Source organism: Pseudomonas sp. S1_E05 (genome assembly GCF_056337105.1).
The window spans coordinates 5,992,140-6,222,825 of record NZ_JBFRHM010000001.1 but is presented as its reverse complement, the minus strand read 5'-3'; the positions used below and the strand labels follow the sequence as shown (position 1 = coordinate 6,222,825).

The window sequence follows — 230,686 nt, the reverse complement described above, 5'->3', positions numbered from 1 at the left end:
TCACGCTCGTCGGCAATACCGCGGCCACCAGAGGCCAGTTCGGCTTGCAGCACGTCGGTGTCCAGTTCCTTGACCCACTTGGCCACGACCACGGTAGCAACGGCGTTGCCGACCAGGTTGGTCAGGGCACGGGCTTCGGACATGAAACGGTCGATACCGAGGATCAGCGCCAGGCCGGCAACCGGCAGGTGGCCTACCGCGGACAGGGTGGCAGCCAACACGATGAAACCGCTACCGGTCACGCCAGCAGCACCTTTGGAGGACAGCAGCAACACCACCAGCAGGGTGATCTGGTGAGTGATGTCCATGTGGGTGTCGGTCGCTTGAGCGATGAACACGGCCGCCATGGTCAGGTAGATCGCGGTACCGTCAAGGTTGAACGAGTAACCGGTCGGGATCACCAGACCCACGACGGATTTCTTCGCGCCCAGGCGCTCCATCTTGATCAGCATGCGTGGCAGTACCGATTCCGAAGAAGAAGTACCCAGCACGATCAGCAGTTCTTCACGGATGTAGCGGATCAGCTTCAGGATGCTGAAGCCGTGAGCGCGAGCGATACCGCCCAGCACGATCAGGATGAACAGCAGGCAGGTGATGTAGAAGCACGCCATCAACTGGCCCAGTTGCACCAGCGAGCCGACACCGTAGGCACCGATGGTGAATGCCATGGCACCGAAGGCACCGATTGGCGCGAGCTTCATGATCATGTTGATGATGTTGAACATCACGTGGGCGAAGCGATCGATGAAGTCCAGAACCGGCTTGCCGTAGGCACCCAGGCGATGCAGGGCGAAACCGAAGATCACCGAGAACATCAGCACTTGCAGGATATCGCCAGTGGCGAAGGCGCCAACGATGGTCGACGGGATCACGTTGAGGATGAAGCCGACGACGCTCTGGTCAGCACCGGCCGAAACGTACTGAGCGACTTTCGAGGCGTCCAGGGTGGCCACGTCGATGTGCATGCCGTTGCCCGGCTGAACGACGTTCACCACCACCAGGCCTACCAGCAATGCGATGGTCGAAACGATTTCGAAGTAAAGCAGCGCGTAGCCGCCGGTCTTGCCGACCGACTTCATGCTCTGCATGCCAGCGATACCGCTGACAACGGTGCAGAAGATGATCGGGGCGATGACCATTTTGATCAGCTTGATGAACCCGTCACCCAGTGGCTTTACCGCCACACCGAGCTGAGGATAGTAGTGACCGAGCAGGATGCCGATAACGATGGCAACGATCACCTGGGCATACAGGGATTTGTACAGTGGCTGACGAGTCGTCATTGCAAAGTTCCTCAAGAGCGCGGCGCGACAACATCCACCTGTTGTCGACGACACCTCATTTGCGAACCCTCCTGCACTGGAGGGATTTGTTTTTTCGAGCTGCACGAAAGCAGACATCTGGTGGTTGTATCGCAAGCGGCGTGCCACTTTTTCCAAAATGCCTGTGAGCCTTTTGCCATCAGGGCTCTACGGTTCACGCGGCAATGGCTCGCCAGCCAAACAGTGGCGGATTTCCGCCCATCCGCCAGGGCTCGTCCTACAATTTGGCGGATATCCGCCTTGTTCGGCCGCTGCCTGCATGGCTACCATTCGTCGTCAAATGCCGGATCTGCCTGCCATGCGTGAACGCACCATCGCCAGTCATTTTGCGCGCGCCGCCCTGGGCGGTGCCCGTCGCCTGGGTCATGACTGTTCAGAACTGTTGCACCAACTGGGCATCAGCCCCGAATTGCTGGGGGAGCCCCGGGCGCGAATCACGCCTGAACAGTTCACCCGGTTGATTCAAGGGTTGTGGCTGGCGCTCGATGACGAATATCTGGGATTCGGGCCGGTCCCGAGCAAGACCGGCAGCTTCGCGATGATGTGTCATGCCGTGATCCATTGCCGCAATCTCGATCGGGCACTGCGCCGTGGCTTATTATTTTATAGCTTATTCCCGGGTGGCCCGCGCCTGACCTTGGCCCGTGAAGATGAATTGATCCGCCTGAGTCTCGACGACGCACGCTTCCATGACCCGGACCATTTCCTCACCGAAAGCCAGTTGCTGGTCTGGCATCGGCTCGGCAGTTGGCTGATCGGCCAGCGCATTCGCCTGGAACAAGTGACCTTCACTTACGCCAGGCCTGCCCACGGTGCCGAATATGACCTGTTGTTCCCCTGCCCAATGGAATTTGGCACGCCCCAGAGCAGCCTGCTGTTCCACAGTCGATACCTGAACATGCCGTTGTTGCAGGACGAACGCACCCTCAAGCATTTCCTCGAACGCTCCCCCGCCGACCTGTTGTCGCGCCCGGATGACGGGGACAGCCTGAGCAGCCGGCTGCGGCGCCTCCTCAGCCGTGACAGCGCGCGCTGGCCGGACCTGGAAGCCGTGGCCGCGCACCTGCACATCAGCCCGCAGACCTTGCGGCGGCACCTTCGCGAAGAGGGTTCGAGCTTTCAGGAATTGAAGGATCAGCTGCGCCGCGACATCGCGATTTATCATCTGGGACGCGCGGACCTGTCGTTGCAACAGATCGCCGAGCAGCTGGGGTTTTCCGAGCCCTCGGCGTTTCATCGGGCCTTCAAGAAGTGGACGGGGCTGACGCCGGGGGCCTATCGGGCGCAGGAAAGCCGAGCGCCAACGCCGCCTACTTCAACGGCGGAATGACCAGTGCCAGGCCGGGATAAATCTTGTCGGGATGTTCCAGCACCGATTTGTTCGCCTCGAAGATCAACGGAAACTTGGCAAAATCGCCATAGAATTCCTTGGCAATCCGGGCAAGGGTATCGCCTCTTACCACCACATACATGTTCTGCTGGCTGACCGGCGGGACGGCCAATGTGGCCGGTGACTCGAAGCTCACATCGCCCAGCGCTTGTATTTCTGCGATGAACCGACCCAGGTTGTTCGCCGTGGTCGCATGGATGTCGTGCATGAGCACAATGGAATGGTTGCGCTTGCGAATCTGCTCGACCCCATGGGCCACCCAGCCGCCTTCGCGGTAGTCACTCTTCCAGTCCAGGGTATCGACACTCCATAGCACTTGGCGATAACCGAGGTCTGCGATCGTGCGATCAACCAGTGCATCGTGGGCGCCATAGGGCGGTCGCATGATCGGGTCCGGCGCCTGGAACGGCGCCAGGGCCTGCTCGGTTCTTTTGATCTGGTCGATGATGGTGTCCTTGTCCTGGCCCACCAACCGAAGGTGATCGTAGGTGTGATTGCCGATCCGGTGCCCTTCACCCAGGATGCGCCGGATGCGCTCGCCATGTTTGGCGACCAGGTTGCCCACGATAAAAAAAGTCGCCTTGATATCGGACTTGGCGAGCGTATCGAGCACTGTGTCGGTCTGGGTTTGCCGAGGGCCGTCGTCGAACGTCAGCCAGATTTTTTTCTTTTCCATCGTTGAGTCCTTTAATGGCCAGTAATGCTGCCTCCTCGTCGAGGGGCTACGCCTATTACCAGCCAGCGAAGGACTGAATACCAACGAAAAACTGTTGCCTTATTTATTCATAACTTGTTGATACAAAATGAAAATATCAGAAACACAAGTTGCTCAGAGCACCGGAAAATGGATCCTGAACGCCGCCCCGCCCATTGGCGAATCTCCCAGGGTCAGCCGAGCGCCGTAGCTTTCGATGATGTCCTTCACCACCGCCAGCCCGATCCCCTGCCCCGGGTGCTGGCGGTCCAGGCGTTCACCGCGTTGCAGGATCCGCGCACGCTGGTCCGGCGGCACGCCCGGCCCGTCGTCCTCGACGCAAAGCTCGATGCCGCTCAGGCTTTCGCGCACGCTGATGCGCACTTCGCCCAGGCACAGGCGATAGGCGTTCTCCAACAGGTTGCCGAGCATTTCCAGCAAGGCGCCCTGCTCGATCGGCACATAGCACGGTTGCGGCAGGTCGAAGGCCACCCGCACGCGCTTGTCGCGGTAGACCTTGTCCAGAGTGTCGCACAGGCTCTGCAACACGGGCTGCAAACGCACCTGATGGCGCACCAGGCCGCTTTTGCGCAGGCTCGCGCGCTGCAATTGATAGCCAATCTGCTGACTCATGCGCTCGATCTGAGTTTGCAACACCCAGGCCTGGTCGCGATCGGCGGGCCGTTGCGCCATGTCTTCACTGACACCTTGCAACACGGTCAACGGGGTTTTCAGGCTGTGGGCCAGGTCGTCGAGGGAATCGCGATAGCGGCTGCGCTGCTCGCGCTCGCTGTGCAACAGTCGGTTGAGCGAGCCGGTCAGGCGCAACAACTCGCGCGGGTGCTGTTCGCTTAAGCTTTCGCGCGCGCCGCTTTCGATCTCGTCGAGTTCCTGGCTCAACCGACGCAACGCCTGCAAACCCCAGGTCAGGCCTATCCACAGCAGCGCCAGAAGCACCAGCAGTGCCGCGCCGAAGCCCAGGTAGAGGTTTTCCCGCAGGCCTTCGAGGGTATTTTCATATTCGCGCACCGGTTGCAGGGTGACGATGCTGAACGCCGCGCTTTTGCCGCCCAGCAGCTTGACCTCGACGTCATAAACGAAAAACTCCTTGCCGTCGGCTTCCTTGATTCGCGCGAACTCGTTTCCGCGCCCGTCGTAGCGCGGCTTGTAATTGATGTGTTCCTCGCGGGTACCTTTGGAGCGCCAGACCAAATGGCCGTCGCGGTCATAGATATAGCCGAGCAGGCCGCTGTCAGTCAGGTTGAAGCGCTCATCGGGCAACTGCGCCGGCATCTGCAAGCGGTTGCCCTCGACCCGGGCAGCAGAGATCAGCGTGGTGACATCCGAGGCCAGGCGTTGCTCGATCGAATCCTGCAACGCCAGGCTGAACGCGCCCTGCATCGCTGGCAACAGCGCCAGCATGAACAACACCGCCAACAGGGTGGCGGCCAGCATCAAGCGAACACGAAGCGAACGGATCAAGTGCAGCGCTCATTAAACAGGTAGCCGAGGCCACGCACGGTGTCGATCGGCTTGAAACCCGCCGGGCCTTCGAGCTTGCGCCGCAGGCGGCCGACCAGCACTTCAATGACGTTCGGATCACGCTCGTCATCATCCGGGTAGAGCTGCTCCATGAGGCGGTCCTTGGCGACCACCTGCTGGTGGTGGCGCATCAGGTATTCGAGGATGCGGTATTCGTAGGCAGTCAGCGCCAGCGGCTGGTCGTCGAGTGAGGCCTGCTTGCGGTTGAGGTCGAGCAACAGCGGGCCGGCGACGATGGTCGACTGAGTGAACCCGCTGGAGCGACGCAGCAACGCGTTCAAGCGCGCATCGAGTTCCTCGAACTGGAACGGCTTGACGACATAGTCGTCGGCACCAGCGGCGAGGCCTTCGACTTTGTCCTGCCAATTGCCGCGGGCAGTGAGGATCAGGATGGGGAAGGTCTTGCCGCGCGAACGCAACTGGCGAATCAGGTCGAGCCCGCCCATACCCGGCAACCCAAGGTCGATCACGGCAAGGTCGTGGTTGAACTGCTCGGTCTGATACAACGCCTCTTCAGCGTTGGGCACCGACTCGACCACGTGGCCGCTGTCCGTCAGGCGGGTTTGCAGGTGATGGCGCAAGAGCGCTTCATCTTCGACGACCAGCAATTTCATGAGGCTCTCCCGGGCAAGTCAACATCTCCAGAGGTGTACCGAGTGGGTGCTGCCACCCACCGGGTCAGACAGATCGTAAACGCCAAGCAGGTATTCCTGACGCAGTTTAATGCCATTGTAGGTACCCGACACCTTGTCATAAGCGGCGTAGTAGTGGCCTCGACCGTTTTGTTGCGCCAGACGCACACCCCAGACACTGTCCTGGATCACGCCTGCGGCGTTCGGGTGGTTGAAGTTCAGCGCGTTAGCCTTTTTCAGCCTGTTGTTCTGATCGAACGCCGGGCTGGAAAAGTTATCGTCGCTTGCATGGGCCGCTACGCTTGCGCCCATCACCGTGAAAGCCAGAAGCAGGTTCTTCAACGTAGTCATTGACGAGTTTCCTCAGGTGCAATGTGCTTTTCGGGTATGGCACAAGGTTACCCACCGGGCCCTGAACTGCCCCTGAACGTACACTGAACCTCCGCTGAACCAGATTGACGGCTACGCTAAGCCCTTGTTTGAGCCCCTTGTTGCAGGAGATCTTTGCATGCGCGTACTCATCGCTGTCCTTTTACTGACCCTGAGCGGGCTTGGCCAAGCCGCAATCAAAACCCAGGAAATGCCCTATCAAACTGCCGACGGCACAAAACTGATCGGCTATTACGCCTACGACGACGCCATCAAGGGACAACGCCCGGGCGTGGTGGTGGTGCACGAATGGTGGGGGCTCAACGATTACACCAAGCGCCGAGCCCGTGACCTCGCGGCCCTGGGCTACAGCGCGCTCGCCATCGACATGTACGGCGATGGCAAGAACACCGAGCATCCCAAGGACGCCATGGCCTTCATGCAGGCCGCGTTGAAGGACGCCGACGCCTCCAGCGCCCGCTTCCAGGCCGGGCTCGATCTGCTGAAGAAACAGGCACAAACCGACCCGGACAAGGTGGCGGCGATCGGTTACTGCTTCGGCGGCGCCGTGGTGTTGAATGCGGCGCGCCAGGGTGTGCCACTGGCGGGCGTGGTGAGTTTCCACGGCGCGCTGGCGACCAATACGCCGGCTGAGCCTGGCAAGGTGAAAGCGAAGATTCTGGTCGAGCATGGCGCGTTGGACAGCATGGTCACGCCGCAAAACGTGGCCGCCTTCAAAAGCGAGATGGACAAGGCCGGCGCCGACTACACCTTCGTCAGCCTGGAGGGGGCCAAACATGGCTTCAGCAACCCGGACGCGGACCGCCTGGGCCATGGCGATCATGGCGGCCCGGACATTGGCTACAACAAGGCGGCGGATGACAAGTCGTGGTCCGATATGCAGGCGTTTTTCAAGAAATTGTTTGGTTGATTGCATAGACCGAGTTGAATCCATCGCGGGCAAGCCCGCTCCCACAGGTGATTTGCGTCGCACAGAAAATCCCTGTGGGAGCGGGCTTGCCCGCGATGGGGTCACCTCGGTCTCGGATGAGACTACCCAGCCCGCAACCAACCCGGCAAAATGCTCCGCATGACTGCCCTCCCCGCACTACCCGCCTGCTGCACCCCGCTCGATGCCGACTGGCCGCTGCCGTTCGTGCTGCCCGACACGGTACTGCTCAGCACCCACTTCGACAGTTCGCGACTGACCGCCGATGACTTCCGGCAAAGCGCCATCGAGCCACCGGCCACCATCCAACGCTCGGTTGCCAAACGCCAGGCCGAATTTCTCGCTGGGCGAATCTGCGCACGGGCCGCGCTGCAACAACTGGAAGGGCTGAATGAGGTTCCGGCCATGGGTGAGGATCGGGCCCCCGTCTGGCCGTCGCACATCAGTGGCTCGATCACCCACAGCACCGGCCGAGCGGCGGCGATCGTGGCGCGTAAAAGCGATTGGCGCGGCCTGGGCATGGACCTGGAAAACCTGCTCAACGCGGAACGGGCGCAGCGCCTGGCCGGGGAAATTCTCACCCCCGCCGAACTGCAGCGCATGGCGACCGGCCGCCACGATCAACAGGCGCTGCTGGTGACCCTGACGTTTTCCGTGAAGGAGAGTCTGTTCAAGGCGCTTTATCCGATTGTGCAGCAGCGCTTCTATTTCGAGCACGCCGAGGTGCTGGAGTGGAGCGAGGCTGGGCAGGTGCGGTTGCGGTTGTTGGCCGATCTGTCCACGGAGTGGCGGCATGGCACCGAGCTGGAGGCGCAGTTTGGGGTGAAGGATGGGCAGTTGTTGAGTTTGGTCAGCATCGAGGCCTGAAGAGGTTTGTTGTTTTGGCCGGCCCCATCGCGAGCAAGCTCGCTCCTACAGGGCAGGCTTGCTCGCGATGAGGCCGGGCCAGACAACACAAATCTCAGCGCTTCTCCTGATCCCTCGGCCAACTCAAACTGAAACACGCCCCGCCCAGGCTCTTGCTCTTGCTGATCAAGGCCCGGCCGTCATGCCAATGAATGATCCGCCGCACGATGGACAAACCCAGGCCATGCCCGCCGGAAGCACGCGTGCGGCTGTCATCGAGGCGCAGAAACGGCGTGAAGATTTTCTCCCATGCCGACTCGGGCACCCCCGGCCCGTCGTCTTCGATATCGACCCGACAACGTTGCTGGCCGACCTGATAACTGACAGTCACCCGCGACTGGGCGTGTCGCATGGCGTTGCTCACCAGGTTCTGAATGGCTCGGTGCAGGTAACGCGGCTCTGCCTCGACCCAGGCGTCGTCGCAATCGGCCGCCGACAGGCACAACCCGCGCTGGACCGTGACATCCGCGCGCAGCGGCGCCAACTCCTCGATAACCTGATTGACCAGCGCGTCCAGGTCGATGCGTTGGAAGTTCAACGCCGGCGAGCCCTGCTCCATACGCGCATAGGTGAGCATTTCGTCCACCAGCCGATCAAGGTCTTCGATGTCGTGGTCCATGCCCTCGCAGTATTTTTCCAGCGCTTGCGGCGTGGTGGCCGACCCGATCATCTCCAGGCCAAAACGCAAACGCGCCACCGGCGTCCGCAATTCGTGGGACACGGCGCGCACCAGTTCGCGCTGCACCGCCAACAATTGCTGCAAGTGTTCGGCCATGCCGTTGAAGGCCGCCGCCAGACGCCCGACCGAGTCCGCACCACGCGCCGGCACCCGGGTTTCCAGGCTGCCCTGGGCGATGCGCGTGGCGGCGGCTTCCAGGCCGCGTAGACGACGCTCCAACTGGCGCACCAGCAAATAGACGATCAGACCGATCAGGCTCAGCCCCAGCGCCGCGATCAGCACCAGCCATTGTGGCGGATAAGGATTCATCTGGTACAACGGACCGATTTCCAGCACCCAGGGGGTACCGACCATGCCGGCGAACACCCGGATCGAATCGCCCTCCTTGCCCAACGCCATCACCGTGTCCCCTTCCGACACACGGCGACTCTGGTCTTCGTCCATGTCGGCCTCTTCGACCGTGACGAGCCGCAAGTCGAAACCGAAGCCTTTCTCTTCCTTTAACTGCGCCAGGCGCTTGGCCTGTTCGGCCACCGGGACGCGCACCAGTTCGTCGGTGAGCAGGTAGATTGTTGCTCGCGCAAGTTGCTCGCTGATCTGCTGCACCTCGCCGGTGAGCATCAACTGTTCCTTTTCACTGACCAGCCGGTACACCCTCGCCGCATGCGGACCGGTCTGTTCCACCAGCGCCTGACCGCGCAGCACGCGGGTGCGCTGGGTCAGGTCAAGGTCGCTCTGGGCGAAGGTCTTCAGTGCCAGCGGAATGCCCAGCAAACGCTCCCAGACCAGCAACGCCCGGTGGCGCTGGGTTTCATTCATCGGTTGCAGGTTGTCGGCCATCAGCGAAAACGTGCCGTGGGCCAGGCGCTCGCGGTACTGCTCGCTGCGCACCTGGTTGAGCATATGCAACGCCAGCACCCCAAGCACCGCCACCAGGATCAGCGCCGCGCACATGCCGCCGTAGATGCGCAGGAAGATCGAGTTCACAGCGACGGGTCTACGCAGGCTTCAGGCACGAACAGATAGCCTTTGCTGCGGATGGTCTTGATCAGGCGCGGGTGATCGGGGTCATCGCCAATCTTCGGACGGATCCGCGAGATGCGCACATCGATGGAGCGGTCCTGGCCGTCATAACCGATACCGCGTAACGCCGTGAAGATCTCCTCCCGTGACAGGATGCGTCCGGCATTGGCCACCAGCAGCCACAGCAGGTCAAACTCGGCGCTGGTCAATTCGATGCTGTTGTCATGCAGCCAGGCTTCACGCAACGCGCTGTCCACCACCAGCGGACCGAACTGCAGGCGGCGCTGTTTTTCCGCCGCCGGCTCAGGCGACTCGCTACGGCGCAACAACGCCTGGATGCGCGCGAGCAACAAACGCGGGCGTACCGGTTTGCACACGTAGTCGTCGGCCCCGAGGTCCAGGCCGAGGATCTGGTCGGTATCATCGGTACGCGCGGTAAGCATCAGGATCGGGCCGTCATACTTGTCGCGAACCTTGCGGCAGATACTCAGGCCGTCTTCGCCGGGCAGCATCAGGTCGAGGATCACCAGGTCCGGCTGCTCCTTGATAATGCGGGCCGCAGCCAGCGCTCCATTGCCCTCGATCGACACGCGCAGGCCATTGGCTTGCAGGTATTCGCGGGTCAGCTCGGCCAGACGCTGGTCGTCCTCGACAATCAATACCTGCCAGGCTTCTTGCTCCACGGTGACCTCTGCTTGCCAACAACACTGATAAAGGAAGGATCCACCCGTCTTTTTGTCATGTTTGGGGGGATAAGAATGCGTACGCACCGGCCGATTGTATAAACGCCACTCGTCCAGAACACAAGCCGGCAAATGCGTTCGGACAACCCGCTTTTTTGTGATAGGGTTCGCGCCCTTCGAAATCCGGATGGCTGTTTTCGCTCATTGAAAATCAGTGAAAATTCGCTCGATCCAGCAGGTTCGCGGCCTACACGCGGATTCACCCTGTCACACACAATTTACGCACAGGGTTATCCACAGGCAGTACGTTGCAACCCCCCTCAAAACGCATTATCTTGTAGCACGGCGCTAAAAAAACCCTACATATAGGGTTTTCCCTTAGAAAGGCCAACCACATTTCAAACCGGTAACTCAAGCGTTTTATCGCCTGTTCCCGGTTGAACCCAGCGTGATTTACAAGCCCAAACCGCTCCCGCGGATGGCACCGTTTTTTTCAGGCCAGCAGGGCCAGGACGGTACGGGTGTTGCAGTCAAGTCTGCCACCCGGAATGGAATCCGGCAGCAAGCCAAGGCTCGCTGCCAAAACTTCGGCAAGGACGCGGCATCAATAGCCTTTTTCCTACTGCCCCGAAGTTGTTATGCCCGACGCGTGTCGGTTGTAGTGCTTCAGGACAGAACGGTGGGCACCGTCATGGTGCCCAAACAAACATAAAGAATGTGGAGACAACCCCCATGCAAACCGACACAACTCGCGAGAACCCGCAAGGCACCTTGCCGCAGGCTGTGGATTCGAATTCGGATCTGTCCGCCACCGCGCCTGGCCAGTTGCGCGTGATCAAGCGTAACGGCACTGTCGTTGCTTACACCGATGACAAAATCACCGTCGCCATCACCAAGGCGTTCCTCGCAGTTGAAGGCGGCACCGCTGCCGCCTCGTCGCGCATCCATGACACCGTGGCACGCCTGACCGAGCAGGTCACCGCGACCTTCAAGCGTCGCATGCCATCGGGCGGCACCATCCACATCGAAGAAATCCAGGACCAGGTCGAACTGGCCCTGATGCGTGCCGGCGAGCAGAAAGTTGCCCGCGACTACGTGATCTACCGTGATTCGCGTGCCAAGGAGCGTGCGGCACACACGCCGGCCGAGGCCACCGTCAACGCTCACCCCTCGATCCGCATCACCCGCGCCGACGGTAGCCTGGCGCCGCTGGACATGGGCCGCCTGAACACCATCGTGACCGAAGCGTGCGAAGGCCTGGAAGAGGTCGACGGTGACCTGATCCAGCGCGAGACCCTGAAGAACCTGTACGACGGCGTCGCCCTGACCGACGTTAACACCGCCCTGGTGATGACGGCCCGGACCCTGGTAGAACGCGAGCCGAACTACTCGTTCGTGACCGCCCGCCTGCTGATGGACACCCTGCGTGCCGAAGGCCTGGGCTTCCTCGGCGTCGCCGAAAGCGCTACCCACCACGAAATGGCCGACCTGTACGCCAAGGCCTTGCCTGCCTACATTGCCAAGGGTGTCGAGTACGAGCTGGTCAACCCTGAGCTGGCCAACTTCGACCTGGAAAAACTCGGCAAGGCGATCAACCACGAACGCGACCAGCAGTTCACCTACCTGGGCCTGCAAACCCTGTACGACCGTTACTTCATCCACAAGGATGGCGTGCGTTTCGAACTGCCGCAGATCTTCTTCATGCGCGTGGCCATGGGCCTGGCCATCGAAGAGAAAGACCGCGAAGCCCGTGCCATCGAGTTCTACAACCTGTTGTCGTCCTTCGACTACATGGCTTCGACCCCGACCCTGTTCAACGCCGGCACCCTGCGTCCACAGTTGTCGAGTTGCTACCTGACCACCGTGCCGGATGACCTGTCGGGCATCTATCACGCGATCCACGACAACGCCATGCTGTCCAAATTCGCTGGCGGCCTGGGCAACGACTGGACGCCGGTTCGTGCACTGGGTTCGTACATCAAGGGCACCAACGGCAAGTCCCAGGGTGTGGTTCCGTTCCTGAAAGTCGTGAACGACACCGCCGTCGCCGTGAACCAGGGTGGCAAGCGCAAGGGCGCTGTCTGCGCCTACCTGGAAACCTGGCACATGGACATCGAAGAGTTCATCGAGCTGCGCAAGAACACCGGTGATGATCGCCGTCGTACCCACGACATGAACACTGCCAACTGGATCCCTGACCTGTTCATGAAGCGCGTCTTCGATGACGGCAAGTGGACCCTGTTCTCGCCATCCGAAGTACCGGACCTGCACGACCTGACCGGCAAGGCCTTCGAAGAGCGCTACGAGTACTACGAAGCCCTGACCGAATACCCAGGCAAGGTCAAGCTGTTCAAGACCATCCAGGCCAAAGACCTGTGGCGCAAGATGCTGTCCATGCTGTTCGAAACCGGCCACCCATGGCTGACCTTCAAGGACCCGTGCAACCTGCGCAGCCCGCAGCAACACGTGGGTGTGGTTCACAGCTCGAACCTGTGCACCGAAATCACCTTGAACACCAACAAGGACGAGATCGCTGTCTGCAACCTGGGTTCGATCAACCTGCCAAACCACATCGTGAACGGCCAGCTCGACACCGCCAAGCTGCAACGCACCGTGAACACTGCCGTGCGCATGCTCGACAACGTGATCGACATCAACTACTACTCGGTGCCACAAGCGAAGAACTCCAACTTCAAGCACCGTCCGGTTGGCCTGGGCATCATGGGCTTCCAGGATGCGCTGTACCTGCAGCACATTCCTTACGGCTCCGATGCCGCCGTGCAGTTCGCCGACAGCTCCATGGAAGCCGTCAGCTACTTCGCGATCCAGGCCTCCTGCGACCTGGCTGACGAGCGTGGCGCCTACGAGACATTCCAGGGTTCGCTGTGGTCCAAGGGCATCCTGCCGCTGGATTCGCAACAGATCCTGATCGAGGCTCGTGGCCAGAAGTACATCGATGTCGACCTGAAGGAAAGCCTGGACTGGGCACCGGTTCGCGCCCGTGTACAGAAAGGCATCCGTAACTCGAACATCATGGCCATCGCACCGACCGCGACCATCGCCAACATCACTGGCGTTTCGCAGTCGATCGAACCGACCTACCAGAACCTGTACGTGAAATCGAACCTGTCGGGCGAATTCACCGTGATCAACCCGTATCTGGTTCGCGATCTGAAGGCTCGTGGCCTGTGGGATTCGGTCATGATCAACGACCTGAAGTACTACGACGGTTCGGTACAGCAGATCGAGCGTATCCCGCAAGAACTCAAAGAGCTCTATGCGACCGCGTTCGAAGTGGACACCAAGTGGATCGTCGACGCCGCCAGCCGTCGTCAGAAGTGGATCGACCAGGCTCAATCTCTGAACCTGTACATCGCCGGCGCTTCGGGCAAAAAACTGGACGTCACCTACCGCATGGCTTGGTACCGTGGCCTGAAAACCACTTACTACCTCCGCGCCCTGGCTGCGACCAGCACCGAGAAGTCGACCATCAACACCGGTAAGCTGAACGCTGTTTCCAGCGGCGGCAACCACGGTGACGATTCGGTCCTGGCAGCGCCAGCCGGTCCTGCTCCAGTGCCGAAGGCCTGCGCCATCGACGAGCCGGATTGCGAAGCTTGCCAATAAGCTGAGCCGGCAGGCGCTGCAAGGCGCCTTCCCCGACAACCCCCGACCAATCCCCTGGATTGTCGGGGGTTTTCTTTTGCCCCGCCCCGCCCCCCCACCCTGTAGGAGCGAGCTCAGGCAACACAAAAAGCCGGCCATAAAAAAACCCCTCTTGCGAGGGGTTCTTCATGCAGCGCCAACCGTATCAGGTCATCTGAATGATGGTCTGCATAATGGTGCTCTGGGTCGAGATGGTCTTGGCGTTCGCCTGGTAGTTGCTCTGCGCCTTGATCAGGTCGACCAGTTCGTTGGTCACGTTGACGTTGGACTCTTCCAGCGAGTTGGACTGGATCGAACCCAGGGTACCGGTTTCCGGAGCGTCGTAACCCGGGATGCCCGACGCGTAGGTCTCTTTCCAGCTGGTGCCGCCTACGGGTTGCAGGCCTTGCTCATTGGTGAAGCTGGCGAGCGAGATCTGGCCGATGGCCTTGGTCTGGTTGTTGCTGAAGTTGGCCAGCAACACGCCGCTGCCGTCAATGGTCAGGTTGGTGATCTGGCCAGTGGCGTAACCGTTCTGGATCGGGATCGAACGGGCGGTATCGGCGTTGAACTGGGTGGTATTGGACATGGAAACGGTGATGCCGGCCGGGTCAGCGGCTGCGCCGTTCGGACTCCAGGTACCATTGGTCACCTTGCCCGGCACCCAGCCGGTGATTTTCAAGTCAGGGCTGACCACTGGCGGAGTACCAGGGGTGGTCACCGACACCAGCTTGCCGGAGGTGTCGAAGGCCATGGTCGAAGCCACCGGAGGGGTCGCCGGATCGGTCGGATCGGTGCCATCAGGATTGCGACCGTCGACCAAGCTATAGACTTTCCAGGTGTTGTCACCCGTCTTCACCATGTACTGATCAAGGGCGTGCTGGTTGCCCTGGGTGTCATAGATCGGTGTGCTGAACTGCTTGGTGAAGGATTCCTGCTTGCTCGGGTCGAACGGATAGGTGGTCTGGTTGATCGCCGTTGCCGTGGAGTTCAGGTTGATCGTCGACGAAATGGTGGTCGTTGTCTTCGGCGCCAGGTTCGACGTATCAATGCGCAGGTCGGTCAGAATCCCGTTGACGATCTTGCCGTTGGCATCCACGCCGTAGCCTTGCAGGCGAGCGGTGCCGCTGGAGTTGGTGACGTAACCATCCTTGTCGACCTTGAAGGTACCGGCACGGGTGTACGACAGCGAGCCGTTTTCGTTCAACACGAAGAAACCCGAACCGTTGATGCCCATGTCCAGCACGTTGCCGGTGTTGTTCACATCGCCTTGAGTAAACTGCTGGGAGACATTGGCCAAGCGTACGCCATTACCAACGACTTTAGAGCCGGAGCCCAATCTCGTCGCGGAGTACACGTCTTCGAATTCCGCACGGGACGATTTGAAACCGACGGTCGCCACGTTGGCAATGTTGTTGCCGGTGACGTCCAGTTGCTTGTTGGCTGCATAGAGACCGCTAAGGCCGATGTTAAAAGACATGCTCCACTCCTTTGTGCCGGGTTAGTCGGCTCTTACATACCAATAGTTTGGACTTTGGACAGGGCGATGCTGCCCACCCCGGCCAGATTGAGCATCAACTCACCGCCGGTCTGGCTGATGGTCACGCTGTTGACGGTGGCAGGCAGGTAGGTCACCAGCGATGTTGCCTTGCCGTCATAAGTCGCGGTGGCATCGAAGGTGTACGTGCCCGCTGCGGCCACTTCGCCCGCATCGTTCTTGCCGTCCCAGATGAAGCTGGCGTCGCCGGCCTTCTGGCTGCCCAGGTCGAGGGTGCGGACGACTTTGCCGTCGGCATTGGTGATCTTGACCTTGACCGGATCGACCGACGCCGGAACGGCGATGGTGCCGGTGAAGCTCTTGGAGGTATCGACCACGGCCTTGCTGCCCGGCGCGATGACCGAACGGCCCACCAGCGACGAAGCCTGCAACGCCTGCGACGAGCTGTAGTTGGCCGCCAGGCCGGCTACGGTGTCATTGAGCGTGGTGATGCCTTCCAGGCTGCTGAACTGCGCCAGTTGGGCAACGAACTCGCCGTTGTCCTGAGGCTCCAGCGGGTTCTGGTTTTTCAACTGCGTTACCAGCAACTGCAGGAATGCGTCCTTGCCCAGGGTCTTTTTGCCGCCCGCGGCAGCCGCCGCATCTGCCAGGCTATCGTTGTTGGTTTTGTTGCTCCTGACCGAAGAGTTGGCCAGGATGTCATTCATGCTCAGGCCGCCGGTGGAATCGCTAACACTCATCTGAGTCGCCCCTTATCACTGACCGAGGGTCAGGACCTTTTGCATCATGGTTTTGGCGGTGTTCATCATTTCAGCGTTGGTCTGGAACGAGCGACTCGCGGAAATCATGTCGGCCATTTCTTCCACCACGTTGACGTTCGGGTAGTAGACGTAACCCTTGGCGTCGGCCGCCGGATGGTTGGGTTCGTAGCGCGCTTCGAGGTTGCTCTGGTCTTCGACCACGCCGAGCACCTGCACGCCCTGGCCGGCAGCGCCCTGGTTCTGGAACAGTGAATCGCTGCCGCCACTCTGGCCGCCCTGGAACATGGTGGCGAACACCGGGTGACGCGCGCGGTAGGTCTGGTCGATGCTCGACGAGACGGTCTCGGCGTTGGCGATGTTCGACGCCACGGTGTTCAACCGGGTGGTCTGGGCGCTCATGCCGCTACCGGCAATATTGAAAACGCTGGCTAGCGACATGTTTATTCTCCACGCAGGGCTGATACCAGCCCTTTGAATTTGCTGTTGAGCAGGGTGAAACTGGCCTGGAAGTTGACCGAGTTTTCCGCGTAGTTCGATTGTTCCAGTTGAGCATCAACGGTGTTCTGGTCGATCGACGGCTGCATCGGCGTGCGATACATCAGCGACTCGTCGCCGTTGCCCAGGCCCTGCGCTTCGATATGACGGCTATTGGTCATGTTCAGGGCGAAAGTACCGTTCTTGGTCTTCTCGCTCTGCTCGGCGAGCACTTTGGAGAAGTCCAGATCCCGAGCCTTGTAGTTCGGGGTGTCGGCGTTGGCGATGTTGTTGGCCAGAACCTCTGCACGCTGGGCGCGGAAGCCCAGGGCTTGTTCGTGGATACCGAGCGCTTTATCGAAGCTGATGCTCATGTCGGGAAACCTTCGGGAGACCTGATTTTTCGTACGAAGGTTTTAGCAAGCGGCGTGCCAACTCGGCGAACCCCCGGTTTACGGGGCTTCGCGTAAAAGGGGCTGGTGCCAATGCCAGAAAAGCGGCAACCGTTTTCCGCCGCCTGCCGCTTTTCTGCCGCTTTGCGCCGAACATCCCCGCCGCTCCTGTAGGAGCGAGCATGCTCGCGATGACCGTCCAGACGACGCTGGCTGCCTGATACCCCTCGTTATCGTTGACCACCATCGCGAGCATGCTCGCTCCTACAGCGGGAGAGGACCATCGGGCATAAAAAAACGGGAGCCCTGTCAGACTCCCGTTTTTTTGTCACAAGCAATCACTTCGCCTGGTAAATGATCCCCGGGCTGCACTGGACCATCTGGTAATGATCCGGCAGACCGTTCAGCGCTTCGGAGGCGCCGAGGAACAGATAGCCACCAGGCTTGAGCGTGCTGTGAATGCGCAACAGGATGTCTTTCTTCACCTCGGCGGAGAAGTAGATCAGCACGTTGCGGCAGAACACGATGTCGAACTTGCCGAGGCTCGCGTAACTGTCCAGCAGGTTGAAAGCGCGGAATTCCACCCGACTCTTGATCGGTGCCTTGATCGCCCAGCGGCCCGGCCCTTTCGGATCGAAATAACGCTGCAGGCGTTCCGGCGACAAGCCACGGCCGATGGCCAGACTGTCGTACTCGCCGGTCTTGCAGTTGATCAGCATGGAGCCCGACAGGTCAGTCGCCACAATTTGCACGCCCGCCTTCAACTGACCGATATTGGTCCGCTCGAACTCGTCGATGGACATCGACAGCGAATAGGGCTCCTGCCCCGAGGAGCAGGCGGCCGACCAGATGCGCAGGCGCTGGCCGGGAGCCGCCTTGATCGCTTCGGGCAATACCTTGTTCTTCAAGACCTCAAACGGATAGGTGTCACGAAACCAAAGGGTTTCGTTGGTCGTCATGGCATCGACCACCATCTCGCGCAAACCGCTGCGCGGCTGGGTCTGGATGCGCTGCACCAGCTCACCCAGGGACTTGATGCCTTGCTGCTCCATCAGTTTGTTGAGACGGCTCGAGACAAGGTACTGCTTGTTTTCACCCAGCAAGATGCCACAGGCTTTTTCCAGGAACACCCGGAACTGTTCGAAATCCAAATTACCCGTAGACAATGCTGCCGCCTCTTAAATCGTGTGAACCGCCAGGGGCAGAAGGCCCCTAGCTGATATCTGCTGCTTTGATCCGGTCAACCACCCGGGATGCCAGGTCATCAGGACGGAATTTGGCAAGGAAGTCATCGGCACCGACCTTCTTGACCATCGCCTGATTGAACACACCCGACAACGAAGTATGCAGGATGATATGAAGCTTTTGCATACGCGGGTCGTTGCGGATTTCCGCCGTCAGGGTATATCCATCCATTTCCGGCATTTCGATGTCGGAAATCATCATCAGGAACTCTTCTTCCGGCTTTTTCCCATCGTCGACCAGCTTGCGCAAGTAGTCCAGCGCTTGCCGCCCGTCGTTCAACGCCACCACTTCGACACCGACCGTCTGCAGGCAACGCGTCACCTGCTTGCGTGCCACTGACGAGTCATCGACGGTCAGCACGCGCAGCGACAAGGCCTTGTGCTGGGTCTCGACGTCGACCACGCCCACGGAAATCGCTTCCGGCGTCGGCGCCACTTCCGCCAGTACCTTCTCGACGTCGATGATTTCGACTAGCTGATTGTCGACCCGAGTCACAGCCGTCAGGTAGTGATCGCGTCCGGTGCCCTTGGGCGGCGGATGAATCTCCTCCCAGTTCATGTTGACGATGCGCTCCACCGAGCGCACCAGGAAACCCTGGGTCTTGGTGTTGTACTCCGTGATGATCACGAAGGGGTTGCTTTGATCTTTCAATGCTCCGGAACCGGTTGCCATCGCCAGATCAAGAATCGGAATGGTCGCTCCCCGGATATTTGCCACACCGCACACGACAGGACTGGACTTGGGCATCACGGTCAGCGAGGGGCATTGCAGCACCTCTCGAACCTTGAACACGTTGATCCCGTAGAGCTGCTGGCCGTCGAGACGGAACAACAACAGCTCCAGGCGATTCTGCCCTACCAGTTGCGTGCGCTGGTTTACCGAATCCATTACACCAGCCATGCCCAGACTCCTACACCAACGCTAGTTGTGTTGCGACGCACATTCATCACTAAACGGCACGGCGCTTGCTTTTTAACTTTTATGAACACAGAACCGACATTTTTTCGACGCCTGACATCCACCTCCCGCAGATTGCTCTGCGCGATATCGGCCGTCTGCCTGTTCAACGCTGGCAGCCCTGCCCTTGCTGACGCAGTTACCTTGCCTGACATGCTTATCGGCGTCACCCAAGGCTTTCTTGAATTCACCGTAGAGGACTACCTGGCCACCAGTCAAACCGAAGGTCGTTACGAAATCGAGGTCAAACAGCTCGACCCGCGCCTGCGCATGCCCATGTGCGACAAGGAATTGACAGCCAGTCTGGAGAGCCCTGCCAAGCCATTGGGCCGTGTCACGGTCAAGGTTCGCTGCGAGGGCAGCTCCCCGTGGACAGTGTTCGTGCCCGCTCAAGTGCGCCTGTTTCGCGAGATAGTGACCACCGCCCGCCCCCTGCGTCGCGCCGACATTGTCGAGCCCGGTGACGTGGTCATGCGCGAGCGGGACATCGGCCAGGTTACCCAGGGCTATCTGACCACCCTGGACCAGGCGATCGGCCAGCGACTTACCCGACCAATGGTCGCTGATCAGGTGATAACCCTGGTCAATCTCGAACAGACTGAAGTCATCCGCAAAGGTGATCAGGTGGTGATTACTGCCCGTAGCGGCACGCTGAGCGTGAGGATGCCCGGCGAAGCACTATCCAACGGCGGCATGAGCGAGCAGATTCGCGTGAAAAACCTCAACTCCAAACGGGTTATCAAGGCGCAAGTGACCGCGCCTGGGCAGGTGGAAGTGGCCATGTAGCAACTCTGATCGCGAATCAGTGGCGTTGCCCTGGGCTGTTCCCTAAACTGTGGCGCATGCAGAAGACGTGCTGGCGCTTGCAGGCTCATTGATAAAATGGGTCTAAAGTTTTCACTGGGATAGCCGAGAACATGGCAAGCGTCCAAATATTCAGAGGTTTTTTACCATGGTCATCGATTTCAGCCGTTTGAACAGCACCTCGCCACTAACGGGCAATACACGTACCAACGCCGCCAAGGACACCGCCGAAACTGGCCAGTCCAAAGCGTTGAATACCCCGGCCGAACAGGCCAGCACCGTTAAAAGCGGGGAATCGGTACACCTCAGCCATGAGGCTCAACAGTTGCAACAGGTCACTGACAAGCTGCGTGATCAGCCTGCCGTCGACAAAGCCCGGGTGGCCGAGTTGAAAGCAGCGATTGCCGATGGCAGCTACAAAGTCGACAGCAACCGTGTAGCCAGCAAACTGCTCAATTTCGAAGCCCAGCGCTAGGCTCCGGTCTGCGCCAGGCTTTTGGACGCTTAAAAACCAAGGCCAGCCATGCACGATACTAATTTACTGCAACTGATCACCGACGACTTCGCTCCCGCTCAACACCTGCTGGAGTTATTGCAAACCGAGTCCCTCGCCTTGCACGGTCGCGACATGCCTCTGCTCGAAGAGATTCTGGCGCAGAAGCAGGCAATGATCATTCTGCTCGAACAGCATGGCCGCAAACGCAGTGAAATTCTCGCCAGCCTGAACCTGCCGCTCAATCGCAATGGCCTGGAGCAATTGGCCAGCCAATCGAGCATCGGCCCGCAGCTGCTGGAACAGAGCGATGTGCTGACCGATCTGTTGGCTCAATGCCAAGCGGCAAACGCCAATAATGGCCAGTCGATTCTGGTCCAGCAGGCCGCCACGGCCAACCAGCTGAAAATCCTCACCGGCGGTGAACCGCCAGCACTCTATGATGCACGCGGATCTACCGCGAAACTTGCGAAGCCGCGCCCGCTCAGTCAGGCTTGAGCCTGCAAATGATCACGCCCTATGAAGACTCGCAACATGCTGGCACTATAGTGGCCAGTTGTAGTCATATTTTGTCTGGAGATTGATGTGTCCAATGCCTTAAATGCGGAAGATTCCCCGCAGCCACCCAAGGTGCTCACCACGCCTCTGGAAATCTCCGGCAACCTGCGCCAATTGCAAGACAGCCATGATCCGCTGATCATTACTTTCCACGAACGGACCCAGCGCTTTCAGAGCTACCTGGTGAACGTCGACCGCGACAGTGGCACGATCAAACTCGACGAAATGATCCCGCGCGATGGCGAGCGTTTCCTGCTGGCCGGCGAGCCGTACAAGGTCGAAGGTTTTCATGATGGCGTGCGTATCGCTTGGGAAAGCAACGGCCAACCGACGCTCGACGAGTCCGGCGGCGAGCGCGGCTACCTTGCCCCACTGCCGGACGAAGTGGTTTACCACCAGCGCCGCAACGCCTTCCGCGCCGCCCTGAAGCTGGCGCAACTGGTTGACATCGACCTGGACGGTGAAAAGCTCAAGGCGCCGATTCGCGGCAAACTGCTGGATATTTCCGCCACCGGCTGCAAGTTGCGCTTCGATGGCGACATCACCGCCAGCCTGCAACTGGGCCAGGTCTACGACCGCTTTGCCGCCGCCCTGCCCTTCGGCAAGATGACCGCGCCGGTCGAACTGCGTTACCTGCATTTCGAAGAAAGAATCTCCACCACCTTCGCCGGCATCCGCTTTCACAACATGAGCGGGCTGGTGCAGCGTCAGGTCGAGCGCTTCGTCTATCAGTTGCAACGTGAAGCACGCCGCTTCGACAAAGACGACCTGTAAGATCAGGCGTAATAAAAACGGGCAGTCCCTTGCGGTGACTGCCCGTTTTTTTATACCCGCCGTTCAAGCCAGACGTCAGGGAATGGCATCCGGGACCTTCGGCTCTTCATCGTTTTGCGAGTCCTGCGCAGGTTTCGGCGCAGAAACTTGGGCTCTTTCTTCCGTTTCAGCCGCCGTTTCCGGTACGGGCTCCGGCTCAGGCACAGGCTCGACCGGGCTCTGCATCTGGTCCTGCACCGACTGCTCATCCACCCGCGGGTCCAGGGCTGCCGCCAGCGGCGAGCTGGCCATGCTGTCCGGCATGGCCACGTGGTGCAGCGGTGCGTCGTCCACCTGGTGCAGATTGGTGACCGCTTTCGGGCGAATCCGCCACACCAGTACCAGGGCGAAGAAACTGAAGAAAGCGTAGAGCATGTGGCTGCCGAACGTCTTCATCAGCACCCCGGCCACCAACGGCCCGATACTGGCACCGACCCCATAGGTCACCAGCAGCATGGCCGTGAGCGACACCCGGCGATCGGCCTCGACGTGGTCATTGGAGAACGCCACCGCCAGCGGATACAGGCAGAATTTCACCAGCGAACAAATGAAACCGATGATGAACAACACTTCCAACGGCACCTGCTGCATGATCGCCAGCGGCAATGCCGCGATCGCCAGCACCAGCGCAAAACAGCGGATCAGCAGCGCCCGGTCATAGCGGTCGGACAACCAGCCCAATGGCCACTGCACCACCAGCCCGGCAAAAATGCAGCTACCCATGAACAAACCGACCTGCTCGGTGGACAAGCCCTGCTGCGCCGCATACAGCGGCGCCAGACCGTAGAACGAACCGATGATCAACCCGGCCCCAAGCACCGTGCTCAACGACTGCGGCACGCGCTTGATGAAGAACCGTGGCTCCATCGGCGCCGGGCGCAAGGGTGCCGGGTGAATGCGTCGGGTCAGGGCCACCGGCACCAGGCACAGGGCAAAACACAGGGCCACGAGCATCAACAGTTCCAGGCCGAGCGCCGGGTGCATGACCAGGATCAGTTGACCCAGCACCAGGCCCAGGTACGACGCAATCATGTAGCCACTGAACACCGTGCCGCGCTGTGGCGCGTCGGCCTGCTCGTTGAGCCAGCTCTCGATCACCATGTATTGGCACATCATGCCCAGGCCAACGATGACCCGCAGGAAAATCCACGCCGGCAACCAGTCCACCAGGCCATGGCCCAGCACCGCCGCACCGACGATCCCGGCACAAGCGGAGTAAGCCCGGATATGCCCGACCCGTGCGATCAGCCGGTGACCGATCTTGCCGCCCAGTACCAGGCCAAAATAGTTGGCCGCCATCAACGCACCGACCCACAGGCTGTTGACGTTGTCGGCCGCCAGGCGCAAGCCCAGGTAAGTGCTCAACAGGCCTGAGCCGATCAGCATCATCAGCGAGGCGAAATACAGCGCTCGAAAAGCTTTCCAGATCTGGCGCATCGGCGTTCCGAGCGGCTCCTTGCGGTGAGATACGGGCTAACGAAAACGATAGCCCGAAGACGAAAGTTCGTCAGGCCTGGGCAGCCAGGACACGGCGTTCCCAGGGGGTAATTTCATCAAAAAAGCTGGTCAGTTCCAGGGTCTTCGAAGCCACGTAGCCTTCGATGAACTCCTTGCCGAACAGTTCCTTCGCCAACGTGCTACAGCTCAGACGTTCGAGGGCGGCATGCAAGGTACAGGGCAACGAAAGATTGTCCGGCACCGAAAACTCACCCTGGATCGCCGCGCTCGGCTCCAACTGGTGTTCAATTCCATGCAAACCCGCCGCCAGGCTGGCAGCAATGGCCAGGTACGGATTGGCATCTGCGCCCGGCAAGCGATTCTCGACCCGGCGTGCAACCGGTGAACTGGCTGGAATGCGCAAGCCTGCCGCGCGATTGTCATGGGACCAGCAGGCATTGTTGGGCGATGCGAACGGGTGGCACAGGCGCTGATAGGAATTCACGTTCGGCGCGAACAACGCCGTGAAGTCCGCCATTGCGGCCTGCTGCCCGCCGATGAAATGACGGAAAGCCGCCGTCGGCTCTCCCGTCTCGTCGGTGAACACGTTTCGCCCGCTGCCGATCTCGACGACGCTCTGGTGGATGTGCATCGAACTGCCCGGCGTGTGCGCCAGCGGCTTGGCCATGCAGACCACGGTCAGGCCATGCTTGAGCGCCACTTCCTTGAGCAGGTGCTTGAACAGGAAGGTCTGATCGGCGAGCAACAGCGGGTCCCCATGCAGCAGGTTGATCTCGAACTGGCTGACGCCCATCTCGTGCATGAAGGTATCGCGGGGCAGCCCCAGCGCGGCCATGCATTCGTAAACTTCCTTGAAGAACGGACGCAGGCCGTTATTGGAGCTGACACTGAACGCCGAATGACCTTCCTCGCGACGACCGTCCAGGCCCAGCGGCGGCTGGAAAGGTTGCGTCGGGTCGGTGTTGGGCGCGAAGACGAAGAACTCAAGCTCAGTGGCCACCACCGGTGCCAGCCCCCGCGCCGCGTAACGCGCAATGACTGCCTTGAGCTGGCCACGGGTCGACAGCGCCGAACTTTCGCCCGTCAGCTCATCGGCATCGCAGATCGCCAAGGCCCGCGGCGACGGGCTCCAGGGCAAGCGGTGAATCTGTGCGGGATCGGCCACCAGCGCCAGGTCGCCGTCATCGCTGCCGTAAAAACGTGCGGCCGGATAGCCACCCATGATGCATTGCAGCAGCACGCCCCGCGCCATCTGCAAGCGTCGCCCCTCCAGAAATCCCTCGGTCGTCATGACCTTGCCGCGCGGTACGCCATTGAGGTCCGGCGTGACACATTCAATCTCATCAATGCCGGTCAGTCGCTGTGCGAGTGAACCCTGGCCATCGGTCATCATGACGCAATCCCTTGTAGTGCAAGCCGCGAACGGCGACCGTACAAAATAGGCTGCGCCTGTTCACAATTTCAAGCAGCGACAAACAAAATCATCACTACGGCAGATAAAGGCTGAAAACGCCGCCGCCCAGCGGCCCGCCATTGCTGATTCGCGTGTGGCCGCCCACGCCGTTGCGCTGGTGCAACGCCGCGATGCGTCCGGCGAAATACAGGCCCAGCCCGGTACTGCCGCTGCTGTGGTTGATGCCCTGCACGTAATCGGCCTGGCGCTCGATCATCTCGGCCGGATAGCCGTCACCATCATCATTGATCGTCAGCACCAGTTGCCCGGCCTCATCGCTGACGGTGATCAATACCGCGTGACGGGCGTAACGCACGGCGTTATTGATGCAATTGCCCAGCACCGAGGCGATCAACTCGCGATCGAAGAATCCCAGTGGGCTTAATGGGTCCACTTCATACGTCGCCATGATGCCGCGACTGGCGAACACGTCCTGATGGCAGGCCAGTTGCGCTTCGATGAAATCGTCCAGTTCGTGATAGGCCGGTTGCAACGGCATCTGGTTGACGCCGAGCTTGTACAGCCCGAGCAACTGCACGAGCATGCCGTTGAGGTGAGCAAATTCGAATTCGATCACTCCCTGCTCCGGCGCATGCCGGTCCGGCTCGGGCAAGCGCTCCAGCCATTGGCTGTGGGCCTGCATCAATAGGGTCAGGGAGTTCTTCATGTCGTGCACGGTGGAGGCAATCACCGTGGAAAAATCCAGTGCCGGGTCGTCCTTGCTCATTCGCCAAACGCCTTGATTTTCAGTTTCTGATAACGCGAGTAACGCGCATCGGTGTCAGGCATCAGGCCGACCATTTTCAGGCAGGCCCGACATTCTTCAAGTTCCGCCGAAGGCACACTGGTGTCAGTGCCGTGCAGCAGCGATTGCGCCATGTTCAGCGCGATACTGATGTTTTTCGGCTGCATCGCCAGGGCCTTGCGGAAAACGGTCCGCGCCTGAACCAGATCGCCAGTCTTGTACACCCGTACACCCTGACGATTGAGATCGGCGGCGGCGTTACTGGAATTGAGTATCGTCGGATCGTCGGTCAGCTTGGCGATGTTTTTCATGACGTTCGGGTCGTCGCCGTAGATTTCCGCGCAGTTTTTCAGCATCGAATTCCCGGCGTCGGCCTGGCCGAGCATCTGCAACTGCTTGGCCACCAGCAACGCGGCCTCGGGGCTCATGAACTGCTCCATGCCATCAAGGCGCATCAGCGCTTGCTCGGTGAGTTTGTCCGCCGTTTCGGCATCGTTGAGCAACAGGCTGGTGGCCTTCATCAGGCGCGCCCGAATCTGCAGGCCCGGGTCACTGGGGTTTTCCTTGGCCACGGCACTGAGGGTGGTGTTGATTTCCAGGCGCGTGCGGGTGTCCAGGCCCCTGTCGCTGCCTTTGCTGATCAAGGCATGGGCCAGGCCGAGGTTGCTTTCGGCATCCTTGTAACGCGATTGCGCGCCCTGGTTGACCGCCTGACGATAGGCCCTGGAAGCCGTGTCGAAGTCTTCGTTGGTCATCGCCAACTTGCCCAGCAGCGCTTGCCGGCGCACCGCCAATGGCGACAAACGAATCGCCTCCTCCAACACCTGTTGCGCGCCCTTGGTATCACCTTCGGCGACCAGTACATCGGCCATGCCGTCGTACAGCGCCGGCATCATCGGGAAGACCTTCAAGGCTTTCTCATAGACGCCCTTGGCCTGGGCGACCTGGCCGCGCTTGAACAACAGCTGCCCCAAACCGGCAAAGGCCCATGGCAACGGCCGGTCGGCAATGATGCCGTCATAGAGGCGCTCCAGCGCCTCGTTCTGATTGAGGTCACGCAAGGCATCGGCGCGGTAGCGCAGGCACAACGGCGAATAACGGATGTCTTGTTTGCACAGGGCGATGCAGGCATTGAGCACCTCGGCCGGCTTGCCGCGATCGAGCGCCTGCAGGATCGGCTTGAGCAACGTCTTGCGTTGCTCAAGGCGCTCCAGCCGCTGGGCCAGGCCCGAGCGGTTGAAGGGTTTAGTCAGGTACGCATCAGGCTCGTGCTCCAGGGCACTGAGCACCATCGCCTGGCTGGTCTCGGCGGTGACCATGACGAACACCGCCTCATGGCTGATCAGTTTCTCGAACATCAGGTCTTCGAGCACCTGTTGCCCGTTTTTTTTGCCGTCGCCGAGATGGAAGTCCTGCAGGATGAAATCGTAGGACTTCTGTGAGCACATCTTCAGTGCCTGCTCTCCGGTGTCCGCAGTATCGACATCCTTGACGCCCAGCTCACGCAACATCGAACGCACGGAACTGCGGAAATCGGAGAAATCATCGACGATCAGAAAACGCTTTTGGTGATACGACGACATCGAAGATTTCCAGGCAATGTTAAGAATAAGATCTGAGCTGTCCGGGTTATCGGCCAGCCATGCCATTCTCTTGAAGCAACGGGCCTGCGAAATATCTTCGAGCGGCGAAATCATCCAGCGTATTGCAAACCTGGAGCGTCAAGGCCGCTTGCCAACCTCCGCGGCCTGCGCCGTCCACGGTTTGACCTGCTCGCTGAGCGTCAGCCCCAGGCCCGGGCGCGTCGGCACCAGCATGCGGCCATCGCGGGTTTCCAGGCGCTCGTTGAACAGCGGCTCGAGCCATTCGAAGTGCTCGACCCAAGGTTCGGTCGGATACGCTGCCGCCAGATGCACATGCAACTCCATCGCGAAATGCGGGGCCAGCATCAGCCCTGCCTGCTCGGCCATTGAAGCCACCTTCAGATACGGCGTGATGCCGCCCACGCGAGGCGCATCGGGCATCAGGAAGTCAGCACCGCGCAGTTTGATGAACTCGGCATGCTCGGCCACGCTGGTAAGCATTTCCCCAGTGGCGATCGGCGTATCGAATTGCTGTGCCAGTGCGGCATGGCCTTCGGCGTCGTAACAGTCCAGCGGCTCTTCGATCCAGATCAGGTTGTACTCCTCGAACTGGCGGCACATGCGCTGGGCAGTCGGCCGATCCCATTGCTGGTTGGCATCGACCATCAGCGGGAAGTTGTCGCCCAAGTGTTTGCGCACGGTGCTGACGCGCTGGATGTCGATGGCGCAATCCGGTTGCCCGACCTTCAACTTGATGCCGCCAATCCCCTTCTCGCGGGACAGGTCGGTGTTCTTCATCAGTTGATCCAGCGGGGTGTGCAGGAAACCACCCGAGGTGTTGTAGCACCGCACCGAATCACGTTGCGCACCGAGCAAACGCGCCAGTGACAGGTTGGCGCGCTTGGCTTTCAAATCCCACAACGCTACGTCGAACGCACCGATAGCCTGGGTCGACATGCCGCTGCGTCCGACCGATGCACCGGCCCAGCACAGTTTGGTCCACAGTTTGGAAATATCGCTGGGGTTTTCGCCGATCAGCGCCGGGGCAATTTCCTGGGCATGGGCAAACTGGCCCGGGCCGCCGGCACGCTTGGAGTAGCTGAAACCCAAACCGCGATGGCCGTCGATGGTCTCGATTTCGGCGAACAGAATGGCGATCTCGGTCATGGGTTTTTGCCGACCGGTGAGCACCTTGGCATCGCTGATCGGGTTGGCCAGCGGCAGAATGACCGAAGACACGCGCACCCAGGCGATGCGGTCATCATCGGAGGACTTGAGGGTAGTTTGTTGTGCGAGCATGGGGCTCTCCTTCAATGAAAGGTGAAAGGTTCAGGAACGCTGGGGATTCAGATCGGCGCTCGCCGGGGTGTCCTCGAAATCATCGAGCTCCAGGCGCTTGAGTGGCCCGACAATGAACAGGTAGGCGAAGGCGCCCAGCAGCCCCATGCCGGCGACGTACATCAGCGCCACGTCGAAGGAGCCCAACTGGTTGATCATCACGCCGATGGCGATTGGGGTGACGATGCTGGCGAGGTTGCCGCAGAAGTTGAACATCGCCCCGCTGACGCCCATGGCCCGAGCCGGGGACACGTCGCCGACGATGCACCAGCCGAGGTTGCCGACCCCCTTGGCAAAGAAGGCAACCGACATCACCAGAATCACCAGGGTGATCGACTGGGTGTAGTTGGCGACCACGATGCTGCTGGAGAGCAACAGCCCGCAGATGATCGGGGTCTTGCGCGCGGCTGTGAGGCTGAAGCCCTTGCGCAGCATCCAGTCCGACCAGACGCCGCCGAGCACCCCGCCCAGGCATCCGGCGATGGGTGGAATAGCCGCCACCAGCCCGACCTTGAGCATGGTCATGCCCTTGGCCTCGATCAGGTAGGTTGGGAACCAGGTGAGGAAAAACCAGGTGATCGACGTCAGGCAGAACTGGCCCAGGTAGATGCCCGCCATCATGCGGTTGCCACCAATGGCCTTCATGCGCTTCCAACTGAACGGGGTCTTCACGTCGCCGATGGTGGGCAGGCCGCCACCCGCTTCGATGTAGTCGATTTCCGCCTGGTTGACGCGTTTGTCCTTGCGCGGCTCATGGACCATGCGAAACCACAGCAGGCCAATGAGGATGCCGGCGCCCCCGGTGACCCAGAACACATGCTGCCAACCCCAGGTGCTGACCAACCAGACCATCAGCGGCGTGAACGCGGCCAGGGCAAAGTACTGGGCAGACTGGAATACCGCCGTGGCCAGGCCCCGCTCATGTCGCGGAAACCACATCACCGTCAGGCGGTTGTTGGCCGGGAACGCTGGCGCTTCGGCAATGCCCATCATGAAACGCAGGACGAACAGCGCGAGAAAGGCCGAGCTGAACAGATCGACGTAACCCTGCAAAAAGGTGAACACCGACCAGATGATCAGGCTCATGCCCAGCACCAGCCGAGAGCCAAAACGGTCGAGAATGATGCCGCCCGGGAGCTGCATCGAGGTGTACGCCCAACCGAATGCCGAGAAGGCGATGCCCATGGTCATGGCGTCGAAGCCAAGATCGGTGCGCATGCTCGGGGCAGCAATCGACAGCGTGGCGCGGTCAACGTAATTGAATACCGTGACGATGAAAATCATCACAAGGATGAGATAGCGGACGTTGGTCTTCGCTATCGACTGCGTGGGATTGATCACTCTTGTTTTCCTTATTGTGAATTGCGCCGGTGTATCCGTTTGGCGTTTATCGCTCCTGTTACCACCAGATGATTGCGCAATCATCATTAGCTCTTAAAAAGGTCGCCCTCGGCAGAAACGAGGCGACCTTTTGAATGGATACTACACTGATTGCGCAATCATTCAACACCGTCATGCTATGAAGTTTGCGATTTTCAGTTCAGGTACTGGCGCGGTCGATGAGGGTAAAGCCCGTGTCGATGCGTACGGGATCCTGCGCAGACGCCGGGTTTTCGAATCGATCCAACAAGGCCTGGGCCACTTGCAGGCCGATGGTCTTGCCGTCGACGCTGACGGTCGACAGGGCCGGGTACACATGGGCCGCACTACTGAGGTCGCCAAAACCCATGACCGCCAGATCCGTCGGCACCTTCAGCCCGCGACTGGCAGCCTCGGCCAAAACGCCTTGGGCGACGGTGTCCGAACTGCAGACAACAATGTCGGGGCGGGTCGACTGATCGAGCAAACGCTGCAACCCTTCACGCCCGACTTCAAGGGTGGCAGGCGGCGCCAGGACTTGCATGGGCACCTCCCCCACACCCAGTCGCTGGAGCTCGGCGATCAGACTGTGGCAACGACGCAGGCCACGGGGATCGCTGATGCTGACCACCGAAAAGCGTTTGTAGCCTTTGTCGACCAGGTGCCGAGCAGTCGCCTCGCCAACTTTTTCGTGGGAAAACCCAACCAGCATGTCGAGCGGGTCCTCACTCAAGTCCCAGGCCTCGACCACGGGAATGCCCGCTTGCGCCAGACGCATACGGCTGGATTCAGTGTGCAACGTGCCGGTCAGCACAATGCCATCCGGACGTCGACCGAGTACCGCTTCAAGGAGATTTTCTTCCTGTTGCGCCGAGTAGCCCGTCAGGCCGAGCAGCGTCTGATAACCGGCCTGGGTCAGGCGGTCCATGAGCGCTTGCACGGTGTCGGCAAAAATCGAGTTGGCGATGGTGGGCAGGAAAATGGCGACCAGGCGGCTTTTGTTACTCGCCAGGCCCCCGGCCAGCATGTTGGGTACGTAACCGGTCTGGCGCACCGCTTCACGGACCTTGTCCCGAGTAGCTTCGGAGACCAGTTCCGGCCGGTGCAACGCCCTGGACACGGTCATCGGCGAAACCCCGGCGACCTTGGCCACGTCGATAAGCGTCAGGCTCGAGGGTGTCCGGGTGTCGGTGGAGAGCGTTGCCGGTTTCTTTGCCATGAACATTTCCGAAGACGCAGCCCCCGTTTCTGGAGCCACGAAAAAAGCAGTAGGTGAAGGCGCCAAACTTATCAAAGGTCGGCTGAATATTCACGCTACTGCTTTGTATTCGAACGGGCTATGGGTGAATCAGACTTCGCCCACCAGCACATCGGCAATCCGGATACTCAACGCCGCACCGGTCAGTGTCGGGTTCACACAGGAAGACGATGGCATGACACTCGTGCCGGCGATGAACAGGTTCGGGTGGTCATGGGTGCGACAGTCACGATCGACTACCGAGTCCTTCGGATTGTCGCCCATGATCGTCGTGCCCATGATGTGCTGACGGTTCTGGAAACCCACGTCGGTGCTGACGATGTCGGCATCGAGCAACTTGGCGAACTGCTTGAAGTCTTCCAGGGCCTTCTCTTTACCGGCGTGCCAGTAGTCCGGAACGCTGTAGTAGATTTCAGGCACAGGCAGGCCGATCGCATCGAACTTGGTCTTGCTCGGGGTGACGCGGTTTTCCGGCAGCGGCAGGGTTTCGAAGTCTACCGCCCAGTTCAACGAACGCGCCGATTGCAACTGAATCTGTTGATCGAGCTTGGAGCCCAACACACCTTTGGCGATCAAGTTCGAGGTGATCTGCGAGGTCGGAACCGTGTTGCGCACCTTGATCTTGTAGCTTGGATACTGCTCGCGGAACGCACCGTCACGGCTGTTCAGGTAGACCAGCAACTGGGTAGGCCCCTGGCCTGGCCACATGTCTTCCTTGGTCATCACGTTCATGCTGATGCCAGTGTGGTCCATCAGGTTGCGACCGACCTGGTCCGAAGAGTTGGCAATGCCGTTCGGGTATTTGTCGGACGTCGACATCAGCAACAGCTTCGGCGACTCGATGCCGTAGGCCGCGAGCACAAAGGCACGGGCGGTCAGCTTGTGCTTCGACTTGTCCGGGCGCATGTACCAGACGGCGGTTATCTTGCCGTCATCACCCGCCTCGATTTTGTAGACCACCGAGTTATCGAGCACCTTGGCGCCGTGGCGCTCAGCCTCATCGATGTGCATCGAGCCGTCGTACTTGGCGGCGGTCGGGCATACCGGGTTGCAGTTGTTGTTGCCGGCGCACGGCGGCCGCTTACCGTAAGGACGGGTTGCCCGGCCATTAGGTTCAAGGATGGGGTTGTAACCGCCCTTGCTCAGCAGCTCGGACAGGCGCTTGAACATGTAGCTGGGCTTTAGCCCTTCCATCGGGTACGGGATCGAGCGCGGCGGATAGGCATCGCCACCCTGCCCGCTTTCATCCTGGCCATCGACGCCCGACACGCCCAGCTCGGTTTCGGCTCGCGCGTAGAAAGGCTCGAGCTCGTCATAGCTGATGGGCCAGTCACGACCCCGGCCGTACAGCGATTTAAGCCGGAAGTCGTTGGGCAGCATGCGCCACAGCGACGAACCGAAGTGCCAGGTGGTACCACCGACCACACGCAGGTAGGAGGTGTTGTATTTCACCGGCCCCACCTGCTGCAGATAATCACCGTAGGTGGACGGCGCGTGAGGCAGGCTTGGGTAAGGGGAGCCCGCGCCTTGCAACTTGGCGTTGGCCAGCGACAGTTTCACCGGGGCATTGCGGAAGGTTTCCACGATGTCACGGCGATTCACCCGGGGACCGGCCTCAAGCACGATCACCGATTTGTTTGCCTTGGCCAGACCGGTAGCGATCAGGCCGCCCATGACGCCGGAGCCGATGATCACCACATCGGCATCGAATTGATCGCTGCTCATACTTTCGAACCTTCAATAGCTGCTGGTTTGGCGCCCCATGTAGCCGGGCCGCCACCGTAAGTTGGGATGATGAGAATGCCGTGGGTCGGCTGGTACATCAGGGCTTGGGAGTAAGCCACCAGCTCCGCGTCCGCCGGCTCACCGACGATGCCCAGGTACCAGGCCGAAATGATGCTGGTGGCCGTCGCCTTCAGCGACGCATCCGATTCGGGCTGCGCCAGGTACTCATCGACATGCTTGTAGCCACTTGCCTCGATCAATTGCTTGAGGGCGATGGCGTTGGTCGAGAAATTCGGCGCCCGCTTGTCCAGCGCCGCAAAGTAACGAGCGGCCAGCACCGGATTGACCGGGCGGCTCACCAGGAACTGCGACAGCACAACAAAGTCGTCGTTGGAAACCTGCGCAGCCAGCACTGACTGCCAGGGCATCACGCCAGTGACCAGCGCCGTCAGGCCCAGGGCCACGGAGCCGCGCAACAGATTGCGACGAGAGAAGCCCGCCGGGGTTTGAATCACTGCTTGTTTGTTCGTCGTGTCCATTAATCAGGCTCCCTTGCGACGACGGGAAATCGCGAACAGGCCAATCAGCACGCACACGAGGATGATTGCCGGGACCGTGTATTTCGCCAGCACCGCCAATGGTGCCTTCGGGCCACCTTCACGGACCTGCGCGACATCGGCGGCGGTGACGACGCTGGTGGCATTGCCGTAGCGCGACAGCACGTAGTTGCTGACGTCGGCGATCTGTTGGTCATTGAGACGGTCGGTGAAAAAGGCATCCGGGCCGAACCCCGGCATGTCGATGGCCACGCCGCCCACTTCACGGTGCACGCCGTACACGATGGCGGCGATCAGGTTGTCGCTGCGCCCCGTAGCCGTGTTGTGGAACAGCGAGGGGAATTCCTTGTTGCCCTGCCCGTTTGGTTGATGGCAGTTGGCACAGGTGCCGCTGAAGATGTGCCAGCCTGGATTGTCCTCAGGCTTGCCACCGCGCAGGGTCAGTTCATCCACCGAAGCCTGGCCGTACTCGTGACGAGCCTTCGCCTCGCCGGTCTTGATTGGCGTGGTCTGTTGCAGATAGGCGGCGATGGCCTTGAGGTCCGCATCGCTCAGGTATTGCAGGCTGTGTTCCACTGCCTCGGCCATCGGTCCCGCAGCCTGGGCCTTGCCTTCGACATGACCGGTACGCAGATACGTGACGATTTCGTCGTTGGACCAGGCGCCGATACCGCTGACCTTGTCGGAGGTGATGTTGGGCGCGTACCAACTGCCCAGCGAGCCACCGGCCAGTGGCTTGCTGTTGTCAGCCGCCATCAACAGGTTGCGCGGGGTGTGGCAGGTGTCGCAGTGCGCCAGGCCATTGACCAGGTAGTCGCCGCGGTTGACCTCGGCCGATTTGGCCGGGTCCGGGGTGAAACGCTTGTCGCTGTGAAACAACGCGTTCCAACCCATCATCGAGGCGCGAACGCTGAACGGGAAGTCCAGCGAGGTTTTCTGGTTCGGCGTATCGACGGGTCGCACTTCGTGCATGAAGTAGTCGTAGAGTTCGGCGACATCGCTGTCGGTCATCTTCGAATACGAGGTGTATGGCATCGCCGGGTACAGGTGGGTGCCATCGGGCGTGACCCCGTCACGTACCGCCCGGGCGAACTGCTCGGCGGTGTAGTTGCCGATGCCCGCCGTTTTCGACGGCGTGATGTTGGTCGAGAAGAGGGTGCCCATCGGCGAACTGAGCGCGTAACCACCGGCGAAAGGCTTGCCTCCCGGCGCCGTGTGACACGCCACGCAGTCGGCGGCGACGGCCAGGCGCTTGCCGGCGGACGCATGACTGTCGAGCATCTCGGTGGAGGCTGCGGCGGCCGTGGCCATCGTCAGCGTAATCAATCCTGCAAAGGCGCAAGCCCTGCGTTTTCCCTTATCAATGCGACGCGGCATCAGTCCTTCCCCAGGCAACTGGTTTCTGTGTTTTTCACGGTCGTGAAAATCAGGAACACCTGTCCCCGCCATCATGAAAAATCATGCTGAAGAGGTACGATGTCGTATGAATTTGCGGGGAATATTTCACACAATGTAACACTTGGCAACAAGAAGAAAAGGCCAAGTGCCATCTTATGTATGTTTGTGCTGAGCGCTCTAGATCGGCGTTTCTAACGATTGATAGGGAAATGATGGCGAACTAATATGGCTCCTGCACGCGAAAACCAGCCCATCTTTTTGTTACTAAAAATGAGCAAAAACCCTTCAGCCATTAGCGTTCCCGCCGATAGATGTACGACGACTATTAAAAATTTTCCGGCAACAACCGAAAACTAACCGCCTCCCACACACCCGCAGGATGCCTTATGAGTTGGATCAACGACGCAAAACTCTCGACCAAATTGATTACAGCTTTCGCGCTGTGCGCGTTCATCACCCTGGGAGTCGGCCTGCTGGGAAGCCGGGGAGTGAGTGAACTCTCGGGGAGCCTGAGATCGGTGTTCGACAACAATCTGGTCGGCGTGATGAATATCGCGCAGACGAAGATCAAGGCGGTCGGACAGACCCGCGACATGTATCGACTCTACGTCGCGACCGCCGCTGGCCTGCCACAAGCGACCAAGGATGAATTCCTTTCCTCGATGGCAGCCAACAAACTGGCGAGCGAAAAAGCGTTCGCAGAATATCGACGCACGCAGCTGGCCGACGATGAACGCGCCGCCGCCGACCGAATGGAAAAAGCCTGGCCTGTCTACCAGGCGATCGTGCAAAAGTATCTGGACCTGATGAAGGCCGGCGACGTGGAAAACGGTCGAACGCTGTTGCTCGGTGATTTGCAGAAGAATTACCGCGTGGTCATGGACGAACTGACCCTGATGAACGACTCCAACGACCAGCAAGTCAGCCAAGCGGCAAACAATGCGGTGCTGTCCGAGTCGTCAGCCAAGACCTCGCTGTACATCGGCATCGCCCTGGCCTTCATTGCCGCCATCTTGCTCGGCCTGTTCATCAGCCGCTTGATCAGCCGCCCGATCGCTTACGCCGTGGCAAGTGCCCGCAGCATTGCCGGCGGCGACCTGACCCAACACATCACCAGCCCCGGTCGCGATGAAGCGGGCCAGCTGCTCACCGCCTTGGCCGACATGCAGGGCAGTCTGAAAAACACCATCCAGCAGATCGCCAGCGCCGCCGACCAATTGGCCTCGGCCGCCGAAGAGCTGACCGCCGTGACCGACAATGGCAGCCGTGGACTGGTGCGCCAGAACGACGAAATTCAACAGGCCGCCACTGCCGTGACGCAAATGACCTCAGCCGTGGAAGAAGTGGCGCGCAACGCCGTCTCCACTTCCGAAGCGTCCCAGGCGACCAGTCAGCAAGCCAGCAACGGCCGCGACCAGGCGCGAAGTGCCGTCAGCGCAATCAACAACGCCACCAGCGAAATCGCCACCTCCACCACCATGGTCAAGGACCTGGCAGACCAAGTGCGCGACATCGGCAAGGTCCTCGACGTGATCCGCGGGATCGCCGAGCAGACCAACCTGCTGGCCCTGAACGCCGCCATCGAAGCCGCACGAGCGGGCGAACAGGGCCGCGGCTTTGCCGTGGTCGCCGACGAAGTCCGCGCGCTGGCCGCCCGAACACAGGCTTCCACTGGCGAGATCGAAGGCATGATCAACAGCGTGCGCACCAGCGCCGACGAAGCCGTGGGCGCCATGGGCAAGAGCCAGGCACTGGTCAGCGAAACCCAAACCCTGGCACAAGCCACCGGCCAGGCGCTGGAACAGATCGCCGACGGCATCGCCCAGATCAACGACCGCAACCTCGTCATCGCCACCGCGTCTGAAGAACAGGCCCACGTGGCCCGCGAAGTGGATCGCAACCTGGTCAACATCCAGGACCTGTCCACGCAAACGGCGGCAGGCGCGCACCAGACCAGCGCTTCGACGCAGGAGCTGTCGAATCTGGCGGCTTCGTTTAATGCGTTGGTGAGTCGGTTTCGATTGTAATGAGGCGACGGGGGACGAGGTCGGCGTGCAAGGCGCTGGCCTTGCCCTGGTTTTCGCTAACTAAATAGCTCAAGCCGACGAAGCGGACTCTCGGTCTCTCCGAGCAAATGGAAACAGTGGGTCACAGTCTTTAGCTTCCGCCTTGACGTTACGGTTATACCCTTGAAAACAGAATCACTCAGGCAGCTTGGCCGTAAACCGCCCATCTGCTTAACGGCCGATTTAACAGGGATTACCATCACATGGACGACAGGGAGCGATTCCATTTCGCTGAGAAGGTTTATTACTACGAGCTGGAGAGAAAAGAAAAACTGATAGCACGATTGAGCCTGCCGCTTGCAATTCTGGTCGCCTTACTGAGCTTTTTCTCCTACATGCTCGACAAAGCACCAGCCACAGCGGACGGGGGCGTAGGGGTGTTTTTCTGGATATTTTATTGGTATGCCTGCATATGCCTGGCAGTAGGCGTGTGGAAATTTTGGAGGGCGTGGAATCTACGAGTGTTCGATAAAGCCCTTTCCACTTTGGAAGATATCGAAGCGTACAGGACCCAGATGCTCAAACTCTACGCGGCGTTCGATGACGGCGTGGAAGAGACGGACAAGCAGATGTCCATATTCATTTACAATCAATACATCACGGGAGCTACAACGAACGCGCTGAACAATGATCGCCGCCTGGAGTACCTGAACGAGCTTTCAACGTTCATGGCCGCGACAATCTTGTTCGCACTGCTATCGTTCGTACCATTTTATGTCTTCCACCATCCCTAGGTGATCGAAATGACCACACAAAAACCGCCGCCGCCGCCACCACCACCGATGCGATTTGTGCGGGACGACAAGCCTCGCCCCGGCTCGTCGCGCCCACCCGAGCCGCCTAAGCGGCCCCGCTAAAACGCAAGAAGCAGAGAAGGCAGTACGCGCCTTCTCTCCGCCCGCTACCGATCGCGCGCAATGCGCTGGCCTGACCCCGCCAATCATCGGCTTCTCGCGATCACACCCGTCATGTATTGATTCAAATCCCGCAGGTCCTGAACGCTCCAGGCGTGCGCAGGCAGCTTCACACCGTTCTCGCGCAATGTCCTTGGAATCAGGTCTCCATTGGGCCGCAGTATGACCGAAGAGACGATTACCCCAGGGTACTCATTCAACCGTTTCTTGAACGTGGCCGTTGTCAGGTCGGGTGTTGCAGGGGTGCTTTTATGAGCCAGTGGGCCGGTGGCCTGGAGATCTGTCCCATGGCACATGGCGCACCGCTGAAGAAAGAGATTTTTGCCATTCACACTATCCGCAAAGGACAGGGACGGGAGGGATAACAGGCTCAGCGAAGCGATGAGTAATAACTTCATTTCGAGGCGGCCTTCCTTGTGCCGTGAACACCAAAAAGCCCCTCCGGGATCATGCCGGGAGGGGGCTTTACGCCTGCCAACACCGCTGGAAAAGCAAGCATGTCGGCAGGAGAGACCAGAACGGCCCGATTAGTTGGTGTCCCAGGGCAGGTTCGAACTGCCAACCTTCCCCTTAGGAGGGGGATGCTCTATCCAATTGAGCTACTGAGACACAAGTCGACCACGAGAGAACGCGGTGCGATGGACGGCGTGCATGTTAACGGCCACGTCTGCATTTGTCATGTCGTCCGTAGGGCTTTTTAAGTGTAGGCAGGCGCCCGCCACAGAAGCGGGAATTGTTGATCGGGTAATTTGCATCACTGCAATATGCCATCAATGCAAATTGCAATGCAGCCGCACCTAAAAACCATCCTAACGTATTGTTTTTAAATGATTTAATAGTCACTAGACTGTTGGCACGCCGGCTGCTTTGAATGTTCACATAGAAGATTGGAGGCCGGTCGACATGAACAAGGCTCTCTTGCTGGCGAACGCAATCGCTTTGGCCACCCTGCTGGGTGCTCACCCCGAGAAAGATTCTGATCTGATGGCGCAGCGTACGCCTCACTACCTGCAAATCCAGAAAGCCCCGCAATGGGCGATGCTCAGTGATCAGCAAGGCCTCATGGGCCGGGACCAGGACATGAAGCCACTGCCACCCTCTTCTGATCGCCTGGTATTTTGACCCCACCACCCAAGGAGCACTGCATGTCCAAATCAGCCGCCGGTTTTTTTATCCTCGCCCTTTCAAGCGGCATGCTCCATGCGTCGCAGGCTTTGGATTCGTTTGTTCCCCTGGCCGCCTGTGGCGTGTTCACTGCACTGTTCGTACTGGCACTGATTGCGGGTCGCAGGATCAAGTTTGATCCGGTCTTGCGCTGAGCCGCAGCAGGTCCAGTAACTGGATTACCGTGGTGGCCAGGTCGCCGGAATTGTCGAGTCGATGGATGTATACCGCATCGTCGGACATGAACATTTCATTACGCTTCAAGCGCGCGTCAATCTCCGACAGGCTCTCCCGCCCACGCCGCAGCAGACGCTCACGCAATACGTCATCCTTGACGGTCAACAGGATCGGCAGCAATGCCGGGTAGCGCTCCAATGCTTGAGCCAGATGCCCGCGAGAGCCATTGACCAATACATCGCGGCCATTCTCCAACCACTGATCAATCGACGCAGGGATTGCGTAATCCAGGCCATTGGCACTCCAGCACAGGGCAAACTCCCCCGCCCGCTGCCGGCGCTCGAACTCCTCGCGAGAGACTGGGATTGCATCTTCGCCCAGCGCCTGCGCCGAACGGGTGATGATTCTGCGCGCCACTTCACACCCCAGGGCCAGCAAGGGCGTTCGCGCCGCCTCGATCAAGCTGTCCTTGCCCGAACCGGACGGCCCCATCAGGTAAATCAGCCTGCCTTTCATCCTGAATCAGCCCCTCGTGATCGAAATGCCACTAGTAAATCGGCCATTTGCCACTATTCTGTATAAGATAAGGAAATGTGATTGAGTTCGCATAGTTTGCACCGTTGGGCGTCTTCGGACACCCGCCGTCGGGCAACAGGACGCGGTCGGCGATACGGATCTGGGCTCGCTTTTCAAACCAGTCCGCATTTCTGATAATTGGTGCTGGCATATCGCCTTTATCCAGTTCAATATTTGTCACAGAATTGACGCCAATCAACTGGCTACTTTGAGGCATGATGCGAGCCTCTTTCAATTCAGGTTGAACATTTGGCCGGAGCGCTTGTCCTAACAGACATCGTGCGGCCAATCCCGTGAACCGCTCCCCTGAACTAACCGGTTAAATATATGCGCCCAGCGAAACAGATAACTTACTCCAGCCGTACGGCTGACAAGTTCGTCGTACGCCTGCCAGACGGAATGCGTGAGCGCATTGCCGAGGTGGCCCGCAATCATCATCGCAGCATGAACTCCGAAATCATTGCGCGCCTGGAGCAGAGTCTTATTCAGGAAGGCGCATTGGGCGAAGAGTTGAGCATGCGCCTGGACAGCCCAGAGCTGTCGCTGCACGAACGCGAACTGTTGCAACGCTTCCGCCAGCTCTCCCATCGCCAGCAAAACGCCCTCGTTTCGCTGATCGCGCATGACGCTGAAATGGCCGCAGACGCCACCTGATTGACCTGAATGCTCAAAGCCAGCCTGATCGCTGGCTTTTTTTTGCCTGAAATTCACCCATAAAAAAACCCGCCGAAGCGGGTTTCTGTGTTTTGCGGGCCTCAGAGCAGAAAGATCGTCGCCAGCCCCAGGAAGATAAAGAAGCCACCACTGTCGGTCATCGCCGTGATCATCACGCTGGCGCCCATCGCCGGATCGCGCCCCAATCGCGCCAGGGTCATGGGGATCAATACCCCCATCAACGCCGCCAGCAGCAGATTGAGGGTCATGGCGGCAGTCATTACTACACCCAGCGACCAACTGCCGTACAGCATGTAGGCAACCGCACCAATGACACCCCCCCAGACCAGGCCATTGATCAGGCCGACCGCCAACTCCTTGCGCATCAACCGCGACGTGTTGCCGGTGCTCACCTGATCCAGCGCCATGGCACGCACAATCATGGTGATCGTCTGATTGCCCGAGTTACCACCGATGCCTGCAACGATCGGCATCAACGCCGCCAACGCCACCAGCTTCTCGATCGAGCCTTCGAACAAACCGATCACGCGGGAGGCAATGAAGGCCGTGATCAGGTTGATCGCCAGCCACGCCCAGCGGTTGCGCAGGGACTTCCAGACCGAGGCGAAAATATCTTCTTCTTCACGCAGACCCGCCATGTTGAGAACTTCGGTTTCGCTCTCTTCACGGATCAGGTCGACCATTTCGTCGATGGTCAGACGGCCGATCAACTTGCCGTTTTTGTCGACCACCGGCGCGGAGATCAAGTCGTAACGCTCGAATGCCTGCGCGGCGTCATAGGCGTCTTCATCCGGGTGGAAACTCACCGGATCGCTGGCCATGACTTCCGCGACTTGCTTGTCCGGGTCGTTCACCAGCAACCGCTTGATCGGCAACACGCCCTTGAGGATGCCGTCGTAGTCGACCACGAACAGTTTATCGGTGTGGCCTGGCAGCTCCTTGAGGCGACGCAGGTAACGCAAGACCACTTCGAGACTGACATCCTCACGGATAGTCACCATCTCGAAGTCCATCAGCGCACCGACTTGCTCCTCGTCATAGGACAACGCGGAGCGAACGCGCTCACGCTGTTGCGCATCGAGGGTTTCCATCAGCTCATGGACGACGTCACGGGGCAGCTCCGACGCCAGGTCGGCGAGCTCATCGGCATCCATGTCCTTGGCGGCCGCCAGGAGCTCGTGATCGTCCATGTCGGCGATCAGTGTTTCACGAACCGAGTCGGATACTTCGAGGAGAATGTCACCGTCGCGATCGGCCTTGACCAGTTGCCACAGCGTCAGACGATCGTCCAGCGGCAGGGCTTCAAGGATGTAGGCAACGTCGGCGGAGTGCAGGTCATCGAGCTTGCGTTGCAGCTCGACGAGGTTCTGCCGGTGAACCAGGCTTTCGACCCGGTCTTGATTCGGGCCCTGCTCGCGGTGCGTCAGGTCTTCGACCATGCGCTGACGCTGCAACAGCTCAATCACTTGAGCGAGGCGATCCTGCAGGCTTTCCTGTGTTTTCTTTACTTCAATTTCAGACATAGGCGAACTCCACTCCCAGCAGCGGAGCACGCCGGGAGGATCAATCAGTCAATTCTTGATTGGAAAAACGGTTTACTGAATGTCTACTGGGTAAGTCCATGGAGGTATTCCACAAGCCCCGGCGGGGCTGACGGGCGCAATGATACACCGCCCGACGTTTTTTAACGTTAAAAAATCTTGGCCTAAACAAGCGCTTGCAAGACAAACTTGAGCGCCATCCTGATCCATGAAAGTGCGACGACTCATTCTGAAAAGAAAACACACCCATGCAGAAAAATGTAGCGGCTAACCTTGAGTCAGACCGTCACGGAGGACGTTTGATGCCATCGGATACCCATTATTTTTTGCTGACCGCCCTGCTTGGCCTGCCGCTTGAGGCAGCCGCAATCACCGTTCACCGATGCGAGTCCGCCAGCGGGCACCTCACGTTCACCACACGGGGTTGCGCGAGCGCAGATACACAATCGCTGCAAGAGGTACACACCTACCTGCCTGGCACAATGGTCCCCCTGATGCCGGAAGCCGATGCCCGCCAACCCGCTTACACCAGGAGAGCGCCAACCATCGTTGGTCAGGCCCAAGACACCTGCGGCAACCTGATCAACGCCAGGCAACGCCGGGAAGGCATCATCAATCAGCGGGTTGTCGCCGGCATGAGCCAGCAGGATGTCGAAAGCGCGCTCGGCAAGCCCGACAAGGTGACCGTGCGCAATTCAGCCACGATTTACCGCTACGACAACCAACGGGGTCGCAGTGCGCATGTCGAATTCGATGAGAAAGGATGTGTGAGCGGAAAAGCCAAATCCCGGACAGCAAAAAGCCCGCGTTAAACGCGGGCTTTTTGGTATATGGTGCACTCGACAGGATTCGAACCTGTGACCGCTCGGTTCGTAGCCGAGTACTCTATCCAGCTGAGCTACGAGTGCATTTGTGTTTTTATACCAGATCACAACTGGTTGAAGCCAAGTCATTTACATCACTGCAAACAACTCTTAAATGGTGCACTCGACAGGATTCGAACCTGTGACCGCTCGGTTCGTAGCCGAGTACTCTATCCAGCTGAGCTACGAGTGCATTTGTTGCCGCGCATTATAGGCCGTCAAATCTTTTTGTAAAGCGCTTTTTTCTAGTAATTTCAACAACTTACCGAAGAAGCCAGATTACAACGTACTACGCAAATAATGGCGGAGAACGGGGGATTCGAACCCCCGACACCCTTTTGAGGTGTACTCCCTTAGCAGGGGAGCGCCTTCGGCCACTCGGCCAGCTCTCCGCAACACGGGGCGTATATTAACCAGCTTCTTCCCCGTTTGCAAACATAAAAAACGATAAAAATTAATGGCTTGGTTCTTCGTCCTTCTCTTTCTTTATACGCAGGTAAATTTCCTCACGGTGCACCGCAACCTCTTTCGGCGCATTGACGCCGATGCGCACCTGGTTTCCTTTGACGCCGAGCACGGTCACAGTGATTTCGCCATCACCGATGATCAGGCTTTCTGCACACCGACGAGTCAGAATCAGCATACCTTTCTCCTCACGCATTTCATTTCGGGAACAACAGTCTGCAAAAAAAAGGCACTCGACCGACAACCGCAACGATCGCTGCCCTACATGCCTGAGTATTGACCAGCGCAGACAAAAGAACGCTGCGCCATTCAAAAAAACAAAAGGGCGCGGTCAGACCGCGCCCTTTGGCAAACGCATCACTCGCCCTGGCGGGCCGGTGCGTCCAGTTCGAAAGCCGTGTGCAGAGCGCGCACAGCCAATTCCAGGTACTTCTCTTCGATGACCACGGAAACCTTGATTTCCGAAGTCGAGATCATCTGGATGTTGATGCTTTCCTTGGCCAGGGATTCAAACATCCGGCTTGCGACGCCTGCGTGGGAACGCATGCCGACGCCGACGATCGAGACCTTGGCGATTTTGGTGTCGCCCACCACTTCCCGGGCACCAATTTCACGGGCCGTGTTTTCCAGCACGCTCTGGGCGGCCTGGTAGTCATTGCGATGCACGGTGAAGGTGAAGTCGGTGGTGTTATCGTGCGCAACGTTCTGCACGATCATGTCGACTTCGATGTTCGCGGCGCTGATCGGGCCAAGAATCTTGAATGCAACACCCGGGGTGTCTGGCACGCCACGGATGGTCAGCTTGGCTTCATCGCGGTTGAAAGCGATGCCGGAAATGATCGGCTGTTCCATGGTTTCCTCTTCATCGATAGTAATGAGGGTGCCCGGACCCTCCTTGAAGCTGTGCAGTACGCGCAGCGGAACGTTGTACTTGCCGGCGAACTCCACCGCGCGGATCTGCAACACCTTGGAACCGAGGCTGGCCATTTCCAGCATCTCTTCGAAGGTGATCTTGTCCAGGCGCTGAGCCACGGGCACCACACGCGGGTCGGTGGTATAGACGCCGTCGACGTCGGTGTAGATCTGGCACTCGTCTGCCTTCAAGGCTGCCGCCAGTGCCACGCCGGTGGTGTCGGAGCCGCCACGACCGAGGGTGGTGATATTGCCGTGCTCGTCGACGCCCTGGAAGCCGGCGACAACCACCACGCGACCGGCCTTCAGGTCCCCACGAATTTTCTGGTCATCAATCTGCAAGATACGCGCTTTATTGTGAGCGCTGTCCGTCAGGATACGCACCTGGTTGCCGGTGTAGGACACCGCTGGCACGCCGCGCTTGATCAGCGCCATGGCCAACAGTGCAATCGTCACCTGCTCGCCGGTGGAAACGATCACGTCCAGTTCACGCGGAACCGGTTGACCTTCGCCACTGATTTGCTTGGCCAGATCGATCAGACGGTTGGTTTCGCCGCTCATTGCAGACAGCACAACCACCAGGTCATCGCCGGCATCGCGGAATTTCTTAACCTTGTCGGCAACCTGCTCGATTCTCTCGACAGTGCCGACCGAGGTGCCTCCAAATTTCTGTACGATCAAAGCCATTTCAAAGCCGCCTCTGCCCATGAAGGGCGCCCAAATAATCACTCAAACAGCGCGCCGGCCCGCCACGGGGCCGCGGGCCGGGCACGCTGCCTTATAAACCCTGCTCTACAAATGGAACGGTCAGGGCCAGTGCCGCGTCCAGTGCGTCGGCGTCGGTACCACCGCCTTGCGCCATGTCCGGACGACCACCGCCCTTCCCGCCCACTGCCGCAGCGGCCTGCTTCATCAAATCACCGGCTTTGAGTTGGCCAGTCAGGTCTTTGGTTACGCCTGCAACCAGAACGACCTTTTCCTCATGGACACTGCCGAGCAGGATCACTGCGCGGCCGAGTTTGTTTTTCAGTTGATCGACCAGCGCCAGCAGCGCCTTACCGTCCTGACCGTCCAGACGGACGGACAGCACTTTCACACCCTTGACGTCCAGGGCGGAAGCCGACAGATCGTCGCCCGCCGCGCTGGCTGCCTTGGCTTGCAACTGCTCGAGTTGTTTCTCCAGCAGACGGTTGCGCTCCAGCACAGCCGACAGCTTGTCGATCAGGTTGTCGCGGCTGCCCTTGACCAGGCTGGCCGCTTCCTTGAGTTGTTCTTCGGCAGCGTTCAGGTACGCCAGTGCCGCTGCACCGGTGACGGCCTCGATACGACGCACACCTGCCGCCACACCGCCCTCGCTGATGATTTTCAGCAGGCCGATGTCGCCGGTACGGTTGGCGTGGATACCGCCACACAGCTCGACGGAGAAATCACCGCCCATGCTCAGCACACGTACGCTGTCGCCGTACTTCTCGCCAAACAGCGCCATGGCGCCTTTCTTCTTGGCGGTGTCGATGTCGGTTTCTTCGGTTTCAACGGCGGAGTTCTTGCGGATCTCGGCGTTGACGATGTCTTCCAGTGCCTTGATCTGTTCAGGCTTGATCGCTTCGAAGTGGCTGAAGTCGAAACGCAGGCGCTGGCTGTCGACGAGCGAACCTTTTTGCTGCACGTGATCGCCCAGCACTTTGCGCAACGCGGCGTGCAGCAAGTGGGTAGCCGAGTGGTTCAGCGAAGTGGCATGACGCACGTCGGCTTCGACCTGGGTTTGCACCGGCGCCGCAATGGTCAGGTTGCCCAAGGCCTGCACGCCGTGGTGCAGGAATGCGCCGCCGGTCTTGGTGGTGTCGCGCACGTCGAAACGACCGCTGCCGGTCTGGATGTAGCCGCAGTCGCCGATCTGGCCACCGGACTCGGCGTAGAACGGCGTCTGGTCGAGCACGACCACGCCCTCTTCACCTTCATTCAATACGTCGACCGATTGCCCGTCCTTATAGAGAGCAACGATTTTCGCCGAGCCGCGGGTGGCGTTGTAACCGGTAAATTGGGTGTCCACATCAACCTTGACCAGGCTGTTGTAGTCCATGCCGAAGGAGCTGGCGGAACGGGCGCGGACGCGCTGGGCTTCCATTTCACGCTCGAAGCCTGCTTCGTCGAGGGTCAGGTTGCGTTCGCGAGCGATGTCACCGGTCAGGTCCATCGGGAAGCCGTAGGTGTCGTAGAGTTTGAACACCACGTCGCCCGGCACCACGTCGCCCTTGAGCCCGGCCAGATCCTGCTCGAGGATTTTCAGGCCCTGCTCCAGGGTCTTGGCGAACTGCTCTTCTTCAGCCTTGAGCACGCGTTCGATGTGCGCCTGCTGGGATTTCAGTTCCGGGAAGGCTTCGCCCATCTCGGCGACCAGGGCCGCGACGATCTGGTAGAAGAAGCTGCCCTTGGCGCCCAGCTTGTTGCCGTGACGGCAGGCGCGACGGATGATCCGGCGCAGTACGTAACCACGGCCTTCGTTGGACGGCAGCACGCCGTCGGCAATCAGGAAACCGCAGGAACGAATGTGGTCAGCCACGACTTTCAGCGAAGCCTGGGCGTCATTGGTGCAACCGATGGCCTTGGCCGACGCGTTCAGCAGGCTCTGGAACAGGTCGATTTCATAGTTCGAATGAACGTGTTGCAGCACGGCACTGATACGCTCCAGGCCCATGCCGGTGTCCACCGACGGCGCAGGCAGCGGGTGCAACACGCCGTCGGCGGTGCGGTTGAACTGCATGAACACGTTGTTCCAGATTTCGATGTAACGGTCGCCGTCTTCTTCCGGCGAGCCCGGTGGGCCACCCCAGATGTCGGCGCCGTGGTCGAAGAAAATCTCGGTGCAAGGACCGCACGGGCCGGTGTCGCCCATGGTCCAGAAGTTGTCGGAGGCGTACGGCGCGCCCTTGTTGTCGCCGATACGGACCATGCGCTCGGCCGGAACGCCGACTTCCTTGGTCCAGATGTCGTAGGCTTCGTCATCGCTGGCGTAGACGGTGACCCACAGTTTTTCTTTCGGCAGGTTCAGCCACTTGTCGGACGTCAGGAAGGTCCAGGCGTACGTGATCGCATCGCGTTTGAAGTAGTCGCCGAAGCTGAAGTTACCCAGCATTTCGAAGAAGGTGTGGTGACGGGCGGTATAACCGACGTTTTCCAGGTCGTTGTGCTTGCCGCCGGCGCGCACGCATTTCTGGCTGCTGACGGCGCGGGTGTACGCGCGTTTTTCCTGGCCCAGGAAGCAGTCCTTGAACTGGTTCATCCCCGCGTTGGTGAACAGCAGGGTCGGGTCGTTGCCCGGAATCAAAGAGCTGGAGGCTACACGGGTGTGGCCTTGCTCTTCGAAGAAGCGAAGGAAGGCTTCACGGATTTCTGCGCTTTTCATTAGGTTCTTCCACGGAGGCTGCGGCCAAAGGCCTGTTCGAAACGTCACCAGACGAAACGACGGCAAAGGGCCGCATTATATCGGCCCTGCGCGCGGGGTACAGCGTGTTTATACGATAGAAACGGTCAATTGGACCGCTAACGCTATCACTTATGTGAAAACTCGACGAATGTCGCGACGACTTGCTCGATTTGTGTGCGGCTGACGTCCATGTGCGTCACCATTCTCAGACGGGCGGCAGCGCTGAGTTTGATCCCGCGTTCAGCGGCAAACGCTTTGAGTGCCTCGGCTCTGTCGCCAATCTGCACATAGACCATGTTGGTCTGCACCGGCTCGACCTCGTACCCCGCTGCGCGCAGGCCGTCGGCCAGATGCTGGGCGTTGGCGTGGTCATCGGCCAGGCGCTGGACGTTGTGGTCCAGCGCATACAGCCCCGCTGCGGCGAGGATGCCCGCCTGGCGCATGCCGCCGCCGACCATCTTGCGCAGGCGCCGGGCCTTGGCGATCAGTTCGGCGGAGCCGCACAGCACCGACCCCACCGGCGCCCCGAGACCTTTGGACAGGCAGACCGACACCGAATCGAAATGCTGGGCAATTTCGCGAGCCTCCACCCCAAGCTTGACCGCTGCGTTGTACAGGCGGGCGCCGTCCAGGTGAAGCTGCAGGCCATGTTCACGGGTGAATCGGTGTGCCTCGGCCAGATACGCGAGCGGCAACACCTTACCTTGCATGGTGTTTTCCAGCGCCAGCAAACGGGTGCGGGCGAAGTGGAAGTCATCCGGCTTGATCGCTGCCGCTACCTGCGCCAGATCCAGCGAGCCGTCGGCCTGGACTTCCAGGGGGTTGAGGCTGGATCGAGCCGAGCACTGCGGCGCCGCCGCCTTCGTACTTGTAGGTGTGAGCCTGTTGGCCAACGATGTACTCGTCGCCACGCTCGCAATGCGCCATCAATCCCAGCAGGTTGCTCATGGTGCCCGTTGGCACGAACAACGCGGCGGCAAAACCCAGGCGCTTGGCCAACTCGGCCTCCAGACCATTGACCGTCGGGTCTTCGCCGTAGACGTCGTCCCCGGTGGCCGCCCCGGCCATTGCGTCGAGCATCCCTGGAGTCGGTTGGGTGACGGTGTCACTGCGAAGATCGATAACGCTCATGAATCTGGCCTCGGTTTGCAGGAGATGATTGTCAGAGGGGATTACTGCGGTCATGAGCGCAATTAATCAACCCTTGGGGGCGGCTGATCCAACAAAAAAACGATGGCAATCATCTGAAAGCATCAATGCGTGCACGGGAAAGATATGTTACAAAAGCTGCGCCGCCAGACATTCTGCCGGCAAAACGTTCTCAGGGCGGGGTGTAACTCCCCACCGGCGGTAATTGCGCGCAACGCGCATAGCCCGCGAGCGCTTGGTGACAGCACGGCTTTGGTCGTGGTGGCGGCAAGGTCAGCAGACCCGGTTTGATTCCGGGGCCGACGGTCATAGTCCGGATGAAGAGAGAACGGGATTAACGCCAAAGGGCCGCCTGCGAGCACTCGTGCGAGCGCGTACCCTTAGATCCCCTTCGATTCATATGCCCTGTTTTTTCATTAAACAGGAGTCAGAACATGCAACCCACCGCAATCGATAGCAAAGGCAAACACCCTCATGGCGAGCGCGTCGCGTTCATCCAGGCGTGCTGGCACAAGGAAATTGTCGACCAGAGCCGTAAGGGTTTCGTCGCAGAAATGCTTGCCCAGGGTTACCAGGAATCGGACATCGACTTCTTTGAACTCGGCGGCGCCTTCGAAATCCCGCTGCACGCCAAGTTGCTGGCCAAGACCGGCCGTTATGCCGGCATCGTCGCCGCCGGCCTGGTGGTGGATGGCGGCATCTATCGCCATGAATTCGTCGCCCAGTCGGTGATCAGCGGCCTGATGCAGGTGCAACTGGAAACCGAAGTGCCAGTGTTCTCAGTCGTATTGACCCCGCACCACTTCCATGCCGGCGAGGAACACCAGAAATTCTTCTTCGAGCATTTTGTGCACAAGGGCCAGGAAGCGGCGAGGACGTGTGCGGATACGCTGAAGAAAGTGCGGGCGCTGCATCGCACTGAGCCGCGTGCGGTAGCGGTGTAATTCCCTCACCCAAAACTGTGGGAGCGGGCTTGCTCGCGAATAAGGTGTTTCAGTCGCCATAAGTGTTGACTGATGCACCGTATTCGCGAGCAAGCCCGCTCCCACAGGGGTATGTGCGTGGCTCAGGCCAGGTTTTCGTCAGTAGTCGGCACGATCAGGATGCCCGCGCGCAAGCCGTTCTTGACCTTCGGGTTGGGGAAAATGATCCGGGCGCCCTCTTCCTCGATGATCCAGCGGGTCTGGGCGATGTCTTCGGCCAGCAGGTAACCCACTTCCAGTTCCGAAAAATTCTCGATGTCCGCCGGCAGGTTCAGGCGGAAGCTGTCGCTGTGCTTGATGATTTCGCGCGCCACGCTGAATAGCTGCAAGCCGTCCAGCTGGGCATCGGCCTGGGACGGTTCGTTGCCTTCGATAATCTGTTTGAGGCGAGTTTCCAGCAGGTTGACGTTGACTCCATCGTTCTGCCCGAACGGCCGCGCCTTGCCCAGTTCCAGAGTGAAGGACTCGGCCCCCAGCTTGTCGTAGGTGTAGGAGCTGAAGACGATGGACGGCTTGTTCTGCAACAACACCGCTTCCATACCCGCGGCACGCAGGCGCACCAGTTCACGGCGCGAATGCTGGCGACCTTCTTTCCACGGGTACAGCGCGAATTGCTCGATCTTCGATCCACGGATCGCCGTGTGGAGGTCGTAGTGCAGCCGTTCACGATCCGGCAGGCTGAAGAAACTCGCCGCCAGGCGCTCCAGTTCACAGGCGCGCAGCGCCTCTGAACCGCTGCTTTGTTCGTGACGGCCGTTGAACAGCCGATTGACGTCCTGCTCGACGAAGCGCTCGCCCTTGCGAATCGCTTCAGGGTTGCCGAACAGGAACAGGATACGGGCGCGCGGCTTGAGGTCGCCGCGGGCGATGTCGTGCAACAGCCGATCGAGCAATTCGATCGGCGCTGTTTCATTGCCATGGATGCCCGCCGACAGCAGCAGGTCCAGGCCATTGTCACGGGCTTCGGGCGGCCGGACTTCCAGCGCGCCCTCGCTCAACCAGCGCATGCGCACGCCTTCGACAGTCAGTTGAGTCTTCTCCGCCGGTTCACGGCCGGCGAGGGTCAGTTCAAGCAGTTTGCCGAGGGCGAGCATAGAGCGGTTCCCTTAGTGGTCGTGGTTGCAATCCGGGCCGTGAACGTGACCGTCTTCGTCGCCGAGGTCAGCCGGTTCCATCTCCAGTTGCAGACTTACCAGATTAGTCGCCAATGGGCGAAGCAGCAGGTTGGCGTATTCGGCGTCACCTTCTTCAACATCCACGCCGATCAGCAGTTGGCCGCGACCGTCATGCTGGATCCACAGCTCCTTGCCTTGCCACAGGACCGCGACGCGGGTGCAGGAGGTTTCCAGTTGCGTGCCGTCGGTGTCTTCAAGGATCAGCTGCAGGGTATCGCTCATGTTTTTTACGCTCTCGACTTCAATTGATCTGGAAAGGATAAACCGCGCCCAGTTTAAGGATTTGTGTCAGTTCATCCAGTGCCGTCCGGCACTCAAGCAGCAATTGCGGGTCCGCCAGGTCGCTTTCGGCCATGCGGTCGCGGTAGTGCTTGTTCACCCATTCGGTGAGGGTGCCGTACAACGGTGCCGTCATGATAACCCCTGGGTTGACGGCCGCCAGTTCGGTTTCATTGAGCGCCACGCGCAGCCTCAGGCAAGCTGGACCGCCACCGTTCTGCATGCTTTGCTTGAGGTCGAACACCTTGACCTCGCGAATCAGCCCGCCCGAGCTGGTCAAACCCTGCAGGTATTGCCAGACACGTTCGTTGCCACGGCATTCTTCCGGCACGATCAACAGCATGGAGCCGTCAGGACGCGACAGCAGTTGGCTATTGAACAGGTAGGACCGAACCGCGTCTTCGACGGTTACCGCCGAACGCGGTACGCACACCGACTGAAATTTCCCACCGACCTTGGCGAGCTTGTTCGCCAGCTCAGCCAGCATTGTGTCGGTCTCGAGGAAAGCGTCCTCATGGTAGAACAGCACTTCGCCATTACCGACGGCGATCACGTCATTATGGAACACGCCCTGGTCGATCACTGACGGGTTTTGCTGGGCGTAGACCACGCCTTCGTCCTTCAGGCCGTGCAGGCGCGCGACGGCCTGGGATGCTTCGAGGGTTTGACGGGCCGGGTATTTCTGCGGCGCCGGGTAGCGAGTGTCGAACGCGCTGCGACCGAACACGAAGAACTCGACGCCGGCTTCGCCGTACTCACGGCAAAAACGCGTGTGGTTGGCCGCGCCTTCGTCACCGAACTGCGCCACCGCCGGCAACGCGGCGTGGTGGGCGAAGTGTTTCTGATCAGCGAACATCGCCCCCAGCACGCGGCTGGTGGTGGGGTGCTCGATGCTGCGGTGGTATTTGCAGTTGAGGTTGGCGGCGGTGAAATGCACACGCCCATCGGCCGTATCGGCGCTTGGGCTGACCGTGGCGGCGTTGGCCACCCACATGCTCGACGCCGAGCAACTGGCTACCAGCAGAGGCATGGCCTCTTTGGCGGCGCGTTCGATCAACTGCGCATCGCTGCCGGCAAAGCCCAGGCGACGCAGCGCGGCGACATCCGGGCGCTCTTGTGGCGCCAGCACGCCCTGGGTAAAGCCCATGTCCATCAAGGCTTTCATTTTCGCCAGGCCTTGCAGCGCGGCTTCCTTCGGGTTCGAAGACTGCTGGCTGTTGCTCTGGGACGCGACGTTACCGTAGGACAAACCGCCGTAGTTATGGGTCGGCCCCACTAGACCGTCAAAATTGACTTCACAGGATTTCATCAGCGAGGCTCCACGAGGATCTGTTGTTATAGGCTTCAGTAACAATTTCTGAGATTGCGGCGTGGCCATCGCGGGCAAGCCCGCTCCTACAGGGGTTATGTGTCGGACACACATCCAGTGTGGGAGCGGGCTTGCTCGCGATGGGCATCACGCCATCTTCACGCCCGGCGTCAAAGTCGCCGGCATCACCAGGCTCGGGGTCTCCAGCGAGGCCACCGGGTAGGCGCAGTAATCCGCTGCGTAGTAGGCGCTGGCGCGGTGGTTGCCCGAGGCGCCGACGCCGCCGAACGGTGCGCTGCTCGCGGCGCCGGTCAGTTGCTTGTTCCAGTTGACGATACCGGCGCGGCTTTCCAGCCAGAATTGCTGGTAACGCGCCTCGGAGTCTGACAGCAAGCCAGCGGCCAGGCCGTAGGCGGTGTCGTTGGCTTCGGCAATGGCTGCCGCAAAATCAGCGTAGCGAATCACTTGCAGCAACGGGCCGAACAGCTCTTCATCCGGACGCTCGGCCACCGCCGTCACGTCCAGAATGCCTGGGGTCAGCAATGCCGCCTGGGCCTGGGGCTGGGTCATTTCCAGCAACGCCGTGGCGCCGTTGGCCAGCAGATGCGCCTGGGCATCCAACAAGGCCTTGGCCGCTCCCAGGGAAATCACCGACCCCATGAAGGGTGCCGGTTGCTGATCGAAGGCACCGACCTCGAGAGTCGAACTGACGGCCACCAGCCGTGCCAGCAACGCATCGCCCCAGGCGCCCTGCGGCACCAGCAGGCGTCGTGCACAGGTGCAACGCTGGCCGGCAGAGATGAACGCCGACTGGATGATGGTGTACACCGCCGCGTCCACGTCGGCGACCTCGTCGACCACCAGCGGGTTGTTGCCGCCCATTTCCAGGGCCAAGATCTTGTCTGGGCGGCCGGCAAACTGGTTGTGCAGATGATTGCCGGTACGGCTGGAACCGGTGAAGAACAAACCGTCGATGCCTGGATTCGCCGCCAGGGCGATGCCGGTTTCCCGCGCACCCTGGAGCAGGTTCAGCACGCCTGCCGGCAGGCCAGCTTCGATCCAGCACTTGACCGTCAATTCTGCGACTTTGGGCGTCAGCTCACTCGGCTTGAACAGTACGCTGTTGCCGGCCAGCAACGCCGGCACGATGTGACCATTGGGCAGGTGACCAGGGAAATTGTACGGGCCGAACACCGCCACCACGCCATGTGGCTTGTGGCGCAACACGGCGGTGGCGTCGCCCAGCGGGCCGCTCTTCTCGCCGGTGCGTTCGCGGTAACTCTGTACCGAAATGGCAATCTTGTTAACCATGCTGGTGACTTCGGTGGCCGCTTCCCACAACGGTTTACCGGTTTCCTCACCGATGGTGCGGGCCAGTTCATCCGCGTGATTTTTCAGCGCGGCGGCGAAGGCTTCCAGCACCGAGATGCGCTCCTCCAACGTACGACGAGCCCAATCGGGAAACGCCTGGCGTGCCGCCTGTACGGCCGACTCGACCTGGGCGGCAGTGGCGCCCTCGCCGGCCCACAGCACTTGCTGGGTCACGGGGTTCAGCGACTGAAAGGCTTCGCCCTGGCCGGCCAGCCATTCACCTGCGATGTATAACGAATTCATTATTTCGACTCCCGGGCAGCGGACAGCGGAACGGCGCGCACCTGATCGCCAGCGGTGAGTTGCAGGCGCTTGGCGGTCTGTTGGTCAACCACCAGCGTGCCGGCGGCGAAGCGTGCCGGTGCAGCCGTGATGCGGCAGTCTTCGCGCTTGCGGTTATGAATGATGAACGGCGTGGCGTCATCGCCCGGCGTGCCGATGGCCAGCACCAGCGCCTGGCTGTCGCGCACCGCGCGAATCTTGGCGGTTTCGCATTCGATGGCCGGGCCTGCGTCGAAGATGTCGACATAACCCTGATAGCTGAACCCCTCGCTGCGCAGCATCGACAGCGCAGGCTCGGTGTCCGGGTGCACCTGGCCGATGACGTTGCGCGCATCCGGCGACAGGAAGCAGGTGTACAGCGGAAACTTGGGCATCAGTTCGGCGATAAATGCCTTGTTGCCCACGCCCGTCAGGTAATCGGCCTGGCTGAATTCCATCTTGAAGAAATGCCTGCCCAGACTCTCCCAGAACGGCGAACGCCCGGCCTCGTCGGACACGCCGCGCATTTCGGCGATGATCTTGTTGCCGAACAGTTGCGGGAACTCGGCGATGAACATGAAGCGCGCCTTGGACAGCATGCGACCGTTCAGGCCGGTGCGGTAATCAGCGTGCAGGAACAAAGAGCACAGCTCGGAGTTGCCCGTCAGGTCGTTGGCCAGGAACAGGGTCGGGATTTCGCGGTAGATATTCAGCTCTTGCGAGGCGCTGACGGTCAGGCCGACGCGAAAGTTGTACCACGGCTCACGCAGGCCCACGGCACCGGCAATGGCGGAAATGCCGACGACACGGCCGTCGTCGTCCTCGAGCACAAACAGGTAGTCCGCATCGCCCCGCCCGGCTTCGCCGCGAAAGGTCTTCTCGGCCCAGCCGACCCGATGGGTCAGGCGTTCTTCGTTGGCCGGCAAGGTGGTCAGGCCGGTGCCGGTGCTGCGGGCCAGGTCGATCAGAGCGGGTAAATCGCTGCTGCGTACGGGACGAACGATCATGCTATCTCCTCAAACGGGCCGCTTGCGCCACCCGCCAAATGTAAGGCGTTAAACCGCCACCAGGCGCACGCTGGCACCTTCGCCGACGCCCAGGGCTTCGGCGGCTTCCAGATCCAGGGTGACGGGTTTGCCCGGCGCGTAATCGAGCTCGAGCAACACGGCGCGGTAATCCTGCAACTGGGCATTGGCCACCAGGTATTGACGCCCTACCCCTTTGACCGTCTCACCGATTTTCACCGGCACCACGCGGCTCTGGGCAATCGAGCGAATGCCGGATACACGGGCGTGCAGGGTCGGACCGCCGTCGAAAATGTCGATGTAGTGGTCGGTCTCGAAGCCTTCGCGCATCAGGATGTCGAAGGTGATCTGCGCCCGCGGATGCACCTGGCCCATGGCTTCCTGCGCGGAGTCCGGCAACAGCGGCACATAGATCGGGTAGTGCGGCATCAGCTCGGCGAGGAAGGTACGGCTCTTCAGCCCGCACAGGCGCTCGGCCTCGGCATAGTTGAGGTCGAAGAAGTTGCGGCCGATGGCGTCCCAGAACGGCGAGTCGCCGTTTTCATCGCTGTAGCCAACGATCTCGGTCACCACTGAATCGGCGAAACGCTCCGGGTGGCTGGCAACGAACAGCAGGCGTCCGCGGGAATTGAGTTCCGCCCAGGGCGAACCCACCAGGTCGCGGGTCACATAGAAACTGGTCAGCAGACTGTTGCCGGTCAGGTCGTGGCACTGCGAGAGCACGTGGATCTTGTTATGAATCTTCAGCTCGCGGGAGGCGTGCACGAAGGTTTCATTGCGAAAGCTGTAGAACGGCTCGGAATAACCGGCCGATGCGACAATGGCCGAGCATCCGGCGAGCTTGCCGGTGGCGGTGTCTTCAAGGACGAAGAAATAGGATTCTTCGCCGTTGAAGCTGACCTCGGCGGAGAAGGAAGCTTCGCTCGCGGCAATCTTGTCGCTCAGGCGTTCAACGTCATCCGGCAAGGAAGTGACACCAATCGGACTGTCCGCAGCCAGACGCTGTACCTCGCCCAGATCAGCCATTTGCGCGGGGCGCATCACCAGCATGGTGTCACTCCTTTTTTCAACTCTTTGAGGAAAATAAGCCGGGCCTTTCAACCCCTTGTGGTCCCTTCTGTGGGTGTTCCACAGTGGAAATTTCCCACAGGAGATCTCGGCCCGGCATACAAAAATTCTGATCGACGCCCGAAATATCAGGGCGCCAAAGGGTCTATCAGGCTTGCGTCAGTTTTGCCGCCGCACGCTCGAAGCGGTCCAGGCCTTCGTCGATGTCGGCGTCTTCCACCACCAGGCTCGGGGCGAAACGCACCACGTCCGGGCCGGCCTGCAGGACCATCACGCACTCTTTTTCAGCGGCGTTGAGGATGTCCTTGGCCTTGCCTTTCCAGGCATCGGTCAGCACGCAGCCAATCAACAGGCCCATGCCACGCACCTGGGTGAACAGGCCGTATTTCTCGCCGATCTGCTCCAGGCGTGCCTTGAACTTGTCGTGCTTGGCTTTCACGCCGGCCAGTACATCCGGGGTGTTAACCACGTCGATCACGGCTTCGCCAACGGCGCACGCCAGCGGGTTGCCGCCGTAGGTGGTGCCGTGGGTGCCGACGACCAGGTGCTTGGCCAACGCGTCGGTGGTCAGCATCGCGGCGATCGGGAAACCGCCGCCCAGGCTCTTGGCACTGGTCAGGATATCCGGGATCACGCCGTAATGCTGGTAGGCGAACAAGTGGCCAGTGCGGCCCATGCCGGTCTGCACTTCGTCGAAGATCAGCAGCGCGTTGTGTGCGTTGCACAGGTCACGGGCACCTTGCAGGTATTCAAGTTCAGCCGGGATGACGCCGCTCTCGCCCTGGATCGGCTCGATGATCACCGCGCAGGTTTTGTCGGAAATGGCGGCTTTGAGCGCTGCCAGATCGTTGTACGGCACGTGGGTGATACCGGTGATTTTCGGACCGAAGCCGTCGGAATACTTCGGCTGGCCACCCACGTTCACGGTGAACAGGGTGCGGCCGTGGAAGCTGTTGACCGTGGCAATGATCTCGTATTTCTCGCTGCCGGCGCGGTCGAAACCGACACGACGGGCCAGCTTCAGCGCAGCCTCGTTGGCCTCGGCACCGGAGTTGCAGAAGAAGGCACGCTCGGCGAAGGTCGCGTCGATCAGCTTGTGCGCCAGGCGCAGGGCCGGCTCATTGGTGAACACGTTCGATACGTGCCACAGCTTGTTCGCCTGCTCGGTCAAGGCACCGACCAGTGCCGGGTGCGCGTGGCCCAATACGTTAACGGCAATCCCGCCAGCGAAGTCGATCAGCTCACGGCCGGACTGGTCCCACACGCGGGAACCGGCGCCACGTACCGGAATGAAAGCGGCAGGCGCGTAGTTGGGAACCATTACCTGGTCGAAATCAGCGCGTTCTACCGCAGCGTGCTCAACGGACATCGGAGTCTCCTGAAGAGGAACACCCGCCTGAAACTGGCGAGCGATGGGGGGATTGTAAGGACAGTTTTCAGCCCGTCCTTGTCGCCAAGCGACAACTTCTTATAGCGCAAACCCCGGTTTCAGCCGGGTTTACGGCAATGCGACATATAGCGTCGCAAAGGCGCAGTTTAAACTGCGCACGGGCTCAGAGGCAGAGGCGCACCGCGCTATCCGACAAATATGTACCGCAGATGCCATGGCCATCCCTGATTTCCTTTTGCGCTTTCCCTACGCTCAAGGAACAGTCACATGCAGGTGCAGCAAGATTTCCAGGTGAGTACGGCGCCCGCGGAACACCCCGACAGCCACTATCAGCCCCTCATCGACGCCCTGCCATCATGGCTCGGCCAGATATCCCCGGCCCATCGCCAGGCGCTCAAGGCCAGCCAACCGCAGCTTGCCGACGCACTCCAGTCGGCAACACCCGAGCAGCATCAACGGCTCAAGGCGCTCACCACCGCACACTGGACCGCGCAAAGCGCGGTCGACGAGCGTCTGGCGCACTTGCAGGATGCCAGCCGCTTTGCCGAACCCCTGCTCAAGGAGGCGCTGAAGAATCGCTTCGGCCTGGACCTGGACGTACGCAGCACCTTCCTGCGCCTCTACATCCCGGTGACGGTGCCAGGCTTTGCGATCCAGACCGGCGCCCGTACCTGGACAGTGTCGTTGCTGGACGCGGCGCTGCATAACTTCGAAGAACGGGAAAGTGCAGACGATGCCTACGAAAGCGCCTCGACCTTCATCACCGCGCCTTCACCCACGGGACAGTTCGACACGCTACCGCTGATCCAGGCGTCGATGAGCATCGCGGCCTTTATCCGGCTATGTCGGGAAATCGACATCGGCGCCCGATACGAGGCCTGTCTGCGAGAAAGCCTGGGCCTTTCTGAGCCGGTGGGCGCCGCCGTGCTGCGCTTGAAAATCAACACCAGCCAGCAGGCCGCGCTGAAAGCGGCGGTGCAATGGGCGCGGATGAAGGGCGATCTCAGTGAAGTGTATGCGCGCCTGATCGGCGGGCTGGCCGATGGGCTGCAAGGCATGCGCATCAATGGGCAGGCGTTGCGTTGTCATGACTTGACGATGATGTCCGCGCGCCTGACCGGCATCCTGGTCTTCGCCACCGATCTGCAAGCCTCAACGCGTGTCGGCAGCGTGGTGGCGTACATTCCTGATGATCCGCTGCACCCGATAAAGGAGTACGCCTCTACCACCGAGATGGCCGGTGAACTGACCCGGAAACTGCGCGCCAGGGACTATCAGCAGTTCTTCAGCCGCTTTATCGATCACGAACGCCTGGGGCCGTTTTTCGCCACGCTGAACAGCCGGCTGACGCAAGTGACCTGGCATGAACCGGTAAAAGGCAGCGCCCTGCCCGCCTGGCGGGAGGAGCCCATCGAGCCGCCGAACCTGCAGCTTGAGGCGACCGCGTTCAGTGGCGAGATGTGGCAGCACCTCTATCAACGCAAACTGGACAAAATCCTCAGCGACGCCCGCACCCTTGCCGTGCCGACTGCCTACGTCGACCAGAACGCCCGCTGGGCGCGCTGGAATGCTTTTGTCAGCCTGGCTTCAAGCATCGTCCAGGCCGCCGCGTTCATCGTCGCGCCATTCGTGCCGGTGTTGGGTGAACTGATGATGGGCTACATGGCTTACCAACTGCTCGACGATGCATTCGAGGGGATCGTCGATTGGGCCGAAGGCCAGACGGGCATTGCCTTCGATCACTTGATGAGCGTGATGGAGTCGCTGGTGCAACTGGGGGTGTTCGCCGCAGGTTCGAAGCTTGTCGCAGGCCTGTATCGCCAGGTGCTGCCGCAGGAAGTGGTGGCCTTCATCGACCGTTTCCTGCCGGTCGAGCGCGCCAATGGGTCAACGCGCTACTGGAAGCCGGACCTGCATGCCTATCAACACCCGGCTATACCCGCCGCGGATGCGCCGATCAATGAGCTTGGCCTGCGCCAGCACCAGGGCAAACAACTACTGGCCATCGAGGACGCGCATTACGCCGTGAGCCAGAACCCGGTGACTGGCCGATACCAGATCGATCACCCCACCCGAGTCGATGCGTACAAGCCGCCACTTCGCCACAACGGCGAGGGCGCCTGGCACACCGAACTCGAACAGCCGCTGGAGTGGGACGGCGATACCGCGTTGCGGCGTCTTGGCCACCACGTCGAGCCGTTCTCCACCATCCAACGCCAGCGAATTCTCAAGGTCAGTGGCTACTCCGAGGACGGGCTGCGCAAGATGCACGTCAACCAGCAAACCTTGCCGCCGTTGCTGGCCGACAGCATTCGGCGCTTTCGGATCGACCTCGACCTGGGGCAACTGCTTGATCAACTGGCCAGCGACTTGCCCGACCAATACACGCGGGCCGATCCGTTGACGCAGTTGCAACTGCTCGGCGAACAGCACCGCTGGCCGGCAAACAAACGCCTGCAATTGATCGATGCGGGCGGGCAAACCGCCTGGACGTCATCGGCCGATGAACGCCTGCCGGTGACGCAGATCCGCCTGGACAAACTGATCGAACGCGACCTGCTGAAAACCCTGCTGCACAGCCTCGACGAAAGCGAGATCAAGCACCTGCTCAATGAGGAATTCGGCCAGCCGACGCTGGCGCTCGATGTGCGTACGCGCACCCTGCGAAAGCAGGTGCTGCGCCTTGCCCGCAAATACCGCGCTGCGCTGTTCGAATCTCGCTACAAGGCCCTCGAACACACCGATGACGTCCTCGCCCGACAGGTCGCCCAACACAATCGGCAGCTACCCGCCAGCGTCACGCGCGAGCTGCTCGACACCGCCACTCCGGATGAACGACAACAGATCCGCCAGGGACAACTGCCACCCCGCCAGCAATCACTCATCGCAGTGGCCAACCAACACGTGCGCATCACCCGCGCCTTCGAAGGGCTGGAGCTGGCGTCGGTCAGCAACCCCGACACCGACCTCCTGGCGCTGCAAAGCCTGCAACGCTTGCCCGGTTGGAGCGGCCAGGTGTGCATCGAGATGCGCGACCGGTCGTATGACGGGCCACTGTTGACGAGCATCGCCGCGCCACAGGCGTCCTCGCTGAAGGTCCTGGTGCGCCAGGCCGATGGCCGTTATCAACCCTGGGACGATCGCGGCCAGCCGCTGCACTCGCTCACCGACTTCTATACCAGTGTTCTGTACGCCCTGCCGGACAGCGAGCGCCAGGCTCTGGGCATTCACATAGGCCAGGGTGAGCCGCTCAAAACCCTGGTGCGTGAACATCCACTGGGACGCAGCGAGCTCATCGTGAAGCTGTACGAGACGCCGATTCATGAACCGACCGTCGACACGCTCAGACTGACCGGCAGTGACGGTTATCGACGGATATTGCGCACGGTCAACACCTCGGCCGAACAGCCACTGACACTTGAGCAACGGGTGCAGGCGCTGTATCCGCAACACTCTGCGCAGCAGATCCAGGCGACGCTGGCAGACCTGCAAAATCATCCGGCGGGCGCACGGGCCGAACTGTCGCGCCTGCGCAACGAATATGCCCGGCTGACTCATGAGCTCAGTCGTTGGGACAATGCGCTGCCGACCGTCGATCACAACGGCACCGCGCTGACCGCCCCCGAGCTTCACGAAGCGCGTCTGGCCCGACGCTTTCTCAGGCACTCTCTGGAAAAAAGCTGGCGCCGTGAAGCCGACAGCGCAGTCGGACACATGCTATTCATTCCAGGCTCGATACGCGGCGACCTTCCTTCCATCAGTGGCGACTTCAGCCACGTCGCCTGGCTCCAGATCAACGGCCGCAACGGCACCACTCACCTCAACGGCTTTCTGCAGAACTTCCGCGGTTTGCTTCACCTGGAACTTCAGGACTTCTCGGTGCCAGGCCTGCCCGAGTCCATCACCTCGATGCCGGCGCTGCGCCAACTGGTGGTGCGCAACTGTGGCATCACCCTGTCGATTGCCGATCAACGGGTATTGGCGTCGTTGCCGAACGTGTCGATTCTCGATTTACAGGACAACCCGTTGGCGCGCCCGCCCGACGTGCACGCGCTGGCGCAGTTACGTGAACTCAACCTGGCCAACACCGGGATCACCCTGCCCCCGGCCGACCTGCTCAATCACCCTCGGCTCATTGCCGTCAACCTTTATGGCAACCGCATCACCGAACTGCCCCCGCCGCTCCTGACCCTCGGCGCCGAACTCAGCAACGGCTTCAATTTTGCCAACAACCCACTGTCGGCGGCCGCCCGGGAGCAGATCAAGATTCACTATAATCGCACCGGCAAGGATTTCGGCGTATTGGCCGAACAGGTGGACACCGATCGGGTGCGTGCCCTGTTCCCCGAGCAGAACGTACGCCAGGCCACCGACCTGTTGTATCGCTTGCCCGGCACGCTCGCCGAGGGTCGAGAACAGCTCAGCCGCTGGGAGGGCGAAATTGTCCGGCTGCTCGCTGACCTTGCGCAGTGGGAAAACGACATCCCCGACCGAAGTCCGGTGACCGGCCAACAGCTCAACATCAACGAAACCTTCACCGAGCACACCGCGAGGACCGCCTTCTCCCGGCAGCTCGAGCAATTCTGGCGCACGCGCCACACCGATCATCCAGACCGTTTCAGCGCCGCACTGACATTCTGTGGCGACCTGCCCGTCCTGAGCGCCGACTTCAGCCACGTGTCGATCCTGAAGTTGACCGGCAACGTGCACGTTAGCGCCGTGGACTCTTTGCTGCAGCGCTTCGGCGGCCTGCAAACCCTGCAGCTCAATGACTTCAACCTGGGCCAGGTCCCCTCTGCCGTCTCACGTATGTCGCAGCTACACACCCTGACCCTCAATCGCTGCGGTGTGGTGCTCACCCCCGAAGGGCAATCGCGGCTGGCGTCACTGACCCAACTGAAAATTCTCGAACTGGCCAACAACCCCTTGGGCACGCCGCTCGACCTGACGTCCCTGCCACACCTTTATTTCCTCGACCTGTCCAGCAGCGCCCTGTCTACGCTGCCGACGGGCCTGGCCGATCACCCGCAACTCAAGACCCTGATCTTCAGCGACAACCAGATCAGTGAACTGCCCGACCCCGTGCTCAAGCTGTCCGCCCAACGCATCGACGGATTCGACTTTGCCGACAACCCCTGGTCGGCGGCCACCCGCGAGCGGATCAAGACCCGCTTCCGCGAAATCGGCCGGGATTTCGGGGTGCACGCCGAGACAGCGGACATCGTCCTGGCCCAGGAACTGTTTCCGGCGCTGGACAACCAGGACGCCAGTGACGTGATCTACAACTTGCCCGGCACCCTGATCGATGGTCGCAAGCAACTGCGGCACTGGCGTGTGGAGTTGACGCAACTGATCGCCGACCTCAAGGCCTGGTCATTGCAAGCACCCGAACGTCACCCGCTCACGCAGCAACCGCTCAGCGCCGAGCAACACCTGGCCAATCACGTCGCCCGCACCGAGTTCGGGCAAATCCTCGAGCGATACTGGCGTGACCGACCTGATCCCGAGCTCAAGCGCGAAAACCATTTCACCCTGCGCACGACATTCCTTGGCGACATGCCGCGCCTGACGGCAGATTTCAGCCATGTATCGTTGCTGAGCCTGCAGGGCAATCCGGCGGTGGGTGCGGTCGATTCATTTCTCGAGCCGTTTACAAACCTGCACGTTCTCAACCTGCGCGACTTTGCCCTGGACCAGGTGCCCAGCGCGCTCACGCGGATGCCGGTGCTGCGGGAACTGTCCCTCACCCACTGTCGATTGGCCATGACGCCTGACGGCCAGACCGTGCTGTCATCACTCGGCAGCCTGGAGTCCATGGACCTGAGTGACAACCCGCTGACCATCGCCCCCAGTCTTGAAGGCATGCCGCTGTTGAATGAGCTACGGTTGCCCAACACCGGTATCGAGCACCTGCCCAAAGGCATGACCGAGCTGCATAACCTGAGCCTGGCGATGCTGCACGGCAATCGGATCAGCGACCTGCCTCCCGACCTGTTCGCCATGGAAGCGGACAGCGCCGAGGGCATCAACCTCGCCAATAATCCGTTATCCGCCACCAGTCGAGAACGGATCAAGGCCGGGTATGCCGAGAGCGGCAATGACTTCGCCGTGCGAGCCGAGGAGGCGGACATCCAGCGCACGCGCGCGCTGTTCCCGGAACTGGATGAAGAAGACGCCAGCCACATGCTCTACACATTGCCCGGCACGTTGGATGAGGGTCGCGCCCAACTGGCGCGCTGGGAGCAAGAGCTGGGCCGAATGAGCCAGGAGCTCGACCTGTGGATCGCCGACATTCCGGCGCAACACCCCATGACGGGCCAGTCGCTCAACGCAGACGAGCTCGCCGCCGAGCGCACCGACCGGACCGAGTTCGCCCAGAAGCTGGAATATTTCTGGCGCCACCGGCTGCCGCAAACCGCCGCGCTGCGAGATAACTCGTTCATCGCCAAGCCGACGTTTCTCGGTGATCTGCCCGCGCTGACCACTGACTTCAGCCATGTGTCCGCGCTGTCCCTGAGCGGCCATCCGGCGGCGGGCATCCACCCGCGCTTCCTCGAATGTTTTACCGGCCTGCAACACCTGGAACTGCGCAACTTCAACCTGGGCACGATGCCGAAGGCCGTCAGTGGCATGCCATCGCTCAACTACCTGGTGATGAGCCGTTGCAGTGTGGTGTTTGACAGCGACGGGCAGGCGGTCCTGTCCTCGCTGACGCGCTTGAAGATGCTCGACCTGTTCGACAATCCGTTGGGCACTACGCCGGATGTCACCCCCTTGAGATCGCTGACCTTCATCGATCTGTCCAACACCGCCATCGAGCACATGCCCACCGGCTTGCTCGATCTGCCGCAATTGTCGACGGTACTGCTGCGCGACAACCACATCACTGAGTTGCCCGAGGCGATCTTCGAATTACCCGGCGCCAGCGGCGATGGTTTTGACTTGAGTAACAACCCGCTGACCGCCGTAACGCTGGAGCGCGTCAAAGCCTATCGGCAAAAAAGTGGCAGCGACTTCGGCGCCTGGGCGGCGCCGGCCGATATCGACCAGGCCATCGCGCTGTATCCGGACTTGACCAGCGAGGAAGCCAGCCAGTTGTTCCTCGCCCTGCCCGGAACACTGGCAGACGGCCGCGCTGAATTGACACGGCGGCAGATCGAGTTCGACACACTGACCCGCGACCTGGCCGCCTGGGTCGGTGAAGTGGCCAACGACACCGAAGAGCAAGGCCATCGCGCCGCGTTCAAGACCGCGTTGGAACAATGCTGGCGCAGGGTGCCGCTGGAGAATCGGTCACTGGAGGAGTATCACTTCAAATTCGATGGACCGATGCGCGGCGATTTGCCAGTGCTCACAGCACGTTTCGATTATGTCCTCGACCTGTCGCTGACCCACGCCGCCCCCCAGGCTGCCAGCGTCGGCAACTTCCTTGAGCACTTCCCCAATTTGACCCACCTGAAGGTTCGAGGGTATCGACTGGCTACCTTCCCGGAGGCGGTGCTCCGTATGCAGGCCCTGACGTCGCTGGACCTGAGCGGCACCGGGCTTGGCGAGCTGCCGATCGCATTGGTCGATAACCGGCGGTTGATTCATGTCGACCTGTCCAACAACGCCATCCGCGAGGTGCCAACCGAACTGACCCAGGCCGATGCAACGACCACCGTGGCGTTCAATCTCAGCGCCAACCCGCTGTCCCCGGCCAGCCTTGCGCGCATCGCCGAGCATTTTCGCAGGACCGGCAACACCCTGGGAGTGAGCCCCGGCACCGCACTCTAACCGCCCCATGCGGGAGCGGGCTCGCTCACTCCCGCGGGCAACCCGTTGTGATTGGTGGACCCATCCCGTGCGGTAACTATCTACCGCACACGGCCCTGCCCCGTCTGGTTTGCTTGCGCTTCAATAAAACGCTCAAGGACTCGAGCCATGAACCCGCAAACTTTCACCATGACGCCGGACGCGCCTGTTCATCACGCTGTCGACAACCTGCCCGACTGGCTGTTCAAAGCATCGCCCACCACACGCAAGGCGCTGAAAAACGCCCGTTTGCAACCGCATCAGACCGCACGACATCAGGCGTTGCACGGAGCCTGCGCCGACCACATGACCCAGCGCAACCGCCTCGAGTCGAGGCTGGCCAACCTGCAAAATCCCAGGGACTTCGCCCTGCCGCTGCTGACCGCTGCCATCAAAACCCGATTCGGCCTTGAACTGGACGTCAAGACCACCTACCTGCGCCTGTACATCCCGCAGCACATCCCGTGGTTCCCTATCCCATCGGGTGCCGCACGCGCCTGGACGATCTCGTTGCTGGACGCCGCATTGCACAACTTCGAAGAGTCGCACACCCACGTCGACGCCTTTGAACCGGAATCCACCTACATCACCCAACCCTCACCCCACGGTCATTTCGAGACCTTGCCCGCGGTCGAGCAACAGTTGCCTATCCCACGTTTTGCCCAACTGTGCCGCGAGCTGGACATCGGCAACCAGTACCAGGCCTACCTCAACGAGACGCTCGGTCTGACCAGTCCGGTGGCCAGTGAGGTGGTCATGACCGACGTCATTGGAAGCCATAAAACCGCCCTGCGTGCCGCCCTGCACCTGGCCCACCTGCGCCACGACCTGCCTACTGACCTCTTCCAGACGATGCTCGACAATGTGGAGGGTCGCGAAGTCGCACAGATGGACGGCCAGCCGCTGCTCGGACATGACCTGACGATGATGTCTTCCACACTGACCGGCATCCTGGTGTTCGCGCCTGAGGCCATACGTTCACGGGCCACCACGCGGATCATTGTTTACATCCCCGACGACCCGCACCATCCGCTCAAACTCTACGCCAGCCCGGCGACCTTCATTGAAGCGCTGACCCTCAAGCTTCGCGACCCCCAGTACCAGGCATTCTTCAGCCGCTTCGTCGAGCATCACGAGCGCGGGTATTTCTTCGCCGACCTGAGCCGTCGCCTGAGCCATGTCACCTGGCATCACCCTACGCGCGGCGACCCCCTGCCCAGTTGGCGCGACACCCCCATCGACCATCCCAACCTGCGATTCGCGGTGGCCCCCATCAAGACCGACCTGTGGACTCATCTTTATCAACGCCAACTGAACAAGATCCTCAACGACGCCAGCCACATGGCCGTATCCACGGCCAGCACCGACCGCGCCGCACGCTGGGCGCTGTGGGACAGCTTGAATAAAGTGGCCGGTGCAATCGTCGAAGTCGCGTCATTCGTAGCCCTGCCCTTCGTGCCGTTTCTGGGTGAGCTGATGCTCGGCTACGTGGCCTACCAGCTCCTCGACACCACCTTCGAAGGCATCATCGATTGGGCTGAAGGCTTACAAACCGAAGCCTTCGGCCAGTTGATAGCGCTGACCGAATCGGTGGCGCAAGTGGGCCTGTTCGCCGCAGGCGGTGCCCTCGTCACGCAGGCATTGAGTCGCGTGCTCTCACCCGAAACACTGGCGCTGTTCGCCTCGCTCAACGTCGTGAAAACACGCACGGGCCAGATGCGCTACTGGCGCCCGGACCTGACACCCTACGAGCAGTCGATCACGCTGCCGAGTTCCGCCAAGCCCGATGAGCTGGGGCTGTATCACCACCAGGATAAAACCCTGCTGCGCCATGAAAACAAACTGTACGCCGTTAAACCGGACAGCGAGACCGGGCATTACCAGATCGAACATCCCGACCGTACCGATGCTTTCCAGCCGCCGCTGCGGCACAACGGTCACGGGGCCTGGCAGACCTTGCTTGACGATCCCCTGGCGTGGGACCGCGACACGGTGGTGCGCCGCCTTGGCCACAGCGTCGAGGGGTTCACCCGCCTCGAGCGCGAGCAGATCCTGCGCATCAGCGGCTTTCACGACAATGTGCTGCGCGAATCCCACGTCGAGAACCAGCGACCACCGTCACTGCTGACCGACACGATCAAACGCTTGAAGATCGACCGTGACATCCGTGCCCTGATTGAACAGCCCGACCACCCCGAGCGCGAGGAGGCCCTGACCAACCCATTGACCTTTTTCGGCTATCGCTACGATGAACTCGAAAAAACCACCGATCGCCATGTGCAACTGCTGCAAGGTGTGGAACGCGGTCTGCCGACCGACATTGCACAAGAGCTGGTGGACAACGCCACGGGCAGCGAACTCAAGCAAATGCACGAAGGGCAAGTGCCGAGGCGCCTCCAGGATGTGGCCAACAAGGCCATGGAGGCCGTGCGGACCGCACGGGCGTTCGAAGGGTTTTACCTGCGCGGCGCACAAACGCTCGACACCCAGCGCCTGGCCTTGCACAGCCTCGAGTCGATGTATGGCTGGCCGGACGATTTGCGCATCGACCTTCGCGCCTACTCCACAACCGGTGAAGTGCTGGACCGCATTGGCCCGGACGAAGCGCCCATTCACAAGACCCTGGTGTGCGCCGCAGACGGTACGGTCCATCTGGCCGAACACAGCGAACAGGCAGGCACCTTTTATGAGGCCATCCTGCAAGCACTGAGCAAGCAGCAACGCGATGTGCTGGAACTGTCCCAAGCCGACGGTGAAGCGCTCAAGCGACGCATCATCGACCAGGCGGCACGCACACCGTCGTTGCGCACGTTGCTGGCAAGACACCCGCATCGCAAGACCCTGTACGACCCGGCGACCATGCGCCTGCCCGGTGGCACTGAGGGTTACTTTCGCCGCAACAGCTCCACCCCGACCCTCGACGCGCGGGTTCGCGAGATTTATCCCAACCTTGATCGAGAAGAGCTACGCGCGCAGATTTCGCGCCTGCAAAACCATCCCGACGGTGCGCGCATGGCGCTTTCGCGCCTCGCCACCGAGTCCCAGGAACTGTACACGGACCTGGATCGCTGGATCCGCCAAACACCGACCTTCAGCCCTGACACCGGGTTGGCACTGGACGCCGTCGACCGTCAGGCCATGCATCACAACCGCCGCTTGCTGGCGTTGGAGATCCAGCGCAGTTGGCAACGTCAGTCCGAGCGCGACGTGGATGCCGCCGACGGCAGCGCGCGTTACATACTGCGCTTTGCCGAGCCGATCCCGGGTGACCTGCCTGCCCTGCGCGCCGACTTCAGTCATGTGTCGACCCTTATCCTGAGGGGCGACAAGGCCACCCAGGGCGCGCCCGCGTTCCTGAAATCCTTTACCGGCCTGCGCCGACTGGAGCTGCACGGGTTCGCCCTCGACTCATTGCCTGAAGCCATCGGCCCACGCGCGCCACTCGAGACACTGACCCTCAGCGACTGCGCGATCACGTTCGATGAGGCCGCCTGGTCAAGACTGGCATCGATCACGACCCTCAAGCACGTGGACCTGTCTGCCAATCAATTCAAGACCAGTGTGCAGGTCGATTCACTGCCGAACCTTCAGCATCTGGACCTCAGCGGCGCCGGCCTGACCGCCATCCCTCTTGGCGCGCTGCAACACCCCCGGCTCGACACACTGATGTTGATGAACAACGTCATCAGCCAATTGCCAGCCGACCTGTTCAAGAGCGAGGTGTACGAAAGGCGCGGCATCCAACTGACGAACAATCCGCTCGACGATGCGTCACTGGAGCAGATCAAGCAGCACTATTTCGAGACTTCCTACGATCTTGGGGTGGCGGCGCCCGAGGCGGATGTACAGCGCGTCCTGTGGTTGTACCCGATCCTGGAGCCCACCCAGGCGAGTGACTTCGTGTACGAACTGCCCGGCAATTTCGCCGAGGGCCGGGCCATGTTGACCAGTCTGGAAGAAGAACTGGGCCGCGTGAGCAGCGATCTCGACACCTGGACCACCGAATTGCCGGTCCGACATCCGCTGACGGATGAGGCGCTCGATGCCGAGCAATTGTTCGCCGAGCACGTCAATCGCGAGCAATTCATGCAGGTACTCTTGAGCGGCTGGCGCCATGAAACGGAGCTCGATGGCTTCGATGAGCGGATGGAGCCCACCTATGAACTGGTGATCAATGCGCCGATCCTCGGTGAACTGCCGACCCTGCGCGCCGACTTCAGCCACGTGTCGGTACTGGATCTGCGCAGTGTCGATGGACTGACGCGCATCGGGCGATTCCTGGAGGCGTTCCCCAACCTCAAGCGCCTCAGGTTGCACAATTTTGACCTGGGCAACCTCCCCGACGCGGTGTACAAGATGGGTCGCCTGCACTCACTGGCGCTGCCGGGTTGTCGCATTACGCTGACCGTGGAATCGGCCAACGCCCTGGCCGGACTGGAGCGGCTGCAGTACCTCGACCTGGCATCCAACCCGCTGGGGCAGGTGCCGGACTTGAGCCAGATGCCGGACCTCGTCAACGTACTGCTGGACCATACCGGCATCACCGAGTTGCCCAATGGCTTGCTCAACCGAGGCGAACTGGGTTGGGCGGACCTCAGCAACAACGCCATCACTGACGTGCCGAGCGACATCCTCGAGGTGCCTGCGGCCATTGCGCAAAACCTGCATTTGCGAAACAACCCGTTCACCGAGGACGCCCTGGGGCGACTGACCGATTATTACGAAAAGACCGGCATCAGCTTCAGCGTCGACGCCGTCAGTGATCGAGGTGAACCGCCGCTGTTGGCGACCCAAGCGTCGGCGGCGGACGAGTAAACCGGCGTCAGCCGCGCTCGGCTGGCACCGATGACAACTCGAATGGGCTGCTGCTGCGCCGCTGGTTGCGATCTTCTCGCGGCGTGGCGCCGAAGAAGTTGCGGTAGGCGCTGGAGAAATGCGGCCCCGACGAGAATCCGCATGACAGGCCGATCTGGATGATCGACTTGCTGGTTTGCATCAACATCTGCCGGGCCTTGTTCAGGCGCAGTTCCAGGTAGTACTGGCTCGGCACGCGGTTGAGGTATTGCTTGAAGATGCGTTCCAGCTGCCGACGGGACACGCACACGTGCTGGGCGATTTCGTCGGTGGTCAGCGGCTCTTCGATATTGGCTTCCATGAGCAACACGGCTTGCGTGAGCTTCGGGTGACTGGAGCCGAGGCGGTTCTGCAACGGAATGCGCTGACGCTCGCCGCCTTCGCGGATGCGCTCGACCACCAGCTCCTCGGAGACCGCACCGGCCAATTCGGCGCCGTGGTCGCGGGCCAACACCGCCAGCAAAAGATCGAGCACCGACATGCCACCGCAAGCGGTCAGGCGGTCGCGGTCCCAGTCGAACAGATGGCTGGTGGCGATGACCTTGGGGAAACGCTCGGCGAAATCGTCCTGCCAGCGCCAATGCACGGCGGCGCGATAACCGTCGAGCAAACCGAGCTGCGCCAGCGGGTAGACCCCGGCCGACAACCCGCCGATCACGCATCCGCTGCGCACCAGTTGTTTCAAGGCACTGCTCAGCGCTGGCGCCAACGTGGTCGGCGGCTCATCGGCGAGCAGGAACAGTTTCTGGAAGTTTTCCAGCTTGCCGGTCCACGCCTCGCCCGGCAATTGCCAAGCCCCCTCGGCAGGCGGTTCGGCCTGCAGGAACGACAGCTCGTAAACCACTTCGGGATGCACACGCTGGGCAACACGCAAGGCCTCCTCAGCCAGCGCAAGCGTCAGGGCTTTGTGCTGGGCCAAATCAGGAAACCAATTCGATGGGCAGTCATGGTGGGCAATCCGAAGCGAAATCAAGTGTTGAAGGCATGGGCCACAATGCTAGCCCGTATACCCTGTAGGAGCGAGCTTGCTCGCGATGCGGTGTATCAGTTTGCATCTGTGGTACAGACACACCGCCATCGCGAGCAAGCTCGCTCCTACAGGGGGCTGAAGCATGCACCATTGAGGTGCACAAAGCAGCCTCAAATTACTTCAGGCTACCCGACAGGAACTGCTGCAACCGTTCCGACTGCGGGTTCACCAGCACTTCGCGCGGGTTGCCGCTTTCTTCCACCAGGCCTTTGTGCAGGAACACCAGTTGGTTGGACACTTCACGGGCAAAGCCCATTTCGTGGGTCACCACCACCATGGTCCGGCCTTCCTGGGCCAGGGCCTGCATCACCTTGAGCACGTCGCCGACCAGCTCCGGGTCGAGCGCCGAGGTCGGTTCGTCGAACAGCATCACCTCCGGCTCCATGGCCAGCGCACGGGCAATCGCCACGCGCTGCTGCTCGCCGCCGGACATGTGGCCCGGGTAGGCGTCCTTGCGGTGGGCCACGCCGACCTTGTTCAGGTAGTGCTCGGCTTTCTCGCGGGCTTCGGCCTTGGCCACGCCCAGCACGTGAACCGGCGCCTCCATGATGTTTTCCAGCGCGGTCATGTGCGACCACAGGTTGAAATGCTGGAACACCATCGACAGGCGCGAACGCATGCGTTGCAGCTGCTTGGGGTCGGCGGCTTTCATTGCGCCGTCCTTGTTGGCCACCAGTTTCAGCTCTTCGTTGTTGAGCAGGATGCGGCCAGCGTGGGGCTGCTCCAGCAGGTTGATACAACGCAGGAAGGTACTTTTGCCGGAGCCACTGGAGCCGATGATGCTGATCACATCGCCGGCGGCCGCTTTCAGGGACACGCCCTTGAGCACTTCGTGACTGCCATAGCGTTTATGCAGGTCTTGGACTTCAAGTTTGTACATGCTGTCGGTTCTCACAAAAACAGTCAGTCAGTCGTTGAGCAAGCGCCCGTGACGCAGCGCTTCGCGCCCCGCCACCTTGGCCAGCCAGAAACCGGGTTGGGCATAACGCAGCCGTTCAATGGCAAACAGCACCCCGGACGTACCAGCACACACCGTGCTGACCCGATCCGCCAACGGATCGATCACTTCGAAAATCTCGTCACCGTCCTCAACCCACTCGCCGGGTTGGCGCAGGAAGCTGACCACGCCCGGATGCGGCGCAAACAGCAACTCGGTGCCTTCGAACGGCATGCCTTCGCAGGCGTCACGCTCGGGCTTGGGCCACTCGCCGCCGATCAGTCCTTGTTCGGCGAGGAACGCCAGGATGCCGTCGGCGTAGGCCTCGGCATCCGCGCGCGCGGTGTCGGCCTGGCCACCCAGTTCAATGGTGGTCGCCAGACACGCCAATGGAATCTGCGCGTCGGGGAACTGCCGCGACAGACGCAACCACGGCAGCGAACAGGCTTCGTCGAACGAGCTGCCGCCGGAGTCTTCCGCCAGCAACCCGACCTTCACACCCAGGTGCGCCGCCAGCGAACGCCACTGTGGCCAGTGTTGCGGCAAGGTGTACATGTGCAACGCCGCCTCGGCATCGCAATGCAGGTCCAGCACCACATCGGCGGTGCAGGCGTGGCTGAGCAGGATGCGCTGCATGCCCTGCAACTGGCTCGCAGCCGCCGGCAAGGAGGCCAGGTGATCACTCATGGCCTGGCGGATCAGGCGGATGTTGGCGTGCGAGTCATCGCCCAGGCGCCCGGCGAGCGCTGCCGCAACGGGCGCGCTGAGCTCGACGAAATCACGGTTGAAGTTCTTGCCACTGCCCGCCTCGAAACGCCCTTGGTGATTGCCTTGCAGCAATTGCCCAAGCCCCAGCGGGTTGGCCACCGGCACCAGCTCGACGACGCCATTGAGCAAGCCCTGGGCTTCGAGTTCGCCCAGGCGTTTTTTCAGTTCCCAGGCGGTGCGCATGCCGGGCAGCTCGTCGGCGTGCAGGCTGGCCTGGATGTAGGCCTTGCGCTCGCCGCTGCCAAAGCGGAATACCGAAATCTGCCGCTCGCTGCCCAGGTGGCTCCATGGCAAACAATGATCAATACGTTCCATATCAGTGCTTCCGCGGGGCCAGGTAGCCCAACCAACGGCGCTCGGCCATCTTGAACAGCTTCACCAGGATGAAGGTCAGGCACAGGTAGAACACGCCAGCGGTGATGTACGCCTCGAACGGCAGGTAATACTGGGCGTTGACCGTGCGCGCGGCACCGGTAATGTCGATCAGGGTCACGATGGAGGCCAGGCTGGTGGTCTGCAACATCATGATCACTTCGTTGCTGTACTGCGGCAGTGCACGGCGCAGGGCCGACGGCAGCAGGATGCGCTTGTACATCTTGAAGCGCGACATGCCCATGGCCTTGGCCGCTTCGATCTCGCCGTGGGGCGTGGCGCGCAGGCTGCCGGCGATGATTTCGGCGGTGTAGGCGCTGGTGTTGATGGCGAACGCCAGGCAGGCGCAGAAGGTCGCGCTGGAGAGCCATGGCCAGAGGAAGCTTTCGCGCACCACTTCGAATTGCGCCAGGCCGTAGTAGATCAAAAACAACTGCACCAGCATCGGCGTGCCGCGGATCACATAGGTGTAGAGCCAGGCGGCGCCGTTGACCACGGTGTTCTTCGACACGCGCATCAGGCCCAGCGGCAATGCGCACAACAGGCCAAAGAACAGCGACAGCGCGAGCAGTTTGAGGGTGGTCACCAACCCGCCAAAGTACAGCGGCAAGGCCTCCCAGATGACGTTGTAGTCGAAGATCATAGCTCAGCCGCCCTTACGCCTACCGAGTAGCGCTTCTCGAGGTGACGCAATGCCAGCAACGAGACGCTGGTGATCACCAGGTACATCGCCGCCACTGCGAGGAAGAAGGTGAAAGGCTCGCGGGTGGCATCCGCCGCCTGCTTGGCCTTGAACATCATGTCTTGCAGGCCCACCACCGAAATCAGCGCGGTGGCCTTGGTCAGTACCAGCCAGTTGTTGGTGAAGCCAGGGATCGCCAGGCGGATCATCTGCGGCACCATCACCCGGAAGAACACCTGGAAACTGCTCATGCCGTAGGCCATGCCCGCTTCGGCCTGACCTTTGGGGATTGCCATGAACGCGCCACGGAAGGTTTCCGACAGGTACGCCCCGAAGATGAAGCCCAAGGTGCCGATACCGGCGGCCAACGGGTTGAGATCGATGTAATCGTCGAAGCCCAGCATCGGTGCCACGCGGTTGAGCAGGTCCTGGCCGCCGTAGAAAATCAGCAGGATCAGCACCAGGTCGGGAATACCGCGAATCACCGTGGAATACAGGTCGCCCAGCCAGGCGAGCCAGCGCACCGGCGACAGACGCAGCGCCACGCCGATCAGCCCCAGGACGATGGCCAGCGCCATGGACGACAAGGCGAGCTGAAGCGTCAGCCATGCGCCATCGAGGATGACAGCCCCGTAGCCTTTCAACATGATTCAGGTCCTCGAAAGTTGGGATGAAAAAATGGCGCAAACCGCAGAGATCCTGTTGCTTGCGCCATTTCGGACTTGTCGCCTGGACGTGTTACTTGCCGTAGATATCGAAGGCGAAGTACTTGTCCTGGATTTGCTTGTATTTGCCGTTTTCGCGGATGGCCACGATGGCGCTGTTGATCTTCTCTTTCAGCGCGTCACCCTTGCGCACGGCGATACCCACGCCGTCGCCAAAGTACTTGACGTCGGTGAAGGCCGGACCCACAAACGCGAAGCCCTTGCCGGCGTCGGTTTTCAGGAAACCGTCATTAAGCAGCGTAGCGTCTGCCACGGTGCCGTCGAGGCGGCCAGCGGTCACGTCCAGGTAGATTTCGTTCTGCGAGCCGTATGGCTTGATCTCGGCACCAAGCGGGGCCAGGACTTCGCGGGCAAAACGCTCGTGGATCGAGCCACGCTGCACGCCGATGTTCTTGCCCTTGAGCTCGGCCAGGCCGTCGCTGACCTGGGTGCCTTCCTTCATCACCAGACGAGCCGGGGTGTTGTAGTACTTGTTGGTGAAGTCCACGGACTTCTTGCGATCTTCGGTGATCGACATCGACGACAGGATCGCGTCGATCTTGCGCACTTTAAGCGCCGGGATCAGGCCGTCGAACTCTTGCTCGACCCATACGCACTTGACCTTCATCTCTTCACACAGGGCGTTGCCGATGTCGTAGTCGAAACCCACGATGCTGCCGTCCGGTGCCTTGGAGGCAAATGGAGGGTAAGCCGCTTCGATACCGATCTTGATCGGCTTTTCATCGGCGAAGGTTGGCAGGGACAGCACGGACAGTGCCAGGGCGCCAAGCAGCACGAGTTTCTTCATCTTGGTACTCCATCGGTAAAGGGCGAAAACGGCAGAGTGAGCGACAGCCCAATATGCGAATGAGTGGGACCGCAATTGTGTGGCTACGTCCTAGGAAGCCGGTGGTTTTTTCAACACCGGCAACGACGAGCGAGTGATCGGCATTCTAACGACAGGCCCGAGGTCGATATTTCTTCAATGCGACAACTAGTTACAGATGCGTAGAGAAAGCCGCTCGGGCGCGTTGACAGCCCTGCAAATTCATGCAAGGGCAAAAGACAGTTAACCGATCTATGCTGCAAATTGCGGGCCTATTATTGGCAAAGCCTTCTAATCCGGCAAGCGCAGCGTTAGGGGTTATTTTTTTGCAGCGCATTTGTGGCCCTGATCAGGGCATAAGCGTTTCCGGATGCCCCGGGGCGGTGCGGGTGGTTACACCCGGGGTAACAGTGGGAAATGGATGACAGGAGATGTCGATAATTATTGGTTGGCGTTTATCCGGTGTTTGGTTTGACCCCATCGCGGGCAAGTCGAGTCGTCGCACCGCCGCTCCCACACTGCTGATCCCTGTGGGAGCGGCGGTGCGACGACTCGACTTGCTCGCGAAGAGACCAGCCATTGCACCACAAAACCATCAGGCAGAAAAAAGCCCCACCGGCTTACACCGACAGGGCTTTCACTCAAAACCGGCGTTTAAGCCACGTTCATCGTCTTGTGCGTATCAATCAAATGCTGCACCACGCTCGGGTCCGCCAGGGTCGAGATATCACCCAGCCCGTCATACTCGGCCGTGGCAATCTTGCGCAGGATGCGGCGCATGATCTTGCCCGAACGAGTCTTCGGCAGCCCCGGTGCCCACTGGATCACATCCGGTGAAGCAATCGGGCCGATCTCACGACGTACCCAGTTTTTCAGCTCGATGCGCAGTTGCTCGCTGGGTTCCTCACCGCCATTCAAGGTCACATAGACATAAATGCCCTGGCCCTTGATGTCATGCGGCACGCCCACGACTGCCGCTTCGGCGACTTTCGGGTGCGCAACCATCGCGCTTTCGATTTCGGCAGTGCCCATGCGGTGGCCGGAGACGTTGAGCACGTCGTCCACACGGCCGGTGATCCAGTAGTAACCATCGGCGTCACGGCGTGCACCGTCACCGGTGAAGTACATGCCACGGAAGGTCTTGAAGTAGGTGTCCACAAAACGGTCGTGGTCGCCAAACAGCGTACGCGCCTGGCCTGGCCACGAGTCGAGAATCACCAGGTTGCCCTCGGCCTCGCCTTCGATGATGTTGCCCAGGTTGTCGACCAGCGCCGGCACCACACCGAAGAACGGACGTGCCGCCGAACCCGGCTTGAGGCCATGGGCGCCCGGCAACGGGCTCATCATGTTGCCGCCGGTCTCGGTCTGCCACCAGGTGTCGACGATCGGGCAACGGGACTTGCCGACATTCTTGTAGTACCAGTCCCAGGCTTCCGGGTTGATCGGCTCGCCCACCGATCCCAGCAGGCGCAGGCTGCTGCCGTCAGCGCCGTCCACTGCGGCGGTGCCGGAAGCCATCATCGCGCGGATCGCGGTTGGCGCGGTGTAGAGAATGTTGACCTTGTGCTTGTCGACCACCTTGGCCACCCGGGTGATGTCCGGGTAGTTCGGCACGCCTTCGAACAGCACAGTGGTGGCGCCGTTGGCCAGCGGGCCGTAGACGATGTAGGAGTGGCCGGTGACCCAGCCCACGTCGGCGGTGCACCAGTAGACTTCGCCCGGACGGTAGTCGAACACGCGCTCATGGGTCATGGCCGCATACAACAGGTAACCGCCGGTGGTGTGCTGCACACCCTTGGGTTTGCCGGTGGAGCCGGAGGTATAAAGGATGAACAGCGCTTCTTCGGCCCCCATCTCTTTCGGCGCGCACACGGTGCCCGCCACTTTCATCAGGTCTTCGTACCAGATGTCGCGGTGCTGGTTCCACTTGATGTCGCCACCGGTGCGCTTGCACACGATGACTTTCTGGATGCTGCTGGTTTCCGGGTTGGTCAGCGCGTCGTCGACGTTGGCCTTGAGCGAGATCTTCTTGCCGGCGCGAATGCCTTCGTCAGCGGTAATCACCACTTTGGACTTGCAGTCGATGATGCGACCGGCCAGGGCTTCCGGCGAGAAACCACCGAACACCACCGAGTGGATCGCACCGATGCGGGCACAGGCCAGCATGGCGACCACGGCCTCGGGGATCATCGGCATATAGATAGTGACCACGTCGCCACGGTGCACATCCTGGCCACGCAAGGCGTTGGCCAGCTTGCACACTTCTTCGTGCAATTCGCGGTAGGTGATATTGCGGCTCTCGGAAGGGTCATCGCCTTCCCAGATGATGGCGACCTGATCGCCGCGCTCAGCCAAGTGGCGGTCGAGGCAGTTGTAGGAAACGTTCAGAGTGCCATCGGCGAACCACTTGATGTCGACGTGGTGATCGTCGAACGAAGTCTGCTTCACGGTGGTGAAAGGCTTGATCCAGTCGAGGCGCTTGGCTTGCTCGCGCCAGAAGCCGTCGGGGTTGACGACCGACTGCTGGTACATGGCTTTGTAGGTTGCCTCGTCGGTCAGCGTATTCGCCAGGACCTCGGGACGAACGGGATACAGAGAAGCCGCACTCATCTTTCTTACCTCGGTGGAATAGTTGTTTTTGTATGGGTCCAGTTTTAGCCCGCCCAGCACCATAGAACCATTCGACGATGGTAGTAACAATCCCCTACAAAACGTCATGACAACGCAAAACACCACACATCCCCGCCAATCCCTGTAGGAGCGAGCATGCTCCGGGCGGCGTTCCGACGATGGTAGCCCAGGCACCGCTGGCATTCAGACAGCCAACGTCATCGTTAACGACCATCGCGAATAAATTCGCTCCTACAGGACATCACCAGCCCACAGCCCCCCTAGTCAGCGATTGTTACAAAATCTGCCAAAGGTGTTTATCAAAACCCCACCTATATGAATCCCCACCCCACGCCTAGAATCCGCCCCGCAACAAGACAAACCCTGATTAACCCAGTTGCAGCCCCCACGAAGGCCGTTAATCAAACACTTGAAAACCCAAGTTCCACACGCAACCCCACAAAGGTTGCGTGACCCCACTCGACCTCTAAAAGGTAAAAACGAAATGAAAGCTTTATTAGTTCTGGCCCTCTCCAGCCTGTGCGCAACCGCCATGGCAGACGAGGTCCCGACTGATGTCGCACAGCAACAACCGGTTATCGAGGAATACACTTACTCCACCCATTTGGACATCGCCAAAGTGATCTCCATGAGCGATGTTCCCAATGTCTGTGAAGTCGTTCCAATGAAAATGGAATACGACGACTCCAAAGGCCAACGCCACATCCTGCGCTACAGCGTCATGGGCAACGGCTGCTCCAACGGCTGATCACCGCCCCCTCCCAATACGGTTCGACCCAACGGCCTGGATGCTTGAGGCTGCTGAAGCGCCGAACCGTATAGATCGATTTTTACGATTGGTTAAAGCATATATTTGCGCTTTTTAATCAAAATTGTCGGCGTAGTATGAATTCCACACCAAGACATACAACGACGACGAACTGGAGCAACCACCATGAAAACCAAACTGATTCTCGCCCTGACCCTCTCTGTACTGGCCGCCAACACCTTCGCTGCTGACGGCTACGACCGCACAGGCTCGGCCGTTTTCACCACGGCATCGGCCGCTGCTGTCTCGACGACGTTCGCCGCTGACGGTGCTGATCATGTAGGGGCAAGCAAACTCGCTGCTGACGGTGCTGACCACGTCGGTGCAAGCAAACTCGCTTCCGATGGTGCCGACCATGTTGGCGCAAGCAAACTTGCTTCCGATGGTGCTGACCACGTCGGTGCAAGCAAACTCGCTTCCGATGGTGCTGACCACGTCGGTGCAAGCAAACTCGCTTCCGATGGTGCTGACCACGTCGGTGCAAGCAAACTCGCTGCTGACGGTGCCGACCATGTGGGTGCTTCCAAGCTCGCGGCCGATGGTTCGGATCACGTCGGTGCCGCTCGCCTCAGCTGATCGGCGAGCATGACTTCACAGCCCGACTTCGGTCGGGCTTAGTTGTGTCCAGCCCCGCCAAAAACCGACCTAAAACACAAGATGTAGTAAAAAACGCCTTTTTTGACTGTTTTTTGAACAAAAAAAATGGCGCTGAAAAATTTATGAAAAAAAATCTGCCACAGCCATATCCAGCCAAAGCCCTGTAAACCCTCGCTCCGACCGAAAAACCCTCCTGCTCGAACGATCCGTGCGCGGATTCGCCCCACCACTGCCGCAAAAATTTCCCTATAATGCCGCCTAAACCGGCCTGCAATATTCCCTTACAGGGAAGACTGCCAGTCTGAAGCCCACGCAAAAGTCCTACGCGACTTCTGCGCCCATCAGCGGCTCTCGGAACCCGGTACAAAATTATGTTTATTTGCCTGCGTGTACCGCTGCAAAAAACGCTATCAACGCGGCCAACAGGGCCGTGTGAAAAATACAGACATCCAATTTCACACGGGCACTCTGGCCCTCACGCAGGAGACGACACGTCATGCTGAGCTGGGACGAATTCGACAAAGAAGACACGGAAGTAGCGGCCAAGAGTGCCAACGCCGGCCACGCCACCGAAGCCAACATGGACCGTCTCGACAGCGCCGGCGGTGCCGCCGCCCTGGAAGCTCGCGCCGTTACATCCAATGACTCGCCTGCCGTTGTCCGCGCCAAGACTGCACTGGACAACCTCGACATCGCCGAAGGCCTGGCCGAACTCGAAGGCGCTTCCGCACGCGTCGCCGTCGACGAAAAAGCCATGATCAACTGCCGCGCCGACCTCAACCAGCTCGTACCCTTCAAGTACGACTGGGCCTGGCAGAAATACCTGGACGGCTGCGCAAACCACTGGATGCCGCAAGAAGTCAACATGACCGCCGACATCGCCCTCTGGAAAAACCCGGAAGGCCTGACCGACGACGAACGCCGCATCGTCATGCGCAACCTGGGCTTCTTCTCCACCGCCGACTCCCTGGTCGCCAACAACCTGGTGCTGGCCGTTTACCGCCTGATCACCAACCCGGAATGCCGCCAGTACATCCTGCGCCAGGCGTTCGAAGAAGCGATCCACACCCACGCCTACCAGTACTGCATCGAATCGCTGGCCATGGACGAAGGTGAAATCTTCAACATGTACCACGAGATCCCATCGGTCGCGAAAAAAGCCACCTGGGGCCTCAAGTACACCCGTTCGATCTCCGATCCGAAGTTCGAAACCGGCACCGTCGAAACCGACAAAGAGCTGCTGCGCAACCTGATCGCCTACTACTGCGTTCTGGAAGGCATCTTCTTCTACTGCGGCTTCACCCAGATCCTGTCCATGGGCCGTCGCAACAAAATGACCGGCGTCGCCGAGGAGTTCCAGTACATCCTGCGCGACGAATCCATGCACCTGAACTTCGGCATCGACGTGATCAACCAGATCAAGATCGAAAACCCACACCTGTGGGACGCCGAAATGAAGGAAGAAGCATCGCAAATGATCCTGCAAGGCACCCAACTGGAAATCGAATACGCCCGCGACACCATGCCGCGCGGTGTACTGGGCATGAACGCCGCGATGATGGAGGACTACCTCAAATTCATCGCCAACCGTCGCCTGTCGCAGATCGGCCTGAAAGAAGAATACCCAGGCACCACCAACCCGTTCCCATGGATGAGCGAGATCATGGACTTGAAGAAAGAGAAGAACTTCTTTGAGACGCGTGTGATTGAGTATCAGACGGGTGGGGCTTTGAGCTGGGATTGATTTGCGAGTGAGCTGCGGTTTGGTAGCTTGAACAGCAGAATCAAAAAAGCCCTGATTTGATCAGGGCTTTTTATTGCCTCAAGAAAACAAGACACTGGACTGCACGATCGCAGGTCGATCGGACGTCAATAGCGGTCAATGAAATCCATTAACTGGTAGCTTTAGACTTAAGCTTCTCAAGCGCTTTATCGCAACCATAGTCGGCAGCTTTATCGAGATAGCGGAAATACTCTTCCTTTAGGTTGCGCCTCATCATTTCAGTCGCAAGGCTCATGTAGAGGTTTGCGCGGAAACCATTTCCATCGAGGTATATGACTGCCGTATCGCGCTCAAGACGTCTGCAAGCCGACAACATCGCCGGCTGAGGATAGTACTTGCTAAACGCGGCGTCGCTTGCAGGAAGCTGTTCGATCAATAAAAGAAAACCGGGAGTTTTCACTTCATCGAAGCAGTAGAAAAGCATTTTCAATCCAGCCGGAGCAAAGCCCTGGCTCAAGCTAGATCTCAAGAGAGAGCAGACCTGATCGACAACCTGTTCGCGATCGTCAAAGTGCGAAGATAACCACGCTAACCGGTACTGAGCAGCAGGGTTACCTTCATCGGCTGATTGCTTGAGTGGCGGTACACCCTCACTTAAAAGTGCCTGCACTTTTTCCGGTAGCTCTGCCGATAATCATCGGAAATTTTCTCACCGGGTGACAACTTGCCTCGAATGCTAGATAGCTCGATTTCTGCTTCATCAATTTTTTCTAGGTACGGCAATGCCTTGAAATAGAGCTCATCGCTTTCCAAAGAAATTTTAAGCGTTTCTGCATGTACAGACGTCGCTAAAAAGAGCAAAAAAATTAAAGAAAAGCGTTCGGCAACCAGCTTTATCACGGGTCCATCCTAGAGAAGGTCATTCGATCACCGATGATATCACAAGGCCACATCCGGGCTTTTCGAGTCTGTTTAATTGACGTGATTTTCTGTAGCGCCCACCTACTCACCGGCACCCACTCCCCTACAACATTCCCAGCCACTTCGACATTGATACCCGCTGAAAGCACCTTTATGCTCCAACACAGGTGCCTAAGAAACGCCCAACGTAGAAGCTAATTTCCTCACACCGAATGCATGCTGGCGTCCGCCTTGTATGTGCGGTGTGTGAAGAAAGAGCTTGTTGGGATTTCTTAGATCCTCTACGTCGGGTGCCGGCCCTCTTCAACTTCACACGTAGAGGTAATGAATATGCCTAGCAAGGTCTCGAAACGCGCCGTCATCACAGAGCCTTCCGTCTCGACAGTTTTCAGCCGCCACAATCTCTCTCTTCATGCCCTTCTCCATGAAAACCAGCCATGGTTCTGCGCTCGCGATATTGGCCGCTTGATGGGCTTCCATCTCAGCGATCGCATGGTCAGCAAGCTGGATAAAGATCAGCATCAAGTCCTGTGGATTGATTATTACCACCAGCCAGAAAAGCAGCTGATGCTAAGCGAATCCGGCGTGTATGCGCTGTTGGTGTATCACTACGCTCCAGAGAATCGGTTACTGCGTGAATGGTTGACCCATCAGGTCGTACCAGCGTTACGTGACGCGCAGACTTCTGACGATTCAGATCGTCCGATGCTGAGTTTGTTGGATTGGCCGAAGATGTCGTTGAGCATGCTGCATTGGCAGGGCGAGGGATGGATTAGGCTGCGGGATATGCCTTACTTGTTAGAAGACCACGCACCGAGTCCGATGAAAGCGACTAAGCCTTGGCGGCGCAGAGTCATGGATATTTTTCAGTTATCCAAGCATTCGTTGGGATAGTGATACACCTGTAGGAAGCGCCATCTCTTACTGTAGGAATTTTCGTAGACAACCGTAATGGCCACTCAGTATCGTCCGAGGGTTTTCAACCCTCGGCGATTGTATGGACACGTTTAAGAGCAATAGCGATTGGAACGACGCGGAAATTCAGGCCGCAGTAGATGCTTACTTGAGCATGCTCGCGCGCGAGCAGGCTGGTCAGTCGATCAATAAAGCTCATGAAAACCGAGTCTTACGCGAAGGGCTGTTAGCAGGTCGCACCAAAGGTTCTGTTGAATTTCGGATGCAGAACATTTCCACCGTATTGGTCGAGTTGGGTCGCAGGCGCATTGAGGGATATAAGCCTGCTAAAAATGTTGGCGCCAACGTTGCGATAAGCATTCGTAAAGCACTCAACGCTCCAACCCCCGTAGCCCCCGAAGATTTCGCCCCAACGGCAGATGAGACGACACTCGAGCAGCGAGCCGCGAAGCTTGAGCAGCAGCCGATCACCGATGAGCCAAAGGGGATCGAAAAACCACAACAGGCCCAGTCCAGCGCAAAGTCGTTTATCCGGGATCCTGGAGTCAGGGCATGGGTTCGACGACAGGCCGCGGGAAAATGTGAAGGTTGTGGTGAACCAGCCCCATTCGAAAAATCAGGCAAACCGTTTCTTGAGGTCCATCACGTTAAGCATCTAGCGCGGGAAGGCTCGGACCGCCCCAGCAATGCGGTAGCGCTATGCCCGAACTGTCATCGTCGTTGCCATCATTCGGATGACAGTGCGGCATTTACCGAATCGCTCTATCAGAAGGTTGGGCGATTGCTTCGTGAGTAAGCTGGCAATTGATGGGGTCTGCGAGCTCCATTCTGCTACTCCACCCACTCCACATAACTCGACTCCCCCCACCCTCCGCCCCCGACAACCACCCCCACACAAACGCCAGCGTCGTGCGCCCTGCCCCATCGACACCCACCGTGCCGCGCGACCAGCCGGACAGGATCTCGCCGTCATGGGTGATGCAGTGAAACAGCAGTTCGATGCTATCGGGGCCGGTGACGCGGCCCACTTGGTGGCCTGTGCGGATTCGGCCGCCCTGGTAGGTGCTGGTGATGGCATTGCCTTCGACCCGGTAATGAAACACGGTGCCGGTGCCGGAGAGGCCGTGGGTGTTGCCGGCGACGGTGAAGCGGCGGTTGTGCAGGCGTTCGTTGACGGGCATGGGTGGGTCCTTGGGTTCGCTGAGTCCATTGTGTGGGCCATGGTAAGCGTGTTGGGTGTCTGCCGGGGCAAATCCTTCACACGCCGTTCGGCTCAATCGTCTCCCAGTTTCAGCGAACTCCGCTGGCGCTTCTCGATGGAGAATTTCAGCAAGGCGGCGCTGCGGAAGATGCCGTGGGCGAATTTGCTGTAGGGCATGGTCAGGAAGAAGGCCATGACCAGGCCAAGGTGCAGGCTGAGCAACAGCGCCATGGCCGGGGTTTCACGCGCGGCCAGCAAGGCCAGGCCACTCAGGCTGATGAGCAGGAGCAGGGCGATGAATCCGCGGTCCATGGGTTTCTGGTTGTGATCGCCCTGATCGGGATGCCGGCGCATGTTCAGCCACAACAGCCCGGCCGGCCCGATCAGCAAACCAATACCACCGGCGATGCCCAGCAACACCGGCACGCTGAGCACGGGATAAGGGGCCGACCAACCGGCCAGGTAGTGGTAGAGCGTGGCGACGGCGGTGGCGGCAAAACACAGCAAAAAACCGTAAAACGTGAGGTGGTGGAAGCGGCGGCGCCATAACGTAAAGGTATCGTCGGCATTGTTGCACCCTTGTCCATGGCCACCATCGAGGTACTTGAGGGTCAGGACGTTTTTGGCCGCTTCCATTGCCGCCGACTGCAATGGGACGGGTTGCCCGGCCGGGGTGATCTCGCGCCAGAATTTGCGTACACCCAGCGTGAGTGCCAGCAGCGCAAAACCAAAGACCGAACCGAACATCCACACCAACGTGTTGTGGGTGAAGATCGCGTAGAAGTTGCCGCCCTCCACCTGGGTCCACAGGTTGCCCGCGACCATCAGCGTCAACATCAGAAACAGCGCCAGCCCGGCACCGCTGGCCAGCGCCAAGGTCAGGCCATTGCGTTGGTAAAGCTTGCCCAGCGCCGGTGGCCAGGCATATTCGGCGTAGGTGTCCAGGCGCACGCGGGCCATGGCCTGCGGTACGTTGACGGCAAACTCGTGGGGCGCGGCGTACTGGCACGCGTGCAGGCAGGCACCGCAGTTGTGGCAAAGATTGGCCAGGTAGTGCGTATCGGCCTGCGCGAACACCAGGCGGCGGGTCATGGCCGGGAATACGGCGCAAAACCCTTCGCAATAACGGCATGCGTTGCAGATGGTCATCTGCCGCTCGACTTCGCGCTCATTCACATTCAGCACAGGGATCAGGTCATGACGCGCCTGGGTCGTGGGGTCAAACAGTTCCATGGTGATGCCCTGCCGGTTCTGATGGATGTTGAAAACCCAGCGCGGCGGCGGCGTGCACGCCCGCGAGGCGGCCAAACGCGGTGCCGATCGCCATGCCGATGCCGGCGGTGTAGCCTTTGCCCAATATGTTGCCCGCCATCATTTCCCCCGCCACAAACAGATTGGGCGAGGGTTTGCCGGCAAAACGCACCGCAGTGGTTTCATCGGTCTTGAGTCCCAGGTAGGTGAAGGTCACGCCCGGACGCAACGGATAGGCGTAATAAGGCGGAGTGCTGATGGGCCGAGCCCAGTGACTTTTGCCGGGCACGATGCCTTCGGTGTGACAGTCATCCAGCGCGGTGTGGTCGAACGTGCCCACGCGACAGGCACCGTTGAAGTCTTCGATGGTCTTGACGAACGCTTCGCAGGGCAAGCCGAGCTTTTGGGACAACCCGTGCAGGGTGTCGGCCTGCGTACCGGCAAACACGGGCGGCATGAACCGGCCGACCGACGTTTGATCAATGATCGAAAAACCCATCTGCCCCGGCTGTTGCGCCACCAGCCGGCCCCAGATGGCGTAGCGTTTGGGCCAGAAGTCCTCCCCTTCGTCATAGAAGCGCTGGCCGTCGCGGTTGACCACCACGCCCAGCGATACGCAGTCGATGCGCGTGCAAATGCCGCCGTCGTACAGCGGGGCCCGCGCGTCAATGGCGACCATATGCGCCTGGGTGGGGTCGCCAATGACGTCGGCCCCTTGATCGATCATCCGCTTGAGCAATGTGCCTTGATTGAAACGCGTGCCTCGGATCAGGAAATTGTCCGCCGGCCACTCGCCATCGGCATTGTGTCCCCAGGCTTCGCGCAGCCACTCGCGGTTCGACTCGAAGCCACCCGCGGCCAGCACACAGGCGCGGGCCTCGATGCGTTCACCCGGGACGCACTGGCCGTCGACCTCGGTGGCCTTCAGGTGAGCGGCGACAAAGCGGCCATTGTCCATTTCGATGTCAGCCACTTCGGCGTCGTAGCGCACCTGGATGCCCAAGCGCTCGGCGCTGCGAAAATAGGCATTGATCAGGGCCTTGCCGCCACCCATGAAGAACGCATTGGTACGCGCCACATGCAACGCGCCGGACAACGATGGTTGAAAATGCACGCCATGCCGGCGCATCCAGTCGCGGCAGGTCGAGGAGGCGCGAATGGTGATGCGCGCGAGTTTTTCGTCGGTCTGCCCGCCGGTGACCTTGAGGAGATCCTGCCAGTATTCCTCCTGCGGATAGGCGTCGATCAGCACATCCTGCTCAGCCTCGTGCATGCAGCGCAGGTTTCGCGTGTGCTGTGAGTTGCCACCTCGCCAGGCTTTGGGCGATGCCTCCAGCAGCGTGACGCTGGCACCGGCTTCGCGCGCCATCAGGGCGGCACACAGCGCCGCGTTGCCGCCCCCTATGACTAGAACGTCGATCATGATTTCTCCTCTACGGCGAGGAGCGTTGATCATTGCCTCCCCACGAATGGGCGGACGATAAGTCAGCCAGCCCAGGCTCGAAAGGCGCCCACGGGTGGGGGGTGTTCAGTTTTACTAAAGGCAGGACAGCTCAGCCCGCGACGGTGTTGCCCTCCAGCAGACTGGCGCCGGGCCAGCGCCCCTGGGCCACCAGTTCACGCGCCACCTCGATCATCACCACCCGCGCAGCCAGTGCGGCGGGTGACAGTTCATCGTCGGGCAAGGTGGTCAGGATATTGCGGCGGCCCACATGCGGGTCGGCAATCTGCACCATCGACAGCCCGCACTCGCCCGAGTGCGAGGCGGCCGCGCCGGGTTGGATGGTGGCGGCGAGACCGGCGCGCACGGTGTCCATGAGCACCGCCAAGCCGTCGACTTCCATGACGACGCGCGGTTCGACGCCCGAGCGCTCGAAGGCGCTCATCAATGCGGCGCGCAAGCCATGCTGCAAGCTGGGCAGGACCAGCGGCAGATGCCCCAGATCGGCCATCTGCACACTCGCCCCTTGCGGCGCACCGGCCAGATCCGGGGCGCAGATCACAAAGAGTTTTTCGTCGAGCAACGGCGTGATGGTCCAGCGCCGGGTCGCGTCCACCTGGAACAGGATGGCCACGTCCAGCTGGCGGGCAGCCAGTTGTGTGGCCAGGTGCCCGGAAAGCATTTCCACCAGGTGCAGTTGAATGTCCGGGTAACGCTCGCGCATGGCTTTGATCAAGGGCAGCGCCAGCACGGTGGCCGTCGTCGGCGGCAACCCGACGCTGACGTATCCGCTCATGCGCCCACGCTGGGCGGCTTGCATCGCGTACCCCGCCTGGCGGAGGGTCAGTTGGGCATGGTGCAGGAACGCGATGCCGGAGTTCGTCGGCGTCACCCCGACACTGCTGCGGATCAACAGGCGCGTGTTGAGTTCGCTTTCCAGCTTGCCGATCTGTTGGCTCAACGCCGACACGCCGACGTCCAGCTCGAGTGCAGCGCGCCCCAGGCTTTTGAGTTCAACGATCTTTACGAAATAACGCAGCTGTCGCAGTTCCAAGGCTCACCTTCCGTCGAGAGAATCATCCCGGATGCTTCACGCTGCCCGGGAACTGCGGCCATGGTCTCAAATCTTGAACTGCCCGAGCAGACTTTCCAGGCGGCTGCCAATTGTGTGCAGTTCGTGGGTGGTTTTGACGCCGCCCTGCGTCTGCTCGGCGACCCGTTCGATGGTGTGCGCCATGCCATGCACGCTGCGGTTGATCTCTTCCGCCACGGCGGTCTGTTCCTCGGCGGCACTGGCGATGTGGGCGTTCATGGCGTTGATGGTCGCGATGAGCTCAACCGCGTTGTCGAGGGATTGGCCTGCCTCCCCCGCCTGATGACTGGCGCTCATCCCGGCTTCGCTGGAGTGGTTCATGGCATTGACCACGCTGGCGGTCGCCCGATTGAGGCGCTCGATCATGGCCTGGATTTCCTGGGTGCTGAGCTGGGTGCGGCTGGCCAGGGCACGGACCTCGTCGGCGACCACCGCAAACCCACGGCCGGCATCGCCGGCACGCGCCGCTTCGATGGCCGCGTTGAGCGCTAGCAGGTTGGTCTGCTCGGCAATCGAGCGGATCACGTCGAGCACCGAGACGATGCTTGCCACATCGCTGCGCAAACCTTCCAGCGACGTGCCACCGTCGGATAACTCCACGGTCAGTGCTTGCAGGCGAGCGATGCTGGCATTGACCACGTGCCGGGCGCTCTGTGCCTGCTGGTCGGTGTCGGCGGCGGCCGTGGAAGCGCTTTGAGCGCTGGAGGCCACTTCCTGCGCCGCCGACGACATCTGGTTGATGGCGGCGGCGACCTGATCGGTTTCCTGGCGTTGCTGCTCCATGGCCTGATCGATGAGTTTGCTTTGTTGGGCGACATGTCCGACGGCGTTGCTCAGCTCCCCCGACATCGCGACGATCTGGCTGACCAGCCCATGAATCTTCTCGACGAAGGCGTTGAACGAGCCGGCCAATTGCCCGAACTCATCGGTGCCGGTGGCCGGCAGGCGCCGGGTCAAGTCACCCTCGCCGGCGGCGATTTCATCCAGGTGGCTGCGGATCAATGTCAAAGGACGCAGGCTGGTGTTTATCAGCCAGACCGCGAGGGCGCCAAACGCGGCGAGCAGCAACAGCGCGGTGACGGCGACGCCGATGAGCAGGCTTTGCACCCGCGACTGGATGTCCTCGCGCACGCGGGCCACCTGGCCGTCGATGTTGTCCAGGTTGATGGCCGTGACCACGATCAGGTCCCACTTGGGCAGGTAAAAGCTATAGGCGAGCTTGGGCACCACGGTATCGGTGTTGACCAGCGCACCGGAATAATTGACGTAGTGGGTCTGGTTTTTGGCCGCAGCCACCATTTCGCGGTTCAGGTAAACGCCGTTCTTGTCCTTGCGATCACTCATGTTGGTGCCCACGCCTTCGCTGCTGTCGCCGCGAAAGAGGCGCACCACCTGGCTGTCGTAGCCGATGAAGTACCCTTCGTCACCGTATTTGATGCGCGACAGCCGGGCGATGGCCTGCGCCCTGCCCGCCTGGTCGCCGGACTCGGCGCGATCATAAAGGTCGGCCACGGCCGTACGGGCGATACTGGCGTAATCCTTGAGACGATCGCGGCTCTCTTGCAGCAGGCGCTCGCGGGTGTTGGTGATGTCCTGCTCGGCGCTTGCCAACAGGTTCGCCCGCACGGTCAGACCCGCCACACTGGCAAACAGCAGCACGGGCAACAGGGTCAACCACAGTATTTTATTTTTGAAAGACAACGCTCAACTCCTTGCTCCTCAAGCCTGCCAAGGGCAGCGGCGTGCGGGGGCACGCCGCTGCGATGGACCTACCAGAGTGCGATGTCGTAGGTGAAGTAAATCCGGTTGCTGTCTCGCCCGCGCGAGAAGTCGGAGCGGTAAACGTAGTTGCGCAGCCTCACGCCCAGGCCCTTGAAGGTGCCTTGCTGCACCACGTAGGCGATTTCGGCGTCGCGCTCCCACTCTTTGACGGTGGTGTTGGACTTGCCGTCGTTGCCACTCAGGTAGCGCGTCGAAAACGTCAGGCCAGGCACGCCCAGGGTGGCAAAGTTGTAGCCATAACTGAGCATCCAGGTCTTCTCGTCTTCCTCGATGAACTTGCCGATGCCGACGTTGCTGAACGAGTAGACGGTGGCGCCGCTGATGTAAGGCAAGCCCGCATCACCGCTGAGCGCCTGGTAGCCGCCACCGAAGGTGTGCCCGGAAATGGCGTACGACAGTTGCCCGCTCCACATGGAGTTGTCGATTTTGCCGGCGTAGGCCGAGCCGGTGTCGACGCTGTTGAAGTAACGCAGGTCGCTGGTCAGCACGCCGCTGCCCAGGGGCAGATCGTGCTGAATACCGGCGAAGTTCTGCCGGTAGAAGTTCTCCAGCTCACCGTAGAAGTAACTCAGCCGGATGTTTTTCCCCAGTTTGTAGTCGGCACCGGCGTAGTTGAAGTCGCCGGATTTATCGCCGCTGTAACCGTCCGGAACAATCGGCATGCTGTCGGTGGAGTCACGCAGCTTGAAGCGATCCAGGTGACCGCCCGTGAGGGTCAGGTTGTCGATGTCGGTGCTGGTGACCTGAGTGCCCTGGTAGGTTTGCGGCAACAGGCGCGCATCGTTGTAAATCAGCACGGGGGTCTTGGGCAGCAAGGTGCCGTATTTGACCGTGGTGTTGGCCAGTCGAGCCTTGGCGGTCATGCCCAGGCTGGCGAACTCATCGGCCGCGCGCCCGTCGTCATGCACGGGCATCAGGCCAGTGCCGCTGCGCCCACGACCGGAGTCGAGCTTGAAGCCGACCAGGCCCAGGGCATCCGCACCAAACCCCAGGGTCCCGGCGGTGAAACCCGATTGGTAATCCAGCAGAAAGCCCTGTGCCCACTCGGTCCGCTCGCTTTTGGCAGTGCGGGCCGCCCGGGCGCTCATGCCATGTTCATCCCGGAAGTTTTCATTGAAGTACACGTTGCGCAATTGCAACTTGAGCTTGCTGTCGTCAATGAAACCTTCGGCGTTGGCATTGGCCAACGGCAGCATTGCCAGTAGTGGAAGAACAGCCCCGCGAGTCAATGAAGTGCGCATGTTTCGTTTCTCTTTGTTGTTATTCAGGGTGCAAGTGAGCGCACGCCCCCATCACCAGGGGCGTCAGCAATGATCAAACAGTGTGTGGGTGAATCAGGAGAACAGGCTGATGGCCCCGGTCAGCAGGGCCAGCGCCGTGATGACCAGTGAGGTCAGCACGGCCCATTTGACGGTGGCTTTCTGGAAGTCGCCGATGTCGCGATCGACCATACCCACCAGCAGCAACGTCGACGCCACGAGCGGGCTCATCAGGTGCACGGGCTGGCCGAGAATCGAGGCGCGGGCGATTTCCACCGGGTCGATGCCATACGCAGCGGCGGCGTTTGCCAGAATCGGCACAACCCCGAAGTAGTAGGCGTCGTTGGACAGCACGAAGGTCAGCGGCATGCTGGTGATGGCCACCACCAACGGGAACAGGTGTCCCCAGGACGGCGGGATCCAGTCAACCAGGGTTTGCGCCAGGGAATCGACCATCTTGGTGCCCGAGAAGATCCCGGCAAAGATGCCGGCGGCAAACACCAGCAGCACCACGGTCATGGCGTTGCCGGAGTGCGCCAGGATGCGCTCTTTCTGTATGTCCAGTTGCGGGTAGTTGATCATCAGCGCCAGCACGAAACCGATCAGGAACAGAATCGCCGAGTGCATGATGCCCATCACCAGCGCCACCATGACCGCGCACACCAGCAGCAGGTTGACGTAGGCCAGCTTCGGTCGTTTGTGCGGCGTGTCCTCAAGGATGGCCTTGATGTAGCAGTCCCCACCGCCGCTCTGCAGCTGGATATTGCCGATGCGCTTACGCTCGCGACGGCCCAGCAGGAACGCGGTGAACACTACCCAGGCTGCGCCACCGATCATGGTGGGCAGCAACGGCACGAAGTACTCGCCGGCATCCAGCCCCAGCGCGGCGATTGCCCGAGTGGCCGGCCCGCCCCACGGGGTCATGCCGCTCATGATGCTCAAGGACAACATGGCAATGGTGGCCAGGATCATCGGGTTCATGCCGATACGCTTGTACAACGGCAGCATGGCCGCGCACGTGATCATGTATGTGGTGGTGCCGTCGCCGTCCAGTGCCACGACCAGCGACAACAGGGCGGTGCCCACGGCGATTTTCATCGGGTCGCCGTTGACGCGCTTGAGGATCTTGCGAATCAGCGGGTCGAACAGCCCGGCGTCGATCATCAGGCCAAAAAACAGGATCGCAAACAGCAGCAGCGCGGCCGACGGAGCCACCATTTTCAAGCCGTCGAGCATCATCTTGCCGGTGGTGCCACCAAACCCGCCGATCACTGCGAAGACGATGGGCACCACCGTCAGCGCGACAATCGGCGACAAGCGTTTAGTCATAATCAGGAAGGTGAAGACCACCACCATGGCCAAACCAAGGAAAGCGAGCATAGTCAGATCTCTTGTTCTTATGATGAGCGTGGCCGACGCGCAGGCGCACGGCCCCTATGCGGCCGGGCGATCCGATCAACGGTGCCCGGCGCAGGTGAATGCAAAGGTTCTTTATGGGTGTTGCAGGATGCCTTGCGCGGTTAGCTGTGTGACGTGACCTTGGCGTTGTCCCAGGTAACGTCCGCAGCCGGCGCCACCACAGGCGGCGGATTGCCGTCGAGAGTGCGCATCAGCCTCTGGCGTTCGCAGGCGTTTTCCGAGATCGAGATCACCACAGTGGCGACGGCGTTACTGGCAAGGCTGGTCAGTGCGCGGGCTTCGGACATGAAGCGATCGATGCCGATCAACAACGCCAGGCCAGCCAGGGGAATGTCGTGGATGACCGTCAGGGTGGACGCCAACGCGACGAAACCGGAACCGGTGACACCGGCGGCGCCCTTGGAGGACAGCAGCATGATCGCCAGCATGGTCACGGTTTGCGTCAGGGTCAGTTCGATGTTGCAGGCTTGGGCGATGAACACCGCCGCCAGCGACAGGTAGATCGCCGTGCCATCGAGGTTGAACGAGTAACCCGTTGGCAGGACCAGGCCGACCACGCCTTTTTTGCAGCCCAGGGCTTCGAGTTTTTCCAGCATGCGCGGCATGACCGGTTCAGTCGACGAGGTGCCCAGCACCACCAGGAATTCTTCCCGGAAGTAGCGCAACAGCTTCCACAGGCTGAAGCCGTTGGCCCGGCAAATGCTGCCCAGCACCACGATGACGAAAAACGCGCAGGCGATGTACAAGGTCATGATCAGCTTGGCCAGCGAGCCCAGCGAGGTGATCCCGTATTGGCCCACAGTGAACGCCAGTGCGCCAAATGCACCCACCGGGGCGAATCGCATCAGGTAGGAGAAGATCTTGAACACCATGTGCGAAGCGGACTCCAGCACATTGAGCACCGGCTTGCCACGCTCGCCGATCGCCGAAAGGGCAAAACCGCTGAGCACGGCAATGAACAGCACGGGCAGCACTTCACCCTTGTTGAAGGCGCCAATGAAGGTGTCCGGGATGATGTGCATGAAAAACTCCACCACGCCCAGCTTCGCCGCCGAATCGGTGTACTGCGACAGGCCCTTGGTGCTCAACTGAGTCGGGTCGATGTTCATGCCCACGCCGGGCTTGAACAGATACACCGACACCAGGCCGATGATCAGGCTGATTACGGTCAGGCCCAGGAACAGCAACATGGTCTTGCTCAGCAGTCGGCCGAGCGAGCGCTTGTCGCTCATGCCGGCGATGCCGGTGACGATGGTGCAGAACACTACGGGGGCGATCATCATCTTGATCAACTTGATGAACGCGTCGCCCAGCGGTTTGAGGGCGACCGCCTGCTGCGACCAGAAATGGCCAACGAGCACGCCCAGGATGACAGCGCAGAGAATCTGGAAATACAGCGACTTTACAACTTTCATGGCATCACCCATTTTTTAGAATTGTGCTGATGCGGAAACGGCGATAACTAGGAGGACATCATCCGGCGAGTCGTTGAGAAGCCGTCGCGTAAACGAAACCTGAGAACAACCGGCGCGCCGTGCGTACGACCGAGGCGCGGATGGTCTCACCTTTATCACCGGTGTAGGACAAAACGACATCTATCCCACCACTTGGGTGTTCAATACGCACTTGCTTCAAGCGCGGTTCACTCACCCCGCCGAGCAGTTGCGCAACCACACTGCCCGGTGACACGCACGCGGTCGCCAGGCCGATAGAGCCGGTGATCGCCAGGGCGCGGTGGCAGTTGTGGGGCATGAAATAACGGACCTGAACGGTGCCACCCGCCTTGGCCGGGGAAACCAGCACTGGCTTGGGAATGACTTTGTCGCTGACATCACCCAGGCCCATCGCCAGGCCGGCCTGCAGGCGCAGGGCTTCCAGGCGCTGAAGGAACGACTTGTCGGCGTCGAGTTCCGCAGGGCTTTCGTCACCGCGCTTACCCAACTGGCCAGCTTCGATGATCATCATCGGCATGGCCATGTCGATGCACGTCATCGGCACACCGTCGATCACGTCCTGGGTGTTGCCGGTGGGGAACAGTTTGCCGGTCTTGCTGCCGGCCGCATCGAGAAAGGTCAGTTGAACCGGCGCCGCCGTACCCGGTACACCGTCGATGGCGGTGTCGCCTTCATAGCTGACGTTGCCACCTGGGGTCTGCACCTCGGAGTTCACGAAGGTGCCGGTGTTGAGGTTACGAATGCGCACCAGCGTCTGGGCCTTGGACGCCTTGACCAGACCCTGCTCGATAGCAAAGGGGCCCACGGCGCACAGCATGTTGCCGCAGTTGGGTGCCGTGTCGACCCGGCGCTGGGCAACCATCACCTGCACGAACAGGTAGTCGACGTCGGCATCAGGGTGCAGCGACGGGCTGACGATCGCCACCTTGCTGGTTTGCGGGCTACCGCCGCCGATGCCGTCGATTTCCAGTTCGTGACCGGAACCCATCAGGTTGAGCAGCAACTCATCGCGTTCGGGAATCGAAACGGGCAAATCCCACGCAAGAAATACGGGCCCCTTGGAGGTACCGCCACGCATAAGCACACAAGGAATTCGTTGCATGAAATCAGACTCTTGTTAATCAATAGGGGCAATTGATGCTCTGTGAACAAGAGTGACAGGAGGTCAGAAATGATTCCAATGCAAAGATTTGCGTTATTATTCCACTTAGCGAATCAATCAAACCGATGCCCGTCAGACCTTGGCCAATCGGAATCAGGGTGCTTGAACCATGGACTATGAGCTGAACGACATTCGATCGTTCGTGAAAATCGCCGAACTTGGAAGCTTTCACGAAGCGGCCGAGGCACTGCATTTGTCCCAGCCGGCCATGAGCCGGCGCATGAAGAAGCTCGAGGACGGCCTGGGCATTGCGCTGCTCGATCGCACCACGCGCAAGGTCAGCCTGACGAGCGTGGGTCGTGATTTTCTGCCCAAGGCACGTCGCCTGCTGGACGATTTCGACGACTCGATACTCAATATCCGCGAATTGGCCGAGCGCCAGGTCGGGCGGGTGACTCTGGCGTGCATCCCCACGGCAGCCTTCTACTTTTTGCCCTCGGTGATTCGCCTGTACAACGAGCGGTACCCGAAAATCCGTATCCGACTGCTTGACCTCAGTGCCAATGAAGGGCTGGAGGCGGTCCTGCGGGGTGAGGCGGATTTCGGCATCAACATGATGAGCGGGCAGCACCCGGACATCGAGTTCGTGCCACTGGTGAACGAACCGTTTGTGCTGGCGTGTCGCCGCGACCACGAACTGGCCGGGCGCAGCTCCGTCAGTTGGTCGGAATTGAGCGACTACCGCCTGATCGGCGTCGGCCGCCTCAGCGGCAACCGCATGCTGCTCGACCACGCGCTGTCCGGCCTGAGCTGGCGGCCGCAATGGTTTTACGAGGTGCAGCACCTTTCCACTTCGTTGGGCCTGGTCGAAGCCGGGCTCGGGGTGTCGGCCATGCCCAGCCTGGCGATGCCTGCAGTGGATCACCCGACGTTGGTAAGCGTGCCACTGGTGGACCCGGTGATAAACCGGTCCCTGGGGCTGGTTTACCGACGCGGCGCGTCGCTCTCCCCTGCGGCCGAAAAATTCGTATCGATACTTCTGGAACAGTGGGAGCGCTAAACTCGCACCGAACGCCCCTCAAGGACCTGCGCCCGTCATGAAATTCGATCTCGCCTATTGCCTGAGCCTTGACGACAAGTTGTCGATCTATGACGTGCGCGATCTCAATTTCGACGAGACGGTGGCGTTCGATTCGGCGAAGGAAGATTTCCAGTGCCCCAACGACGCCTGTCGTTTGGCGTTCGATGCGTCGAATGTGTTGACCACGTTCAATGCCAGGAATGTGAACTACGTGCGCACCCCGCACTTCAAGAACACGCCGAGCACGCGGCATGTGGCGGATTGTCCTTATGTGAGCCTCAAAGCGTCAGCCGGCGTTGATGGTGCACAAATGGATGACGGGCCGGAGGAGCATTTTCCGTCAGAGTTGTTGCTGACCCGGCGTCAGTATGTGCGTAAACCCTCGAGCGCGGACGCTTCAGCGGTCGACGGTCAAGTGGCGCCAGGGGCCGCGTCTTCAGCGCCCGGTGCAGGGCAGTCCAGCCGCGAGACTGCGCCAGACAAGACCCATGTCTTTGCCCATCCGGTGGAGTGTTTTGTTTCCAATTTCCCCGATAAGGACCTGCTCAAGCGCACGCCGTTGAAGGTGGGCGAGCACACGGCGCCTTACGCTTCGTTCTTCAAGAAGGTCGAGTACCTGACGGACAACAAGGGGCTCATTTATTGGGGGCGGATCAAGGAGATCAAGGATTACACCCAGAGCTTTCGCATCGATTTCGAGCAGAAGGTGTGGTTCAAGCAGGCGGATGAGGCGAAGAAAAAACCGTATTCGGTGAACGTCTACTTGAGCAAGAAACTGATCGAGAACTACCGCAAGCGCAAGGCGTTCCTGGAGGAGATCAAGCATGCAGTCGACAGTAAGGCCGAGTTGTATTGCTTCTTTTATGGCGTGACGCCGGAGTTGAAGCAGGTGCCGAGCAAGAAGAATCCCGAGCAGACGTTCGGGGTGTTCAGCGCAAATATCGAGAACCTGGATCACTTCATTATTCGGGAGGCGCCGGGGTTGGGTGGCTAGCGTGCAGGGGGGCACCATCCGTCAGGTCGACCATAGCGAAATCGCAGTATTCAAAAAATCAATTTGCTCCAGACTCAAAACAACTGTACAAAAACACAGTACATTTTGAGTCAGCACTTTCGAGCCCGGAGCACACCATGGCCTCTTATGCGATGAAAATCACCCTGGAACGTATCGCCCTCTTCCAATTCACCCCCGCCCATTGCGCGCAGGCCCGAGCGATGTTGGGGTGGAGTGTGGAGCAATTGTCGCGTGAAGCCGGGGTTGCGGTTGGCGAGATCGAGCGGTTCGAGGCCCGACGTGAGGCGGCGGATGCGGATCGGTTGGCGTTGGCTTATCGGTTTGAGTCGGAGGGGCTGATGTTCTTTCCGGGGTTTGCGCCGGGGCGTGGGATGAACGGGAAAGTCGCAACGGCGGAATCTGTTGTGTAGGAGCGAGTGCTCTCGATTGACGATTATTACCATATGGGTATATTCCGTTGTACGAGGAACTCGCTCTGGTAACCAGGTCATGATTGAAATAGAACAAAGCAGCGGGAACGTCTACGAGGACCTCTCGACACCCAACGCCAGTGGAATGCGCGTCAAATCCCTATTGGCGGCAAAAATTGGCGAGATCATCAAGGCACGGCATTTAACTCAGGTTCAAGCTTCCGAGATCCTCGGCCTGTCCCAACCCAAGCTCTCTGAAATGCTGCGCGGCAAGTTCCGCGGGATCAGTGAAGCCAAGATGATGGAGTGTCTTTCCCTGCTTGGGCGTGACATTCAGATCGTGGTCAAGTCGGCGCCTCGTTCCAGGAAAGAGGGGTTGATTGAGGTGGTGTTCAGTTGAGGACCCTGTAGGAGCGAGCATGCTCCTACAGGGTCAGGGGTCAGGGGTCAGGGTTTGAACGCTGGGACCTGGCGGGCGTTGGAGACTTGTTCGTAGCCATACGCCAAGGCGATCAGTTCGGCATCGCTCCAGCGCGGGCCGAAGAAGAAGACCGAGGTCGGCAGGCCGTTTTCGTCGATGCCGGAGGGCACCATGACGCCGGGATAGCCGGCCAACGGAGCGACGTTCATGGCGGGTGAGCCGACGTCCGAGACCATGGCATCGAGCTTATGGGTCATCAACAGCAGGTCGATGGCCGCTGCATTTTGACTTTGAATCTTGCGCCAGAGGTGGTTGTAGGTTTGCTCGTCGAACACCACGTCGTTGCCTGCGATCAGTGTGTCCTGGCTGAGGGCTTGCGGGCTTGCGGCGTTGAACAGGACGAGGTCTTGCAAGGTTTTGGCCGGGATACCGGACCGTGTGGCCAGATAGCGCGGCAGTTCACGCTTGATGCCCATGTGGAAGGCGTCGTCGACCCGCTCTGATAATGGATCACGCAGGTCGACAGGAATCAACGTCGCCCCCGCTGCCTGCATGAGTTCAAGGGCCTGGGAAAACTGCGGGTCTATCAGCAGCGGCAAACCGCTCTGGTCAAATTTGGCGGGGTAGCCGATGCGCTTGCCCACCAGGGTATTGGGGCGCAATAGCGCGGTGTAGTCGACGGTATCCTGGCCGTGAGGCTTTTGCACCGGGTCGGCTGGGTCGCTGCCGCGCATGGCGTTCATGAGCTGGGCAGCCTCGCGCACCGTGCGGGCCATCGGGCCAGGCGTGTCGAGTTTGTGTGTGACGGGGATGAGGCCGCTGCGGCTGAGCAGTCCCACGGTCGGCTTGATGCCGACCACGCCATTCAATGACGCCGGGCAGACGATTGAGCCGGCGGTTTCAGTGCCGACGGCCAGCGGGGCGAAACCGGCGGCGGTGGCCGCTGCGGAGCCGGAACTTGAGCCGCACACGTCACCGCTTAACACATGAGGATTTTTGGTTTGGCCACCCCGGCCACTCCAGCCAACAGGTAAGGTCGGATCGCGGAAAGCCGCCCATTCACTGAGGTTGGTTTTGCCGATAATGACAGCGCCTGCCTCCCTGAGACGCTGCACGATGTAGGCATCCTTTGGAGCCGGTTTGCCCACCATGGCCGGTGAGCCCGCGCTGGTCTGCATCTGATCGGAGGTGTCGATGTTGTCCTTGAGCAATACGGGGATGCCATGCAACGGTCCCCGAACGTAGCCCCACTGACGCTCCCGATCCAGGGCATAGGCGATGTCCAGTGCATCGGGGTTGAGTTCGATGATGGAATTGATCTTCGGGCCCTGTTCATCCAGCGCATAAATTCTTTGTTGCAGATGCATCACGAGCGCTGCGGCGGTCGTTTCCTTGCGTTCCATGCGCCGAGAAAGTTCATCGACACTGAGAAACTCCAACCTCGATTCGGATGTCGGTGCCTGGGCGTTGGCGGAGCTGGCGAGCGAAAGCAGAATGATCCTGACCAGCCACTTCAGGCGGCTGTTTAACGTAACGTCCATGAAAAAAAGATCCTTAGTAATGACGGTTGATGAGAGGAAAGCCCACTCCATTTCCAGCCTACCGAGGCCTCCGGAAATGTCCGTCATCACTTGTCGCCAGATCTCGTATGAAACTTCGCGTCTGTCGGTAGCCCGATCAGCCAGTGCTTTGCTGATACACCTGCTGCTCCACCTCGTACCACCAGGCACTGCCCCGCTGCGGATGCATGACGTTGAACGCCTGGCCCATCTGCGGCGTGGTGATAGAGACATTGCGGTCCCAGGCCAGGGCCAGGATGCGGTCGAACGGTTCGTACCAGGCGTGCATCGCCAAATCGAAGGTGCCGTTGTGAATCGGCAGCAGCCAGCGGCCCTTAAGGTCGATGTGTGCTTGCAGGGTCTGCTCAGGTTGCATGTGCACGTGCGGCCACTCGACGTTATAGGCGCCGGTTTCCATCAGCGTCAGATCAAACGGGCCGTACTGCTGGCCGATGCGTTTGAAGCCGTCGAAGTAGCCACTGTCGCCGCTGAAGAAAATGCGCGTGTCGCCATCGATGATCACCCACGACGCCCACAGCGTGCTGTTGCCGTCGAACAGGCCACGGCCGGAAAAGTGTTGCGACGGCGTGGCGGCGAATCGGATGCCAGCCACTTCAGTGCTTTGCCACCAATCCAGTTGGCGCACTTTGCTGGCCTCGATTCCCCACTTGATCAGCGTATCGCCGACGCCCAAGGGCGTGAGGAAGTAGTTGGTCTTGTCCGCCAGATCCAGCACGGCCTGATAATCGAGGTGGTCGTAGTGATCGTGGGACAGGATCACCGCCTCAATCGGTGGCAACTCTGCCAGGCTGATCGGTGGCTGGTGAAAACGCTTGGGACCGGCCCATTGCACCGGAGAGGCGCGCTCGGCGAACACCGGATCGGTGATCCAGAATTTGTCCTGCAGTTTCAGCAGGACTGTGGAATGGCCCAGGCGATAGACACTATGGTTGGGCGCGGCGATCAGCGCGTCATGGGTCAGGCGTTGCACCGGCACCGCAGCGGTTGGCTTGGTGTCGCGCGGTTTGTGAAAAATCATGTTCCACAGGATGCGCAGCATTTTGCGCAGCCCTTCGCGTTTGACCGGCGCATGGTTGCGAAACAGCCCATCGGTCTGACGGGAGGCCTCGGGTTCATTAGCGGTTGTGGCATTGGCCATGACGGATGACTCCAGGACGCCGCGCCGCTGGCGGCGTCTGCGATGAACGATAAATGGCCAAGGCACGCAAGCATCAGCCGGACACTTTATTTTTACTGGACAGGATTAACGAAACATTACACTGCACAGTGTAGTTTCTAGGTTGCATCAATTATCTTCACAAGTAAACTACCCAGTGTAATGACTAAATTTTCTACCGAAGCCCTTTATGACAGCTCCACAGCGCATCACCGACCGAAAACGCGAAGCGATCATCCAGGCCGCGATTGCCGAATTCCGTGACAACGGTTTCGACATCACCAGCATGGACAAGATCGCCGCCACCGCAGGCGTCTCGAAGCGCACGGTGTACAACCACTTCCCCAGCAAGGAAGCGTTGTTCGCCGAAATCCTTAATCAGTTGTGGGCACGGGTGACGGCTGAACAGGAAGCGGTTTACCGCCCCGAACTGCCTTTGCGTGAGCAGATGCGACGGATGCTCATGGCGAAGTTGCAGATGCTGGGCGATGACAACTTCCTCGACCTTGCGCGGGTGGCCATCGCAGCGACGATTCATTCTCCGGAGCGCGCTCAGGACATGGTCGCCAGAATGGGCGAGCGCGAAGAAGGCCTCACCGTATGGATTCGTGCGGCGCAGGCTGATGGGCGCTTGAAACCGGTGCCGCCGGAGTTCGCTGCGCAACAGGTGCAGGGCCTGCTCAAGTCCTTTGCCTTCTGGCCGCAGATTTCCATGGGTCAGCCAGGTCTTTCGCCCGAGATGCAGAGCACTGTGGTGGAATCGGCGCTGGACATGTTCCTGGCGTGTTATCAGTGTTGAACCCCAGTTGATTGTCACACGCAAGTTTGCCTTGTTAGGGTATGAGTTCGGCCTTTAGATGGGTGGTTTTTTTTAGGCCGCCATCGCGGGCAAGCCCGCTCCCACATAGGTACTACGTCGCACACAAGTCTGATGTGGGAGCGGGCTTGCCCGCGATGAGGCCCGCCCACACAGCGCAAATTCTCAGCCCTGCACCAAACTGCGAACCGCCGTAATCTGCGGCACTTCCCTCCGATTCATGTACACCCGCAACGGCTCGGTGATATTGATACGGTCATCGATGTGCTGGTCCAGCAGCAACTGGATCAGGTCGCGCTTGAGGGTCATGGCGTTTTCCGGCCCCGCAGCCCAGACGAATTCGCTGGCCGGGATGATGCCGTCATCCGCCACGTCCATGCCGAAGGAGTCTTCGCTGAAGCGCACGATGTATTGGCCGGTCTTGCGGTTGAGACCGACGAAGCCCTTGAGTTGGTCGGCGGCCTGGCAGATGAGTTGGGAAGTGATGCGCATATAAACCTCACAAAAGATCGATGGTTTACACGCCTGGCAAGATGGAGGGCGCTCCCTCTGCCGGGGAGACTGCCGTGGCCAAGATTACTGCAAAGCACCGCAAAGATGCGCTGGAAAATTGTTTTTTAAACACGTTTTTGTCGGTCTCGCGATAGCGCGAGTGGCGCTCAGTTGTTAAAAGAGACCTCTTTGAAAACCTCTGCGAAAGGATCTCGACCATGCCTGCAACGTTTACCAAGAGTGCCCTGCTGCTGAGCCTGATGCTCGGTTTCACTCAGTCCCAGGCTGCGAGCGGCCCGGCCCCCGCGACACTGGCCGCCAATTCGGGCATCCCGCACCCGGCGGTGATCGCTCACCGTGGCGCCTCGTACGACGCGCCGGAATCTACCGCTGCCGCCTACAAAGCCGCCCGCGACCTGGGTGCCGATTATCTGGAGATGGACCTGCAACGCAGCAAGGACGGCGTACTGTTCGCCCTTCACGACAACAACCTGCAACGTACCACCGACGTTGCCACTAAATTCCCCGACCGCAAGGACAGCCCCGCCAACGCATTCACCATGGCAGAGCTGAAAACACTGGACGCCGGCAGTTGGTTCAACGCGGCTTACCCGGATCGCGCGCGCCCTTCCTTTGCGGGTCTGAAAATCCTCACCCTCGATGAAATCATCGACATCGCCCAGGCAAACCCGCTGCGCAAGCCTGGCCTGTACATCGAGACCAAGGAGCCCAAGCAGTTTCCCGGCATCGAACGTGACCTCAAGGAAAAACTCCAGGATCGCGGCTGGTTGATTCCGGCCGGGTCCAACGGCAAGCGCAAGGAATTGGCCGTCGGCCAGGGCAAGGGTCGGGTGGTGTTGCAGACGTTCGAGAAGAGCAGCCTCGAACTGCTGGAAAAGGAGATGCCGCAGGTGCCGAAAATCCTGTTGCTGTGGGTGGGTGAAGGCAATATCGAACCGCAGTCCAAGGTGACGTTCGCCGAGTCGGGCGACAAGGACCACGCCGCCTACTACGCCAAGCAGGAACCCAAGAGCAAAGCCGAGTTCCAGCAATGGATCGACTACGCCAAGGCCCAGGGCGCCATCGGCACCGGCCCATCGGCGGCGCTGACCCACGGCGGTGATCAGAGTTATGCCGACCTGGTGAAACCATGGATGAACCAGTACACCCACGATCAGGGTTTGCTGGTGCACGTGTACACCGTGGATGACGCGGTGGATTTCCAGAAGGTGATGAACGCGGGTGTCGATGGCATCTTCACCAACCGGGCGAGCGAGTTGTTGAAGTTCTACAAACGCCCTGCAGCGGCAAGTGTCGGGCAGGTGTTGACGAACAACGGCTACTGATCAGGGGTACGCAAAACCTGTAGGAGCGAGCATGCTCGCGATGGTAGATCAGACACTGCGGGCAATCAGACAGCCCGCGTCATCGTTGACGTCCATCGCGAGCATGCTCGCTCCTACAGAGGTCAGCAGAAAGGGAATTTTAAGGGTGGATTAAGTTACCAAGGTTACTCTGATCTCACTTAAACATCACACAAGGAATGCCCCTTATGAAAACCCTGACTGCCCTGTTCACCGCTGCCACCCTGTCCCTCACTGCCGGTTTTGCCATGGCTGACGTGCGAGTCGACGAGATCCCGCAACTGGTCAAGGAAGGCAAGATCAAGCCACTGGAGGAACTTAACCAGATCGTCCTGAAACTGCACCCGGGTGCCACCATCACCGACACCGAGTTGGACAACCACTTCAACGGCTTCGAATACGAAGTCGAACTGCGTGACGCCAAAAACGTAGAGTGGGATGTGGACTTGAATGCGGCCACTGGTGAAGTCCTGAAGAACAAGCAGGACAATTGATTCCTGCCATCACGGCTCTACCGTTTGCACTGTAGGAGCGAGCTTGCTCGCTCCTACACGTCCACCATCCGGTCAGGCGCTCAAGCGCGCCGTCACATCATTGAGCTGCCCCGACAACCCGTGCAGGTTGTGGCTGGCGGCCTCGGTGCGTTGCACGTTGTCCAGGTTGGTGCTGGCAATGCTGGTGATTTCGGTGAGGTTGCGCGAGATGTCTTCGGCCACCGAAGTCTGCTCTTCAGCGGCGGTGGCGATCTGACGGTTCATGTCGCGGATAGCTTCGACTGCATGGGTGATGCGTTCGAGCATGGCCCCGGCTTCGGTCACTTGCTGCACGCTTTCTTCGCTGCGCGATTGACCGCTTTCAATGGCGTGGGCCGCATCAACCGCGCCAGTCTGCACGGTTTCGATAATCTGATTGATCTCGATGATCGAGGCCGCTGTCCGTTGCGCGAGGCTGCGCACTTCATCGGCCACCACGGCAAAACCACGCCCGGCTTCACCGGCGCGGGCGGCTTCGATGGCGGCGTTGAGCGCCAGCAGGTTCGTCTGCTCGGCGATGCCGCGAATCACTTCCAGGACCTTGCCAATCCGACCGCTGTCCGTTTCCAACTGGCGGATGACCGTCGCCGTGTTGGCGATTTCACCACGCATGCGGGTGATGGTGTGGATGGTGCCCTGCATGACTTTTTCGCCCTGCTGCGCGGACTGGTCGGCATCGTCGGCAGCACGCGCGGCATCGGCGGCATGGCGCGCGACTTCCTGGGCGGTGGCCGACATCTCGTTCATGGCCGTCGCCACCTGGTCGGTGCGGCTGAACTGCTCGTTGGTCCCGCTGGCCATAAGCCCGGCAATTGATTTCAACTCGCCGCTGGCGCTGTCCAGATCCCGGGTGCTGACCTGCAAACGGCTGAAGGTGTCAGCGAGGAAATCGCGCAGGGTATTGGCCGCCGTGGCCAGTTTACCCAGCTCATCCTGGCGACTGCTGTTCACCCGATCGGCGAACTTGCCCTGACTCAGTTGCGCCACGTATTCGATCAGTTTCTGGATCGGCGCCACCAGATTGCGGTTGACCAGCCACAGGCTCAACAGACCGATCAAAAGCCCCGACACCAGCATCACAATGATACCCAGCAACACAGTGCGATTGGCGCTGGCGCTGATCAGCACCGACTGCTCATTACCCAGTTTGCGCAACTCACCCACCAGCTCGCTCATCTGTTCGCTGGCAGCCCGGTCCACCCCCTTGACCGCCGCGTCACCCGCCGCAGGATCGCCACCCGAAGCGACGTACGCATCACGGCCCTTCTGATACGCAGCGCCAAGCAAACGGTGCTCGTCACGCAGGCGCTCAATGCGGGTTTTCAGTGACGACTCGATGCCCTTCTGCCCAGCCAGTTCGCCGAGGATGCCTTGCACGTCACGCTGACGGTCTTCGAATTGTTTCCAGTACTTGTCCAGGTCCGCCGGTTGCTTACCGCGCAGCAGTACGTTTTTCCATTCCTGGACCTGGATCTTGAATTGCAGGTTGGCCTCATCGATCAACTGCGAGGTGTGCAGCGGGCCTTCGATCAGGTTTGCGTAGCTCTGCACGCCATTGGACAGGAAGTGAAAGCACGCCAGCGCGATCAACAACATCGCCAACAGGCTGCCACTCAGCAGGGCGAGAATTTGCGCTCTCAAGGACTTTTGCACAGACATCGGAAGATCTCATGACAGGAATTCGGCACGTGCCAGAGGACACGTGAAAGGGGTGCGGACATCCTGTCTGCGACAGTTGCCACACGCCAAAGGCGCGCAACTTAACCCATGCGTAATCGGCGTACTAGAGCGGTTCTTGATGAAAAACCGACCATCGGTAGAGCAATCGTTTGCGACCTCCGACTGTCACAAAAACGTCATGTTGGCTTGCGATGATTCGGCTCAAGTGAACCTGTGAAACCCGCGACAGGCGCCCTCCTCGCATCGAGCCTTCATGAACCACAGCATCGACCAAAGTCATCGCGACCCGGACCTGTTCGGTCTGCTCTATGGTTTCAGTTTTCGTCCCGGCGAACGTGGTCGTGAGATCGATTCGGCGATGGCGCTGCAACGCCTGCAACAGTCCGAGGACAGCGACGAATTTTTCTGGCTGCACCTCAACCTCGCCCACGCGGCGTGCGAGCGGTGGATGAAAAATCATCTGGAATTGCCCGACGAATTTTTCGAAGCCTTGCATGAAGGTTCACGCTCGACGCGCATCGAACATGTCGACTCGGCGCTGCTGGCGGTGGTCAACGACGTGGTGTTCAATCTCAGCAGCATGGTGTCCTCCGACGTGTCCACGCTGTGGGTGTGCGTGCGTAGCCGGCTGATCATCAGCGCACGCCTGCAACCGTTGCACTCGGTGGACAAGCTGCGTTCCTCGGTGAAGGCCGGCGAGCGCTTTCGCTCGCCCCTGGAGCTGTTGGTGCACTTGCTGCGAGACCAGGGCGAAGTGCTGACCCAGATCGTGCGCAAGACCAGCCAGAGTGTCGATCAGATCGAAGATGAGTTGCTGTCTTCGCGCCTGTCGACCAATCGCGCGGAACTGGGCACCAATCGCCGCGTGCTGGTGCGCCTGCAACGGCTGCTGGCCCTGGAGCCGGGCTCGTTGCTGCGCCTGCTCAACCGCCCACCGCCCTGGCTGCAGAAGGAAGACGTGAAGGAGTTGCGCAAATCCACCGAGGAGTTTGCGCTGATCATCAACGACCTCACGGCGCTCGGCGAGCGGATCAAGCTGTTGCAGGAAGAGATCGCCGCCAACCTCAACGAACAGAGCAACCGCACGCTCTTCACCCTGACCGTGGTGACAGTGCTGGCCCTGCCGATCAACATCATCGCCGGTTTCTTCGGCATGAACGTGGGCGGCGTGCCGCTGGCCGGTGACCCGGAGGGGTTCTGGATCCTGGTGGCGCTGGTGGTGACGTTTACCGTGATTGCCGGGCGCTGGGCGTTTCGCAAGCGCCAGGATTATTGAGCCCTCAAATCGACTTCAACAGGGTCCCCTGTGGGAAGGTCAGGCACCCACAGGGTTTGGCGTCGATCACAAACCTCAACGACACCCGATAACCTGTGGGAGCGGGCTTGCCCGCGATGAGGGTCGCCAGCCCACCTCACCCCAACCCCTTGATCCGCGCCTCGATAAACCGCCGCTCCGGCGCCTGCCGGGTCAACGCCAGCGCCCGCTCATACGCCGCTCGCGCATCCGTAACCCTGCCCAACTGCCTACAGAACTCCGCGCGCGCCGAATGCGCCAAGTGGTAGTCCTGCAAATCGCCCCGGGCCAGGATCGCCTCGATCAAGGTCAGGCCTGCCAACGGACCATCGCGCTTGGAAATTGCCACCGCGCGATTCAGTTCGATCACCGGCGAAGGCACCCCCGCCAGCAGCACGTCATACAGACCGACGATCTGCGCCCAGTCGGTCTGCGCGGCGGTGCTCGCCTCAGCGTGCACCGCCGAAATGGCCGCTTGCAGGCAATACGGCCCAAAACCATCCAGCCCCAGCGCCCGCTCAATCAACGCACAGCCCTCGGCGATCATCGTCGCGTCCCAGAGCGAACGGTCCTGCTCATCCAGCAGGATCAGTTCCCCACTGGACGATGTGCGCGCCTTGCGCCGTGACTCATGCAACAACATCAGCGCCACCAGGCCCAGCACCTCAGGCTCGGGCAACAACTCCATCAACAGGCGCCCGAGGCGGATCGCCTCGCGCGTCAGCTCTTCCCGGGTCAATTCGGCGCCCATGGACGCCGAGTACCCTTCGTTGAACACCAGGTAAATCACCCGCAGCACGCTGTCCAGTCGCTCGGGCAATTCGACCAGCGTCGGCACTTGGTAGGGTATCTTCGCGTCACGGATTTTCGCCTTGGCGCGCACGATGCGCTGGGCGATGGTGGCCGGCGCACAGAGAAACGCCCGGGCGATTTCCTCGGTGGTCAGGTCGCAGACTTCACGCAAGGTCAGCGGCACCTGGGCGTCCGCCGCCAGGGCCGGGTGGCAGCAGGTGAAGATCAGGCGCAGGCGATCGTCTTCCACATCGTCGTCACTCCAGTCGCCGTGTTCCAACGCCTCGGCCTGTGCGATCAGCAACGGCCGGGACGCCGCAAACCGTGCACGCCGACGCAGCACATCGATCGCCTTGAAGCGCCCGGTGGACACCAGCCAGGTGCGCGGATTGTCCGGCACGCCGTCGCGCTGCCAGCGTTCGACCGCAACGAAAAACGCCTCGTGCAGCGCCTCTTCCGCCAGATCGAAGTCCCCGAGCAAACGAATCAGGGTCGCCAGGATGCGCCGCGACTCCTGGCGGTAAACCTGTTCGACCCGTGCCTGGACTGACACCCCGCTCATCGGTCCCGCATGCCTTAGCGCTCCAGGTTCAATTGACGAACGGGGCGCACCTCGACGCAACCCACCCTGGCCGCCGGAATGTGCCCCGCGACCTGCAGGGCGTCATTGAGGTCCTTGGCATCGATCAAATAGAAACCGGCCAACTGCTCCTTGGTTTCGGCGAACGGGCCGTCGGTAATCGACATTTTGCCGTTGCGCATGCGCACGGTGGTGGCGGTCTGCACCGACTCCAGCGCTTCGGCCGCGAGCATCCGGCCGCTGCCCTGGATCGATTCGGCGTAGGCCATGCACTCCTCGTCCCTGGGGCTCTCGGGCAGTGAATGCAATTGCTGTTCGTTGCTGTAGACCAGGCATAGGTACTTCATGGGGCTCTCCACATCGGACCGTCAGGGCTTCAAGTCGAACAGCGCCGTGCCGCTCTGCATGTCGAAGGGCGCCGACCAGTGTTCGTGGACAATGCGCCACTGCCCGCCCTCACGCCGGTAACAAGCAGTGACACGCATCCAGCAAGCCTGGGTCTCACCCTGTTCGTTGGTGCCACCGCAATGGGCCAGCCAGTGGGCGAACGCAATGTGCTCGTCGGCGACGACGTTCATGTGGTCGAAGTCGAAGGTGTGCGGGCCCTGGCACATTTCCATGCATTCCAGCCAATGCGCGCGGTAGGCGGCTTTACCGCGAAATTGCAGGGCTTTTACGGCATCGAACGAGACGATCTCGTCGGCATACAGGGCCATGATTTTATCGACATCCTTGGCCATCACGGCCTGACGATAGGTGTCGATCAACTTCTCGATTTCGTGGGTAGCGCTCATGGTGGTTCTCCGTGGCTATTGTTGTGAAGACACCTCTAGTCGTCTGGCGATCCTGCAATTCGACAGTAGAAATAAAAGTAATCCAAATCTGCTGAGCCGTTAGAATTCGAGCCTCATTCATGTAGGAAAATGGACAATCCCATGTCAGCGAGACTTGTGCCGTACGACAGCCTGAACGCGCAACAGCGCCAGCAAGTGGAGGCCATAGAAGTGCATCGGGAGCAGATCAAGTTCTCGGGTGACATTCATGGTGCCTTGCACACCCTGCTGTCCAAACCCGGCCCAGGGGTGAAGGGCTTCGCCCTGCTGGCCGAGGACGTTCCCGTCGCCTTCCTGCTGCTCAAGCGTCCACCTGCCCTCCCCGTGTGGGCCAATGAACACAGCGCCACGTTGCATGCGCTGCAAGTCGACCAGCGCCACCAAGGCAAAGGCTACGGCAAGGCGTGCCTGCTGGCGCTCCCTGCGGTGGCGCGCGAGGCCTGGCCGGAGATCAAGGGGTTGGAGTTGTCGGTGGATGCGGATAATGCGTCGGCAATCGGGCTGTACGCCAAGTACGGTTTTGTCGACAGCGGCGAGGCGTACAAGGGGCGGATCGGGTATGAACGACGGATGGGGATGAGTTTCTAAACCCCCGCATGCCGTCTGTAGGAGCGAATTTATTCGCGATGGTCGTCGACGATGACGCTGACTGTCTGAACGCCCGCGGTCACTGGGCCACCATCGCGAGCATGCTCGCTCCTACAGTAGAGGGGATGGAATCAAAGGCTCAGCACCATCTCATGCCACGCCATCCCGCCATGGTCCGATGCCGACGGTTTGATGTAGGCAAAGCCGAAACCGGCATACAGCGGGATATGCCGCTCCTTGCACATCAGGTGAAGGGTCGCCTTGCCCATGCCGCGCATGCGCTCGATGAACTCGCCCATCAAGCGTTTCGCCAGGCCCTGGCCCTGAAAGCCGGGGTGAACCACCACCGACATGATCACCACGTTGGGGCCGGCCGGGTCGTGGCCGATCAACTCCTTGAACGCTTCGTCGGACATTTGCACGTCGAATGCCGCACCGGAATTGATGAAGCCGGCGACCACGCCGTCCACTTCGGCGACGATGAAACCTTCCGGCCAGGTGGCGATGCGGGTGGCGATTTTCTCGCGGGTCGCGGCTTCGTCCCCCTCATAGGCCACGGTCTCGATGGCGAAACAGCGGTCCAGGTCGGCGGGCGTGACGTTGCGGATAACGGTGTTCATGGCAGCTCGAATTTGGCGGTGAGAAAACCCGGAATGATAAATCAGCCACCCGGCGACATCGAGAGACGAAACAGCGAACCCGTCTCTCGCGGCCTGGCTACGCCTTTATCGGCAGCCAGATTTCTACGGTCCCGGTATTGAGCTGCGGATTGAAGTCGGCGCTGTAGTGTTCAAATTCCGGCCCTCCGCTGTGCTGGTAGCCGGATTGCGGGAACCAGGTGCCGTGGATGTACTGGAAGAGTTGTGGCATCTGGCTCAACGGCCCCTTGTGCTCGAACACCGCGTATTGCTGCGGCGGGATTTCCACCCAGCGGTAGGTGTCCGGCAAGTCGTCAAGCTTGCTGATCTGTACGCCTGCCAGGTAATCGAAACCGCCCTGGCCATCGAAATTGAAACCGACGCCGTAAGTCTCGCCGCCCGTCTGCCCCGGAACATTACCGCAGTGGGGAGCGAATTTTTCCCAGAGGGCGGGAATGTCTTTTACCGTCTGCTGGGTAAACCGGCCGGCAAGTCCCGCGATCAATCGGAAGTGGCCGTGTTCGATACGTGGCTCATCCATGGCGCGACTCCTGACGCAAATAAGTGGGTTCGGCTGGGAGTATAGAGGCCAAACCCGATTCGCCAAATTACAGGGTGTGCAACGGCTGCGCGGCACCCGCGCCGACGAACTCGTTGTAGCCCGATAGAATCACATACACTGCGAAATAGCAGAAGATCGCCGCCGATGCCAGATAGGAGTAACGCAGCAGCTTATCCCCCAGCAACTTGCCGCCATGGCTCGCCGCAAAGCACAGGCCTGCCGACCACAGCAGCCCGGCGCAGAGGAAACCGCCCAGGAACAGCGCCGAGCTGACCGGCCCACCGCCGCCCGAACGGGCGATCAGGGTGCCGCCAACCGCTGCAAACCAGAGGATGGCGCTGGGTGACGACATGGCCAGGAAAATCCCGCGAAAGAACTCCTTGCGGTGGGAGTTGTGGCCGACCTCGGCCGTCTCGGCCAGCAGCGCCTCGTGATGAATCGCCGAGTAGATCATCTTCGCCGCAAAATAGATCAACAGTGCCGAGCCGCCGATCCACAGCACCCAGCGCACGGTTTCGTATTGCAGCAGCACGGTCATGCCGGCCAGTGCCAGCACCGCGTAGATCAGGTCACCGACGCAGGTGCCCAGACCCAGGGCAAAGCCTTGAAAATAGCCGCGCTGCATGGCCAGGGTGATCATGGCGATGTTCGCCACGCCAATGTCCAGGCACAGGGAAAGGCTCAGCAAAAACCCACTGCTAAATTCCATCAACCGATTTCCTTCGGGAAAAATTGTTCACATCCGGGCTGGACAGTCTGTCACAGCTGCCCTTACATTGCGCCCCAGGTCACCGCAGTGACCAGCGTCGCTCGGACGGTTCCGGGCGCTTACGTTATCGAGGCAACAATGGCCGAACAAGGTTCGCCGCGCCGCTTTGCGCGCATAGATCGACTCCCCCCTTACGTTTTCAACATCACCGCCGAGCTGAAGATGGCCGCCCGTCGTCGTGGCGAAGACATCATCGACTTGAGCATGGGTAACCCCGACGGCGCGACCCCGCCGCATATCGTCGAAAAACTCGTCACCGTCGCCCAGCGTGAGGACACCCACGGTTACTCGACGTCCAAGGGTATTCCGCGCCTGCGCCGGGCGATTTCCAACTGGTACAAGGAACGCTACGAGGTCGAGATCGACCCCGAGAGCGAGGCCATTGTCACCATCGGCTCCAAGGAAGGCCTGGCGCACCTGATGCTGGCGACCCTGGATCAGGGCGACACGGTGCTGGTACCCAACCCGAGCTACCCGATTCACATCTACGGTGCGGTGATTGCCGGTGCCCAGGTGCGTTCGGTGCCGCTGGTGCCGGGTGTGGACTTCTTCGCCGAACTGGAGCGGGCCATTCGCGGTTCGATCCCCAAACCAAAGATGATGATTCTCGGCTTTCCCTCCAACCCCACCGCCCAGTGCGTGGAACTGGACTTCTTCGAGCGCGTGATCGCCCTGGCCAAGCAGTACGACGTACTGGTGGTACACGACCTGGCTTATGCCGACATCGTCTACGACGGCTGGAAAGCCCCGTCGATCATGCAGGTGCCGGGCGCCAAGGACATCGCGGTAGAGTTCTTCACCCTGTCCAAGAGCTACAACATGGCCGGCTGGCGCATCGGCTTCATGGTCGGCAACCCGGAATTGGTCAACGCCCTCGCCCGTATCAAGAGCTACCACGACTACGGCACCTTCACCCCGCTGCAAGTGGCGGCCATTGCCGCACTGGAGGGCGACCAACAATGTGTGCGCGACATCGCCGAGCAATATCGGCAGCGACGCAACGTCCTGGTCAAAGGCCTGCATGAGCTGGGCTGGATGGTCGAAAACCCGAAAGCCTCGATGTACGTCTGGGCCAAGATTCCCCAGGGGTATGCCCATCTGGGCTCGCTGGAGTTCGCCAAGAAACTGCTGGCCGAGGCCAAGGTCTGCGTCTCGCCGGGCGTGGGTTTCGGTGAGTATGGCGACGATCACGTGCGCTTCGCGCTGATCGAGAACCAGGACCGGATTCGCCAGGCTGTGCGGGGGATTCGCGGGATGTTTCGGGCGGATGGCTTAGCCAAAAACACATAACCCTGTGGGAGCGGGCTTGCCCGCGATAGCGGTCTACCGGTGAAGCCTTCGGTGACTGACACACTGCTATCGCGGGCAAGCCCGCTCCCACAGAGAGTCTCCACAAAAGGTCCATGTTCTGACAATCAATCACCCACAAAAAAACCGCATCACTGCGGTTTTTTTGTGCCTGCCAGTTGTCCTTAAACGAACAACGACAACAACAGGATAAAGCCCAGGCCCACCACCGACAGGATGGTTTCCATCGCAGTCCAGGTCTTGAAGGTTTCGGCCACGGTCATGTTGAAGTACTGCTTGACCAGCCAGAAACCGGCGTCGTTCACGTGGGACAGAATCAACGAACCGGCACCGGTGGCCAGCACCAGCAGCTCGCGGTTAACGCCTGGGATCATGCCGACCACTGGCACCACGATGCCCGCGCCGGTGATGGTCGCCACGGTGGCCGAGCCGGTCGCGATGCGGATCACCGCTGCTACCAGCCATGCCAGCAGGATCGGCGAGATCTGAGCCGCCACCGCCATGTGACCGATCACGTCGCCCACGCCGCTGGTCACCAGCATCTGCTTGAAGCCACCACCGGCACCGATGATCAGGATGATCGCGGCGGTCGGCGCCAGGCTCGCGTCCAGCCACTTGAGCATTTGCTGCGAGCCGATGCCCTGCTTGTAGCCAAAGGTGTACAGCGACAGCAGCAACGCCAGCAACAGGGCCGAGATCGGGTGACCGATCAGGTCCATGAAGGTGCGGAAGAAGTTGCCGTCTGGCAGCACCACGTCGGCAAAGGTCTTGAGCAACATCAGGAACACCGGCGAGAGCACGGTGACCAGAGTGATGCCGAAACTCGGCAGGTCGGTGGAGTCCCTTTCACGGGCCAGTTGATCCACCAGCTCCTGGTTTGGATGACCAGGAATGTGCTTGGCAATGAAAGTACCGAAGATCGGACCGGCAATGATGGCGGTCGGCAAGGCGACGATCAGGCCGTACAGAATGGTCTTGCCGATGTCGGCGCCGAATACGCCGATGGCCAGCAGCGGGCCCGGGTGCGGCGGCACCAGGCCGTGCACCGCAGACAGACCCGCCAGCAGCGGGATACCAATCTTGATGATCGACACGCCTGTGCGGCGGGCCACGATGAACACCAGCGGGATCAGCAGCACGAAGCCGATTTCGAAGAACAGCGGGATGCCCACCAGGAACGCCGCGAACATCATCGCCCACTGCACCTTGTCCTTGCCAAAGGCACGGATCAACGTCTGGGCGATCTGATCCGCGCCGCCCGATTCGGCCATCATTTTTCCGAGCATGGTACCCAGCGCGAGAATGATGCCGACGAAACCGAGCACCCCGCCGAAGCCGTCCTGGAACGCCTTGATGATGGTGCCGATCGGCATGCCGGAGGTCAGCCCGAGGAAAGCGGCGGCGATGATCAGGGCAATGAAAGGGTGGAACTTGAACTTGGTGATCAGAACGATAAGCCCGATCACCGTGACCACTGCATCGAGCAGCAGGAACGTCTCGTGGGACATGCCAAACATTAGGGGTGTCTCCTGGTTGTTGTTGTTATTAAAGCGGGTTATTCGAGTGCCATAAGGACAGCGCTATCTTCTGAAGCAAAATCATCCGGCGCGTTTCAGGCCATGCTCCAGCCACCAGACATGCGCCTGTTTCGCCAGTTGCTCGACGCTGTAGTTGGACGCATCGAGCGCGAGGGTCAGGGGCTCGCCCACCGGGGACTCGAGGGTGGCGAACTGGCTGTCGATCAGGGTCGAAGGCATGAAGTGACCCGGGCGGTGGGACACGCGGTCGGCAGCCACTTCAGGCGTCAGTTCGAGGAACACGAAGCCCAGGCCCGGCAAGGCGCTGCGCAGGCGTTCACGATAGACATGCTTGAGCGCCGAACAGGTCAGCACCGGACGCTGGCCCGTGGCATCGACCCGACGCAGTTCTTCGCACAGGGTGTCGAGCCAGCCGGCACGGTCATCGTCGTTCAGGGGGATGCCCGCGCTCATTTTTTCGATATTGGCGGCAGGGTGAAAGGTATCGCCTTCAATGGCAGTGGCGCCGCTGAGCTCGCAGAGAGCTTCGCTGACGCAGGTCTTGCCGCAACCGGCGACGCCCATGATGACCAGGGCGGTGATGGGATGAGTCATGTAACACCTCAGCGCGCAGACAGCGCTACCTTTGCCAGTTATGACACTAGACCAAAAGCAGAAGTTGCCGACGCCTTCTTGTCATTTTTGTGGTTTGCAGCCAATTGAGTCCCAACGCCAAAAAGCGAGCTTCAGGTCAAACTCGCTTACGCATTTGCAGCTGCTTCGGGACAGCGCTACCTTAGTGCCTTGAATTTTGTTTGGCAAGCCGCCCGATGACCTCCCCTAAAAACGATAAAAATACGCGAACCACTGGCCGTCCGACCCTTAATGAAGTGGCAAGACTGGCCGGCGTCAGCCCGATCACCGCGTCCCGCGCGTTACGTGGCGTCAGCACGGTCGCCACCGAGCTTGTGGAAAAAGTGCAGAAAGCCGCGCAGGAACTCAGCTACGTGGTCAACCCCGCCGCCCGCGCGCTGGCCTCGGCCCAGAGCCATTCGGTGGTGGTGCTGGTGCCTTCGTTGTCCAACCTGCTGTTTATCGACACCCTGGAAGCCATTCATCAGGTTTTGCGGCCCAAGGGTTTCGAAGTGCTGATCGGCAACTTTCATTACTCACGCGATGAAGAGGAAAACCTGCTGCGCAACTACATGGCCTACCAGCCACGCGGCCTGTTGCTGACCGGGTTCGATCGCACCGAAAGCTCCCGACGGATGATCGAAGCGAGCAACATTCCCTGCGTCTACATGATGGAGCTCGACAGCGCCGCCGGACTCAATTGCGTCGGCTTCTCGCAACTGGCGGCCGGCGAAACGGCCGCGCAGCACTTGCTGTCCCGTGGACGCAAGCGACTGGCCTACATCGGCGCGCAACTGGATCAACGCACCCTGCTGCGCGGCGAAGGGTTTCGCAAGGCGTTGCAGAAAGCCGGTCGCTACGACCCGGACCTGGAAGTACTCACCCCACGCGCTTCCTCCGTTGGCCTGGGCGGCGAATTGTTCCTGCAACTGATTGCCAGCCATCCGGATGTCGATGCGATCTTCTTCGGTAACGACGACCTGGCCCAGGGCGCGCTGCTGGAGGCGATGCGCAGCGGCATCAGGATCCCCGAACAGGTGGCGATCCTGGGCTTCAACGACCTGCCCATGTCCGCGCACATGGTCCCGCGCCTGAGCAGCATCAACACCCCTCGCGAGGCCATTGGCCGGCGGGCGGCCGAGCAGATGCTGACCCTGATGGCTGGCAACACCGTGGCCCGGCCCGTGCAGGACATGGGTTTTGAATTGATGGTGCGGGAAAGCACCTGACCGGCTCACCGGGGCTTTTCAACTAACCTTGAAGGTAAGCCCCACCGTTCTGTCGAAGGAGTGGCTTTATGGAACATGCACTGAAAATTCTTGGCAAAGCTTCGTCCATCAACGTCAGGAAAGTCCTGTGGACCTGCGACGAGCTGGGCATCAGCTATGAGCGCGAGGACTGGGGCAGCGGGTTCGCCTCCACCCACAGCCCGGAATTCGTACGGCTGAACCCCAACGCGCAAGTGCCGGTGATCATCGACGAGGCCGGGGTGTTGTGGGAGTCCAACACCATCTGCCGCTACCTCGCCGGCAAACACCACAACAGCGAGTTGCTACCGACTGACCCGGCTTCGCGGGCCCAGGTGGAAAAGTGGATGGACTGGCAGGCCACCGACCTCAACGGTTCCTGGAGCTATGCCTTTACCGCGCTGGTGCGCAAGGACCCGGAATTCCAGGACCCACAGCGTATTGCCCACGGCCTGCGCGGCTGGAACCAGAAAATGGCGATCCTCGAACATCAGTTGGCGACGACCCAGGCATTTGTAGTCGGTGCGCATTTCACCCTGGCCGATGTCGTCATCGGGCTATCGATCAATCGCTGGTTGATAACGCCGATGGAGCGTCCCGACTACCCCGCCACCGACGAGTATTTCCAGCGACTGGCGCAACGCCCCGGTTTTCTCAAACACGTCTGCAACGGCCTGCCCTGATCGGTCGGCCGCTGCCGTCGGGCGGCAAGGATTGACCGCCCGTCGGGAGCCGCACCATCACCGAAACAACCTAAACGCTTGTAATTAAACATATTTATCCTTTAGGCATACTATTTGCTCAATGCAGTGCACCGCAACCACCCACAAGGTCTATTCATTATGTTGGTCAGTGCAGACAAAAATCTGGTCACACCTCTTTTCCTGAAAAAACCTGGCGAAGATCCCAACGCTGAAGCTGCCGACGGCCTCGAAGGCGGCAGCCTGCAAGCCTTGCTGATGCAGAACGTGCAAAACAGCATCCAGTTGCAAAACAAGGAGACGGGCAGCATCCCGGCCGCAGTTTCCCGACTGAGCACCGAGCAGGTCAACGCCGCCGCAAAAATCAGCGACAACGTTGATGAGGCATTCGCGAAAACCCGCGTGGAGCTGCAGGCGACCTATGCACCATTGCCGGAAGGCGCCAAAGACCGCATCGGCAACGGTGGCGGGGCCACTCAGGACTTCAAGGACTGGATGGCCAAAACCCCAGAGCAACGCATCCATGATGCGATCCTGGAAGAAATGGGCCTGACTGAAGAAGACATCGCGCAAATGCCGCCGGAAAAGCAAAAGGCAATCGGTGAGGAAATCGCACAGCGCATGCAGGAAAAAGCCGCCATCGCCCAGACCGAGAAGGCGCAGCAAACCGGTGATCCAAGCAAGGCCCCGGTGGTCGAGAAGTTCCTGGCGTCGTTGTAATCAGTCCGGGCACAACACCGCCCCTGTAGGATCGAGCTTGCTCGCGATGCGGCGTATCAGTCATATCAGTATTCGCTGACACACCGCCATCGCGAGCAAGCTCGCTCCTACAGGGATCAATTCAACTGCAACGTCGAATTGAACTGGCTGATCGCATCCACCACGTGCCGTGACCCCTGCTGAATTTCCAGGATCACCTCCCCCGCCTCGTTGGCCAGCTCGACCCCAAGCCCGGTGCGACTCAAGCTCGATTGCATGCTCGACACCGCACTCACTGACAGGTCGTGGTTCCTGCGCACTACGTCGACAATCTCCAGCGTCGCCTGGCTGGTGCGAGCCGCCAGGCTACGCACTTCATCGGCCACTACCGCAAACCCTCGCCCATGCTCCCCGGCCCTTGCCGCTTCGATGGCCGCATTGAGCGCCAACAGGTTGGTCTGATCGGCGATGCCGCGAATGGTCTGGACGATGGTGCCGATGATGTCGGACTGCTTGCTGACCGCATCGATGCTCAACGCCGCTTCGTTCAAGTCCCTGGAAATGTCCTGGATGATCTGCACCGTCTGCTGCACCACTTCGGAACCTTTACGTGCGCACACATCGTTTTGCACCGAGGTGCTGTGGGCTGATTCGGCAGCTGTTTGCAGGGTGGTCATCTGGTGGGTGATGTCACTTGCAAACTTCACCACTTTGTACAGCCGGCCCTTGGTGTCGAACAGCGGGTTGTAGGATGCTTCGAGGAAAATCGTGCGGCCGTGTTTGTCCTTGCGCTCGAAGCGGTGCGAGTGATATTCGCCGCGATTGAGCGAGGCCCAGAATGCCTTGTAGCCGGAGGATTCAGCCTCGGCGCGATGACAAAACAGGCTGTGATGCTGGCCGATGATCTCGCCCCGCGAGTAATGCGTGGCGTTGAGGAAATTATCATTGGCCGTGATCACACGGCCCTCGGGCGTGAACTCGATCACCGCCATGGAGCGGCCAATAGCCGCGAGCATGCTTTTGTTTTCGTGTTCCTCATGCACTCGTGCAGAGATGTCGGAGGCCACCTTGATCACACTTTTTACCTGGCGATCAGCACCGAACACAGGCATGTAACTGGCTTCGAGCCAAACCTCCCGGCCACGCTTGTCCAGTCTTGGGAACGTGCCGCTGACCGCTTCGCCACGGGCCAGGTCACGCCACAACTTCGCGTAGTCCTCGCTTCGGTAAAACGCTTCTTCGCAGAAGATCCGGTGGTGTTTGCCACGCACTTCATCAGCGCTGTAACCCATGACCGCACAAAAATTCTCATTGGCGTCGATGACGAAGCCGTCGGGGGTGAATTCGATCATCGCCATCGAGCGGCAGATGGCGGCCAGTTTGGCGTTGGCTTCGCCCAGCGCGCAGCTGAAGCGTTCGATTTCCAGCAAGTCAGCCTTGTGATGCAAATTGAACATGGTCGTATCACCCTAAGCGCGGTCTTATGACTGTTGAAAGTTCTTCGGTTTTTTCAACGTATCCACCACAACGTTCCCAGGAACAGGTACACGCACCCCTCCACGGGAGAGGCAGGTCAGGTGATCACTGATGTTGAATCGGAGAGTCCATATGGCAACGCTCTTATCAAGACATCCGTCTCTTGATAGCCCGGGATCGGGCCAACCCTGATGCTGTCGTAAAAAAATCCATTTAACGCAAGACTCCTTTCGCTCGTTATCGGTGCTTTTTCTCGCGAGCACTCTCGAGCTTTCCAACCTGTCCGTTCGACATGGTTAGTTACAAAGCAGCATAGCGAGGGTCCTCAACGACGCAAGGCCACTAGTCGGCCAGTATCAAGGACAAAATCGATTCAGCAAGATTCGACTCAGCGTTCACCCAGCAGGGCCAACAGCGCCTGCACCGCCGCTGACGGTGGCTTGCCCGGCGCAGCCACCAGTGCGAACTCTCGATCGATACGCGGTTTAAGCGGCATCACCCTCAGCCCCTGAAGCTGACTGGGCAAGGTCATCTCTGGCACCAGGGTCACGCCGATGTTTTCCCGCACGAGGGTAAAAGCGCTGTTCCATTCCCGGACTTCAACGCGCACGTCTTCAAGCTGCAATCCGATGTCGCGGGCAAGGCTGCCGGCGTTGGTAGAGCAGCCGCCTGTGGCCAATACAAAGGGTTGCTGCGCCAACTCAGCGAGCGTAACGCCCTCCTCCACCGAACGACGCGCCAGACTATGGCCTGTCGACACCACCGCCACCCAGGCATCACAGCCGAGGCGGCAGGCCTTGCGCTCGGACGTCGGGTTCAATACCACGCCGACATCTGCCGTCTTGTGCCAGACACTGGAGCGTCAGGATTTTCTGCTGGCGAGCGGGTTCAGTGTCGCCGATGCGTATCTGTTTGCGGTGCTGCGCTGGGCGCCTGGGTTTGCAATCGATCTGGATCGCTGGCCGGCGTTGGCGAGGTTTCAGGCGCGGATTAGCCAGCGCCCGTCGGTCAGCGCAGCGTTGGCCATGGAGTTGGCTTGAACCTACAGGAGCGAGCTCGCGATGTTCGTGAGAGCGCAAGGTTGAGCAGATTATTTGTGCAGCCCTTTACGGCCCGTGTTCTCTATAATCGCCCGCCTTGCCCAGCGACAGACCCAGGCCATGCCCGACACCCGATACACCCAGCTTTGCGAACCGTCATGGCCCTTGATGAACAAGTTTTATCGCGCACATCAGTCGTCGATGAAGGCGGTGCGCGATGCACGCCTGTGGGTCGCCCGGCGCGAGGAGATCGTCGGCGCGCTGTGCTTGCGGCCGGTGGCGGGTGGGCATTGGTTGACCGGGCTGTTCGTCGATCCGGCGTGCCGTGGGCAAGGCGTCGCGGCGAGATTAATCAGCGCAGCGGTCGAAGGTCTCGAGCAACCGGTGTGGCTGTTCTGTCACCCGGATTTGCGAGGTTTCTACGAGCGGCGAGGGTTTACCTTCGATCCGCAGATGCCCTACGCCATGGCTGAACGTCTGAGCCGGTATGCGCGCAGCAAGCCGATGATTGCGATGGGGTTGGAGCCTGCTGATCATTAAATCCTGATGGGAACTCTGTGGGAGCGGGCTTGCCCGCGATGGCGTCAGTTCAGTCAACATTGATGTTGAGTTTACCGACGCGATCGCGGGCAAGCCCGCTCCCACAGGGAAGTGCATTGAATTGGCAAATGCAGTCAATCATCCGCATTCGGATCAAGGTCCGGAAACATCACCTCGGTGAAGCCGAACTTGCTGAAGTCAGTGATTCGCGACGGGTAAAGCCGGCCGATCAAGTGATCGCATTCGTGCTGCACCACCCGCGCATGGAAGCCTTCGGCAACGCGCACAATCGGTTGGCCCTTGGGGTCGAAGCCTTCGTAGCGAATGTGCTGATAACGGTCCACCGCGCCGCGCAGGCCGGGCACTGACAGGCAGCCTTCAAAGCCCTCTTCCATCAGTGGGCTCAGCGGCGTGATCAGCGGGTTGATCAGGATGGTTTGCGGCACGGCCTGGGCATCCGGGTAGCGCTCGCTGTGCTCGAAACCGAAGATCACCAATTGCAGGTCGACGCCGATTTGCGGCGCGGCCAGGCCAACTCCGCCAACGCTTTCCATGGTCTGGAACATGTCGTCGATCAGTTGCCACAGTTCCGGGCTGTCGAACATCTCGACCGGGACCGGCGGGGCGATGCGCAGCAGGCGCTCGTCACCCATTTTCAGAATTTCACGAATCATCACATCGCTTCGTCAGTGTTTGATTTGATTGAGTGATCCCGACCCAGCCCGGAAACATGTTGTTTGGGAATCTCGTCGGCCTCGCCTGGAACCTTCTCGCCCTTTTCCTTGCCTTCGGCCGACATGTGCTCAATCACTGCATTCATCTCCGCACCGAGCAACAGCACCGCCGAGGAAATGTAGAAATACAGCAGCAGCACGATGATCGCACCGATACTGCCGTACATGGCGTTGTAGTTGGCAAAGGTCTTGACGTAAAAAGCGAACCCCAGGGACGCGATGATCCAAACCATCACCGCCAGCACCGAACCGGGTGTAATGAAGCGGAACTCCTGGCGCACATCCGGCATGACGTAATAGGTCAGTGCGACGGCGATCATCATCAGGATCACAATCACTGGCCAGCGCGCGATGGTCCAGACGGTGACGATGAAGTCTTCCAGGCCGACCTGCGAGGCGATCCACCCCATCACCTGCGGTCCGAGCACCATCAGCGCGGCGGCTACCAGCAACATGCCGGCAATCCCGACGGTGTAGATAATGGACAAGGGAAAGCGCTTCCACAGTGGCCGCCCTTCCACCACATCATAAGCCGCGTTCATTGCGCTCATCATCAGGCGCACGCCGGCTGAAGCGGTGTACAACGCGATGACGATACCGATCGACAGCAGACCACCCTTGGACTGCTGCAACTGGTCGATCACGGGGTTGACCTGTTCCAGGGCTTGAGGCGGCAACACCAACTCCGATTGCAGGCGCAGCCAGGAGAAGAAGTCCGGCAGGTGCAGAAAACCGATCAGGGCAATCAGGAACAGGATGAACGGGAACAGCGAAAACAACATTTGATAGGCCAATGCCGAGGCATAGGTCGACATTTCGTCGTCGACGAACTCCTTGATCGTACGCACCATTACCCGGTGCAGAGGCAAGCCTTTCATGTCGGGGAAAATCATCTGCGTCTCCTTTCGCCGCAAATCGCTTGAAGTGGTGGCGACTCAGGGGCCGTTTCTACATCAAATTAGCCTACTTGGCGATTTTGATCCTGCGCAAAATAAAAGCTGACACAAAAACGGCCATCCGCAGATAGCCGTTTGGTTTTCATCAAAAGGGGATTCACGCCTTGTCGACGCCCTTCTTCACTGCATCCTTGGCTTTACCGACCGCTTGCTGCGCTTCGCCTTTCTTCTCCTGCACCACGCCTTCGGCGCGCATTTTGTCGTTACCGGTGGCCTTGCCGACGCCTTGCTTGATATTGCCGGCTGCTTCGTTGGCCATGCCTTTTACTTTATCGCCAGTGCTGCCCATGGTGTGTCTCCTGTCAACCTGTGAACGAGAAAAGGGGTTACACAGGGATTGACCCAAGGTATTTGGGGGGAGTTTCATTTTTTTTACCGGGCGACATTTCATCGCCGGTCGCAGGTTGGGCTTTATGTTTGCCGGCCTACCCCTGAGAATGCGACATGTATTGGCCATGGCGCTGATGATCCAACCCGTAGGAACGTTATGAAACTCGATAAAAAGCAGGCCATTGCCCGCAGAAACCAGGAACTTGGTGGTGCCGTACTGGGCGTCAATAACTGCCACTTCACCGAACTGAACCGCAATCGCAATATCTGGTGGTTCGATATTCCGGTGTCGCGCCTGGCCATTGGTCAGTACGAATGGGTTCACCTGCTGATGCATACCCCGGCCACCGATGAGCTGCTGCACCTGAAAGTGCCGACGGTGTTCCTGCGCGAGAAGCTCGAAGGGCTGGTGGTGCGCAACGAAGGCAAGCGCAAGGCGGCGCTGAGCCTGGAGCTGAGTGCGGACAAGGATTCGTACCTGCAGGACATGCGCCCGAACGGCACCAACGTCAACTTCGCAACATTCCGCCAGTAACCCAAATATTGTAGGAGCGAGCTTGCTCGCGATAGCGGTGGAACAGTCATATTGATGGTGACTGACATACCGCTATCGCGAGCAAGCTCGCTCCTACACAGGACTACGCGGTAGCTTTCTTCGCGTTGATCTTTTTCAGCTCTTCATCGCGCAGTTCGCGGCGCAGGATCTTGCCGACGTTGGTGGTCGGCAGCGCATCGCGGAACTCTACGGAGCGCGGGACCTTGTAGCCGGTGACATTCGCACGCATGTGCTCCATCACTTGCTCCTTGGTCAGGGTCACGCCCGGTTTGGCGACGATGAAAATCTTGATCGCCTCGCCCGATTTCTCATCCGGCACACCGATGGCCGCGCATTGCAGTACGCCCGGCAGGGTCGCAAGCACGTCTTCCAATTCATTGGGGTAAACGTTGAAACCGGACACCAGAATCATGTCTTTCTTGCGATCGACGATACGCATGTAGCCATCGGGCTGGATCACCGCGATGTCGCCGGTTTTCAGCCAGCCTTCGCTGTCGAGCATTTCATCGGTGGCTTCCTGGCGTTGCCAGTAGCCTTTCATCACCTGCGGGCCTTTCACACACAGCTCGCCGATTTCGCCCAACGGTCGTTCCACGCCGGCATCGTCGATGACTTTGCACAGGGTCGAAGGCACCGGAATGCCGATGGTGCCGATCTGGATGTTCTGGATCGGGTTCACGGTGGCCACCGGGCTGGTTTCGGTCATGCCGTAACCTTCGCAGATGGCGCAGCCAGTGACCGCTTTCCAGCGTTCGGCCGCTGCCAGTTGCAGGGCCATGCCGCCAGACAGGGTGACTTTAAGTGCGGAGAAATCCAGCTTGCGGAAGCTTTCGTTGTTGCACAGGGCCACGAACAGCGTGTTCAAACCAACGAAGCCGCTGAATTTCCATTTCGACAGTTCCTTGACCATCGCGGAGAGGTCGCGCGGATTGCTGATCAGGACGTTGTGGTTGCCGATCAGCATCATCGCCATGCAATGAAAGGTGAAGGCATAGATGTGGTACAGCGGCAGCGGCGTGATCAGGATCTCGCAACCTTCGTTGAGGTTGGAGCCCATCAGCGCCTTGCATTGCAGCATATTCGCCACGAGGTTGCGGTGCGTCAGCATCGCGCCCTTGGCCACACCCGTGGTGCCGCCGGTGTATTGCAGCACCGCCACGTCGCCGCTGTCCGGGCTGGCTTCAGCCACTGGCTGGCCGTGGCCCTTGCTCAGCACGTCATTGAACTTGATGGCCTTGGGCAAGTGATACGCCGGCACCATCTTCTTCACGTACTTGATGACGCTGTTGATCAGCAGGCGCTTGAGCGGTGGCAGCAGGTCGGCCACTTCGGTAACGATGACGTGCTTGACGCCGGTCTTGGGCACGACGGCTTCGGCCAGGTGCGCCATGTTGGCCAGGCAGACCAGGGCCTTGGCGCCGGAATCATTGAATTGGTGTTCCATTTCCCGCGCGGTGTACAGCGGATTGGTGTTGACCACGATCAGCCCGGCACGGATGGCACCGAACACCGCGACCGGGTATTGCAGGACGTTGGGCAATTGCACGGCGATTCGATCGCCGGGCTGCAAATCGGTATGCTGTTGCAGGTAAGCGGCAAAGGCACCGGACAGCTCGTACAGTTCACCGTACGTGATTGTCTTGCCCAGGTTGCTGAAAGCCGGCTTGTCAGCGAAGCGTTGGCAGGACTGCTTCAACACTGCCTGAATATTCGGGTACTCGTCCGGATTGATGTCGGCAGCAATCCCGGCAGGGTACTTATCCTTCCAGAAGTCTTCGATCATGGAAGCCCACTCCTCAGCAACGCGAATTCAAATACCGCATTTTGATGCGATTATTATTGGTGTATGGGTGAGCCAGGGCTTTTCTTGAAGGCCGAGAGGTCACAAAGCGGGCCGAGATTATCAGCTTTGCCGAGGGCCGACTAGGGCCAAACGTAGCCCCTATAGTCACTTTTGTGACTCAAGAATAACAAGCGGTCATTTTAGAGCAAAAATTCTATATAGAGATGAAGGCCCCGGAATTCGGGGCTTTGTCCTACAAGAATTTCTGTGTTGGCAGTTTTTCGTTCTGCGGTGTGGCTGAAAATGCATCGCGAGCAAGCTCGCTCCTACAGGGATCACACCCGACCTGTAGGAGCGAGTTTACTCGCGATGGACGTTAACGATGACGCGGGCTGTCTGATGCCCGCGGTGCCAGGGCCACCATTGCGACGATTCGGGCCAAGCGCGGCCATTCATCTGTTAAGCAATATCCCGCAACTCCCGGCGCAGAATCTTGCCTACCGGCGTCATTGGCAGAGAGTCACGCAACACAATGTGCTTGGGCACTTTGTAGGCGGTGAAGTTTTCCTTGCAGTAGGACTTCAGCTCTTCAAGGCTGACCCCGGACTCACGCGCCACCACGAACAGCTTCACCGCCTCTCCGGAGCGCTCGTCCGGCACACCGATGACCGCGCAGTTGGCGACTTTCGGATGGGCCATTACCACGTCTTCAATTTCGTTGGGGTACACGTTGAAGCCCGAAACGATGATCATGTCTTTCTTGCGATCGACGATGCGCACGAAGCCGTCGGGATCGATCACCCCGATGTCGCCGGACTTGAACCAGCCCTCGGCATCCAGTACTTCGGCGGTGGCCTCGGGTTTCTGCCAGTAGCCCTTCATGATCTGCGGGCCCTTGATGCACAGTTCACCGCGCTCGCCCAAAGGTTGCTCGACACCCTCATCGTCGATGATTTTCAGCGTGGTACCCGGCACCGGCAGGCCAACGGTACCGATGCGCGATTTGTCGCCGTAGGGGTTTGTGCACGCCACTGGCGAGGTTTCGGTCAGGCCATAGCCTTCGGTGATGCGGCAACCGGTCAACTGCTCCCAACGTTCGGCGGTGGCCTTGACCAGCGCGGTGCCGCCAGAGTTGGTCAGCTTGAGGCTGGAGAAATCCAGGGTCTTGAAATCCGGATGATCCATCAGCGCGACAAACAGGGTGTTGAGCCCCAGCAGGCACGAGAACCGCCAGTTTTTCAGCTCCTTGATGAAGCCGCCGATGTCCCGTGGATTGGTGATCAACACGTTGTGGTTGCCCGTCACCATCATGCACATGCAGTTCGCCGTGAAGGCATAGATATGATAGAGCGGCAGCGGCGCGATCATGATCTCCTGCCCTTCGCGCAACAACGGCTGGCCATCGTCGCCATACTGCCCCAGGCAGCCGCGCGCCTGCTGCATGTTCGCCACCAGGTTGCCGTGGGTGAGCATTGCGCCCTTGGCCAGGCCGGTGGTTCCCCCGGTGTATTGCAGCACGGCGATGTCGTCGAGCCGGGCATTCAGCGGCTTGATAGCCTGGCCGCGCCCCATGCGCAGCGCACTTTTGAAGGAGATGGCCTGGGGCAGGTCGTAGTCGGGGACCATTTTCTTGACCTTGCTCACCAGGGTGTTGACCAGCCAACCCTTGGCGGCGGGCATCATGTCGCCCATCTTCGCCTCGATCAGGTACTGCAGGTCCGTGTCGGGCAGCACTTCCTGGACCTTCTGCCCGAACATGTTCAGGTACACCAGCGCCCGGGCACCGGAGTCCTTGAACTGGTGGCGCATTTCCCGCGCGGTGTACAGCGGGTTGGTGTTGACCACAATCAACCCGGCACGCAGGGCACCGAACACGGCAATCGGGTATTGCAGGACGTTGGGCATTTGCACCGCAATACGATCACCCGGTTCCAGGTCGGTATGGGCTTGCAGGTAACCGGCGAACGCTGCGCTCTGGCGTTCGAGTTCAGCGTAGGTCAGGGTCACGCCCATGTTGCTGAAGGCTGGGCGGTCCGCAAATTTCTTGCACGAACGCTCGAACACTTCGATCACCGACTTGTAGGCGCCTTGATCAATATCCAGGGGCACGCCGGCCGGGCGTTTGTCATTCCAGAAATCAGGTTGCATTGTTCTTGTCCTCTTTACCTGAACTTATCCGGGGCCGCTTTTGAGTCCTTGCTTTCCTTTCCCTCAAAACAGAAAGCAAAAAGCGGGGCTTCACGGACACTAGCAGCTATGGTCAATCAGGCAAATATGGCAACAACCGACATTGATCGTATGAATCTTGGTGCAGTGGTGTGGGCTGATCGGACGACGAGCGAAGGATGCGCTATACAATGCAACCAGTGCCCTACACGCTCATGCAAAAGGAATCGCCATGGTCCACGACACCTTCTGGCTGCCCGCGAGTGACCGCAGCCGCCTGTTCGTCAATCAATGGCTGCCGGCCGCGCCGTTAAAAGCAGTGATTCTGCTGGCCCACGGCATGGCCGAGCACAGCGACCGCTATGCCCGCCTGGCACAGGCCTGCTGCGAACAGGGCTATGGCGTCTATGCGCTGGATCAACGCGGGCACGGCAAAACAGCGGAAAACGGCACACTCGGTCACTTTGCGGACGACGATGGCTGGTGCAAGGTCGTGGGCGATCTGGCCAGCCTTAACCAACACATCGGCCAACAGCATCCCGGCGTGCCGATCGTGTTGCTCGGCCACAGCATGGGCAGCTACATCGCTCAGGCTTATCTGCTGCATCACAGCGCCAGCCTGCACGGCGCGGTGCTCAGTGGTTCGAATTTCCAACCGGTCGCGCTCTATCGCGCCGCGCGCCAGATCGCTCGCCTGGAGCGACTGCGCCAGGGCCCTAAGGGCCGCAGCGCCATGATCGAATGGCTGTCGTTTGGCTCGTTCAACAAAAAATTCAAACCGGTGCGCACGCCGTTCGACTGGCTCAGTCGCGACCCGGCCGAAGTCGACAAGTACGCCAACGACCCGCTGTGCGGGTTTCGCTGCACCAATCAATTGTGGATCGATTTGCTCGGCGGCTTGCAGCAGATCAGCAAAGCGTCCAATCTCGCACAGATCGATCCGGGCCTGCCGTTGCTGGTGATTGGCGGCGAATGTGATCCGGTGAGTGAAGGCAAGCGTCTGAAAGATCTGGCCGATGCGTTGCGCGCCGCCGGCTGCCAGAACCTGCAATTGACGATTTACCCGCAGGCCCGGCACGAACTGTTCAACGAGACCAACCGTGATGAAGTGACGGCCGACGTGCTGGACTGGATCGCCCAAGTCCTGAGCCATCGCCGACCACCCAGATCCGAATAGTTTTTCGTGTTCTTTATATTTGCTACAGGAATTCAAACCGATGACCCAGGTGACCAACACTCCTTACGAAGCCCTTGAAGTCGGGCAGACCGCCAGCTACAGCAAGACGGTCGAAGAGCGTGACATTCAATTGTTCGCCGCGATGAGCGGTGACCACAACCCGGTGCACCTGGACGCCGAGTTCGCCGCCGCCACCATGTTCAAGGAGCGCATTGCCCACGGCATGTTCAGCGGCGCGCTGATCAGCGCGGCCGTGGCCTGCGAGCTGCCTGGGCCGGGCACCATCTACATTGGCCAGCAGATGAGCTTTCAAAAGCCAGTGAAGATTGGCGATACGCTGACCGTGCGCCTGGAAATCCTGGAAAAGCTGCCCAAGTTTCGTGTGCGCATTGCCACCCGCGTGTTTAATCAGCGCGATGAGCTGGTGGTGGATGGGGAGGCAGAAATCCTGGCGCCGCGCAAACAACAGACCGTGACTCTGCCGACGTTGCCAGCGATCAGTATCGGCTGAGGCTGTGAGCAAAACTGAAATGGAATGCCCCTGAATGTGGGAGCGGGCTTGCCCGCGAAAGGGTCGTGTCTGACATCGATGATGTGACTGACATTCCGCCTTCGCGGGCAAGCCCGCTCCCACAGGGGACTCCCACAGTGGGGATATAAAGCTAGTGCTTACGAACGCGCGCGAGCCTGGTTACGCAGGGCTTTTACCTGATCGTGATTGCGTTGCACGCCGTGGTATTGACGTTCAACCAAGTCACGAATACCCACCAGGTTGTGCTTATTGATCTTCTCGATCGCTTCGCGGTAAGCCTTCAGCGCGTGGTCTTCGCCGCGCTCGGCTTCGTTCAGCACAGCTTCTTCGTCCTTGCCAGTGAACATCGCTTTCACGTCGACCCAACGACGGTGAAGGTCGCCGCTGACGCTGGTCGAAGTTTCCGGATCGCCACCCATCGAACGCACGGCAGCCTGCAATTCCGCAGCAGCTGTCGCGCAGTCGACGGAGCGCTGGGTGAACAGCGATTTGAGTTCCGGATGCTTGATGTCTTCAGCGCAAGTCTTGAACCCTTCCTGACCATCCTTGCTGGTTTCGATCAGGTCATTGAGTACAGAGATGGCTTCTTTATTCATGTCGGTCATTTTTCAATTCCTCACGGGTTGATGAAAGATGCAATAGACATTGCAGCGGGCATGCCAGCTTTGGATATTGAATTTATTACTTATATTTCAATGACTTACTATTTACCTCAAAATCTGTATCCGTTTTTTTTGCATGATCTGTCATTTGGCCTGCATGCAGAATGCCTGTATTTTCAAGTGGCCCAATCTTGACGACCGACCGATGAACCCTGAAAAGCTCGAACTGTTGATCACCCGCCAAATGCCCTTCGGAAAATACAAGGGCCGCATCATTGCCGACCTGCCTGGTCCTTACCTCAACTGGTTCGCTCGCGAAGGGTTTCCCCATGGCGAATTGGGCGGCTTGCTGGCACTGATGCAGGAAATCGATCACAACGGTTTGTCGGATCTGCTGGAACCGTTGCGCGCCAAACATGGCAAACCCGCCCCTCGCCACTGAGTCGTCCCCATGCCCGATAACACCCGCCGTGCCCGTGATGAATTGTTCTGGCAGACCTTCGCCGATCGCTACGCCGTTGAACCTGGCCCGATCAATCTGGAAAACGGTTACTTCGGACGCCTGTCGCGGACGGTGGTCGAGGAATATCAGCGCAACATCGAACTGATCAACCGCAGCAATTCGATCTATGTGCGCCAGCGTTTCGAAAAGACCGACGGCGCGCGCATTCGTGGCAAGCTCGCCGAACTGATCGACGTACCCGCGCAAAGCGTGGCGTTCACCCGCAACGCTTCGGACGCCCTGCAATCGCTGATCCGCAACTACAACCGCCTGCAACCGGGCGACCAGGTGCTGATCTGTGATCTGGAGTACGACACGGTAAAAGGTGCGATGCGCTGGTTGGCCCGTCATCGCGGCGTCGAAGTGATCGAAATCGAACACGCCCACCCCGCCAGTTTCGACAGCCTGTTGGCGACCTATCGCGATACTTTCGCCCGATATCCCAGGCTCAAATTGATGGCCCTGACCCACGTTACCCATCGCACCGGCCTGGTGATGCCAGTGCAGGCCATTGCCGCTGCTGCCAGGGAGCATGGTATCGACGTGATCCTCGACGGCGCTCATGCGCTGGGGCAGATGGAATTCAACCTGTCGGCGCTGGGCATTGAGTTCGCCGGCTTCAACCTGCACAAATGGATCGGTGCACCGCTGACCCTGGGGTTCATCTACATCGCGCCACAACGCCTGGCAGACATCGACCCGGACATGGGCGAGATGCATTTCCCTGTCACCGACATACTGAGCCGCACCCCCTACAGCACGCCCAACATTCCCGCGCTGCTGACCTTGCCGCTGGTGTTCGAAGAACACCAGGCCGTGGGTGGCGCCGCCGCGAAGGGACCTCGCCTCAATTACCTGCGCGATCTGTGGGTGCGTGAGGTGCGCGAGGTACCGGGCATTGAAGTGCTGACGCCGGATGATCCGCGCTTGTATTGCGCAATCACGGCGATGCGCTTCACCGCGCAGGCGGATCAGCAGGTGATGGCCGAAAGGCTGCTCAACGAATACAACCTGTTTACCGTGGTGCGCACTGGGGCGGCGTGCGGGCCGTGCATTCGGATCACGCCGGGGTTCACCACGACGGGGGAGCACATGAAGCGGTTGGTGGAGGCGCTGAAAGAACTGGCGGGATGACGCCTATCTTGTAGGAGCGAGCATGCTCGCGATGGTCGTCAACGATGACGATGGGCACCTGACGCCCCGCGGCGCTTGCCGTTTTTTTCGCGAGCATGCTCGCTCCTACAGGAGAGCAGTGCTGGTTTTTCTCAAGGCAAAAAAAAGTGCGCCGACCAAGCGCACCGAAAAGCCGTAGAACACACAACGAGGTGTTGGGGTGAATCAGTCCAGCAGCGCCAAGGCCTCGGCGGTGCATTCCTGAATGCGGGCCCAGTCGCCGTTCTTGATCCACTCCGGATCAAGCATCCAGCTACCGCCCACGCACATGACGTTTTTCAACGCCATGTAGCTCTTGATGTTGGCCGGACCCACGCCACCGGTCGGGCAGAATTTCACTTCGCCGAACGGGCCGCCCAATGCCTTGATGGCGGCCACGCCGCCACTGACTTCTGCCGGGAACAGCTTGAAGCGCCGATAACCCAGGCCATAACCTTCCATGATGCCCGAGGCATTGCTGATGCCTGGCAACAGCGGAATGTCGCTGGCCACGCTGGCTTCCAGCAGGTCACGAGTAATCCCCGGGGTCACGATGAATTGCGAACCGGCCGCTTCGGCGGCAGCCAGCATCTGCCTGTCGAGCACGGTGCCGGCACCGGTGATCAGTTCCGGGCGCTGCTCGCGCAGGATCTGGATCGCCTTGAGGCCGAACTGCGAGCGCAGGGTCACTTCCAGGGCTGTCAGGCCACCGGCGGCCAGGGCATCGGCCAGCGGCAGGACATCCTGCTCGCGGGCAATCGTGATCACCGGCAGGATCCGCGCCTTGGCGGCGAGGCTGTCGATCAGGGCAACTTTATCCGCCATGGAAACGGTCGGGGATGGGTTTGTCATAGCGGCTGTTCCTTGGCTCATGGGCACCAGTAAATCTCTAACGTAGGTTGCAGAAACGCGCGAATCGGCAATGCGGCGACATCGTCACCGGCCAGTGCGGTATTCAGGGTGGTCAGTTTGGACTGGCCGGAAATCGACAAAATCTTGTGCCTGGCCGAGGCCAGCAGCGCCCGACTCATGGTCAGGCGTTGATGCGGCACGGTCGGCGCCAGCATCGGATAGCAGCGGCGCGTGCCATCAGCTGCCAGGGCCTCGGCCAGATTCGGGCTGCCCGGAAACAACGACGCGGTATGGCCGTCGTCGCCCATGCCCAGCACCAACACGTCGATCACTGGCAACTCCGACAGCAGGCGATCAGCTTGCTCCGCTGCCTGCTCCAGGTTGGCACTGGCGCTGTACAGGCTGAGGAACTGCGCCTTGGCCGCCGGGCCCTGCAACAAATACTTCTTGAGCAGCCCGGCGTTGCTGTCGGCGTGTTCCACCGGGACCCAGCGCTCGTCGGCCAGGCTGACGACCACGTTGGACCAGTCCAGCGGCTGCTTGACCAAGTGTTGGAAAAACGCAACCGGGCTGCGGCCGCCGGAGACCACCAGCGTTGCAGTGCCCTTGGCCTCGATCGCGTCGCTCAGTTGCTTGGCCACATTCAGCGCCAGGCCTTCGGCCAGCAGCACCGGGCTTTTGAACGCATGGACGCTGACGCCCTGCGGCAATTTCAAATCAGATATCGCCATACCACGACCTCCCGTCCCGCGTGATCAGTGCAATGGAGCTCATCGGCCCCCATGACCCGGCCGCGTACGGCTTGGGCGCATCGCCGGATTTTTTCCAACCGGCGATCAACTGGTCACACCAGATCCACGCAGCTTCGATTTCATCTTTACGGACAAACAGGTTCTGATTGCCGCGCATCACTTCCAGCAACAACCGTTCGTAGGCATCGGGAATCCGAGCGCTGCGCCAGGTGTCGGAAAAATTCAATTGCAGCGGGCCGCTGCGCAGTTGCATGCCCTTGTCCAGGCCTTGGTCCTTGGTCATCACCCGCAGCGAAATACCCTCGTCCGGTTGCAGGCGGATGATCAGCTTGTTGCTGATTTGCAGGCGCTGCTCCGGGGCGAAGATGTAGTGCGACGGTTCCTTGAAGTGGATGACGATCTGCGACAGCTTCTGCGGCATGCGCTTGCCGGTACGCAGGTAGAACGGCACGCCCGCCCAGCGCCAGTTGCGGATATCAGCACGCAGGGCGACGAACGTTTCAGTGTCGCTCTGGGTATTGGAATTAGGCTCTTCGAGGTAGCCCGGCACCGGTTTGCCTTCGCTGTAGCCGGCGATGTACTGGCCACGTACCACTTGGGTGGTCAGGCCTTCCGGGCTGATCGGTGCAAGGGCCTTGAGCACCTTGACCTTCTCGTCGCGGATGCTGTCGGCAGACAGGTCCGCCGGCGGGTCCATGGCGATCAGGCAGAGGAGTTGCAACAGGTGATTCTGGATCATGTCCCGCAGCTGGCCAGCCTTATCGAAGTAACCCCAGCGCCCTTCAATGCCAACCTTCTCGGCCACGGTGATTTCCACGTGGGAGATGTAATTCTGGTTCCACTGGGTTTCGAACAGGCTGTTGGCGAAACGCAGGGCGATCAGGTTCTGGACGGTTTCTTTACCCAGGTAGTGGTCAATGCGGTAGGTGCGGTTCTCCGGGAAGAACTGGGCCACGGCGTCGTTGACCTTGCGCGAGGACTCGAGGTCGGAGCCGATGGGCTTTTCCAGCACCACACGGGTGTTTTCCGCCAGGCCCACTTTCGCCAGGTTCTCGCAGATCGCGCCATACACGGCGGCAGGAGTGGCGAAGTAGGCAATCAGTCGCTGGGTGCTGCCGGCCAACTCGGCCAGGGCCACGTAGTCTTCGGACTTGAGGAAGTCGACGTGCAGGTAACTCAGGCGTGCGAGGAAACGTTCGACCACCGCTTCATCGAGCTCCTTGACACCGACATAGCGGCGCAGTTCGGAAGCAATGAACGCCAGATGCTCTTGCTCACTGCCGGCCTCACGGGCCAGTGCAATGATGCGCGAATCCTCATGCAGCAGGCCGGCGCCGTCGAGCTGATACAGGGCAGGAAACAGCTTGCGCAGGGCCAGGTCGCCCAGGGCGCCGAACAAGGCGAAGGTGCACGGTTCAACCGTAATCGAAGGCATGATGTTTGTTCTTTTATCAAGTTAAGCTACAAATACCTTTTTTCAAGGCATCACTCAAGGGAAAATGTAGTAATAACCACAACATTTTCGCAAAATACAGATTCCGAGTGGTGGTCGATCGGAGCCATCAGTAGGATAGGCCACCGTGACGGGCCTCATCAAAGGCCCATTTTGCATAGCCACGCGCCCATTCGGCGCAGGCGTTAAGGATACTTATATGGACCGCGTGCGAAATTTACTGGAGCAGATCCAGAATCGCCTTGAAGAGCTGAACAAGGCCGAGCGCAAAGTCGCCGAGGTGATCCTGCAGAACCCACAGCAGGCCACCCGGTTCAGCATCGCCGCCCTCGCCCAGGCCGCGTCGGTCAGCGAGCCGACGGTCAATCGTTTCTGCCGCTCGTTCGGTGTCAGCGGCTACCCGGAGCTCAAGCTGCAACTGGCCCAGAGCCTGGCCAGCGGCGCCGCGTATGTCAGCCGCGCCGTGGAAGCCGATGACAATCCGGAAGCCTATACCAAGAAGATTTTCGGCAGCGCCATCGCCTCCCTCGACAGCGCCCTGCAAGCCCTCGACCCGAGCCTGATCAGCCGCGCCGTCGACCTGTTGATCCAGGCCCGGCAGATCCACTTCTTCGGCCTTGGTGCCTCGGCCCCGGTGGCGCTGGATGCACAGCACAAGTTTTTCCGCTTCAACCTGGCTGTCACTGCCCATGCCGACGTGCTCATGCAGCGCATGATTGCTTCGGTGGCGCATACGGGCGAGCTGTTCGTGATCATCTCCTACACTGGCCGCACCCGCGAGTTGGTGGAAGTGGCACGTATCGCCCGGGAAAACGGCGCATCGGTACTGGGGCTGACCGCAGAAAACTCACCGCTGGCCAAGGCCAGTACCTTGAGCCTGAACATTCCGCTGCCGGAAGACACCGACATCTACATGCCGATGACTTCGCGGATCATTCAGTTGACCGTGCTGGATGTGCTGGCGACGGGAATGACCTTGCGTCGGGGCGTGGATTTCCAGCCGCATTTGCGCAAGATCAAGGAAAGCTTGAATGCGAGCCGGTATCCGGTGGGGGATGAGTTCAACTGAGGCCTGGTTTTTCGTTGCCTGATCTGGCCTCATCGCGGGCAAGCCCGCTCCCACAGTGATTGCGTCGTGCACAAAACCTGTGGGAGCGGGCTTGCCCGCGATGAGGCCATAAGCAACACCGCACAACCTGAGCTAAGCCCCCACCCGCGCCTGCAAACTCAAATGCGCCCTCTCCCCCGGCTTCAGGCACAGGCTGTCCGTGCCACCACTGGCCGCTTCCACGCAAACGAATTCAGAGACCTCATCCCAACTCACGCCAAGCAACGGTCGCGAGCCCGGGTGCCAGACCACCGTGTCAGCCGTTTCGCCGGTATCGATGCACAACTCGCGCTGCCAGGCGTGGTCCTTGAGCTGTAATTCACCGTCGTGCTGGAACACCCGCTGACAGCCACCGTCGACCCGTAATTCGCCTTCCTGCTGACAAACCTGACGGTTGAGCTGGTCGTAGCCCTGCGCTCCGTCAAGCCCAGAACAGCGCTACCTCGCCGACGTCACCAATACGCCAATAGGCGTGCAACGCCTGGCTCAACTGGCACGGCAGGCTGTCCTGATGCTCGGTGCTCAGGCGCAAATCCATGCGATCGCCCAGGTGGGCATGCAGGTCCGCTTGCCAGTCGCACAATTGCAGGCGCCAGTGCAGACGTACACCGTCTTCGTCGTCGCTGCTGTCGAGCAGTTTCCAGTCGAGCAGCCGGGCCCAGCCATGAGATGGCCAGGCGTTTTCGCTCGGATGCCGGCCATACCACGGCCAACATACCGGCACGCCCCCACGAATGGCGCCCACGTGCGGCCACCGCGCCGCGCACCACAGCCACGGCTTTTGTCCTCGAGGCTGAAAATGCAGCAATTGCGCGCCTTGCCGGCTGAACACCGCCTGACACAGCGGGTGATCGATCACCAGTACATCGCGCTTCTGATAGCGCTCCCACGCAAACACGGGACGCGCGCGCATGGATTTGAAGAAGCGTTGTAGCGGATGCTCATGCATGGTGTGCCACGGTCCTGAAATTCATCTGTTGTGCGCCACCCTCCAAAAAAAGCGGACAGCCAAGGCTGTCCGCAAAAATGCGCACATAGAGAGGAGCTTATCGCAACCGCGTTAGAACACCGACTGAATTTTCAGACCAGCGACCAGCGCGTTATCCACTTCATCCACACCGCCCGGGTGAGTGATGTATTGCAGGTTGGGGCGTACGGTCAGCCAGTTGGTCACGTGGAAGCCGTAGTTGATCTCGTAGTTGTATTCGGTGTCGCGCAGCGGCGAGAACAGCGGGTCCTGGTAGTCGGCGACACCATTGGCGGCGTTGGTCAGTTCGGCGTTTTTCTTCACGTCATCGTTGACATGAATACGGGCGAAGCCAATACCGACGTCATCCTTGGGACGTGCATCGAACGGCCCCTTGTACACGAACATCAGCGACTGATAGTTGTCGACGACGTTGGTGTCCTTGTCGTGGAAAGTCGCGTTGGCAGCGATGTTCAAACCACGAGAAGCGTCACCGTTGTGGCTGGTGAGTTGCTGTTGCGCCACGAACCAGTAGCCGGATTTGCTGCTATGGCTGCGGTAGGCATTGCCGCTGGTGGCCGCATCGGCACCGTTCTCGTCTTCACGAACATCATCGGCTTTGGCCGTGCTTTTGTAGTAGCCCACACGGTATTCGCCCGGCAGGTTGCCGGGGTTAGGCAACCAGACCAGTTCGACCGGCAGCACGGTCCCCTTGGTACCGCTGCCACTGAGCTTGAAGCCGTTGCCGTGCTCCAGCTGCGACGGGTTCTGGTTGTACGCACCGATCTGTGCATACCACTCCGGCGAGAAGTTGTATTTCACACGAATCGCCGCCTGGCTTACCGGCCAGTTGTACCAGATGTTGGTCGCCCAGTTACCCACCTGGGAGCCGCAGAACGCCAGGTTCTGGAATTCGCACGGGAAGGTGTTGAAGTCTTCGCCTTCACCGAAGTAACCGGCCTTGACGTCCAGTTTGCCGTCGAAGAACTGGTGCTTGATCCACAACTGGGTCAGACGAACCATGTGGCCACGACCGTAGACTTCCTGTGAGGAACTCAAGGTGCCGGCACGCGGGTCGCCGACACGGTCGTTGGAGATGTTCTGGCCATTACGGTTGGTCAGTTGAATTTTGGCCTGGGTGTTATCCCAGCCCAGCAGTTTTTGCAGGTCCAATGCCGCGCCCAAACCGAACTGATCGGAATAACGCGCGGTCTTGTCGTTGTTGTAGCCGCCGTGCAGGTTGCCACCCACCTCGCCGACGTAGTCCATTTTGATGTCGATACCCTGCTCGATCAGTCGGGTTCGCTCACCACCCCAGTCACCGGTCATCCATTCAGAATCAGCGGCGAATGCATCGGCCGCCTGAACACTGCCGGCCAGCATCATTGCCGCAACCGCCGATAACTGGCAGATCAGCTGGGCGTTTTTGTTCTTCTTCATCCCTACATTCCTCGTTTTATTGTTATTAACTTTGTTTAACGCGGTTACAACGGTTGCTCCCTGTAGGAGCGAGCATGTCGAATCGTCGAACCGTCGCGATGGTCGTCAACGATGACGCTGGCAGCCTGGTACCCCGCGGAGCCATGACCTCCATCGCGACGGTTCGACATGCTCGCTCCTACAGATCTGTCATTCAGCGGCCCTTGAATTGCGCAACGTTTGGAGCGTGACTCTCGGCCTTAGGCACCCCCGCCACCCCCAATCGCTCGCCGCTCTTGGCATCGAACAGCAGCACTTTCGACGGATCGAATTGCAGGGTCAGGGTCTCACCCACCTGCGGCGCCACGTCCGGCGCCAACCGGCAGCAGACCTTGGTGTCATTGAGATTGACGAACACCAGGGTGTCCGGGCCGGTGGGTTCGGTGACCTGCACTTCGGTACGAATGGTCGGCAAACCATTGCTGTCGCCGGCGGCCAGGACGATCTGCTCAGGACGGATGCCGAGGATCACTTCGCGATCTTCGAGGCCGGCGTCCTGCATGCCCAACGGCAACTCGCATCGCGCCTGACCGCTGTCGAGCAGCGCCAGCAGGCGACCGTCCTTGCGCTGCAAGCGCAGGGGAATGAAGTTCATCGGCGGCGAACCGATGAAGCTCGCCACGAACAGGTTGGCCGGGTTGTTGTAGATGTCCTTCGGCGTACCGAACTGCTGGATGATGCCGTCCTTCATCACCGCCACTTTGTCGCCCAGGGTCATCGCTTCGATCTGGTCGTGGGTCACGTAGACGGTGGTGGTCTTCAGGCGCTGGTGCATCAATTTCATTTCGGTGCGCATCTCGACCCGCAGCTTGGCGTCGAGGTTGGACAGCGGCTCGTCGAACAGGTAGATCTTCGGCCGCCGCGCCAATGCGCGGCCCATCGCTACGCGCTGTTGCTGGCCACCGGAGAGCTGGCCGGGCTTGCGGCTGAGCAGGTGTTCGATCTGCAACAGCTTGGCGACGCGGGCGACTTCTTCGTCGATCTCGGCGGTCGGCATTTTGCGAATCTTCAAGCCAAACGCGATGTTGTCGCGCACGCTCATGGTCGGGTACAGCGCGTAGGACTGGAACACCATGGCGATGTCACGATCCTTTGGGCTCATGCCGCTGATGTCGGCATCGTCCACCAGAATGGCGCCGCCGCTGATGGTTTCCAGGCCGGCGATGCAGTTCATCAGCGTGGATTTGCCGCAACCCGACGGGCCGACCAGAATCAGGAACTCCCCGTCATTGATCTTCAATTCAATGTTTTTCAGGGTGTCCGGCAAACCGGCGCCGTAGGTCTTGTTGACGTTGCGTAATTCGAGAGTTGCCATGTTTCTACCCCTTGACCGCGCCGGACGTCAGCCCACGCAGGAAATACTTGCCAGCGAATATGTAGACCAGCAGTGTCGGCAGCCCGGCGATCATCGCGGCCGCCATATCAACGTTGTATTCCTTGGCCCCGGTGCTGGTGTTGACCAGGTTGTTGAGGGCCACGGTGATTGGCTGGGCATCGCCACTGGCGAACACCACGCCGAACAGGAAGTCGTTCCAGATCTGGGTGAACTGCCAGATCAGGCAGACCATCACGATCGGGATCGACATCGGCAGCAGGATCTTCCAGAAGATGGTGAAAAAGCCTGCGCCATCCAGGCGCGCCGCCTTGACCAGCGCATCCGGGACACTCACGTAGTAGTTGCGGAAGAACAACGTGGTGAACGCCAGGCCGTAGACCACGTGCACCAGCACCAGGCCGGTGGTTGTGTTGGCCAGGCCGAATTTGCCCAGGGTGAACGAGGCCGGCAGCAGCACAGTCTGGAACGGCAGGAAGCAGCCGAACAGCAGCAGGCCGAAGAACAATTGCGAGCCACGAAATCGCCACATCGACAGCACATAGCCGTTCATGGCGCCAATGAACGTGGAGATCAGCACTGCCGGCACGGTGATCTTCACCGAGTTCCAGAAGTAACCGCCCACCACGTCCCAGGCCTTGATCCAGCCGATGCCGTCGATCACCGCCGGCCAACTGAGCAGGTTGCCGGTGCGGATGTCTTCCGGGGTTTTGAAGCTGGTCAGCAGCATCACCACCAGCGGTACCAGGTACACCGCTGCGGCCAGCAACAAGGTCGCGTAAATGGCGATCCGGCTGAAGCCCAGCTTCGGTTTTCCGAGTTGATCAGTCATGGCGTTTGCCTCGTAGCTCGGAATACAGGTACGGCACGAGGATGGTCAGCACGGCACCGAGCATGAGCATGGCGCTGGCAGAACCGATGCCCATCTGGCCACGGCTGAAGGTGAAGGAATACATGAACATCGCCGGCAGGTCGGACGAGTAGCCCGGACCGCCTGCGGTCATCGCCGCCACCAGGTCGAAGCTCTTGATCGCGATGTGGGCGAGAATCATGAAGGCACTGAAGAACACTGGGCGCAGGCTCGGCAGAACGATCTTGAGATAGATGGTCGGCAGGCTCGCCCCATCGACTTGCGCGGCACGGATGATCGATTGATCGACACCGCGCAGACCGGCGAGGAACATCGCCATGACAAACCCGGAGGCCTGCCACACGGCGGCAATCACCAGGCAATAGACCACGCGATCCTGATCCACCAGCCAGTCCAGGCGAAAGCCTTCCCAGCCCCAGTCACGCAGCATCTTGTCCAGGCCAAGCCCCGGGTTGAGCAGCCATTTCCAGGCCGTGCCGGTGACGATCATCGACAGCGCCATGGGGTACAAGTAGATGGTGCGGATGAAGCCTTCCTTGCGAATACGCTGATCCAGCAGCACGGCGAGGAACACGCCAAGGATCAGGCTGATGCCGATGAACATGCCACCGAAGACAGCGAGGTTCTTGCTCGCGACCCACCAGCGGTCGTTGTCCATCAGGCGCATGTATTGCTGCAGGCCGACCCACTTGTAGCTCGGCATGAAGCTGGAATTGGTAAAGGACAGAATGAACGTCCAGATGATGTAACCGTAGAAACCAACCAACACGATGAGCATGCTCGGCGCCAGTACCAACTTGGGTAACCAGCGTTGCAGCGCATCGAACGGTGAGGCTTTGCTGAAAACCGCCACAGAGCTCATCGGGATAATCCAGGTGAAAAGAAAAGATACCGGCACGACTCCTGTAGGAGCTGGCTTGCCAGCGATGGCATCAACCGGGTCTATCAACAGACCGAGTCGCCTGCATCGCGGGCAAGCCCGCTCCTACACACGAGCCCCTCCCGTCAGGAAAGGGGTGTGTCGGGAATTACTGCGCCGCTTTGACCGCCGACGCCAATTGCGCGCTGGCCTTGGCCGGGTCGGCGTCCTTGTCGTTCATGAAGTTCGTGACCACGTCGAAGATCGCGCCTTGCACGGCCAGGGAGGTGGCCATGTTGTGCGCCATGCTCGGCTGCAGGCCGCCGGTCTTGTCATCCGCCAGGAAGTCCTTGGCAGCGGTTTGTGCGCAGGAGTCGAAGCCCAGTTTGTCCATGTCATTGAGCATGTCGGTACGAACCGGGATCGAACCTTTGTTGATGCTGAAGACTTTCTGGAAGTCAGTACCCAGCGCAACCTTCGCCAGGTCCTGCTGCGCGGCAATGTCACCCTTGCGGTCAGCCTTGAGCTTGAACACGGCCAGCGAGTCGATGTTGTAGGTGAAGGATTTATCGGTGCCCGGGAACGCTACGCACTGGTAGTCCTTGCCGGCGACTTTCTTGGCGGCAGTCCACTCGCTCTTGGCCCAGTCACCCATCATCTGCATGCCGGCCTTGCCATTGATGACGTCGGCGGCAGCGATGTTCCAGTCACGACCGGCACGGTTCGGGTCCATGTAGGTGGTGATCTTTTTCAGCTCGGTGAACGCCTTGGTCATGTCGGCGCTGGCGAGGGTTTTCTGGTCGAGGTCCACCAGGGCTTTTTTGTAACCGTCGGCGCCCATGACCGAGAGCACCACGTCTTCGAACACGGTGCTGTCTTGCCATGGCTGGCCACCGTGGGCGAGCGCGATGAAACCGGCGGCCTTGAGTTTGTCACCGGCGGCGTAGAATTCTTCGAGGGTGGTCGGGGCTTTGTCGATCCCGGCTTTCTTGAAGACTTCGGGGTTGATCCACAGCCAGTTGACGCGATGGATGTTCACCGGCACGGCCACGTAATCGCCTTCGTACTTGACGGTGTCGGAGACCTTCTTCGACAGCAGGCCATCCCAGTTTTCCGCCTTGGCGACGTCTTTCAGGGTGTCGGTGGCCAGCAGACCGGTGCTGCCCCATTCCTGGATGTCCGGGCCTTTGATCTGGGCGACGCCCGGCGGGTTACCGGCCACGGCGCGGCTTTTCAGAACGGTCATGGCCGTAGAACCGCCACCACCGGCGACAGCGCCGTCCTTCCAGGTGAAACCGTCTTTTTCGACTTGGGCCTTGAGCACATCCACCGCTGCCTTTTCACCGCCGGACGTCCACCAGTGAACGACTTCCACAGAACCTTTGGAAGCGTCGGCAAGTGCACTTAACGGGAACAGGGAGGCGATAGAAATGACAGTAGCGAGGCGAGAAATCGCATTCATCTAGAAGTACCTTTCTTGTTGTTATGCATTGCAAGTCTGGTGCTTGCGCTGCATGGGATTTTAAACAGGGGCAAACCCTTCGCAGGTAACGAAGGGACGCGTGAATGTCACCGTATGGTTACATGGAAATGCTCTGGGACAACCCTGTCAGAGCAGTCGCCATGCTCGGCGCCAGAGGCAGACGCGGGATCAGCACGGCTTGCCAGGCGTGGTAGAGATCAGGTTTGCCGCCCCAGATATCGGCACTCGGGCGGTTCAGCGGATCGAGTTCGTGGTGCCAGCTGCCATCACAACGATCAATGAAATGCTGCTCACAAAATTCCCAGAACCGGCGGTACCACGTCTCGTATTGCCCCTCGCCCGTGCGTTTAAGCAGCGCGCTGGCGGCGGCACTTGCTTCGCAATGGGTCCAGTGCAGGCGATGGCGAACCACCGCGCGATTGTCCCAGTCGAGCGTGTAGACGATCCCCGGCAGGCCATCGACGTCCCAGCCGTGCTGGCAGTTTTTTCGAAAAGTTTTTGCGCGTCGGTCAACAGCCAGCCCGGCGTCAGCATGCCGGCCTGCACCCGGGCCGCTTCCAGGTGCAGCACCAACCGCGCCCATTCAAAACCGTGTCCGGGCGTGGTGCCATAAGGTCGAAAACCATCGGCGGGATTGTCGTGGTTGTAGTCGCGCAACGGCTGCCAGTCACGATCGAAATGTTCGATCACCCGATAATCGTTGGCCGCAGCATGACCATGAATCAGCCGCTCGACGATGCGTTGCGCGCGGTTCAACCAGCGGTTGTCGCCGGTGACATCGGCCAGGGCGAGGAAGGCTTCGGTGGCGTGCATGTTGCTGTTCGCACCGCGATACGCTTCCTCCTTCTGCCAGTCGCGACTGAAGGATTCGCGCATGGCACCCTCCCCTTCGCTCCAGAAATGGCGGTCGATGACGGCGATCGCGTCGTCGAGCAAAGCCTGGGCGCCAGGGCGTTGTGCGACCACGGCCGAACTGGCGGCCAGCGCCACAAAAGCATGCAGGTAAGCGGCCTTGCCGGTGTTGCCATCCATGTGATGGGTACTGGCGAACCAGCCACCGTGCTCGGCGTCTTTCAGCGGACCGCACAGGGCCTGCACACCGTGGTCCACCAGCTCGGCAAATCCTGGCAGCCCCTGGATGTGTGCCATGGCGAAGCTGTGGGTCATGCGCGCGGTGTTCATGGTTTCAGCGTGGGCGTCGGCTGGCAACTGGCCTTTTTCATCCAGGTTGCCGAAACCGTCGGGAAGCTTTGATGCCTTGGCGAAGGCCAGCAGGCGCAGCCCCTCGGCGGCGAGCCATTGCTGGTGGGCCGGGGCGTTCTGCCAACTGCTGGAGACGGGTTGGAAGGTGTCCATGAAGCGGCCTTTTTTGTTGTTTTGATTGCGGGCAGTCTAAACAACGGGCGCGGACGGGCTTGTAACGAAGGAGGCGGGGAATGTCACTGTTCTGTGACATTGGCTATTGAAGGATGTATTGAATGGGCTGACGTCTTCGCGAGCAAGCCCGCTCCCACATTAGATCGCATTCCCCTGAACAACTCGGTCAACTGTGGGAGCAGGCTTGCTCCGGGCGACGATCCGACGATGAACGATCACGCGGTCTATCTAGTCAGCACTGCGGGGCAACTGCAACGTCACCCGTAACCCACCCTCACGCAAATTCTGCAAACTGACCTCACCGCCATGGCTATGGGCAATGTTGCGGGCGATGCCCAGCCCCAATCCATAACCCTGTTGCTGCCCGGCCAAGCGGAAGTGCGGCTCGAAAACTTGCTCCAGCCGCTGCTCAGGCACACCCGGCCCTTCGTCATCGACGTGCAGCACAAAGGCGTTCTCGTCGTCGTCGATCTGCAGGTGCGCGTTCTGGCCGTACTTCAAGGCGTTGTCGATCAAGTTACCGATGCAGCGCTTGAGCGCCAGCGGTTTACCGGGATATGCCGCCAAGGCCCGGCCATCCTGGGTGACGCGCCCGTTACCCTGCGGCGCGAGGTAAGGCTCTACCAGGCAGTCGAGCACATGGTTGAGATCGACCGGCTCGATGTTTTCGTGGATGTCGGTGTCTTTCACGCATTGCAGCGCGCCTTTGACCAGCAGCTCCAGTTCATCGAGGTCGCGGCCGAACTTGGCTTGCAGCTTCTCGTCTTCGAGCAGTTCCACACGCAGGCGCAAGCGCGTGATCGGCGTGCGCAGGTCGTGGGAAATCGCGCTGAACAACTGGGCGCGTTCGGTCAGGTAACGGCTGATTCGTTCGCGCATGGCATTGAACGCACGCCCCACTTCCACCACTTCGCTGCCGCCGCCCTGCGCCACCGGCTCGACGTCCGCCCCCAGCGACATTTCCCTGGCCGCCCGCGCCAGGCGTTTGAGCGGCCTGCTTTGCCAGTGCACCAGCAGGCCGATGAACAGCAGCAGGAAACCACTGGTGAGGAGGATGAACCACACCTGCTGCGCCGGCAGGCCCTGTTCTTCCAGGCTGGTGTAAGGCTCGGGTAACAGCGAGGCGATGTACAGCCATTCACCCGGCGCCATCTGGATCTGCGTCACCAGCACGGGGGGGTTCACCGGCTCCAGGGTCAGCGCGTAATGCGCCCAGGAGCGGGGCAGTTCGTCGAGCTTGAGGCCGCCGTTGAAAATCCGCAGGTCCTGAGGGCTGACGAACGACACCGAGATGTCCGTGTCTTGACCGAGGGATTGGCGCAACACCTCGTCCACGGCTTTCATCACCGCCAGCTTGCGCGGGGTGGTTGGCAACACTTCCATGCCCAGGGGTTTGTCATTGAGCGTCACGACAAATCGCGTACCGCCCATGCTGCGCAACTGGTCGAGCACCAGGGGACGATACGCCACCGGTAGCGAGCGCAGGTAACTGACACTGGCGGTCATCGAATGCGCCAGGCTGCGGGCACTGGTGACCAGGCCTTCAAGCTGCGTGGCCCGCAACTGCGAGACCCAGATCACGCTCGACAACGCCTGGGCGAACAACACCGCCAGCAATGTCAGCAGCAGCATGCGCCCAAGCAGTGAGCGCGGCACCGGCACCCGGCTGGCGAGCCTGCGAAAAAACTCAGTGGCCATTGCTGGCAACCACATTGGCCGCCAACTGGTAGCCGCTGCCGCGCACGGTGCGGATCAGTCGAGGCGGCTTTTCGGTATCTCGCAGGCGCTGGCGCAAACGGCTGACCGCCATGTCGACGATGCGATCCAGCGGCATCAGGTCGCGGCCACGGGTGGCGTTGCCGATGGTGTCGCGATCGAGGATTTCCTGGGGGTGATCGAGGAACAGTTTCAGCAAGGCGAAATCGGCACCGGAAAGGATCACTTCCTCGCCATCGGTGTGGAACAGTCGATGGCTGACCATGTCCAGCCGCCAGTCATCAAAGGCCAGTACTTCGCCGCCGGAACGCTCCTGGCCGAACTGCGCGCGACGCAGCAACGCCTTGATGCGCGCCTGCAACTCGCGAGGGCTGAAGGGTTTTCCCAGGTAGTCATCGGCACCCAGTTCCAGGCCAATGACCCGGTCGGCCTCGTCGGAACTGGCGGTGAGCATGATGATGGGCACCTGAGCCTGACGTGGGTGCTGGCGAATCCAGCGACACAGGCTGAAGCCGTCCTCGTCAGGCAGCATCACATCGAGGATCACCAGATCACTCGGCGCGTCGTTCAGGGCCTGGCGAAAACCGGCACCGTCGGGCGTGGTCCGCACCTGGAAACCCGCGCGGGTCAGGTAGGTGTCCAGCAACTCGCGTATCTCTTGGTCGTCATCGACCAACAATATCGACCGGGCTGAGCTCACGGGGCGGCGTCCTTGTTGTTTGAATTGGGGCGGATTATGCCTTAAGCGCTGACCTTGCAAACACTGCACAACACATGACCACACAACACGACTCCACCCTGTAGGAGCGAGCTTGCTCGCGATGGCGGTGTGCCAGATAAACAGATGGCGACTGACATATCGCCATCGCGAGCAAGCTCGCTCCTACAGGGTGGGGGGATCTGATCAGGCTTGTTCGAGGGCCACGCCCGCACCCACCAACCCCGAATACGGCGCCGTCACCAGCCACACCGGGATGCCCTTGAAGTAATCGCTCATGCAACCCTTGTCTGCAAAGCATCGGGCGAAACCGCTTTCGAGGAAGAAATCGGCAAAGCGCGGTATCACGCCACCCACGATGTACACCCCACCGCGTCCGCCGCAGGTGAGTACGTTGTTGCCAGCCACGCGGCCGAGCCAGCAGCAGAACTGCTCCAGCACTTCCAGGGCAATCGGGTCGCCGGCCAGGCCCGCCGCCGTGATGGCTTCCGGGGTTTCGAGGACCGGCTCGTGCCCATCCACCGCGCAGATTGCCCGGTAAACACGCGGCAAACCACCGCCGCTCAACGCCGTTTCCGCGCTGACGTGACCGATCTCGTTGAAGATGTGCTGCCACAGTTGGGTTTCCCGTGGGCTGCTCAAGGGCAGATCGACATGACCGCCCTCCCCCGGCAACGCGGCAAAACGCCCCGCCCCCAGATCCAGCAACGTGCCGACCCCAAGGCCTGTGCCGGGGCCGATCACCACCGCCGGGCGCAACGGCTCCGGCGTGCCCTCGCAGACCACACGGAATTCGCCGGGCTGCAAGCGGGTCATGCCCAGGGCCATCGCCGAAAAGTCATTGACCAGCAACAGCTGGTCCACTTGCAAGGCCTTGCAGAACGCCTTGCGACTCAGGCGCCAGTGGTTGTTGGTGAACTTGAACTCGTCACCACTCACCGGCCCCGCCACCGACAGACACACCGAACCAATCGAGCCCAATGCCAGCCCGAGCCCGCTCAGGTAGAGGGCGATGGCCTCTTCCGGGCTGGCATGATCGGCCGTCGCCAGGACCTGGACCGATTCGAGTTGCTGATTTTTCCACAACGCGAAACGTGCGTTGGTCCCACCGATGTCACCGACCAAAGCCAGTTTCAATTAAGCGTCTCCAGGGCAGCAGTAAAGGCGCTGGCGCCCTGCTCTGCGGAGCTGAACGCCATACGCATGAAACCAAACAACTCGCGACCGGTGCCGATGTTGTTGCCCAGCAACCCCTTGGCCGGTGTGCGCGCTGCGAATTCTTCGGCGTCTACCTTAAGCTCCAGAGTGCCCTTGACGCCATCGACGCGGATGATATCGCCCTCCTGCACGCGAGCCAAAGCACCACCTACGTAGGCTTCGGGGCTGACATGAATGGCCGCCGGAATTTTCCCCGAGGCGCCGGACATGCGCCCGTCGGTCACCAACGCAACCTTGAAGCCACGGTCCTGCAGCACGCCGAGGAACGGCGTCATCTTGTGCAGTTCCGGCATGCCGTTGGAACGCGGCCCCTGAAAGCGCATGACCGCAACAAAATCCTTCTCCAGCAAACCGGCCTTGAAGGCGTCGGCCAGATCCTGTTGATCCTGGAACACCATGGCCGGCGCTTCGACGATCTGGTTTTCCAGCGCCACGGCGGAGACTTTCATGACCCCGCGACCGAGGTTGCCTTCCATCACGCGCAAGCCGCCTTCGGCGGAGAACGCACGGGCCACCGGGCGCAGGATGGTTTCATCAAGGCTTTCGGTGACACCTTCGCGCCAGACCAGCTCGCCGTTATCCAGGAAAGGCTCCTGGGTGTAGCGGCTCAGGCCATGGCCCAGCACGGTGTTCACGTTCTCGTGCAGCAGGCCGGCTTCCAGCAGTTCACGGATCAGGAACGACATGCCACCCGCCGCCTGGAAGTGGTTGATGTCCGCTTTGCCGTTCGGGTAGACGTGGCTCAGGGTCGGCACGACTTCGGAGAGGTCGGCCATGTCCTGCCAGGTCAGTTGAATGCCTGCAGCCATGGCGATGGCCGGCATGTGCAGGGTGTGGTTGGTCGAACCGCCGGTAGCGTGCAAGGCCACGATGGAGTTGACCAGCGAGCGCTCGTCGACGATTTCGCCAATCGGCATGAAGCTGCCGTTCTGTTTGGTCAGGCGCGTAACCTGGTGCGCCGCCTCGCGAGTCAGGGCGTCGCGCAGCGGTGTGTTCGGGTTGACGAACGAGGCACCCGGCAAGTGCAGGCCCATGACTTCCATCAGCAACTGGTTGGTGTTGGCGGTGCCGTAGAAGGTGCAAGTGCCGGGGCTGTGGTAGGAGTTCATTTCCGATTCCAGCAACTCTTCCCGCGTGGCCTTGCCTTCGGCGTAACGCTGGCGCACATCGGCTTTCTGCTTGTTGGAAATCCCCGAAACCATCGGCCCGCCCGGCACAAAGATCATCGGCAGGTGACCGAAGCGCAGCGCGCCCATCATCAGGCCCGGGACGATCTTGTCGCAGATGCCGAGCATCAGCGCGCCGTCAAACATGTTGTGCGACAGCGCCACGGCGGTCGACAGCGCGATAACCTCACGGCTCGGCAGGCTCAGTTCCATTCCCGGCTCGCCCTGGGTCACGCCATCGCACATGGCCGGGGTACCACCGGCGAACTGGCCGACCGAGCCGACTTCGCGCAGCGCCTTCTTGATCAGTTCCGGAAACACTTCGTACGGCTGGTGCGCCGACAGCATGTCGTTATATGACGAAACAATTGCGATGTTGGCGGAGTTCATCATCCGCAGGCTGTGCTTGTCCTCGCTGCCGCAACCCGCCACGCCGTGGGCGAAGTTGGCGCATTGCAGCTTGCCGCGCATCGGACCGTCGCTGGCGGCACCGCGAATGAGCGCAAGGTAAGCCTCACGGGTGGCACGACTGCGAGCGATAAGCCGTTCGGTGACCTCAAGGACGCGGGGATGCATGTGTAGAACTCCAGGCTAACGGATGTGGCGACCTGATTGTCTATGCTGACCAAGTAGCTGACCAAGTCCCCGGGCAGATGGGATGACGGACGGCCTTGTTGATCATTCGGACCAGTTGATTCAGGTCACTCGTTGTAGATTGAATAAAATATTGCCACTAAAAAGGCTTGTTTTCTATTTTTTTGCGAATAATCTTGTAATTCCAACAACAAATCGACGGCGGCCCAGTTAATGACTCTTCGAATCGCAATCAATGGTTTTGGCCGTATCGGCCGCAATGTACTGCGTGCACTGTATACCCAGGGCTACCGTCAGGATTTGCAGATCGTCGCCATCAACGATCTGGGCGACAGCGCAATCAACGCTCATCTGCTCAAATACGACACGGTTCACGGCACGTTCGACGCCGATGTCGAGCACGATCAGGAAAGCCTTACCGTCAACGGTGACCGTATTGCAGTCAGCGCTATCCGCAACCCGGCCGACCTGCCTTGGGCGGCGGAAAAAATCGACGTGGTGTTCGAATGCACCGGTCTGTTCACCGATCGGGCCAAGGCTGCCGCGCATATCACTGCCGGGGCGCGCAAGGTGATCATCTCTGCGCCGGCCAAGGGCGCCGATGCCACCGTCGTCTACGGGGTCAACCACGACATCCTGCGCCAGTCGCATCAGGTCATTTCCAACGCTTCGTGCACCACCAACTGCCTAGCCCCGGTGGCCCAGGTGCTGCACCGCGAGCTGGGCATCGAAAGTGGCCTGATGACCACGATCCACGCCTACACCAACGACCAGAACCTGACCGACGTCTACCACACCGACCCTTACCGTGCGCGTTCGGCCACCCAGAACATGATCCCGAGCAAGACCGGCGCCGCCGAAGCGGTCGGCCTGGTGCTGCCGGAACTGGCGGGCAAGCTGACCGGGATGGCCGTGCGTGTACCGGTGATCAACGTGTCACTGGTGGACCTGACCGTGCAACTGAAAAAAGAAGCCACGGCCGAGGAAGTCAACGAACTGCTCAAGCACGCCAGCCAGCACTCGAAGATCCTGGGCTACAACACCTTGCCGCTGGTCTCCAGCGACTTCAACCACAACCCGCTGTCGTCGATCTTCGACGCCAACCACACCAAGGCAAACGGCAAACTGCTCAAGGTACTGGCCTGGTACGACAACGAGTGGGGCTTCTCCAACCGCATGCTCGATAACTGCCTGGCGCTGTGTAACGCCGAGTAAAAATCGGCCCCCACCCCGCCCCCCCTGTAGGAGCGAGCATGTCGAGGCGTCGAACCGTCGCGATGGAGGCGCAGACACCGCGGGGTGTCAGGCTGCCAACGTCATCGTTGACGACCATCGCGACGGTTCGACAAGCTCGCTCCTACATTGTTTATACAAATCCCACTTGACCGATTCAGCGGATGATAAGCATTATCATTTGATTGAAAAGGATCAGGTCTTCCCGTGAGTCAATCGCGCTTCAATCACGTCTTCATGGCCCAGCGGGTATCGCTGCTGCGCACACTGGAGCGAATGGTCAACAACCACAGCACCGCCGAAGACCTGTTGCAGGAGACCTACCTGCGCGTGACACGGGCACTCAGCGAGCGCCCCATCGACCATCTGGAACCCTTTGTGTTCCAGACCGCCCGCAACCTCGCGCTGGACCACCTGCGCGCGCGACGCATCCAGTCGCGCACGATGCTCGACGACGTTCCGCTGGAGGTGGTCGAGAGCGTCGCGGCGCCGCTCAGCAGTGCCGAGGACGCCGCCCATGCCAAGCAATTGCTGGAGCGTTTGAACGTGAGCCTCAGTCAACTCAGCAGCCGTCAGCAACAGATCTTCATCCTCAGTCGCCTGCATGGACACAGTTACCTGGAAATTGCCGAGAAGCTGGACGTGTCGCTGAGCACCGTGCAGAAGGAGCTGAAGCTGATCATGGCCATCTGTGTGGATGTAGCGCAGAGGCAGCGGTAGGTTTCAAGCTTCAAGCTCAAATCTACAGCTCGACTCGCCTCTGCTTGCAGCTTGCAGCTTGCAGCTTGCAGCTTGCAGCTGGAAACTGCTCTTCTGAGCCCCTACGAGAAAACACCGTGACGGACATCCACCACACTTCTGCGCCACCTCCCGCGCAGGACCCCGCAAGCGCGATGGACCAGGCCCTGGACTGGTTGATCGTGATGGAGCGTCCGAGCGCGCAACAAAGCGAGCAGTTCAGCCAATGGCTGGCCGCCTCGCCCCTGCACGCCGAGGCCTACGCCAAAGCCCAGGCGGTGTGGAACGGCCCGCAAGTGGTGGAATGTGCGCAGACCCTCGCAACAAGGCCACCGAAGGTCAGCGTGCTGGCGCGCCTGCGCCCGCACTGGAAACCACTGGCGACAGCCGCCGTGCTGATCCTCGGCCTGTTCAGCTTCAGCAACTTGCCGATGCGCCTGCAGGCCGATCACCTGACCGTGGTCGGTGAGCGCCAGCGCGTGCAGCTGGAGGACGGTTCTAAAGTCCTGCTCAATACCAATTCGGCGTTCTCCAGCACCATCAACGAGCACCAGCGCGTGGCTCGCCTGTATCAGGGCGAGGCGTTTTTCGAGGTGCCGCCGTATCTCGGCCAGCCGCTGGAAATCGACGCGGGCCCTGTGAAAGCCAGCGTCCACGACACCGCGTTCGCCGTGCGCTACCTCGATGGCGTGGCGCAGGTCCGAGTGCAGCGCGGTGACGTGGATTTGCGCGCTACCCGCGATGACGCGCGGATTCGCCTGTCTGCCGGCGAAAGCATCCGCATCGGCCCCAATGGCTTCGACCGCCCGGCCAAGCTCGACGCCGCCACCGAGCTGGCCTGGGTCCAGGGTCGCCTGGTGTTCGAGAACTGCCCGCTCAGCGAGGTGCTGGCGGAACTGCGTCGCTACTATCCGGGCTGGATCATCAACACCAACGAGCAACTGGCCGACGTTTCGGTCACCGGCAACTACCGCCTCGACCAGCCGCTGGACGTGGTTCGATCGCTGGCGCATATCACCTCGGCGCGGCTAAAGGAATTCCCGGCGCTGGTCATCTTGAACTGAATGAGAATTATTTTTACTCGATAGCCCTGCTCCGTTCGTCTCGTTATAGCCAATGCAATTGATTCGCATCCTCGGATGCGTTTCTGCACCTATAACAACTCGTGCGACACGGAGCACCCTCGATGTCCTCTCGCCTTACTTGCGCCTCACCCTCCCGCGTGCTTTCACTGTTGACCGTCGCCATGCTGATGGCCGGCAGCGCCCCCCTGCTGGCAGCCACCGCCGAACAGCCCGCACGCAGCATGGGCGACTACAGCTTCGCCATCGCGCAACAGCCACTGGTCTCGGCACTCAATGCCTTCACCAGCGTGACCGGCTGGCAAGTCGGCTTCTCCGCTGAACTGGCGCAAGGCGTGGCGTCGCCGGGCGTACGCGGCTCCCTGCCGCCGGAGAAAGCCCTGGAGCAATTGTTGTTGGGGACCAACCTGAGCTACCGCAAACTGGGCAGCAACAACATCGTGCTCGAACGCCGCAACAACAGCGGCGCCTTGAATCTGCAACAGGTGACCATCAGCGCCACGCGTAACGAGCAGAGCGTCAACAGTGTGCCCAGCACCGTCTCGGTCCACACCCGCGAAGAGCTGGACCGCAACAACGTCAACACCATCAAGGACCTGGTGCGTTACGAACCGGGCGTCTCGGTGGGCGGCACCGGCACCCGTGGCGGCATCAGCGGCTATAACATTCGCGGGATCGACGGTAACCGGATCCTGACCCAGGTCGACGGCGTGGAAATTCCCAACGGCTTTTTCAACGGCCCCTACGCCAAGAGCCAGCGCAACTACGTCGACCCCGAAATCGTCAAACGCGTCGAAATTCTCCGTGGCCCGGCCTCGGTGCTGTACGGCAGCAACGCCATCGGCGGCGCCGTCAGCTATTTCACCCTCGACCCGGACGACATCATCAAGCCCGGCCAGGACATCGGTGCTCGCCTGAAAACCGGCTACAGCTCGGCCGATGATAGCTGGCTCAAGTCCGCCACCGTCGCCGGCCGCGCCGAGCAGTTCGACGGCCTGCTGCATTACAGCCAGCGCGACGGCCATGAAACCGAATCCTACGGCAGCAACAACAGCAATGGCCTGAGCCGTACCGAAGCCAACCCGGAAGATGCGCGAACCTATAACGTGCTGGCCAAACTTGGCTGGAACTACAACGAAGATTCGCGCCTGGGCCTGGTCTACGAAAAGTACAAGGATGATCGCGACACCGATCTGAAAAGTGCTTATGGCGGCCCGTACAATGCCGGCGCACCGACCATCCCGAACAGTGTATTGCCCGGTGGCATGTACCAGTGGCGCACCGGCAACGACACCGTTACCCGCGAGCGTTTCGGCATCGAGCACAACTTCGCCCTCGACAGCCTGCTGGCGGATGACATCAAGTGGAGCCTCAATCACCAGATCGCCAAGACCGATCAGAGCACGGCGGAGTTCTACTTCCCGATCACCCGCCGTGTGATCCGCACCCGCGAGACGCTCTATGAAGAAAAGCAGTGGGTCTTCGACCTGCAACTGGACAAGGCTTTCAGCATCGCCGATACCGAGCACCTGCTGACCTACGGCACCACCCTCAAGCAGCAGAAGGTCACCGGTTCGCGCAGCGGCACCGGCACTTGCCTCGCGGCAGGACTGCGCTGCGCCGGCCCGGGCGCGCCGAGCCAGGACGGTCTGGTGAAGTCCAGCGACTTCCCGGACCCGACCATCAACACCTACAGCCTGTTCGCCCAGGACCAGATCAGTTGGGACAATTGGACCTTCGTGCCCGGCGTGCGCTACGACTACACCGAACTCAAGCCGGACGTCACCCAGGAGTTCCTCAACACTGTGGCCGCCGATGGCCGTGGCACCGTCAGCGACGACAAGAAGACGTGGAACCGCGTCTCGCCGAAATTCGGTCTGACTTACGCTTTCAATGACAATTACACCTGGTTCGGCCAGTACTCGGAAGGCTTCCGCACCCCAACCGCCAAAGCACTGTACGGCCGCTATGAAAACACCGCCGCCGGTTACAGCGTGCAACCCAACCCGGACCTCGAGCCGGAAACCAGCAAAGGTGTGGAAACCGGGTTGCGTGGCAATTTTGAATCCGGTTCCTTCGAGATCGCGGTGTTCCACAACAAGTACAAAGACTTCATCGAAGAAGATTCGGTGACGCCTGGCTACACCGAGCTGACCTTCCAAAGTGCCAACATCAAGCGCGCCACCATCAAGGGCACGGAGCTCAAGGGGCGTCTGAACCTCGATGCATTCGGTGCCCCCCAAGGCCTCTACACCCAGGGTGCGGTGAGCTACCTCTATGGTCGCAACAATGACACCGGCGAGCCGATCAACAGCATCAACCCGCTGACCGGCGTGTTCGGCCTGGGGTACGACCAGGACAACTACGGTGGCTTGCTCAGTTGGACCCTGGTGAAGAAGAAGGATCGCGTCGACGACACCCGATTCAAATCGCCGGACGGCACCAGCAGCCAGTTCAAGACGCCGGGTTATGGCGTGCTGGATCTGACCGGCTTCTACAAGGTGACCGACGACGTGACGATCAACGCCGGCTTGTACAACCTGACCGACAAGAAATACTGGCGGTGGGATGACGTGCGCGGTTACGACAGCGTGGGCGAAGCCTCGGTGACGCAACCGGCCAACCTCGATCGCCTGACCCAGCCGGGTCGCAATTTCGCGGTCAACCTGGTCTGGGACATCTGATGCTGCCTACCTCGCTGTGCGATTTTCATCTCTGCACAGCGAGGTTTTTTTACTCTCTGGCGTCTTGTTGTTCGTCTCGTTACCAAGCGCCTCTCTTCTTCAAGGATTTTTCATGACTACCCAGGACAATCCACGCACCGCCCTGCGTTCGCAACGCTTGAATCAGATCACCCACGAACCACACAGCAAACTCGACGCCCTGGTCAAGGCCCACGCACCGTTCGAGACCCAGGCCAACTTCGCCCGTTTCGTGGTGGCGCAGTATTTGTTCCAGTCGGAACTGGTGGCGCTGTACAACGATGCCAACCTGGTCGCCATCGTTCCCGACCTGCCGGCGCGTTGCCGTGCCGAAGCGGCCAAGGCCGATCTGGCGGACCTCGACACCGAGGTGCCGGCACCGGTCGCAGGCGCCGTGAACAACCCGAGCAAGGCCCAAGCACTGGGCTGGCTGTTCGTTTCCGAAGGCTCGAAACTGGGTGCCGCGTTCCTGATCAAACGCGCGGTGGGCCTGGGCCTGAGCGAAACCTTCGGCGCCCGCCACCTCGGCGAACCGGCCGGCGGTCGTGCACAGGGTTGGAAAACCTTCGTCAAGACGCTGGACGAGCTGGAACTCAGCGCGACTGAAGAAGCCGAACTGGACAAGGGCGCCATCGACGCGTTCAACCGGTTCACCGTGTTGCTGGAGCAGGCTTACGCCACTGAACTGGCCTGAACCTTGTCCCCCTGTAGGAGCGAGCTTGCTCGCGATGCGGAGTGTCAGTCACATCAATGTCTACTGATCCAACGCATCGCGAGCAAGCTCGCTCCTACAGGGACCGGGAACCGGGGACGACGATAAAAATATGCCCATGCCTGCACACTCCAGACTCACCCGCCTCCTCTACGGCGCCCTCGCCTACACCAGCCTCGCCATCGGCCTGGTCGCCATCGTCGTGCCGGGCCTGCCGACCACCGAGTTCATTCTGCTGGCTGCCTGGGCCGCCACGCGCAGTTCGCCGCGCCTGAGTGCCTGGCTGGAAAACCACCGGCTGTTCGGACCGATCCTGCGTAACTGGCGCAACGGCAAAATCATCGCCCGCCGCGCCAAAGTCAGTGCCACCGTCAGCATGGTGCTTTGCGTCGTCTTGATGCTGGTAATGCTTGATCATGGCTGGCCCATTTACCTGGCGATCGTGGGCATGGGCCTGGGCAATCTGTGGATCTGGTCAAGGCCCGAAAACACGCCGAAAACCTGCTGAATCCCACCGTGTTTTTTCCTGTTTTCCCACGCTTTGCGGGACTTTCCCCCTCGCAAACGTTCAACCAAGACCGTTCGTCGGCAGCGGTCTCATGCCCCCTCGATGCGCGCCGATGTGCAGGCAATGGCGCCGAACGGATTTGGCGAACCGGGCCGGTCCTGGCCTTCACCTCATTCCTCATCGAGTTCGTCCCATGTTCGACTCCCTCTCCATTCGCCTGAAAATCGTTCTGCTCTCCGGTCTCTGCCTGTTGGGCGTCATCGCCTTGATCGTCAGCATGAACTTCTACCAGACCAATCAGAATGACGAGCTGGTCGGCGCTTCCAGCAGCAAAATGCTCACCGACAGCGTGCAGGAGCTGCTGCAGGCCAAGGCCGCCGAGCAGGCGGTGCGGGTGCAGAAGACCTTCGGCGAAAGCCTGCTGGTGGTGACGGCCCTTGCCGATCAGATCAAGGACATGCGCAACATGGCCGCCAAGCGTTCGCTGGAAGCCGGGGCCGTGCGGGAAGAGTTGAACCAGCGCCTGAAAACCGCGTTCGAGCGCAACACCGCAGTGCTGGGCATCTGGTTGGCGTTCGAACCCAATGGTCTGGATGGCAAGGACAGCGAGTTCGTCAATGACGCCGCCAGGCAGTCCAACGAGGTCGGACGTTTCGCCTCTTACTGGAGCCGTGCCGCCGGCGAAGGGGTCAACACGATCATGGTCGAAGACGACATGACCAAAACCACTCTGAACATCAACGGTACGCCTTACAACAGCTGGTACACCTGCCCCCGCGACAGCAAGCGTACCTGCCTGCTCGACCCGTATGCCGACACGGTCAACGGCAAGGAAATGCTGATGACCACCATTTCCCTGCCGCTGCTGGTGGACGGCCAATCCATCGGTGTCGTCGGGATCGATATCGCCCTGGACGCATTACAAGCCGCAGCGGTCGCGTCTCAGCGTGAGCTGTTCAACAACGCCGGGCACATGCTGATCGTTTCCGGCAGTGGTGTACTCGCAGCTTTTGGCGTCGACGCGAGCAAGGTCGGCAAGAACATTGGCGACACCTTGGGCGCAGAGGGCAAGGAGATCCTGCAACTGCTCGGCGCCGGCACTGCGAAAATCCTCGAACAGGGCGACCTGATCCGTGCGGTTTATCCGGTCAGCCCAATTCCCGACGCCAAGGCCTGGGCCGTGGTGATCGACCTGCCCAAGCAAGTGCTACTGGCCGACTCTATGAAGTTGCAGGCGGTACTCGATGACGCCCAGCAAAGCGGTACGATCCAGGCGGTGCTGGTGGCCATCGCGGCAGGGTTGCTCGGCCTGTTGCTGATCTGGCTGACGGCTTCGGGCGTGACTCGGCCTATCAACGGCGTGGCGCAAATGCTCAAGGAGATTGCCAGCGGTGACGGCGACCTGACCCAGCGCCTGGATTACAGCAAGCGTGATGAACTGGGCGAACTGGTCAGTTGGTTCAACCGTTTCCTCGACAAGCTGCAGCCGACCATCGCGCAGATCAAGCAGAGCATCACCGACGCCCGGGGCACCGCCGACCAGTCTTCGGACATCGCGCGCCAGACCAGCGAAGGCATGCAGGTGCAGTTCCGCGAGATCGATCAGGTGGCCACCGCCTCGAACGAAATGAGTGCCACCGCCCACGAAGTCGCCAACAGTGCGTCGAATGCCGCCAACGCGGCCAAAGGCGCCGACCAGTCGGCCCGCGATGGCATGTCGATCATTGAGCGCAGCACCCGCGACATCAACCAACTGGCCGATGAAGTCAGCAAGGCCGTGACGGAAGTCGAGGCGCTGGCGGTCAACAGTGAACAGATCGGTTCCGTGCTGGAAGTCATCCGCAGTATCGCCGAGCAGACTAACCTCCTGGCTCTCAACGCCGCGATCGAAGCGGCACGCGCTGGCGAAAGCGGTCGCGGCTTTGCGGTGGTGGCCGATGAGGTGCGCAACCTGGCCAAGCGGACCCAGGATTCGGTGGAGGAGATCCGCCTGGTGATCGAGCGCATCCAGAGCGGCACCCGAGGCGTGGTCGCCACCATGCATTCGAGTCAGACCCAGGCCCACAGCAACGCCGGGCAGATTCAGCAGGCCGTGCAGGCCTTGGGCAAGATCAGCGACGCCGTGACGGTGATCAGTGACATGAACCTGCAAATCGCCAGCGCGGCCGAGCAACAAAGCGCCGTGGCCGAAGAGGTCAACCGCAACGTCTCGGCAATCCGCGCCGTTACCGAGACCCTGACCGGCCAAGCCACCGAGTCGGCGCAAATCAGCAGCCAGCTCAATGCCCTGACCACCCAGCAGATGAAGTTGATGGATCAGTTCAGGGTTTGACCCCAAATCCAGGAACACCACCATCCCCTGTAGGAGCGAGCATGCTCGCGAGGCGGTGGATCAGCCAGTAGAGATGGCGGCTGACACTATGCATCGCGAGCATGCCCGCTCCTACAGAGGGGATCGTGGATTTCATTCAACCGCAGTTTTTTTCAACTATGATCGACCCCTCTCCCGGAGGGCCTTCGATGACTGGTTTACTCACGTCCATTCAAGCCACGCTTGGCTTGCCCAGCACCGCGGTTACGCTCACCGCCAGTGGCGCCCTGCCCTCGGCCTTTGCCGTTACCGACCTTGCCAGCGCCAGCATCGCCGCCGCTGGACAAGCCGTCCGCGAATTGCTGCACCAGCAAACCGGACGCCTGCCCGACGTCGAAGTTGACCGACGCCTGGCTTCGTTCTGGTTCGGCACTTCACTGCGCCCCACCGGCTGGAGTGTGCCACCGCTGTGGGACCCGATTGCCGGCGGCTATGCCACCCGAGACGGCTGGATTCGCCTGCACACCAACGCGCCCCATCACCGCGCGGCCGCCGAGAGCGTGCTTGGCGCCTGCGCCGATCGCACCGCGATGACGAGCAAGGTCGCCCAGTGGAATAAAACCGATCTGGAGCAGGCCGTGGTCGCTGCCGGAGGCTGTGCCGCCGAGATGCGTAGTTGGGCGCAATGGCAGGCCCACCCCCAAGGCCAGGCCGTCAACGCCGAGCCGTTGATTGCCTTCGTCGAACACCGCAGCCAAAACGCCAAACCCTGGCAGGGTTCGGTGGCGCGACCGCTGGCCGGGGTCAAGGTGCTGGATTTGACCCGCGTACTCGCAGGTCCGGTGGCCAGTCGTTTCCTCGCGGGCCTCGGTGCCGACGTCCTGCGCATCGACCCGCCAAACTGGAACGAACCGGGCGTGGTGCCGGAAGTCACCCTCGGCAAACGCAGTACGCGCTTGAACCTGCACGACAAGGCTGATCGCCTGCTGTTCGAAAGTCTGCTCAAGGACGCCGATATCCTGCTGCACGGCTACCGAACCGATGCGCTGCAACGCCTGGGTTACGGCCCGGCTGAACGCCAGGCACTTGCCCCCGGCCTGATCGACGTCTGCCTGAATGCCTACGGCTGGAGCGGCCCCTGGCAGAACCGTCGCGGCTTCGACAGCCTGGTTCAGATGAGCAGCGGCATTGCCGAGGCTGGCCAGCGCTGGAAACAAGCCGACAAACCGGTGCCGCTGCCCGTGCAGGCGCTCGATCATGCGACGGGCTATCTGATGGCCGCTGCGGCGATCACTCTGCTGACCAAGCGGTTGAGCGAGGGCCACGGCGGGTTCGCTCGGTTATCCCTGGCACGCACGGCGAAGCTGCTGGTCGAGCATGGCGCGGGCCCCGACGAGGCGTTGCGTGCCGAGGACGAAAACGATCAGGGCCTGGTGACCGAACAGACCCCGTGGGGGCCAGCGCATCGCGTGCAGGTGCCGCTGAAGATCACCGGCACGCCCTTGCAATGGACCCTCCCGGCCTGCGAATTGGGTGCCCATCGCGCACAGTGGTGGTGATCACTCGCCTCAACCAACTGTGGGAGGGTCAGCAGATTACTGGCCTCAGCCTTACAGGCTCAGCAAGCCGCTGTACAAACCGTAAGCCGCCAACCCGGCGCCGATGACCACGCCGGTGAAAATGCCTTTTTCAATGGGGGTGAACAACGGCTCGCCCTGCTCATGTTTGGCCTTGGCAAACAGGATGACCCCCGGCGCGTATAACAGCGCCGACAGGAGCAGGTATTTCACCCCGCCGGCGTACAACAGCCACACCGCGTAACCCAAGGCAATACCGCCGATCATCAAGTCCTTGGTCCGCTCCGCCGAGGCGTGCTCGTAGGTTTCGCCACGCCCGCTCAACAACACCGCATACGCTGCCGACCATAGGTATGGCACCAGGATCATCGAGGACGCAAGGTAGATCAGGCTGGTGTAGGTGCCGGCAGAGAACAGCGTGACCAGCAGGAATATCTGGATCATCACGTTGGTCAGCCACAACGCATTGACCGGCACGTGGTTGGCGTTTTCCTTTTTCAGGAACGCCGGCATGGTCTTGTCCTTGGCGGTGGCGAAGAGGATTTCGGCGCACAGCAGCGCCCAGGACAGCAGCGCACCGAGCAGGGAAATCGCCAGCCCAATACTGATCAACAACGCTCCCCAGGGCCCGACGATGTGTTCCAGCACCGCCGCCAGGGACGGGTTTTGCAGGTTGGCCAGCTCCGGCTGCTTCATGATCCCCAGTGACAGCACATTCACCAGCACCAGCAACGCCAGCACGCCCAGAAAGCCGATCACAGTGGCCCGTCCGACGTCCGAGCGTTTTTCCGCCCGCGCCGAATACACGCTCGCGCCTTCGATGCCGATGAACACGAACACCGTGACCAGCATCATGTTGCGCACCTGCTCCATCACGCCGCCGAGATCCGGGTTGCTACGGCCCCAGATGTCACCCGTGAAAATATCGGCGTTGAAAGCGATCGCAGCGATGACGATGAACATGATCAGCGGCACGATCTTCGCTACGGTGGTGACTTGATTGATGAAGGTCGCCTCCTTGATCCCGCGCATCACCAAAAAATGCACAGCCCACAGCAACGCCGAGGCGCAGCCGATGGCAATGGGCGTGTTGCCCTGGCCAAATACCGGGAAGAAGTAACCCAGCGTGCTGAACAGCAGGACGAAATAGCCGACATTGCCCAGCCAGGCGCTGATCCAGTAACCCCAGGCCGATGAGAACCCCATGTAATCGCCGAAACCGGCCTTGGCGTAGGCGTAGACCCCGGAATCCAGTTCGGGCTTGCGATTGGCCAGCGTCTGGAACACGAAGGCGAGGGTCAGCATGCCCACGGCGGTGATCGCCCAACCGATCAGGATCGCTCCGACATCGGCCCTCGCCGCCATGTTCTGCGGCAGGGAAAAATCCCCCCACCAATCATCGACCCCACCACCAGCGCGATCAGCGCACTCAGGCGAAGCTTTTGCGTCGGTTGCGTCATGCCTGCGTCTCCATTTTTCCGACCGGACCGCGATATAACCACGCCCGTTAACCGTTACACGGTGGGTTTCAATTAATTATTACAGCGTAAGTACGTTTATTGAATAACGCCAAAGTGCCAATGTTGTTTATAGCCAATAATTCTATACGCACCTTTTCAAAGTGCGAATGCGTGTGTCTCTCCACACGAAAAGATTCCACACCAAAAACCAAGCGGAAAAATTTGCGCAACGCCGAAAACAAACTAGCGTAAAAGTTCACAGCAATAGTGCTTATTTCTATTTTATCTGACCGAGGCCTCTGGACAGGGCGTTTACGGCGATATCCTCATGCCTTGGAAGGATCCATAAATGCTTCATAAACAATGGAATGCACCCATGCACTGATCTATGTCAGCCGATTGAATTGCTAACAGAATTAGTCTGTTGTCTCTCTTCTCCTGCACTGGAGTCATGCAATGTCTGAAGCCCCCGGAAAACTAAAACTTGGTGCACTTGTTGCTTTGGTGGTTGGCTCGATGATTGGCGGCGGTATCTTTTCCCTGCCGCAGAACATGGCAGCCAGTGCCGACGTCGGCGCCGTATTGATTGGTTGGGCGATCACTGCCGTCGGGATGCTGACCCTCGCCTTCGTGTTTCAGACGCTCGCCAATCGAAAACCCGATCTGGATGGCGGGGTCTACGCCTACGCCAAGGCCGGATTCGGTGATTACATGGGCTTCTCCTCGGCCTGGGGGTACTGGATCAGTGCCTGGCTGGGCAACGTCGGCTACTTCGTGCTGTTGTTCAGCACCCTGGGGTATTTCTTCCCGATATTCGGCGAGGGCAACACGGTCGCGGCAGTGATTGGCGCTTCCGTACTGCTGTGGGCCGTGCACTTTCTGGTCCTGCGCGGGATCAAGGAAGCGGCGTTCATCAACCTGGTGACCACCGTCGCCAAGGTTGTGCCGTTGCTGCTGTTTGTCCTGATCGCGATTTTCGCCTTCAAGCTGGACATCTTCACCGCTGACATCTGGGGCGTGAAAAATCCGGACCTGGGCAGTGTGATGAACCAGGTGCGCAACATGATGCTGGTCACCGTCTGGGTCTTCATTGGCATTGAAGGCGCAAGTATTTTCTCGGCCCGCGCGGAAAAACGCAGTGACGTCGGTAAAGCCACCGTCATCGGTTTTATCACCGTGCTGCTGTTCCTGGTGCTGGTGAACGTACTGTCTCTGGGCATCATGACCCAACCGGAACTGGCCAAACTGCAAAACCCATCGATGGCGGCGGTGTTGGAGCACGTGGTCGGGCATTGGGGCGCGGTGCTGATCAGCGTCGGCCTGATCATCTCGTTGCTGGGGGCGCTGCTGTCGTGGGTGCTGTTGTGTGCGGAGATCATGTACGCAGCCGCGAAAGACCACACCATGCCGGAGTTCCTGCGCAAGGAAAACGCCAACCACGTGCCGGTAAACGCCTTGTGGCTGACCAACGCCATGGTCCAGCTGTTCCTGATCATCACCCTGTTTTCGGCCAGTACCTACCTGTCGCTGATCTACCTCGCCACCTCAATGATCCTGGTGCCTTACCTCTGGTCGGCGGCTTATGCACTGTTGCTGGCGGTGCGCGGCGAAAGCTACGAGAACGACGCTCGTGATCGTTCCAAGGACCTGTTCATCGGAGCGGTCGCGCTGCTCTATGCGGTCTGGCTGATCTATGCCGGCGGGGTCAAATACCTGCTGTTGTCAGCCCTGCTCTACGCGCCCGGCGCGATTCTGTTCGCCAAGGCGAAGCTTGAACTCAACAAACCGGTTTTCACCAACGTCGAGAAGCTGATTTTCGCTGCGGTTGTCGTGGGCGCCCTGGTGGCGGCTTACGGGCTGTATGACGGCTTCCTGACTCTGTAACGATTGTTCTGTCATCTGGAGGATCACTGAAATGACCACGGAAAAAGTTAAGTACGGCGTGCATTCCGAAGCCGGGAAACTGCGCAAAGTCATGGTTTGCTCCCCAGGCCTGGCCCACCAGCGGCTGACCCCGAACAACTGCGATGAACTGCTTTTCGATGATGTGCTGTGGGTAGCCCAAGCCAAGCGCGACCACTTCGACTTCGTTACCAAGATGCGCGAACGCGGGATAGACGTGCTGGAAATGCACAACCTGCTGACCGACATCGTCGCCATCCCCGAAGCGCTGGAGTGGATTCTGCAGCGCAAGGTGACGGCCGACTCGGTGGGCCTGGGCCTGATCAATGAAGTCAAATCGTGGTTGCAAAGCCTGGAGCCGCGCAAGGTCGCTGAATTCCTCATTGGCGGCGTGTCTGCCGATGACTTGCCGGACACCTTCGGTGGCAAGACCATCCAGATGTTCCGTGACTTCCTCGGCCACTCCAGCTTCATCCTGCCGCCGCTGCCCAACACCCAGTTCACCCGCGACACCACGTGCTGGATCTACGGCGGCGTGACCCTGAACCCGATGTACTGGCCGGCGCGACGCCAGGAGACCCTGCTGACCACCGCCATCTACAAATTTCACCCGCAGTTCACCAACGCTGACTTCGAAATCTGGTACGGCGACCCGGATAAGGACCACGGCAGCTCTACCCTCGAAGGCGGCGACGTGATGCCCATTGGTAACGGCGTCGTCCTGATCGGCATGGGCGAACGCTCCTCACGCCAGGCCATTGGCCAACTGGCACTGAACCTGTTCAAAAACAAGGCCGTGGAAAAAGTCATCGTGGCCGGGCTGCCCAAGTCCCGCGCGGCGATGCACCTGGACACCGTGTTCAGCTTCTGCGACCGCGACCTGGTGACGATCTTCCCCGAAGTGGTGAAACAGATCGTCGCCTTCACCTTGCGCCCTGATGACAGCAAACCCGGCAGCATCGATATCCGTCGTGAAGAAACCAGCTTCCTCGACACGGTGGCCAAAGCCCTCAATCTCAAAGCACTTCGTGTCGTGGAAACCGGCGGCAACAGCTTCGCCGCCGAACGCGAACAGTGGGACGACGGCAACAACGTGGTCGCCGTGGAGCCCGGCGTGGTGATCGGCTACGACCGCAACACCTACACCAACACCCTGCTGCGCAAGGCCGGGGTGGAAGTCATCACCATCAGCGCCGGCGAACTCGGCCGTGGACGTGGCGGTGGCCACTGCATGACCTGCCCAATCGTCCGTGACCCGATCGACTACTAATTTCTGGGAGACTCACCATGGCTTTCAATATCCATAACCGCAATCTGCTGAGCCTGGAACACCACACGCCCCGCGAATTGCGCTACCTGCTCGACCTGTCCCGCGACCTCAAGCGCGCCAAGTACACCGGCACCGAACAGCAGCACCTGAAGGGCAACAACATTGCGCTGATCTTCGAGAAAACCTCGACCCGCACACGTTGCGCGTTCGAAGTCGCGGCCTATGACCAGGGTGCCAACGTCACCTACATCGACCCCAACTCTTCGCAAATCGGCCACAAGGAAAGCATGAAGGACACCGCCCGCGTGCTCGGGCGCATGTATGACGCCATCGAGTACCGTGGTTTCAAGCAGGAAATCGTCGAGGAACTGGCGAAGTTCGCCGGGGTACCGGTGTTCAACGGCCTGACCGACGAATACCACCCGACGCAAATGATCGCCGACGTTCTGACCATGCGTGAGCACGCCGACAAGCCGATCCACGAGATCAGCTACGCCTACCTGGGCGACGCCCGAAACAACATGGGCAACTCGCTGCTGCTGATTGGCGCCAAACTCGGCATGGACGTGCGCATCTGCGCGCCCAAGGCCCTGTGGCCCCATGACGACCTGGTGGAGCGCTGCCACAAGTACGCCGAAGAAAGTGGTGCGCGCATCACCCTGACCGAAGACCCGAAAGCAGCGGTCAAGGGAGTGGACTTCATCCATACCGATGTCTGGGTGTCGATGGGCGAGCCCGTCGAAGCCTGGGCCGAGCGTATCCAGCAACTGCTGCCTTACCAGGTCAACGCCGACCTGATGAAAGCCACCGGCAACCCACGCACCAAGTTCATGCACTGCCTGCCGGCGTTCCACAACAGCGACACCAAAGTCGGCAAGCAGATTGCCGAGCAGTACCCGAACCTCAAAAACGGTATCGAAGTCACCGATGACGTCTTCGAGTCCCCGGCCTGTATCGCCTTCGAGCAAGCGGAAAACCGCATGCACACGATCAAGGCGATTCTGGTGTCGACCCTGGCTGACCTCTAAGGACTCACCCAGCTCCTACAAGGGGTGGGGTAGGCCGCATATTTCTTTGTTTAGAAGGACTGCATTATGCGTATCGTCGTAGCTCTGGGCGGTAACGCCCTGCTCCGCCGCGGTGAGCCCATGACCGCTGACAACCAGCGTGCCAACATCCGCATCGCCACCGAGCAGATCGCCAAGATCCACCCTGGCAATCAACTGGTCATCGCCCACGGCAACGGCCCTCAGGTCGGCCTGCTGTCGCTGCAGGCGGCCGCCTACACCTCGGTCTCACCGTATCCGCTGGACGTGCTCGGCGCCGAGACCGAAGGCATGATCGGCTACATCATCGAACAGGAACTGGGCAACCTGCTGGACTTCGAAGTGCCCTTCGCCACCTTGCTGACCCAGGTCGAAGTCGACGCCGACGACCCGGCCTTCCAGAACCCGACCAAACCCATCGGCCCGGTGTACGCCAAGGCCGAGGCAGAAAAACTAGCGGCCGAAAAAGGCTGGGCAATTGCCCCGGATGGCGACAAGTTCCGCCGTGTGGTGGCCAGCCCCAGGCCTAAGCGCATCTTTGAAATCCGCCCGATCAAGTGGCTGCTGGAAAAAGGCAGCATCGTCATCTGCGCCGGCGGTGGCGGCATCCCGACCATGTACGGCCCCAATAGCAAGCTGCAGGGCGTGGAAGCGGTGATCGACAAGGACCTGTGCTCGGCGCTGCTGGCCGAACAGCTGGAAAGTGATCTGTTGGTGATCGCCACGGATGTCAACGCGGCCTACATCGACTTCGGCAAACCCACCCAGAAATCCATCAGCTACGCTCATCCGGACGAAATGGAAAAACTGGGCTTCGCCGCCGGCTCCATGGGACCAAAGGTTCAGGCAGCCTGCGAGTTTGCGCGCCATACTGGGAAAACGGCGGTGATCGGTTCACTGGCGGACATCGAAGAAATCGTCAAGGGTACGGCCGGCACGCGCATCAGCACGGCGAAGCCCGGGATAACTTACATATAAGGGGAACCGACAATGGCGAAGTTCGAGCCGGGTCATCTGCACATCGAGCGTCATGCGCTGACGCGTGATGATGTCAGCTACAACCTGTGCATTGACTATGAAGTCACACAGGATCCGAAGGAAGGCAAGGGAATGACGTTCACTTTGCATGGCAGCATGCAGGGCAAGGACATGAAGGAATCGTTTTTTCTGCCCAAGGACCAGGCTTACAACTTTGCCAGCAACGTGACGAAAATTGCCGAGAAGTATGGGATTCCAAAGACCCACAGCAATATCGGCTCGATCCACAAGCACTACGACCGGATGTTCGAAGATGTTCGGCAGCAACTGAACATGAAATCCGGAGACCCGGTGAAACCCGAGCATCTGGAGTAACCCCTCAAAACGACTTTGGTCCCCCCTGTAGGAGCGAGCATGCTCGCGATGGTCGTCAACGATGACGCTGGCTGTCATTAACCAGCGTCGTTCCTGAGTCCATCGCGAGCATGCTCGCTCCTACAGGGGGGCTCTCTAAAACTCGACAACATTTCACCAATCCCCCGCCCCAAGGCATACTTGCCACCCTTCGCATTGCAGAATCCAGTAGCGCCCCATGCGTATCCACGTCAGTTTCATCGACCGCGTCGGCATCACCCAGGAAGTCCTGGCTCTGCTCGGTGGGCGCAATCTCAACCTGGATGCGGTGGAAATGGTCCCACCCAACGTCTACATCGACGCCCCGACCCTGAGTCCAGAGGTGCTCGAAGAACTGCGTGACGCGCTGCTCAGCGTGCGTGGCGTGCAGGCAATGACGGTGGTCGACATCCTCCCCGGTCAGCGACGCCACTTGCAACTCGATGCCTTGCTGGCCGCGATGACCGACCCGGTGTTGGCGTTGGACAGTGCCGGCAAGGTACTGCTGGCCAACCCTGCGCTGATCGCCCTGTACGGCCGTGAACCAGCCGGGCTAAGCGTGGCCGAGCTGTTTGCCGATCCCGCGCTGCTCGACACGCTGCTGGAGCAAGGCTTTCGCCTGCCCCTGCGCGAGATCACGCTCAACGGCCAGACGTTGTTGCTGGACGCCACGCCGATCACCGACGCCGGCGCCCTGTTGACGCTCTACCCGCCGAACCGCATCGGCGAACAGCTTTCCGCGCTGCACCACGATCATGCCGAAGGGTTCGATGCACTGATTGGCGAATCCCCGGCGATTCGCACGCTAAAGGCTCGCGCCCAACGGGTGGCGGCGCTCGACGCGCCGTTGTTGATCCAGGGCGAAACCGGCACCGGCAAGGAACTGGTGGCGCGCGCCTGTCACGCGATCAGCGCCCGGTACAGTGCTCCTTTCCTCGCATTGAACTGCGCGGCATTGCCGGAGAACCTCGCCGAAAGCGAGCTGTTCGGCTATGCCCCCGGTGCCTTTACCGGCGCGCAACGCGGCGGCAAACCGGGGTTGATGGAACTGGCGAACCAGGGCACGGTGTTTCTCGATGAGATCGGCGAGATGTCGCCGTACTTGCAGGCCAAACTGCTGCGTTTTCTCAACGACGGCAGCTTCCGCCGGGTCGGTGGCGATCGCGAGGTTAAGGTCAATGTGCGCATTCTCAGCGCCACCCACCGCGACCTGGAAAAGATGGTTGCCGAAGGCACCTTCCGCGAAGACCTGTTCTACCGCCTCAATGTGCTGAATGTCGAAGTCCCGCCGTTGCGCGAGCGTGGCCAGGACATTCTGCTGCTGGCCCGTTACTTCATGCAGCAGGCTTGCGCCCAGATCCAGCGCCCAGTGTGCCGTCTGGCGCCGGGCACCTACCCCGCGTTGCTGGGTAATCGCTGGCCGGGCAATGTGCGGCAATTGCAAAACGTGATCTTCCGCGCCGCCGCGATCTGCGAAAGCAGCCTGGTGGACATCGGCGACCTCGACATCGCCGGCACATCCGTGGCCCGCCAGAGCGACAGCGACGTCGAAAGCCTGGAGCAGGCCATGGAAGAATTCGAAAAGTCCCTGCTGGAAAAACTCTACGTCAGCTACCCCTCCACCCGCCAACTCGCCAGCCGCTTGCAAACCTCCCACACGGCCATTGCGCATCGGTTGCGCAAGTATGGAATTCCCAATAAAGCTTGAAGGCATACACCGGCCACTGTAGGAGCGGGCTTGCCCGCGATGACGGTGTGTCAGGCAATTTTTTTATACCCGACACACAGCCATCGCGAGCAAGCCCGCTCCCACAATGGCCGGGTAAATCCTCATACCCATACCAAAAACGACCTCCACTGTACTGAAAGCGCTACAGCGGAACGATATCGCTACACACCTCCCTGATCAGCGCCGTGCAAGGCTTTGATCCCCCTCGGCTTTTTTCTACACGCCTGCCTGTAGCGATTTCGCTACACACCGACACCCCCCGCGCACCAGATCTATAGGTAACTTGCTGTTTTTAATAGAAAAAACAACATTGGCCGCGTTCTTGCTAAGTATCACCCTTATTAAAAGCAGGGCTTTAGCCCGAAGCCTTTCCATCGCGTCCACCAGACGAGTCTGGCCCCTAGGAGTTTCCATGAGCGAGTTGCGTTTTACTGAAGATCACGAATGGCTGCGTGCCGAAGCGGATGGCAGCGTCACCGTCGGTATCACGGCTTTCGCCCAGAACGCCTTGGGCGACGTGGTTTTCGTTCAACTGCCCGAACTGCAGGCCTATGAAAAAGGCGCCGAAGCCGCCACCGTCGAATCGGTGAAAGCCGCCAGCGGCGTGTACATGCCACTCGACGGCGAAGTGCTGGAAGTCAACCCGGCGCTGGAAAGCAGCCCGGAACTGGTCAACGAAGATCCGCTGGGCGAAGGCTGGTTCTTCCGCTTCCAGCCCGCCGACGCGGCGGCTGTCGACAAACTGCTGGATCAGGATGCCTACGACCGCCTGATCAAAGCCAACGCCGAAGCCTGAGGAGCCCGCACATGACTCAAGTAAACCTCAGCACCGCCAACGAATTCATCGCCCGCCATATCGGTCCACGTTCCGGCGACGAGCAGGCCATGCTCAACAGCCTCGGTTTCGACTCGCTCGAAGCCCTGAGCGCCAGCGTGATCCCGGAAAGCATCAAAGGCACCAGCGTGCTCGGCATGGATGATGGCCTCAGCGAAGCCGACGCCCTGGCGATGATCAAGGGCATCGCTGGCAAAAACCAACTGTTCAAGACCTATATCGGCCAGGGTTACTACGGCACCCATACACCGGCACCGATCCTGCGCAACCTGCTGGAAAACCCGGCTTGGTACACCGCCTACACCCCGTACCAGCCGGAAATTTCCCAGGGCCGTCTCGAAGCACTGCTGAACTTCCAGACCCTGATCAGCGACCTGACCGGCCTGCCGATCGCCAACGCTTCCTTGCTCGACGAAGCCACCGCGGCTGCCGAAGCCATGACCTTCTGCAAGCGCCTGAGCAAGAACAAGGGCAGCCACAAATTCTTCGCCTCTGCCCATTGCCACCCGCAAACCCTCGACGTGCTACGCACCCGTGCCGAGCCACTGGGCATCGACGTCGTGGTGGGCGATGAGCGTGAACTGAGTGACGTGACGCCATTCTTCGGCGCGCTGCTGCAATACCCGGCAAGCAACGGTGATGTGTTCGACTACCGCGAACTGACCGAGCGCTTCCACGCCGCCAATGCCCTGGTTGCGGTGGCGGCCGACCTGCTGGCCCTGACCGTACTGACCCCGCCGGGCGAATTCGGCGCCGACGTGGCCATTGGCAGCGCCCAGCGCTTCGGCGTACCGCTGGGCTTCGGTGGCCCGCACGCGGCGTATTTCTCCGCCAAGGATGCGTTCAAGCGCGACATGCCGGGCCGTCTGGTCGGTGTTTCCGTGGACCGTTTCGGTAAGCCGGCCCTGCGCCTGGCCATGCAGACCCGCGAACAACACATCCGTCGCGAGAAAGCCACCAGCAACATCTGCACCGCACAAGTGCTGCTGGCCAACATCGCCAGCATGTACGCCGTCTATCACGGCCCCAAAGGTCTGACGCAGATTGCCCGTCGCATCCACCAGCTGACTGCGATTCTGGCCAAGGGCCTGAACACCTTGGGCTTGAGCGTCGAGCAGGAACACTTCTTCGACACACTGACCCTCAAGACTGGTGCGAACACCGCCAAGCTGCACGACAAGGCGCACGCCCAGCAGATCAACCTGCGCGTGGTCGATGCCGAACGCCTGGGCCTGTCCCTGGACGAAACCAGCACCCAGGCCGATGTTGAAACCCTGTGGGCCCTGCTGGCCGAAGGCAAGGCGCTGCCTGACTTCGCCGCTGTCGCCGCCTCGGTCCAGGGCACCATCCCGGCCGCGCTGGTTCGCCAGTCGCCGATCCTCAGCCACCCGGTGTTCAACCGTTATCACTCGGAAACCGAGCTGATGCGCTACCTGCGCAAGCTCGCCGACAAGGACCTGGCCCTGGATCGCACCATGATCCCGTTGGGTTCGTGCACCATGAAACTCAACGCCGCCAGCGAAATGATTCCGGTGACCTGGGCTGAGTTCGGCGCCCTGCACCCGTTCGCCCCGGCCGAGCAAAGCGCCGGTTATCAGCAGTTGACCGATGAGCTGGAAGCGATGCTCTGCGCCGCCACCGGCTACGACTCGATCTCGCTGCAACCCAACGCCGGCTCGCAGGGTGAATACGCCGGCCTCCTGGCGATTCGCGCCTATCATCAGAGCCGTGGCGAAGACCGCCGCGACATCTGCCTGATCCCGTCGTCCGCCCACGGCACCAACCCGGCCACCGCCCAGATGGCCGGCATGCGTGTCGTGGTCACCGCCTGCGATGCGCGCGGCAACGTCGACATCGAAGACTTGCGCGCCAAAGCCATCGAGCACCGCGAACACCTCGCCGCGCTGATGATCACTTACCCGTCGACACACGGCGTGTTCGAAGAAGGCATCCGCGAAATCTGCGGCATCATTCATGACAACGGCGGCCAGGTGTATATCGACGGCGCCAACATGAACGCCATGGTCGGCCTCTGCGCACCAGGCAAGTTCGGCGGTGACGTATCGCACCTGAACCTGCACAAAACTTTCTGCATTCCCCACGGCGGTGGCGGCCCGGGCGTCGGCCCGATTGGCGTGAAATCGCACCTGGCGCCGTTCCTGCCGGGCCACGCCCAGATGGCACGCAAGGAAGGCGCGGTCTGCGCGGCACCGTTCGGCAGCGCGAGCATCCTGCCGATCACCTGGATGTACATTCGCATGATGGGCGGCGCCGGCCTCAAACGCGCCTCGCAGCTGGCGATCCTCAATGCCAACTACATTTCCCGTCGCCTCGAAGAGCACTACCCGGTGCTGTACACCGGCAGCAACGGCCTGGTGGCGCACGAATGCATCCTCGACCTGCGCCCGCTCAAGGACAGCAGCGGCATCAGCGTCGATGACGTGGCCAAGCGCCTGATCGACTTCGGCTTCCACGCCCCAACCATGTCGTTCCCGGTGGCGGGCACGCTGATGATCGAGCCGACCGAAAGTGAATCCAGGGAAGAACTGGACCGCTTCTGTGACGCCATGATCCGCATCCGCGAAGAAATCCGTGCGGTGGAAAACGGCACGCTGGACAAGGACGACAACCCGCTGAAAAACGCCCCGCATACCGCGCAGGAGTTGGTCGGCGAGTGGTCGCATCCGTACAGCCGCGAGCAAGCGGTGTACCCGGTTGCGTCGCTGATCGAAGGCAAATACTGGCCGCCGGTCGGTCGCGTCGACAACGTCTTCGGCGATCGCAACCTGGTGTGCGCTTGCCCGTCGATCGAAAGCTACGCTTGAACAGAAGCAGCTATGAGCTTCGAGCCCCAAGCTGCAAGCCTTAACAGCAAACTGCTGTGGCTTGCCGCTTGAAGCTCGCCGCTTCCAACTTGAAACAGCTATAAGCTTCAAGCCCTAGCGGCAAGCCTGAAGCGACAAGTCAAAAGCAAATTGCTCTGGCTTGCCGCTTGAAGCTTGCCGCTTCCAACTGCTCCACGGGAGCCGCCCATGTCTTTAAGCGTGTTCGACCTGTTCAAGATTGGCATCGGTCCTTCCAGTTCCCACACCGTCGGCCCGATGCGTGCCGCTGCCCGCTTCGCTGAAGGCTTGCGCCGTGACGATCTGCTGGCCACCACCACCTGTGTCAAGGTCGAGCTCTACGGCTCACTCGGCGCCACGGGCAAGGGCCACGGCAGTGACAAGGCCGTGTTGCTGGGCCTGGAAGGTGAACACCCGGATACCGTGAACACCGAAACCGTTGCCGCACGCCTCCAGGAGATTCGTGGCAACGGTCGCCTGAACCTGCTCGGCGAACACTCCATCGCCTTCAACGAGAAAGAACACCTGGCGATGATCCGCAAACCATTGGCGTATCACCCCAATGGCATGATTTTTCGCGCCTTCGACGCTGCGGGCCTGCAGATCCGCAGCCGTGAGTACTACTCGGTGGGCGGCGGTTTTGTCGTCGATGAAGACGCCGCCGGCGCCGACCGTATCGTCGAAGATGCCACCGCGCTCACGTTTCCGTTCAAGAGCGCCAAGGATCTGCTGGGACATTGCACCACCTATGGACTGTCGATCAGCCAGGTGATGCTGACCAACGAGAGCGCCTGGCGCCCGGAAGCGGAAACCCGTGCCGGGCTGCTGAAAATCTGGCAGGTCATGCAGGATTGCGTTGATGCGGGTTGCCGCAACGAAGGCATCCTGCAAGGTGGACTGAAGGTCAAACGCCGGGCGGCAGCGCTGCACCGGCAACTGTGCAAGAACCCGGAGTCGTCGTTGCGCGATCCGTTGTCTGTGCTGGACTGGGTCAACCTGTACGCCCTGGCGGTCAACGAAGAAAACGCCAACGGCGGACGCGTCGTGACCGCCCCCACCAATGGTGCGGCGGGCATCGTCCCGGCGGTGCTGCATTACTACATGCGCTTCATCCCTGGTGCCAACGAAGACGGCGTCGTGCGTTTCCTGCTGACGGCGGCTGCCATCGGCATCCTCTACAAGGAAAACGCTTCGATCTCCGGCGCCGAGGTGGGCTGCCAGGGTGAAGTCGGCGTGGCCTGCTCGATGGCGGCCGGAGCGCTTTGCGAAGTGCTCGGCGGCACCGTGCAGCAAGTGGAAAACGCCGCCGAAATCGGCATGGAACACAACCTCGGCCTGACCTGCGACCCCATTGGCGGGTTGGTGCAGGTGCCCTGCATCGAGCGCAACGCCATGGGTTCGGTCAAGGCCATCAACGCGGTACGCATGGCCATGCGCGGCGACGGACAACATTTCGTCTCGCTCGACAAGGTCATCCGCACCATGCGCCAGACTGGCGCCGACATGAAAAGCAAATACAAGGAAACCGCCCGTGGCGGTTTGGCGGTCAACATTATCGAGTGCTGATGCACGCATCCGCACGACTTTCAGGAGCTGGATATGTCCACCGAACAATTGTTGAAAACCCCGTTGCACGCGCTGCACATCGAACTCGGCGCCCGCATGGTGCCGTTCGCTGGCTACGACATGCCAGTGCAGTACCCGCTGGGCGTGATGAAGGAGCATCAGCACACTCGTGATCAGGCTGGGCTGTTCGATGTTTCGCACATGGGTCAGATTCGCCTGACCGGCGCCAATGCCGCCAAGGCCCTGGAAACTTTGGTGCCGGTGGACATCATCGATTTGCCGGTAGGCATGCAGCGTTATGCCATGTTCACCAACGAAACCGGCGGCATTCTCGACGACCTGATGGTTGCCAACCTCGGTAACGACGAGCTCTTCCTGGTGGTCAACGCCGCGTGCAAGGATCAGGACCTGGCGCACCTGCGCAAACATATCGGCGAGCAATGCACCGTCGAACCGCTGTTCGAAGAGCGTGCATTGCTGGCGCTGCAGGGCCCGGCCGCCGTCACCGTGCTCGCACGCCTCGCACCGGAAGTGGCAAACATGACTTTCATGCAATTCACCCGGGTGAAACTGCTGGGCGTGGACTGCTTTGTCAGCCGTTCGGGTTACACCGGTGAAGACGGTTTCGAAATCTCCGTGCCGGCTGCCAGCGCCGAAGCCTTGGCCCGCGCCCTGCTCGCCGAGCCGGAAGTCGAAGCCATCGGCCTTGGCGCACGCGACTCGTTGCGCCTGGAAGCAGGCCTGTGCCTCTACGGCCATGACATGAACACCGACACCAGCCCGATCGAAGCGAGCCTGTTGTGGGCCATCTCCAAGCCACGTCGCGCCGATGGCGCCCGTGCCGGTGGTTTCCCGGGCGCCGATACAATATTTGCGCAACAGCAGTCCGGCGTCAGTCGCAAACGTGTAGGCCTGTTGCCACAGGAACGTACGCCCGTGCGAGAAGGCGCAGAAATCGTCAACGAAGCAGGCGACATCATCGGCCGCGTGTGCAGCGGTGGCTTCGGCCCGACCCTGGGCGCTCCCTTGGCCATGGGTTACCTCGATAGCGCCTACATCGCCATCGACACGCCCGTCTGGGCAATCGTACGTGGGAAAAAGGTGTCATTGCTTGTAAGCAAAATGCCATTCGTGCCACAACGCTACTATCGTGGCTGATTGACTGTTTCTATAAGTAACGCGGTTGCGTTAACAGTGCACTAATGTGTAACGCAACCGCCATAAAACAGTGCATTACTCGATTATTACCTTCGTTTATGAACGTTGCTTATAACGATCGAAAACGAGTGAACAACATGATCGAATAAGAATGCTCTAGTGGACCGACTAACGTCATCAACCCGAGCAAATACGGGCCTCTAACAAGGGCTTGTTTTTTCTCCCATAGTTGGCGTAGAGTTTGTTCACTGTGTTTGCATGGGTCGCTTGGAATCGTGACCTGGGCAGTAGCCTACAAGTTAGCTACATCCCGTTCGACGTCTTCTTACTCTCCTGCAACCAGCTCCAGTACTCTTTCATGAGAAGGAGGCTGTCATTAATTTAGCGTCAAAGGAAATAAGAAATGTCCCAACGTCAGAGCGGTACCGTCAAGTGGTTTAACGACGAGAAAGGTTTTGGTTTTATCACTCCAGAAAGCGGTCCGGATCTGTTCGTGCATTTCCGCGCTATTCAGGGCAACGGCTTCAAGAGCCTGAAAGAAGGCCAGAAAGTGACCTTCATCGCCGTGCAAGGCCAGAAAGGCATGCAGGCTGACGAAGTTCAAGCAGAAGCCTGATCCTCGTAACGAAAAAGCCCCTGATGCTGACATCAGGGGCTTTTTTGTGCGCGTAAATCCGTAAAATGGGCTTCTTTTTTCTTGAGAACCCTGGCATGTCCAAACACCAGCTCAAACCACAGGGCGAGTTCCCCGCCGCGACCCTGGGTCGCCGCCTGGCAGCGATGTTCTATGACTTCCTGCTGTGCACCGCCCTGCTGATCGTGACCAGCGGCGTCTACAAGATGATCCAGATGGCGATCATCGGCGAAGACCGGATGCGCACCCTCACAGAAGCGGGCGCGCTGGATGGCGACCCACTGCTGTCGACGGTGCTGTTTTTTGTATTGTTCGGCTTCTTCGCCAAGTTCTGGACCATGACCGGCCAGACCCTGGGCATGCAGGTGTGGTGCATCCGCGTACAGAACGCCGACGGTTCGTCCATCAGCCTGTGGCAGGCGCTGCTGCGCTTTATTGTGTCGATCGCATCGTGGCTGTGCGTAGGGCTGGGATTCGTCTGGTCGCTGTTCGACAAGCAGAAGCGCAGCTGGCATGACATCTATTCAGGCACTGAGTTGGTGCGGATTCCGAAGAAGAAAAAAGAGTGACCTGTAGGAGCGGGCTTGCCCGCGATGATCGCCAACGATACCGCGTGCGGCCTGGATGCCCGCGGTGTCTGGACTACCATCGCGAGTAAACTCGCTCCTACAGGGGGTTGATTTTCTATGGGAGCGAGCCTGCTCGCGAGGCGGTGTCAGGCGTTACCCGCCAGCTTCATCCGGGCGGCCTGGGTGAAGTCGAGCATGCGCTTGAGCGGACGAATCGCCTGGGGAATCAGCGCCGGGTCGACAAAGATCTCGTTGGTGCCTTCCTTCAGGCACTTGAGCGTGCGTTCCAGGGTGTTCATTGCCATCCACGGGCAATGCGCGCAACTGCGGCACGCGGCGCCGTTACCGGCCGTTGGTGCTTCGATAAACACCTTGTCCGGGCACAGCTGCTGCATCTTGTAGAAAATGCCGCGATCCGTGGCGACGATCAGCGTCTTGTTCGGCAGGGTTTGCGCCGCCGCGATCAGTTGACTGGTCGAGCCCACGGCGTCCGCCAGCTCGATCACGGAAGTCGGTGATTCGGGGTGCACCAGAATGGCTGCGTCCGGATACAACGCCTTCATGTCTTCAAGTTGCTTGGACTTGAACTCCTCATGAACGATACAGGCACCGTCCCACAACAACATGTCCGCACCGGTCTTGCGTTGGATGTAGGTGCCCAGATGCTTGTCCGGCCCCCAGATGATCGTTTCGCCGTTATCCATCAGGCTTTCGACGATCTCCAGCGCACAGCTGGACGTCACGACCCAATCCGCCCTCGCCTTGACGGCCGCTGAGGTGTTGGCATAAACGACCACGGTGCGTTCCGGGTGCTGATCACAGAACGCCGAGAACTCATCCACCGGGCAACCCAGGTCCAGCGAGCAGGTGGCCTCCAGAGTCGGCATCAGCACGCGCTTCTCGGGGTTGAGGATCTTGGCCGTTTCGCCCATGAACTTCACCCCGGCGACCACGACGGTCTTGGCCGAATGGGCATTGCCGAAGCGCGCCATCTCCAGCGAGTCGGAAACACAGCCGCCGGTTTCTTCAGCCAAGGCCTGAATGATCGGATCACAATAGAAATGGGCCACCAGTACAGCGTCCTGAGCCTTGAGCTCGGCAGCGATGGCGGCACGGTAGTAGGCCTCTTCTTCGGTGCTCAGCGGCTTGGGCTGCTTGGCATCGAGGTGGGCTTGTACAAGAAGGCGTTCGGAAATCTGCGTCATATTCGCAAGACCTGCAGGCGCATTCGCGCGAAAGTCGAGTATACACCCGGCTCCGGACCCTAAAGGGCACCGCCGGGAAAGTGGGTATGCATCAGGCACGGTGAAGCTGGGCAAGGCTACAGAATATCCGGTCGATGCAAAAGGCCCTTCTGACCCGCGTCATGCGGCGCAGTCCCGGAGGGGCAACTCCCTGAATCGCAGGCAAAAAAAAATCCGGAAATCCTCACTTTCGTGGGCCTTCCAGACTTTTAAAACTGCTAAAAATGGTGGGTCGTGTGGGATTCGAACCTACGACCAATTGGTTAAAAGCCAACTGCTCTACCAACTGAGCTAACGACCCGCTGTGTGGTGGCGCGTATAATACTGATTTTTATAGGTTATTCAACACCTTATTTAAAAAACTTAAAAATAGGGTGTTGGATCGCTGATTCCGGCCGCTGCGAAGCCTTCTGCACGCAGTCGGCAGCTGTCGCACTTACCGCACGCACGCCCACTGTTATCGGCTTGATAACAGGAAACGGTCAAGCCGTAGTCAACGCCGAGCTTCACACCCGTCTCGACGATTTGTGCCTTGCTCATGTTCTGCAACGGTGCCTGGATGCGGAAACCATTGCCTTCGACACCAGCCTTGGTCGCCAGGTTGGCCATGCGCTCGAAAGACTCGACGAACTCCGGGCGGCAGTCCGGGTAGCCGGAGTAATCCACGGCGTTCACGCCAATGAAGATGTCACGGGCCCCGAGCACCTCGGCCCAGCCCAGGGCGAGAGACAGAAACACCGTATTGCGCGCTGGCACGTAGGTCACGGGAATGCCCTCACCTGCCTCTTCCGGGATGTCGATGCTGGTGTCGGTCAACGCCGAGCCGCCCATGCCGTTCAGGTTCAAACCGATGACCTTGTGCTCGATCACGCCCAGGTCGCGAGCGACGCGCTCGGCGGCGTGCAGTTCCGCGTGGGAGCGTTGGCCGTAGTCGAAGCTCATGGTGTAGCACGCGTAGCCCTGTGCCCGGGCCATGGCCACGACCGTTGCGGAGTCGAGTCCACCGGACAGCAGGATGACCGCACGTTTTTCCGCAGTATTGGTTTGTTCAGTCATCTCAGCGCCCCGGCTCGTCATTCCAAAGATATTTATGCAGCTGCAATTGCAAACGGACCGGCAGGTTGTCCGCAACCACCCAATCAGCCAGGTCCCGTGCATTCAGGTCATGATGACTTGGCGAAAACAGCACCTCGCCAGCGCGCCGCTCCAGACCGTACTGGATCAGCTTGGACACTGCCCAGTCATAGTCTTCCCGCGAGCAAATGACAAACTTCACCTGGTCGTTGGGTGTAAGCAGTTCGATATTCTCGTAGCGATTGCGGTGTGCTTCCTTCGAATCCGGGGTCTTGAGGTCGACCACGCGACTGACACGAGGATCGACCGCCGAGATGTCCAGTGCGCCACTGGTTTCCAGTGACACCTCGTAACCGGCGTCGCACAACTGCTTGAGCAATGGGATGGCGTTCGGTTGGGCCAAAGGCTCACCACCCGTGACACACACGTAGCGCGGGCGAAAGCCGGCGACCTGTTCGAGGATGTCGTCGAGGGTGCGCACGGTTCCGCCGGAAAACGCGTAGGCGCTGTCGCAGTACTGGCAACGCAAAGGGCAACCGGTCAGGCGCACGAAAACAGTGGGCAGCCCGGCAGTCCGCGTTTCCCCCTGCAACGAGTAGAAAACTTCGGTGATTCTCAATGTGTCTTGCATAGTCGCCACGGGCGTAACAGCTAAACAGGCTGTCCGCCTCCGTCAGGCACTTCAAGGAACCCCGCCAACGCGTAGATCCCAAAAAGCGTGTTTCATAAAAAGGGCGTGAATTCTAACGAAAAAACCCGCGACAAGCGCGGGTTTCTTCCAATCGGCTCAAGCCGCGTTACATGCGCTGCAAATCGCGCTGGGCCAACTGAGCGGCGGAAGTGCCCGGGTATTGGGACACAACCTGTTGCAAAATGCCTTTGACCTTGTCGGGATGACCCAGGCGGCGTTCTACGTCAGCCAGCTTGTACAGCGAGTCAGGCACTTTGTTGTGCTTGGGATAAAGCTGGGAAACCTTGGCAAAAGCCTGACCCGCACCCTGCAGATCACCTTTGGCCAGGTTCACTTCGCCCAACCAGTACTGTGCATTGCCGGCGTACTGGCTGTTGGGGTACTTGCGCAGGAAAGCGCTGAAAGCCTGGCTGGCCTTGTCGAAATCCTTGGCTTTGATCAGGTCGAAGGCTGCATCGTAATACAGTTTTTCCTTGGCCGGATCAGCGGGTTCGCTGCCTGCTGCCGGGGCTTGAGCGGCAGCCGCTCCCGCACCTGCGCCGGCGGCTGCACCGGGGGCGTTCAAGTCGCCACCGGCTGGAGAATTCTCGGGAGTCGCGGCTGGTGCAACGCCGTTCCCTATGCGCCGATCAAGATCCTGGTATCGCTCCAGGGATTCCTGCTTCATGCGCGAAACCTGATTTTGCAGTTCCTCAATCACGCCTTGCTGACGCGAAATCTGATCCTGCATTTGTTGCAGCTGGTTGAACAGCATGCCTTGTGCCGAGGCAGGGGTCGTCGCCCCTCCCCCGGCATAGGCGCCGTTCGTACCGTAACCGGCTGGCGGAGTACTACTCCCGCTATTGTTATAGCCGGAGTCATTATCGACCACAGGAACCGCAGCCCACACCGCAAGCGGAGCGAGGCTGAGAGCCAATACAGTTACAGCACGACGGCACGTTCGCATATCGAATTACTTACGCAGTTCGACGCGACGGTTTTGAGCCCAGGACTGCTCGTCGTTGCCGGTAGCAACTGGACGCTCTTCGCCGTAGGAAACCAGTTCCAGCTGAGCTGGGGAAACACCTTGCAGTACCAGGTAGCGCTGAACGGCTTTCGCACGACGCTCGCCCAGTGCCATGTTGTACTCACGAGTACCACGTTCGTCGGTGTTGCCTTCCAGAACAACGCGAGCGCCGTTTGCTTTCAGGTCTTTGGCGTGAACGTCCAGGGAGCGCATGGCTTCTGGCTTCAGGTCCGAGCTGTCGTATTCGAAGTAGAAGGTGGTGATTGCGCGCAGAGCAGCTTCTTCGCTCAGGGAGCCGTCAACAGCACCAGTGTTAGCGCCGTAACCAGCGTTTGGATCAACAGCGCCTTCACCGGCGTTGTCGCCGCCTTTGGACGAGCAACCTACAGCTACAGCCATGGCCAGAGCCAGCGCAGCAAATTTACCAAACTTCAGCATTTCCATCGTGAAACTCCTAATGAACCCCAGTGTGTTAAGTAAAACGTAAAGCGCCGCGTCAGTTCAGGTAAGGGGACCAGGAAGGTTCTCTGACTTCGCCTTGTGCGGTAGGAAGCGGGAGCCTTACGCGTCCATTAATGGACACGAGCATCAAGACTCCCCGGCCCTGCTGGCGGGTGGCGTAGATTACCATGGTGCCGTTGGGCGCAACAGTAGGCGACTCGTCCAGAGTGCTATCAGTGAGGATTTTTACACTTCCTCGCTGCAAATCCTGGGCTGCCACCTTGAAATTGGTGAAACCGTCCTGGCGGTGAATCATCACCAGCGTCTTTTCATCAGCCGACAGTTTAGGGTTGGCGTTGTAGTTACCCACGAAGGTCACACGCTCCGCCCCGCCGCCACCGACGCTGGTTTTGTAGATCTGTGGCTTGCCGCCACGGTCCGAGGTGAAGTAGATGGTCGAACCATCCTTGCCCCAGAACGGTTCGGTATTGATGCCAGGACCATTGGTCACACGAGTGATCTGACGCGAACCCAGGTTCATTACGTAAATGTCCGGGTTACCGTCCTTCGACAGCACGAATGCCAGGCGATTGCCATCCGGCGACCAGGCGGGTGCACCGTTCAGGCCCTCGAAATTGGTCAGTTGCTCACGGCGACCGGTGTCGATGTTCTGCATGAAGATACGTGGACGCTTCTGCTCGAACGACACATAGGCGATACGCTTGCCATCAGGCGCGAAACGCGGCGACAGGATCGGCTCGCGCGATTGCAGCAGGGTCACGGCACGGGCACCGTCGTAGTCCGAGCGTTGCAGCGTGTAGCGGGTGTTCTTCTCGGAGAAACGTTCTGCCGTCACGTACAGCAGGCGAGTCGAGAACGCACCTTTGATACCGGTGAGTTTTTCGAACGACTGGTCGGCAATGTAGTGCGCCATGTCACGCAGTTGATCAACACCACCCGACACGCTGCCGGTCAGCACTTGCTGCTCGGTGGCGACGTTGAAAAGCGCGTACTGGACCTGCAGGCGACCACCGGCCGGCGCGATGCTGCCGACCATGATGTACTGGGCACCCAGCGCCTTGAAGTCGCGGTAGATGATTTCGCTGGCCTGACTTGGCTGGCTGATCATGTTTTGCTTCGGAATCGGCGAGTAGTAACCCGAGTTACGCAGGTCGTTACCGATGATTTCAGCCATGTCGTCCGGCAGCACGCTACCGCCCTGATTACCAAAAGGCACGACGGCAATCGGTGTTGCCCGATCACTGCCGCTGGTGACCAGAATATTTTTCTCATCCGCCATCGCCAGACCTGCCATGCAGCAGATTGCGATCAGCATTCCTCGAAGAAGGTTTCTCACAAGGCTAGATCCTCAGGTGTAAATGTCATCTTGAAGGAACGATACGGAGCGAAATCGCTCGGCTTCATTCCCTGCATTTCTGTCAAACGTCCAATATTCTTCACCGCTGCCACAGCCGATGCGTCAAACGGACCGTCACCACTGGATTTGGCCACGCTGACCGAGGTCACCGTACCGTCCGGCAACATGCCGATCTGCAACACCACCGTCATGCCCTTGCGTGCTGAAGGTGGGCGAGCCCAGCCCTCCGCTGCACGAGCGCGAATCAGGTCATCGAAGCTGCCGGCGACTTCGTCACCCTGCTCGTCCGCCAGGGCCTGCTGACGCTGCGGCGTGTCGGAAAGCAAATCAGCCAGGGCCTGAGCCTTTTTATCCTCGGCGGATTTACGTGCCGCGTCCTGCGATTTCTTCTTCGCAGCATCGGCAGCAGCTTTCTTCTTCGCTTCGTCGGCGACTTTTTTCTTCGCCTCTTCAGCTTCAGCTTTTTTCTTGGCGTCTTCAGCGGCTTTCTTTTTCGCGTCTTCGACGATCTTTTTCTTCGCTTCTTCAGCGGCCGCTTTCTTGGCCTCTTCTTCAGCAGCCTTCTTGGCTTCTTCTTCGGCTTTCTTCTTGGCTATATCAGCCAATTGTTTCTCTTCTGCCTTCTTGGCTTCGGCGGTCTTCTTCGCTTCATCGGCTTTCTTGGCTTCATCAGCCTTTTTCGCCTCTTCGGCTTTCTTCGACTCGTCGGCCTTCTTGGCTTCCTCGGCCTTTTGAGCCGCTTCTTCTTTCTTTTGTTCCGCAGCCTTTATCGCTTCCTGCTCGACCTTCTTCTGTTCCATCTGCTCGACTTCGGTCTGGCGCGCAGCCGACTTCTTCGCTTCACCCGCAATCTTCTGATTGGTCTGGGTGGTGGCCTGACTTTTCGATTTCAGCTGGTACAGGGTGGCCTGGACAATGGGCTTGGCCGGCGGCAACTCAGGCGTAAAGGCGAAACTGACGAACAGCATGCCGAACACCAGCACGTGCAAGCAGATCGCCCAGACACTGGGCCAGAAGTAGCTTTCCGAGGCTGTTGGCTCTCGCTGTTGCTGCATCAGGGCGCCTCGGTAATCAGACCAACGTTACCGACCCCGGCTTTCTGCAACCCACCCATGGCCCCCATGACGGCACCGTAATCGACGGTCTTGTCGCCACGAATGAATACCTGGGTGTGCTTGCCGCCCTCGTTGCCGGCACGAATGATCTTGGTCACCGCATCCGTCATCTGCGGCAGGGTCATGGCGCGATCCTGCTGCTTTTCGGTGTCGACTTCGCTGCCAAGGTTCCAGTAGTAGGTCTTGTCAGCCTTGATCGAAATGGTCAGGACCTGAGTGTTGTTGTCCTGCGGCAAGGCTTCGCTGGAAACCTTGGGCAGATCAACTTTCACGCCCTGATTGAGCATTGGCGCGGTCACCATGAAGATGACCAGCAGTACCAGCATCACGTCGATGTAAGGCACCACGTTCATCTCGGCAACCGGCTTGCGCTTATTGCGGGCTCGAGCGATTAAAGCCATTGGAAATTACCTGCTTAGTCTTCGCTGGTGTGCACTTTGCGGTGCAGGATCGCCTGGAATTCATCGGCGAAGGTGTAGTAGCGGCCAATCAGCGTTTCACTGCGAGCGGCGAAACGGTTGTAGGCGATAACGGCCGGGATGGCGGCGAACAGACCGATCGCGGTGGCGATCAGGGCCTCGGCAATACCCGGGGCTACGGTGGCCAGGGTTGCTTGCTGGGCAGTGGCCAAGCCACGGAAGGAGTTCATGATCCCCCACACCGTACCGAACAGACCGATGTAAGGGCTGACCGAACCGACGGTGGCCAGGAACGGGAGGCTCTGCTCGAGCTTTTCTTCTTCACGGGAGATTGCAACGCGCATGGCACGGGCCACACCTTCCATCACGGCTTCAGGGTCAACGCCGGGCTGCTGGCGCAGACGGGAGAACTCCTTGAAACCGGCACGGAAAATCTGCTCGACGCCCGAATCCGGGTCAGGGTTACTGCCCGCCTGGCGGTAGAGTTTGGACAGGTCGATACCCGACCAGAAGCGCTCCTCGAAGCCCTCCAGCGCACGTCGACCGGCGCGCAGCAGGTTGCTGCGCTGAAAAATCATGATCCATGAGGTCACCGATGCGGCTACCAGGGTCAGCATTACCAGTTGCACCACGATACTGGCATTGCTGACCAGGCTCCACATGGAGGAATGGTCGACGACGTTAGCTTCCACGCTTTATCTCCTGCGTTGAGTGTGTACCCGCGCCGCTCACGTCGGCAAAGGCCGCACGTAGAGTTTCGGGAATGGCCCGGGGTTTCAAACTGTTGGTGCGCACACAGGCCACCAGGAACTGCCCTTCGCAGAGCAGCACATCATCCGTTGCCCGCCTGACCTGCTGCTTGAAACGCAGGCTGGCACGGTTCAATTCGATTACTTCAGCGCTTACCAGCAGTTCGTCGTCCAGTCGCGCCGGCGCGTGGTAGCGCGCTTCGCTGGAATGCACGACGAACAACAGGTCCTCCCCTGCCAGCTGGGATTGGGCAAAGCCCAGTTCCCGCAGCCGCTCGGTTCGAGCCCGTTCCATAAACTTGAGGTAATTGACGTAATACACGATGCCGCCGGCATCGGTGTCCTCGTAATAAACGCGACAACGATGTGCGAACGGCCCAAGCCCGTTTTGCGCGCGCATACTCTAGTGCTTACTCCTCGGGTTGCCAATTGGCTTGGCAACTGTTTTTCATGGTTCTGCGGCTTTGCCTGCGAAAGTACGGTCCTAGGACAGCACAATGCCCGAAAAATCAGCACGCAAACGTTAATTAATCATCAGCGTCGTCAAGAAACTCGTCTACTACGGGCTTCTCTCCCAATCGTGACGGAATGTTTAAGCCAAAATGCAGGTAGGCATGCCGAGTCACGACCCGTCCCCTCGGGGTGCGCATGATGTAACCCTGTTGAATCAGGTAGGGCTCCAGCACGTCTTCGATGGTGTGGCGCTCTTCACTGATCGCTGCCGCCAGGCTGTCGACCCCAACCGGTCCGCCATCGAATTTCTCGATCATGGTCAGGAGCAGACGACGGTCCTGGTGATCGAAGCCACGCTCGTCAACATCCAGCAGGTTCAGCGCAAGGTCGGCAATCGGCTTGGTAATGTGCCCCTTGCCGCGTACCTCGGCAAAATCGCGCACCCGGCGCAGCAAGCGGTTGGCGATCCGCGGGGTGCCACGGGCTCGACGGGCAATTTCAAAAGCGCCGTCCGGATCCAGCGGCAAGCCGAGGATGTTCGCCGAACGGCCGACGATGGTCGCCAGGTCCGCGGTGCTGTAGAACTCCAGGCGCTGAACGATACCGAAGCGGTCACGCAGCGGGTTGGTCAGCATGCCGGCGCGTGTCGTTGCCCCCACCAGCGTGAACGGCGGCAGATCGAGCTTGATCGAGCGGGCGGCCGGGCCTTCACCGATCATGATATCGAGCTGGAAATCTTCCATGGCCGGGTACAACACTTCCTCGACGATCGGCGACAACCGATGGATCTCATCGATGAACAGCACGTCGTGAGGTTCGAGGTTGGTCAACAACGCGGCGAGATCACCCGGACGCTCCAGGACCGGTCCCGAGGTGCTCTTGATCGACACGCCCATTTCCTGGGCGATGATGTTCGCCAGGGTCGTCTTGCCCAGCCCGGGCGGGCCGAAGATCAGCGTATGGTCCAGGGATTCGCTGCGCCCGCGCGCGGCCTGGATGAACAACTCCATTTGCTCGCGAACCGTCGGCTGGCCAATGTACTCCGCCAGGCTGACGGGACGAATCGCCCGGTCCTGGACCTCCTCGCGCTCGCGTGGGCCAGGTGTGGCGGTTATCAGTCGATCAGCTTCAATCACTTAGATCATTCCCTTCAGGGCGCGACGAATCATGTCTTCACTGCTCAAGCCTTTCTCCTTGATCGCGGAAACGGCCTTGCTGGCTTCCTGCGGCTTGTAGCCCAGGGAAATCAGCGCGCTCACCGCGTCGGTTTCGGCGCTGGCGACCGGCGCAACGTCCGGCCCGCCCGGCTGGTTGGGAACCAGGGCAAACATCGCCGGCACGGTTTCCCAGGCCTTGAAGCGGTCCTTGAGTTCCACCAGCAGTCGCTCGGCGGTCTTCTTGCCCACCCCTGGCACCTTGGTCAGCGCCGACGTGTCCTGGGATTGCACGCAACGTACCAGCTCATCGACTTCCAGGCTCGACATCAGGGCGAGCGCCAGTTTGGGACCGACACCATTAAGACGGATCAACTCCCGAAAAAAGTCTCGCTCGCGCTTGCTGGCGAACCCATAGAGTAACTGTGCATCTTCACGCACGACCAGATGAGTGTGCAGCGTCAGGGGCTCACCGACCGACGGCAGGCGATACAGCGTGGTCATGGGGACTTCCAGCTCATAGCCCAGACCGTTTACATCCAGAATCAGGTGCGGCGGCTGTTTCTCAGCCAGGGTGCCGCGCAAGCGTCCAATCACGTTACAGATCCTTGAGCGTTGGCCAGGGTGGTTCTGGCGACCGATGGAGTGAGGGCTTCGCGCCGACGACACAGGCGTAAAACCCTCATTCCAGAAAATGGACTGCTGATGCTATCAGAGACGCAGGCGTCCGCCACGACTGCGTGCCGCACCCAGACCATGGGGCAACAGACTGGATCGAGTGTGGGCATGGCAAATGGCAATGGCCAGGGCGTCCGAGGCGTCGATTTGCGGTTTACTGGTCAACTTCAACATGTGCATGACCATCATCTGCACCTGCTCCTTGTTGGCCGCACCCGTGCCCACCACCGCCTGCTTGACCTGGGTCGCGGAGTACTCGGCGATTTCCAGGCTTTCTTCAGCCCCCGCCACGATGGCCGCCCCTCGGGCCTGCCCCAGCTTCAGTGCGGAATCGGCGTTGCGCGCCATGAACACCTTTTCGATGCCCATGGTCACCGGGTGGTAGGTCTGGATGATCTCCCGCACGCCGCGATAGACGATCTGCAGGCGCTCATGCAGCTCACCCGCTCCGGTGCGGATGCAGCCCGAGGCCACGTATTCGCAGCCACGCCCGGTGTCGCGGACTACGCCGTAGCCGGTGATGCGCGAGCCGGGGTCGATGCCTAGTATTAGAGTCATAACGCCTTTGAAGTCAGTGAATCAACAATACCCAAGTACAACACAAAACAAATGTGGGAGCGGGCTTGCTCGCGAAGGCGGTGGGTCAGTCTGATCATCGACAACTGACACACCGCAATCGCGAGCAAGCCCGCTCCCACAGGGGACTGGCGGGCAACCTTAACTGAGCTGCGCAGCCACGTCTTCCGGGATGTCCGCGTTGGAGTAGACGTTCTGCACATCATCGAGGTCTTCAAGCATGTCGATCAGCTTGAGGACTTTCTCGGCGCCCTCCAGGTCCAGCTCGGCACTGGTGGTCGGCAGCATGACGATTTCCGCGTCGTCACCCTTGAAACCGGCGGCTTCCAGGGCGTTACGCACGGCATAGAAACCGGCGAACGAAGTGAACACATCGATGGAACCGTCTTCGTTGGTCACCACGTCATCAGCATCGGCGTCCATCGCCGCTTCCATCAGTGCGTCTTCGTCGACACCGGCGGCGAAGGAAATCTGCCCCTTGCGCTCGAACAGGTAGGCCACGGAACCATCGGTGCCGAGGTTGCCACCGCATTTACTGAAGGCATGGCGCACGGCCGCTGCAGTACGGTTGCGGTTGTCGGTCATGCACTCGACCATCACTGCCACACCCCCGGGGCCGTAACCTTCGTAGGTCAGTTCGACCATGTCGTCGGTATCAGCCGCACCGGCACCGCGAGCAACGGCGCGATCGATGATGTCGCGACTCATGTTCGCCCCCAGCGCCTTGTCCAGGGCCAGGCGCAGACGCGGGTTGGACCCCGGATCACCACCACCCTGGCGGGCAGCGACGGTCAGTTCACGAATCCACTTGGTGAAAATCTTGCCCTTCTTGGCATCCTGACGTTCTTTGCGGTGCTTGATGTTCGCCCACTTGGAATGACCCGCCATAACTCGCTCCGAATTCTCTTTGAATCATTGCCCGCCACACCCTGGGGCGCCGGCCGGCAAATAAAAATTTCGATCTATCCATAAACAAAGGGCGCATCCGAGGATGCGCCCTTGCGGCCAGTCTTACTCGGCCTTTGGCGTTTCGCGCAGACGAATGTGCAATTCGCGCAACGCCTTGGCATCCACCACACCCGGCGCCTGCGTCATCACGTCGGCAGCACTCTGGGTTTTCGGGAAGGCGATCACTTCACGGATCGACTGGGCGCCAGTCATCAGCATGACCAGACGGTCCAGACCGAAAGCCAGGCCACCGTGCGGTGGTGCGCCGTATTTCAGTGCATCGAGCAGGAAGCCGAACTTCTCTTCCTGTTCCGCTTCGTTGATGCCCAGCAGACGGAACACCGCCTGTTGCATTTCCTTGCGGTGGATACGGATCGAACCGCCACCCAGCTCGGTGCCGTTCAGGACCATGTCGTAGGCACGCGACAGTGCGGTGGCCGGGTTGGCTTCCAGCTCTGCCGGGCTGCACTTGGGTGCAGTGAACGGGTGGTGCAAGGCGCTGAAGCTGCCGTCGTCGTTCTCTTCGAACATCGGGAAGTCGACGACCCACATCGGCGCCCACTCGCAGGTCAGCAGGTTCAGGTCGTGACCCAGCTTGATGCGCAGCGCGCCCAGGGCTTCGCTGACGATCTTGAACTTGTCTGCGCCGAAGAACACGATGTCGCCGTCAACCGCGCCAACGCGATCGAGGATCACATTGAGGTTAGCCTCAGGGATGTTCTTGACGATCGGCGATTGCAGACCTTCGACGCCCTTGGCGCGCTCGTTGACCTTGATGTACGCCAGGCCCTTGGCACCGTAGATGCCGACGAACTTGGTGTAGTCGTCGATCTGCTTGCGCGGCATGCTCGCAGCGCCTGGTACGCGCAGCGCGGTCACGCGGCATTTAGGGTCGTTGGCCGGGCCGCTGAACACCTTGAACTCAACTTCCTTGAGCTGATCGGCCACGTCCACCAGTTCCAGCGGGTTACGCAGGTCCGGCTTGTCCGAGCCGTAGCGACGCATGGCCTCTTCGAAGGTCATGTGCGGGAACTCGCCGAATTCCAGATCCAGGACTTCCTTGAACAGGTTGCGGATCATGCCTTCGGTCAGGCCCATGATGTCTTTTTCGTCGAGGAAGCTGGTCTCGATGTCGATCTGAGTAAACTCAGGCTGACGGTCGGCACGCAGGTCTTCGTCGCGGAAGCACTTGGCGATCTGGTAGTAACGGTCGAAGCCGGCCACCATCAGCAGTTGCTTGAACAGTTGCGGCGATTGCGGCAGGGCGAAGAACGAACCGGCGTGGGTGCGGCTCGGCACCAGGTAGTCGCGTGCGCCTTCCGGGGTGGCGCGGGTCAGGATCGGCGTCTCGACGTCGAGGAAGCCGTTTTCGTCCAGATAGCGACGGATGCTGGTGGTCATGCGCGAACGCAGACGCAGCTTCTCGGCCATTTCCGGGCGACGCAGGTCGAGGAAGCGATAGCGCAGGCGGGTTTCTTCACCCACATCGGAGAACTCGTTGAGCGGGAACGGTGGGGTTTCCGCTTCGTTGAGCACTTCCAGCTCGTAACCCAGCACTTCGATCATGCCCGACGCCATGTTGGCGTTGGTGGCACCGGCCGGACGCAGACGCACCTTGCCGGTGACCTTGACCACGTATTCGCTGCGCACACGGTCGGCAACGGCGAAGGTCTCGGCGCGATCCGGGTCGAAAACCACCTGGGCCAGACCGTCACGATCACGGATATCGAGGAAAATCACCCCACCGTGGTCACGGCGACGGTGAACCCAGCCGCAAAGGGTAATTTCCTGGCCGTCCAGGCTTTCGTTCAGTTGGCCGCAATAATGGCTGCGCATCATGGTCGTGGTTTCACTTCTCGTAATTCGAAATTCGGTTGCAGGCCTTGCGCACTGCAAGGGCTCGCGCGTGTCGTTCAATCGGGTTGCAGACCTTAGTCGGCTTTATCGCCACCGGCCAGATTCTTCTTGGCACCGGTCTTGAAATCGGTTTCGTACCAACCGGCACCGCTGAGGCGGAAACCCGGCATGGACAGCATCTTCTTGAGCTCTGGCGCCTGACAGGCAGGGCAGTCGACCAGCGGTGCTGCGCTGATCTTTTGAATGGCTTCCAACTGATGACCACAGGAAGCACATTGGTAGTCGTACATCGGCATGGGGTTGTCTCGGCGATCAGAATGCTACCGCACACGCTGGGTTTTGCGGCAAAGAGCGGGATTATATCCATTAAATGCGGCCTGTGCAGCCGTAAGACTGCACAGACCGACACTCGATGCATTTCGCCGTCAAGACCTACGCCAGGACGCCGCCGCGCTCTTCATTGCGACTGTGCACGACGCAGACGACCCGCACCAATCCGCTGAAATTCTTCACCCCGCCGTGTCGCAAGTGCACCTCGCGATCGACATGGGACAAGAGGGCGCTGACCGAACAACAGTTGATCTTTGCCATCTCCCCCAGAATGTCCCAGTAAACCTGCTCAAGCCGCAAACAGGTGGCAAAGCCATTCAAACGAACCGAACGGGACAATGGCTGCGCCAGCCCCATATCGAATTCACTGACAAAGGGGTCGATCCTTACATCCTTTAATGGACCCAACCTCCCCTCGTTCAATCTACCGTCATAAACCATACCGCTGACACTCCTTTGCCATTCCTGGTTTCTATCAAAGCCATGTTGCAAGGCTTATAAAAACGCAGGCGCAAAGTTATATCCAGATGACTTTATGACCATCAACGTAGGATAAGCCAACAACGCGAGGCGGACGATGGAGACGGTCCTAGTCTGACTGCTTTCCTACAGTGCAGAGCGCGAAATCCCTCGACCCCGGCGCAAAAAGCACAGTGCGCAAGCCCCTTGATCCAGGTCAATCGCGCACTGCAGCCCCGTCAACTCAGCAGCGCGCGCAACATCCATGCAGTTTTCTCGTGAACCTGCATGCGCTGGGTCAGCAGGTCGGCCGTCGGTTCGTCGCTGACCTTGTCCAGCAGGGGGAAAATCCCCCGCGCCGTACGTGTGACCGCTTCCTGCCCCTCGACCAATTGCTTGATCATGTCCTCGGCACTGGGTACACCCGGTTCCTCCTTGATCGAAGAAAGGCGCGCATAAATGGAATAGGCGCCCGGAGCCGGGAAACCCAGCGCGCGAATGCGCTCGGCAATCGAGTCCACCGCCAGGGCCAACTCGTTATATTGCTCCTCGAACATCAAGTGCAGGGTCCGAAACATCGGGCCGGTGACATTCCAGTGGAAATTATGGGTTTTCAAATAAAGGACGTAAGTGTCCGACAACAGGCGCGAAAGTCCGTCGACGATGGACTTGCGATCCTCTTCACTGATACCGATATCGATTGCCATGCTATTCCCCTAACGGTGATGAATTCATCCAACAGGTGAACGACCACTCTAGCAAGCCTGCTACGCAATCGCAGCCCGGATTGCTGTGACGCCTGTGACAAATCGACTCGAAACACCGCTGGACACCCTGATTTGAGTAGCTGTGAGCTTTGCTGTTAAATAGACGATGTGTCGTCAACGCCTTCTTTTCCGGGCGCTGCGCATAGGCTGATGCCCGGTGCGTGTCCAACGCCTCTCATTGTTCCGAAGCGAACCGTGCCCTATCAGCTCTTCCTTGTGATCCGCCTGAACGTGAGTTAATCAAAATGTTGAAAATCGTCCACCTCCTAATGGGCGCAGCGGCCTTGCTGCTGTCCTTCATTCCAAGCCTGCGATCCGAAGCCGTTCCTTACCTGCAACAACCCGATGCGTTGTACCTGGCCTTTTTCGGCCTGCTCAACCTCATCCTGGCTCCAGTGATTCCCAACTGGAACAAAGGCCCACGCCACCAACTGCAGAACCTGGTCAGTGCCCTCCTGGTGCTGGCTGTCGTCCTGCAAACCCTGACACTGTTCGCGCCAATGCCGGTCATCGCCGGTCAACCGGCCGTTCTGTTCAGCCTGGTGGCTGCCCTGATTGCCGTCGTTCTGCACCTGGCCGTCAGCTTCCATAAATCTTCACCCGCTACCGCCGCGCCAAGCTACGACATGAGCAACCGCGATACCGGCACCGTCAAGTGGTTCAACACCTCCAAGGGTTTCGGTTTTATTTCCCGCGACTCCGGCGATGACATCTTCGTGCATTTCCGCGCCATTCGAGGCGAAGGCCATCGCGTCCTGGTCGAAGGCCAGCGTGTGGAGTTCTCCGTGATGAATCGTGACAAGGGCCTGCAAGCCGAAGACGTTATCGCTGCACTGCCGCGACGCTGATTCACGGCCAAAAAAACCGCGAACAGCTTGGCTGTTCGCGGTTTTTTTGTGCCTGTCTTCCAGCCCTTGGGGTCAGTAATGCGGCGGCGGTGCGTCTTCTTCGAAGACACTGAACTGGCCAGCCATTTCTTCCTGTCGCTTGAGCAAGGCAGCCATTTGCAGTTGCAGTCGCTCCACTGCGCGCTGCTGCGCGGTCAACACATCATTCAGGGCCTGGATAGTGTCGTCCTGAAAGGCCAACTGGGTCTCCAGGTCGGTAACGCGCTCTTCAAGGTTCATGGTTCAACCCTCCAGAAACGTGAAGTCTTCGGTCAGGATCAGGCGCAGCCGCTCGCGGATCGTCGCCACCTGCTCTGCCGAATACGGCTTGGCCGGATGTTTGCCCCACACCGGAGCAGGCCAGGCTGCGTCCCCATGCTTTCGCACGATGACATGCATGTGCAATTGGCTGACAACGTTACCCAAGGCCGCGACATTCAACTTGTCGGCATCGAACGAATCCTTGAGCAATTCAGCCAGCGTGGTCGTTTCCTGCCACAGCTGCTGCTGATCGACGACATCGAGCTGAAATATCTCGCTGATATCCTCGCGACGCGGCACCAGGATGAACCAGGGGTAGTTCGAATCATTGGACAACAGCAAGCGGCTGAGCGGGAAATCGCCAATCGGCAGGGTGTCTTGTTGAAGTCGTGGATCTAAAGCGAACACTGTGCGCACTCCCGGATGTTCATCATTTTCAGCTTAGCGCCCGCCCCCGATAGGCGCAGCGCCAAGCGACAGGACGGCAGCATACCTGCGAACGTCGCTGGCTTCACGACGAAGCGCATCCCCGCCCCGGCCTGGTCGACGAATCAAGACGCGAGCGCCCCGGCATGAAACATTTCCCCCACATTCGCACCATTACAGAACCGCGGGCCAAATGGGAAAAGCCGAGAGACCTCGTAAACCGGGGCTTGTGCACTTTTCAGCACACGTCTCACTGTATGAATTCAGTACAGCAAATAAAATTTTTTGCACCAAAACCGCACATCGTGTCTACGCTCAATGCGTCGGGCATCCGCCAATTACTCACTGATGGGGTGAACCGGTAACGTTTTTCGTTGTCGAGCCGCCAAACCGCACGTCGCAACACGATGCCAGGCAAAGCGTCAAGCCCCTTCAAAAGGTGCGTGTAACCCCCGGTTTTATGAGGTTTTTAAGAAATCAGGCAGGCGTTCAGAAAAAAAACAGCGAAACCGCAATTTGTGCACGCTTGTTGCATTCACACCCACATCGCCTTCGGAGCCGCCACGGGAAGTGGAACGTCTGAAGGCAATAAAAACAGTGGCAGGGTTGCCCGATGGAGATTCAAGTGCTTCACCAAGGACTCTTTTTAACCGATGCTCAAGCCCTGGAAAACAGCGCTGAAGTTGCCATTCCTATTGCATTGGGGCTGTAAATTTGCGACATCTACCCAGCCATTTGCGACAGGGTCGTAAAGAAGCTGAAAGGTTGGATGCGCAAGTATCGCCAATAGGGTCGGCGTGATATAAGTTTGCGCCGACACAAAAAGAAAGAGCCGCCCAGATAAAAAAACAGGTGGGACGGCAGTACTCTTCAAAACCAAAGGAGCAAATCACGATGCGCGTGATGAAGTGGAGCATGATCGCACTGGCAGTTGCAGCAGCCGCCAGTACTCAAGTGGCAACAGCAGCACCGTTCGTTAGTGACCAGGCAGAAGCCAAAGGTTTTGTTGAAGATGCAAAAGCAGACATCCTGCTGCGCAACTACTACTTCAACCGTAACAACAAAGACGGCGGCAACGACCAGAAAGACTGGACCCAGGGTTTCTGGGGTAACTTCAGCTCCGGTTACACCCAAGGTACTGTAGGCGTCGGCGTTGATGCATTCGGTTACCTGGCCATCAAACTGGACGGTGGCGACGGTACCGGCGGTACTGGCAACATGCCAGTTGGCGCCAACGGCGTTCAGGACAGCCAAGGCAAGGCCGGCGGCGCTGTTAAATTCCGCGTATCGAAAACCGAGCTGAAAGTCGGCGACATGCAGCCAAGCACTGCTCCAGTGTTCGCTGTCGGCGGTTCCCGTATCCTTCCTCAAACTGCCAGCGGTTTCCAACTGCAGAGCAGCGAAGTCAAAGACCTTGACCTCGAAGCCGGTCACTTCTACTCGTCGACCAGCCAGGACCGTAACTCGCGCGATGGCGGCCTGTACGCCACGTACGCCGGTGAAGAAGCCAACACCATCGACTACTTCGGTGGCAAATATGGCATCACCGACGCGCTGAGCGTTTCCCTGTACGGCGCCAAGCTGGAAGACATCTGGAACCAGTACTACGCGAACGCGAACTACACCATCCCAATGGGTGGCGATCAGTCGCTGAACCTGGACGGTAACATCTACCGCACCTCGGACACTGGCGATTCCAAAGCCGGCGACATCAGCAACACCACCTACTCTCTGGCCGCTGCTTTCTCGTTCCTGAAAGCACACACCCTCACCGTGGCCTTCCAGAAGGTTAACGGCGACACGCCATTCGACTACATCGGCGTGGGCAAGAACAACCGTGGTGGCGACTCGATCTTCCTCGCCAACTCCATCCAGTACTCTGACTTCAACGGTCCGGAAGAGAAATCTGCCCAGATCCGTTACGACCTGAAAATGGCTGAGTACGGCGTTCCTGGTCTGAGCTTCATGACCCGTTACGTGAAAGGCTGGGACATCGACGGTACCGGTCTGGCAGCTAACAGCGTTTACCGTAAATCCAACGGTGACCCACTGTACGGTGCTGACGGCAAACACAACGAAACCAACTTCGAAGCCAAGTACGTTGTTCAGACTGGCCCGGCTAAAGATCTCTCCTTCCGCATTCGTCAAGCATGGCACCAAGCTAACGCTGACCAAGGCGAAGGCGACATCAAAGAGTTCCGTCTGATCGTCGACTACCCGCTGTCGCTGTTGTAATCGCATCCACTTAGTTTGCGATAACAAATAAAAAGGCCCATCTTCGGATGGGCCTTTTTTGTTACAAGCTTGTTACTTACTGCACGGTAGATTCCTGCACCACGCGAATCACTCGCTGTGGAAAGGGAATATCAATGCCCGCCGCTTTCAGGCGATCGCGGGATTGTTCATTAAACATGAACATCACATCCCAATAATCCGCTGTTTTTACCCACACCCGCAAAGATACGGTAATGGAACTGTCACCCAAGGTAGAAATGACAGCCTGTGGCGCCGGCTCAGCCAGGATGCGCTCATCCTTGGCAAGGTCCAGTAACACCTGGCGGGCCTTCTGCAAATCAGCTTCATAGTCCACACCCACATCGAACACCACCTTGCGGGTAGGCTGACGGTTGGTGTTGGTGATGATGCCGTTGGAGAGATTGCCGTTGGGAACGATGATGGTCTTGTTGTCACCGGTGCGCAGCACCGTGTGGAAGATCTGAATGCTGTCGACCGTACCCGCCACCCCTTGAGCTTCGATCCAGTCACCTATGCGGAACGGGCGGAACAGCAAAATCAATACCCCACCCGCGAAGTTCGCCAGGCTGCCTTGCAACGCCAGACCAATGGCCAGACCGGCAGCACCGATCGCGGCGACGAAGGAGGTGGTTTCCACGCCGATCATCGAGGCCACGCTGACGATCAACAGCACCTTGAGGATGATGTTCGCCAGACTGCTGATGAAACCTTGCAGCGCCAGGTCGGCATTGCGCAAGGCCAGCAGGCCGCCAAGCTTGTGCGTGACCTTATTGATCAGCCACCAGCCGATGGCCAGGGTGATGACGGCCAGTAACACACGACTGCCGTACTCCATGATCATCGGGATCCAGGCTTGGGACGCCTTGACCAGGTTGTCCACTTCAGCGTTCAAGTCCATCTAGGTTCTCCTGATTGGCGGCCATACGGCACACAAAAAAATCAGGGGCAAAAATGCCCCTTGGGTTTACACACGACTTTCCCTGTAGGAGCGAGCTTGCTCCTACACATAAAGGCATCAATCGCGGAAGTTGTTGAACTGCAGCGGCATGTCGAACGTCGCGGCGCGCAGGGCCGCGATGGCCTCCTGCAAATCGTCACGTTTCTTGCCGGTCACGCGCACCTGCTCACCCTGGATGGCCGCTTGCACCTTGAGCTTGGCATCCTTGATGTGAGCGACGATCTTCTTCGCCAGCTCCTTGTCGATGCCTTCCTTGAGGACCGCTTCCTGCTTCATCAGCTTGCCCGAGGCGTAGGCGTCCTTGACTTCCAGGCACTGCACGTCGATTTTGCGCTTGACCAGCGCCAGCTTGAGGATCTCAATCATCGCTTCAAGCTGGAAATCGGCTTCAGCGGTCAGGTTGACGGTCAGGTCCTTTTCCTTGAACTCGAAGCTGCCTTTGCCCTTCAGGTCATAGCGACGATCGAGTTCCTTGACGGCGTTCTCGACGGCGTTGGTGACTTCGTGTTTGTCCAGTTCGGATACCACGTCGAACGACGGCATGTAATTTCTCCAATAAAGGGCGCACTCGAAAACGATGGAGCACGCTTGGCTTGCGGTTAAAATCCGCGCTGATTATAACGGGTCTTTCCGATCATTCACTGTGGGCCCGCGATGCTGGCCTCAAACAGAGCGAAAAGCTGATGTCTACACCCTGGCATGTTCTGGGCGCCGGCAGCCTTGGCACCTTGTGGGCCACGCGCCTGGCGCGGGCCGGTAAAACGGTCAGGTTGATCGTGCGCGATGAGGCCAGGCTCATGGCCTATCAGGCGGCGGGCGGCTTGACGCTGGTGGAACATGGACAAGCGCAAACCTTTAACATTCCCGGTGAAACCGCAAAAAGCACAGCGCCAATCCACCGCCTGCTGGTGGCCTGCAAGGCCTACGATGCTGAGCAGGCGGTGGCCCAACTCGCGTCGCGACTGGCCCCCGACGCCGAGTTGATCCTGCTGCAAAACGGCCTCGGCAGTCAGGACGCGGTGGCCGCGCGGGTGCCTCAGGCGCGCTGCATCAGTGCATCAAGCACCGAGGGCGCCTTCCGCGATGGCGACTGGCGCGTGGTGTTTGCCGGCCATGGCTACACCTGGCTGGGTGACGCGGGGCATCCAGTGGCGCCGATCTGGCTGGAGGATCTGGTTGACGCCGGCATCCCCCACGCCTGGAGCGCCGACATCCTGACCCGGCTGTGGCGCAAGCTGGCGCTCAACTGTGCGATCAACCCGCTGACGGTCCTGCATGATTGCCGCAACGGCGGACTGCAGGATCACCGTTGCGAAGTCGCCACCCTCTGCGGCGAACTGACCGAATTGCTGCAACGTTGCGGCCAGCCGGCCGCCGCCGAGGATCTACAGCAGGAGGTCGAGCGGGTCATCCACGCCACTGCCGCCAATTTTTCCTCGATGTACCAGGACGTCGCGCATCAGCGCCGCACCGAAATCAGCTACCTGCTGGGCTATGCCTGCAAGGTGGCTGCACGGCATCAACTGAACCTGCCACACCTCAACCAGTTGCAGCAGCGGCTGATTGCCCATCTGCACAGCCTCGGATTGCCCAGCGACTGAGCAGCGGCTACGCTGGCCACTTGTTCCTTGTGTAGCGATCACACTGATGCCATTGCGCCAGCGCCTTGAAAACCTTCCGGTCGGCCAGAAACTGCTGGCCGCCCTGCTGGTGTTGTTGACCACCGTCCTGCTGGTCGCCAACCTGACCTTTATCAGTGCCGCGTACTACATTTCCCAGGAGAGCATGGCACCCCAGGCCTTGCAGACCATCGGCCGGCTGGTGTCCAACCCGAGCCTGGTCTCCGAAGCCCTGCAATCGCCGCAAAGCGCCGAACGCCTGCTCAACGAACTCAACAGTTACTCACCGTTGCGTGCCGCCGCCTTGTATGACGGCAAGGGCGAACGCCTGGCCCAATTGCAGCATGGCGACAAACTGAAGTTGCCCGAGCGCTATCGCCACATCGAAGCCTGGCAAGCCACCGAGTTTCGCAGCAACCAACTGATCACCCTGCCCCGTCCCGGCACCGCACCCGGCCATTTGCTGCTGGTGGCCAGCAGCGAATTGCCGGTGGCTTTCTACACCGGGACCCTGACCGCCAGCCTCGGCATTCTGATCTTCAGCGTGCTGTTGTGGCTGATGATCGCCCGGCAGATCAAGCGCCTGATCACCCGGCCGATCCATCAGCTCGAAGAGTTGTCGCGCCAGGTGACCCGCGAAGAGAACTACTCCTTGCGCGCCTCGCGTGGCAACCATGACGAAATCGGCAGCCTGGCCGAGGCGTTCAACACCATGCTCTCGCGTATCGAAGCGCGGGAGCAGCAGCTCAAACGCGCGCGGGACGACTCCCAGGCCGCCTATGACCAGGCCCAGGGGCTGGCCGAGGAAACCCGCCACACCAACCGCAAGCTGGAACTGGAAGTCCAGGTGCGCAGCAAGATCGAGAAGAAACTCACCGGTTTCCAGAACTACCTCAACAGCATCATCGACTCCATGCCCTCGGCGCTGATTGCCCTCGACGAACAGCTCTACGTGACCCAGTGGAACCAGGAAGCGAGTGCGCTCTCCGGCACCCGCCTGGACGAAGCGCTGAACCAGCCCATTTTCCTTGCCTTCGAACCGCTCAAGCCGTTCCTGCCGCAGATCAAACAGACCGTCGAGCAACACACGGTGGCGAAGATCGAACGCGTGACCTGGTTCAAGGACGAGGAACCCAAGCATTACGCCCTGACTTTTTACCCGCTGATGGGCGGCGCCGGACGTGGTGTGGTGATCCGTATCGACGACATCACCCAGCGCCTGTCGCTGGAAGAAATGATGGTGCAATCGGAAAAAATGCTGTCGGTCGGTGGCCTCGCCGCCGGCATGGCCCACGAAATCAACAACCCGCTGGGGGCGATCCTGCATAACGTGCAGAACATTCGCCGGCGCCTGTCTACCGAACTGCCAAAGAACCTCGAGCAGGCCGAGCAGGTCGGTATTGAGCTCGACACCGTCAACCAGTACTTGCAAGCCCGGGAAGTACCGCAATTGCTCGACGGTATCCAACAAGCGGGGGCACGGGCCGCGAAGATCGTCACCCACATGCTCAGCTTCAGCCGTCGCAGCACCCGGCAGATGGCGCCGTGCGACCTGCCGGCGCTGATCGACCAGGCCGTGGAAATTGCCGGCAACGACTTCGACCTGGCGATCGGTTTCGATTTCAAGGGCCAGGCGATCATCCGTCAGTTCGACCCCGCACTGGGCCCGGTTCCAGGCACCGCCAACGAACTCGAGCAGGTGCTGCTGAATCTATTGAAGAACGCCGCCCAGGCCATTCACCAGCGCGAGGATGATCGCGAGCCAGGGCGAATCATCCTGCGCACCCGGCTTAACCCGCCCTGGGCGGAAATACAGGTCGAGGACAACGGCATCGGCATGAGCGAGAACGTGCGCAAACGCACCTTCGAGCCGTTTTTCACCACCAAGGAAATCGGCCAGGGCACCGGCCTGGGCCTCTCGGTCTCGTATTTCATCATCACCAACAACCACAAGGGCCAGATGGAAGTGCAGTCGACTTTGGGCCAAGGCACCTGCTTTACCTTGCGCCTGCCGCTGACCAGCACGCCGCCTGCCTCTCAAGAACTCAATCAGCTATCGAGGTAACCCATGGGTTTTCGCTTGTCGAAGATTTACACCCGCACTGGCGACAAAGGCGAAACCGGACTGGGCGACGGTCGGCGCGTCCCCAAGGACCACCCGCGCATCGAGGCGATTGGCGAGGTGGACAGCTTGAACAGCCAGTTGGGCGTGTTGCTGGCCGGGCTGGCGACTGAGCCGGCTTTGAACGAGGTGATCGAAGTGCTGGCGCCCTGTCAGCATCGCTTGTTCGACCTTGGGGGCGAACTGGCAATGCCGGAGTATCAGGCACTGAACATGGCGGAAATCGATCGCCTGGAATCGGCAATCGATCTGTGGAATGAAGAACTGGGGCCGCTGGAGAATTTCATTTTGCCGGGTGGTTCGGCGTTGATCGCCCAGGCGCACGTATGCCGCAGCCTGGCGCGCACTGCTGAACGGCGCTGCCAGCAGTTGAATGCGCTGGAGCCGTTGGCTGGGGTGGGACTGGCCTACATCAATCGGTTGTCGGATTTGCTGTTTGTGGTGGCGCGGGTGATTGCGCGGCGGCAGGGGGTGGCGGAGATTTTGTGGGAGGCGGCGGTCAAGCCTGAGGTTTAAGTGGCGTCTGTGAGGACGCCTTCGCGAGCAAGCCCGCTCCCACAGTGACCGTGTCGAACACGAAACCTGTAGGAGCGAGCTTGCTCGCGATGAGGCCAGCAGCTACACCACGGAATCAGGCCAAAATGCCCGAATTCCCGCCACACCCTGCGCCCCCGCCTCCCAGGCCTTCTGCTGCTCAGCCGGCCCGACGCCACCGAGCAGAAACACCGGCTTGTTGAACCCTTCCATCAAGCTCGACGCCTGTTCCCAGCCCAGCGGTTGGGCATCCGGATGGGTCAAGGTCGGCTGCACGGGCGACAGGGTCACGAAGTCCACGCCCATCTGTTCAGCCAACGCCAGTTCTTCGGCATTGTGGCAGGACGCCGCCAGCCAGCGCGAGGCCGGCAGCGGGCGCCCAGCCGCTGCATATTTGCGCAACTGGGCGGCGGTGATATGCCAACCGGCCGAGGGGAAATCCCCCAGCCACTCGAAAGGCCCCTTGAGCATCAACTGAGCCTTCCCGGCGCACAGCCCCGCCGCGTCGACTGCCAGATCGCGGTACTTGGGGTCGTAGCCGCTGGGCGCCCGTAGCTGGATCAGCTTGATGCCGCCGGCAATGGCTTTTTGCATGCCACGCAGCAGCGCCGGGGCCTCAAGGTCTTCAGGGGTGATCAGGTACTGTGAAGGCAACCGCGCAGCGGCCACGATCGGTTGATTGGCCGCCGGAAACTCGTAGCTCGAAAGATCACGGGGTGCCACCCATTGCAGCGGCTGGCCTTCGGCGCCGTGGGGCTCGCCGGTGAAGTCCGAGACTTCCCAGACATCCAGCAGCACGTGCTTGTCCGGGTAGTCGTGATGGACCTTGATCAACGGACGGGCCGTGACCACCACAATTCCCAACTCCTCGTGAAGCTCGCGTGCCAGGGCGCGCTCAACGGACTCCTCCGCCTCGACCTTGCCACCGGGAAATTCCCACAGGCCACCCTGGTGCTGGGTGTCTGCACGGCAGGCAATCAGAATCTTGCCGCTTGGGTCACGAATGACCGCTGCGGCGACATGAACTCGCTTCACTGCCCAATCTCCTCCAGACCTGCCCGTTGCCACGCCTTGAAAGCCGGCCATTGGTAGATCGTTTCAACATAGGCCTCATCCGCCGCCGGCAACTTCACCTGATACGTGCGCAAGCGCACGGCAATCGGGGCGAAAAACGCATCGGCGAGGGTCGCACCACCAAACAGAAACGGACCGACTTCGGTCGCTGCGGCGCGACATTCGGCCCACAGCGCCAGCATGCGTTCGACATCGGCCTGTACATCAACCGGGGCCGGCGACAGCGGTGCATCGCGGCTCAGGTCGAAGGGCATATTGGCACGCATCGCGAAGAAACCGGCGTGCATCTGCGCACAGGCCGAACGGGCCTGGGCGCGCGCGGCGATGTCCTTGGGCCAGAGCGCGGCATCGGGGAACTGCTCGGCCAGGTACTCGGCAATCGCCAGGGAGTCGGCGATGGTGCCGTGTTCGGTTTTCAGCAGAGGGACCTTGCCGGTTGGCGAGTGTTTGAGGATGCGTTCGCGGGTGTCCGGCTGGTTCAGCTTGATCAGCTCTTCGGTGTACGGGGCACCGGCCAGCTCGAGGGCCAGGGCGCCGCGCAGGGACCAGGAGGAATACAGTTTGTCGCCGATGATCAGGTGCAGGCTCATGGTCGGGACCTTTTGATGGGGTAAGCAGGCCAGTTACTCATTGACTGGCAAGCCGCCATCGCGAGCAAGCTCGCTCCTACAGGGCCAACGCAGATCTCTGTAGGAGCGGGCTTGCCCGCGATGGGGTCGACGCGATCTTAAGTACGGTACTCAGCGTTGATTTTCACGTACTCGTGGGACAGGTCGGTCGTCCAGATGGTTTCGCTGCAATCACCACGGCCCAGTTCGATGCGGATGGTGATTTCTTCCTGCTGCATCACCGCCGCGCCCTGGGCTTCGGTGTAGGTGGCGGCACGGGCGCCACGGCTGGCGATGCAGACGTCGCCCAGGAACACGTCGATCTTGCTCACGTCCAGGTCCGGCACGCCGGCACGGCCAACCGCAGCGAGGATACGCCCCCAGTTCGGGTCGGAGGCGAACAGCGCCGTCTTGATCAGCGGCGAATGTGCCACGGTGTAACCGACATCCAGGCACTCCTGGTGATTGCTGCCACCGTTGACTTCGACAGTGACGAACTTGGTCGCGCCTTCGCCGTCACGAACGATGGCCTGGGCGACATCCATGCACACTTCGAACACCGCTTGCTTGAGCTTGGCGAACAGCTCGCCTTCGGCGCGGGTGATTTCCGGCAAAGCGGCCTGACCGGTGGCAATCAGCATGCAGCAGTCGTTGGTCGAGGTATCACCATCGATGGTGATGCGGTTGAACGACTTGTTGGCACCGTCCAGCATCAGATTTTGCAGCACGTCACGAGCCACTTTGGCGTCGGTGGCGATATAGCCGAGCATGGTGGCCATGTTCGGGCGGATCATGCCCGCGCCCTTGCTGATGCCGGTGACGGTGATGGTCACGCCGTCGTGCTGGAACTGGCGGCTCGCACCTTTGGGCAGGGTGTCGGTGGTCATGATACCGGTGGCGGCGGCTTCCCAGTTGTTGACCGAGAGGTCGTCGAGGGCCGCTTGCAAGGCACCTTCGATCTTCTCGACCGGCAGCGGCTCACCGATCACACCCGTGGAGTACGGCAGCACCATGCTGGCGTCGACACCGGTCAGTTCAGCCAGTTTTGCGCAGGTGCGCTCGGCGGCGGCCAGGCCTGGCTCACCGGTACCGGCGTTGGCATTGCCGGTGTTGGTCAGCAAGTAACGCACCGGGCCTTGCACGCGTTGCTTGGCCAGGATCACCGGCGCCGCGCAAAAAGCGTTGAGTGTGAACACACCGGCAACCGTCGAACCTTCGGCACAGCGCATGACCACGACATCCTTGCGCCCGGGACGCTTGATGCCGGCCGAGGCAATACCGAGTTCAAAACCGGCAACCGGGTGCAACGTAGGCAAAGGACCAAGACCAACAGCCATGAATGCGCTCCTCACTAGATGATGTCTGCACCGCTCAACGAGAGCGGTGGTGTAAATGGCAAAACGCCGCGACGGCAAGAGCCGGTCGCGGCGCGGGTATTTCAGCGTATGTAACGGGTTTTACTGGATCTGCCCGTGGCAATGCTTGTATTTCTTGCCCGAACCGCAGTAGCACAGCTCGTTGCGGCCCAGCTTCTGCTCGTTGCGAACCGGTGCGGTGGCGAGGGCAACATCGACCTCTTCACCCAACTGCTCGACTTGTTCCAGGCCGGGCGCTTCGTCGTGCTGGAACTGCATGCGTGCAGCCAGTGCCTCGGCTTCCTGGCGCAGACGCGCCTCTTCCTCGGCCGGATCTTCGCGACGCACCTGAACGTGCGACAGCACGCGGATCGAGTCGCGCTTGATCGAATCCAGAAGCTCGGAGAACAGCGTGAACGACTCGCGCTTGTATTCCTGCTTCGGGTTCTTCTGTGCATAACCACGCAAGTGGATACCGTGACGCAGGTGATCCATGGTCGACAGGTGGTCTTTCCACAGGTCGTCCAGTACACGCAGAACGATTTGTTTCTCGAAAGTGCGCAGCGCTTCGGCGCCGGCCTGGTCTTCTTTCTCGTTGTACGCCGCCATCAACTCCTGCATCAGCTTCTCGCGCAGGGTTTCTTCATACAGGTGATCGTCTTCGTCGAGCCACTGCTGGATCGGCAGTGCCACACCGAAATCGCTCTGAATGGAGGCTTCCAAACCTGCGACGTCCCACTGTTCGGGCAGCGACTGCGGCGGGATGTGCGCGCTGACGGTGGCATTGAGCACGTCCTGGCGGAAATCGGCGATGGTTTCACCGATGTTGTCGGCGGCCAGCAACGTATTACGCATGTGATAGATCACTTTACGCTGTTCGTTGTTGACGTCATCGAACTCCAGCAGTTGCTTGCGGATGTCGAAGTTACGACCTTCCACCTTGCGCTGGGCTTTCTCGATGGCGTTCGTCACCATGCGGTGCTCGATCGCTTCACCAGGCTGCATGCCCAATGCCTTCATGAAGTTCTTCACCCGATCCGAGGCGAAGATACGCATCAGGCTGTCTTCCAGCGACAGGTAGAAACGGCTGGAACCGGCGTCGCCCTGACGACCGGCACGACCGCGCAGCTGGTTGTCGATACGACGCGATTCGTGACGTTCGGACGCGATCACCTGCAAGCCGCCCGACTCGAGCACTTGCTGATGACGCTTCTGCCAGTCGGCCTTGATCTGGGCAATCTGCTCAGGCGTTGGATCTTCCAGCGACGCGACTTCCACTTCCCAGTTGCCGCCCAACAGGATGTCGGTACCACGACCGGCCATGTTGGTGGCGATGGTCAGGGCGCCTGGGCGACCGGCCTGGGCGATGATCTCGGCTTCCTTTTCGTGGAATTTGGCGTTCAGAACCTTGTGTTCGATGCCTTCTTTCACGAGCAGGCTGGACATGTGCTCAGACGTCTCGATGGTGGCGGTACCCACCAGCACCGGGCGACCAGCGGCCATGCTTTCCTTGATGTCATTGACGATTGCCGCGTATTTCTCCTCGGCCGTCAGGAACACCAGGTCGTTGTAGTCTTTACGGGCCAGCGGTTTGTTCGTCGGGATGACGATCACCGGCAAGCCGTAGATCTGATGGAACTCGAACGCTTCGGTGTCGGCCGTACCGGTCATGCCGGACAGCTTGTCGTAAAGACGGAAGTAGTTCTGGAACGTGGTCGAAGCCAGGGTCTGGCTCTCGGGTTGGATATTGAGGTTTTCCTTGGCTTCGATGGCCTGGTGCAGACCTTCGGACAGGCGACGCCCGGGCATGGTACGACCGGTGTGTTCGTCGACCAGCACGACCTGGCCTTCCTGCACGATGTACTCGACGTTGCGATGGAACAGCTTGTGTGCACGCAGGCCAGAGTAAACGTGGGTCAGCAGGCTCAGGTTGTGCGCCGAATACAGGCTCTCCCCTTCAGCGAGCAGGCCAAGACGGGTCAGCGCCTCCTCGACGAACTGGTGACCGGCTTCGTTGAGCTCGACCTGGCGGGTCTTCTCATCGACGGTGTAGTGGCCAGCCTTGGTGACTTCGCCTTCGACCTCCTCGACGTGCAATTCCAGCTGTGGGATCAGTTTGTTGATCTCCATGTACAGCTTGGAGCTGTCCTCGGCCTGACCGGAAATGATCAGCGGAGTACGGGCTTCGTCGATGAGGATGGAGTCGACTTCGTCGATCACGGCAAAATTGAGTTCGCGCTGGAATTTTTCTTCCATGCTGAACGCCATGTTGTCGCGCAGGTAGTCAAAACCGAATTCGTTGTTGGTGCCGTAGGTGATGTCGGCGGCGTAGGCAGCGCGCTTTTCTTCCGGTGGCTGGAACGGCGTGACAACGCCGACCGTCAGACCGAGGAATTCATAGAGCGGACGCATCCAGTTGGCGTCACGGCGGGCCAGGTAGTCGTTGACCGTGACCACGTGCACGCCCTTGCCGGACAGTGCGTTGAGGTAAACGCCCAGTGTACCCACCAGGGTCTTGCCTTCACCGGTCCGCATTTCAGCAATGCGACCTTCATGCAAGGTCATGCCGCCGATCAACTGGACGTCGAAGTGGCGCATGCCCATGACACGCTTGCCGGCTTCACGGGCAACCGCAAAGGCTTCTGGCAACAGTGCATCGAGGGTTTCCCCTTTGGCGATGCGGGCCTTGAACTCTTCAGTCTTGGCGCGCAATTGATCGTCCGAAAGGGCCACCATTTGCTCTTCGAAGGCATTGACGACTTGTACCGTCTTGAGCATGCGCTTGACTTCACGCTCGTTCTTGCTTCCAAAAAGTTTCTTTAACAAAGGCGCAAACATATCGGCAGGATCTTCCACACTAAAGGGATGGAGGGCGGCCCCGTGAGTCGCCCGTGCAGCCCTCATGGCCGCATGCGAACGAGCATTCTACCCGGAAACGATGGTGAGGATAGTGGCGTTATTCCACGATGCATGCACTGCGCTGTAACGGGGCTCACTTAAAATAAGGGCTTTTTGCTGAACTTCAACCCGCTGAGGGCAGAAGTTACCTGTTGATTTAATGAGTAAAGCGCACGCAAAGCAATGGGTCAGGTGCTTGCGGTGCTTTCTGCTACCATGGCGGCTCTGTTACTTCAGGTGTCGGATCATGGCATTTCGCCCTCTCACGGCCAGAGCACCCGCCGTTCTGCTTCGCGAAGCCAAGCCGCTCAAAGCCATTCTCGGTCACGCTCAGCGCCTGAGCCATTTACAGCGCCTGCTCGACAGCCAGTTGCAGCCTGCCGCCCGTGAGCATTGCCATGTAGCGTCCTGGCGCGAAGGCAGTTTGTTGCTGATTGTCACCGATGGTCATTGGGCGACCCGCCTGCGCTATCAGCAAAAACGCCTGCAACGCCAGCTACAGATGTTCGAGGAATTCGCCAACCTCAACCGAATCCTGTTCAAGGTGCAGCCACCCACCGTACAACGAGGCGTGATCGGTCATACGGCAGATTTGTCCACCGATGCCGCCGCAACCATTCAGGCCACCGCCGACGGCATCACCGATCCCAACCTGCGCGCCGCGCTGGAACGACTGGCGGCGCACGCCAAGCCAAAAGCCTGAAGGTTGCCGGCTAGCGGCGTTTGCTGCCGCCCAACAGCGAGCCCATCAAACCGCGCACCAACTGCCTGCCCAACTGATTGGCCGCCTGTCGCATCGCCGATTTCAGGGCCTGCCCGGCGGCGGTCCCCAGGAACTCCCCGGCCTGCTCGGTGAAGCTCGGCTCCTGCGCCTCTGGCGGTTGCGCTTCAGGTTTTGGCGCCAGGTCCTTGCGCCCCATCAGCACTTCATAGGCGGATTCGCGATCGATCGGTTTGTCATACCGCCCCTTGAACGGCGAACCGGCGATCAGCAGGGTGCGTTCGGTCTCGCTCAATGGCCCGATCCGTGATTGCGGCGGCGCGACCAGGACCCGCTGGACCATTTCCGGCGTGCCTTTGTCCTGCAAGGTGCCCACCAGTGCTTCGCCAATGCCCAACTCGGTCAACACCGACAGGGCCTCGAACGCCGGGTTCGGGCGGAAACCGTCGGCCACGGCGCGCAGGGACTTCTGCTCCTTGGCGGTGAATGCGCGCAAGCCATGCTGGACGCGCAAGCCAAGCTGCGCCAGCACGTCATCCGGCAAGTCGCCGGGCGACTGGGTAACGAAATACACCCCCACGCCTTTGGAGCGTATCAGCCGAACCACCTGTTCCAGACGCTCCTGCAACGCCTTGGGCGTATCGGTGAACAGCAAATGCGCCTCGTCGAAGAACAGCGCCAGCAAGGGTTTGTCGGCATCGCCGCGCTCTGGCAGTTGTTCGAACAACTCGGCCAACAACCAGAGCAGGAAGGTCGCGTAGACCTTCGGCGCCTCATGCACCAGGCGGCTGGCATCGAGCAGGTGAATACGACCGCGGCCATCGGCCGCCGGTTGCAGCATGTCTTCGAGTTGCAGCGCCGGTTCACCGAACAACGCGTCGGCACCCTGCTGTTCGAGCACCGCCAGGCGCCGCAGCAGTGCCTGACTCGAACCTGTGGTCATCAACGCCGCGTCGTCGCCGAGCAATTCGGGGTGATCACGCAGGTGATTGAACAGCGCCTTCAAATCCTTCAAATCCAGCAGCAACAAACCTTCACGGTCCGCGACCTTGAAGGCGGCGTAGAGCGCCGACTGTTGGCTGTCGGTCAACTCCAGCAGCGCACCGATCAGTAACGGGCCCATCTCGCTCAGGGTGGTGCGCAAGGGGTGGCCGGTTTGACCATGAATGTCCCACAGCGCCACCGGATAAGCCTGGGGCGTGTGATTGAGCCAAGGCATGCCCGCAATCCGCTCGGCCACCTTGCCCTGCGGGTTGCCCGCCGCACCGAGACCGCACAGATCACCCTTGATATCGGCGGCGAAGACCGCCACACCGGCATCGCTGAATGCCTCGGCCAGGCGTTGCAGGGTGACGGTCTTGCCGGTTCCGGTGGCGCCTGCGACCAGCCCGTGGCGGTTCGCCAGGCGCATGGCCTGGGCAATCGGCTGTCCTGAAGGGTCGGCGCCGATAATGAGTTGCGATGAATCGTGCATTTTGCCCACCTTGGTTAAACATTGAACGATCACAGTCGATAAAAGGGTCGTTGGTAATCCCCTAAGGCGAAGACGGAACCATCAACGTGACTTCACCCGTCGCCCATGCGCGTGCCTGTTATAAAAGCACGCCGTGGGTCCAAAGACCTTATCGGGACATCGATCCATGAATAAAAATATGCGCTTTGGCCATAAGATCCTGCTTGTGGCCGCCCTCATCGTCACTCTCGCCTTCACTGCCTTTACGTTCTACAACGACTATAAGCAACGAAATGCGATCCGCAATGACCTGAACGACCACCTGCATGAAATGGGCAGTGTGACGGCCAACAACATCCAGACCTGGTTGAACGGTCGCAGCCTGCTGGTGGAAAACCTCGCACAAAACATCGCACTGAACGCAGACCAGGGCAATATCAGCCGGTTGCTGGAACAGAACGCGATCACCACGGCCTTCGTCGCCGGTTTCATGGGCACCCAGGACGGGCACTTCGTCATCCGCCAGGACAACACGATGCCGGAGGGTTTCGACCCGCGTGTGCGGGATTGGTACCTGGACGCGCAGAACAGTCGCGGGCCGGTACTCACCGAACCCTACACCGATGTGTCCACCGGCAAACAGGTGATTTCCATCGTCCAGCGTGTGTCCAGGGGCGAGCGCCAGGTCGGTGTGGTCGGCGGCGACCTGAGCCTGCAAATGATCATCGACAGTCTCAATGCCCTGGACTTCAACGGCATGGGTTTCGCGTTCCTGGTCAACGCTGAGGGCAAGATCCTGGTGCACCCGGACAAGTCGCTGGTGATGAAATCCCTGTCCCTGGCCTACCCGGACGGCACGCCGCGGATCAATAACGATGTCAGTGAGCTACAGGTCGACGGCAAGACCCGCATTGTCACGTTCACCCCGATCAAAGGCCTGTCGTCGGTGAACTGGTACATCGGTCTGTCGGTGGATAAGGAACAGGCCTACTCGATGCTCAATGCCTTTCGCACCTCGGCAGTGGTGGCTACCGTCATTGCCGTGGTCTCTATCATCGCCCTGCTGGGCATGTTGATCCGCCTGCTGATCCAGCCGCTGCACATCATGACCCGCGCAATGATCGACATCGCTGACGGCGAGGGTGACCTGACCCGGCGCCTGACCATCCAGAACAACGACGAGTTCGGCCAGCTCGGTATCGCGTTCAACCGCTTCGTGGAGCGCATTCACGGCTCCATTCGTGAAGTGTGCTCGGCCACCGGGCAGGTCAATGAGGTGGCGCTGCGGGTGATGGCGGCCTCCAACTCGTCGATGACCAACTGCGACCAGCAAGCCTCACGCACCAGCAGCGTCGTCGCCGCAATCAACCAACTCGGTGCTACCGCCCAGGACATCGCACGCAACGCCGCCCAGGCATCGAGCCAGGCCAGCGAAGCCCGTAGCCTGGCCGAAGAAGGCCAGCAGGTGGTCGATCGCAACATCGTCTCCATGAATCAACTGTCGAGGATGCTCAGCGCCTCAAGCACCCATATCGAGTCGCTGAACGACAAAACCGTGAACATCGGGCACATTCTCGAAGTCATCAGCAGCATCTCCCAGCAAACCAACCTGCTGGCGCTCAATGCCGCCATCGAGGCCGCCCGCGCCGGTGAAGCCGGCCGCGGTTTTGCCGTGGTGGCCGATGAAGTGCGCAACCTGGCGCACCGCACGCAGGAATCGGCGGAACAGGTGCAGGGCATGATCGAACAATTGCAGGTCGGCGCGCGCGAATCGGTCAGCACCATGAGCGACAGCCACCGCCAAAGCCAGGACAGCGTGAAGATCGCCAACCAGGCCGGCGAGCGGCTCGACCGCGTCACCGCACGCATTGGCGACATCGACGGGATGAACCAGTCGGTGGCCACGGCGACCGAGGAGCAGACGGCGGTGGTGGAGGCCATCAATGTCGACATCAACGAGATCGACACGCTGAACCAGCAAGGGGTGCAAAACCTGCAGGCGACGCTGCGGGCCTGCGCCGATCTTGAACGGCAGGCGGCGCGGTTGCAGCAGCTGGTCGGCAGTTTCCGCATCTAGGGTGTCACTCACGTCCTCATCGTCGGAGCGCCGACCGACGATGAGGCCGGTGAAACCATCCCGAAACCCCAACCGAACATCTATTCTTCATTAAGGTCAACCAAGGGAGAGACCAGGTCGGAGGGACGCTCATCGTGCATATCGCTGACATCACCATGTTCTACGCCCCTGCCAGCGGTGGCGTTCGAACCTATCTGGATGCCAAACATCGTCGCCTGGGGATCAAGTCAGGCATTCGCCACAGCTTGCTGATTCCCGGTTCGCGTCTGAGTGAAGCCGATGGTGTCTACACCGTACCGGCTCCCGCCCTGCCCTTTGGCAAGGGTTATCGATTCCCCCTTCGCCTGGCGCCCTGGCGCAATGTCCTCCAGGATCTGCAACCCGACCTGATTGAAGTCGGCGACCCCTACCTCACGGCCTGGGCCGCGCTGGATGCCCGTCGCCAGCTCGATGTACCCGTGATCGGTTTCTACCATTCGGACCTGCCATTGCTGGTCAGCAACCGAATGGGCAACTGGGTCACCAATAATGTCGAGGCCTATGTCAGCAAGCTGTACGGCAACTTCGACCGGGTACTGGCGCCGAGCCAGATCATGGCTGACAAACTCATCGGCCTGGGCGTACAGAATGTATTCGTCCAGCCCCTGGGCGTCGACTTGCACACCTTTCACCCCGACGCACGCGATCCCGACCTGCGCGCGCAGTTGGGCATCGACGAACAGGCTCATTTGCTGATTTTCGCCGGGCGCGGTTCCAAGGAAAAAAACCTGCCGGTGCTGCTCGACTGCATGACGCACCTGGGGCGGCGCTATCACCTGCTGCTGGTGGGGTCGTCCATGCCGACGGCTGTACCGGGCAACGTGACGGTGATCGATGACTTCCTTCCGGCATCCCAGGTGGCGAGGCTCATGGCCAGTGCCGATGCGCTGTTGCATGCCGGCGATCAGGAAACCTTCGGCCTGGTGACCCTCGAGGCCATGGCCTGCGGCATTGCGGTAGTGGCCGTGGCCGCCGGCGCTTTTTCGGAAATCATTACCCCTGACTGCGGCCTGTTGTGCGAACCGAACGACGCCTCGGCAATGGCCAATACGGTACGGGAGTTGTTCGCCTCGGGCAGCGTCGACCTGGGTCGGCAGGCTCGTCGCCATGTCGAGCAGCATTACTGCTGGGACACCGTGGTTCAGAGTCTGTTGGGGCACTATCACGCTGTCCTGGGCAACCAATGGCCGCTGATCGCCAATGGCTGACCTCGTGAACACGCCAAGCCTGCTACTGGTGCTGCACGACGTTGCGCCGCAAACCTGGGCCGATTACCAGCCGTTTGTCGAAGCTGTCGATGCCCTGGGCGATATACCGATGACCTGGCTGGTGGTGCCGGACTTTCACCGGCACAACCCCCTGGAAGCTCATCCGGGGTTTCGTCACCTGCTCGACGATCGTGTCGCCCGAGGTGACGAACTGGCGTTGCATGGCTATTTTCATTGTGACGAAGGCCCGCCGCCCATCACACCACGAGACTGGTTCATGCGCCGCATCTATACCCATGAAGGCGAGTTCTACAGCCTGTCCCGCGATGCAGCGTTCGCCCGGTTGTGCGCGGGCATCGAGGTGTTCGATCGATACCGATGGCCGCTGCACGGATTTGTTGCTCCGGCCTGGCTGATGAGCGAAGGCACCCGCCAGGCCTTGAGCCAGTTGCCGCTGCGCTACACCAGCGATGCGCAGCACCTGTATCGCCTGCCGGACTTCGCGCGGATCCAGGCGCCGGGGTTGGTGTGGAGCGCCCGCAGCGCCTGGCGGCGCGGTGTATCCAGGCTGCTGAGCGATCAGCGCGAGCAACGCTGGCGTCAGGCACCGGTGATTCGCCTGGGCGTGCATCCGGTGGACATGCGTCATGGCTTCTCGCGGGACTACTGGCTGGACACCCTCAGGCGTTTGCTGGACGAGGGGCGAGTGCCGTTGACCAAGGCCCATTGGCTGGAGCAGCACAGCCAAAGCCTGGGTCGCGCCGCATGAGCCGGGGCATCCTGCTGTTTGTCGCGCTGCTCGCGGCCATCCTGATTCCCCTGCTGCTCGGCGGCAACCAGACCTGGGCGCGCTTGCAGGCGTTTCCCCTGAGCGTGCTGTTGATCATGTTCACCATGATTGTGCTGTGCTGGCTCGTGAACACACAGCGCCTGCGCCTGTTGCTGGGAGATCAACGGGGCAAGGTCAGCCCGGTGAAAAGCCTGGGCGTGGTGATGGCGGCGGAATTTGCCTATTGCGCCACGCCGGGCGGCAGCGGTGGACCGTTAACGATCATGGCACTGCTGGCGCGCAATGGCGTACGGCCGGCGCGGGGCAGCGCCGTGTTTGCCATGGATCAACTGAGCGACCTGCTGTTTTTCCTCTGCGCGCTGGTGGGCATCCTGATTTATGCGTTGTTCCAGCACCTCAGCGAGCGCATGGAATGGCTGTTGATGGTCAGCGCCGTTTCGATGTTTGGCGGCTTGCTCAGTTGTGTGGTCATCGCACGCTACCACCGCCGGCTGATTCGCCTCAGTGGGCGCCTGCTGATGCGCCTCAATGTGAAAGGCGCCACTCGAATGCGTTGGGCGCGCAAACTCCTGCATTTTCTGGCGGCCTTCACCGACACACTGAAGTTGCCCTTCAACACCCTGATCACGGTATTTGCACTGACCTGCGTGCATTGGCTGCTGCGTTACAGCGTGTTGTACCTGGCGGTGCGCGGTCTCGGCGCCGACCTGCAATGGGCGTGGAGTTTCCTGATTCAGATGCTCTCGCTCAGCGCGGGGCAATTCAGCCTGTTGCCCGGCGGTGCTGGGGCTGCGGAACTGACCTCGGCTGCGCTGCTGACGCCCATGGTCGGCAAATCCACCGCTGCGGCAGCGATCCTGATCTGGCGCGCGGTGACCTATTACTTTTATCTGGTGGTGGGCGGGCCAGTGTTTTTGCTGATGCTGGGGCGGCCGCTGCTGAAAAAACTGATGCGACCCAAACACGTGTAAACCGCCATCGCGAACCGCGGCCCTTGCCTACGTGTCGTGCGCAAATCTACTGTGTGCGAGCCTGATCGCGATGACGGCTCGACCACCGCTGGGTGTCAGGCTGCCCGCGTTATCGTTAACGACCATCGCGGACAAGTCCGCTCCTGCAGGAAAACAAGGCGGTGCCAGTCAGTCGGATTTCGCCGGCACTTCGTCGGCTTCTTTGTTCAACTGCTCCCATAGCGCCTGCGCGTCCGGAAACTCAGTGCCATCGTCGGGGCTCAGGTCATCGGGGTCGTAGCGGCTCAAACACCCCTCCCCCAGTGTTGCAGGTGCGCGGGATGTCGCTTTGTCGAGCGGGTCAGCCATGATCATTTCCTCGATGCAGAAACGGCGAAGGGCCTGGAGCGATTGAACGCCCAGGCCCTTCGAATTTCAACCCTGCGAGGGTGTTATCAGAACACCACAGTCTTGTTGCCGTGTACCAGCACGCGGTCTTCCAGGTGATAACGCAGGCCACGGGCCAATACCATTTTCTCGACGTCACGGCCGAAACGCACCATGTCTTCGATGCTGTCGCTGTGGCTGACGCGCACCACGTCCTGCTCGATGATCGGACCGGCGTCCAGCTCCTCGGTCACGTAGTGGCAGGTCGCGCCGATCAATTTCACCCCACGCAGAGAGGCTTGGTGATACGGCTTGGCACCCACGAACGAGGGCAGGAAGCTGTGGTGAATGTTGATGACCTTGTGCGCATACTCGCTGCACAACGCTGGCGGCAGGATCTGCATGTAGCGGGCAAGGACCACCACTTCGGCATCATGCTGCTTGACCAGGCGCGAGACTTCGGCGAAAGCCGGCTCTTTGTCCTGTGGGTTGACCGGCACATGGTAATAAGGAATGCCGTGCCACTCGACCATGCTGCGCAAATCATCATGGTTGGAAATCACGCAGGAAATTTCGCAGTCCAGTTCATCGCTATGCCAGCGGTGCAGCAGGTCGGCCAGGCAATGGGATTCGCGGCTGGCCATCAATACCACGCGTTTTTTCTGCGCGGTATCGGTAATGCGCCAGTCCATCGCGAACTCTTCGGCAATCGGTGCGAACGCCTCGCGAAAGGCTTCGATACCAAAAGGCAGCGAATCGGCCCGAATTTCGTGACGCATGAAGAACCAGCCACTGAGATTGTCCGAGTGGTGGCTCGCTTCGGTGATCCAGCCATTATGGGACGCCAGAAAGTTACTGACTTTAGCAACGATACCGACGCGGTCCGGGCAAGAAATCACCAACCGAAAGGTGCGCATGGGGGGAAACTCCAGAACTTCGCAAAGGCCGCCATTCTAGCGACTGTGCAGCAAAACTGCAGTATTGATGACACCTTGTGTTGCTGGCGGCGTCGAGTCCAAGGATGCAAAGCACCCGCTCGTGCATATCCGCCTGTCTGTGACTGCACTCTTTTGGTCCAACTATATGCATCATTATTTAACTGCGTTGCCAATTGATCGCCTATTCATCACAACTAATACAAATAAAGCACTGCTTAATGTTTACTTGATGAAACAGCATGACTATTATTGCCGCACTGTCCCCTGACACTCTGCGTCACAACATAAGGTAGTCCCCATGTCCTTGATCAACGAATATCGCGCCACCGAAGAAGCCATCAAAGAGCTGCAAGCCCGTTTGAAGAACCTGTCCCAAGACGACAAACTGCAAACCGAGCTGGAATTCGAAGGCAAACTGCGCGCGCTGATGGCCGAATATTCCAAGTCGCTGCGTGACATCATTGCGCTGCTGGACCCGGAATCGAAAACCAAGGCACCCCGTGGTGGCGTCGTCAAAACTACCGGTACCAAGCGTGCTCGCAAAGTTAAACAATACAAAAACCCGCACAACGGCGAAGTCATCGAAACCAAGGGTGGCAACCACAAGACCCTGAAAGAGTGGAAAGCCAAGTGGGGCGGTGACGTGGTTGAAGGCTGGTCGACCTTGCTGGGCTAAGCGCCCGCGCAATCTGCTGCACAAAAACGCCAGCAACCTGCTGGCGTTTTTTTATGCCCGCTATTTGAGGACCGGCATTTTCATTTTCAAAGCTTCAATCGTTCGCGTAATGCCTGCACATAATTATCCCATTCGCCAAGCACCTGTTGCTGAAACGGCGTAGCGGTATTCTTCAACTGGGCTGCGGCCTCTACGAAAGTTTCAAGGGTATTGGGCGCACCCATTTCACGTTCTGACAAACGTCGCCGACAGAATATTCTCCAACGCTCCTGCTCTTCGAAACTCAAGGTATCGAAAAAGTTACGTGCTCGATATCGAAAAAGTAATTCAGGTAGACGCTCATCATCGAACATCCACGGTTCCCGAGCTAATTGTGCCGGGTCTGCCGCTCGCACTTGCTCGCAAAGACGTCGATCCCGATCACCCAAAAAACCGTCGTACAACTGCTGCTCCGGATCCTGACTCTGCGTGAAGTCTTCGCGGGCATAAATGGCCTGGACTTTATCTTGCCAAACTTGCCGTGCGTCATTTAGTCGCAACGCCCGCGCCTGATAGAGCGCCATGTCGAGCCCCAGCCGCTGCTGATCATCAGCGCGCAGCACCGACATCGGCGCCACCACCGGGCATTTGTTGATGTGGATAAGTTTGAGTGGCACCGGCAACTCGCCCTCGGCCAGATCCTCTCGGCGGGTATACAGGCGCTGACGCAGGGTCTCGGCATCCAGATCGAGCAAGCCCTGAGGGTCCAGGTGCAGGTCGCAAACGATCAAGGCGTTCTTGTTGCGCGGATGCCAGGCCAGTGGCAACACCACACCGACATAACTGCGCGCGGCCGAGAAGCGACCGGAAATGTGGACCATCGGCTGCAACAGTCGAATCTGATCCATCACCTTCTGCTTGCTGCGCAACTGGAACAGCCAGTCGTATAACTTCGGCTGTTTCTCACGGATCAACCGGGCCAGCGCGATGGTGGCGCGCACGTCGGACAGCGCTTCATGGGCATGACCATGATCGATGCCATTAGCGGCGGTGAGGCGTTCGAGCTTGAGGGTGACCCGCCCGTCTTCATCCTGGGGCCAGACCAGTCCATCGGGACGCAGGGCATACGTCGCGCGAACCACATCGATCAGATCCCAGCGACTGTTACCTCCCTGCCACTCACGCGCATAGGGGTCGAAAAAGTTACGGTACAGGCTGTAGCGGGTCATCTCATCGTCGAACCGCAAGGTGTTGTAGCCCGCGCCACAGGTGCCAGGCGCCGCCAGTTCGGCATGCACCCGGGTCATGAAGTCGGCCTCGCTTAAACCGTGCTCGTCCAATTGCCCCGGCGTGATACCGGTGATCGCGCACGCTGCCGGGTGGGGCAGGATGTCATCACTGGGCTGGCAATAGAGGTTGACCGGTTCATCTATGACATTGAGATCGAAGTCGGTACGCAGCCCTGCCACTTGCAGAGGACGGTCGCAACGGGGGTTGATGCCAGTGGTTTCATAGTCGTACCAGAAGATGGAGGTCACGGGCTGTTCCTGAACTGAAGATCAGCGAAGTCTAGGCGTTTGCATCCCGCCCCGGCCAGCGTTGTTGCAGTCAATCACGGCTGGCGTTGCTACGTGCAATACATAGTTATGTCGTTTTCCCCCCAGAGACTGCTAGCATCGGGTGGACACAGAATCCCGACCAGGCCTCAACATCAGGTTGCCCATGCTCGAGACCGCAGCACAGCCAAGGAAAGCGACGCTGTCCCCGCCACTGGATACGCGGCATCAGGTTGAAACGCCCGAAGGCATCGACCTGCCCCTGCGCCCGGCCGGGCTGATGGTGCGCGCTCTCGCCTTTGCCATCGACCTGGGTTTGCGCGCGTTGATCGTGGGCGTGTTGTTCATGGCCCTGGCGTTCTTCGGCAAGCTCGGTGCCGGGCTCGGCGCGATCCTGATGTTCGCGGTGAACTGGTGGTACATGGTGCTGTTCGAAGTGCTCAACCAGGGAAGCTCACCGGGCAAGCACTGGATGGGCCTGCGGGTGGTTCAGGATGACGGCACACCCATTGGCTGGTCCGCCTCGCTGCTGCGCAACCTGCTGCGCTTCGTCGACCTGCTGCCGTTCGGCTACTTCCTCGGCGCCATCAGTTGCCTGCAACACCCCAACTTCAAGCGCCTGGGCGACCTGGCGGCCGGCACGCTGGTGGTCTATCGAGAACAGCCGGTCACCCGGCCACAACTGCCCGACGTCGCCCCCCTGCGTGCGCCCTTTACCCTGACGCTGGTCGAACAACGCGCCGTCCTTGGTTTTGCCGAGCGCCAGGGCGAACTGTCTGCCGCACGTGTCACCGAGCTGGCCACCCTCCTCGCCCAACCCTTGCACGTGCCCGCTTCACAGGCGCTGGCACAACTCAATGGCGTCGCCCGTGGTTTGCTGGGGCCGGCATGAAGCAAAGCCTCTTCGAGAACCGCCACAAGGCCGAATGGGCGCAGTTTTCCCTGATGCTGGATCGACTGGAGCGAAACAAGGACGCCTCGCGGGTCGCCAGTTTTGCCAAGGACTATCGCAGGCTCTGCCAGCACCTGGCCCTGGCGCAGGAGCGTGGCTACAGCAGTTTCCTGGTCGATTCGTTGCAACAGCAGGTGCTGCGCGGGCATCAACAGTTGTACCGCCACCGCAGCCACCTGGGTGCCAATATCATCGCTTTCATCCTCACGGACTTTCCGCGACTGGTGCGCGAGCAGTGGCGCTTCGTACTGGTCGCCAGCCTGATGTTCTTTGGCAGCCTGATCGGCTTTGCGCTGCTGGTTTACCTGTTCCCGGACCTGGTCTACAACCTGATTCCTTTCGAACAGGTCAGCGAAATGCAAGGCATGTACGACCCGGTTGCCGGTCACCTGGGGCGCTCGGAGGAACGGGCCGCCAGTGAAGACTGGGTGATGTTCGGGTTCTACATCATGCACAACATCGGCATCGCTTTTCAGACGTTCGCCAGCGGTTTGCTGTTCGGCCTGGGCAGCGCGTTTTTCCTTTTCTTCAATGGTTTGATGATCGGCGCGGTGGCCGGGCACCTGACGCAGATCGGTTATGGGCAGACCTTCTGGTCGTTCGTGATCGGCCACGGCGCCTTCGAACTCAGTGCCATCGCCCTGGCGGGTGCCGCCGGGTTGAAACTGGGCTGGGCACTGATCGCACCGGGACGCCTGCCCCGCGCCGAAGCGTTACGCCTGGCGGCGCGCAAAAGTGTGCTGCTGATTTGTGGGGTGATGCTGTTTCTGTTGATTGCCGCGTTTATCGAAGCCTACTGGTCGTCGATGACCGGACCTGCGCCGCGGACCAAATACCTGGTCGGCGCGGCGCTCTGGGCACTGGTGGCGATGTACCTGCTGTTTGCCGGGCGGACGCGCCATGCGCCTGAGTGACGCAAGCGTGGTGATCCGCCCGCGCAGCACCTGGGAAGCCATGGACCTGGGTGTGCTGCTGAGCCAGCGACACCGCCGTCTGCTGATGGGCAGTTGGGCAATCATCACCCTCCCGGTCTTTGCCCTGCTGACCCTGTTGCTGTGGGACTCACCAAGCCTGGCCGTGCTGATTTTCTGGTGGCTGAAACCGGCGTTCGAGCGACTGCCGCTGTACATCCTGTCCAAGGCCTTGTTCGGCGAAACGCCAACCTTGAAGCAGGCACTGCGCCAATGGCCACGGTTGCTCAGACCACAACTGCTGGCGAGCCTGACCTGGCGGCGCCTGAGCCTGAGTCGCAGTTTCCTGATGCCGGTGGTGCAGCTCGAAGGCCTGGCTGGCCTGGAGCGGCAACAGCGCTTGCAGGTGCTCACGCAACGCGACGGCGGCGCGGCGCGCTGGCTGACAATCATCGGGGTGCACCTGGAAACAGCGTTGTGGGTGGGGCTGATGGCGCTGTTCTACTTGCTGCTGCCGCAACAGGTTGAAATCGACTGGGGCTGGCAGACGCTGCTGTCCGCCGCCACCCAGGAATGGCGTTGGCTGGAACACCTGACCAATGCTTTCTACGTGCTGGTACTGGTGGTGTGGGAGCCGATCTACGTGGCGTGTGGTTTCAGCCTGTATTTGAACCGTCGCACGGTTCTGGAGGCCTGGGACATCGAGTTGGTGTTCCGCCGCCTGCGTCAACGCCTGAACGGCACCGCCGTGCTTCTGCTGCTGGCGGCGATTCTTCTGGTGCCGGGAGCGCCCAGCGCATGGGCCGAAGAACCGGCCACCGGTCCCGACAGCCCGCGCCTGCTGAACCAGCCCCTGACCAGCCAGGCTTCACGTGACAACATCCGGGCAATCCTCGACCAGCCACCGTTCAAGAACCGAGAGACGGTGACCCGCTACCGTTTCGGCGAGGACAAACCGGCGGGCGAAACCCCGGACGACGGTCACGCCCCCGCTTGGTTGAAGTTGCTGCAAAAATGGCTGAACAGCCAGCATCTCGGCGCGCTGGCAAGCGTGATCGAAGTGCTGCTGTGGAGCCTCGTCATCGGCGCGATCGCGTGGCTGATCTGGCGTTACCGTGACTGGCTGCAGGCATTCGTCAGCCGGCGTGCGAAGTTGCCGGACCTCAAGGCGTCACGAACGTCACCGCAACAGGCCTTCGGTCTCGATCTTGACCGCGAGACCTTGCCCGCAGACATCGCCACCAGCGCTGAAAACCTGTGGCAATCCAACCCCCGGGAGGCGCTCGGTTTGCTTTACCGCGCGCTGCTCAGCCACCTGCTGCACGAATATCACCTGGCATTGACGCCCGCCGATACCGAAGGCCAGGTGCTGACGCGCATCGAACGCCTGCAACGCCCCGAGCTACTGGCCTTCAGCCAAAACCTTACCCACCATTGGCAAAACATGGCCTACGGGCATCGCGTGCCCGCCCCGTCCGTGCAACAGGCGTTGTGCGAGGGCTGGCGCCGCCTCTTTGGTGCGGGGGCACAACCTTGAATCGGCGCCTTGGGCTGGTCGCCGGCATGGTCATTGCGCTGCTGTTGGTTGCGCTGAGCGTCTACCTGTATGCCAGGGCGACGCCCTATCAGGAGGAAGTCGACCACGGTCCTTCACCCGAGGCTGCGGCCAACCCTTACCTGGCCGCCGAAGCCTTTTTGCGCAAACAGGGCTTGAGTGTCAGCCATGCCAATGGACTCGACGTTTTGCCGACCCTGGAACCGCGCGAGCAGAGCCTGTTGTTGCTCGGCGATCGCTCCAGCATGACCCCGCGCCAGATTGAGCAAGTGCTGAACTGGACCCGCGCAGGCGGGCGACTGCTCTTTATCGCCGAGTCGATCTGGGATGAAAAACTCGGCCGCAGCCACGACCCGCTGCTCGACCGCGTGCAGCTTCACCAGTTGCTCAGCGACGACCTGAAGGACGCGCCACCGCAGGCCGAGCAGGACCCCTACCCGAAACTGACCAAGCTCTATCTTGAGGACGAGGACGCCCCCGCCTACGCGAGCTTTCGCACCACTTTCCACCTTGAAGACCCGCACAACCTGGCGCAAGCCTGGGCGAACAGCGCCAAGGCCACCCACATGATGCAACTGAACCACGGGCTCGGTTCGATCACCGTCGTCACCGATGCCGACCTCTGGAAAAACGACGCCATCGAGCGGTACGACAACGCGTGGCTGCTCTGGTACCTGACCGCCAATACCCGCGTGACCCTGATGTTCAACACTGATCACGACGGTCTGCTGACCCTGTTGCTGCGGTACTTCCCCCAAGCACTGGTCGCCCTCGCCGCCCTGATCGCCCTGGGCCTGTGGCGCGTCGGCGTGCGCCACGGGCCCTTGATCGAGCCCGCACCACGGGCCCGCCGGCAACTTCACGAACACCTGCGCGCCAGCGCCGATTTCATGTGGCGGCGCGGCGCGCAAGCCAACCTGTTGCAAGCCTTGCAGCACGACATCCTGCGCCGGGTACGCCGACGTCATCCCGGTTATGAAAAACTGGGCGTCGCCGAACAGTGGCTGGTACTGGCACGCCTGACAGGCCAGCCCACCCGCGCCATCAGCCAGGCCATGGGCCCGCGAGGCAAACAACGGCTGTCCAGCGTTGAATTCAGCCGCCAGGTCGCCCACTTGCAAACCTTGAGGAACGCCTTATGAGTGAACAGATCGAGCCCGGTACGCCGAGCCACGCCGAGCAGCAACGCCTGCGCGCCATTCAATTGGCCCAGGCAATCAGGGCGGAGCTGCAAAAAGTGGTCATCGGCCAGGACACGGTGATCGACGACGTCCTCTGCGCCCTGATCGCTGGCGGCCATGTGCTGCTCGAAGGCGTGCCCGGGCTGGGCAAGACCTTGCTGGTGCGCGCACTCGCTCGCTGCTTCGGTGGCGAATTCGCGCGCATCCAGTTCACCCCGGACCTGATGCCCAGCGACGTCACCGGGCACGCGGTGTATGACTTGCAGACCGAGCAATTCAAGCTGCGCAAGGGGCCGCTGTTCACCCATTTGCTGCTGGCCGACGAGATCAACCGTGCCCCGGCGAAAACCCAGGCGGCGCTGCTCGAGGCCATGCAGGAACGCCAGGTCACCCTGGAAGGCCGCGCCCTGCCCATCGCCCAACCGTTCATGGTGCTCGCCACGCAAAACCCCATCGAACAGGAAGGCACGTACCCACTGCCGGAAGCCGAGCTGGATCGCTTCATGCTCAAGGTACGCATGGGTTACCCCGATGCCGAGCAGGAGTTGCAGATGGTCCGCCAGGTCAGCCGTTCGACCCGCGCCGACATGCTCGACGTTCAGCCGCTGCGCACGGTGTTGCAGGCCAAGGACGTGCTGGCCTTGCAGCGCATCGCCAGCGATCTGCCCCTGGACGATCAGGTCCTCGATTACGCCGTGCGTCTGGCTCGCACCACTCGCCATTGGCCGGGCCTGAACCTGGGTGCCGGCCCTCGAGCCTCCATCGCCCTGGTGCGCTGCGCACGGGCGCGGGCCTTGCTGCGCGGCGGCGAATTCGTGATTCCGGATGACGTTAAAGGGTGTGCGCTGGCCGTGTTGCGCCATCGCGTGCGCATTGCCCCGGAGCTGGACATCGAAGGGCTGGAGGTCGATCAGGTGTTGCGTCAGTTACTCGATCAAGTGCCGGCACCGCGCCTGTGAAACCTTCGCGCCTGCTGTTGGGCTGGCTGGCGCTGTTGCTCGCCATTGCCATTGTGCTGGGCGCATTGCGGGCACTGGAGGTCGGCGTTCCCGGGACGCTGCTGTCGATCAACTGGGGGTTGCTGCTGGCGTTGCTGGCCCTGGCGTTGATCGATGCATGGCGGGTCAGACGCCTGCCATCGCCGCACATCAAACGACAACTGCCCGGCAGCCTCGCGCTGGGTCGCTGGAGCGAGGTGCGGCTGGAGGTCGAACATGACTTTACCCAACCGCTGACTGTCGAGCTGTTCGATCATGTGCCCGGTGGCCTGAGTTTCGAGAACCTGCCGCTGTCGGTCGAGCTGCAACCGGGTCAGCATACTCAGGCGGGTTATCGCCTGCGCCCGCTCAATCGCGGGCACTTCACCTTCGAGCGCTGTGAAATCAACCTGCCGAGCCCCCTGGGCCTGTGGACCGACAAACGCTTGCCCAGCGTGCCCGGCAGCACTCGCGTCTACCCGGATTTTGCTCGCCTTTACGGCGGCCAATTGCTGGCGGTGGACAACTGGCTCAGCCAACTGGGCGTGCGTCAGCGGCAACGGCGCGGGTTGGGCTTGGAGTTTCATCAACTGCGCGAATTTCGCGAAGGCGACAGCCTGCGCCAGATCGACTGGAAAGCCACGGCACGGCAACGCACACCGATTGCCCGCGAGTATGAGGACGAGCGCGACCAGCAAATCGTGTTCCTGCTCGATTGCGGCCGCCGCATGCGCAGCCAGGATGGTGAGCTGACGCATTTCGATCACGCCCTCAATGCCTGCCTGTTGCTCAGCTATGTCGCCTTGCGCCAGGGCGACGCGGTGGGCCTGAGTACCTTCGCCACCGAGCAATTGCGCTACCTGGCACCGGGCAAGGGTGCCGGGCAGCTCAATGTGCTGCTCAACACCGTCTATGACCTCGACAGCAGCCAACGCAGCGCCGACTACCAGGCGGCGGTGACGCAACTGTTGGCCCGGCAAAAACGCCGCTCGCTGGTGGTGCTCGTGACCAACCTGCGCGACGAAGACGATGACGACCTGCTCACGGCGGTGCAGCGTTTGGGCAAACAGCACCGGGTGCTGGTCACCAGCCTTCGCGAAGAGCTGCTCGACAGCCTGCGTCAGACATCGGTGCAAACGTTGTCGCAAGCGTTGACCTATTGCGGGACGGTGGACCTGCTCAATGCGCGGGCCGACGTACATGAGCGGCTAAACGCCCATGGGGTGCCAGTGCTGGATGCCACCCCCCATGAACTGGGTGCGGCGCTGGTGACGCGGTATCTGGAATGGAAAAAGGCTGGAGTGTTCTGAAGGACGCCGATCTCTGTAGGAGCGAGCATGTCGAGGCGTCGAACCGTCGCGATGGTCGTTAATGATGACGCAGGTTGTCTGGAAGCCCGTGGTGTCTGGGCCTCCATCGCCAGCATGCTGGCTCCTACAGGACGGCGCCGATCAACTGTGGGAGCGAGCATGTCGAGGCGTCGAACCGTCGCGATGGTCGTCAACGATGACGCGGGTTGTCTGGAAGCCCGGGGTGCCTGGGCCTCCATCGCCAGCATGCTGGCTCCTACAGGTACAGGGCTCAGGGGTTGTACTCTTTGTTGTCGAGTTTGAGTTGTTTGACTCGAAGCGGCGGGATCAGCACGTCGCAGGTGATCGCGGTGAGCCGCAGCCCGCCTGAGCCGCCGATGCTCGGGCCGTGCAGGGTGATGTCGAGGCTCTCGTCCTCTTGTGCCATTTTCTCCAGATGCTGCAGTGGATATTCGTTCCACTCAGCCTTCCCGGGGAGGCCGCTCAGGCCGATGATGGTTTCCAGGCCCAAGCTGGTGGTGATGACGATTCTGGACTCTTTGCCGTTGGCCACGTTTTCGTACTGACATCCCAGGCGAAATTTCACCTCCGGCCACTGGGCCACGGTAAAACGCGGCACCATCACCTTCTGGAGCACCTTCGCGCTGGCATTGAGGTGCATGTAGTATCCATACGTCTCGTCTATGAATACACCGGCAAAGCCGACGCCATCATGTTTCCAGTCTGCCTCCCAGTTCGGTTCGAACTGGCTGGATTTCACCAGATTACGGCCCGGGATTTCTTCATCGCTCATGATGTGTTCACCTCGAATGGTCAAACGTTCCCGAGACGCCGGCGGCGTCCTCGGCATTCTGAATGAGCCGCCCCGATTTCCATCGGGCGGCAGTCATCAACCTTCAAGTTTTTCCAGCACCGCCGCTTTGTATGCCGGCCCACCCACCTTCGCGGTATAGCGCAGGTGTATGATCACGTCCGTCATGCTGTTAATGATCTTCTGTTGTTCCTGCGTATTCGAGCGCGGAAATTCCAGGCGCCATGTGCTGTCTGCACCCGTGCCTTCGAAGGCGAAGTAACGCCCGTCATCAGACATCGACATCTGATGCATACCGGCATCATCCACGCCGGTGCTGATCGCAATCTGCTGGTTATTACGCAGGTTCAACACGACGTCCGGCGGCGGCAGTTCGTGACCTTCCTCGCGATACAGATAAGGCAGACTGTCGGGGTTGGGCTCCAGGGCCGTGACGCTGCGCAGTTGGGTCAGCGTCGCTTTCAAGTCGTCATAAGGACCGAGCACTACCGGCACCGACAGTGAAGCCGTGACGACCGTTCGGCAGTAATGACCCGGGTAATCCTCGTCGAAGAGCCGTTGCGGCAACTCAAAATCGACTTTTCCTGCGATGAGCGCAGCAATGACATCAGGCCATTGCGTTTCCGGCCCGAACACGCCCCGTTCGAACAACTGGCGCAGGGAAATGGTCTTGGTCAGCTCCAGCCGCCGCTCATTACGCTCCAGGTACCGCCGCTCCATACGGGCCAGATCGCCCTGCAGAATTTCCCCCGAACCCAGGCCATGCAGCTTGTCGCTCCACGCGCCCCCCTGGACGAACTGCGACTGGTAATCGCCCAGCTCGTATTGCCAAGCGGACTCCGCCATCTTGCACATCGCAAAAACAGTGTCGTAGGCCTGGAAGAACAGGGTGGACATCTGCCCGAGCAAATAACGGTAGAGCTCGCGATTGGTCGAGCGGGTCTTGTAAAAGCTCAGCACCTCTTCCGCCTGGGCATGCGCCCTGCGGGTCTGCGCCAGGCTGGCCGTGGCGCCGGTGAGCGAGTGCTGCATGGCGAGGATCTGCTGGTCGAGTACTTGCATTTCGCTCCTGGCCTGTCTCGACGCGAATTTCCAATCTTGCGACCGACGGTGGTAGAACGCGCTCTTGTGCAAGGACTCCGCATCAATGGAAAGCCCTGTGGAAAATAAGCCAGCGACCGCCCCGACTGCACCGATTGCGGCGCCCCAATTCACGCCACCAGCAGCCATACCGAAGATGTTCGGTGCACTGTTCGCTACGCCTTGTGCAGTTTGCGCCGCTTGCACCGCAAACAGCGTGTATTTGGCATCCAATACCTTATCGTCCGCCTTGATTTCAGCAGCGACCAGCCTGCTTTCATCGAGGCTCTGGTAATACTGAGCCCGATCCTCGACGACCTTTTTACTTTCTTCCAAGCCTTTCAACGACGCCTTGATCTGGTCGATCGACTGTTGCTGAATGTCGATGGCATAGGCTGACAGCTCTGCGCCATGCATCTGGATCATTTCTTCCTGTTCTGCCCGATCACCGGCCTCCATCAGCAGCCGGACTTCCCGGCCATAACCGATCAGCATCTGCACCGCATTTTGGGCGATGGCCAGCAACGGCCGGAACCGGTAGTGCGGAATGCTCTTCCAGCCGCCGGCATTTCGTATCGCGCCCCATGAACCACCGGCCTGCGCCATCATCAACTGAGTAGGATGGGTCGGATTTTCATACAAGGCCAGATTCATCTCCTTGCCGTCGAGCGTCAGGTTGTGCCGCATGTTGAACAGGCACTCTTTGATGTACTTCCAAAGGTTCAGCACCTCTGGGTTGGCAAAGGGGCGGAAGACATCCAGTTCCAGAATCGTGTAATCCGCCGTGCCTGCGATCCGCGGCGGCAGATCCCCGATGTTGACCGAGAGCGCGGCGGCATAGGTTTCCAGGGAGGAGAGACCCTGGGCCTTGGTCTCGAGAATCTCGTTGGCCGACCGTGGCACCCAATAGTCAATGGCCTTCGCGGTGGGCTCCGGGCCCATCAGTGCCAGGGCGCGCATGTATTGCAGTTTTGCCGCCGTCAGACTGTCGCGGGTCAATTGTCGATACAGCGAGTCGGCATGGGCGAGGATGCAACGCACGTAGTGGATGAAAACCGCCTTGCGGTAGTGGATACGGTCGGCGAAGGCGATGGCATCCGGGTTAACCAGGCCCTTGGATTCAAAATCCGGAAGGCCCTCTTCCAGCAAGACCCGGCACTGCCAGTATTGGGCTAGTGGTACGGTCTCGCCGGGCCGTGGGGTACGGATGTGCGGGTTGAAGATGTAGTGAAACCAGCGCTGCGACTCCAGGTATTTGCCCTCGTCGCGCAACCGACAGGCGATGAGGAACACCATGTGAAAAAACAGCTCCCAATAGAAGGTACCGTGGGCGCTGTTGAAGTCGATGGGAACCCCTTCGGTAGGTGAACCCGGTTTGGGTTCAAGGGTGTTCTGGGTGGCCAGGGACAGGAGTTCGTCGATGGAGATGGCGGCTTTTGCCACCAGTTCCGCCCCGAATAGTGAGTTGAGGCGTACCTCTTTGACGCCATCAATGCTCAAAAGCGTGAGATCGAGAAACTGAGCGCCGGACGCCTCTTCCCTGATGGTCGGCGTTTTGGCAACGACGGTGGCATTGGCTACGTTGTATTGCAGCGTTTCTGGCGCAGCAAAGTCCCCTTTGAGTAGTTCATTGAGCAGCACTTTTTCAGGTGTCACCGGTTTGAACAGCTTGTCGATAGCGGCATAGAAGCGCTGCGGTATATCACCAATGTCCAATACGCTCGGGGCAAAACAGACTTGCAATGTGGGTTCAGGCTTTACCTGGGTCCCAACGAACTGCGTGACCACCAACTGCACAGGTGCGCCACGCTCGTGTTTGAACCGTCCCTGGCTAAGGATCATCGGAACTTTCCATTCGCCACTCATGTCGCGATAGCTGACCTGTATTTTGTATGTCCACCCTCCGAGAATCCTGACAATCAGATCACCGAGAAAGTGCTCCTGATCCTCGAGCTCTTCGGCCTCGACCCACACCACCATCAGAAGAGGGCCAACCATTACAGGGCGCAAGCCGAGCATGTGCTGGGTGGTGGGAATTTTTACTTCCTTCCATTCATCCCAGGCGGCCGGCGAGAGAAAAGTACTCTGCTCATTCAATTCGACCTCGGCCTTGCGCCAGTAATAGGAGAAAGGCTGCACCCGTTTCTGGCCAATCAGGTAGTAATCGGCATTCTTGAAGTTTTTGCCTTTGCCGGGGTCGGTGCCGTTGACGCTGTCGATGTAGCCTGAAACCATCGCCAGGTTGCACAACTCACTGAATTTCGTCAGATGGCCAGACAATGCCTTTTGCACGAACGTTTCTTCGAGCCCACCCTGGGCCATGTTGTTTTCCAGCTCTTTGAACGACTCGGACTTGTTCAGCCGCAACGTCGGGTCTATATAGATCTCCGGATCCTGTTTCAGCATTTCAAAACCGGCCCAGTTGGCTATGTTGCTGCGACTGATGCGCCAGGTATCCAGCTCATCCTTGCTGAAGTCATGGGTATGACCAGGTTCCATGCTGTGGTAGATCGCATTCAGATACTGTTGCACCGCCGCGATCGCTTCGGCCAGGGCCGATGATTCCGGTTGCTGGCCGATTTGCGTGTCCAGCAGCAGGTAGGCGTACAGGTCCTCGACCGAGGAAAGCTCCAGCGGCTTGGTCACCTCCATGTTCGGCGCCATCTGCCCCAGAAAGTAATCGGCGAGGGCACAGCAACGCAGTTCCTGCAATGTACCAATGACGGTTGTGTCCACTTTGATAACCCCTGGAATGCGGTGTGCATCCGGCAGTGACTCGAGACGAACGGCAGACGCCTGCGGACGAGCCCGCTTGTTCAGGCTCTACCGGCAACCTCAGGCGTCTAACCCCTGGCAATCAAATCCAACAGAATGTTCGCAGGCATCCATGGCGAGATCAGCTTGTCATTCATGTACAAGCCCGCACCGCAACTGTAGGTTCCTGGTCCTATCTCGGGTTTGAACTGGACTCGCCAGCGCCCATCCGCATTGACCAGGCCTTGCGCGTAGATCGTCAGCGGCGCTCCCGACCTGACTATTCTTATTTCCATGCCAGGCAAGCCGAGCCCTTCAAGCCAGGACTGGACAGGCACTTTGCTGCCCGTGAGCGGTTTGAGAATGACCGGGTGCGCGGCATAGCCAGCCACCACCGTCACCTGCACAGGCGCCGCCGAAGATTCGGTCGCATCAATGTTGCGCTGCGTCACCACGAACGTATGCGGGCCCGGTGACAGCTTCTCGGCAAACCTCACCGCCCACTTGCCATCTGCACCCACGCTGGTCCTGGCCAATACCGCGCCGGCGCCGCCGTAGATGATGATTTGCGCCGAGCGGGTGCCCGTGCCGTGCAGCAAGGGTTGAACCTCGACGTTCGGGGCACCATTGACCGGGGACAGCAGCACCGGCGCCGGCGTCCCCAGGCGGGCGTCCAGCGCCAGGTGCTGGCTGAACCGGTCGCAGGAAAAGATCAGCCTGAACGTGCCATTACGCAGGTCCCGACAGTTGATGCGCCACTGCAGGGTGGTTTGCGCGCCGATGGCGACGACGGCCCCTTCCCGTGGTTCGATGTCCATGCCCAGGGCCTTCGCCGACAGCGCCCCCTCGAACGCCAGCATGCCGAGCGCGCCATTGAGGTCCATGCCCGTGGGCATCTTGATGGTGAGGATGTAATCCCGGCCACGGATAAACTCCAGCGGTGCGCTGGCAGAGGTCTGGGCGACCACGGCCCCGGCAGGTGCTTCGACCATTTCCCATTCCCAGGCAATGGCCGGGACCACCTTGACGTTGAACGTGCGCTTTTCCGCCGCGACGGTCTTGCGATCGGCCGTCACCACGTAATCACCGGCGACCTCGCCCACAAACGCATAGGTGGATTGCCCGTCACTGCCGGTCGGGATATTGACCGGCGTCGAGGCCGGGCCGGGCCCCGTGTAACTCCACTCCACGTCACAATTGGGCACCGGCGGCGACTGGTTGTTGTTCGCCTGCCGGACCGTGACGAACAACAGGTGGGGAGTGCCCACCCCGGGAAATTCGGGCCGCGCCGATTCCCCATGGATCACCGCCGTCGGTGCGACGTCGACCTCGATCTGCTGCTCGTCCATGCTGACCTTGGCAGTGTAGGCCTGCTTGCCAGCGGCTGGCGCCGCTACGGTGAACTCGGCGATGCCATCCGGGTTGGTGGTGGCCGTACCGATCGGGGTCGTACCCGCCCCGGCATACAGCTTGACCTCCACACCCGGCGCCGGCGTTTTGTCCAGGCGCACCACATGGCAGTGAAGCAGCAGCGGTTGCCCG

General features: G+C 60.2%; 195 protein-coding genes, 5 tRNA genes, 15 pseudogenes and 1 riboswitch (2 of these 216 only partly in view). Of the genes and pseudogenes, 83 read left to right on the top strand and 132 right to left on the bottom strand.

Features of this window, described 5'->3' with window-relative positions:
• Nucleotides 1-1,283: the 5' portion of a dicarboxylate/amino acid:cation symporter gene (locus AB4N33_RS28795; RefSeq protein ID WP_476458746.1), read on the bottom strand. It extends 52 nt beyond the left edge of the window; only the first 1,283 of its 1,335 coding nucleotides appear in the window; the start codon lies at nt 1,281-1,283; the stop codon falls past the left edge of the window.
• Nucleotides 1,284-1,620: 337 nt separating this feature from the next.
• Between AB4N33_RS28795 and AB4N33_RS28790 the strand changes: the two genes are divergently transcribed.
• Nucleotides 1,621-2,652 carry an AraC family transcriptional regulator gene (locus AB4N33_RS28790; RefSeq protein ID WP_476458745.1) on the top strand — a complete coding sequence of 344 codons (1,032 nt, stop codon included), beginning with the start codon at nt 1,621-1,623 and terminating at the stop codon, nt 2,650-2,652.
• Here AB4N33_RS28790 and AB4N33_RS28785 read toward each other — a convergent pair.
• The 4 genes and pseudogenes from AB4N33_RS28785 to AB4N33_RS28770 form a co-directional block, all read right to left on the bottom strand.
• Nucleotides 2,633-3,388: a polysaccharide deacetylase family protein gene (locus tag AB4N33_RS28785; protein WP_460121796.1), complete on the bottom strand. Its 756-nt coding sequence runs from the start codon at nt 3,386-3,388 to the stop codon at nt 2,633-2,635. The two genes, AB4N33_RS28790 and AB4N33_RS28785, sit on opposite strands and share 20 nt — an antisense overlap.
• A gap of 153 nt (nt 3,389-3,541) precedes the next feature.
• Entirely contained in the window at nt 3,542-4,888 is a 1,347-nt protein-coding gene (locus tag AB4N33_RS28780; protein WP_460121794.1) for an ATP-binding protein, read from the bottom strand.
• Nucleotides 4,885-5,562, bottom strand: coding sequence for a response regulator (locus tag AB4N33_RS28775; RefSeq protein ID WP_368554731.1), 678 nt, complete (start codon nt 5,560-5,562; stop codon nt 4,885-4,887). Before AB4N33_RS28775 ends, AB4N33_RS28780 begins: the two co-directional genes overlap by 4 nt.
• A 45-nt stretch (nt 5,563-5,607) precedes the next feature.
• A pseudogene (locus AB4N33_RS28770) lies at nt 5,608-5,931 on the bottom strand (hypothetical protein); the annotation flags it as partial.
• Nucleotides 5,932-6,088: 157 nt separating this feature from the next.
• On the opposite strand from AB4N33_RS28770, the gene AB4N33_RS28765 reads away from it, so the two are divergent.
• Nucleotides 6,089-6,880, top strand: a complete 792-nt coding sequence (locus tag AB4N33_RS28765) for a dienelactone hydrolase family protein (protein ID WP_476458744.1) — start codon at nt 6,089-6,091, stop codon at nt 6,878-6,880.
• 159 nt (nt 6,881-7,039) lie between these two features.
• Complete coding sequence (locus AB4N33_RS28760) at nt 7,040-7,765, top strand: 4'-phosphopantetheinyl transferase family protein (RefSeq protein WP_476458743.1); 726 nt, start codon at nt 7,040-7,042, stop codon at nt 7,763-7,765.
• Between the two features lie 94 nt (nt 7,766-7,859).
• On the opposite strand, the gene AB4N33_RS28755 is transcribed toward AB4N33_RS28760, so the two are convergent.
• Entirely contained in the window at nt 7,860-9,470 is a 1,611-nt protein-coding gene (locus AB4N33_RS28755; RefSeq protein WP_460121788.1) for an ATP-binding protein, read from the bottom strand.
• Nucleotides 9,467-10,189: a response regulator gene (locus AB4N33_RS28750; RefSeq protein ID WP_460121786.1), complete on the bottom strand. Its 723-nt coding sequence runs from the start codon at nt 10,187-10,189 to the stop codon at nt 9,467-9,469. Before AB4N33_RS28750 ends, AB4N33_RS28755 begins: the two co-directional genes overlap by 4 nt.
• A 732-nt stretch (nt 10,190-10,921) precedes the next feature.
• Here AB4N33_RS28750 and AB4N33_RS28745 point away from each other — a divergent pair.
• Complete coding sequence (locus AB4N33_RS28745; RefSeq protein WP_476458742.1) at nt 10,922-13,816, top strand: ribonucleoside-diphosphate reductase subunit alpha; 2,895 nt, start codon at nt 10,922-10,924, stop codon at nt 13,814-13,816.
• A gap of 184 nt (nt 13,817-14,000) precedes the next feature.
• On the opposite strand, the gene flgE is transcribed toward AB4N33_RS28745, so the two are convergent.
• The 7 genes from flgE to AB4N33_RS28710 all read right to left on the bottom strand — a co-directional run bounded on the left by flgE (nt 14,001) and on the right by AB4N33_RS28710 (nt 19,104).
• On the bottom strand, nt 14,001-15,314 hold the full coding sequence (gene flgE, locus AB4N33_RS28740) for a flagellar hook protein FlgE (RefSeq protein ID WP_476458741.1): 1,314 nt from the start codon (nt 15,312-15,314) through the stop codon (nt 14,001-14,003).
• 32 nt (nt 15,315-15,346) lie between these two features.
• Complete coding sequence (flgD, locus tag AB4N33_RS28735; protein WP_476458740.1) at nt 15,347-16,072, bottom strand: flagellar hook assembly protein FlgD; 726 nt, start codon at nt 16,070-16,072, stop codon at nt 15,347-15,349.
• Nucleotides 16,073-16,087: 15 nt separating this feature from the next.
• Nucleotides 16,088-16,531 (bottom strand): flagellar basal body rod protein FlgC, encoded by a 444-nt coding sequence (gene flgC / locus AB4N33_RS28730; RefSeq protein ID WP_476458739.1) that lies wholly within the window; start codon nt 16,529-16,531, stop codon nt 16,088-16,090.
• A 2-nt stretch (nt 16,532-16,533) separates the two neighbouring features.
• Nucleotides 16,534-16,941: a flagellar basal body rod protein FlgB gene (gene flgB / locus AB4N33_RS28725; RefSeq protein ID WP_368554742.1), complete on the bottom strand. Its 408-nt coding sequence runs from the start codon at nt 16,939-16,941 to the stop codon at nt 16,534-16,536.
• Complete coding sequence (locus AB4N33_RS28720) at nt 16,922-17,215, bottom strand: hypothetical protein (RefSeq protein WP_476458738.1); 294 nt, start codon at nt 17,213-17,215, stop codon at nt 16,922-16,924. Before AB4N33_RS28720 ends, flgB begins: the two co-directional genes overlap by 20 nt.
• A gap of 82 nt (nt 17,216-17,297) precedes the next feature.
• A complete protein-coding gene (cheR, locus tag AB4N33_RS28715) occupies nt 17,298-18,125 on the bottom strand; it encodes a protein-glutamate O-methyltransferase CheR (RefSeq protein ID WP_460121776.1) in 828 nt (275 codons plus the stop codon).
• Nucleotides 18,126-18,171: 46 nt separating this feature from the next.
• A complete protein-coding gene (locus AB4N33_RS28710; RefSeq protein WP_460121774.1) occupies nt 18,172-19,104 on the bottom strand; it encodes a chemotaxis protein CheV in 933 nt (310 codons plus the stop codon).
• Between the two features lie 81 nt (nt 19,105-19,185).
• On the opposite strand from AB4N33_RS28710, the gene flgA reads away from it, so the two are divergent.
• From flgA to AB4N33_RS28690, 4 genes are all read left to right on the top strand, one after another.
• Nucleotides 19,186-19,947, top strand: a complete 762-nt coding sequence (flgA, locus tag AB4N33_RS28705; RefSeq protein WP_460121772.1) for a flagellar basal body P-ring formation chaperone FlgA — start codon at nt 19,186-19,188, stop codon at nt 19,945-19,947.
• A gap of 166 nt (nt 19,948-20,113) precedes the next feature.
• Nucleotides 20,114-20,440, top strand: a complete 327-nt coding sequence (flgM, locus tag AB4N33_RS28700; RefSeq protein ID WP_460121770.1) for a flagellar biosynthesis anti-sigma factor FlgM — start codon at nt 20,114-20,116, stop codon at nt 20,438-20,440.
• A 48-nt stretch (nt 20,441-20,488) separates the two neighbouring features.
• Entirely contained in the window at nt 20,489-20,956 is a 468-nt protein-coding gene (locus AB4N33_RS28695; RefSeq protein ID WP_460121769.1) for a flagella synthesis protein FlgN, read from the top strand.
• Between the two features lie 87 nt (nt 20,957-21,043).
• Complete coding sequence (locus tag AB4N33_RS28690; protein ID WP_476458737.1) at nt 21,044-21,790, top strand: flagellar brake protein; 747 nt, start codon at nt 21,044-21,046, stop codon at nt 21,788-21,790.
• Nucleotides 21,791-21,865: 75 nt separating this feature from the next.
• Here the strand turns inward: AB4N33_RS28690 and AB4N33_RS28685 are convergent, their stop codons facing one another.
• The 10 genes from AB4N33_RS28685 to AB4N33_RS28640 all read right to left on the bottom strand — a co-directional run bounded on the left by AB4N33_RS28685 (nt 21,866) and on the right by AB4N33_RS28640 (nt 34,682).
• Nucleotides 21,866-23,266, bottom strand: coding sequence for an MFS transporter (locus AB4N33_RS28685; protein WP_476458736.1), 1,401 nt, complete (start codon nt 23,264-23,266; stop codon nt 21,866-21,868).
• 70 nt (nt 23,267-23,336) lie between these two features.
• The gene (locus tag AB4N33_RS28680; RefSeq protein WP_476458856.1) at nt 23,337-24,578 is read right to left on the bottom strand and encodes a glutamine synthetase family protein; all 1,242 of its coding nucleotides are present in this window, start codon (nt 24,576-24,578) and stop codon (nt 23,337-23,339) included.
• A gap of 196 nt (nt 24,579-24,774) precedes the next feature.
• Complete coding sequence (locus tag AB4N33_RS28675) at nt 24,775-25,467, bottom strand: sensor histidine kinase (RefSeq protein ID WP_460121757.1); 693 nt, start codon at nt 25,465-25,467, stop codon at nt 24,775-24,777.
• The gene (locus AB4N33_RS28670; RefSeq protein ID WP_460121755.1) at nt 25,464-27,068 is read right to left on the bottom strand and encodes a response regulator; all 1,605 of its coding nucleotides are present in this window, start codon (nt 27,066-27,068) and stop codon (nt 25,464-25,466) included. Before AB4N33_RS28670 ends, AB4N33_RS28675 begins: the two co-directional genes overlap by 4 nt.
• A gap of 138 nt (nt 27,069-27,206) precedes the next feature.
• Nucleotides 27,207-28,367, bottom strand: coding sequence for an L-talarate/galactarate dehydratase (locus tag AB4N33_RS28665; protein ID WP_460121753.1), 1,161 nt, complete (start codon nt 28,365-28,367; stop codon nt 27,207-27,209).
• Between the two features lie 30 nt (nt 28,368-28,397).
• Nucleotides 28,398-29,690, bottom strand: coding sequence for an MFS transporter (locus AB4N33_RS28660; RefSeq protein WP_460126575.1), 1,293 nt, complete (start codon nt 29,688-29,690; stop codon nt 28,398-28,400).
• A 256-nt stretch (nt 29,691-29,946) separates the two neighbouring features.
• On the bottom strand, nt 29,947-30,984 hold the full coding sequence (locus AB4N33_RS28655; protein WP_476458735.1) for a LacI family DNA-binding transcriptional regulator: 1,038 nt from the start codon (nt 30,982-30,984) through the stop codon (nt 29,947-29,949).
• A 129-nt stretch (nt 30,985-31,113) separates the two neighbouring features.
• Entirely contained in the window at nt 31,114-32,748 is a 1,635-nt protein-coding gene (locus tag AB4N33_RS28650) for a GMC family oxidoreductase (protein WP_460121750.1), read from the bottom strand.
• Nucleotides 32,745-33,287: a sugar dehydrogenase complex small subunit gene (locus AB4N33_RS28645; RefSeq protein WP_476458734.1), complete on the bottom strand. Its 543-nt coding sequence runs from the start codon at nt 33,285-33,287 to the stop codon at nt 32,745-32,747. The genes AB4N33_RS28650 and AB4N33_RS28645 overlap by 4 nt, the downstream gene beginning before the upstream one ends.
• A gap of 3 nt (nt 33,288-33,290) precedes the next feature.
• Entirely contained in the window at nt 33,291-34,682 is a 1,392-nt protein-coding gene (locus tag AB4N33_RS28640) for a c-type cytochrome (protein ID WP_476458733.1), read from the bottom strand.
• A 407-nt stretch (nt 34,683-35,089) separates the two neighbouring features.
• Here AB4N33_RS28640 and AB4N33_RS28635 point away from each other — a divergent pair.
• The 3 genes and pseudogenes from AB4N33_RS28635 to AB4N33_RS28625 all read left to right on the top strand — a co-directional run.
• Nucleotides 35,090-35,872 (top strand): annotated as a pseudogene (locus AB4N33_RS28635) (MCP four helix bundle domain-containing protein); the annotation flags it as partial.
• On the top strand, nt 35,867-36,730 hold the full coding sequence (locus tag AB4N33_RS28630; protein WP_460126573.1) for a methyl-accepting chemotaxis protein: 864 nt from the start codon (nt 35,867-35,869) through the stop codon (nt 36,728-36,730). The pseudogene AB4N33_RS28635 and the gene AB4N33_RS28630, both read left to right, overlap by 6 nt.
• 242 nt (nt 36,731-36,972) lie before the next feature.
• Entirely contained in the window at nt 36,973-37,503 is a 531-nt protein-coding gene (locus AB4N33_RS28625; protein ID WP_460121745.1) for a hypothetical protein, read from the top strand.
• A 206-nt stretch (nt 37,504-37,709) separates the two neighbouring features.
• Here the strand turns inward: AB4N33_RS28625 and AB4N33_RS28620 are convergent, their stop codons facing one another.
• Entirely contained in the window at nt 37,710-38,081 is a 372-nt protein-coding gene (locus AB4N33_RS28620; protein WP_476458732.1) for a c-type cytochrome, read from the bottom strand.
• A 134-nt stretch (nt 38,082-38,215) separates the two neighbouring features.
• A tRNA-Arg gene (locus tag AB4N33_RS28615) sits at nt 38,216-38,292 on the bottom strand.
• 294 nt (nt 38,293-38,586) lie between these two features.
• Between AB4N33_RS28615 and AB4N33_RS28610 the strand changes: the two genes are divergently transcribed.
• Nucleotides 38,587-38,805, top strand: a complete 219-nt coding sequence (locus AB4N33_RS28610) for a hypothetical protein (protein ID WP_476458731.1) — start codon at nt 38,587-38,589, stop codon at nt 38,803-38,805.
• A 23-nt stretch (nt 38,806-38,828) separates the two neighbouring features.
• Complete coding sequence (locus tag AB4N33_RS28605; RefSeq protein WP_460121739.1) at nt 38,829-39,002, top strand: PA3371 family protein; 174 nt, start codon at nt 38,829-38,831, stop codon at nt 39,000-39,002.
• On the opposite strand, the gene phnN is transcribed toward AB4N33_RS28605, so the two are convergent.
• Nucleotides 38,977-39,540 (bottom strand): phosphonate metabolism protein/1,5-bisphosphokinase (PRPP-forming) PhnN, encoded by a 564-nt coding sequence (gene phnN, locus AB4N33_RS28600; RefSeq protein WP_476458730.1) that lies wholly within the window; start codon nt 39,538-39,540, stop codon nt 38,977-38,979. The genes AB4N33_RS28605 and phnN overlap by 26 nt on opposite strands.
• 31 nt (nt 39,541-39,571) lie before the next feature.
• A complete protein-coding gene (locus tag AB4N33_RS28595; protein ID WP_460126902.1) occupies nt 39,572-39,817 on the bottom strand; it encodes a hypothetical protein in 246 nt (81 codons plus the stop codon).
• Between the two features lie 110 nt (nt 39,818-39,927).
• Between AB4N33_RS28595 and AB4N33_RS28590 the strand changes: the two genes are divergently transcribed.
• The gene (locus tag AB4N33_RS28590; RefSeq protein ID WP_460121735.1) at nt 39,928-40,254 is read left to right on the top strand and encodes an Arc family DNA-binding protein; all 327 of its coding nucleotides are present in this window, start codon (nt 39,928-39,930) and stop codon (nt 40,252-40,254) included.
• Nucleotides 40,255-40,355: 101 nt separating this feature from the next.
• Here the strand turns inward: AB4N33_RS28590 and mgtE are convergent, their stop codons facing one another.
• The gene (gene mgtE / locus AB4N33_RS28585) at nt 40,356-41,798 is read right to left on the bottom strand and encodes a magnesium transporter (RefSeq protein ID WP_476458729.1); all 1,443 of its coding nucleotides are present in this window, start codon (nt 41,796-41,798) and stop codon (nt 40,356-40,358) included.
• A gap of 320 nt (nt 41,799-42,118) precedes the next feature.
• On the opposite strand from mgtE, the gene AB4N33_RS28580 reads away from it, so the two are divergent.
• Nucleotides 42,119-42,628 (top strand): cell envelope protein SmpA, encoded by a 510-nt coding sequence (locus AB4N33_RS28580; RefSeq protein WP_476458728.1) that lies wholly within the window; start codon nt 42,119-42,121, stop codon nt 42,626-42,628.
• A gap of 19 nt (nt 42,629-42,647) precedes the next feature.
• Here the strand turns inward: AB4N33_RS28580 and AB4N33_RS28575 are convergent.
• The 7 genes and pseudogenes from AB4N33_RS28575 to ltaE form a co-directional block, all read right to left on the bottom strand.
• A tRNA-Arg gene (locus AB4N33_RS28575) sits at nt 42,648-42,724 on the bottom strand.
• Nucleotides 42,725-42,795: 71 nt separating this feature from the next.
• Nucleotides 42,796-42,872 (bottom strand) — tRNA-Arg (locus AB4N33_RS28570).
• Between the two features lie 108 nt (nt 42,873-42,980).
• Nucleotides 42,981-43,071 (bottom strand) — tRNA-Ser (locus AB4N33_RS28565).
• A 62-nt stretch (nt 43,072-43,133) separates the two neighbouring features.
• Nucleotides 43,134-43,322: a carbon storage regulator CsrA gene (csrA, locus tag AB4N33_RS28560; RefSeq protein ID WP_002554426.1), complete on the bottom strand. Its 189-nt coding sequence runs from the start codon at nt 43,320-43,322 to the stop codon at nt 43,134-43,136.
• A gap of 179 nt (nt 43,323-43,501) precedes the next feature.
• Nucleotides 43,502-44,743: an aspartate kinase gene (locus AB4N33_RS28555; protein ID WP_460141071.1), complete on the bottom strand. Its 1,242-nt coding sequence runs from the start codon at nt 44,741-44,743 to the stop codon at nt 43,502-43,504.
• A gap of 91 nt (nt 44,744-44,834) precedes the next feature.
• Nucleotides 44,835-47,459 carry an alanine--tRNA ligase gene (gene alaS, locus AB4N33_RS28550; RefSeq protein WP_476458727.1) on the bottom strand — a complete coding sequence of 875 codons (2,625 nt, stop codon included), beginning with the start codon at nt 47,457-47,459 and terminating at the stop codon, nt 44,835-44,837.
• Between the two features lie 146 nt (nt 47,460-47,605).
• A pseudogene (gene ltaE / locus AB4N33_RS28545) lies at nt 47,606-48,611 on the bottom strand (low-specificity L-threonine aldolase).
• A 182-nt stretch (nt 48,612-48,793) separates the two neighbouring features.
• Nucleotides 48,794-48,963: riboswitch (FMN riboswitch) on the top strand.
• 100 nt (nt 48,964-49,063) lie between these two features.
• Here ltaE and AB4N33_RS28540 point away from each other — a divergent pair.
• Nucleotides 49,064-49,573: a 6,7-dimethyl-8-ribityllumazine synthase gene (locus AB4N33_RS28540; RefSeq protein WP_476458726.1), complete on the top strand. Its 510-nt coding sequence runs from the start codon at nt 49,064-49,066 to the stop codon at nt 49,571-49,573.
• Between the two features lie 122 nt (nt 49,574-49,695).
• Here AB4N33_RS28540 and astE read toward each other — a convergent pair whose 3' ends face one another.
• The 7 genes from astE to AB4N33_RS28505 form a co-directional block, all read right to left on the bottom strand.
• Nucleotides 49,696-50,706: a succinylglutamate desuccinylase gene (gene astE, locus AB4N33_RS28535; protein WP_476458725.1), complete on the bottom strand. Its 1,011-nt coding sequence runs from the start codon at nt 50,704-50,706 to the stop codon at nt 49,696-49,698.
• A gap of 12 nt (nt 50,707-50,718) precedes the next feature.
• The gene (locus AB4N33_RS28530; RefSeq protein WP_476458724.1) at nt 50,719-51,009 is read right to left on the bottom strand and encodes a topoisomerase II; all 291 of its coding nucleotides are present in this window, start codon (nt 51,007-51,009) and stop codon (nt 50,719-50,721) included.
• A 19-nt stretch (nt 51,010-51,028) separates the two neighbouring features.
• Nucleotides 51,029-52,375, bottom strand: a complete 1,347-nt coding sequence (astB, locus tag AB4N33_RS28525; protein WP_476458723.1) for an N-succinylarginine dihydrolase — start codon at nt 52,373-52,375, stop codon at nt 51,029-51,031.
• A 147-nt stretch (nt 52,376-52,522) separates the two neighbouring features.
• Nucleotides 52,523-53,992, bottom strand: coding sequence for a succinylglutamate-semialdehyde dehydrogenase (astD, locus tag AB4N33_RS28520; protein ID WP_460142105.1), 1,470 nt, complete (start codon nt 53,990-53,992; stop codon nt 52,523-52,525).
• Nucleotides 53,989-55,014 (bottom strand): arginine N-succinyltransferase, encoded by a 1,026-nt coding sequence (gene astA / locus AB4N33_RS28515; RefSeq protein WP_460121720.1) that lies wholly within the window; start codon nt 55,012-55,014, stop codon nt 53,989-53,991. The genes astD and astA overlap by 4 nt, the downstream gene beginning before the upstream one ends.
• Nucleotides 55,015-55,062: 48 nt before the next feature.
• Nucleotides 55,063-56,082: an arginine/ornithine succinyltransferase subunit alpha gene (gene aruF, locus AB4N33_RS28510; protein WP_476458722.1), complete on the bottom strand. Its 1,020-nt coding sequence runs from the start codon at nt 56,080-56,082 to the stop codon at nt 55,063-55,065.
• Between the two features lie 166 nt (nt 56,083-56,248).
• A complete protein-coding gene (locus tag AB4N33_RS28505; protein WP_476458721.1) occupies nt 56,249-57,469 on the bottom strand; it encodes an aspartate aminotransferase family protein in 1,221 nt (406 codons plus the stop codon).
• 288 nt (nt 57,470-57,757) lie between these two features.
• On the opposite strand from AB4N33_RS28505, the gene AB4N33_RS28500 reads away from it, so the two are divergent.
• Both AB4N33_RS28500 and AB4N33_RS28495 read left to right on the top strand, forming a co-directional pair.
• Nucleotides 57,758-65,266, top strand: coding sequence for a dermonecrotic toxin domain-containing protein (locus tag AB4N33_RS28500; RefSeq protein ID WP_476458720.1), 7,509 nt, complete (start codon nt 57,758-57,760; stop codon nt 65,264-65,266).
• A gap of 147 nt (nt 65,267-65,413) precedes the next feature.
• Nucleotides 65,414-70,099, top strand: coding sequence for a dermonecrotic toxin domain-containing protein (locus AB4N33_RS28495; RefSeq protein ID WP_476458719.1), 4,686 nt, complete (start codon nt 65,414-65,416; stop codon nt 70,097-70,099).
• Between the two features lie 7 nt (nt 70,100-70,106).
• Here AB4N33_RS28495 and argR read toward each other — a convergent pair.
• From argR to acs, 7 genes and pseudogenes are all read right to left on the bottom strand, one after another.
• Nucleotides 70,107-71,086 (bottom strand): annotated as a pseudogene (gene argR, locus AB4N33_RS28490) (transcriptional regulator ArgR).
• Between the two features lie 197 nt (nt 71,087-71,283).
• Nucleotides 71,284-72,048 carry an ABC transporter ATP-binding protein gene (locus AB4N33_RS28485; RefSeq protein WP_460121709.1) on the bottom strand — a complete coding sequence of 255 codons (765 nt, stop codon included), beginning with the start codon at nt 72,046-72,048 and terminating at the stop codon, nt 71,284-71,286.
• Between the two features lie 27 nt (nt 72,049-72,075).
• A complete protein-coding gene (locus tag AB4N33_RS28480; RefSeq protein WP_476458718.1) occupies nt 72,076-73,188 on the bottom strand; it encodes a M14 family metallopeptidase in 1,113 nt (370 codons plus the stop codon).
• Between the two features lies 1 nt (nt 73,189).
• Nucleotides 73,190-73,888 carry an ABC transporter permease gene (locus tag AB4N33_RS28475; RefSeq protein WP_460141064.1) on the bottom strand — a complete coding sequence of 233 codons (699 nt, stop codon included), beginning with the start codon at nt 73,886-73,888 and terminating at the stop codon, nt 73,190-73,192.
• Nucleotides 73,885-74,574: an ABC transporter permease gene (locus AB4N33_RS28470; protein WP_460121703.1), complete on the bottom strand. Its 690-nt coding sequence runs from the start codon at nt 74,572-74,574 to the stop codon at nt 73,885-73,887. The genes AB4N33_RS28475 and AB4N33_RS28470 overlap by 4 nt, the downstream gene beginning before the upstream one ends.
• 91 nt (nt 74,575-74,665) lie before the next feature.
• On the bottom strand, nt 74,666-75,439 hold the full coding sequence (locus AB4N33_RS28465) for an ABC transporter substrate-binding protein (protein ID WP_460121701.1): 774 nt from the start codon (nt 75,437-75,439) through the stop codon (nt 74,666-74,668).
• Between the two features lie 672 nt (nt 75,440-76,111).
• Nucleotides 76,112-78,067 carry an acetate--CoA ligase gene (acs, locus tag AB4N33_RS28460; protein ID WP_460121699.1) on the bottom strand — a complete coding sequence of 652 codons (1,956 nt, stop codon included), beginning with the start codon at nt 78,065-78,067 and terminating at the stop codon, nt 76,112-76,114.
• A 505-nt stretch (nt 78,068-78,572) separates the two neighbouring features.
• Here acs and AB4N33_RS28455 point away from each other — a divergent pair.
• The 3 genes from AB4N33_RS28455 to AB4N33_RS28445 all read left to right on the top strand — a co-directional run bounded on the left by AB4N33_RS28455 (nt 78,573) and on the right by AB4N33_RS28445 (nt 81,237).
• A complete protein-coding gene (locus tag AB4N33_RS28455; protein WP_460121697.1) occupies nt 78,573-78,836 on the top strand; it encodes a DUF2790 domain-containing protein in 264 nt (87 codons plus the stop codon).
• 186 nt (nt 78,837-79,022) lie between these two features.
• Nucleotides 79,023-79,472, top strand: coding sequence for a hypothetical protein (locus AB4N33_RS28450; protein ID WP_476458717.1), 450 nt, complete (start codon nt 79,023-79,025; stop codon nt 79,470-79,472).
• Between the two features lie 517 nt (nt 79,473-79,989).
• Nucleotides 79,990-81,237, top strand: coding sequence for a ribonucleotide-diphosphate reductase subunit beta (locus AB4N33_RS28445; protein WP_476458716.1), 1,248 nt, complete (start codon nt 79,990-79,992; stop codon nt 81,235-81,237).
• Nucleotides 81,238-81,385: 148 nt separating this feature from the next.
• On the opposite strand, the gene AB4N33_RS28440 is transcribed toward AB4N33_RS28445, so the two are convergent.
• Together AB4N33_RS28440 and AB4N33_RS28435 are read right to left on the bottom strand one after the other, a co-directional pair.
• On the bottom strand, nt 81,386-81,733 hold the full coding sequence (locus AB4N33_RS28440; protein ID WP_476458715.1) for a hypothetical protein: 348 nt from the start codon (nt 81,731-81,733) through the stop codon (nt 81,386-81,388).
• 137 nt (nt 81,734-81,870) lie between these two features.
• On the bottom strand, nt 81,871-82,116 hold the full coding sequence (locus AB4N33_RS28435; RefSeq protein ID WP_476458714.1) for a hypothetical protein: 246 nt from the start codon (nt 82,114-82,116) through the stop codon (nt 81,871-81,873).
• A gap of 351 nt (nt 82,117-82,467) precedes the next feature.
• Here AB4N33_RS28435 and AB4N33_RS28430 point away from each other — a divergent pair, with 351 nt between their 5' ends.
• On the top strand, nt 82,468-83,031 hold the full coding sequence (locus AB4N33_RS28430; protein WP_476458713.1) for a BRO-N domain-containing protein: 564 nt from the start codon (nt 82,468-82,470) through the stop codon (nt 83,029-83,031).
• Nucleotides 83,032-83,134: 103 nt separating this feature from the next.
• A complete protein-coding gene (locus AB4N33_RS28425) occupies nt 83,135-83,848 on the top strand; it encodes an HNH endonuclease (protein WP_460121690.1) in 714 nt (237 codons plus the stop codon).
• 35 nt (nt 83,849-83,883) lie between these two features.
• On the opposite strand, the pseudogene AB4N33_RS28420 reads toward AB4N33_RS28425, so the two are convergent.
• The 10 genes and pseudogenes from AB4N33_RS28420 to AB4N33_RS28375 all read right to left on the bottom strand — a co-directional run bounded on the left by AB4N33_RS28420 (nt 83,884) and on the right by AB4N33_RS28375 (nt 95,054).
• A pseudogene (locus AB4N33_RS28420) lies at nt 83,884-84,233 on the bottom strand (avidin-fold protein).
• A gap of 92 nt (nt 84,234-84,325) precedes the next feature.
• Entirely contained in the window at nt 84,326-85,486 is a 1,161-nt protein-coding gene (gene tcuB, locus AB4N33_RS28415) for a tricarballylate utilization 4Fe-4S protein TcuB (RefSeq protein WP_476458712.1), read from the bottom strand.
• Nucleotides 85,473-86,927 carry an FAD-dependent tricarballylate dehydrogenase TcuA gene (gene tcuA, locus AB4N33_RS28410; protein WP_476458711.1) on the bottom strand — a complete coding sequence of 485 codons (1,455 nt, stop codon included), beginning with the start codon at nt 86,925-86,927 and terminating at the stop codon, nt 85,473-85,475. Before tcuA ends, tcuB begins: the two co-directional genes overlap by 14 nt.
• 130 nt (nt 86,928-87,057) lie before the next feature.
• The gene (locus AB4N33_RS28405; RefSeq protein WP_476458710.1) at nt 87,058-87,999 is read right to left on the bottom strand and encodes a LysR family transcriptional regulator; all 942 of its coding nucleotides are present in this window, start codon (nt 87,997-87,999) and stop codon (nt 87,058-87,060) included.
• A 66-nt stretch (nt 88,000-88,065) separates the two neighbouring features.
• A complete protein-coding gene (locus AB4N33_RS28400) occupies nt 88,066-88,821 on the bottom strand; it encodes a methyl-accepting chemotaxis protein (RefSeq protein WP_460126570.1) in 756 nt (251 codons plus the stop codon).
• 102 nt (nt 88,822-88,923) lie between these two features.
• Nucleotides 88,924-89,664, bottom strand: a pseudogene (locus AB4N33_RS28395) (cache domain-containing protein); the annotation flags it as partial.
• A 143-nt stretch (nt 89,665-89,807) separates the two neighbouring features.
• The gene (locus tag AB4N33_RS28390; RefSeq protein ID WP_460141053.1) at nt 89,808-91,061 is read right to left on the bottom strand and encodes an OprD family porin; all 1,254 of its coding nucleotides are present in this window, start codon (nt 91,059-91,061) and stop codon (nt 89,808-89,810) included.
• Between the two features lie 93 nt (nt 91,062-91,154).
• A complete protein-coding gene (locus AB4N33_RS28385) occupies nt 91,155-92,480 on the bottom strand; it encodes a CitMHS family transporter (RefSeq protein WP_460126569.1) in 1,326 nt (441 codons plus the stop codon).
• Between the two features lie 119 nt (nt 92,481-92,599).
• Entirely contained in the window at nt 92,600-93,925 is a 1,326-nt protein-coding gene (locus AB4N33_RS28380) for a dicarboxylate/amino acid:cation symporter (protein ID WP_460141052.1), read from the bottom strand.
• Between the two features lie 46 nt (nt 93,926-93,971).
• Complete coding sequence (locus tag AB4N33_RS28375; RefSeq protein ID WP_476458709.1) at nt 93,972-95,054, bottom strand: 4-oxalomesaconate tautomerase; 1,083 nt, start codon at nt 95,052-95,054, stop codon at nt 93,972-93,974.
• A gap of 169 nt (nt 95,055-95,223) precedes the next feature.
• On the opposite strand from AB4N33_RS28375, the gene AB4N33_RS28370 reads away from it, so the two are divergent.
• From AB4N33_RS28370 to AB4N33_RS28355, 4 genes are all read left to right on the top strand, one after another.
• A complete protein-coding gene (locus AB4N33_RS28370; protein ID WP_460121676.1) occupies nt 95,224-96,114 on the top strand; it encodes a LysR family transcriptional regulator in 891 nt (296 codons plus the stop codon).
• 37 nt (nt 96,115-96,151) lie between these two features.
• Nucleotides 96,152-97,129: a hypothetical protein gene (locus tag AB4N33_RS28365; protein ID WP_476458708.1), complete on the top strand. Its 978-nt coding sequence runs from the start codon at nt 96,152-96,154 to the stop codon at nt 97,127-97,129.
• Between the two features lie 137 nt (nt 97,130-97,266).
• The gene (locus tag AB4N33_RS28360) at nt 97,267-97,560 is read left to right on the top strand and encodes an XRE family transcriptional regulator (protein ID WP_476458707.1); all 294 of its coding nucleotides are present in this window, start codon (nt 97,267-97,269) and stop codon (nt 97,558-97,560) included.
• A gap of 79 nt (nt 97,561-97,639) precedes the next feature.
• Nucleotides 97,640-97,960, top strand: coding sequence for a helix-turn-helix domain-containing protein (locus AB4N33_RS28355; RefSeq protein ID WP_476458706.1), 321 nt, complete (start codon nt 97,640-97,642; stop codon nt 97,958-97,960).
• Nucleotides 97,961-98,007: 47 nt separating this feature from the next.
• Here AB4N33_RS28355 and AB4N33_RS28350 read toward each other — a convergent pair whose 3' ends face one another.
• Together AB4N33_RS28350 and AB4N33_RS28345 are read right to left on the bottom strand one after the other, a co-directional pair.
• Nucleotides 98,008-99,522, bottom strand: coding sequence for an amidase family protein (locus tag AB4N33_RS28350; protein WP_476458705.1), 1,515 nt, complete (start codon nt 99,520-99,522; stop codon nt 98,008-98,010).
• 136 nt (nt 99,523-99,658) lie between these two features.
• A complete protein-coding gene (locus AB4N33_RS28345; protein ID WP_476458704.1) occupies nt 99,659-100,699 on the bottom strand; it encodes an MBL fold metallo-hydrolase in 1,041 nt (346 codons plus the stop codon).
• 208 nt (nt 100,700-100,907) lie between these two features.
• Here AB4N33_RS28345 and AB4N33_RS28340 point away from each other — a divergent pair, with 208 nt between their 5' ends.
• On the top strand, nt 100,908-101,516 hold the full coding sequence (locus AB4N33_RS28340) for a TetR/AcrR family transcriptional regulator (protein ID WP_460141048.1): 609 nt from the start codon (nt 100,908-100,910) through the stop codon (nt 101,514-101,516).
• A 183-nt stretch (nt 101,517-101,699) separates the two neighbouring features.
• On the opposite strand, the gene AB4N33_RS28335 is transcribed toward AB4N33_RS28340, so the two are convergent.
• Nucleotides 101,700-102,026, bottom strand: a complete 327-nt coding sequence (locus AB4N33_RS28335) for a DUF2025 family protein (RefSeq protein ID WP_460121664.1) — start codon at nt 102,024-102,026, stop codon at nt 101,700-101,702.
• A gap of 218 nt (nt 102,027-102,244) precedes the next feature.
• Between AB4N33_RS28335 and AB4N33_RS28330 the strand changes: the two genes are divergently transcribed.
• Together AB4N33_RS28330 and AB4N33_RS28325 are read left to right on the top strand one after the other, a co-directional pair.
• Nucleotides 102,245-103,372, top strand: a complete 1,128-nt coding sequence (locus AB4N33_RS28330; RefSeq protein ID WP_476458703.1) for a glycerophosphodiester phosphodiesterase — start codon at nt 102,245-102,247, stop codon at nt 103,370-103,372.
• Between the two features lie 206 nt (nt 103,373-103,578).
• A complete protein-coding gene (locus tag AB4N33_RS28325) occupies nt 103,579-103,884 on the top strand; it encodes a PepSY domain-containing protein (protein WP_476458702.1) in 306 nt (101 codons plus the stop codon).
• A 72-nt stretch (nt 103,885-103,956) separates the two neighbouring features.
• Here AB4N33_RS28325 and AB4N33_RS28320 read toward each other — a convergent pair whose 3' ends face one another.
• Nucleotides 103,957-105,582: a methyl-accepting chemotaxis protein gene (locus AB4N33_RS28320; RefSeq protein ID WP_460121658.1), complete on the bottom strand. Its 1,626-nt coding sequence runs from the start codon at nt 105,580-105,582 to the stop codon at nt 103,957-103,959.
• 274 nt (nt 105,583-105,856) lie between these two features.
• Here AB4N33_RS28320 and AB4N33_RS28315 point away from each other — a divergent pair, with 274 nt between their 5' ends.
• Nucleotides 105,857-106,879 carry a transporter gene (locus tag AB4N33_RS28315; RefSeq protein ID WP_476458701.1) on the top strand — a complete coding sequence of 341 codons (1,023 nt, stop codon included), beginning with the start codon at nt 105,857-105,859 and terminating at the stop codon, nt 106,877-106,879.
• Nucleotides 106,880-107,015: 136 nt separating this feature from the next.
• On the opposite strand, the gene AB4N33_RS28310 is transcribed toward AB4N33_RS28315, so the two are convergent.
• The 3 genes from AB4N33_RS28310 to AB4N33_RS28300 are packed head-to-tail and all read right to left on the bottom strand — an operon-like array spanning nt 107,016 to nt 109,063.
• Complete coding sequence (locus AB4N33_RS28310) at nt 107,016-108,251, bottom strand: RNA polymerase sigma factor (RefSeq protein ID WP_476458700.1); 1,236 nt, start codon at nt 108,249-108,251, stop codon at nt 107,016-107,018.
• A 14-nt stretch (nt 108,252-108,265) separates the two neighbouring features.
• Nucleotides 108,266-108,616, bottom strand: coding sequence for a YciI family protein (locus AB4N33_RS28305; protein ID WP_476458699.1), 351 nt, complete (start codon nt 108,614-108,616; stop codon nt 108,266-108,268).
• Nucleotides 108,617-108,637: 21 nt separating this feature from the next.
• Nucleotides 108,638-109,063, bottom strand: coding sequence for a YybH family protein (locus tag AB4N33_RS28300; protein WP_460121650.1), 426 nt, complete (start codon nt 109,061-109,063; stop codon nt 108,638-108,640).
• 141 nt (nt 109,064-109,204) lie between these two features.
• On the opposite strand from AB4N33_RS28300, the gene AB4N33_RS28295 reads away from it, so the two are divergent.
• Entirely contained in the window at nt 109,205-109,690 is a 486-nt protein-coding gene (locus AB4N33_RS28295; protein ID WP_476458698.1) for a GNAT family N-acetyltransferase, read from the top strand.
• A 131-nt stretch (nt 109,691-109,821) separates the two neighbouring features.
• On the opposite strand, the gene AB4N33_RS28290 is transcribed toward AB4N33_RS28295, so the two are convergent.
• The 3 genes from AB4N33_RS28290 to AB4N33_RS28280 form a co-directional block, all read right to left on the bottom strand.
• The gene (locus tag AB4N33_RS28290) at nt 109,822-110,310 is read right to left on the bottom strand and encodes a GNAT family N-acetyltransferase (protein ID WP_460121647.1); all 489 of its coding nucleotides are present in this window, start codon (nt 110,308-110,310) and stop codon (nt 109,822-109,824) included.
• A gap of 97 nt (nt 110,311-110,407) precedes the next feature.
• Entirely contained in the window at nt 110,408-110,869 is a 462-nt protein-coding gene (locus tag AB4N33_RS28285) for a GyrI-like domain-containing protein (RefSeq protein ID WP_460121645.1), read from the bottom strand.
• 67 nt (nt 110,870-110,936) lie between these two features.
• Nucleotides 110,937-111,599, bottom strand: a complete 663-nt coding sequence (locus AB4N33_RS28280; RefSeq protein ID WP_460121643.1) for a LysE family translocator — start codon at nt 111,597-111,599, stop codon at nt 110,937-110,939.
• A 138-nt stretch (nt 111,600-111,737) separates the two neighbouring features.
• Here AB4N33_RS28280 and alaC point away from each other — a divergent pair, with 138 nt between their 5' ends.
• The gene (alaC, locus tag AB4N33_RS28275) at nt 111,738-112,949 is read left to right on the top strand and encodes an alanine transaminase (RefSeq protein WP_460121641.1); all 1,212 of its coding nucleotides are present in this window, start codon (nt 111,738-111,740) and stop codon (nt 112,947-112,949) included.
• Between the two features lie 182 nt (nt 112,950-113,131).
• Here the strand turns inward: alaC and AB4N33_RS28270 are convergent, their stop codons facing one another.
• Complete coding sequence (locus tag AB4N33_RS28270) at nt 113,132-114,484, bottom strand: GntP family permease (RefSeq protein WP_460121639.1); 1,353 nt, start codon at nt 114,482-114,484, stop codon at nt 113,132-113,134.
• An 81-nt stretch (nt 114,485-114,565) separates the two neighbouring features.
• Nucleotides 114,566-115,099, bottom strand: coding sequence for a gluconokinase (locus tag AB4N33_RS28265; RefSeq protein WP_460121638.1), 534 nt, complete (start codon nt 115,097-115,099; stop codon nt 114,566-114,568).
• A gap of 215 nt (nt 115,100-115,314) precedes the next feature.
• On the opposite strand from AB4N33_RS28265, the gene gntR reads away from it, so the two are divergent.
• From gntR to AB4N33_RS28250, 3 genes are all read left to right on the top strand, one after another.
• Nucleotides 115,315-116,346 carry an HTH-type transcriptional regulator GntR gene (gene gntR, locus AB4N33_RS28260; RefSeq protein WP_460121636.1) on the top strand — a complete coding sequence of 344 codons (1,032 nt, stop codon included), beginning with the start codon at nt 115,315-115,317 and terminating at the stop codon, nt 116,344-116,346.
• Between the two features lie 68 nt (nt 116,347-116,414).
• Nucleotides 116,415-117,047, top strand: coding sequence for a glutathione S-transferase family protein (locus AB4N33_RS28255; RefSeq protein ID WP_476458697.1), 633 nt, complete (start codon nt 116,415-116,417; stop codon nt 117,045-117,047).
• Between the two features lie 159 nt (nt 117,048-117,206).
• On the top strand, nt 117,207-117,785 hold the full coding sequence (locus AB4N33_RS28250; protein ID WP_476458696.1) for a hypothetical protein: 579 nt from the start codon (nt 117,207-117,209) through the stop codon (nt 117,783-117,785).
• Nucleotides 117,786-117,901: 116 nt separating this feature from the next.
• Here the strand turns inward: AB4N33_RS28250 and AB4N33_RS28245 are convergent.
• The 3 pseudogenes from AB4N33_RS28245 to AB4N33_RS28235 all read right to left on the bottom strand — a co-directional run.
• A pseudogene (locus AB4N33_RS28245) lies at nt 117,902-118,318 on the bottom strand (methyl-accepting chemotaxis protein); the annotation flags it as partial.
• Nucleotides 118,319-118,447: 129 nt separating this feature from the next.
• A pseudogene (locus tag AB4N33_RS28240) lies at nt 118,448-119,221 on the bottom strand (PAS domain-containing protein); the annotation flags it as partial.
• A gap of 407 nt (nt 119,222-119,628) precedes the next feature.
• A pseudogene (locus AB4N33_RS28235) lies at nt 119,629-120,075 on the bottom strand (LysR family transcriptional regulator substrate-binding protein); the annotation flags it as partial.
• A gap of 1 nt (nt 120,076) precedes the next feature.
• On the opposite strand from AB4N33_RS28235, the pseudogene AB4N33_RS28230 reads away from it, so the two are divergent.
• A pseudogene (locus AB4N33_RS28230) lies at nt 120,077-120,280 on the top strand (glutathione binding-like protein); the annotation flags it as partial.
• Nucleotides 120,281-120,400: 120 nt separating this feature from the next.
• A complete protein-coding gene (locus AB4N33_RS28225; protein WP_460141038.1) occupies nt 120,401-120,820 on the top strand; it encodes a GNAT family N-acetyltransferase in 420 nt (139 codons plus the stop codon).
• Nucleotides 120,821-120,954: 134 nt separating this feature from the next.
• Here the strand turns inward: AB4N33_RS28225 and def are convergent, their stop codons facing one another.
• From def to AB4N33_RS28210, 3 genes are all read right to left on the bottom strand, one after another.
• Nucleotides 120,955-121,494: a peptide deformylase gene (gene def / locus AB4N33_RS28220; protein ID WP_476458695.1), complete on the bottom strand. Its 540-nt coding sequence runs from the start codon at nt 121,492-121,494 to the stop codon at nt 120,955-120,957.
• Nucleotides 121,494-122,447, bottom strand: a complete 954-nt coding sequence (locus AB4N33_RS28215; RefSeq protein WP_476458694.1) for a YihY/virulence factor BrkB family protein — start codon at nt 122,445-122,447, stop codon at nt 121,494-121,496. The genes def and AB4N33_RS28215 overlap by 1 nt, the downstream gene beginning before the upstream one ends.
• A gap of 160 nt (nt 122,448-122,607) precedes the next feature.
• Nucleotides 122,608-122,799 carry a CsbD family protein gene (locus AB4N33_RS28210; protein ID WP_460121621.1) on the bottom strand — a complete coding sequence of 64 codons (192 nt, stop codon included), beginning with the start codon at nt 122,797-122,799 and terminating at the stop codon, nt 122,608-122,610.
• A 198-nt stretch (nt 122,800-122,997) separates the two neighbouring features.
• On the opposite strand from AB4N33_RS28210, the gene AB4N33_RS28205 reads away from it, so the two are divergent.
• Entirely contained in the window at nt 122,998-123,375 is a 378-nt protein-coding gene (locus AB4N33_RS28205) for a hypothetical protein (RefSeq protein WP_460121619.1), read from the top strand.
• Nucleotides 123,376-123,478: 103 nt separating this feature from the next.
• Here AB4N33_RS28205 and fadD1 read toward each other — a convergent pair whose 3' ends face one another.
• On the bottom strand, nt 123,479-125,179 hold the full coding sequence (gene fadD1 / locus AB4N33_RS28200) for a long-chain-fatty-acid--CoA ligase FadD1 (RefSeq protein ID WP_476458693.1): 1,701 nt from the start codon (nt 125,177-125,179) through the stop codon (nt 123,479-123,481).
• 459 nt (nt 125,180-125,638) lie between these two features.
• Nucleotides 125,639-127,327, bottom strand: coding sequence for a long-chain-fatty-acid--CoA ligase FadD2 (gene fadD2 / locus AB4N33_RS28195; RefSeq protein ID WP_460141036.1), 1,689 nt, complete (start codon nt 127,325-127,327; stop codon nt 125,639-125,641).
• Between the two features lie 250 nt (nt 127,328-127,577).
• Here fadD2 and AB4N33_RS28190 point away from each other — a divergent pair, with 250 nt between their 5' ends.
• Entirely contained in the window at nt 127,578-128,522 is a 945-nt protein-coding gene (locus AB4N33_RS28190; RefSeq protein WP_460141035.1) for an alpha/beta hydrolase, read from the top strand.
• 40 nt (nt 128,523-128,562) lie between these two features.
• Complete coding sequence (locus AB4N33_RS28185; protein WP_020295762.1) at nt 128,563-129,033, top strand: MaoC family dehydratase; 471 nt, start codon at nt 128,563-128,565, stop codon at nt 129,031-129,033.
• Between the two features lie 158 nt (nt 129,034-129,191).
• Here the strand turns inward: AB4N33_RS28185 and AB4N33_RS28180 are convergent, their stop codons facing one another.
• Nucleotides 129,192-129,659 carry a ferritin-like domain-containing protein gene (locus AB4N33_RS28180; protein WP_460121612.1) on the bottom strand — a complete coding sequence of 156 codons (468 nt, stop codon included), beginning with the start codon at nt 129,657-129,659 and terminating at the stop codon, nt 129,192-129,194.
• A gap of 202 nt (nt 129,660-129,861) precedes the next feature.
• Between AB4N33_RS28180 and AB4N33_RS28175 the strand changes: the two genes are divergently transcribed.
• Both AB4N33_RS28175 and AB4N33_RS28170 read left to right on the top strand, forming a co-directional pair.
• A complete protein-coding gene (locus AB4N33_RS28175; RefSeq protein WP_060539690.1) occupies nt 129,862-130,098 on the top strand; it encodes a DUF3820 family protein in 237 nt (78 codons plus the stop codon).
• A gap of 9 nt (nt 130,099-130,107) precedes the next feature.
• Entirely contained in the window at nt 130,108-131,292 is a 1,185-nt protein-coding gene (locus tag AB4N33_RS28170; RefSeq protein ID WP_476458692.1) for an aminotransferase class V-fold PLP-dependent enzyme, read from the top strand.
• Nucleotides 131,293-131,496: 204 nt separating this feature from the next.
• Here the strand turns inward: AB4N33_RS28170 and AB4N33_RS28165 are convergent, their stop codons facing one another.
• The 3 genes from AB4N33_RS28165 to zwf are packed head-to-tail and all read right to left on the bottom strand — an operon-like array spanning nt 131,497 to nt 134,349.
• Nucleotides 131,497-132,162: a bifunctional 4-hydroxy-2-oxoglutarate aldolase/2-dehydro-3-deoxy-phosphogluconate aldolase gene (locus AB4N33_RS28165; protein ID WP_460121607.1), complete on the bottom strand. Its 666-nt coding sequence runs from the start codon at nt 132,160-132,162 to the stop codon at nt 131,497-131,499.
• Nucleotides 132,163-132,179: 17 nt separating this feature from the next.
• Entirely contained in the window at nt 132,180-132,893 is a 714-nt protein-coding gene (gene pgl, locus AB4N33_RS28160) for a 6-phosphogluconolactonase (RefSeq protein ID WP_476458691.1), read from the bottom strand.
• Nucleotides 132,880-134,349 (bottom strand): glucose-6-phosphate dehydrogenase, encoded by a 1,470-nt coding sequence (gene zwf / locus AB4N33_RS28155; RefSeq protein WP_476458690.1) that lies wholly within the window; start codon nt 134,347-134,349, stop codon nt 132,880-132,882. The genes pgl and zwf overlap by 14 nt, the downstream gene beginning before the upstream one ends.
• 226 nt (nt 134,350-134,575) lie before the next feature.
• On the opposite strand from zwf, the gene AB4N33_RS28150 reads away from it, so the two are divergent.
• Nucleotides 134,576-135,436 (top strand): MurR/RpiR family transcriptional regulator, encoded by an 861-nt coding sequence (locus AB4N33_RS28150; protein ID WP_368557677.1) that lies wholly within the window; start codon nt 134,576-134,578, stop codon nt 135,434-135,436.
• Between the two features lie 132 nt (nt 135,437-135,568).
• Here AB4N33_RS28150 and AB4N33_RS28145 read toward each other — a convergent pair.
• The 11 genes and pseudogenes from AB4N33_RS28145 to edd all read right to left on the bottom strand — a co-directional run bounded on the left by AB4N33_RS28145 (nt 135,569) and on the right by edd (nt 149,238).
• Nucleotides 135,569-136,424 (bottom strand): annotated as a pseudogene (locus AB4N33_RS28145) (D-hexose-6-phosphate mutarotase).
• Nucleotides 136,425-136,535: 111 nt separating this feature from the next.
• Nucleotides 136,536-137,882, bottom strand: a complete 1,347-nt coding sequence (locus AB4N33_RS28140; protein WP_460121599.1) for a carbohydrate porin — start codon at nt 137,880-137,882, stop codon at nt 136,536-136,538.
• A 193-nt stretch (nt 137,883-138,075) separates the two neighbouring features.
• On the bottom strand, nt 138,076-139,236 hold the full coding sequence (locus AB4N33_RS28135) for an ABC transporter ATP-binding protein (protein ID WP_460121597.1): 1,161 nt from the start codon (nt 139,234-139,236) through the stop codon (nt 138,076-138,078).
• A 4-nt stretch (nt 139,237-139,240) separates the two neighbouring features.
• The gene (locus AB4N33_RS28130) at nt 139,241-140,086 is read right to left on the bottom strand and encodes a carbohydrate ABC transporter permease (RefSeq protein WP_368554866.1); all 846 of its coding nucleotides are present in this window, start codon (nt 140,084-140,086) and stop codon (nt 139,241-139,243) included.
• The gene (locus tag AB4N33_RS28125) at nt 140,079-140,987 is read right to left on the bottom strand and encodes a carbohydrate ABC transporter permease (RefSeq protein WP_460121595.1); all 909 of its coding nucleotides are present in this window, start codon (nt 140,985-140,987) and stop codon (nt 140,079-140,081) included. Before AB4N33_RS28125 ends, AB4N33_RS28130 begins: the two co-directional genes overlap by 8 nt.
• A gap of 166 nt (nt 140,988-141,153) precedes the next feature.
• Nucleotides 141,154-142,446 (bottom strand): ABC transporter substrate-binding protein, encoded by a 1,293-nt coding sequence (locus tag AB4N33_RS28120; RefSeq protein WP_460121593.1) that lies wholly within the window; start codon nt 142,444-142,446, stop codon nt 141,154-141,156.
• 118 nt (nt 142,447-142,564) lie between these two features.
• A pseudogene (locus AB4N33_RS28115) lies at nt 142,565-143,823 on the bottom strand (D-mannose isomerase).
• Between the two features lie 249 nt (nt 143,824-144,072).
• Nucleotides 144,073-145,542 (bottom strand): ATP-binding protein, encoded by a 1,470-nt coding sequence (locus tag AB4N33_RS28110; RefSeq protein WP_460121589.1) that lies wholly within the window; start codon nt 145,540-145,542, stop codon nt 144,073-144,075.
• On the bottom strand, nt 145,532-146,260 hold the full coding sequence (locus AB4N33_RS28105; protein WP_368554872.1) for a response regulator: 729 nt from the start codon (nt 146,258-146,260) through the stop codon (nt 145,532-145,534). The genes AB4N33_RS28110 and AB4N33_RS28105 overlap by 11 nt, the downstream gene beginning before the upstream one ends.
• A 204-nt stretch (nt 146,261-146,464) precedes the next feature.
• Nucleotides 146,465-147,415, bottom strand: coding sequence for a glucokinase (locus AB4N33_RS28100; protein ID WP_476458689.1), 951 nt, complete (start codon nt 147,413-147,415; stop codon nt 146,465-146,467).
• Complete coding sequence (gene edd, locus AB4N33_RS28095) at nt 147,412-149,238, bottom strand: phosphogluconate dehydratase (protein WP_476458688.1); 1,827 nt, start codon at nt 149,236-149,238, stop codon at nt 147,412-147,414. The genes AB4N33_RS28100 and edd overlap by 4 nt, the downstream gene beginning before the upstream one ends.
• Before the next feature lie 231 nt (nt 149,239-149,469).
• Here edd and gap point away from each other — a divergent pair, with 231 nt between their 5' ends.
• From gap to AB4N33_RS28050, 9 genes and pseudogenes are all read left to right on the top strand, one after another.
• Entirely contained in the window at nt 149,470-150,471 is a 1,002-nt protein-coding gene (gap, locus tag AB4N33_RS28090; protein WP_460121583.1) for a type I glyceraldehyde-3-phosphate dehydrogenase, read from the top strand.
• Between the two features lie 225 nt (nt 150,472-150,696).
• Nucleotides 150,697-151,209, top strand: a complete 513-nt coding sequence (locus AB4N33_RS28085; RefSeq protein WP_476458687.1) for an RNA polymerase sigma factor — start codon at nt 150,697-150,699, stop codon at nt 151,207-151,209.
• Nucleotides 151,210-151,382: 173 nt separating this feature from the next.
• Complete coding sequence (locus tag AB4N33_RS28080) at nt 151,383-152,291, top strand: FecR family protein (RefSeq protein ID WP_476458686.1); 909 nt, start codon at nt 151,383-151,385, stop codon at nt 152,289-152,291.
• Nucleotides 152,292-152,413: 122 nt separating this feature from the next.
• The gene (locus AB4N33_RS28075; RefSeq protein WP_476458685.1) at nt 152,414-154,993 is read left to right on the top strand and encodes a TonB-dependent receptor; all 2,580 of its coding nucleotides are present in this window, start codon (nt 152,414-152,416) and stop codon (nt 154,991-154,993) included.
• A 112-nt stretch (nt 154,994-155,105) separates the two neighbouring features.
• Entirely contained in the window at nt 155,106-155,705 is a 600-nt protein-coding gene (locus tag AB4N33_RS28070) for a biliverdin-producing heme oxygenase (protein WP_476458684.1), read from the top strand.
• Between the two features lie 130 nt (nt 155,706-155,835).
• A complete protein-coding gene (locus AB4N33_RS28065) occupies nt 155,836-156,231 on the top strand; it encodes a YbaN family protein (RefSeq protein ID WP_476458683.1) in 396 nt (131 codons plus the stop codon).
• A pseudogene (locus AB4N33_RS28060) lies at nt 156,140-157,705 on the top strand (methyl-accepting chemotaxis protein); the annotation flags it as partial. The gene AB4N33_RS28065 and the pseudogene AB4N33_RS28060, both read left to right, overlap by 92 nt.
• 102 nt (nt 157,706-157,807) lie before the next feature.
• Nucleotides 157,808-158,563, top strand: coding sequence for a methyl-accepting chemotaxis protein (locus tag AB4N33_RS28055; protein ID WP_460142103.1), 756 nt, complete (start codon nt 157,808-157,810; stop codon nt 158,561-158,563).
• A gap of 188 nt (nt 158,564-158,751) precedes the next feature.
• Nucleotides 158,752-160,101 (top strand): CoA transferase, encoded by a 1,350-nt coding sequence (locus AB4N33_RS28050; protein ID WP_476458682.1) that lies wholly within the window; start codon nt 158,752-158,754, stop codon nt 160,099-160,101.
• A 51-nt stretch (nt 160,102-160,152) separates the two neighbouring features.
• Here the strand turns inward: AB4N33_RS28050 and arcD (AB4N33_RS28045) are convergent.
• Nucleotides 160,153-161,579: pseudogene (arcD, locus tag AB4N33_RS28045) on the bottom strand (arginine-ornithine antiporter).
• Between the two features lie 456 nt (nt 161,580-162,035).
• On the opposite strand from arcD (AB4N33_RS28045), the gene arcD (AB4N33_RS28040) reads away from it, so the two are divergent.
• From arcD (AB4N33_RS28040) to AB4N33_RS27985, 12 genes are all read left to right on the top strand, one after another.
• Complete coding sequence (gene arcD, locus AB4N33_RS28040; protein ID WP_460121569.1) at nt 162,036-163,463, top strand: arginine-ornithine antiporter; 1,428 nt, start codon at nt 162,036-162,038, stop codon at nt 163,461-163,463.
• Between the two features lie 31 nt (nt 163,464-163,494).
• A complete protein-coding gene (arcA, locus tag AB4N33_RS28035) occupies nt 163,495-164,751 on the top strand; it encodes an arginine deiminase (protein ID WP_476458681.1) in 1,257 nt (418 codons plus the stop codon).
• Nucleotides 164,752-164,768: 17 nt separating this feature from the next.
• Nucleotides 164,769-165,779: an ornithine carbamoyltransferase gene (locus tag AB4N33_RS28030; RefSeq protein WP_460121565.1), complete on the top strand. Its 1,011-nt coding sequence runs from the start codon at nt 164,769-164,771 to the stop codon at nt 165,777-165,779.
• A gap of 66 nt (nt 165,780-165,845) precedes the next feature.
• The gene (gene arcC, locus AB4N33_RS28025; protein ID WP_460121563.1) at nt 165,846-166,775 is read left to right on the top strand and encodes a carbamate kinase; all 930 of its coding nucleotides are present in this window, start codon (nt 165,846-165,848) and stop codon (nt 166,773-166,775) included.
• 12 nt (nt 166,776-166,787) lie between these two features.
• Nucleotides 166,788-167,150, top strand: a complete 363-nt coding sequence (locus AB4N33_RS28020) for a DUF5064 family protein (protein ID WP_476458680.1) — start codon at nt 166,788-166,790, stop codon at nt 167,148-167,150.
• Nucleotides 167,151-167,367: 217 nt separating this feature from the next.
• Complete coding sequence (locus tag AB4N33_RS28015) at nt 167,368-168,876, top strand: sigma-54-dependent transcriptional regulator (RefSeq protein WP_460121559.1); 1,509 nt, start codon at nt 167,368-167,370, stop codon at nt 168,874-168,876.
• Nucleotides 168,877-169,309: 433 nt separating this feature from the next.
• A complete protein-coding gene (gcvH, locus tag AB4N33_RS28010) occupies nt 169,310-169,693 on the top strand; it encodes a glycine cleavage system protein GcvH (protein ID WP_460121558.1) in 384 nt (127 codons plus the stop codon).
• 11 nt (nt 169,694-169,704) lie between these two features.
• Nucleotides 169,705-172,557, top strand: a complete 2,853-nt coding sequence (gcvP, locus tag AB4N33_RS28005; protein WP_476458679.1) for an aminomethyl-transferring glycine dehydrogenase — start codon at nt 169,705-169,707, stop codon at nt 172,555-172,557.
• 207 nt (nt 172,558-172,764) lie between these two features.
• Complete coding sequence (locus AB4N33_RS28000; RefSeq protein WP_460121554.1) at nt 172,765-174,141, top strand: L-serine ammonia-lyase; 1,377 nt, start codon at nt 172,765-172,767, stop codon at nt 174,139-174,141.
• Nucleotides 174,142-174,174: 33 nt separating this feature from the next.
• Nucleotides 174,175-175,299, top strand: coding sequence for a glycine cleavage system aminomethyltransferase GcvT (gcvT, locus tag AB4N33_RS27995; RefSeq protein ID WP_476458678.1), 1,125 nt, complete (start codon nt 174,175-174,177; stop codon nt 175,297-175,299).
• Nucleotides 175,300-175,702: 403 nt separating this feature from the next.
• Nucleotides 175,703-175,915, top strand: coding sequence for a cold-shock protein (locus tag AB4N33_RS27990; RefSeq protein WP_007977299.1), 213 nt, complete (start codon nt 175,703-175,705; stop codon nt 175,913-175,915).
• A gap of 95 nt (nt 175,916-176,010) precedes the next feature.
• Complete coding sequence (locus tag AB4N33_RS27985) at nt 176,011-176,502, top strand: RDD family protein (RefSeq protein ID WP_460141025.1); 492 nt, start codon at nt 176,011-176,013, stop codon at nt 176,500-176,502.
• A 146-nt stretch (nt 176,503-176,648) separates the two neighbouring features.
• Here AB4N33_RS27985 and nadA read toward each other — a convergent pair whose 3' ends face one another.
• From nadA to AB4N33_RS27890, 19 genes are all read right to left on the bottom strand, one after another.
• Complete coding sequence (nadA, locus tag AB4N33_RS27980; protein ID WP_476458677.1) at nt 176,649-177,707, bottom strand: quinolinate synthase NadA; 1,059 nt, start codon at nt 177,705-177,707, stop codon at nt 176,649-176,651.
• A gap of 264 nt (nt 177,708-177,971) precedes the next feature.
• Nucleotides 177,972-178,047: transfer RNA gene (locus AB4N33_RS27975), tRNA-Lys, on the bottom strand.
• A gap of 62 nt (nt 178,048-178,109) precedes the next feature.
• Nucleotides 178,110-178,802 carry a 7-cyano-7-deazaguanine synthase QueC gene (gene queC / locus AB4N33_RS27970; protein WP_460121547.1) on the bottom strand — a complete coding sequence of 231 codons (693 nt, stop codon included), beginning with the start codon at nt 178,800-178,802 and terminating at the stop codon, nt 178,110-178,112.
• A gap of 1 nt (nt 178,803) precedes the next feature.
• Complete coding sequence (gene queE, locus AB4N33_RS27965) at nt 178,804-179,451, bottom strand: 7-carboxy-7-deazaguanine synthase QueE (protein ID WP_192305571.1); 648 nt, start codon at nt 179,449-179,451, stop codon at nt 178,804-178,806.
• Nucleotides 179,452-179,617: 166 nt separating this feature from the next.
• Complete coding sequence (gene ybgF / locus AB4N33_RS27960; RefSeq protein ID WP_476458676.1) at nt 179,618-180,457, bottom strand: tol-pal system protein YbgF; 840 nt, start codon at nt 180,455-180,457, stop codon at nt 179,618-179,620.
• Nucleotides 180,458-180,463: 6 nt separating this feature from the next.
• Nucleotides 180,464-180,961, bottom strand: a complete 498-nt coding sequence (gene pal, locus AB4N33_RS27955) for a peptidoglycan-associated lipoprotein Pal (protein ID WP_150772357.1) — start codon at nt 180,959-180,961, stop codon at nt 180,464-180,466.
• A gap of 52 nt (nt 180,962-181,013) precedes the next feature.
• A complete protein-coding gene (gene tolB / locus AB4N33_RS27950) occupies nt 181,014-182,294 on the bottom strand; it encodes a Tol-Pal system beta propeller repeat protein TolB (RefSeq protein ID WP_460126565.1) in 1,281 nt (426 codons plus the stop codon).
• 17 nt (nt 182,295-182,311) lie between these two features.
• Nucleotides 182,312-183,391, bottom strand: a complete 1,080-nt coding sequence (gene tolA, locus AB4N33_RS27945; protein WP_460121542.1) for a cell envelope integrity protein TolA — start codon at nt 183,389-183,391, stop codon at nt 182,312-182,314.
• Nucleotides 183,391-183,843 (bottom strand): protein TolR, encoded by a 453-nt coding sequence (gene tolR, locus AB4N33_RS27940; RefSeq protein ID WP_192306394.1) that lies wholly within the window; start codon nt 183,841-183,843, stop codon nt 183,391-183,393. Before tolR ends, tolA begins: the two co-directional genes overlap by 1 nt.
• A gap of 23 nt (nt 183,844-183,866) precedes the next feature.
• Nucleotides 183,867-184,562 (bottom strand): protein TolQ, encoded by a 696-nt coding sequence (gene tolQ, locus AB4N33_RS27935; RefSeq protein ID WP_460121540.1) that lies wholly within the window; start codon nt 184,560-184,562, stop codon nt 183,867-183,869.
• Entirely contained in the window at nt 184,552-185,019 is a 468-nt protein-coding gene (gene ybgC, locus AB4N33_RS27930; RefSeq protein WP_460121538.1) for a tol-pal system-associated acyl-CoA thioesterase, read from the bottom strand. The genes tolQ and ybgC overlap by 11 nt, the downstream gene beginning before the upstream one ends.
• 127 nt (nt 185,020-185,146) lie before the next feature.
• Nucleotides 185,147-186,208, bottom strand: coding sequence for a Holliday junction branch migration DNA helicase RuvB (gene ruvB, locus AB4N33_RS27925; protein WP_460121536.1), 1,062 nt, complete (start codon nt 186,206-186,208; stop codon nt 185,147-185,149).
• Complete coding sequence (ruvA, locus tag AB4N33_RS27920) at nt 186,209-186,823, bottom strand: Holliday junction branch migration protein RuvA (protein ID WP_192305559.1); 615 nt, start codon at nt 186,821-186,823, stop codon at nt 186,209-186,211.
• Nucleotides 186,824-186,937: 114 nt separating this feature from the next.
• Entirely contained in the window at nt 186,938-187,462 is a 525-nt protein-coding gene (gene ruvC / locus AB4N33_RS27915; protein ID WP_192305557.1) for a crossover junction endodeoxyribonuclease RuvC, read from the bottom strand.
• A gap of 159 nt (nt 187,463-187,621) precedes the next feature.
• Nucleotides 187,622-188,368 carry a YebC/PmpR family DNA-binding transcriptional regulator gene (locus AB4N33_RS27910; protein ID WP_460141020.1) on the bottom strand — a complete coding sequence of 249 codons (747 nt, stop codon included), beginning with the start codon at nt 188,366-188,368 and terminating at the stop codon, nt 187,622-187,624.
• A 123-nt stretch (nt 188,369-188,491) separates the two neighbouring features.
• Nucleotides 188,492-190,267, bottom strand: a complete 1,776-nt coding sequence (aspS, locus tag AB4N33_RS27905; RefSeq protein ID WP_460121532.1) for an aspartate--tRNA ligase — start codon at nt 190,265-190,267, stop codon at nt 188,492-188,494.
• Nucleotides 190,268-190,359: 92 nt separating this feature from the next.
• Nucleotides 190,360-190,581: an FmdB family zinc ribbon protein gene (locus AB4N33_RS27900; protein WP_460121530.1), complete on the bottom strand. Its 222-nt coding sequence runs from the start codon at nt 190,579-190,581 to the stop codon at nt 190,360-190,362.
• Between the two features lie 136 nt (nt 190,582-190,717).
• Nucleotides 190,718-191,056, bottom strand: a complete 339-nt coding sequence (locus AB4N33_RS27895) for a ribbon-helix-helix domain-containing protein (RefSeq protein WP_192305551.1) — start codon at nt 191,054-191,056, stop codon at nt 190,718-190,720.
• 257 nt (nt 191,057-191,313) lie between these two features.
• Nucleotides 191,314-191,781 carry a Dps family protein gene (locus AB4N33_RS27890; RefSeq protein ID WP_460121528.1) on the bottom strand — a complete coding sequence of 156 codons (468 nt, stop codon included), beginning with the start codon at nt 191,779-191,781 and terminating at the stop codon, nt 191,314-191,316.
• 305 nt (nt 191,782-192,086) lie between these two features.
• Between AB4N33_RS27890 and AB4N33_RS27885 the strand changes: the two genes are divergently transcribed.
• Complete coding sequence (locus tag AB4N33_RS27885) at nt 192,087-192,689, top strand: cold-shock protein (protein WP_460141019.1); 603 nt, start codon at nt 192,087-192,089, stop codon at nt 192,687-192,689.
• A 72-nt stretch (nt 192,690-192,761) separates the two neighbouring features.
• Here AB4N33_RS27885 and AB4N33_RS27880 read toward each other — a convergent pair whose 3' ends face one another.
• Both AB4N33_RS27880 and AB4N33_RS27875 read right to left on the bottom strand, forming a co-directional pair.
• Nucleotides 192,762-192,968, bottom strand: a complete 207-nt coding sequence (locus AB4N33_RS27880; protein WP_460121524.1) for a SlyX family protein — start codon at nt 192,966-192,968, stop codon at nt 192,762-192,764.
• A gap of 3 nt (nt 192,969-192,971) precedes the next feature.
• Complete coding sequence (locus tag AB4N33_RS27875; RefSeq protein WP_460121522.1) at nt 192,972-193,397, bottom strand: HIT domain-containing protein; 426 nt, start codon at nt 193,395-193,397, stop codon at nt 192,972-192,974.
• 912 nt (nt 193,398-194,309) lie between these two features.
• Between AB4N33_RS27875 and AB4N33_RS27870 the strand changes: the two genes are divergently transcribed.
• Nucleotides 194,310-195,650, top strand: coding sequence for an OprD family porin (locus AB4N33_RS27870; RefSeq protein ID WP_371048605.1), 1,341 nt, complete (start codon nt 194,310-194,312; stop codon nt 195,648-195,650).
• A gap of 76 nt (nt 195,651-195,726) precedes the next feature.
• Here AB4N33_RS27870 and AB4N33_RS27865 read toward each other — a convergent pair whose 3' ends face one another.
• Entirely contained in the window at nt 195,727-196,569 is an 843-nt protein-coding gene (locus tag AB4N33_RS27865; protein WP_476458675.1) for a mechanosensitive ion channel family protein, read from the bottom strand.
• Between the two features lie 117 nt (nt 196,570-196,686).
• Complete coding sequence (locus AB4N33_RS27860; RefSeq protein ID WP_368554943.1) at nt 196,687-197,172, bottom strand: YajQ family cyclic di-GMP-binding protein; 486 nt, start codon at nt 197,170-197,172, stop codon at nt 196,687-196,689.
• A gap of 140 nt (nt 197,173-197,312) precedes the next feature.
• On the opposite strand from AB4N33_RS27860, the gene AB4N33_RS27855 reads away from it, so the two are divergent.
• Genes AB4N33_RS27855 through AB4N33_RS27845 form a run of 3 tightly spaced genes read left to right on the top strand, consistent with a single transcriptional unit; the run spans nt 197,313 to nt 200,886 of the window.
• Nucleotides 197,313-198,230: a putative 2-dehydropantoate 2-reductase gene (locus AB4N33_RS27855; protein ID WP_476458674.1), complete on the top strand. Its 918-nt coding sequence runs from the start codon at nt 197,313-197,315 to the stop codon at nt 198,228-198,230.
• A gap of 46 nt (nt 198,231-198,276) precedes the next feature.
• Entirely contained in the window at nt 198,277-200,313 is a 2,037-nt protein-coding gene (locus AB4N33_RS27850) for a sensor histidine kinase (RefSeq protein WP_460121514.1), read from the top strand.
• A 3-nt stretch (nt 200,314-200,316) separates the two neighbouring features.
• Nucleotides 200,317-200,886, top strand: a complete 570-nt coding sequence (locus tag AB4N33_RS27845) for a cob(I)yrinic acid a,c-diamide adenosyltransferase (RefSeq protein WP_460141017.1) — start codon at nt 200,317-200,319, stop codon at nt 200,884-200,886.
• A 102-nt stretch (nt 200,887-200,988) separates the two neighbouring features.
• Here AB4N33_RS27845 and AB4N33_RS27840 read toward each other — a convergent pair whose 3' ends face one another.
• The 4 genes from AB4N33_RS27840 to secA all read right to left on the bottom strand — a co-directional run bounded on the left by AB4N33_RS27840 (nt 200,989) and on the right by secA (nt 206,779).
• Nucleotides 200,989-201,939 (bottom strand): Nudix family hydrolase, encoded by a 951-nt coding sequence (locus AB4N33_RS27840; protein WP_476458673.1) that lies wholly within the window; start codon nt 201,937-201,939, stop codon nt 200,989-200,991.
• Complete coding sequence (locus AB4N33_RS27835) at nt 201,936-202,568, bottom strand: glutathione S-transferase family protein (protein WP_476458672.1); 633 nt, start codon at nt 202,566-202,568, stop codon at nt 201,936-201,938. The genes AB4N33_RS27840 and AB4N33_RS27835 overlap by 4 nt, the downstream gene beginning before the upstream one ends.
• Nucleotides 202,569-202,705: 137 nt before the next feature.
• A complete protein-coding gene (argJ, locus tag AB4N33_RS27830; RefSeq protein WP_476458671.1) occupies nt 202,706-203,923 on the bottom strand; it encodes a bifunctional glutamate N-acetyltransferase/amino-acid acetyltransferase ArgJ in 1,218 nt (405 codons plus the stop codon).
• Between the two features lie 120 nt (nt 203,924-204,043).
• Entirely contained in the window at nt 204,044-206,779 is a 2,736-nt protein-coding gene (secA, locus tag AB4N33_RS27825; RefSeq protein ID WP_460121504.1) for a preprotein translocase subunit SecA, read from the bottom strand.
• A 307-nt stretch (nt 206,780-207,086) separates the two neighbouring features.
• Between secA and AB4N33_RS27820 the strand changes: the two genes are divergently transcribed.
• Entirely contained in the window at nt 207,087-207,542 is a 456-nt protein-coding gene (locus tag AB4N33_RS27820; protein ID WP_460121503.1) for a DUF721 domain-containing protein, read from the top strand.
• A 10-nt stretch (nt 207,543-207,552) separates the two neighbouring features.
• Here AB4N33_RS27820 and AB4N33_RS27815 read toward each other — a convergent pair whose 3' ends face one another.
• The gene (locus AB4N33_RS27815; RefSeq protein WP_476458670.1) at nt 207,553-209,034 is read right to left on the bottom strand and encodes a helicase HerA-like domain-containing protein; all 1,482 of its coding nucleotides are present in this window, start codon (nt 209,032-209,034) and stop codon (nt 207,553-207,555) included.
• Nucleotides 209,035-209,200: 166 nt separating this feature from the next.
• Between AB4N33_RS27815 and AB4N33_RS27810 the strand changes: the two are divergent.
• From AB4N33_RS27810 to AB4N33_RS27790, 5 genes and pseudogenes are all read left to right on the top strand, one after another.
• A pseudogene (locus AB4N33_RS27810) lies at nt 209,201-210,232 on the top strand (HAMP domain-containing protein); the annotation flags it as partial.
• A 72-nt stretch (nt 210,233-210,304) separates the two neighbouring features.
• On the top strand, nt 210,305-211,090 hold the full coding sequence (locus tag AB4N33_RS27805; RefSeq protein WP_476458855.1) for a methyl-accepting chemotaxis protein: 786 nt from the start codon (nt 210,305-210,307) through the stop codon (nt 211,088-211,090).
• Between the two features lie 134 nt (nt 211,091-211,224).
• The gene (locus AB4N33_RS27800; RefSeq protein ID WP_476458669.1) at nt 211,225-212,337 is read left to right on the top strand and encodes a glycosyltransferase family 4 protein; all 1,113 of its coding nucleotides are present in this window, start codon (nt 211,225-211,227) and stop codon (nt 212,335-212,337) included.
• A complete protein-coding gene (locus AB4N33_RS27795) occupies nt 212,330-213,106 on the top strand; it encodes a DUF2334 domain-containing protein (protein ID WP_460141011.1) in 777 nt (258 codons plus the stop codon). The genes AB4N33_RS27800 and AB4N33_RS27795 overlap by 8 nt, the downstream gene beginning before the upstream one ends.
• Nucleotides 213,103-214,098 (top strand): lysylphosphatidylglycerol synthase transmembrane domain-containing protein, encoded by a 996-nt coding sequence (locus tag AB4N33_RS27790; RefSeq protein ID WP_460121495.1) that lies wholly within the window; start codon nt 213,103-213,105, stop codon nt 214,096-214,098. Before AB4N33_RS27795 ends, AB4N33_RS27790 begins: the two co-directional genes overlap by 4 nt.
• A 168-nt stretch (nt 214,099-214,266) precedes the next feature.
• Here the strand turns inward: AB4N33_RS27790 and AB4N33_RS27785 are convergent, their stop codons facing one another.
• Together AB4N33_RS27785 and purU are read right to left on the bottom strand one after the other, a co-directional pair.
• Entirely contained in the window at nt 214,267-214,446 is a 180-nt protein-coding gene (locus AB4N33_RS27785) for a hypothetical protein (RefSeq protein WP_460121492.1), read from the bottom strand.
• 86 nt (nt 214,447-214,532) lie between these two features.
• Nucleotides 214,533-215,381 carry a formyltetrahydrofolate deformylase gene (gene purU / locus AB4N33_RS27780; protein WP_460121490.1) on the bottom strand — a complete coding sequence of 283 codons (849 nt, stop codon included), beginning with the start codon at nt 215,379-215,381 and terminating at the stop codon, nt 214,533-214,535.
• A 319-nt stretch (nt 215,382-215,700) separates the two neighbouring features.
• Here purU and mvaT point away from each other — a divergent pair, with 319 nt between their 5' ends.
• Nucleotides 215,701-216,078, top strand: a complete 378-nt coding sequence (gene mvaT / locus AB4N33_RS27775; protein ID WP_460121488.1) for a histone-like nucleoid-structuring protein MvaT — start codon at nt 215,701-215,703, stop codon at nt 216,076-216,078.
• Between the two features lie 86 nt (nt 216,079-216,164).
• On the opposite strand, the gene sbcB is transcribed toward mvaT, so the two are convergent.
• A complete protein-coding gene (sbcB, locus tag AB4N33_RS27770) occupies nt 216,165-217,595 on the bottom strand; it encodes an exodeoxyribonuclease I (RefSeq protein WP_476458668.1) in 1,431 nt (476 codons plus the stop codon).
• Between the two features lie 184 nt (nt 217,596-217,779).
• On the opposite strand from sbcB, the gene AB4N33_RS27765 reads away from it, so the two are divergent.
• From AB4N33_RS27765 to AB4N33_RS27740, 6 genes are read left to right on the top strand one after another with little or no spacing between them, the layout of a single operon-like run.
• The gene (locus tag AB4N33_RS27765) at nt 217,780-218,505 is read left to right on the top strand and encodes an RDD family protein (RefSeq protein ID WP_476458667.1); all 726 of its coding nucleotides are present in this window, start codon (nt 217,780-217,782) and stop codon (nt 218,503-218,505) included.
• Nucleotides 218,502-219,479 (top strand): stage II sporulation protein M, encoded by a 978-nt coding sequence (locus AB4N33_RS27760; RefSeq protein WP_476458666.1) that lies wholly within the window; start codon nt 218,502-218,504, stop codon nt 219,477-219,479. Before AB4N33_RS27765 ends, AB4N33_RS27760 begins: the two co-directional genes overlap by 4 nt.
• Nucleotides 219,466-221,013 (top strand): DUF4129 domain-containing protein, encoded by a 1,548-nt coding sequence (locus AB4N33_RS27755; protein ID WP_476458665.1) that lies wholly within the window; start codon nt 219,466-219,468, stop codon nt 221,011-221,013. Before AB4N33_RS27760 ends, AB4N33_RS27755 begins: the two co-directional genes overlap by 14 nt.
• Nucleotides 221,010-222,173 carry a DUF4350 domain-containing protein gene (locus tag AB4N33_RS27750; protein ID WP_476458664.1) on the top strand — a complete coding sequence of 388 codons (1,164 nt, stop codon included), beginning with the start codon at nt 221,010-221,012 and terminating at the stop codon, nt 222,171-222,173. Before AB4N33_RS27755 ends, AB4N33_RS27750 begins: the two co-directional genes overlap by 4 nt.
• Nucleotides 222,170-223,171, top strand: a complete 1,002-nt coding sequence (locus AB4N33_RS27745; RefSeq protein ID WP_476458663.1) for an AAA family ATPase — start codon at nt 222,170-222,172, stop codon at nt 223,169-223,171. The genes AB4N33_RS27750 and AB4N33_RS27745 overlap by 4 nt, the downstream gene beginning before the upstream one ends.
• Nucleotides 223,168-224,499, top strand: coding sequence for a DUF58 domain-containing protein (locus tag AB4N33_RS27740; protein ID WP_460141009.1), 1,332 nt, complete (start codon nt 223,168-223,170; stop codon nt 224,497-224,499). The genes AB4N33_RS27745 and AB4N33_RS27740 overlap by 4 nt, the downstream gene beginning before the upstream one ends.
• Nucleotides 224,500-224,770: 271 nt before the next feature.
• Here AB4N33_RS27740 and AB4N33_RS27735 read toward each other — a convergent pair whose 3' ends face one another.
• From AB4N33_RS27735 to AB4N33_RS27725, 3 genes are all read right to left on the bottom strand, one after another.
• Nucleotides 224,771-225,292 (bottom strand): hypothetical protein, encoded by a 522-nt coding sequence (locus tag AB4N33_RS27735; RefSeq protein WP_476458662.1) that lies wholly within the window; start codon nt 225,290-225,292, stop codon nt 224,771-224,773.
• Between the two features lie 96 nt (nt 225,293-225,388).
• Nucleotides 225,389-229,126, bottom strand: coding sequence for a Tc toxin subunit A-related protein (locus AB4N33_RS27730; RefSeq protein ID WP_476458661.1), 3,738 nt, complete (start codon nt 229,124-229,126; stop codon nt 225,389-225,391).
• 107 nt (nt 229,127-229,233) lie between these two features.
• Nucleotides 229,234-230,686, bottom strand: the 3' end of a protein-coding gene (locus AB4N33_RS27725; protein ID WP_476458660.1) for a Tc toxin subunit A. The gene runs 3,656 nt beyond the window's last position; the window shows 1,453 of its 5,109 coding nt (coding positions 3,657-5,109); the start codon falls outside the window, past its right edge; the stop codon is at nt 229,234-229,236.

Excerpts from the sequence above, each read along its gene's own strand:
- AB4N33_RS28790 (WP_476458745.1), top strand. The coding sequence starts at position 1,621 with ATGCGTGAACGCACCATCGCCAGTCATTTTGCGCGCGCCGCCCTGGGC.
- AB4N33_RS28785 (WP_460121796.1), bottom strand. The coding sequence starts at position 3,388 with ATGGAAAAGAAAAAAATCTGGCTGACGTTCGACGACGGCCCTCGGCAA.
- AB4N33_RS28775 (WP_368554731.1), bottom strand. The coding sequence starts at position 5,562 with ATGAAATTGCTGGTCGTCGAAGATGAAGCGCTCTTGCGCCATCACCTG.
- AB4N33_RS28765 (WP_476458744.1), top strand. The coding sequence starts at position 6,089 with ATGCGCGTACTCATCGCTGTCCTTTTACTGACCCTGAGCGGGCTTGGC.
- AB4N33_RS28760 (WP_476458743.1), top strand. The coding sequence starts at position 7,040 with ATGACTGCCCTCCCCGCACTACCCGCCTGCTGCACCCCGCTCGATGCC.
- AB4N33_RS28745 (WP_476458742.1), top strand. The coding sequence starts at position 10,922 with ATGCAAACCGACACAACTCGCGAGAACCCGCAAGGCACCTTGCCGCAG.
- flgE (WP_476458741.1), bottom strand. The coding sequence starts at position 15,314 with ATGTCTTTTAACATCGGCCTTAGCGGTCTCTATGCAGCCAACAAGCAA.
- flgD (WP_476458740.1), bottom strand. The coding sequence starts at position 16,072 with ATGAGTGTTAGCGATTCCACCGGCGGCCTGAGCATGAATGACATCCTG.
- flgC (WP_476458739.1), bottom strand. The coding sequence starts at position 16,531 with ATGTCGCTAGCCAGCGTTTTCAATATTGCCGGTAGCGGCATGAGCGCC.
- flgB (WP_368554742.1), bottom strand. The coding sequence starts at position 16,941 with ATGAGCATCAGCTTCGATAAAGCGCTCGGTATCCACGAACAAGCCCTG.
- AB4N33_RS28720 (WP_476458738.1), bottom strand. The coding sequence starts at position 17,215 with ATGCTCGCGATGGTGGTCAACGATAACGAGGGGTATCAGGCAGCCAGC.
- AB4N33_RS28710 (WP_460121774.1), bottom strand. The coding sequence starts at position 19,104 with ATGGCTGGTGTAATGGATTCGGTAAACCAGCGCACGCAACTGGTAGGG.
- flgA (WP_460121772.1), top strand. The coding sequence starts at position 19,186 with ATGAACACAGAACCGACATTTTTTCGACGCCTGACATCCACCTCCCGC.
- flgM (WP_460121770.1), top strand. The coding sequence starts at position 20,114 with ATGGTCATCGATTTCAGCCGTTTGAACAGCACCTCGCCACTAACGGGC.
- AB4N33_RS28695 (WP_460121769.1), top strand. The coding sequence starts at position 20,489 with ATGCACGATACTAATTTACTGCAACTGATCACCGACGACTTCGCTCCC.
- AB4N33_RS28685 (WP_476458736.1), bottom strand. The coding sequence starts at position 23,266 with ATGCGCCAGATCTGGAAAGCTTTTCGAGCGCTGTATTTCGCCTCGCTG.
- AB4N33_RS28680 (WP_476458856.1), bottom strand. The coding sequence starts at position 24,578 with ATGACGACCGAGGGATTTCTGGAGGGGCGACGCTTGCAGATGGCGCGG.
- AB4N33_RS28675 (WP_460121757.1), bottom strand. The coding sequence starts at position 25,467 with ATGAGCAAGGACGACCCGGCACTGGATTTTTCCACGGTGATTGCCTCC.
- AB4N33_RS28670 (WP_460121755.1), bottom strand. The coding sequence starts at position 27,068 with ATGTCGTCGTATCACCAAAAGCGTTTTCTGATCGTCGATGATTTCTCC.
- AB4N33_RS28665 (WP_460121753.1), bottom strand. The coding sequence starts at position 28,367 with ATGCTCGCACAACAAACTACCCTCAAGTCCTCCGATGATGACCGCATC.
- AB4N33_RS28660 (WP_460126575.1), bottom strand. The coding sequence starts at position 29,690 with ATGATTTTCATCGTCACGGTATTCAATTACGTTGACCGCGCCACGCTG.
- AB4N33_RS28655 (WP_476458735.1), bottom strand. The coding sequence starts at position 30,984 with ATGGCAAAGAAACCGGCAACGCTCTCCACCGACACCCGGACACCCTCG.
- AB4N33_RS28650 (WP_460121750.1), bottom strand. The coding sequence starts at position 32,748 with ATGAGCAGCGATCAATTCGATGCCGATGTGGTGATCATCGGCTCCGGC.
- AB4N33_RS28645 (WP_476458734.1), bottom strand. The coding sequence starts at position 33,287 with ATGGACACGACGAACAAACAAGCAGTGATTCAAACCCCGGCGGGCTTC.
- AB4N33_RS28640 (WP_476458733.1), bottom strand. The coding sequence starts at position 34,682 with ATGCCGCGTCGCATTGATAAGGGAAAACGCAGGGCTTGCGCCTTTGCA.
- AB4N33_RS28630 (WP_460126573.1), top strand. The coding sequence starts at position 35,867 with ATGCAGGGCAGTCTGAAAAACACCATCCAGCAGATCGCCAGCGCCGCC.
- AB4N33_RS28625 (WP_460121745.1), top strand. The coding sequence starts at position 36,973 with ATGGACGACAGGGAGCGATTCCATTTCGCTGAGAAGGTTTATTACTAC.
- AB4N33_RS28620 (WP_476458732.1), bottom strand. The coding sequence starts at position 38,081 with ATGAAGTTATTACTCATCGCTTCGCTGAGCCTGTTATCCCTCCCGTCC.
- AB4N33_RS28610 (WP_476458731.1), top strand. The coding sequence starts at position 38,587 with ATGAACAAGGCTCTCTTGCTGGCGAACGCAATCGCTTTGGCCACCCTG.
- AB4N33_RS28605 (WP_460121739.1), top strand. The coding sequence starts at position 38,829 with ATGTCCAAATCAGCCGCCGGTTTTTTTATCCTCGCCCTTTCAAGCGGC.
- phnN (WP_476458730.1), bottom strand. The coding sequence starts at position 39,540 with ATGAAAGGCAGGCTGATTTACCTGATGGGGCCGTCCGGTTCGGGCAAG.
- AB4N33_RS28595 (WP_460126902.1), bottom strand. The coding sequence starts at position 39,817 with ATGCCTCAAAGTAGCCAGTTGATTGGCGTCAATTCTGTGACAAATATT.
- AB4N33_RS28590 (WP_460121735.1), top strand. The coding sequence starts at position 39,928 with ATGCGCCCAGCGAAACAGATAACTTACTCCAGCCGTACGGCTGACAAG.
- mgtE (WP_476458729.1), bottom strand. The coding sequence starts at position 41,798 with ATGTCTGAAATTGAAGTAAAGAAAACACAGGAAAGCCTGCAGGATCGC.
- AB4N33_RS28580 (WP_476458728.1), top strand. The coding sequence starts at position 42,119 with ATGCCATCGGATACCCATTATTTTTTGCTGACCGCCCTGCTTGGCCTG.
- csrA (WP_002554426.1), bottom strand. The coding sequence starts at position 43,322 with ATGCTGATTCTGACTCGTCGGTGTGCAGAAAGCCTGATCATCGGTGAT.
- AB4N33_RS28555 (WP_460141071.1), bottom strand. The coding sequence starts at position 44,743 with ATGGCTTTGATCGTACAGAAATTTGGAGGCACCTCGGTCGGCACTGTC.
- alaS (WP_476458727.1), bottom strand. The coding sequence starts at position 47,459 with ATGAAAAGCGCAGAAATCCGTGAAGCCTTCCTTCGCTTCTTCGAAGAG.
- AB4N33_RS28540 (WP_476458726.1), top strand. The coding sequence starts at position 49,064 with ATGCAACCCACCGCAATCGATAGCAAAGGCAAACACCCTCATGGCGAG.
- astE (WP_476458725.1), bottom strand. The coding sequence starts at position 50,706 with ATGCTCGCCCTCGGCAAACTGCTTGAACTGACCCTCGCCGGCCGTGAA.
- AB4N33_RS28530 (WP_476458724.1), bottom strand. The coding sequence starts at position 51,009 with ATGAGCGATACCCTGCAGCTGATCCTTGAAGACACCGACGGCACGCAA.
- astB (WP_476458723.1), bottom strand. The coding sequence starts at position 52,375 with ATGAAATCCTGTGAAGTCAATTTTGACGGTCTAGTGGGGCCGACCCAT.
- astA (WP_460121720.1), bottom strand. The coding sequence starts at position 55,014 with ATGATCGTTCGTCCCGTACGCAGCAGCGATTTACCCGCTCTGATCGAC.
- aruF (WP_476458722.1), bottom strand. The coding sequence starts at position 56,082 with ATGCTGGTGATGCGCCCCGCGCAAATGGCTGATCTGGGCGAGGTACAG.
- AB4N33_RS28505 (WP_476458721.1), bottom strand. The coding sequence starts at position 57,469 with ATGTCCGTTGAGCACGCTGCGGTAGAACGCGCTGATTTCGACCAGGTA.
- AB4N33_RS28500 (WP_476458720.1), top strand. The coding sequence starts at position 57,758 with ATGCAGGTGCAGCAAGATTTCCAGGTGAGTACGGCGCCCGCGGAACAC.
- AB4N33_RS28495 (WP_476458719.1), top strand. The coding sequence starts at position 65,414 with ATGAACCCGCAAACTTTCACCATGACGCCGGACGCGCCTGTTCATCAC.
- AB4N33_RS28485 (WP_460121709.1), bottom strand. The coding sequence starts at position 72,048 with ATGTACAAACTTGAAGTCCAAGACCTGCATAAACGCTATGGCAGTCAC.
- AB4N33_RS28480 (WP_476458718.1), bottom strand. The coding sequence starts at position 73,188 with ATGGAACGTATTGATCATTGTTTGCCATGGAGCCACCTGGGCAGCGAG.
- AB4N33_RS28475 (WP_460141064.1), bottom strand. The coding sequence starts at position 73,888 with ATGATCTTCGACTACAACGTCATCTGGGAGGCCTTGCCGCTGTACTTT.
- AB4N33_RS28470 (WP_460121703.1), bottom strand. The coding sequence starts at position 74,574 with ATGTTGAAAGGCTACGGGGCTGTCATCCTCGATGGCGCATGGCTGACG.
- AB4N33_RS28465 (WP_460121701.1), bottom strand. The coding sequence starts at position 75,439 with ATGAAGAAACTCGTGCTGCTTGGCGCCCTGGCACTGTCCGTGCTGTCC.
- acs (WP_460121699.1), bottom strand. The coding sequence starts at position 78,067 with ATGAGTGCGGCTTCTCTGTATCCCGTTCGTCCCGAGGTCCTGGCGAAT.
- AB4N33_RS28455 (WP_460121697.1), top strand. The coding sequence starts at position 78,573 with ATGAAAGCTTTATTAGTTCTGGCCCTCTCCAGCCTGTGCGCAACCGCC.
- AB4N33_RS28450 (WP_476458717.1), top strand. The coding sequence starts at position 79,023 with ATGAAAACCAAACTGATTCTCGCCCTGACCCTCTCTGTACTGGCCGCC.
- AB4N33_RS28445 (WP_476458716.1), top strand. The coding sequence starts at position 79,990 with ATGCTGAGCTGGGACGAATTCGACAAAGAAGACACGGAAGTAGCGGCC.
- AB4N33_RS28430 (WP_476458713.1), top strand. The coding sequence starts at position 82,468 with ATGCCTAGCAAGGTCTCGAAACGCGCCGTCATCACAGAGCCTTCCGTC.
- AB4N33_RS28425 (WP_460121690.1), top strand. The coding sequence starts at position 83,135 with ATGGACACGTTTAAGAGCAATAGCGATTGGAACGACGCGGAAATTCAG.
- tcuB (WP_476458712.1), bottom strand. The coding sequence starts at position 85,486 with ATGGAACTGTTTGACCCCACGACCCAGGCGCGTCATGACCTGATCCCT.
- tcuA (WP_476458711.1), bottom strand. The coding sequence starts at position 86,927 with ATGATCGACGTTCTAGTCATAGGGGGCGGCAACGCGGCGCTGTGTGCC.
- AB4N33_RS28400 (WP_460126570.1), bottom strand. The coding sequence starts at position 88,821 with ATGGAGCAGCAACGCCAGGAAACCGATCAGGTCGCCGCCGCCATCAAC.
- AB4N33_RS28390 (WP_460141053.1), bottom strand. The coding sequence starts at position 91,061 with ATGCGCACTTCATTGACTCGCGGGGCTGTTCTTCCACTACTGGCAATG.
- AB4N33_RS28380 (WP_460141052.1), bottom strand. The coding sequence starts at position 93,925 with ATGGGTGATGCCATGAAAGTTGTAAAGTCGCTGTATTTCCAGATTCTC.
- AB4N33_RS28375 (WP_476458709.1), bottom strand. The coding sequence starts at position 95,054 with ATGCAACGAATTCCTTGTGTGCTTATGCGTGGCGGTACCTCCAAGGGG.
- AB4N33_RS28370 (WP_460121676.1), top strand. The coding sequence starts at position 95,224 with ATGGACTATGAGCTGAACGACATTCGATCGTTCGTGAAAATCGCCGAA.
- AB4N33_RS28365 (WP_476458708.1), top strand. The coding sequence starts at position 96,152 with ATGAAATTCGATCTCGCCTATTGCCTGAGCCTTGACGACAAGTTGTCG.
- AB4N33_RS28360 (WP_476458707.1), top strand. The coding sequence starts at position 97,267 with ATGGCCTCTTATGCGATGAAAATCACCCTGGAACGTATCGCCCTCTTC.
- AB4N33_RS28355 (WP_476458706.1), top strand. The coding sequence starts at position 97,640 with ATGATTGAAATAGAACAAAGCAGCGGGAACGTCTACGAGGACCTCTCG.
- AB4N33_RS28350 (WP_476458705.1), bottom strand. The coding sequence starts at position 99,522 with ATGGACGTTACGTTAAACAGCCGCCTGAAGTGGCTGGTCAGGATCATT.
- AB4N33_RS28345 (WP_476458704.1), bottom strand. The coding sequence starts at position 100,699 with ATGGCCAATGCCACAACCGCTAATGAACCCGAGGCCTCCCGTCAGACC.
- AB4N33_RS28340 (WP_460141048.1), top strand. The coding sequence starts at position 100,908 with ATGACAGCTCCACAGCGCATCACCGACCGAAAACGCGAAGCGATCATC.
- AB4N33_RS28335 (WP_460121664.1), bottom strand. The coding sequence starts at position 102,026 with ATGCGCATCACTTCCCAACTCATCTGCCAGGCCGCCGACCAACTCAAG.
- AB4N33_RS28330 (WP_476458703.1), top strand. The coding sequence starts at position 102,245 with ATGCCTGCAACGTTTACCAAGAGTGCCCTGCTGCTGAGCCTGATGCTC.
- AB4N33_RS28325 (WP_476458702.1), top strand. The coding sequence starts at position 103,579 with ATGAAAACCCTGACTGCCCTGTTCACCGCTGCCACCCTGTCCCTCACT.
- AB4N33_RS28320 (WP_460121658.1), bottom strand. The coding sequence starts at position 105,582 with ATGTCTGTGCAAAAGTCCTTGAGAGCGCAAATTCTCGCCCTGCTGAGT.
- AB4N33_RS28315 (WP_476458701.1), top strand. The coding sequence starts at position 105,857 with ATGAACCACAGCATCGACCAAAGTCATCGCGACCCGGACCTGTTCGGT.
- AB4N33_RS28310 (WP_476458700.1), bottom strand. The coding sequence starts at position 108,251 with ATGAGCGGGGTGTCAGTCCAGGCACGGGTCGAACAGGTTTACCGCCAG.
- AB4N33_RS28305 (WP_476458699.1), bottom strand. The coding sequence starts at position 108,616 with ATGAAGTACCTATGCCTGGTCTACAGCAACGAACAGCAATTGCATTCA.
- AB4N33_RS28300 (WP_460121650.1), bottom strand. The coding sequence starts at position 109,063 with ATGAGCGCTACCCACGAAATCGAGAAGTTGATCGACACCTATCGTCAG.
- AB4N33_RS28295 (WP_476458698.1), top strand. The coding sequence starts at position 109,205 with ATGTCAGCGAGACTTGTGCCGTACGACAGCCTGAACGCGCAACAGCGC.
- AB4N33_RS28290 (WP_460121647.1), bottom strand. The coding sequence starts at position 110,310 with ATGAACACCGTTATCCGCAACGTCACGCCCGCCGACCTGGACCGCTGT.
- AB4N33_RS28285 (WP_460121645.1), bottom strand. The coding sequence starts at position 110,869 with ATGGATGAGCCACGTATCGAACACGGCCACTTCCGATTGATCGCGGGA.
- AB4N33_RS28280 (WP_460121643.1), bottom strand. The coding sequence starts at position 111,599 with ATGGAATTTAGCAGTGGGTTTTTGCTGAGCCTTTCCCTGTGCCTGGAC.
- alaC (WP_460121641.1), top strand. The coding sequence starts at position 111,738 with ATGGCCGAACAAGGTTCGCCGCGCCGCTTTGCGCGCATAGATCGACTC.
- AB4N33_RS28270 (WP_460121639.1), bottom strand. The coding sequence starts at position 114,484 with ATGTTTGGCATGTCCCACGAGACGTTCCTGCTGCTCGATGCAGTGGTC.
- AB4N33_RS28265 (WP_460121638.1), bottom strand. The coding sequence starts at position 115,099 with ATGACTCATCCCATCACCGCCCTGGTCATCATGGGCGTCGCCGGTTGC.
- gntR (WP_460121636.1), top strand. The coding sequence starts at position 115,315 with ATGACCTCCCCTAAAAACGATAAAAATACGCGAACCACTGGCCGTCCG.
- AB4N33_RS28255 (WP_476458697.1), top strand. The coding sequence starts at position 116,415 with ATGGAACATGCACTGAAAATTCTTGGCAAAGCTTCGTCCATCAACGTC.
- AB4N33_RS28250 (WP_476458696.1), top strand. The coding sequence starts at position 117,207 with ATGTTGGTCAGTGCAGACAAAAATCTGGTCACACCTCTTTTCCTGAAA.
- AB4N33_RS28225 (WP_460141038.1), top strand. The coding sequence starts at position 120,401 with ATGCCCGACACCCGATACACCCAGCTTTGCGAACCGTCATGGCCCTTG.
- def (WP_476458695.1), bottom strand. The coding sequence starts at position 121,494 with ATGATTCGTGAAATTCTGAAAATGGGTGACGAGCGCCTGCTGCGCATC.
- AB4N33_RS28215 (WP_476458694.1), bottom strand. The coding sequence starts at position 122,447 with ATGATTTTCCCCGACATGAAAGGCTTGCCTCTGCACCGGGTAATGGTG.
- AB4N33_RS28210 (WP_460121621.1), bottom strand. The coding sequence starts at position 122,799 with ATGGGCAGCACTGGCGATAAAGTAAAAGGCATGGCCAACGAAGCAGCC.
- AB4N33_RS28205 (WP_460121619.1), top strand. The coding sequence starts at position 122,998 with ATGAAACTCGATAAAAAGCAGGCCATTGCCCGCAGAAACCAGGAACTT.
- fadD1 (WP_476458693.1), bottom strand. The coding sequence starts at position 125,179 with ATGATCGAAGACTTCTGGAAGGATAAGTACCCTGCCGGGATTGCTGCC.
- fadD2 (WP_460141036.1), bottom strand. The coding sequence starts at position 127,327 with ATGCAACCTGATTTCTGGAATGACAAACGCCCGGCCGGCGTGCCCCTG.
- AB4N33_RS28190 (WP_460141035.1), top strand. The coding sequence starts at position 127,578 with ATGGTCCACGACACCTTCTGGCTGCCCGCGAGTGACCGCAGCCGCCTG.
- AB4N33_RS28185 (WP_020295762.1), top strand. The coding sequence starts at position 128,563 with ATGACCCAGGTGACCAACACTCCTTACGAAGCCCTTGAAGTCGGGCAG.
- AB4N33_RS28180 (WP_460121612.1), bottom strand. The coding sequence starts at position 129,659 with ATGACCGACATGAATAAAGAAGCCATCTCTGTACTCAATGACCTGATC.
- AB4N33_RS28175 (WP_060539690.1), top strand. The coding sequence starts at position 129,862 with ATGAACCCTGAAAAGCTCGAACTGTTGATCACCCGCCAAATGCCCTTC.
- AB4N33_RS28170 (WP_476458692.1), top strand. The coding sequence starts at position 130,108 with ATGCCCGATAACACCCGCCGTGCCCGTGATGAATTGTTCTGGCAGACC.
- AB4N33_RS28165 (WP_460121607.1), bottom strand. The coding sequence starts at position 132,162 with ATGACAAACCCATCCCCGACCGTTTCCATGGCGGATAAAGTTGCCCTG.
- pgl (WP_476458691.1), bottom strand. The coding sequence starts at position 132,893 with ATGGCGATATCTGATTTGAAATTGCCGCAGGGCGTCAGCGTCCATGCG.
- zwf (WP_476458690.1), bottom strand. The coding sequence starts at position 134,349 with ATGCCTTCGATTACGGTTGAACCGTGCACCTTCGCCTTGTTCGGCGCC.
- AB4N33_RS28140 (WP_460121599.1), bottom strand. The coding sequence starts at position 137,882 with ATGAAGAAGAACAAAAACGCCCAGCTGATCTGCCAGTTATCGGCGGTT.
- AB4N33_RS28135 (WP_460121597.1), bottom strand. The coding sequence starts at position 139,236 with ATGGCAACTCTCGAATTACGCAACGTCAACAAGACCTACGGCGCCGGT.
- AB4N33_RS28130 (WP_368554866.1), bottom strand. The coding sequence starts at position 140,086 with ATGACTGATCAACTCGGAAAACCGAAGCTGGGCTTCAGCCGGATCGCC.
- AB4N33_RS28125 (WP_460121595.1), bottom strand. The coding sequence starts at position 140,987 with ATGAGCTCTGTGGCGGTTTTCAGCAAAGCCTCACCGTTCGATGCGCTG.
- AB4N33_RS28120 (WP_460121593.1), bottom strand. The coding sequence starts at position 142,446 with ATGAATGCGATTTCTCGCCTCGCTACTGTCATTTCTATCGCCTCCCTG.
- AB4N33_RS28110 (WP_460121589.1), bottom strand. The coding sequence starts at position 145,542 with ATGGCCACTGAGTTTTTTCGCAGGCTCGCCAGCCGGGTGCCGGTGCCG.
- edd (WP_476458688.1), bottom strand. The coding sequence starts at position 149,238 with ATGCATCCCCGCGTCCTTGAGGTCACCGAACGGCTTATCGCTCGCAGT.
- gap (WP_460121583.1), top strand. The coding sequence starts at position 149,470 with ATGACTCTTCGAATCGCAATCAATGGTTTTGGCCGTATCGGCCGCAAT.
- AB4N33_RS28080 (WP_476458686.1), top strand. The coding sequence starts at position 151,383 with ATGGACCAGGCCCTGGACTGGTTGATCGTGATGGAGCGTCCGAGCGCG.
- AB4N33_RS28075 (WP_476458685.1), top strand. The coding sequence starts at position 152,414 with ATGTCCTCTCGCCTTACTTGCGCCTCACCCTCCCGCGTGCTTTCACTG.
- AB4N33_RS28070 (WP_476458684.1), top strand. The coding sequence starts at position 155,106 with ATGACTACCCAGGACAATCCACGCACCGCCCTGCGTTCGCAACGCTTG.
- AB4N33_RS28065 (WP_476458683.1), top strand. The coding sequence starts at position 155,836 with ATGCCCATGCCTGCACACTCCAGACTCACCCGCCTCCTCTACGGCGCC.
- AB4N33_RS28055 (WP_460142103.1), top strand. The coding sequence starts at position 157,808 with ATGCAGGTGCAGTTCCGCGAGATCGATCAGGTGGCCACCGCCTCGAAC.
- AB4N33_RS28050 (WP_476458682.1), top strand. The coding sequence starts at position 158,752 with ATGACTGGTTTACTCACGTCCATTCAAGCCACGCTTGGCTTGCCCAGC.
- arcD (WP_460121569.1), top strand. The coding sequence starts at position 162,036 with ATGTCTGAAGCCCCCGGAAAACTAAAACTTGGTGCACTTGTTGCTTTG.
- arcA (WP_476458681.1), top strand. The coding sequence starts at position 163,495 with ATGACCACGGAAAAAGTTAAGTACGGCGTGCATTCCGAAGCCGGGAAA.
- AB4N33_RS28030 (WP_460121565.1), top strand. The coding sequence starts at position 164,769 with ATGGCTTTCAATATCCATAACCGCAATCTGCTGAGCCTGGAACACCAC.
- arcC (WP_460121563.1), top strand. The coding sequence starts at position 165,846 with ATGCGTATCGTCGTAGCTCTGGGCGGTAACGCCCTGCTCCGCCGCGGT.
- AB4N33_RS28020 (WP_476458680.1), top strand. The coding sequence starts at position 166,788 with ATGGCGAAGTTCGAGCCGGGTCATCTGCACATCGAGCGTCATGCGCTG.
- AB4N33_RS28015 (WP_460121559.1), top strand. The coding sequence starts at position 167,368 with ATGCGTATCCACGTCAGTTTCATCGACCGCGTCGGCATCACCCAGGAA.
- gcvH (WP_460121558.1), top strand. The coding sequence starts at position 169,310 with ATGAGCGAGTTGCGTTTTACTGAAGATCACGAATGGCTGCGTGCCGAA.
- gcvP (WP_476458679.1), top strand. The coding sequence starts at position 169,705 with ATGACTCAAGTAAACCTCAGCACCGCCAACGAATTCATCGCCCGCCAT.
- AB4N33_RS28000 (WP_460121554.1), top strand. The coding sequence starts at position 172,765 with ATGTCTTTAAGCGTGTTCGACCTGTTCAAGATTGGCATCGGTCCTTCC.
- gcvT (WP_476458678.1), top strand. The coding sequence starts at position 174,175 with ATGTCCACCGAACAATTGTTGAAAACCCCGTTGCACGCGCTGCACATC.
- AB4N33_RS27990 (WP_007977299.1), top strand. The coding sequence starts at position 175,703 with ATGTCCCAACGTCAGAGCGGTACCGTCAAGTGGTTTAACGACGAGAAA.
- AB4N33_RS27985 (WP_460141025.1), top strand. The coding sequence starts at position 176,011 with ATGTCCAAACACCAGCTCAAACCACAGGGCGAGTTCCCCGCCGCGACC.
- nadA (WP_476458677.1), bottom strand. The coding sequence starts at position 177,707 with ATGACGCAGATTTCCGAACGCCTTCTTGTACAAGCCCACCTCGATGCC.
- queC (WP_460121547.1), bottom strand. The coding sequence starts at position 178,802 with ATGACTGAACAAACCAATACTGCGGAAAAACGTGCGGTCATCCTGCTG.
- queE (WP_192305571.1), bottom strand. The coding sequence starts at position 179,451 with ATGCAAGACACATTGAGAATCACCGAAGTTTTCTACTCGTTGCAGGGG.
- ybgF (WP_476458676.1), bottom strand. The coding sequence starts at position 180,457 with ATGCGAACGTGCCGTCGTGCTGTAACTGTATTGGCTCTCAGCCTCGCT.
- pal (WP_150772357.1), bottom strand. The coding sequence starts at position 180,961 with ATGGAAATGCTGAAGTTTGGTAAATTTGCTGCGCTGGCTCTGGCCATG.
- tolB (WP_460126565.1), bottom strand. The coding sequence starts at position 182,294 with ATGCTGATCGCAATCTGCTGCATGGCAGGTCTGGCGATGGCGGATGAG.
- tolA (WP_460121542.1), bottom strand. The coding sequence starts at position 183,391 with ATGCAGCAACAGCGAGAGCCAACAGCCTCGGAAAGCTACTTCTGGCCC.
- ybgC (WP_460121538.1), bottom strand. The coding sequence starts at position 185,019 with ATGCGCGCGCAAAACGGGCTTGGGCCGTTCGCACATCGTTGTCGCGTT.
- ruvC (WP_192305557.1), bottom strand. The coding sequence starts at position 187,462 with ATGACTCTAATACTAGGCATCGACCCCGGCTCGCGCATCACCGGCTAC.
- AB4N33_RS27910 (WP_460141020.1), bottom strand. The coding sequence starts at position 188,368 with ATGGCGGGTCATTCCAAGTGGGCGAACATCAAGCACCGCAAAGAACGT.
- aspS (WP_460121532.1), bottom strand. The coding sequence starts at position 190,267 with ATGATGCGCAGCCATTATTGCGGCCAACTGAACGAAAGCCTGGACGGC.
- AB4N33_RS27900 (WP_460121530.1), bottom strand. The coding sequence starts at position 190,581 with ATGCCGATGTACGACTACCAATGTGCTTCCTGTGGTCATCAGTTGGAA.
- AB4N33_RS27895 (WP_192305551.1), bottom strand. The coding sequence starts at position 191,056 with ATGGTTTATGACGGTAGATTGAACGAGGGGAGGTTGGGTCCATTAAAG.
- AB4N33_RS27890 (WP_460121528.1), bottom strand. The coding sequence starts at position 191,781 with ATGGCAATCGATATCGGTATCAGTGAAGAGGATCGCAAGTCCATCGTC.
- AB4N33_RS27885 (WP_460141019.1), top strand. The coding sequence starts at position 192,087 with ATGTTGAAAATCGTCCACCTCCTAATGGGCGCAGCGGCCTTGCTGCTG.
- AB4N33_RS27880 (WP_460121524.1), bottom strand. The coding sequence starts at position 192,968 with ATGAACCTTGAAGAGCGCGTTACCGACCTGGAGACCCAGTTGGCCTTT.
- AB4N33_RS27870 (WP_371048605.1), top strand. The coding sequence starts at position 194,310 with ATGCGCGTGATGAAGTGGAGCATGATCGCACTGGCAGTTGCAGCAGCC.
- AB4N33_RS27865 (WP_476458675.1), bottom strand. The coding sequence starts at position 196,569 with ATGGACTTGAACGCTGAAGTGGACAACCTGGTCAAGGCGTCCCAAGCC.
- AB4N33_RS27860 (WP_368554943.1), bottom strand. The coding sequence starts at position 197,172 with ATGCCGTCGTTCGACGTGGTATCCGAACTGGACAAACACGAAGTCACC.
- AB4N33_RS27855 (WP_476458674.1), top strand. The coding sequence starts at position 197,313 with ATGTCTACACCCTGGCATGTTCTGGGCGCCGGCAGCCTTGGCACCTTG.
- AB4N33_RS27850 (WP_460121514.1), top strand. The coding sequence starts at position 198,277 with ATGCCATTGCGCCAGCGCCTTGAAAACCTTCCGGTCGGCCAGAAACTG.
- AB4N33_RS27845 (WP_460141017.1), top strand. The coding sequence starts at position 200,317 with ATGGGTTTTCGCTTGTCGAAGATTTACACCCGCACTGGCGACAAAGGC.
- AB4N33_RS27835 (WP_476458672.1), bottom strand. The coding sequence starts at position 202,568 with ATGAGCCTGCACCTGATCATCGGCGACAAACTGTATTCCTCCTGGTCC.
- argJ (WP_476458671.1), bottom strand. The coding sequence starts at position 203,923 with ATGGCTGTTGGTCTTGGTCCTTTGCCTACGTTGCACCCGGTTGCCGGT.
- secA (WP_460121504.1), bottom strand. The coding sequence starts at position 206,779 with ATGTTTGCGCCTTTGTTAAAGAAACTTTTTGGAAGCAAGAACGAGCGT.
- AB4N33_RS27820 (WP_460121503.1), top strand. The coding sequence starts at position 207,087 with ATGGCATTTCGCCCTCTCACGGCCAGAGCACCCGCCGTTCTGCTTCGC.
- AB4N33_RS27815 (WP_476458670.1), bottom strand. The coding sequence starts at position 209,034 with ATGCACGATTCATCGCAACTCATTATCGGCGCCGACCCTTCAGGACAG.
- AB4N33_RS27805 (WP_476458855.1), top strand. The coding sequence starts at position 210,305 with ATGGCGGCCTCCAACTCGTCGATGACCAACTGCGACCAGCAAGCCTCA.
- AB4N33_RS27795 (WP_460141011.1), top strand. The coding sequence starts at position 212,330 with ATGGCTGACCTCGTGAACACGCCAAGCCTGCTACTGGTGCTGCACGAC.
- AB4N33_RS27790 (WP_460121495.1), top strand. The coding sequence starts at position 213,103 with ATGAGCCGGGGCATCCTGCTGTTTGTCGCGCTGCTCGCGGCCATCCTG.
- AB4N33_RS27785 (WP_460121492.1), bottom strand. The coding sequence starts at position 214,446 with ATGGCTGACCCGCTCGACAAAGCGACATCCCGCGCACCTGCAACACTG.
- purU (WP_460121490.1), bottom strand. The coding sequence starts at position 215,381 with ATGCGCACCTTTCGGTTGGTGATTTCTTGCCCGGACCGCGTCGGTATC.
- mvaT (WP_460121488.1), top strand. The coding sequence starts at position 215,701 with ATGTCCTTGATCAACGAATATCGCGCCACCGAAGAAGCCATCAAAGAG.
- AB4N33_RS27765 (WP_476458667.1), top strand. The coding sequence starts at position 217,780 with ATGCTCGAGACCGCAGCACAGCCAAGGAAAGCGACGCTGTCCCCGCCA.
- AB4N33_RS27760 (WP_476458666.1), top strand. The coding sequence starts at position 218,502 with ATGAAGCAAAGCCTCTTCGAGAACCGCCACAAGGCCGAATGGGCGCAG.
- AB4N33_RS27755 (WP_476458665.1), top strand. The coding sequence starts at position 219,466 with ATGCGCCTGAGTGACGCAAGCGTGGTGATCCGCCCGCGCAGCACCTGG.
- AB4N33_RS27745 (WP_476458663.1), top strand. The coding sequence starts at position 222,170 with ATGAGTGAACAGATCGAGCCCGGTACGCCGAGCCACGCCGAGCAGCAA.
- AB4N33_RS27735 (WP_476458662.1), bottom strand. The coding sequence starts at position 225,292 with ATGAGCGATGAAGAAATCCCGGGCCGTAATCTGGTGAAATCCAGCCAG.